Annotated in this window: 218 protein-coding genes and 3 tRNA genes (1 of these 221 cut by a window edge); 121 read left to right on the forward strand and 100 right to left on the reverse strand. The window is 64.6% G+C overall.

The features are described 5' to 3' along the window. Positions 1-5: 5 nt before the first annotated feature. Positions 6-347, reverse strand: coding sequence for a hypothetical protein (locus M2332_RS03530; RefSeq protein WP_264573002.1), 342 nt, complete (start codon positions 345-347; stop codon positions 6-8). Positions 348-401: 54 nt separating this feature from the next. Then, positions 402-1,250: an HpcH/HpaI aldolase/citrate lyase family protein gene (locus M2332_RS03535; RefSeq protein ID WP_413715938.1), complete on the reverse strand. Its 849-nt coding sequence runs from the start codon at positions 1,248-1,250 to the stop codon at positions 402-404. A 92-nt stretch (positions 1,251-1,342) separates the two neighbouring features. Here M2332_RS03535 and M2332_RS03540 point away from each other — a divergent pair, with 92 nt between their 5' ends. The 3 genes from M2332_RS03540 to M2332_RS03550 are packed head-to-tail and all read left to right on the forward strand — an operon-like array spanning position 1,343 to position 3,140. Continuing rightward, entirely contained in the window at positions 1,343-2,317 is a 975-nt protein-coding gene (locus M2332_RS03540) for an SPFH domain-containing protein (protein WP_181559860.1), read from the forward strand. 5 nt (positions 2,318-2,322) lie between these two features. After that, on the forward strand, positions 2,323-2,820 hold the full coding sequence (locus M2332_RS03545; RefSeq protein ID WP_264574881.1) for an NfeD family protein: 498 nt from the start codon (positions 2,323-2,325) through the stop codon (positions 2,818-2,820). Next, positions 2,817-3,140 (forward strand): YnfA family protein, encoded by a 324-nt coding sequence (locus tag M2332_RS03550; RefSeq protein ID WP_264573003.1) that lies wholly within the window; start codon positions 2,817-2,819, stop codon positions 3,138-3,140. Before M2332_RS03545 ends, M2332_RS03550 begins: the two co-directional genes overlap by 4 nt. A 3-nt stretch (positions 3,141-3,143) precedes the next feature. Here M2332_RS03550 and M2332_RS03555 read toward each other — a convergent pair whose 3' ends face one another. The 3 genes from M2332_RS03555 to M2332_RS03565 form a co-directional block, all read right to left on the reverse strand. Beyond that, positions 3,144-4,220 (reverse strand): mechanosensitive ion channel family protein, encoded by a 1,077-nt coding sequence (locus tag M2332_RS03555; RefSeq protein ID WP_264573004.1) that lies wholly within the window; start codon positions 4,218-4,220, stop codon positions 3,144-3,146. Between the two features lie 14 nt (positions 4,221-4,234). Further along, entirely contained in the window at positions 4,235-4,726 is a 492-nt protein-coding gene (locus M2332_RS03560; RefSeq protein WP_264573005.1) for a hypothetical protein, read from the reverse strand. A 148-nt stretch (positions 4,727-4,874) separates the two neighbouring features. Continuing rightward, complete coding sequence (locus M2332_RS03565) at positions 4,875-6,482, reverse strand: phosphoenolpyruvate carboxykinase (protein ID WP_264573006.1); 1,608 nt, start codon at positions 6,480-6,482, stop codon at positions 4,875-4,877. Positions 6,483-6,751: 269 nt separating this feature from the next. Here M2332_RS03565 and M2332_RS03570 point away from each other — a divergent pair, with 269 nt between their 5' ends. From M2332_RS03570 to M2332_RS03605, 8 genes are all read left to right on the forward strand, one after another. Beyond that, positions 6,752-7,459, forward strand: a complete 708-nt coding sequence (locus M2332_RS03570) for a response regulator transcription factor (RefSeq protein WP_264573007.1) — start codon at positions 6,752-6,754, stop codon at positions 7,457-7,459. Beyond that, entirely contained in the window at positions 7,428-9,050 is a 1,623-nt protein-coding gene (locus tag M2332_RS03575; protein ID WP_264573008.1) for a sensor histidine kinase, read from the forward strand. Before M2332_RS03570 ends, M2332_RS03575 begins: the two co-directional genes overlap by 32 nt. Continuing rightward, a complete protein-coding gene (locus M2332_RS03580; RefSeq protein WP_264573009.1) occupies positions 9,047-9,493 on the forward strand; it encodes an HPr kinase/phosphorylase in 447 nt (148 codons plus the stop codon). The genes M2332_RS03575 and M2332_RS03580 overlap by 4 nt, the downstream gene beginning before the upstream one ends. A gap of 2 nt (positions 9,494-9,495) precedes the next feature. After that, positions 9,496-10,506, forward strand: coding sequence for an RNase adapter RapZ (gene rapZ, locus M2332_RS03585; protein WP_264573010.1), 1,011 nt, complete (start codon positions 9,496-9,498; stop codon positions 10,504-10,506). Further along, a complete protein-coding gene (locus tag M2332_RS03590) occupies positions 10,503-10,907 on the forward strand; it encodes a PTS sugar transporter subunit IIA (RefSeq protein ID WP_181559869.1) in 405 nt (134 codons plus the stop codon). Before rapZ ends, M2332_RS03590 begins: the two co-directional genes overlap by 4 nt. Beyond that, positions 10,904-11,182 (forward strand): HPr family phosphocarrier protein, encoded by a 279-nt coding sequence (locus tag M2332_RS03595; protein WP_181559870.1) that lies wholly within the window; start codon positions 10,904-10,906, stop codon positions 11,180-11,182. The genes M2332_RS03590 and M2332_RS03595 overlap by 4 nt, the downstream gene beginning before the upstream one ends. A gap of 21 nt (positions 11,183-11,203) precedes the next feature. Further along, complete coding sequence (locus tag M2332_RS03600) at positions 11,204-12,007, forward strand: TrmH family RNA methyltransferase (RefSeq protein ID WP_264573011.1); 804 nt, start codon at positions 11,204-11,206, stop codon at positions 12,005-12,007. 142 nt (positions 12,008-12,149) lie between these two features. Then, positions 12,150-13,409 carry an MFS transporter gene (locus M2332_RS03605; protein WP_264574882.1) on the forward strand — a complete coding sequence of 420 codons (1,260 nt, stop codon included), beginning with the start codon at positions 12,150-12,152 and terminating at the stop codon, positions 13,407-13,409. Positions 13,410-13,472: 63 nt separating this feature from the next. On the opposite strand, the gene secA is transcribed toward M2332_RS03605, so the two are convergent. From secA to M2332_RS03670, 13 genes are all read right to left on the reverse strand, one after another. Continuing rightward, positions 13,473-16,208: a preprotein translocase subunit SecA gene (gene secA / locus M2332_RS03610; protein ID WP_264573012.1), complete on the reverse strand. Its 2,736-nt coding sequence runs from the start codon at positions 16,206-16,208 to the stop codon at positions 13,473-13,475. Between the two features lie 126 nt (positions 16,209-16,334). Then, the gene (locus M2332_RS03615) at positions 16,335-16,598 is read right to left on the reverse strand and encodes a hypothetical protein (protein ID WP_264573013.1); all 264 of its coding nucleotides are present in this window, start codon (positions 16,596-16,598) and stop codon (positions 16,335-16,337) included. Positions 16,599-16,720: 122 nt separating this feature from the next. Beyond that, a complete protein-coding gene (locus M2332_RS03620) occupies positions 16,721-18,355 on the reverse strand; it encodes a CTP synthase (protein ID WP_264573014.1) in 1,635 nt (544 codons plus the stop codon). 79 nt (positions 18,356-18,434) lie between these two features. Next, positions 18,435-18,836 carry a preprotein translocase subunit SecG gene (gene secG, locus M2332_RS03625; protein WP_181561429.1) on the reverse strand — a complete coding sequence of 134 codons (402 nt, stop codon included), beginning with the start codon at positions 18,834-18,836 and terminating at the stop codon, positions 18,435-18,437. Between the two features lie 97 nt (positions 18,837-18,933). Beyond that, the gene (uvrC, locus tag M2332_RS03630; protein ID WP_264574883.1) at positions 18,934-20,856 is read right to left on the reverse strand and encodes an excinuclease ABC subunit UvrC; all 1,923 of its coding nucleotides are present in this window, start codon (positions 20,854-20,856) and stop codon (positions 18,934-18,936) included. Between the two features lie 136 nt (positions 20,857-20,992). Then, positions 20,993-21,646, reverse strand: coding sequence for a F0F1 ATP synthase subunit B (locus tag M2332_RS03635; RefSeq protein WP_264573015.1), 654 nt, complete (start codon positions 21,644-21,646; stop codon positions 20,993-20,995). Between the two features lies 1 nt (position 21,647). After that, positions 21,648-22,133 (reverse strand): ATPase, encoded by a 486-nt coding sequence (locus M2332_RS03640; protein WP_181559876.1) that lies wholly within the window; start codon positions 22,131-22,133, stop codon positions 21,648-21,650. Positions 22,134-22,219: 86 nt separating this feature from the next. Next, complete coding sequence (locus M2332_RS03645) at positions 22,220-22,447, reverse strand: F0F1 ATP synthase subunit C (RefSeq protein WP_014076610.1); 228 nt, start codon at positions 22,445-22,447, stop codon at positions 22,220-22,222. 47 nt (positions 22,448-22,494) lie between these two features. After that, a complete protein-coding gene (locus tag M2332_RS03650) occupies positions 22,495-23,280 on the reverse strand; it encodes a F0F1 ATP synthase subunit A (RefSeq protein ID WP_181559877.1) in 786 nt (261 codons plus the stop codon). Positions 23,281-23,324: 44 nt separating this feature from the next. Continuing rightward, positions 23,325-23,648 (reverse strand): AtpZ/AtpI family protein, encoded by a 324-nt coding sequence (locus M2332_RS03655; RefSeq protein WP_181559878.1) that lies wholly within the window; start codon positions 23,646-23,648, stop codon positions 23,325-23,327. A gap of 181 nt (positions 23,649-23,829) precedes the next feature. Further along, a complete protein-coding gene (locus M2332_RS03660) occupies positions 23,830-24,225 on the reverse strand; it encodes a YdbL family protein (RefSeq protein ID WP_413715168.1) in 396 nt (131 codons plus the stop codon). A gap of 5 nt (positions 24,226-24,230) precedes the next feature. After that, entirely contained in the window at positions 24,231-24,440 is a 210-nt protein-coding gene (locus M2332_RS03665) for a YnbE family lipoprotein (RefSeq protein WP_264570578.1), read from the reverse strand. Then, positions 24,437-27,580, reverse strand: coding sequence for a YdbH domain-containing protein (locus tag M2332_RS03670; protein ID WP_264573016.1), 3,144 nt, complete (start codon positions 27,578-27,580; stop codon positions 24,437-24,439). Before M2332_RS03670 ends, M2332_RS03665 begins: the two co-directional genes overlap by 4 nt. Positions 27,581-27,742: 162 nt before the next feature. On the opposite strand from M2332_RS03670, the gene radC reads away from it, so the two are divergent. From radC to M2332_RS03700, 6 genes are all read left to right on the forward strand, one after another. After that, on the forward strand, positions 27,743-28,492 hold the full coding sequence (gene radC / locus M2332_RS03675) for a RadC family protein (RefSeq protein WP_413715976.1): 750 nt from the start codon (positions 27,743-27,745) through the stop codon (positions 28,490-28,492). A 227-nt stretch (positions 28,493-28,719) separates the two neighbouring features. Next, on the forward strand, positions 28,720-30,039 hold the full coding sequence (gene purB, locus M2332_RS03680) for an adenylosuccinate lyase (protein WP_264573018.1): 1,320 nt from the start codon (positions 28,720-28,722) through the stop codon (positions 30,037-30,039). A 116-nt stretch (positions 30,040-30,155) separates the two neighbouring features. Continuing rightward, positions 30,156-30,566: a LapA family protein gene (locus M2332_RS03685; RefSeq protein ID WP_181559884.1), complete on the forward strand. Its 411-nt coding sequence runs from the start codon at positions 30,156-30,158 to the stop codon at positions 30,564-30,566. Beyond that, positions 30,563-31,237, forward strand: coding sequence for an orotidine-5'-phosphate decarboxylase (gene pyrF / locus M2332_RS03690; protein ID WP_181559885.1), 675 nt, complete (start codon positions 30,563-30,565; stop codon positions 31,235-31,237). The genes M2332_RS03685 and pyrF overlap by 4 nt, the downstream gene beginning before the upstream one ends. A gap of 405 nt (positions 31,238-31,642) precedes the next feature. After that, a complete protein-coding gene (locus M2332_RS03695) occupies positions 31,643-33,235 on the forward strand; it encodes an NAD(P)/FAD-dependent oxidoreductase (RefSeq protein ID WP_264573019.1) in 1,593 nt (530 codons plus the stop codon). A 4-nt stretch (positions 33,236-33,239) separates the two neighbouring features. Beyond that, positions 33,240-33,695, forward strand: a complete 456-nt coding sequence (locus M2332_RS03700) for a c-type cytochrome (protein ID WP_264573020.1) — start codon at positions 33,240-33,242, stop codon at positions 33,693-33,695. Between the two features lie 20 nt (positions 33,696-33,715). On the opposite strand, the gene M2332_RS03705 is transcribed toward M2332_RS03700, so the two are convergent. After that, a complete protein-coding gene (locus M2332_RS03705; protein ID WP_413715939.1) occupies positions 33,716-33,997 on the reverse strand; it encodes an HNH endonuclease in 282 nt (93 codons plus the stop codon). A gap of 8 nt (positions 33,998-34,005) precedes the next feature. After that, the gene (locus M2332_RS03710) at positions 34,006-34,665 is read right to left on the reverse strand and encodes an MOSC domain-containing protein (protein WP_264573021.1); all 660 of its coding nucleotides are present in this window, start codon (positions 34,663-34,665) and stop codon (positions 34,006-34,008) included. A 115-nt stretch (positions 34,666-34,780) separates the two neighbouring features. Between M2332_RS03710 and M2332_RS03715 the strand changes: the two genes are divergently transcribed. The 3 genes from M2332_RS03715 to M2332_RS03725 all read left to right on the forward strand — a co-directional run bounded on the left by M2332_RS03715 (position 34,781) and on the right by M2332_RS03725 (position 39,256). Continuing rightward, complete coding sequence (locus tag M2332_RS03715; protein WP_264573022.1) at positions 34,781-35,932, forward strand: glycosyltransferase family 4 protein; 1,152 nt, start codon at positions 34,781-34,783, stop codon at positions 35,930-35,932. A gap of 134 nt (positions 35,933-36,066) precedes the next feature. Continuing rightward, entirely contained in the window at positions 36,067-36,699 is a 633-nt protein-coding gene (locus tag M2332_RS03720; protein WP_264573023.1) for a biliverdin-producing heme oxygenase, read from the forward strand. After that, positions 36,689-39,256, forward strand: coding sequence for an HWE histidine kinase domain-containing protein (locus tag M2332_RS03725; protein ID WP_264573024.1), 2,568 nt, complete (start codon positions 36,689-36,691; stop codon positions 39,254-39,256). Before M2332_RS03720 ends, M2332_RS03725 begins: the two co-directional genes overlap by 11 nt. 18 nt (positions 39,257-39,274) lie before the next feature. On the opposite strand, the gene M2332_RS03730 is transcribed toward M2332_RS03725, so the two are convergent. Both M2332_RS03730 and M2332_RS03735 read right to left on the reverse strand, forming a co-directional pair. After that, entirely contained in the window at positions 39,275-39,586 is a 312-nt protein-coding gene (locus M2332_RS03730; protein WP_264573025.1) for a DUF2218 domain-containing protein, read from the reverse strand. A gap of 67 nt (positions 39,587-39,653) precedes the next feature. Further along, positions 39,654-40,211, reverse strand: a complete 558-nt coding sequence (locus tag M2332_RS03735) for a PadR family transcriptional regulator (RefSeq protein ID WP_413715977.1) — start codon at positions 40,209-40,211, stop codon at positions 39,654-39,656. 226 nt (positions 40,212-40,437) lie between these two features. On the opposite strand from M2332_RS03735, the gene M2332_RS03740 reads away from it, so the two are divergent. The 10 genes from M2332_RS03740 (at position 40,438) to fdhD (ending at position 50,390) form a co-directional block, all read left to right on the forward strand. After that, positions 40,438-41,760, forward strand: a complete 1,323-nt coding sequence (locus M2332_RS03740; RefSeq protein WP_264573026.1) for a replication-associated recombination protein A — start codon at positions 40,438-40,440, stop codon at positions 41,758-41,760. A 15-nt stretch (positions 41,761-41,775) separates the two neighbouring features. Further along, positions 41,776-42,645 (forward strand): hypothetical protein, encoded by an 870-nt coding sequence (locus tag M2332_RS03745; RefSeq protein ID WP_264573027.1) that lies wholly within the window; start codon positions 41,776-41,778, stop codon positions 42,643-42,645. A 238-nt stretch (positions 42,646-42,883) separates the two neighbouring features. Continuing rightward, positions 42,884-43,048: a hypothetical protein gene (locus M2332_RS03750; RefSeq protein ID WP_264573028.1), complete on the forward strand. Its 165-nt coding sequence runs from the start codon at positions 42,884-42,886 to the stop codon at positions 43,046-43,048. A gap of 25 nt (positions 43,049-43,073) precedes the next feature. Next, positions 43,074-43,781, forward strand: a complete 708-nt coding sequence (locus tag M2332_RS03755) for a glutamine amidotransferase (RefSeq protein WP_264573029.1) — start codon at positions 43,074-43,076, stop codon at positions 43,779-43,781. 182 nt (positions 43,782-43,963) lie between these two features. Further along, the gene (locus M2332_RS03760; protein WP_264573030.1) at positions 43,964-44,398 is read left to right on the forward strand and encodes an NAD(P)H-dependent oxidoreductase subunit E; all 435 of its coding nucleotides are present in this window, start codon (positions 43,964-43,966) and stop codon (positions 44,396-44,398) included. Position 44,399: 1 nt separating this feature from the next. Next, positions 44,400-45,941 (forward strand): NADH-ubiquinone oxidoreductase-F iron-sulfur binding region domain-containing protein, encoded by a 1,542-nt coding sequence (locus M2332_RS03765; protein ID WP_264573031.1) that lies wholly within the window; start codon positions 44,400-44,402, stop codon positions 45,939-45,941. Then, complete coding sequence (locus M2332_RS03770; RefSeq protein ID WP_181559898.1) at positions 45,938-46,504, forward strand: molybdenum cofactor guanylyltransferase; 567 nt, start codon at positions 45,938-45,940, stop codon at positions 46,502-46,504. The genes M2332_RS03765 and M2332_RS03770 overlap by 4 nt, the downstream gene beginning before the upstream one ends. Further along, positions 46,494-49,349 (forward strand): formate dehydrogenase subunit alpha, encoded by a 2,856-nt coding sequence (gene fdhF, locus M2332_RS03775; RefSeq protein ID WP_264573032.1) that lies wholly within the window; start codon positions 46,494-46,496, stop codon positions 49,347-49,349. Before M2332_RS03770 ends, fdhF begins: the two co-directional genes overlap by 11 nt. A 5-nt stretch (positions 49,350-49,354) precedes the next feature. Then, positions 49,355-49,630 (forward strand): formate dehydrogenase subunit delta, encoded by a 276-nt coding sequence (locus M2332_RS03780; protein WP_264573033.1) that lies wholly within the window; start codon positions 49,355-49,357, stop codon positions 49,628-49,630. Continuing rightward, on the forward strand, positions 49,596-50,390 hold the full coding sequence (gene fdhD / locus M2332_RS03785) for a formate dehydrogenase accessory sulfurtransferase FdhD (protein WP_264573034.1): 795 nt from the start codon (positions 49,596-49,598) through the stop codon (positions 50,388-50,390). Before M2332_RS03780 ends, fdhD begins: the two co-directional genes overlap by 35 nt. A gap of 83 nt (positions 50,391-50,473) precedes the next feature. Here fdhD and M2332_RS03790 read toward each other — a convergent pair whose 3' ends face one another. Together M2332_RS03790 and M2332_RS03795 are read right to left on the reverse strand one after the other, a co-directional pair. After that, positions 50,474-51,775 (reverse strand): MFS transporter, encoded by a 1,302-nt coding sequence (locus M2332_RS03790; protein ID WP_264573035.1) that lies wholly within the window; start codon positions 51,773-51,775, stop codon positions 50,474-50,476. Positions 51,776-51,872: 97 nt separating this feature from the next. After that, entirely contained in the window at positions 51,873-52,415 is a 543-nt protein-coding gene (locus M2332_RS03795; RefSeq protein ID WP_181559902.1) for a MarR family winged helix-turn-helix transcriptional regulator, read from the reverse strand. 67 nt (positions 52,416-52,482) lie between these two features. On the opposite strand from M2332_RS03795, the gene M2332_RS03800 reads away from it, so the two are divergent. From M2332_RS03800 to M2332_RS03810, 3 genes are all read left to right on the forward strand, one after another. After that, a complete protein-coding gene (locus M2332_RS03800; protein WP_264570600.1) occupies positions 52,483-53,961 on the forward strand; it encodes a carotenoid oxygenase family protein in 1,479 nt (492 codons plus the stop codon). Positions 53,962-54,048: 87 nt separating this feature from the next. After that, positions 54,049-54,510, forward strand: coding sequence for a DUF3237 domain-containing protein (locus M2332_RS03805; protein WP_181559904.1), 462 nt, complete (start codon positions 54,049-54,051; stop codon positions 54,508-54,510). Positions 54,511-54,571: 61 nt separating this feature from the next. Beyond that, entirely contained in the window at positions 54,572-55,570 is a 999-nt protein-coding gene (locus tag M2332_RS03810) for an LLM class flavin-dependent oxidoreductase (protein ID WP_264573036.1), read from the forward strand. Between the two features lie 52 nt (positions 55,571-55,622). On the opposite strand, the gene M2332_RS03815 is transcribed toward M2332_RS03810, so the two are convergent. The 5 genes from M2332_RS03815 to M2332_RS03835 all read right to left on the reverse strand — a co-directional run bounded on the left by M2332_RS03815 (position 55,623) and on the right by M2332_RS03835 (position 63,093). Next, positions 55,623-57,281, reverse strand: a complete 1,659-nt coding sequence (locus tag M2332_RS03815; protein WP_181559906.1) for a GMC family oxidoreductase — start codon at positions 57,279-57,281, stop codon at positions 55,623-55,625. 121 nt (positions 57,282-57,402) lie between these two features. Next, on the reverse strand, positions 57,403-59,016 hold the full coding sequence (locus M2332_RS03820; protein WP_264573037.1) for an MFS transporter: 1,614 nt from the start codon (positions 59,014-59,016) through the stop codon (positions 57,403-57,405). Beyond that, the gene (locus M2332_RS03825) at positions 59,013-60,065 is read right to left on the reverse strand and encodes an amidohydrolase family protein (protein ID WP_264570604.1); all 1,053 of its coding nucleotides are present in this window, start codon (positions 60,063-60,065) and stop codon (positions 59,013-59,015) included. The genes M2332_RS03820 and M2332_RS03825 overlap by 4 nt, the downstream gene beginning before the upstream one ends. A 69-nt stretch (positions 60,066-60,134) precedes the next feature. Next, positions 60,135-61,565 carry an NAD-dependent succinate-semialdehyde dehydrogenase gene (locus tag M2332_RS03830; protein ID WP_264573038.1) on the reverse strand — a complete coding sequence of 477 codons (1,431 nt, stop codon included), beginning with the start codon at positions 61,563-61,565 and terminating at the stop codon, positions 60,135-60,137. Positions 61,566-61,659: 94 nt separating this feature from the next. After that, entirely contained in the window at positions 61,660-63,093 is a 1,434-nt protein-coding gene (locus tag M2332_RS03835) for an MFS transporter (protein ID WP_264573039.1), read from the reverse strand. 179 nt (positions 63,094-63,272) lie between these two features. Between M2332_RS03835 and M2332_RS03840 the strand changes: the two genes are divergently transcribed. Continuing rightward, on the forward strand, positions 63,273-63,791 hold the full coding sequence (locus tag M2332_RS03840; protein ID WP_264570607.1) for a nuclear transport factor 2 family protein: 519 nt from the start codon (positions 63,273-63,275) through the stop codon (positions 63,789-63,791). A gap of 105 nt (positions 63,792-63,896) precedes the next feature. On the opposite strand, the gene M2332_RS03845 is transcribed toward M2332_RS03840, so the two are convergent. The 4 genes from M2332_RS03845 to eno all read right to left on the reverse strand — a co-directional run bounded on the left by M2332_RS03845 (position 63,897) and on the right by eno (position 68,211). Beyond that, positions 63,897-65,291, reverse strand: a complete 1,395-nt coding sequence (locus tag M2332_RS03845) for a pyruvate dehydrogenase complex E1 component subunit beta (protein ID WP_264570608.1) — start codon at positions 65,289-65,291, stop codon at positions 63,897-63,899. Beyond that, positions 65,291-66,364, reverse strand: a complete 1,074-nt coding sequence (pdhA, locus tag M2332_RS03850) for a pyruvate dehydrogenase (acetyl-transferring) E1 component subunit alpha (protein ID WP_181559911.1) — start codon at positions 66,362-66,364, stop codon at positions 65,291-65,293. Before pdhA ends, M2332_RS03845 begins: the two co-directional genes overlap by 1 nt. A gap of 119 nt (positions 66,365-66,483) precedes the next feature. Then, a complete protein-coding gene (locus tag M2332_RS03855; protein ID WP_181559912.1) occupies positions 66,484-66,795 on the reverse strand; it encodes an FtsB family cell division protein in 312 nt (103 codons plus the stop codon). Between the two features lie 141 nt (positions 66,796-66,936). Then, a complete protein-coding gene (gene eno, locus M2332_RS03860) occupies positions 66,937-68,211 on the reverse strand; it encodes a phosphopyruvate hydratase (protein ID WP_264570610.1) in 1,275 nt (424 codons plus the stop codon). A 197-nt stretch (positions 68,212-68,408) separates the two neighbouring features. Between eno and M2332_RS03865 the strand changes: the two genes are divergently transcribed. The 5 genes from M2332_RS03865 to M2332_RS03885 all read left to right on the forward strand — a co-directional run bounded on the left by M2332_RS03865 (position 68,409) and on the right by M2332_RS03885 (position 70,463). Continuing rightward, entirely contained in the window at positions 68,409-68,912 is a 504-nt protein-coding gene (locus M2332_RS03865) for a hypothetical protein (RefSeq protein WP_264573040.1), read from the forward strand. 28 nt (positions 68,913-68,940) lie between these two features. Beyond that, positions 68,941-69,330, forward strand: coding sequence for a phage holin family protein (locus tag M2332_RS03870; RefSeq protein WP_264573041.1), 390 nt, complete (start codon positions 68,941-68,943; stop codon positions 69,328-69,330). Then, positions 69,327-69,668, forward strand: coding sequence for a hypothetical protein (locus tag M2332_RS03875; protein WP_264573042.1), 342 nt, complete (start codon positions 69,327-69,329; stop codon positions 69,666-69,668). Before M2332_RS03870 ends, M2332_RS03875 begins: the two co-directional genes overlap by 4 nt. Before the next feature lie 61 nt (positions 69,669-69,729). Next, positions 69,730-70,122, forward strand: coding sequence for a hypothetical protein (locus tag M2332_RS03880; RefSeq protein WP_264573043.1), 393 nt, complete (start codon positions 69,730-69,732; stop codon positions 70,120-70,122). 104 nt (positions 70,123-70,226) lie between these two features. Then, on the forward strand, positions 70,227-70,463 hold the full coding sequence (locus M2332_RS03885; protein ID WP_181559918.1) for a DUF4170 domain-containing protein: 237 nt from the start codon (positions 70,227-70,229) through the stop codon (positions 70,461-70,463). A 45-nt stretch (positions 70,464-70,508) separates the two neighbouring features. Here M2332_RS03885 and M2332_RS03890 read toward each other — a convergent pair whose 3' ends face one another. The 5 genes from M2332_RS03890 to carA form a co-directional block, all read right to left on the reverse strand. Then, positions 70,509-71,177: a rhomboid family intramembrane serine protease gene (locus M2332_RS03890; RefSeq protein WP_264573044.1), complete on the reverse strand. Its 669-nt coding sequence runs from the start codon at positions 71,175-71,177 to the stop codon at positions 70,509-70,511. Between the two features lie 90 nt (positions 71,178-71,267). Then, a complete protein-coding gene (gene greA, locus M2332_RS03895) occupies positions 71,268-71,744 on the reverse strand; it encodes a transcription elongation factor GreA (RefSeq protein WP_181559920.1) in 477 nt (158 codons plus the stop codon). Positions 71,745-71,837: 93 nt separating this feature from the next. After that, positions 71,838-75,176, reverse strand: a complete 3,339-nt coding sequence (gene carB / locus M2332_RS03900) for a carbamoyl-phosphate synthase large subunit (protein ID WP_264570617.1) — start codon at positions 75,174-75,176, stop codon at positions 71,838-71,840. Continuing rightward, a complete protein-coding gene (locus tag M2332_RS03905) occupies positions 75,176-75,445 on the reverse strand; it encodes a hypothetical protein (RefSeq protein ID WP_264573045.1) in 270 nt (89 codons plus the stop codon). Before M2332_RS03905 ends, carB begins: the two co-directional genes overlap by 1 nt. Further along, positions 75,442-76,599, reverse strand: coding sequence for a glutamine-hydrolyzing carbamoyl-phosphate synthase small subunit (carA, locus tag M2332_RS03910; protein ID WP_264573046.1), 1,158 nt, complete (start codon positions 76,597-76,599; stop codon positions 75,442-75,444). Before carA ends, M2332_RS03905 begins: the two co-directional genes overlap by 4 nt. A gap of 161 nt (positions 76,600-76,760) precedes the next feature. On the opposite strand from carA, the gene M2332_RS03915 reads away from it, so the two are divergent. The 5 genes from M2332_RS03915 to M2332_RS03935 all read left to right on the forward strand — a co-directional run bounded on the left by M2332_RS03915 (position 76,761) and on the right by M2332_RS03935 (position 82,627). Then, positions 76,761-77,213, forward strand: a complete 453-nt coding sequence (locus M2332_RS03915) for a GatB/YqeY domain-containing protein (RefSeq protein ID WP_264574886.1) — start codon at positions 76,761-76,763, stop codon at positions 77,211-77,213. Between the two features lie 155 nt (positions 77,214-77,368). After that, complete coding sequence (locus tag M2332_RS03920) at positions 77,369-77,734, forward strand: GIY-YIG nuclease family protein (protein ID WP_264573047.1); 366 nt, start codon at positions 77,369-77,371, stop codon at positions 77,732-77,734. Beyond that, complete coding sequence (dnaG, locus tag M2332_RS03925; protein WP_264573048.1) at positions 77,731-79,602, forward strand: DNA primase; 1,872 nt, start codon at positions 77,731-77,733, stop codon at positions 79,600-79,602. The genes M2332_RS03920 and dnaG overlap by 4 nt, the downstream gene beginning before the upstream one ends. 47 nt (positions 79,603-79,649) lie before the next feature. Next, positions 79,650-81,698, forward strand: coding sequence for an RNA polymerase sigma factor RpoD (rpoD, locus tag M2332_RS03930; protein ID WP_264570622.1), 2,049 nt, complete (start codon positions 79,650-79,652; stop codon positions 81,696-81,698). A gap of 248 nt (positions 81,699-81,946) precedes the next feature. Then, on the forward strand, positions 81,947-82,627 hold the full coding sequence (locus tag M2332_RS03935) for a DUF6975 family protein (RefSeq protein ID WP_264573049.1): 681 nt from the start codon (positions 81,947-81,949) through the stop codon (positions 82,625-82,627). 19 nt (positions 82,628-82,646) lie between these two features. Here M2332_RS03935 and M2332_RS03940 read toward each other — a convergent pair whose 3' ends face one another. The 3 genes from M2332_RS03940 to M2332_RS03950 are packed head-to-tail and all read right to left on the reverse strand — an operon-like array spanning position 82,647 to position 85,290. Further along, positions 82,647-83,477 carry an EamA family transporter gene (locus tag M2332_RS03940; protein ID WP_264574887.1) on the reverse strand — a complete coding sequence of 277 codons (831 nt, stop codon included), beginning with the start codon at positions 83,475-83,477 and terminating at the stop codon, positions 82,647-82,649. Positions 83,478-83,533: 56 nt separating this feature from the next. Then, a complete protein-coding gene (locus tag M2332_RS03945) occupies positions 83,534-84,739 on the reverse strand; it encodes a DUF1343 domain-containing protein (RefSeq protein ID WP_264573050.1) in 1,206 nt (401 codons plus the stop codon). After that, entirely contained in the window at positions 84,736-85,290 is a 555-nt protein-coding gene (locus M2332_RS03950) for a DOMON-like domain-containing protein (protein ID WP_264573051.1), read from the reverse strand. Before M2332_RS03950 ends, M2332_RS03945 begins: the two co-directional genes overlap by 4 nt. Before the next feature lie 63 nt (positions 85,291-85,353). On the opposite strand from M2332_RS03950, the gene tyrS reads away from it, so the two are divergent. The 3 genes from tyrS (at position 85,354) to M2332_RS03965 (ending at position 87,394) form a co-directional block, all read left to right on the forward strand. Next, on the forward strand, positions 85,354-86,583 hold the full coding sequence (gene tyrS, locus M2332_RS03955) for a tyrosine--tRNA ligase (RefSeq protein ID WP_264573052.1): 1,230 nt from the start codon (positions 85,354-85,356) through the stop codon (positions 86,581-86,583). Positions 86,584-86,679: 96 nt separating this feature from the next. After that, positions 86,680-87,006 carry a PilZ domain-containing protein gene (locus M2332_RS03960; RefSeq protein ID WP_264573053.1) on the forward strand — a complete coding sequence of 109 codons (327 nt, stop codon included), beginning with the start codon at positions 86,680-86,682 and terminating at the stop codon, positions 87,004-87,006. A 31-nt stretch (positions 87,007-87,037) separates the two neighbouring features. Next, positions 87,038-87,394 carry a hypothetical protein gene (locus M2332_RS03965; protein ID WP_264573054.1) on the forward strand — a complete coding sequence of 119 codons (357 nt, stop codon included), beginning with the start codon at positions 87,038-87,040 and terminating at the stop codon, positions 87,392-87,394. Between the two features lie 3 nt (positions 87,395-87,397). Here the strand turns inward: M2332_RS03965 and recG are convergent, their stop codons facing one another. Then, positions 87,398-89,464 (reverse strand): ATP-dependent DNA helicase RecG, encoded by a 2,067-nt coding sequence (gene recG / locus M2332_RS03970; RefSeq protein WP_264573055.1) that lies wholly within the window; start codon positions 89,462-89,464, stop codon positions 87,398-87,400. 97 nt (positions 89,465-89,561) lie between these two features. On the opposite strand from recG, the gene M2332_RS03975 reads away from it, so the two are divergent. Beyond that, positions 89,562-89,828 (forward strand): succinate dehydrogenase assembly factor 2, encoded by a 267-nt coding sequence (locus M2332_RS03975; RefSeq protein ID WP_264573056.1) that lies wholly within the window; start codon positions 89,562-89,564, stop codon positions 89,826-89,828. Positions 89,829-90,012: 184 nt separating this feature from the next. Continuing rightward, on the forward strand, positions 90,013-93,474 hold the full coding sequence (mfd, locus tag M2332_RS03980; protein ID WP_264573057.1) for a transcription-repair coupling factor: 3,462 nt from the start codon (positions 90,013-90,015) through the stop codon (positions 93,472-93,474). Positions 93,475-93,900: 426 nt separating this feature from the next. On the opposite strand, the gene M2332_RS03985 is transcribed toward mfd, so the two are convergent. Then, positions 93,901-94,248 (reverse strand): DUF6984 family protein, encoded by a 348-nt coding sequence (locus M2332_RS03985; protein ID WP_264573058.1) that lies wholly within the window; start codon positions 94,246-94,248, stop codon positions 93,901-93,903. Positions 94,249-94,390: 142 nt separating this feature from the next. After that, the gene (locus tag M2332_RS03990) at positions 94,391-94,891 is read right to left on the reverse strand and encodes a GFA family protein (RefSeq protein WP_264573059.1); all 501 of its coding nucleotides are present in this window, start codon (positions 94,889-94,891) and stop codon (positions 94,391-94,393) included. Positions 94,892-95,085: 194 nt separating this feature from the next. On the opposite strand from M2332_RS03990, the gene M2332_RS03995 reads away from it, so the two are divergent. Together M2332_RS03995 and lexA are read left to right on the forward strand one after the other, a co-directional pair. Next, positions 95,086-95,982 (forward strand): bestrophin family protein, encoded by an 897-nt coding sequence (locus M2332_RS03995; protein WP_264573060.1) that lies wholly within the window; start codon positions 95,086-95,088, stop codon positions 95,980-95,982. A gap of 125 nt (positions 95,983-96,107) precedes the next feature. Next, a complete protein-coding gene (lexA, locus tag M2332_RS04000) occupies positions 96,108-96,812 on the forward strand; it encodes a transcriptional repressor LexA (protein ID WP_264573061.1) in 705 nt (234 codons plus the stop codon). A gap of 24 nt (positions 96,813-96,836) precedes the next feature. Here lexA and M2332_RS04005 read toward each other — a convergent pair whose 3' ends face one another. Then, positions 96,837-98,930 carry a ComEC/Rec2 family competence protein gene (locus M2332_RS04005; RefSeq protein WP_264573062.1) on the reverse strand — a complete coding sequence of 698 codons (2,094 nt, stop codon included), beginning with the start codon at positions 98,928-98,930 and terminating at the stop codon, positions 96,837-96,839. A gap of 92 nt (positions 98,931-99,022) precedes the next feature. Between M2332_RS04005 and gltX the strand changes: the two genes are divergently transcribed. Then, entirely contained in the window at positions 99,023-100,480 is a 1,458-nt protein-coding gene (gene gltX / locus M2332_RS04010; protein ID WP_264573063.1) for a glutamate--tRNA ligase, read from the forward strand. A gap of 18 nt (positions 100,481-100,498) precedes the next feature. Further along, entirely contained in the window at positions 100,499-101,785 is a 1,287-nt protein-coding gene (locus M2332_RS04015) for a citrate synthase (protein WP_264570636.1), read from the forward strand. Positions 101,786-101,893: 108 nt separating this feature from the next. On the opposite strand, the gene def is transcribed toward M2332_RS04015, so the two are convergent. Beyond that, a complete protein-coding gene (gene def / locus M2332_RS04020) occupies positions 101,894-102,424 on the reverse strand; it encodes a peptide deformylase (RefSeq protein WP_264573064.1) in 531 nt (176 codons plus the stop codon). Between the two features lie 103 nt (positions 102,425-102,527). Beyond that, complete coding sequence (recR, locus tag M2332_RS04025) at positions 102,528-103,124, reverse strand: recombination mediator RecR (protein ID WP_264573065.1); 597 nt, start codon at positions 103,122-103,124, stop codon at positions 102,528-102,530. A gap of 65 nt (positions 103,125-103,189) precedes the next feature. On the opposite strand from recR, the gene fmt reads away from it, so the two are divergent. From fmt to M2332_RS04040, 3 genes are all read left to right on the forward strand, one after another. Then, positions 103,190-104,098 carry a methionyl-tRNA formyltransferase gene (fmt, locus tag M2332_RS04030; RefSeq protein WP_264574888.1) on the forward strand — a complete coding sequence of 303 codons (909 nt, stop codon included), beginning with the start codon at positions 103,190-103,192 and terminating at the stop codon, positions 104,096-104,098. Next, positions 104,095-104,844, forward strand: coding sequence for a tRNA pseudouridine(38-40) synthase TruA (truA, locus tag M2332_RS04035; protein ID WP_264573066.1), 750 nt, complete (start codon positions 104,095-104,097; stop codon positions 104,842-104,844). The genes fmt and truA overlap by 4 nt, the downstream gene beginning before the upstream one ends. 79 nt (positions 104,845-104,923) lie before the next feature. After that, positions 104,924-105,379 (forward strand): hemerythrin domain-containing protein, encoded by a 456-nt coding sequence (locus tag M2332_RS04040; RefSeq protein WP_264573067.1) that lies wholly within the window; start codon positions 104,924-104,926, stop codon positions 105,377-105,379. A 6-nt stretch (positions 105,380-105,385) separates the two neighbouring features. Here the strand turns inward: M2332_RS04040 and M2332_RS04045 are convergent, their stop codons facing one another. Both M2332_RS04045 and M2332_RS04050 read right to left on the reverse strand, forming a co-directional pair. Then, positions 105,386-106,639: a pyridoxal-dependent decarboxylase, exosortase A system-associated gene (locus M2332_RS04045; protein ID WP_264573068.1), complete on the reverse strand. Its 1,254-nt coding sequence runs from the start codon at positions 106,637-106,639 to the stop codon at positions 105,386-105,388. After that, on the reverse strand, positions 106,636-108,180 hold the full coding sequence (locus tag M2332_RS04050) for an acyl-CoA ligase (AMP-forming), exosortase A system-associated (RefSeq protein WP_264573069.1): 1,545 nt from the start codon (positions 108,178-108,180) through the stop codon (positions 106,636-106,638). Before M2332_RS04050 ends, M2332_RS04045 begins: the two co-directional genes overlap by 4 nt. 143 nt (positions 108,181-108,323) lie before the next feature. Here M2332_RS04050 and M2332_RS04055 point away from each other — a divergent pair, with 143 nt between their 5' ends. Both M2332_RS04055 and M2332_RS04060 read left to right on the forward strand, forming a co-directional pair. Then, positions 108,324-108,629 carry a phosphopantetheine-binding protein gene (locus M2332_RS04055; RefSeq protein WP_264572267.1) on the forward strand — a complete coding sequence of 102 codons (306 nt, stop codon included), beginning with the start codon at positions 108,324-108,326 and terminating at the stop codon, positions 108,627-108,629. A 183-nt stretch (positions 108,630-108,812) separates the two neighbouring features. Next, entirely contained in the window at positions 108,813-109,109 is a 297-nt protein-coding gene (locus tag M2332_RS04060; RefSeq protein ID WP_264570643.1) for a hypothetical protein, read from the forward strand. A gap of 111 nt (positions 109,110-109,220) precedes the next feature. On the opposite strand, the gene trxB is transcribed toward M2332_RS04060, so the two are convergent. The 6 genes from trxB to M2332_RS04090 all read right to left on the reverse strand — a co-directional run bounded on the left by trxB (position 109,221) and on the right by M2332_RS04090 (position 114,495). Beyond that, complete coding sequence (gene trxB / locus M2332_RS04065; RefSeq protein WP_181559950.1) at positions 109,221-110,192, reverse strand: thioredoxin-disulfide reductase; 972 nt, start codon at positions 110,190-110,192, stop codon at positions 109,221-109,223. Beyond that, the gene (locus M2332_RS04070; RefSeq protein WP_264573070.1) at positions 110,189-110,320 is read right to left on the reverse strand and encodes a hypothetical protein; all 132 of its coding nucleotides are present in this window, start codon (positions 110,318-110,320) and stop codon (positions 110,189-110,191) included. The genes trxB and M2332_RS04070 overlap by 4 nt, the downstream gene beginning before the upstream one ends. A 126-nt stretch (positions 110,321-110,446) precedes the next feature. Next, positions 110,447-111,181: a peptidase gene (locus M2332_RS04075; RefSeq protein ID WP_264573071.1), complete on the reverse strand. Its 735-nt coding sequence runs from the start codon at positions 111,179-111,181 to the stop codon at positions 110,447-110,449. A 55-nt stretch (positions 111,182-111,236) separates the two neighbouring features. Continuing rightward, complete coding sequence (locus M2332_RS04080) at positions 111,237-112,076, reverse strand: transglutaminase family protein (RefSeq protein ID WP_264573072.1); 840 nt, start codon at positions 112,074-112,076, stop codon at positions 111,237-111,239. Positions 112,077-112,094: 18 nt separating this feature from the next. Then, positions 112,095-113,027 carry an alpha-E domain-containing protein gene (locus tag M2332_RS04085; protein WP_181559953.1) on the reverse strand — a complete coding sequence of 311 codons (933 nt, stop codon included), beginning with the start codon at positions 113,025-113,027 and terminating at the stop codon, positions 112,095-112,097. 61 nt (positions 113,028-113,088) lie between these two features. Then, a complete protein-coding gene (locus M2332_RS04090; RefSeq protein WP_181559954.1) occupies positions 113,089-114,495 on the reverse strand; it encodes a circularly permuted type 2 ATP-grasp protein in 1,407 nt (468 codons plus the stop codon). Positions 114,496-114,901: 406 nt separating this feature from the next. Here M2332_RS04090 and leuA point away from each other — a divergent pair, with 406 nt between their 5' ends. Next, positions 114,902-116,596, forward strand: coding sequence for a 2-isopropylmalate synthase (gene leuA, locus M2332_RS04095; RefSeq protein ID WP_264573073.1), 1,695 nt, complete (start codon positions 114,902-114,904; stop codon positions 116,594-116,596). A gap of 90 nt (positions 116,597-116,686) precedes the next feature. Here leuA and M2332_RS04100 read toward each other — a convergent pair whose 3' ends face one another. Both M2332_RS04100 and M2332_RS04105 read right to left on the reverse strand, forming a co-directional pair. After that, positions 116,687-117,214: a cytochrome b gene (locus M2332_RS04100; protein ID WP_264573074.1), complete on the reverse strand. Its 528-nt coding sequence runs from the start codon at positions 117,212-117,214 to the stop codon at positions 116,687-116,689. A 92-nt stretch (positions 117,215-117,306) separates the two neighbouring features. Beyond that, positions 117,307-119,334 (reverse strand): TonB-dependent receptor, encoded by a 2,028-nt coding sequence (locus M2332_RS04105; RefSeq protein WP_413715940.1) that lies wholly within the window; start codon positions 119,332-119,334, stop codon positions 117,307-117,309. A gap of 122 nt (positions 119,335-119,456) precedes the next feature. Between M2332_RS04105 and M2332_RS04110 the strand changes: the two genes are divergently transcribed. Beyond that, positions 119,457-120,425, forward strand: a complete 969-nt coding sequence (locus M2332_RS04110; protein WP_181559957.1) for a helix-turn-helix domain-containing protein — start codon at positions 119,457-119,459, stop codon at positions 120,423-120,425. Between the two features lie 4 nt (positions 120,426-120,429). Here the strand turns inward: M2332_RS04110 and M2332_RS04115 are convergent, their stop codons facing one another. Then, complete coding sequence (locus tag M2332_RS04115; RefSeq protein WP_264573075.1) at positions 120,430-121,422, reverse strand: bile acid:sodium symporter family protein; 993 nt, start codon at positions 121,420-121,422, stop codon at positions 120,430-120,432. A gap of 265 nt (positions 121,423-121,687) precedes the next feature. Between M2332_RS04115 and M2332_RS04120 the strand changes: the two genes are divergently transcribed. Both M2332_RS04120 and M2332_RS04125 read left to right on the forward strand, forming a co-directional pair. Then, positions 121,688-123,697 carry a S9 family peptidase gene (locus tag M2332_RS04120; RefSeq protein ID WP_319801476.1) on the forward strand — a complete coding sequence of 670 codons (2,010 nt, stop codon included), beginning with the start codon at positions 121,688-121,690 and terminating at the stop codon, positions 123,695-123,697. A 97-nt stretch (positions 123,698-123,794) separates the two neighbouring features. Beyond that, complete coding sequence (locus tag M2332_RS04125; protein ID WP_264573076.1) at positions 123,795-124,334, forward strand: PEPxxWA-CTERM sorting domain-containing protein; 540 nt, start codon at positions 123,795-123,797, stop codon at positions 124,332-124,334. Between the two features lie 159 nt (positions 124,335-124,493). Here the strand turns inward: M2332_RS04125 and M2332_RS04130 are convergent, their stop codons facing one another. Beyond that, positions 124,494-125,966 carry an aldehyde dehydrogenase gene (locus M2332_RS04130; protein WP_264573077.1) on the reverse strand — a complete coding sequence of 491 codons (1,473 nt, stop codon included), beginning with the start codon at positions 125,964-125,966 and terminating at the stop codon, positions 124,494-124,496. Positions 125,967-126,175: 209 nt separating this feature from the next. Here M2332_RS04130 and M2332_RS04135 point away from each other — a divergent pair, with 209 nt between their 5' ends. Beyond that, entirely contained in the window at positions 126,176-126,601 is a 426-nt protein-coding gene (locus tag M2332_RS04135; protein WP_264573078.1) for an SRPBCC family protein, read from the forward strand. 19 nt (positions 126,602-126,620) lie between these two features. Here the strand turns inward: M2332_RS04135 and M2332_RS04140 are convergent, their stop codons facing one another. Continuing rightward, the gene (locus M2332_RS04140) at positions 126,621-127,505 is read right to left on the reverse strand and encodes an SDR family oxidoreductase (RefSeq protein WP_264573079.1); all 885 of its coding nucleotides are present in this window, start codon (positions 127,503-127,505) and stop codon (positions 126,621-126,623) included. A gap of 161 nt (positions 127,506-127,666) precedes the next feature. Here M2332_RS04140 and M2332_RS04145 point away from each other — a divergent pair, with 161 nt between their 5' ends. Next, positions 127,667-128,584 carry a ketopantoate reductase family protein gene (locus tag M2332_RS04145; protein ID WP_264573080.1) on the forward strand — a complete coding sequence of 306 codons (918 nt, stop codon included), beginning with the start codon at positions 127,667-127,669 and terminating at the stop codon, positions 128,582-128,584. Positions 128,585-128,602: 18 nt separating this feature from the next. Here M2332_RS04145 and M2332_RS04150 read toward each other — a convergent pair whose 3' ends face one another. Beyond that, on the reverse strand, positions 128,603-129,943 hold the full coding sequence (locus tag M2332_RS04150; protein WP_264573081.1) for an HD-GYP domain-containing protein: 1,341 nt from the start codon (positions 129,941-129,943) through the stop codon (positions 128,603-128,605). A gap of 180 nt (positions 129,944-130,123) precedes the next feature. Between M2332_RS04150 and ybaK the strand changes: the two genes are divergently transcribed. Next, entirely contained in the window at positions 130,124-130,597 is a 474-nt protein-coding gene (gene ybaK / locus M2332_RS04155) for a Cys-tRNA(Pro) deacylase (protein ID WP_264573082.1), read from the forward strand. A gap of 9 nt (positions 130,598-130,606) precedes the next feature. Here the strand turns inward: ybaK and M2332_RS04160 are convergent, their stop codons facing one another. Together M2332_RS04160 and M2332_RS04165 are read right to left on the reverse strand one after the other, a co-directional pair. Next, a complete protein-coding gene (locus M2332_RS04160; RefSeq protein ID WP_264573083.1) occupies positions 130,607-131,713 on the reverse strand; it encodes an ATP-binding protein in 1,107 nt (368 codons plus the stop codon). Beyond that, positions 131,710-132,411 (reverse strand): response regulator transcription factor, encoded by a 702-nt coding sequence (locus M2332_RS04165; protein ID WP_181559966.1) that lies wholly within the window; start codon positions 132,409-132,411, stop codon positions 131,710-131,712. The genes M2332_RS04160 and M2332_RS04165 overlap by 4 nt, the downstream gene beginning before the upstream one ends. 271 nt (positions 132,412-132,682) lie before the next feature. On the opposite strand from M2332_RS04165, the gene M2332_RS04170 reads away from it, so the two are divergent. Genes M2332_RS04170 through M2332_RS04180 form a run of 3 tightly spaced genes read left to right on the forward strand, consistent with a single transcriptional unit; the run spans position 132,683 to position 138,318 of the window. Beyond that, entirely contained in the window at positions 132,683-133,723 is a 1,041-nt protein-coding gene (locus M2332_RS04170; RefSeq protein ID WP_264573084.1) for an efflux RND transporter periplasmic adaptor subunit, read from the forward strand. Positions 133,724-133,739: 16 nt separating this feature from the next. Next, a complete protein-coding gene (locus M2332_RS04175) occupies positions 133,740-136,889 on the forward strand; it encodes an efflux RND transporter permease subunit (protein WP_264573085.1) in 3,150 nt (1,049 codons plus the stop codon). 1 nt (position 136,890) lies between these two features. Beyond that, positions 136,891-138,318 carry an efflux transporter outer membrane subunit gene (locus tag M2332_RS04180; RefSeq protein ID WP_264573086.1) on the forward strand — a complete coding sequence of 476 codons (1,428 nt, stop codon included), beginning with the start codon at positions 136,891-136,893 and terminating at the stop codon, positions 138,316-138,318. Here the strand turns inward: M2332_RS04180 and M2332_RS04185 are convergent. Both M2332_RS04185 and M2332_RS04190 read right to left on the reverse strand, forming a co-directional pair. Beyond that, positions 138,291-140,771 carry a putative bifunctional diguanylate cyclase/phosphodiesterase gene (locus M2332_RS04185; RefSeq protein WP_264574891.1) on the reverse strand — a complete coding sequence of 827 codons (2,481 nt, stop codon included), beginning with the start codon at positions 140,769-140,771 and terminating at the stop codon, positions 138,291-138,293. The genes M2332_RS04180 and M2332_RS04185 overlap by 28 nt on opposite strands. Positions 140,772-140,960: 189 nt before the next feature. Further along, a complete protein-coding gene (locus M2332_RS04190) occupies positions 140,961-141,734 on the reverse strand; it encodes an enoyl-CoA hydratase-related protein (protein ID WP_264573087.1) in 774 nt (257 codons plus the stop codon). 326 nt (positions 141,735-142,060) lie between these two features. On the opposite strand from M2332_RS04190, the gene M2332_RS04195 reads away from it, so the two are divergent. Further along, the gene (locus M2332_RS04195) at positions 142,061-143,434 is read left to right on the forward strand and encodes a helix-turn-helix domain-containing protein (protein WP_264573088.1); all 1,374 of its coding nucleotides are present in this window, start codon (positions 142,061-142,063) and stop codon (positions 143,432-143,434) included. Between the two features lie 21 nt (positions 143,435-143,455). Here M2332_RS04195 and gor read toward each other — a convergent pair whose 3' ends face one another. Beyond that, complete coding sequence (gor, locus tag M2332_RS04200; protein ID WP_264573089.1) at positions 143,456-144,799, reverse strand: glutathione-disulfide reductase; 1,344 nt, start codon at positions 144,797-144,799, stop codon at positions 143,456-143,458. 249 nt (positions 144,800-145,048) lie between these two features. Between gor and M2332_RS04205 the strand changes: the two genes are divergently transcribed. The 3 genes from M2332_RS04205 (at position 145,049) to mltG (ending at position 147,692) form a co-directional block, all read left to right on the forward strand. Continuing rightward, a complete protein-coding gene (locus M2332_RS04205) occupies positions 145,049-145,282 on the forward strand; it encodes an acyl carrier protein (RefSeq protein WP_181559973.1) in 234 nt (77 codons plus the stop codon). Positions 145,283-145,452: 170 nt separating this feature from the next. Then, positions 145,453-146,712: a beta-ketoacyl-ACP synthase II gene (gene fabF / locus M2332_RS04210; protein ID WP_264573090.1), complete on the forward strand. Its 1,260-nt coding sequence runs from the start codon at positions 145,453-145,455 to the stop codon at positions 146,710-146,712. 8 nt (positions 146,713-146,720) lie between these two features. Further along, the gene (gene mltG / locus M2332_RS04215; RefSeq protein ID WP_264573091.1) at positions 146,721-147,692 is read left to right on the forward strand and encodes an endolytic transglycosylase MltG; all 972 of its coding nucleotides are present in this window, start codon (positions 146,721-146,723) and stop codon (positions 147,690-147,692) included. Positions 147,693-147,699: 7 nt separating this feature from the next. Here mltG and M2332_RS04220 read toward each other — a convergent pair whose 3' ends face one another. Then, complete coding sequence (locus M2332_RS04220; RefSeq protein ID WP_264573092.1) at positions 147,700-148,104, reverse strand: sugar transporter; 405 nt, start codon at positions 148,102-148,104, stop codon at positions 147,700-147,702. A gap of 86 nt (positions 148,105-148,190) precedes the next feature. Between M2332_RS04220 and M2332_RS04225 the strand changes: the two genes are divergently transcribed. After that, complete coding sequence (locus M2332_RS04225; RefSeq protein WP_264573093.1) at positions 148,191-148,718, forward strand: 2'-5' RNA ligase family protein; 528 nt, start codon at positions 148,191-148,193, stop codon at positions 148,716-148,718. An 82-nt stretch (positions 148,719-148,800) separates the two neighbouring features. On the opposite strand, the gene M2332_RS04230 is transcribed toward M2332_RS04225, so the two are convergent. Continuing rightward, positions 148,801-151,182, reverse strand: a complete 2,382-nt coding sequence (locus tag M2332_RS04230) for a TonB-dependent receptor (protein WP_264573094.1) — start codon at positions 151,180-151,182, stop codon at positions 148,801-148,803. 206 nt (positions 151,183-151,388) lie between these two features. On the opposite strand from M2332_RS04230, the gene M2332_RS04235 reads away from it, so the two are divergent. Beyond that, the gene (locus tag M2332_RS04235) at positions 151,389-151,901 is read left to right on the forward strand and encodes a MarR family winged helix-turn-helix transcriptional regulator (protein ID WP_264573095.1); all 513 of its coding nucleotides are present in this window, start codon (positions 151,389-151,391) and stop codon (positions 151,899-151,901) included. On the opposite strand, the gene M2332_RS04240 is transcribed toward M2332_RS04235, so the two are convergent. Beyond that, positions 151,898-153,130, reverse strand: a complete 1,233-nt coding sequence (locus tag M2332_RS04240; protein WP_181559980.1) for an NAD(P)/FAD-dependent oxidoreductase — start codon at positions 153,128-153,130, stop codon at positions 151,898-151,900. The two genes, M2332_RS04235 and M2332_RS04240, sit on opposite strands and share 4 nt — an antisense overlap. A 141-nt stretch (positions 153,131-153,271) precedes the next feature. Between M2332_RS04240 and M2332_RS04245 the strand changes: the two genes are divergently transcribed. Beyond that, positions 153,272-153,348 (forward strand) — tRNA-Met (locus tag M2332_RS04245). 72 nt (positions 153,349-153,420) lie between these two features. On the opposite strand, the gene M2332_RS04250 is transcribed toward M2332_RS04245, so the two are convergent. Beyond that, positions 153,421-154,536 (reverse strand): NADH:flavin oxidoreductase, encoded by a 1,116-nt coding sequence (locus M2332_RS04250; protein ID WP_264573096.1) that lies wholly within the window; start codon positions 154,534-154,536, stop codon positions 153,421-153,423. Between the two features lie 290 nt (positions 154,537-154,826). Here M2332_RS04250 and M2332_RS04255 point away from each other — a divergent pair, with 290 nt between their 5' ends. The 13 genes from M2332_RS04255 to M2332_RS04315 all read left to right on the forward strand — a co-directional run bounded on the left by M2332_RS04255 (position 154,827) and on the right by M2332_RS04315 (position 167,347). Continuing rightward, positions 154,827-157,781 (forward strand): M16 family metallopeptidase, encoded by a 2,955-nt coding sequence (locus M2332_RS04255; protein ID WP_264573097.1) that lies wholly within the window; start codon positions 154,827-154,829, stop codon positions 157,779-157,781. 110 nt (positions 157,782-157,891) lie between these two features. Beyond that, positions 157,892-158,479, forward strand: coding sequence for a NifU family protein (locus M2332_RS04260; RefSeq protein ID WP_264573098.1), 588 nt, complete (start codon positions 157,892-157,894; stop codon positions 158,477-158,479). Positions 158,480-158,516: 37 nt separating this feature from the next. Further along, on the forward strand, positions 158,517-159,191 hold the full coding sequence (tsaB, locus tag M2332_RS04265) for a tRNA (adenosine(37)-N6)-threonylcarbamoyltransferase complex dimerization subunit type 1 TsaB (RefSeq protein ID WP_264573099.1): 675 nt from the start codon (positions 158,517-158,519) through the stop codon (positions 159,189-159,191). After that, on the forward strand, positions 159,191-159,685 hold the full coding sequence (locus M2332_RS04270; RefSeq protein WP_264573100.1) for a GNAT family N-acetyltransferase: 495 nt from the start codon (positions 159,191-159,193) through the stop codon (positions 159,683-159,685). The genes tsaB and M2332_RS04270 overlap by 1 nt, the downstream gene beginning before the upstream one ends. Positions 159,686-159,794: 109 nt before the next feature. Further along, positions 159,795-160,214 carry a MucR family transcriptional regulator gene (locus tag M2332_RS04275; protein WP_264570670.1) on the forward strand — a complete coding sequence of 140 codons (420 nt, stop codon included), beginning with the start codon at positions 159,795-159,797 and terminating at the stop codon, positions 160,212-160,214. Positions 160,215-160,349: 135 nt separating this feature from the next. Continuing rightward, on the forward strand, positions 160,350-160,781 hold the full coding sequence (locus M2332_RS04280) for a Fur family transcriptional regulator (RefSeq protein ID WP_181559986.1): 432 nt from the start codon (positions 160,350-160,352) through the stop codon (positions 160,779-160,781). Then, positions 160,782-161,507, forward strand: a complete 726-nt coding sequence (locus M2332_RS04285) for a lysophospholipid acyltransferase family protein (protein ID WP_264573101.1) — start codon at positions 160,782-160,784, stop codon at positions 161,505-161,507. Positions 161,508-161,557: 50 nt separating this feature from the next. Continuing rightward, complete coding sequence (miaB, locus tag M2332_RS04290; RefSeq protein WP_264574892.1) at positions 161,558-162,907, forward strand: tRNA (N6-isopentenyl adenosine(37)-C2)-methylthiotransferase MiaB; 1,350 nt, start codon at positions 161,558-161,560, stop codon at positions 162,905-162,907. 114 nt (positions 162,908-163,021) lie between these two features. Beyond that, positions 163,022-164,056, forward strand: a complete 1,035-nt coding sequence (locus M2332_RS04295) for a rod shape-determining protein (protein WP_181559988.1) — start codon at positions 163,022-163,024, stop codon at positions 164,054-164,056. A gap of 99 nt (positions 164,057-164,155) precedes the next feature. Continuing rightward, the gene (locus M2332_RS04300; protein ID WP_264573102.1) at positions 164,156-164,551 is read left to right on the forward strand and encodes a nuclear transport factor 2 family protein; all 396 of its coding nucleotides are present in this window, start codon (positions 164,156-164,158) and stop codon (positions 164,549-164,551) included. Positions 164,552-164,872: 321 nt separating this feature from the next. Continuing rightward, positions 164,873-165,868, forward strand: coding sequence for a PhoH family protein (locus M2332_RS04305; RefSeq protein ID WP_181559990.1), 996 nt, complete (start codon positions 164,873-164,875; stop codon positions 165,866-165,868). Then, the gene (ybeY, locus tag M2332_RS04310; RefSeq protein WP_264573103.1) at positions 165,861-166,403 is read left to right on the forward strand and encodes an rRNA maturation RNase YbeY; all 543 of its coding nucleotides are present in this window, start codon (positions 165,861-165,863) and stop codon (positions 166,401-166,403) included. Before M2332_RS04305 ends, ybeY begins: the two co-directional genes overlap by 8 nt. A gap of 8 nt (positions 166,404-166,411) precedes the next feature. Then, positions 166,412-167,347, forward strand: coding sequence for a hemolysin family protein (locus M2332_RS04315; RefSeq protein ID WP_264573104.1), 936 nt, complete (start codon positions 166,412-166,414; stop codon positions 167,345-167,347). A 45-nt stretch (positions 167,348-167,392) separates the two neighbouring features. On the opposite strand, the gene M2332_RS04320 is transcribed toward M2332_RS04315, so the two are convergent. The 5 genes from M2332_RS04320 to yajC all read right to left on the reverse strand — a co-directional run bounded on the left by M2332_RS04320 (position 167,393) and on the right by yajC (position 171,428). Next, positions 167,393-167,920, reverse strand: a complete 528-nt coding sequence (locus M2332_RS04320) for a hypothetical protein (protein ID WP_264573105.1) — start codon at positions 167,918-167,920, stop codon at positions 167,393-167,395. 168 nt (positions 167,921-168,088) lie between these two features. Further along, positions 168,089-168,469, reverse strand: a complete 381-nt coding sequence (locus M2332_RS04325) for an Mth938-like domain-containing protein (protein WP_264573106.1) — start codon at positions 168,467-168,469, stop codon at positions 168,089-168,091. A gap of 34 nt (positions 168,470-168,503) precedes the next feature. Beyond that, on the reverse strand, positions 168,504-169,478 hold the full coding sequence (gene secF, locus M2332_RS04330; RefSeq protein ID WP_264573107.1) for a protein translocase subunit SecF: 975 nt from the start codon (positions 169,476-169,478) through the stop codon (positions 168,504-168,506). A gap of 12 nt (positions 169,479-169,490) precedes the next feature. Further along, positions 169,491-171,089, reverse strand: coding sequence for a protein translocase subunit SecD (gene secD / locus M2332_RS04335; protein ID WP_264573108.1), 1,599 nt, complete (start codon positions 171,087-171,089; stop codon positions 169,491-169,493). 6 nt (positions 171,090-171,095) lie between these two features. Continuing rightward, positions 171,096-171,428 carry a preprotein translocase subunit YajC gene (gene yajC, locus M2332_RS04340; protein ID WP_181559997.1) on the reverse strand — a complete coding sequence of 111 codons (333 nt, stop codon included), beginning with the start codon at positions 171,426-171,428 and terminating at the stop codon, positions 171,096-171,098. Between the two features lie 303 nt (positions 171,429-171,731). Between yajC and M2332_RS04345 the strand changes: the two genes are divergently transcribed. Next, positions 171,732-171,808, forward strand: a tRNA-Pro gene (locus M2332_RS04345). Positions 171,809-171,939: 131 nt separating this feature from the next. Here the strand turns inward: M2332_RS04345 and M2332_RS04350 are convergent. Further along, positions 171,940-172,839, reverse strand: coding sequence for an isopenicillin N synthase family dioxygenase (locus M2332_RS04350; protein WP_264573109.1), 900 nt, complete (start codon positions 172,837-172,839; stop codon positions 171,940-171,942). Between the two features lie 147 nt (positions 172,840-172,986). Between M2332_RS04350 and pcaD the strand changes: the two genes are divergently transcribed. Beyond that, positions 172,987-173,796 (forward strand): 3-oxoadipate enol-lactonase, encoded by an 810-nt coding sequence (pcaD, locus tag M2332_RS04355; RefSeq protein ID WP_264573110.1) that lies wholly within the window; start codon positions 172,987-172,989, stop codon positions 173,794-173,796. A gap of 140 nt (positions 173,797-173,936) precedes the next feature. Next, entirely contained in the window at positions 173,937-174,947 is a 1,011-nt protein-coding gene (locus tag M2332_RS04360; protein ID WP_264573111.1) for an isopenicillin N synthase family dioxygenase, read from the forward strand. Between the two features lie 129 nt (positions 174,948-175,076). Here the strand turns inward: M2332_RS04360 and M2332_RS04365 are convergent, their stop codons facing one another. The 3 genes from M2332_RS04365 to M2332_RS04375 all read right to left on the reverse strand — a co-directional run bounded on the left by M2332_RS04365 (position 175,077) and on the right by M2332_RS04375 (position 179,148). Beyond that, the gene (locus tag M2332_RS04365) at positions 175,077-177,491 is read right to left on the reverse strand and encodes a TonB-dependent receptor (RefSeq protein ID WP_264573112.1); all 2,415 of its coding nucleotides are present in this window, start codon (positions 177,489-177,491) and stop codon (positions 175,077-175,079) included. Between the two features lie 372 nt (positions 177,492-177,863). Beyond that, on the reverse strand, positions 177,864-178,163 hold the full coding sequence (locus M2332_RS04370) for a hypothetical protein (RefSeq protein ID WP_264573113.1): 300 nt from the start codon (positions 178,161-178,163) through the stop codon (positions 177,864-177,866). Between the two features lie 34 nt (positions 178,164-178,197). Next, positions 178,198-179,148, reverse strand: a complete 951-nt coding sequence (locus M2332_RS04375; protein WP_264573114.1) for a mechanosensitive ion channel family protein — start codon at positions 179,146-179,148, stop codon at positions 178,198-178,200. Between the two features lie 168 nt (positions 179,149-179,316). Here M2332_RS04375 and M2332_RS04380 point away from each other — a divergent pair, with 168 nt between their 5' ends. Together M2332_RS04380 and M2332_RS04385 are read left to right on the forward strand one after the other, a co-directional pair. After that, on the forward strand, positions 179,317-179,493 hold the full coding sequence (locus tag M2332_RS04380; protein ID WP_181560004.1) for a hypothetical protein: 177 nt from the start codon (positions 179,317-179,319) through the stop codon (positions 179,491-179,493). Positions 179,494-179,573: 80 nt separating this feature from the next. Continuing rightward, positions 179,574-182,378, forward strand: a complete 2,805-nt coding sequence (locus M2332_RS04385; protein ID WP_264573115.1) for a DUF3857 domain-containing protein — start codon at positions 179,574-179,576, stop codon at positions 182,376-182,378. Positions 182,379-182,565: 187 nt separating this feature from the next. On the opposite strand, the gene purQ is transcribed toward M2332_RS04385, so the two are convergent. From purQ to M2332_RS04405, 4 genes are all read right to left on the reverse strand, one after another. Further along, positions 182,566-183,240: a phosphoribosylformylglycinamidine synthase subunit PurQ gene (gene purQ, locus M2332_RS04390; RefSeq protein ID WP_264573116.1), complete on the reverse strand. Its 675-nt coding sequence runs from the start codon at positions 183,238-183,240 to the stop codon at positions 182,566-182,568. 25 nt (positions 183,241-183,265) lie between these two features. Beyond that, entirely contained in the window at positions 183,266-183,499 is a 234-nt protein-coding gene (purS, locus tag M2332_RS04395; protein ID WP_264570683.1) for a phosphoribosylformylglycinamidine synthase subunit PurS, read from the reverse strand. A gap of 51 nt (positions 183,500-183,550) precedes the next feature. Next, positions 183,551-184,324 carry a nucleotidyltransferase domain-containing protein gene (locus M2332_RS04400; RefSeq protein WP_264573117.1) on the reverse strand — a complete coding sequence of 258 codons (774 nt, stop codon included), beginning with the start codon at positions 184,322-184,324 and terminating at the stop codon, positions 183,551-183,553. A gap of 284 nt (positions 184,325-184,608) precedes the next feature. Next, the gene (locus M2332_RS04405) at positions 184,609-185,079 is read right to left on the reverse strand and encodes a DUF6456 domain-containing protein (protein ID WP_264573118.1); all 471 of its coding nucleotides are present in this window, start codon (positions 185,077-185,079) and stop codon (positions 184,609-184,611) included. Positions 185,080-185,176: 97 nt separating this feature from the next. Between M2332_RS04405 and M2332_RS04410 the strand changes: the two genes are divergently transcribed. Continuing rightward, positions 185,177-185,740: a helix-turn-helix domain-containing protein gene (locus tag M2332_RS04410; protein ID WP_181560009.1), complete on the forward strand. Its 564-nt coding sequence runs from the start codon at positions 185,177-185,179 to the stop codon at positions 185,738-185,740. Positions 185,741-185,835: 95 nt separating this feature from the next. Further along, positions 185,836-186,522 carry a phytanoyl-CoA dioxygenase family protein gene (locus M2332_RS04415; protein WP_264573119.1) on the forward strand — a complete coding sequence of 229 codons (687 nt, stop codon included), beginning with the start codon at positions 185,836-185,838 and terminating at the stop codon, positions 186,520-186,522. Between the two features lie 45 nt (positions 186,523-186,567). On the opposite strand, the gene M2332_RS04420 is transcribed toward M2332_RS04415, so the two are convergent. Beyond that, a complete protein-coding gene (locus M2332_RS04420; protein ID WP_264573120.1) occupies positions 186,568-186,771 on the reverse strand; it encodes a hypothetical protein in 204 nt (67 codons plus the stop codon). A gap of 124 nt (positions 186,772-186,895) precedes the next feature. Between M2332_RS04420 and rpiB the strand changes: the two genes are divergently transcribed. From rpiB to M2332_RS04485, 13 genes are all read left to right on the forward strand, one after another. Then, positions 186,896-187,348, forward strand: coding sequence for a ribose 5-phosphate isomerase B (rpiB, locus tag M2332_RS04425; protein WP_264573121.1), 453 nt, complete (start codon positions 186,896-186,898; stop codon positions 187,346-187,348). A gap of 63 nt (positions 187,349-187,411) precedes the next feature. Then, positions 187,412-188,731 (forward strand): serine hydroxymethyltransferase, encoded by a 1,320-nt coding sequence (gene glyA, locus M2332_RS04430; protein WP_264570689.1) that lies wholly within the window; start codon positions 187,412-187,414, stop codon positions 188,729-188,731. A 16-nt stretch (positions 188,732-188,747) separates the two neighbouring features. Next, positions 188,748-188,954, forward strand: a complete 207-nt coding sequence (locus M2332_RS04435; protein ID WP_264570690.1) for a hypothetical protein — start codon at positions 188,748-188,750, stop codon at positions 188,952-188,954. After that, complete coding sequence (gene nrdR / locus M2332_RS04440) at positions 188,955-189,416, forward strand: transcriptional regulator NrdR (protein WP_181560014.1); 462 nt, start codon at positions 188,955-188,957, stop codon at positions 189,414-189,416. It begins immediately after the preceding gene. Between the two features lie 77 nt (positions 189,417-189,493). Next, positions 189,494-190,645, forward strand: a complete 1,152-nt coding sequence (locus tag M2332_RS04445) for a TrmJ/YjtD family RNA methyltransferase (protein ID WP_264573122.1) — start codon at positions 189,494-189,496, stop codon at positions 190,643-190,645. A 151-nt stretch (positions 190,646-190,796) separates the two neighbouring features. Beyond that, a complete protein-coding gene (locus M2332_RS04450; protein ID WP_264573123.1) occupies positions 190,797-191,975 on the forward strand; it encodes an acyltransferase family protein in 1,179 nt (392 codons plus the stop codon). Positions 191,976-192,139: 164 nt separating this feature from the next. Continuing rightward, complete coding sequence (gene rpsD, locus M2332_RS04455) at positions 192,140-192,754, forward strand: 30S ribosomal protein S4 (RefSeq protein ID WP_181560017.1); 615 nt, start codon at positions 192,140-192,142, stop codon at positions 192,752-192,754. 143 nt (positions 192,755-192,897) lie between these two features. Further along, positions 192,898-194,631: a M28 family metallopeptidase gene (locus M2332_RS04460; RefSeq protein ID WP_264573124.1), complete on the forward strand. Its 1,734-nt coding sequence runs from the start codon at positions 192,898-192,900 to the stop codon at positions 194,629-194,631. A gap of 270 nt (positions 194,632-194,901) precedes the next feature. Beyond that, positions 194,902-195,786, forward strand: a complete 885-nt coding sequence (locus M2332_RS04465) for a KpsF/GutQ family sugar-phosphate isomerase (RefSeq protein ID WP_319799386.1) — start codon at positions 194,902-194,904, stop codon at positions 195,784-195,786. A gap of 102 nt (positions 195,787-195,888) precedes the next feature. After that, complete coding sequence (locus tag M2332_RS04470; protein WP_264573126.1) at positions 195,889-196,713, forward strand: 3-deoxy-manno-octulosonate cytidylyltransferase; 825 nt, start codon at positions 195,889-195,891, stop codon at positions 196,711-196,713. 9 nt (positions 196,714-196,722) lie between these two features. Next, positions 196,723-197,613 (forward strand): alpha/beta hydrolase, encoded by an 891-nt coding sequence (locus M2332_RS04475; protein ID WP_264573127.1) that lies wholly within the window; start codon positions 196,723-196,725, stop codon positions 197,611-197,613. Beyond that, entirely contained in the window at positions 197,610-199,133 is a 1,524-nt protein-coding gene (locus tag M2332_RS04480) for a hypothetical protein (RefSeq protein WP_264573128.1), read from the forward strand. The genes M2332_RS04475 and M2332_RS04480 overlap by 4 nt, the downstream gene beginning before the upstream one ends. After that, on the forward strand, positions 199,130-200,380 hold the full coding sequence (locus M2332_RS04485) for a capsule biosynthesis protein (protein WP_264573129.1): 1,251 nt from the start codon (positions 199,130-199,132) through the stop codon (positions 200,378-200,380). The genes M2332_RS04480 and M2332_RS04485 overlap by 4 nt, the downstream gene beginning before the upstream one ends. Here the strand turns inward: M2332_RS04485 and M2332_RS04490 are convergent. After that, entirely contained in the window at positions 200,371-201,597 is a 1,227-nt protein-coding gene (locus M2332_RS04490; RefSeq protein WP_264573130.1) for a glycosyltransferase family 4 protein, read from the reverse strand. The two genes, M2332_RS04485 and M2332_RS04490, sit on opposite strands and share 10 nt — an antisense overlap. A 469-nt stretch (positions 201,598-202,066) precedes the next feature. Here M2332_RS04490 and M2332_RS04495 point away from each other — a divergent pair, with 469 nt between their 5' ends. Genes M2332_RS04495 through M2332_RS04505 form a run of 3 tightly spaced genes read left to right on the forward strand, consistent with a single transcriptional unit; the run spans position 202,067 to position 204,255 of the window. Further along, a complete protein-coding gene (locus M2332_RS04495) occupies positions 202,067-203,050 on the forward strand; it encodes an agmatine deiminase family protein (RefSeq protein WP_264573131.1) in 984 nt (327 codons plus the stop codon). A gap of 23 nt (positions 203,051-203,073) precedes the next feature. Beyond that, the gene (aguB, locus tag M2332_RS04500; RefSeq protein WP_264573132.1) at positions 203,074-203,940 is read left to right on the forward strand and encodes an N-carbamoylputrescine amidase; all 867 of its coding nucleotides are present in this window, start codon (positions 203,074-203,076) and stop codon (positions 203,938-203,940) included. A gap of 24 nt (positions 203,941-203,964) precedes the next feature. Continuing rightward, a complete protein-coding gene (locus M2332_RS04505) occupies positions 203,965-204,255 on the forward strand; it encodes a putative quinol monooxygenase (RefSeq protein WP_264573133.1) in 291 nt (96 codons plus the stop codon). 249 nt (positions 204,256-204,504) lie between these two features. Here M2332_RS04505 and M2332_RS04510 read toward each other — a convergent pair whose 3' ends face one another. Next, complete coding sequence (locus tag M2332_RS04510; RefSeq protein WP_264573134.1) at positions 204,505-205,176, reverse strand: uracil-DNA glycosylase; 672 nt, start codon at positions 205,174-205,176, stop codon at positions 204,505-204,507. A 23-nt stretch (positions 205,177-205,199) separates the two neighbouring features. Here M2332_RS04510 and folK point away from each other — a divergent pair, with 23 nt between their 5' ends. Then, a complete protein-coding gene (gene folK / locus M2332_RS04515) occupies positions 205,200-205,739 on the forward strand; it encodes a 2-amino-4-hydroxy-6-hydroxymethyldihydropteridine diphosphokinase (RefSeq protein ID WP_264573135.1) in 540 nt (179 codons plus the stop codon). Positions 205,740-205,813: 74 nt separating this feature from the next. Further along, positions 205,814-205,889, forward strand: a tRNA-Lys gene (locus M2332_RS04520). A 322-nt stretch (positions 205,890-206,211) separates the two neighbouring features. Here M2332_RS04520 and fabG read toward each other — a convergent pair. Both fabG and fabD read right to left on the reverse strand, forming a co-directional pair. Beyond that, a complete protein-coding gene (gene fabG / locus M2332_RS04525; RefSeq protein ID WP_264573136.1) occupies positions 206,212-206,952 on the reverse strand; it encodes a 3-oxoacyl-[acyl-carrier-protein] reductase in 741 nt (246 codons plus the stop codon). A 20-nt stretch (positions 206,953-206,972) separates the two neighbouring features. Next, complete coding sequence (fabD, locus tag M2332_RS04530) at positions 206,973-207,908, reverse strand: ACP S-malonyltransferase (protein WP_264573137.1); 936 nt, start codon at positions 207,906-207,908, stop codon at positions 206,973-206,975. Between the two features lie 150 nt (positions 207,909-208,058). On the opposite strand from fabD, the gene M2332_RS04535 reads away from it, so the two are divergent. The 4 genes from M2332_RS04535 to rplI all read left to right on the forward strand — a co-directional run bounded on the left by M2332_RS04535 (position 208,059) and on the right by rplI (position 210,805). Then, positions 208,059-209,333 carry a chloride channel protein gene (locus M2332_RS04535; RefSeq protein ID WP_181560054.1) on the forward strand — a complete coding sequence of 425 codons (1,275 nt, stop codon included), beginning with the start codon at positions 208,059-208,061 and terminating at the stop codon, positions 209,331-209,333. A gap of 183 nt (positions 209,334-209,516) precedes the next feature. Next, positions 209,517-209,945, forward strand: coding sequence for a 30S ribosomal protein S6 (rpsF, locus tag M2332_RS04540; protein WP_181560055.1), 429 nt, complete (start codon positions 209,517-209,519; stop codon positions 209,943-209,945). A gap of 13 nt (positions 209,946-209,958) precedes the next feature. After that, positions 209,959-210,183: a 30S ribosomal protein S18 gene (gene rpsR / locus M2332_RS04545; protein ID WP_181560056.1), complete on the forward strand. Its 225-nt coding sequence runs from the start codon at positions 209,959-209,961 to the stop codon at positions 210,181-210,183. A 13-nt stretch (positions 210,184-210,196) separates the two neighbouring features. Continuing rightward, complete coding sequence (rplI, locus tag M2332_RS04550; protein ID WP_181560057.1) at positions 210,197-210,805, forward strand: 50S ribosomal protein L9; 609 nt, start codon at positions 210,197-210,199, stop codon at positions 210,803-210,805. A gap of 105 nt (positions 210,806-210,910) precedes the next feature. Here rplI and M2332_RS04555 read toward each other — a convergent pair whose 3' ends face one another. Both M2332_RS04555 and folE read right to left on the reverse strand, forming a co-directional pair. Then, positions 210,911-211,681, reverse strand: a complete 771-nt coding sequence (locus M2332_RS04555; protein WP_264573138.1) for an SDR family oxidoreductase — start codon at positions 211,679-211,681, stop codon at positions 210,911-210,913. Further along, positions 211,678-212,283: a GTP cyclohydrolase I FolE gene (gene folE, locus M2332_RS04560; protein ID WP_264573139.1), complete on the reverse strand. Its 606-nt coding sequence runs from the start codon at positions 212,281-212,283 to the stop codon at positions 211,678-211,680. Before folE ends, M2332_RS04555 begins: the two co-directional genes overlap by 4 nt. Before the next feature lie 359 nt (positions 212,284-212,642). Between folE and M2332_RS04565 the strand changes: the two genes are divergently transcribed. The 3 genes from M2332_RS04565 to M2332_RS04575 all read left to right on the forward strand — a co-directional run bounded on the left by M2332_RS04565 (position 212,643) and on the right by M2332_RS04575 (position 217,063). Further along, on the forward strand, positions 212,643-213,851 hold the full coding sequence (locus M2332_RS04565; protein ID WP_264573140.1) for an acetyl-CoA C-acetyltransferase: 1,209 nt from the start codon (positions 212,643-212,645) through the stop codon (positions 213,849-213,851). 178 nt (positions 213,852-214,029) lie between these two features. Then, on the forward strand, positions 214,030-216,210 hold the full coding sequence (locus M2332_RS04570; protein WP_264573141.1) for a 3-hydroxyacyl-CoA dehydrogenase NAD-binding domain-containing protein: 2,181 nt from the start codon (positions 214,030-214,032) through the stop codon (positions 216,208-216,210). A 259-nt stretch (positions 216,211-216,469) separates the two neighbouring features. Continuing rightward, positions 216,470-217,063 carry a glutathione S-transferase family protein gene (locus M2332_RS04575; RefSeq protein WP_264573142.1) on the forward strand — a complete coding sequence of 198 codons (594 nt, stop codon included), beginning with the start codon at positions 216,470-216,472 and terminating at the stop codon, positions 217,061-217,063. Between the two features lie 15 nt (positions 217,064-217,078). Here the strand turns inward: M2332_RS04575 and M2332_RS04580 are convergent, their stop codons facing one another. From M2332_RS04580 to M2332_RS04595, 4 genes are all read right to left on the reverse strand, one after another. After that, complete coding sequence (locus tag M2332_RS04580) at positions 217,079-218,503, reverse strand: ATP-binding protein (RefSeq protein ID WP_264573143.1); 1,425 nt, start codon at positions 218,501-218,503, stop codon at positions 217,079-217,081. Continuing rightward, entirely contained in the window at positions 218,500-219,582 is a 1,083-nt protein-coding gene (locus M2332_RS04585; RefSeq protein WP_264573144.1) for a hypothetical protein, read from the reverse strand. The genes M2332_RS04580 and M2332_RS04585 overlap by 4 nt, the downstream gene beginning before the upstream one ends. Positions 219,583-219,615: 33 nt before the next feature. Continuing rightward, positions 219,616-220,845 carry a hypothetical protein gene (locus M2332_RS04590; protein WP_264573145.1) on the reverse strand — a complete coding sequence of 410 codons (1,230 nt, stop codon included), beginning with the start codon at positions 220,843-220,845 and terminating at the stop codon, positions 219,616-219,618. A 130-nt stretch (positions 220,846-220,975) separates the two neighbouring features. Then, on the reverse strand, positions 220,976-221,287 hold the full coding sequence (locus tag M2332_RS04595; protein WP_264570741.1) for an Hpt domain-containing protein: 312 nt from the start codon (positions 221,285-221,287) through the stop codon (positions 220,976-220,978). 268 nt (positions 221,288-221,555) lie between these two features. Here M2332_RS04595 and M2332_RS04600 point away from each other — a divergent pair, with 268 nt between their 5' ends. Beyond that, the gene (locus M2332_RS04600) at positions 221,556-223,742 is read left to right on the forward strand and encodes a hypothetical protein (RefSeq protein WP_264573146.1); all 2,187 of its coding nucleotides are present in this window, start codon (positions 221,556-221,558) and stop codon (positions 223,740-223,742) included. A 50-nt stretch (positions 223,743-223,792) separates the two neighbouring features. Here M2332_RS04600 and M2332_RS04605 read toward each other — a convergent pair whose 3' ends face one another. The 6 genes from M2332_RS04605 to M2332_RS04630 form a co-directional block, all read right to left on the reverse strand. Further along, positions 223,793-224,077 (reverse strand): DUF1467 family protein, encoded by a 285-nt coding sequence (locus tag M2332_RS04605; RefSeq protein WP_264570743.1) that lies wholly within the window; start codon positions 224,075-224,077, stop codon positions 223,793-223,795. Between the two features lie 11 nt (positions 224,078-224,088). Continuing rightward, a complete protein-coding gene (locus M2332_RS04610) occupies positions 224,089-225,735 on the reverse strand; it encodes a ribonuclease J (protein ID WP_264573147.1) in 1,647 nt (548 codons plus the stop codon). Then, positions 225,732-226,520: a type III pantothenate kinase gene (locus tag M2332_RS04615; RefSeq protein WP_264573148.1), complete on the reverse strand. Its 789-nt coding sequence runs from the start codon at positions 226,518-226,520 to the stop codon at positions 225,732-225,734. The genes M2332_RS04610 and M2332_RS04615 overlap by 4 nt, the downstream gene beginning before the upstream one ends. Before the next feature lie 44 nt (positions 226,521-226,564). Beyond that, positions 226,565-227,284: a biotin--[acetyl-CoA-carboxylase] ligase gene (locus M2332_RS04620; protein WP_264573149.1), complete on the reverse strand. Its 720-nt coding sequence runs from the start codon at positions 227,282-227,284 to the stop codon at positions 226,565-226,567. 100 nt (positions 227,285-227,384) lie between these two features. Continuing rightward, a complete protein-coding gene (gene nuoN / locus M2332_RS04625) occupies positions 227,385-228,824 on the reverse strand; it encodes an NADH-quinone oxidoreductase subunit NuoN (RefSeq protein ID WP_264573150.1) in 1,440 nt (479 codons plus the stop codon). Next, positions 228,824-229,370, reverse strand: partial view of an NADH-quinone oxidoreductase subunit M gene (locus M2332_RS04630; RefSeq protein ID WP_264573151.1) — the 3' end only. It continues 1,001 nt past the right edge of the window; only the last 547 of its 1,548 coding nucleotides appear in the window; the start codon falls outside the window, past its right edge — the gene reads right to left on this strand; the stop codon is at positions 228,824-228,826. The genes nuoN and M2332_RS04630 overlap by 1 nt, the downstream gene beginning before the upstream one ends.

Below are 229,370 nucleotides of genomic sequence, written 5' to 3' on the forward strand. Positions count from 1 at the left end.
TGCGCCTATCCGAGGGCGGGACGGACCACCCCGCGCTCCGCACGATCGCTAGCGATCATCTGCGTCAACGCGAGCAGGAGGGCTGGCACGGCAAGCGTCCAGACCAGATCGGACAGTGTATCGTCGAGGCGCAGCGACCGGTAATAGGCCGCTTGCAGGCTCTCGTTGACGAGCTCGGCCAGCGCCACCACAGCAAATGGCAAGGCCGGATGGCGGCGCGTGAGCGGCCAGGCAGCGACCATAGCATAGAGCAGCAAGCCGCCGATCAGGTGCGCGCGCTCGTGCGAAATGGCGAGAAAGCGCAGGCTCCCCTCCGTCAGGGCGACATAAGCGGCGGGAATATCCATGTAGCGCTTCGTAAAGAAAGCAGGTTAGCGATCCGTTACGACGCGATCCAAAGCCTAGCTGCGCAGATGCTCGGCCCGGTCGATGATCGCCTTGGCTTCCTCGACATGCATCGCCTCGATCATGCGCCCGTCATAGCGCTGGGCGCCACCGGTGAAGGCCTCGACCAATGCGCGGGCCTGTTCCACTGCCGGGCCGCTGGGGGAGAAGGCATCATTGGCGATATCGATATGGCTGGGGTGGATGATGGTCTTGCCATCGAACCCCATCTGCCGCCCCTCGTCGCACTCGGCGGCCAGACCGGCCGGATCTTCCAGATTGTTGTAGACGCCATCGAACGCGGCGACACCGGCGGCGCGCGCTGCCAGCACGATGGACTGGAGCGAGTAGGAAATCGCGCTGCGCGGTGCATCAGGCGGCACGGCCAGGCCTCGCCGCAGATCGTTGGTGCCGGCGACCAGCGCCGAGACGCCCGGCTCGCGCGCGATGGACAGGGCGTTGATGATCCCCGCCGGGCTCTCAATCATCGCGATGACCGGCCGTTGCGTCACGCGATTGACGTCGTGAACCTGCCGCGCCTCGATCACCTTGGGCACGATGACATAGGGCACCCCGGCACTGCGGGCCGCGACCATGTCCAGCCCGTGCTCGGGCCGCCCCTCGGCATTGATGCGGATGGCGCAGGGGCGTCCGTCGAACCCGGCTTGCACAGCCTCCACGGCGCGCTGCCGGGCCGCGTCGCGGTCTTCGGCGATCACCGAATCCTCGAGGTCGAGAATGATGAAGTCGCAGTCGAGCTGGCGCGCTTTCTCGATCGCGCGCGGGCGCGAGGCTGGTACGAACAGCAGCGTCCGAACGAGGCGCAACGGCAAATCAATTCTTTCGACCGGACGACGCTTCTGCATGCCTTTTCAATCCTCTTATCCTGCCGATTCCGCTTTCCGGCACTGTTCTGAAGGGCCATAGTAGCGACCGCAAGCGCAGGAGGCTATCGACCATGGATCTGGTCACGTTCGCAATGTTCATCGCCATTCTGGTGATCTTCTATCTGTTTGCCAGCGTGAAGATCGTCCGGCAGGGCCATCGCTACACCATTGAGCGGTTCGGCCGGTTCACCGAAGTCGCGTCTCCCGGTTTCAACATTTATCCCGCCTTCTTCTACCGGGTCGGCCGCAAGATCAATATGATGGAGCAGGTGATTGATGTCCCGTCTCAGGAAATCATCACCCGCGACAATGCCATGGTGGCCGTGGATGCCGTGGTGTTCTTCCAGGTGCTGGATGCCGCCAAGGCCGCTTATGAGGTGAGCCACCTCAATACGGCACTGCTCCAGCTCTCGACCACCAATCTGCGCACGGTGATGGGGTCGATGGATCTGGACGAGACCCTCTCCAAGCGGGATGAGATCAACGCCCGGCTACTGAGCGTGGTCGATCACGCTACCAATGCCTGGGGCGTCAAGATCACCCGCGTCGAGATCAAGGATATCCGCCCGCCGCAGGACATCGTGAACGCGATGGCCCGGCAGATGAAGGCCGAGCGTGAGAAGCGCGCCAATATCCTCGATGCCGAAGGGTTCAAGAGCGCCGAGATCCTGCGGGCCGAAGGCGCCAAGCAGGCGCAGATCCTCGAAGCCGAGGGCCGGCGTGAGGCAGCGTTCCGTGACGCCGAGGCCCGCGAGCGCGAGGCGGAGGCCGAGGCGCGAGCGACGCAAGTGGTGAGCGAGGCCATCGCGGGCGGCAATGCCCAGGCGATCAACTATTTCGTGGCGCAGAAATATGTCGAGGCGGTGGAGAAGTTCGCGACCTCCAGCAACGCCAAGACCATCCTCTTCCCGGTGGAAGCCACCCAGCTCATCGGCACGCTCGGCGGCATCGGCCAGCTCGCCAAGGAAGCGCTGGGAGATCATGGTGCAACGCCGCCTGCACGGCCCGTGTCCGGCACCGGCGTGCCTCACACGCGGACGCCGTGACGCCGATGCTCGACGGCATGCATCCTTCCATCCTCTGGGGTGTGTTCGCGGTGATCCTCGCCGGGGCGGAGATCATCGTGCCCGGCGTTTTTCTGATCTGGCTGGGCGTAGCTGCGGCGCTGACGGCCGGGCTCAGCCTGGTCCTGCCGATCAACCCGGCCTTCCAGCTGCTCGCCTTTGCCATCTTCACCGCGATTTCGGTGAGCGGCGGACGGCTCTGGTATCTCGCCCGCCCTGTCGCATCCCAAGACCCGATGCTCAATGACCGGGCCGCGCGCCTTGTTGGCCGCGAATTGCTGGTGGTCGAACCGATCAATCATGGGGTCGGCCGGGTGAAGGTGGATGACGGAAGCTGGACGGCGACCGGACCGGATGCAGATGCCGGCAGCTATGTGCGGGTGACGGGGACCAAGGGCGCGGCGCTGATTGTCGAACCCCTGCCCACTCCCCTCGCCCCGCCCGGCTTGGCCCGTGACGGCAAGGACGTGCCGGAGCCGGAATGACAGCCTTTGCCTTTATCGGCGCGGCGCTGGCAGAGATCGCCGGTTGCTTTGCATTCTGGGCATGGTTGCGGCTCGACAAATCACCGCTCTGGCTGCTCCCGGGCCTTGCCTCACTGGCGGTTTTTGCCTGGCTTCTCACGCTGGTGGAAGCCGATTATGCGGGGCGGACTTACGCCGCTTATGGGGGTGTTTATATTGCCAGCGCGCTTGCCTGGCTCTGGCTTGCAGAGGGCACCAGGCCGGATCGCTGGGATCTGCTGGGCGGCGCAGTCTGTTTGTGCGGCGCCGCGATCATCGTCTTCGGGCCACGCACAGCCTAGCGATCACCCGGCATGCGCCCGTTCAGTGACATCCCGCGCCAGCAGGCCGCGGTGGCGGGGCAGCGCCTGAGGCATCTCATCGCGGATGAAGGCCAGCACCTTCTCACGAATCTCACAGCGCAGGTCGAAGGCCTCGCCCGCATTGCGCGCGCTGGCGAGGCCGCGCACCTCGATAGCGTCCGGGCGCACCTCCGTCACCTGAAGCACCTTCACCCGCCCATCCCAGAGCGGCGAGGCAGCCACGATCGCTTCATAGCGGACCCGCAGCTGATCGATATCGGCCGTTGGGTCGAGATGGAAGAAAACCGAGCCAAGTAATTGACTTGTTGAGCGAGTCCAGTTCTGGAAACTGTCTTCGAGAAAGCGGGAGATGGGCACGACCAGCCGTCGCTCGTCCCACACCGCCACGACCACATAGGTCATGTAGATCGCCTCGATCTTGCCCCATTCGCCTTCGATGATGACAACGTCATCGATGCGGATTGGCTCGGTGAAGGCAAGCTGGATGCCCGCGATTACGTTTTTGAGCAAGGGCTGCGCAGCCGCGCCGACCGCCAAGGCCGCAAGGCCGGCCGAGGCCATCAGCGTCACACCCACCGCCCGCACCGAGGGGATGCTGAACAGCATGAGGCACAGGGTGATGAAGATCACCAGCACCACGGCGATCCTGCCGAGAATTCCCGTCCGCGTGCGCTTTCGCCGGGCGCGGAGATTGTCGGCTACGCTGATATCCGTCCGCTGCTCCACCACATCCTGCGTGCCGCGAATGAGGGCAACCGCCAGCCAGCCGATCAATCCCGGTACGATCATGGCCGCCGCCTGGCTCCAGATCAGGTGACCGCGCTCTCCCAACGTTAGCGACGGACGGAGGAACGCCAGCGCGAAGGCGACCAGCAGCCAGCGCGACGGCCATTGCGCCCGGCGGAGCAAGGCGAGGCCACCTTCAGAATGCGCATGGGTCAGCAGACGGCGCAGCACCCGCACGCTGATCCAGTGCAGAGCCAGGGCCGCCAGGACGGCGAGAACGCCCAGCATCAGCGATTCCAGTAATGGCGGCAGGGTCCAATGCTCGGGAAACATGTCCCTTTTACTGCTCAGGCGCGATCCGGTTCCCGCGGCAGGTAGGGAAGCAAGTCCGCCAGCGCAGGCTTTTCCAGGTCCGGCGGCGTGTAGGACAGCCGCGCTTCGACCGAGAAGAGACGCTCGCGCGACCAGAAATTGAGCGGCCAGTCCCGTGCGCTCTGTGCTGAGGTCAGCAGGCCATTGACCTGATCCAGCAGGGCACCGCCTACATGCTCGGCCCGATAAAGCCGCACTCCCCCGAGAAACGCGCGCGTGATCGTTTCATGATAGCCGTGGCGATCATCGTTCGGCACGCCCACGCTGGCATTGTAGCGACGGATGATCGGCGCGATCTCATGATCCAGATCGATGTCCGGTCGCTCGACCATCAGCCAGAAACAGGCAGCGAGGTGCGCCTCATGCGTCCAGCGCTCGCGCGGCAAGGTGCAATCCAGAAGCCCCGCTCCAATTGCGTGGATGGGGGCGGCATCGCCGAACAAGCGATGATTGTTATCTGTCGTCACGACGGCGCCCTAAGCTTGCGCGGCATCATTTGCGACCGACAGGCCATTCCATATGCTCATGCGTACCCCCCGCAGATATGAGAACGGCGGCCACCCTAGCATGGGCAGCCGCCGCTCATAAGCCTCGAAAGGCGTCAATCGGCGCGCGTCAGGCCGCGACGGGAGCCTTCAGCACGTCGCGGACGGACGCGTCCACGTCGGCCTCGAACTGCGCGAAGTTGGCGACAAACTTGCCGACCAGCTCGGCGGCCGTCTCGTCATAGCGCGCCTTGTCGCTCCACGCGGCGCGCGGATCGAGCATATTGGGGTCGATATCACCAACCGCCACCGGCACCTCGAACCCGAAATTGGGATCGATGCGGAATTCGGCGTTGTTCAGGCTGCCGTCGAGCGCTGCGTTGAGCAGCGCACGCGTCACCTTGATCGGCATACGGCTGATGCCCGGATCGGTTGCCTTGCCGCCGGTCCAGCCGGTGTTGACCAGCCAGCACTTCACGCCACCCTTGGCGATCCGCTCCTTGAGCAGATTGCCGTAGACGCTCGGGCGACGCGGCATGAACGGCGCGCCGAAGCAGGTCGAGAAGGTCGCCTGCGGCTCGGTCACGCCGATTTCCGTACCCGCGACGCGCGCGGTATAGCCCGAGAGGAAGTGATACATCGCCTGATCGGGCGTGAGACGCGCGATCGGCGGCAGCACGCCATAGGCATCGGCGGTGAGGAAGATGATGTTCTTCGGCACCGGGCCGAGATTGTCGGCCGAGGCATTGGGGATGAAGTCGATCGGGTAGGAGCCGCGGCTGTTCTCCGCCAGCGTCGCATCGTCCAGATCGATCTCGCGCGTGTCGGGATCGATCACGACGTTTTCCAGCACCGTGCCAAAGCGCTTCGTAACCGCGTAGATTTCCGGCTCGGCCTCGGCCGAGAGGCGGATCATCTTGGCGTAGCAGCCGCCCTCGAAGTTGAAGACGGCGGTATCCGACCAGCCATGCTCGTCGTCACCGATCAGCGTGCGGCTGGCGTCGGCGCTGAGAGTCGTCTTGCCGGTGCCGGACAGGCCGAAAAACACCGCAGTGTCGCCATTCGGGCCGATATTGGCCGAGCAGTGCATCGGCATGATGCCCTTGGCCGGCAGCAGATAGTTGAGGATAGAGAAGACCGACTTCTTCATCTCGCCGGCATAGGCCGTGCCGCCGATCAAGATCAGCTTCTCGGTGAAGTTGACCGCGATGATCGTCTCGCTGCGGCAGCCATATTTGGCGGGGTCCGCGCGGAAGGTCGGCAGATCGATGATCGTATATTCGGGCTTGAAGCCGGCCAGCTCATCGCGCTCGGGGCGCACGAGCAGCGTGCGGATGAACAGATTGTGCCAGGCAAACTCGTTGATCACGCGCACGTTGACGCGATGCTCGGGCTGCGACCCGCCGAACAGGTCGGCGACGTAAAGCTGCTTCTTCTCGCCCAGCGCGGCGAAGAAATCCGCCTTGAGCGTGGCGAACTGCGCCGGCGTCATCGGCACGTTCACGTCGCCCCAGGCGACCGTGTCCTCGGTCGTACCATCGCGCACAATGAACTTGTCTTTCGCGCTGCGGCCGGTGTGCTTGCCGGTCTCGACAACCAGCGGCCCATCCTTGGCCAGCACGCCCTCGCCGTTGCGAACCGCTTCTTCCACCAAAGGCGCGGTCAGAAGATTCCATTTGACGTCAGCCGACGTCGATATGCCTTGGTCGCCAAGACCAAAGGAAGAGATAACCTGCACACCTGTCTCCTAAGCAAAAACGCAGGGCGGGCTCCTACGGCCGTCCTCCGCGAGAAAACTTCAAATTCAGCCCCGTCCCCGGCGCATAAGGGTTTGATGGCCCAGCGTCAAACGCCACCCGTTGTGCAGTGCCGCGCATCTGTCGCTTTCGTCCGGTGGCGGGACAAAACAGCGGATTCCCTATCGTCCGCCCGGCCCAGGTTGCGCCCGGTCCCGCGTTCGTCTAGGCCGAATGACCAGCAATAGTCAGAGGATCGGCGCAAAGCTCGATGAGCGCTACCATCGCCCTGGTCGACGACGATCGGAACATCCTGTCCTCGCTCAGCATCGCCCTGATCGCGGAAGGGTTCATGACGCGACTCTATCCGGACGGTCAGGCCGCGCTCAAGGCGCTGATCGAGAACCCGCCGGATATCGTGGTGTGCGACATCAAGATGCCCAATCTGGACGGCATCGAGCTGCTCCGCCGGCTGCGGGAGAAGAGCGATCTGCCCTTCATCTTCCTGACCTCCAAGACCGACGAGCTGGACGAGGCACTTGGCTTTGCGATGGGCGCGGACGATTATATCGCCAAGCCCTTCTCGCAGCGGCTGCTGATTGCGCGGGTGCGGGCGCTGCTCCGCCGCACGGCACTCAGCCAGCCGCGCGATGATAATGGCGGCGAAGGCGAGACCGAAACCATCGCACGCGGCCGGCTGAGCATGGACCCCGCCCGCCACCGGGTGCAATGGGATGGCCGGGACGTCGCGCTGACCGTCACCGAGTTCCTGATTCTCGAAGCGCTCGCCCAGCGGCCAGGCATTGTGAAAACCCGTAATCAACTGATGGATGCCGCCTATCAGGACGACATCTATGTGGACGACCGCACCATCGACAGCCACATCAAGCGCCTGCGCCGGAAATTCCGCGAAGTTGCTCCCGAGTTCAACGCAATCGATACGCTCTATGGCGCCGGATATCGCTTCAACGAGGAATGAGGAGCGCCTGGCGAGCGGCGAATGGACCACGCGCATCTCGCTCACCCGGCGGATCCTCGCGGTCAACATCTTCGCGCTTGCCATTCTGGCTGGCGGCTTCTTCTATCTCGATAGCTATCGGGCGCGGCTGATCGACGGCCGGCTGGTGTCGATCAGCCGGGAAACCGCGCTGATCGCCGCTGCGATGGAGACTGCCCCGGCCAGCGATCGCGCCCGGTTACTGCTGCGCACAGCGCAGACCACGGGTTTGCGGCTGCGCATCTATGATGCGGACGGCACGAAATTGGCCGACAGCTTTCGCCTCATCCCACCCAGCTACACGCTGCGTGATCCGATGCGCGATCCGCTCCACATCAAGCTGGCGCGCGTGCTGGACCGCATTGTCGAGACCATCGCGCTGGCGGACCGCCCAGCCTATGTGAAGGAGCCGGCGCAGGATCGCCGCGATGCCTGGCCGGAAGCCCGCGAGGCCGCCCGCACCCGCGCGCCAGCTTCGGCCTATCGGTTCGCGCCGGACCGCACGCCTTTCCTCAGCGTCGCCCGCCCGCTCGACGAAGCCGGGCGCGGCGACGTACTGCTCGCCACCGCAAACACGCGGGACATCACGGATATCGTCCGGGCGGAGCGCCTGCGCATTGCGCTCGTCTTTGCGGCGGCAATTCTCGTGTCCGTGCTGCTCTCGCTCTTTCTTGCGCGGACCATCGTGCTCCCGCTCCGTCGCCTCGCCCGCGCTGCGGTGCGCGTGCGCCTGGGGCGCGCGCGGGAAGTCATCGTGCCGCGCCTGCCGGATCGGCGCGACGAAATCGGGATGCTGGCCCGCGCCGTCTCCGACATGAGCCAGGCATTGCGCCAGCGCATCGATGCGACCGATGCCTTCGCGGCAGATGTGAGCCATGAGCTCAAGAACCCCATCGCGTCGCTGCGTTCGGCGCTCGAGGGGCTGGCCCAGATCAAGGACCCGGCCCTGCAGGCCAAGTTGCTCGCCATCGCACAGGACGATGTGCGCCGGCTCGACCGGCTGGTCAGCGACATTGCCGAGGCAACCCGCATCGACGCCCAGCTCTCGCGCACGCCGTTCGAGACCATCGATCTCGGGCGGATGATCGGACGGATGGTGCGCAACCATGGCCCGCGGGAGGATGGTCCCGCCGTTCGGCTGAGCTATGCAGGGCCGGGCCGTGGCGCCGTGTTCGTCTCCGGTGACCCGCAGAAACTGGTCCGCGTGGTGGATAATCTCATCGACAATGCCCGCTCCTTCTCACCCGATGGCGGGCGGATTCGCCTGACGCTGTCAGCCGAAGACAGCAAGGCTATCGTGGCGGTGGAAGACGAAGGCCCAGGCGTGCCGGAGAGTGAGCGGGAAGCGATCTTCCGGCGGTTCCACAGCGTGCGCCCGGAGCGGGACGGCTTTGGCAATCACAGCGGCCTGGGACTTGCCATCGCCCGCACGATTCTGGAGGGCCACCACGGCTCCATCTATGTCGAGGCGCGCCTCGATGGTAAGACCGGTGCGCGATTTGTCGTGACCCTGCCCCTGGCCGAGCAGGATGTGCCCCCGCCAAACAGCGCGAAGGCGCGCAGCGGCACATGAGCGACGATCCCGCCCATTGCCAAACCATCCACGCTACCAGCGTCGCCATCGGAGGCAAGGGCGTGCTGCTGATCGGCGGCAGCGGGTCCGGCAAGTCAGACCTTGCCCTGCGCCTCATCGATCGCGGCGCGATGCTGATCAGCGACGATTACACCCGCGCCTCAAAGCGGGACGGCAAGCTGATCCTTGACGCGCCGGAAACCATTGCGGGCAAGCTGGAAATTCGCCACCTTGGCATTGTCGAAACGCCCCATGTCGGTGGCGTGATTGCGTGTCTTGCGATCAGACTGGATGAAGCGCCCGTGCGCATGCCTGACATCGGGTCCACATTTTCCCTTCTGGGTGTCGAACTGCCGCTGGTCGTGCTGGCCGGTCTGGAGCCTTCCGCCCCGATCAAGGCCGAATGGGCATTGCTTCGTCTCGACGGGCAGGCGAAGGGGTAGGCATGGACCAGCCCCCTGCCCTGTCACCTGTCCCCCATGCTCCCGGCGCCAAGCGCATCCTGGTGGTCACCGGCCTTTCGGGCGCCGGCAAATCGACCAGCCTGCGCACGCTGGAGGATGCCGGCTGGGAAACGGTCGACAATCTGCCGCTGGTGCTGCTCGACCGGCTGCTCGCCGCGCCGCTGCCGGCCGGTCATGAGCAACAGGCGGGCCGCCCGGTCGCCATCGGCATCGACAGCCGCACGCGCGGTTTCGCGGCGGATACGATCCTCTCGGCCATCGCCGCCCTGCGCCAAGGGGATGGGCGCGAGCGCACCGGCTATGAGGTCGAGATGCTGTTCCTCGATTGCTCGGGCACGGTGCTTGAGCAGCGTTATGCCGAGACGCGGCGGCGCCACCCTCTGGCGTTGGACCGCCCGGCGGCGGACGGGATTGCCCGGGAGCGCGAGCTGCTGGAACCGCTGCGCCGCGCGGCCGAGCATGTCGTCGATAGCTCGGACCTCACCAGTAACGGCCTGCAGCAGGCGATCCGCCAGCGCTTTGCGGGCAGTTTCGAATCGACCCTGACCTTGCTGTCCTTCGGCTTTGCGCGCGGCGTTCCGCGCAATGCCGACCTGATGTTCGACATGCGGTTCCTGCGCAATCCCTATTGGGACGAGACGCTGCGCCCGTTGACCGGCCTCGATCCGGACGTCCGCGATTATGTGATGGCGGACACGCTGTTCGAGGCGGCCGTGGGCCAGATCGAGAAGCTGCTGGTCACCATCCTTCCTCGCTACAGCGAGGAAGGGAAAGCCTATGTCACCATCGCCTTTGGCTGCACCGGCGGTCGCCACCGCTCGGTGTGCGTGACGGAAGAGATCGCAGAACGCTTGCGCCGGGCGGGCTTTTCGCCCACCATTGCGCACCGCAATCTGGATTCAGTCCAGTTGGACGCCTATGAGAACCGGCGCCAAGGCAAAAAAGAAATCGTACCAACGGAAATCGAAGGGCGGGGCGCACACTCACCATGATTGGACTCGTGCTCGTAACCCATGGCGGGCTCGCGACGGAATTTCGCGTCGCCATGGAACATGTCGTAGGGCCGCAACAGGCCATAGAAACCGTCTGCATCGGCCCCGATGACGATATGGAGGTGCGGCGCGCCGACATCGCCGCCGCCGTGCAGCGCGTCGATGATGGCTCAGGCGTGATCCTGCTGACCGACCTGTTCGGCGGCACCCCCTCCAACCTCGCCATTTCCCTGCTCGACGCCGGGCGCGTGGAAGTGATTGCCGGCGTCAATCTTCCCATGCTGATCCGTCTCGAAAGCGCCCGCCGCAACATGAGCGTCACGCAAGCGGTCGCCGCCGCGCGGGAAGCGGGCCGCAAATATATCAGCGTCGCCTCCGAGCTGCTGGGAGACGCCACTTGAGCGGCGAGACAGCCAGCGCAACCGTGCGCATCGCCAACCGGCGTGGCCTGCACGCGCGGGCCAGCGCCAAGTTCGTCACGCTGGCGAGCAGCCTGCCGGCGACCATCATGGTACGCAAGGATGGGCAAGAAGTGGTCGGCACCTCGATCATGGGCCTGATGATGCTGGGCGCCGCCATGGGCGATGATATCACCGTCTCGGTGAGCGGTGACGATGCCCCAGCGGCGCTGGCTGCCGTCATCGAGCTGGTCGAAAATCGCTTCGGCGAAGACTGATCCTGTGCGGCCCTGCTGACCATGCCCCGCGAAATCACCGGCTTTTCCAACCCGCTCGTCAAGCGCGTGCGCGGCTTGCGGGAAAAGAAGCTGCGCAAGCGCGAAGGTCTGTTTCTGGCCGAGGGCCTGCGTATCCTCACTGAAGCGCGCGAGCGCGGCATTCTGCCCGAGATGCTGTTCATGGCGAGCGATGCCCGCCCGCATCCGCTGGCCGACGAGCTGATCGTGGCGGTCGAGGCGAAAGGCGGCGATGTCATCCTCACCAGCGCGGATATTCTCGGCAAGATCTCCGGCAAGGACAATGCGCAGACGCTCGTCGGCGTCTATCCCGACCGGCTGACCCCCCTCCCCGCGCTCGATCGCAGCGCGGCGCCGATCTGGTTCGTCGCACAGGCCATGCGCGATCCCGGCAATCTGGGGACGCTGCTGCGCATCGGCGACGCGGTCGGTGCCGGCGGCGTGATTCTTGTGGATGACTGTGTCGATCCGTTTTCCGTCGAGACGGTGCGGGCCTCGATGGGCGCCCTCTTCACCCAATCCATCGCGCAGGCGAGTTGGGCTGACTTCCTCACTTGGCTCCGCACGGGGCCGGGCCAGCTTGTCGGCACCAGTCTCAACACCGAGCACGATTATCAGGCGCCGCGCTACGAGGCCCCGACCTTTCTCGTAATCGGCAATGAGGCGCGCGGCCTCCCCGCCGATTATGAGGCCGCCTGCGACCTGCTGGTCAAAATCCCGATGATGGGCCGTGCGGACAGCCTCAATGCTTCCGTCGCCGGGGCCGTGATGGCCTATGAAGTGCTGAACCAGCAGCGCCGGCGCTGATCCCTCTCCTGTCACCCCCCATTCGCGCCATCTAGCGCTGCTGCCCGGAATTGAGCTAGGGCATCGCCGTCATATGTGAGGGGGGCCGACTTTGAACGACGCAGCAACCGCCGGAACGCCGGCGCCCAGCGGCCTGTCCGCCATGGTGAAGCACCGCCGCGTGCTCGTCGCGAGTCTGGCCGGCACCACGGTCGAGTTCTACGATTTCTATATCTATGCGACGGCGGCGAGCCTCGTCTTCGGCCCGCTCTTCTTCCCCGCCACGTCGCCCACCGCGCAGCTGATGGCAGCTTATGCCAGCTTCGCCCTCGCCTTTCTGGCGCGCCCGCTCGGCGCCGCCGTGTTCGGCCATTATGGCGATCGGATCGGCCGCAAATCGACGCTCGTCGCCTCGCTCATGCTGATGGGCGGCTCGACCTTCCTCATCGCCTTCCTGCCGACTTATGCGATGATCGGCTGGGTCGCGCCGCTGCTGCTCTGTATCCTGCGCTTTGGCCAGGGCTTCGGCCTGGGCGGCGAATGGGGTGGTGCTGCGCTGCTGGCGGTGGAGAATGCCCCGCCGGGCTGGCGCGCGCGCTTCGGCATGATGCCGCAGCTTGGCGCACCGCTGGGCTTTGTCGCCGCGAATGGCCTGTTCCTGCTGCTCGGCCTTTGGCTCAGCGATGCGCAATTCATGGCGTGGGGCTGGCGCCTTCCCTTCCTTGCCAGCGCGCTGCTGGTCATCATCGGCCTGTGGGTGCGCTTGAAGATGGGCGAGACGCCCGAGTTCAAGGCGGCGCTGGAGGCCGAGCCGCCGGCAGCCATTCCGTTGGCGGAACTGCTCACCCGCCATGTGCGCGCGACCATGGCCGGCACGCTCGCCGTCGTCTGCTGCTTCGCGCTGTTCTACATCTCCACGGCCTTCGCGCTGGGCTACGCCACGGTGAACATCGGCATGGCGCGCAGCGAGGTGCTGACCATCCAGCTTGCGGCGATCCTGATGCTCGCGCTGGGGATCATCGTGGCCGGCTGGTGGTCGGACATGCGCTCGGCGAGCCGTGTGCTGATCGCCGGATGCGCCGCGACGGTGCCGCTCGGCATCGTCTTCGGCGCCGGGTTCGATGCCGCCAATCCGCTGGCGCTCTTCCTCATCCTCGCCATGTCGCTGCTGCTGATGGGCTTTACCTACGGCCCGCTCGGCGAATGGCTGACCGCCCTCTTCCCGCCGCGCGTGCGCTATTCCGGCTCATCCTTCGCCTTCAACGTGGGCGGGATCATCGGCGGGGCCATGGCACCCATTGCCGCGCAATATCTGGTGAGCACGCACGGGGTGAGCGCTGTGGGCCTCTACCTCTCCGGCGCGGCGGTGATCAGCCTCATCGGACTGGTGTGGCTGGCGCCGAGGGCCTCGCAGCCCGGCTGAAGGCCGCCGGGCCGGACGTGACCGGGCTTTCGCCCGGCCATCAGATCCTCGTCAGGGTCGTTGTCAGGCCAAGGCGCCGTGACAATGCTTGTACTTCTCGCCGGAACCACAGGGGCACGGCGCGTTGCGGCTGATTTCCTCACCCGCATAGGGATTGCCCTCACCCACCGCCGCAGCCGTCGCGGCGCGCGGAATGGTGGTGGTGATGAACCCGCGCGTGCCGGCATCGATGTCCGCGCTGTTATCCTCGCCCGTGAACGGGTCGATATGACTGGTGAGGAAGTCCGGCAGTTCCGGCAGCGGCGGCGGCGCCGGGTCCTGCATCTGGAACTGGACATGGCTGACCGTGCGGCTTACATCCTCGCGGATGTTCTCGAGCATCCGCTCGAAGAGCGCGAACGCCTCCTGCTTATACTCGTTGATCGGCGTCTTCTGCGCATAAGCGCGCAGGTGGACGACCTGACGGAGGGCATCGAGCGTCGCCAGATGCTCTTTCCAGTGATGGTCGAGATTCTGCAGCAGGATGCTCTTCTCGATCTGCGCCCAGGTCTCGGGCTTGAGATCATTGACCTTCTCCGCCAGCGCGGCATCGGACAGCACGGTGAGGCGCTCGACGAACAGCTCCGGATCGACCACGTCCTCGGTCAGCCAGCCATCGATGTCCGGCGTCAGACTCATCACCGCCTCAAGGCGCTCCTTGAGCTGCGGAATGTTCCACTGCTCGGGGTAGGTGCCCGGAGGACAGGCGGCGCCGACGATGTCGTTGATCGTCTCATGGCGCATCTCGGTGACGACGTCGCCGACCGTCTCGGCATCCATGATCTCGCTGCGCTGCTCGTAGATCACCTTGCGCTGGTCGTTCATCACGTCGTCATACTCGACGACCTGCTTGCGGATTTCGTAGTTGCGCTGTTCGACCTTCTTCTGCGCGGTCTCGATCGCCTTGCTCATCCACTTGGAGGGCGGAAGCGCCTCGCCATCCTCCAGGCTGGAGCGCATCATGCGCGCGAACAGCGTGTCCGGGCCGAAGATGCGCAGCAGATCGTCATCGAGGCTGAGGTAGAAGCGGGACAGGCCCGGATCGCCCTGACGGCCCGAGCGGCCACGCAGCTGGTTGTCGATACGGCGGCTCTCATGCCGCTCCGTGCCGAGCACGAACAGGCCGCCGGCGGCGAGCACCTGCTGGCGCTCGGCCTCGATTTCCGCTTCGATCCGCGCAATCGCGGCATCGCGCTCCGGGCCTTCCGGCATGTCCTTGAGCTCATCCTCAACCCGGAATTCCAGGTTGCCGCCCAGCTTGATATCGGTGCCACGGCCGGCCATGTTCGTCGCGATGGTCACCGCGCCGAGCCGCCCGGCCTGAGCCACGATGCCGGCTTCCTGCTCGTGGAAGCGCGCATTCAACACCGAGTGCTTGACGCCCTCTTCCTTGAGGAAGCTGGAGAGCAGTTCAGACTTTTCGATGGAGACGGTACCCACCAGCACCGGCTGGCCCTTGGCGGCATGTTCGCCGATGGTCTTGGCGATGCCTTTGAACTTGTCCTCAAGGCTCTTGTAGAAGAGATCCTGATCGTCCTGACGCTGCACCGGCAGGTTGGTCGGGATGGTCACCACGTTCATCTTGTAGATGTCGTAGAATTCCGCCGCCTCGGTCGCCGCCGTACCAGTCATGCCCGAGAGCTTGGGATACATGCGGAAATAATTCTGGAAGGTGATCGAAGCCAGCGTCTGGTTCTCCGGCTCGATGTTCACGCCTTCCTTGGCTTCCACGGCCTGGTGCAGACCGTCAGACCAGCGGCGCCCGTCCATCATGCGGCCGGTGAACTCATCGATGATGACGACCTTGCCGTCCTTCACGATATAATCGATGTCGCGCCGGAACATGAAGTTGGCGCGCAGAGCCTGGTTCACATGGTGGACGACCTGTGTGTTCTCGAAATCGTAGAGATTGGCGCCCTGGAGCAGCCCTGCGTCCTCCAGCATCCGCTCCACCTTCTCGGTGCCGTCCTCGGTCAGCACGATGGAGCGCTGCTTCTCGTCCTTTTCGTAATCCTCATCCGCGAGGTTCTTCACCAGCGCGTTGACGGACATATACATCTCGGACTTGTCGTCCGTCGGGCCGGAAATGATCAGCGGCGTGCGCGCCTCGTCGATCAGAATCGAGTCCACCTCGTCGACGATCGCGTAATTGAACGGGCGCTGGACCATCTGGTCACGCTCATATTTCATGTTGTCGCGCAGATAATCGAAGCCAAGCTCGTTGTTGGTGGCGTAGGTGATGTCCGCATCATAAGCCGCGCGGCGCTCCGGCTCGGAGAGGTTGGGCACGATCACGCCCGTGGTCAGTCCCAGGAAGTTGTAGAGCTGGCTCATCCATTCGCAGTCGCGCCGGGCGAGATAGTCGTTGACGGTGACGACATGGACGCCCTTGCCGGGCAGCGCGTTGAGATAGGTCGCGAGCGTCGCGACCAGCGTCTTGCCTTCACCGGTACGCATCTCGGCGATCTCGCCGCGGTGGAGCACGATGCCGCCGACCATCTGAACGTCATAATGGCGCTGGCCCAGCGCGCGCTTCGCGCCCTCACGCACCGTCGCGAACGCCTCGGGCAGGATCTGGTCGAGCGTCGCGCCGTCAGCGAGCTGGCTGCGGAACTTGGCCGTCTGCGCCTTCAGCTCATCATCGCTCATGGCGACCATCGTCGGCTCGAATGCGGCAATCTGATTGACCGTCTTGCTGAGAGACTTGACGTAACGCTCATTTGAAGAGCCGAAGAAGAATTTGGCAACGCCGCCGAGCATATCGGAAATTCCTGTCTGAAAACGGAAAGGTCGGGCGCCGGTTCACACACCGGCAAGCGAACGCGCCGGGAGCCAGCGCGCGAACAGCAGAATGGCAGACCGGCAACATGGCGGCCTGCGGCGGGCTTAGATCAGCCAGCTCTGCTTCAGGGAAAGGTGGGTGCGGCCACTGCGGGCCGGCAGCGCCAGCGCCGTAGCCTGATCGGCCCGTACAAGGACGGCCTCGGCCCGCGTGTCAGCGCTGATCAAGACCCGCGCGACTGCAATCGCCTGCTCACTGGAGGGAGCCTGCTGCGATTCTGCACTGAGTTCCACCTGTGCAGGCGCCACGCGGCTCTCGCCGACCATCAGGCCGGAGAGCGACGCAAGAAGCGCGGACAGAAGGATCATCAATTGCAAGTCGCAGGCATCCCGGCCGGTAAGACGCACCCCACATAGGATGCGGCAAGCGGTTCGTCTACGCCCTTCACCATGAACGATCCGGAAACGGGCCGTCCATGGCTGGTGCAGGATCAGACGAGCCGGCTCTGCTTGAGCGCCGCCGCAATGAAGCTGGCGAACAGCGGGTGCGGATCGAACGGCTTGGACTTGAGCTCCGGGTGGAACTGCACGCCGATGAACCATGGGTGATCCGGCCGCTCGACGATTTCCGGCAGCGTGCCATCCGGTGACATGCCCGAGAAGATGAGGCCGCCCTGCTCGAGCGGTTGGCGATAGGCCGCGTTCACTTCGTAGCGGTGGCGATGGCGCTCGCTGATATCCTCGGCACCGTAGATGCTGGAAACGACGCTGTTGCCGCTCAGCTTGGCCGGATAGGCGCCCAGGCGCATGGTGCCGCCAAGGTCGGTATCGACATTGCGGGTCTGCAGCCCCTCGGCGCTCATCCACTCCGTGATGAGGCCCACGACCGGCTCGCTGGTCTCGCCGAACTCGGTGGTCGAGGCGCGCTCGATCCCGGCGGTGTTCCGCGCACCCTCGATGCAGGCCATCTGCATTCCGAGGCAGATGCCGAAGAAGGGCACGCCCCGCTCGCGCGCGAACCGCACGGAGGCAATCTTTCCTTCCGAGCCGCGCACGCCAAAGCCGCCAGGCACAAGAATGCCATGCATCGGCTCGAGCTGGGCCGCGATGTCGCTGTCTTCGGCCTCGAACAGCTCGGCATCGAGCCACTGGACCTTCACCTTCACCCGATTGGCCAACCCGCCATGCACGAGCGCCTCGTGCAGCGACTTGTAGGCATCCGGCAAGCCGACATATTTGCCGACGACGCCGATGGTCACTTCCCCTTCGGGGTGGACCTGCCGGTCCATGATGTCGAACCAGCGTGTCAGGTCCGGCTCGCGCGAACCTTCGATGCCGAAGGCGCTCAGCACGGCCCGGTCCAGCCCTTCACGGTGATACTGCACCGGCACGGCATAGATGCTGCTGGCATCCAGCGCGGGAATCACGGCTTCCGTGCGCACATTACAGAACAAGGCGATTTTCGCCCGCTCGCTGTCCGGCAGCGGATGCTCGGTGCGGCAGAGCAGAATGTCGGGCTGAATGCCGAGCGAGGTCAACTCGCGCACGCTGTGCTGGGTCGGCTTGGTCTTCAGCTCGCCGGCCGCTGCAATATAGGGCACAAGCGTGACATGGACCAGCACGGTCTGGCCGTGGCCCAGTTCATTGCGGAGCTGGCGGATGGCCTCCATGAACGGCAGGCTCTCGATATCGCCGACCGTGCCGCCGATCTCGCAAAGCACGAAATCGACATCGTCCGTCTCGGCCAGAGCGAAGCGCTTGATCTCGTCCGTCACGTGCGGGATCACCTGCACGGTGGCACCGAGATAATCGCCGCGCCGCTCACGCTGGATGATCGTCTGGTAGATGCGCCCCTGCGTGACGTTGTCGGCCTGCCGGCTCGCAACGCCCGTAAAGCGCTCATAATGGCCAAGATCGAGATCGGTCTCCGCCCCGTCATCCGTCACATAGACTTCGCCATGTTGATAAGGCGACATCGTGCCGGGATCGACATTGAGGTAGGGATCGAACTTACGGGTGCGGACCTTGTAGCCACGCGCTTGGAGGAGCGCCGCAAGCGACGCAGCCATAAGGCCTTTTCCAAGCGAGGAGACCACGCCGCCGGTGATGAATATGAACCGCGCCATGGGAGAGGAGGCTTACGCTGAACTCGAACGGAAGGGCAAGCGGACGAATCCGCCACCGGTGAAAAAAACTGGTGGATCGTTACTGCGCGAGCGGGGCGCCGGCCGCACCATTGGCAGGCGCCGAGGCCGGACCGGCCGGTGCTGCCGCGCTGTTGGCCGCCCCGGAAATGCCGTCGCCATCGGCAATCGGCGCCGACATGTCGCTGGTGCCGGACTGGCCGACCAGCGAGGTATCGATCGTCGCGGCCCGGTGCTGCGTGGCGGCAATCACCGCCAGCACGATGCTCATGCCCACGAACAAGGTCGCGAGAATCTTGGTCGCCCGGCTAAGGAAATCCGCCGCGCCACGCGCCGACATCAGACCGGACGGGCTGCCACCGCCACCCATGCCGAGCCCGCCACCCTCGGACCGCTGCATCAGAATGACAGTGACGAGCGCGAAGGCGATGATCGCCTGGACGACAAGGAGAAAGGTGAACAGCATGAGCGGTTAGGACATCCCGACGGGTGTTGAAGCAGCGCCCTTAGCGCGCATTGCGCCGGGCATCAACCTTTGCGGCAGGTCGCAATGAATCCGCTCAGCCATGGAAATAATCATAGACCGTCTGCGCGACCGCCGATGAAACGCCGGGTGCACGCTGGAGGTCGTCAAGGCTGGCGTTGCGCACGGCGCGGGCGGTACCGAAATGCATGAGCAGCGCTTTTTTACGCGCGGGACCGATGCCGGGCACTTCGTCCAGCGAGCTGACAGTGATCGCCTTGGCCCGCTTCTGCCGGTGCGCGCCGATCGCAAAGCGATGGGCCTCGTCGCGCAGGCGTTGCAGGTAGAACAGCACCGGGTGATTGACCGGGAGCTGGAAATCCCGCCCGTCCAGCAGATGGAAGACCTCCCGCCCCTCGCGGCCATGATGCGGCCCCTTGGCGACGCCGACCATCGGCACATCCTCGATGCCCATCTCTTCCAGCGCCTTGCGGGCTGCGTTGAGCTGGCCCCGCCCGCCATCGATCAGCACCAGGTCCGGCCATTCGCCGGATTCCCGATCGGGATCTTCCTCGGCCGCGCGGCCAAAACGGCGACCGAGCACTTCGCGCATCATGCCATAATCGTCGCCCGCGACGGTTTCAGGGCGCTTGATGTTGAACTTGCGATAGCCGCTCTTGCGGAATCCCTCCGGCCCCGCAACCACCATCGCCCCCAGCGCACTGGTGCCCTGAATGTGGCTGTTATCGTAGATCTCGATGCGATTGGGCGGACCTTCCAGACCCAGCAGCTCGGCCATGTCGGCGAGGATCTTGCCTTGCGCGCTGCTCTCGGCCTGACGGCGCTCCAGCGCTTCCTCAGCATTGCGCTGGGCCTGCTTGATGAGCTTCACGCGGCTGCCGCGCTGCGGCACCTCGACGCGCACCTTGCGCTCCAGCTTCTGGCTCAGCGCCTCGGCGAGCAGCAGCGTCTCGGACGGCTCGCGATCGCAGAGTACCAGTGGCGCCGGCGGCACATCCTCATAGAATTGCGCCATGAACTGCATCAGCACTTCGTCCTCGCCCACCTCGGCGGTGTGGACCGGGAAGAAGCTGCGATGCCCCCAATTCTGCCCGCCGCGAATGAAGAAGGCCTGGATGCACATGCCGCCATTGCGGCTGGCGAGCGCGAAGATATCGGCATCGCCCAACCCCTCGGCGTGGATCGCCTGACTGCCCTGAATGAAGGTCAGCGCCTTGAGCCGATCTCTATAGACCGCCGCCATCTCGTAATCGAGCGACTCCGCCGCCGCATTCATCGCCTCACCGAGCCGCGCCTGCACCGCCGTGGACTTGCCGCCGAGAAAGTCCTGCGCGTCCTGGGTCAGGGCCGCATAATCCGCCTCGTTGATGCGTCCGACGCAGGGCGCGGAGCAGCGGCGAATTTGATACAGCAGGCAGGGCCGCGAGCGATTGGCGAAGAAGCTGTCCGTGCAACTGCGCAGCAGGAACAGCTTCTGCAGCGCGTTGAGCGTCTTGCGCACCTGCCCTGCCCCGGCGAACGGCCCGTAATATTGCCCCTTGTAGCGCCGCGCACCACGGTGGAGCTGGACGCGCGGAAAGGCGTGATCCTCGCGCAGCAGGATGAACGGGAAGCTTTTGTCATCGCGCAGCAGCACATTGTAGGGTGGCCGAAAGCGCTTGATGAGCTGCGCTTCCAGCAGCAGCGCCTCGGCCTCGCTCTGGGTTGTGACGATCGTCATCGAGCGGGTCTGCGAGACCATGCGCTGCAGCCGGCGCGGCAGGCGATCGACCTGCGTGTAGTTGGATACGCGATTCTTGAGCGCCCGCGCCTTGCCGACATACAGGACGTCGCCGCGCGCATCCTGCATTCGATACACGCCGGGTCGCGTGCCCAAGGTCTTCAGCGTCTCGCGAATCGCCGCGACGCCGGCGTCCACGTCCGGCAGTTCACTACCCCGGATGGTGGAGGTCGCTTTTTCTTCGTTGAAGCGATTGGGGGACGATGGCCGCTCGGTCATCCGCGCCATTTAGGCGCCCGAGGCGGACAGGACAACGGCCTCCTGCCTCAACCGACCCAACCACGACCCTTCAAAAGCAGAAAGGCCGGGCCGATCGCTCGGCCCGGCCTTTCTAAGCCATCAATCTGCAGGTCGTTCAGTGCGCGAGCTTGCCGATCACGTCGTCGACGAGGCCCTTGTCGGCCGCGGCACTGTGGGTCTCGCGGATCAGCACGCCCGCTGCTGCCGTCGCCGCTGCAGCCGCCTTGGCGCGCACATCGGCAATGGCCGCGCGCTCAGCTGCGGCGATCTTGTCTTCCGCCATCTTCTGGCGACGGACGACCAGCGCTTCGGCTTCCGCCTGCGCTGCGGTGATGAGATCGGCTGCTTCCTGCTCGGCCGCCGAGCGCATCGCATCGGCTTCCTTCGCGACAGAGGCGATCCGGCCTTCATACTCGGCCTTGAGCGCTTCGGCTTCCTTGCGGAGCCGCGCGGCTTCGTCGAGCTGATTGCGGATCGTCGCGATCTTGGCGTCCAGCGACCGGGCGATGAGCGCCGGCACCTTCTTCCAGATCAGCACCGCAACGAACACGAGCATCGAGAGGCTGACCCAGCCCGTCGCATCCATCCCCAAAGCGGTGGCGTCCGGAACATGGTGCTCGGGGCCGCCCACGGCTTCCGTGGCCGCGTGGATGTCGCCGTCCAGATTCTGGACCTTGTCGGCGTTTTCGAGATTGAACTGCACGGCGCCGGAGCCGTTGTCGCTTGCCGGGGCTGTCTCGGCAACCTGTGTCATGGTCTGGTTTGCCATATCAGAGTACCGCCTTCACTGCCTTGAGCGCCGCATCCGGCGACACCTGCGTGCCTGCGACCTTCTGCACGATGTCCGCTGCGGCATCCGCTGCAACGGTTTCGATCTGCGCCAGCGCCTTCACGCGGCCGGCCTCGATCTCGCCTTCCGCTGCGGCCAGCTTTTCGCTGAGCGCCGCGTCGGTCTTGGCCAGCGCAGCCTCGCGATTGCGAGCAGCTTCGGCCTTTGCCTGGGCCAGACGGCCCTGCGCAGCGGCACGCGCTTCATTTTCCTTCGCCCGCCAGTCGGCTTCGAGCGCATCGGCCTTGGCCGAATTCGCACGGGCCGCTTCGAGATCGTCGGCGATCTTCTTGTCGCGCGCATCCACCGTGGACTGAATCTTCGGCACCATGCCGCGACCGATCACGAAAAACACGAACCCGAATGTCAGCAGAACCCAGAAGATCTGCGACGAGTAGGTTGCGGCGAGCTGGGCTATCTGAGGCATATCACCTGTCCGTTTGCGCGGTCCGGCGGCAGCCCGTCATTGGGCAGCCGCCGGCTCCACATCATCGTCTGTCGTCTTGCGGGCGATCAGGCGACGAAGATCAGGATCATCGCGACGACGAACGCCAGCAGGCCGAGAAGCTCTGCGGCGGCGAAGCCGATGAACAGACGGCCCTGCTGGCCGTCGGCAGCGCCCGGATTGCGCAGCGCGCTCTCAAGGAACGAGCCGAAGACGTTACCCACGCCGAGCGCGGCCACGCCGGCACCGATAGCAGCCAGACCGGCACCGATCAGCTTTGCGGCTTCTGCGTCCATGTTACTTAACTCCTTTTCTGAAACTCGATTTGGTCGTTGGTTGAAACTCAGTGCAGATGCTCGGCGTCGTGAATGTACAGCGACGTGAGCAGTGCGAAAACATAGGCCTGGATGCCAGCGACCAGGATCTCCAGCGCAGAGATGCCGACCATCAGGGCAAAGCTGGGGATGCCGACGCCAAGGCCGGGCGCCACGCCAGCAGCCGAAGCGTTGATCACGAAGCCGGCAAGCACCTTGAGCAGAATGTGACCGGCGATCATCGCGACGAACAGTCGCAGGCCCAGCGAGAAGGGGCGCACCATGAACGAGACGAACTCGATGATGGGGATCAGCCAGATCAGCCACAGCGGGGTACCGTGCGGCACGAACAACGAGAAGAACTTGAGGCCATGCTTCCAGAAGCCGACGATCAGCACGATCGAGAAGCTCAGGATCGCCAGAACACCAGTGACCGTGAAGTGGCTGGTGAAGGTGAAGGGATGCAGGCCGAAAATGCCGATGGGCAGCAGGCCAAGCAGGTTGGCGAAGAGGATGAACATAAACAGCGAGAAGATATAGGGCACATATTTGCGCCCGCCCTTGCCGATATTGTCATCGGTCAGCTTCGCGATGAAGCCGGTCATCGACTCTACAGCCGCCTGCCAGCGCCCCGGCACCAGATCGCGCTTCATGCCGAGCAGCATGAAGCCCCACAGAACGACGACCGTGATCACCATCCACAGCGCGCTGTTGGTGAACGCAATGTTGTAACCACCGAGGCTCCACTGTTCGGTACCGAACAGCGGCTCGATGGCGAACTGGTGCATAGGATCGATCTTGCCGGGTTCTGCCACGTCTGATTCCCAAAAAGCCGTCTGCGATTATGACGAAAGCGCCCTTACTTCTCAGGACGCTTCATCGAAATCTTCCAAATATTCCTGAAGGCTACGATGATCCCCAGAAAGAGGAAAACCAGCAGGAGCCAGGGCGATGTGCCGATGAACCGGTCCAGGACCCATCCAATCAGCGCGCCGCCGACAAGACCGCCGATCAGCTCCGCAAGAACCCGGTTGCCGAGGCGATAGTTCTTATCGCCGCCAACTTCCCGGTCCGCTCCGGTCCTGACCTTTTCGACTGCCTCGGCACGTTCCAACCGCTCGCTGAGCGACTTGATGCGTTCATCTTCGGCAATCGGGTCTCGCCCAGGTTCGGTCTCTGTCATCATGCCAACTCCCGTTCACGCCAAGAGACGTAAAAACCAGCGCTGCATGACGTGCCTGAGCCGCCCCCGTCAAGGCGCGGCCCGTGTAGAAAGCGTTGGCGTGCAAGTCAACACTGGTGACCGCGCCGGAGGGATCAGGCGGATTTTCGAGGAAAATTAGGCCCTCAGTGGCGCGAATCGCTCAGCGTGTGGCGGTGGCGCAATAATCCGGCAGCGCAATCGGCCCGGCGCCTTTGGTCTGCCACGGACCATTGCCGATCCGATAGATCTGCCCTTCCGAAACGCGCCCGGCCAGCGTCTGACAACCGGTCACGGCCGCCATGTCCTGTACGGTCACGCCACGCTTGGCCGCCAGATCGGTATAGGCCGCGCGGCGCTTGATGTTGAGCGCATCCACGGCGGCGCGCACATCGCTGCTGACCGAGCCGTTGACGCCCAGATAGCCGTCCGACTGCTCGCCGACCGTACCGGCCGACTTGGCGGCGCTCACCACCGCGTCCTGCGCGATGGCCGGAGCCGCTCCGACGACGCCGAGACCGAAAACTGCCGCAAGCGCTGCGGCGCGAATGCTGTGCATATATGTCATTTCGGGAAAAGCTCCGGATTGTTCTCGATGAGGTCCTTGGCGTCCTGCTGAAGGCGCACGACCACTTCCTGCTGAATCTTCACGTTGAGATTGATCTCAATCGGCTTTTCGGGCGCGCGCACCTGAATGCAGCCGCCTGCCGCTCCGGCAAGCGCCAGCCCCAAGCCCAGTCGCGTTGCGCGCGATATCCATCGTCGGTGCCTCATTTCCTGTCCCCTTCTATCCTCTTGTCGCTGTCCGCCGGCTGAACGACCACCCCGGAACCCCGCGTGAATGCTCCGCTGCCGACGGGCACAAACTGGTCGCCCAGACTGCCATTGATGAGCTTGGTCGGATCGGCAAGCCCGGTCGCAGTGTTGAGCAGCCCCCGGAAGGGCGCCTGGATCCGCACATTGAACAGGAAGGGCAGGCCAAGGAACGGTCGCGCCAGGAAGCTGCGGCGCGTTTCTTCCGTGCCCTGATTGACCCCGTTGATGCTGACCTGCGTGACAAACTCGCCATCGATGGCGCCGTCCAGCCGGATTGCGAGGCAGCGATAGCCCAAATTCTTGAGCGCATCGAAGGCCAGCCGCGCCATCGCGTTGAGCTGCGCGTTGGACACCTCACCCACGTAAGAAAGGCGTCCGGCCCGGCGCTCTGGATCGCACGGGATCGTCAGGCCCTGCGTGCTGGTGAGGTAGCGTGGCTCGTCTCCCTCTTGCCGCGCAACCAGCAGGCCGCCAACGATCCGCCCGCCATCCTTGTCGAACACCATGGGCAGCAGACCATCGAAGGTGCCCGTCGCGGAGATGTTCTCCAGCTCCAGCGTGTTGATAAAGGCGCCCGCATCCAGCCCGACGACGCGGAAGGTGAGATTGCGCGGCTGGCGTGAATCCAGCGCGAGGGGCGCGGGCATCAGCTCCAGCATACCGCCAGAGAACGGCCAGCGCCCGCCCTCGATCTCCGCCACCTCGCTGGAGAGCAATTGATAGCGTATGGTGCCGTCGCGCACCTCGATGCCCGGGTTGACGCTCTCCACCGTCACCACCTGGCCGGGTTCGGTGCGCAGGCCAAGCAGGTCCGTGAAGCGGATCGTCGTCGACAGGCCGGCGACCGGGCCGAAGGCGGCCGCGAAAGCCATGTTCTCCGTCGAGAAGGTCCCGTCGCTGGTCACCTTGTCGCCGGTCCAGCGGATCTGGCCGGCGCCGTTCACCATCCCGACCACGTTAGCGACCACGCCCAGCGAGAGCGGCGTGAGATCGTCCGGCTGAAGCGCATTGCCGAAGCGCAGGCCGTTCACGGTCAGATCGGCGCGGCCTGCGCCACGGCTGAGGTCGTGCCGGATCACCACATCGGCGACCTTGGCCTTTCGTTCCGAATGCACCAGCACACCAGTCGCCTCGATGCGATTGTCGGCCAGGGTCAGATGTACCTGCTCGCCGGCCAGCGGATTGAACCGCCGATCGGCCTGCGTGTCCGCGACGCGCAGATTGCCATCGACGGCCAGACGTCCGTCGGCGAACTGCCATTGCCCTTCCATGGCGGTGAGATCGAGCGGCACAGAGCCGATCCGGCCCCGGCCTGCCGAAATCGTCCCGGCGAGGCCACCCGCCGACCCACGTCCGCCCGTCAGGCGATCGGCAGCGAGCCGGACCGGGGCTTCGGCCGCGCCAATGCGCACGTCCGGTTGCTGGATTTCGAAGCGGCCGGTGGTGAGGCCGTAACGCGCTGCGCTTGCATCAAATGCGAAGGGATTGTCGCCCAGCCGGCCGCGCAATGCCACGTCGCGGATCGCGGCCGTGCCCTCGCCCAGCCCGCAAACCTGTAACGCCGCAGGATCGAGCACGAGGCCGGACATGCTGAGCGAAGCCCAGCGCAACGGCACGCAAGTCCCTGATAGACTAATCGCCCCGCCTGCCCCTACGCGGGCGTCGAGCGGCATCTGCAGGCCCTTGACCGCGCCGCCCGGCAAGGGGCCGTCCAGCGTCACCTGCGTCTGGACGCTGCCGCGCCCCGCGCCATCCACGGCAAAGCGCAGCGGGGTGAGCGCAAGCCGCGCCCCGCCGGCATCATAAGGCCTCAATGTGGCGGTGCCGCGCACACCGCCTTGCTCCTGCGTGGCGAACTCGATGCGGCCCTCCGGCAGATCGCCACCGGCGATGTCCAACCGTCCCGACGCGCGCAGGCCGCCGGGCCAGTCGATGCGCACCGCGCTGCCTTCCCAATTCTCGATCCGCGCGCCGCTCGCCGAGCGCAGCGCGAAGCGGTCAAGCCGAGCGTTACCTTGCGCGCCGAGCATATTGACCTGGCCCGCCAGTTCTATGTGATTGCGCCGGCCGATCGCCTCGACTGCGCGCGCAAGCTTGTTCGCGATCGGTTCCAGCGGACTGCCATCGGCCGCCGAAGCGAGGCGCGAAAGATTGATCCCGCGAGCCGGCCGGGCATTCTCGATGGTCCCGGTGCCTTGCCACGCCAGAGCGCGATTGCGGGAATCGAGCTGCACCGCGAAATTGCCGCCCAGCTTTGCCGCGTCACTTTCAAGGCCGTCGACAAGCGCGCTAACGGCGGCAAGCGAAGCGCTCCCCCGCAGGGTATCGCCTTCGCCTTTAAAGGTGATGAGCCCGGACAGTTCCTTGAACTCGCGCTTGCCCCGCCCGTCCCCCTGCTCGGCCAATGGCGCGGCAAGGCTCACCGCACCGCCCAAGGGTTCAAGGGCGAGGTTTGTGCGGATGTTGAGATCGAGCGTGGGCGCCGTCAGCCTGAGCTTCGCCGCCTCGCATCCAACACCGCTGACATGGGCAGGGCCCTTGAGGTGAATTTCGCCATTCTCGGTCGCTACGTCCACCGGTGCCCGCAGCGCCCGCAGCCTGCAATCGCCAAAGGCTAGCGCCGGGCTCGCGAGATTAAGCTGACCATTGAACCCCGACGATAACGGCCCGCTGCCATCCAGCCCCAGCTCGACCGTGTCGTTGTCGGTAACGATCCGCGCCTGTGCATCCTCGATCACCGCCGTCCAGTCGGGCAGCTTGGGATCGCCTGTGCCACCTTCCAGCAGGCGACTGACCTGACCCAAGTCCAGCGCCCCATCGGCAATCCGCCCGCGCAGCCGAACGCCGCTGGCCTCGAGCCGATCGATATAAGGCCCGGTCAGGCCCCAGGCGAGTTCGAGCTCGATGAAGCGGACCGTGAGATCGGGCGATTTCGGGTCGCCAATGACGAGATTGTCCAGCCGCTGGTGCTGCGGACCGATCCGCGTGATCTCATATCGGCCCTGTACGCCCCGCTTGGCCAGTTCCCGCGCGATGAAGCTGTCGGCAATCGGCTCGCGCGCCAGCCAGAGGCCGCCAGCGACCAGCAGCAGCGCCATTGCACTCCCGCCGGCGATCCTGCGCACGCGCTGACGGCGCCGGTGCAGCCGATCTGCCGCACCTGCCTCCAGCTCGTCATCCTCTTCGACCCAATCGGTCAGACGATCATCCCCGTCATTCCCGCTTGCCGCTCTGCCGGCTCGCGCTTAGCTACAATGTTCATGGGCGAAGGGCGATCCCGGGGCAAGAGCGAGACGAGTCATGATGGCCCCGGCCATGATGGTGCCAGTCCTGATGGTGCCAGCCATGATGGGGTGGGCCACCGTGCCCGCCTGCGCCAGCGACTCGCAACCGGACCGGATGCGCTGCTGGACCATGAACTGATCGAATATCTGCTCGCGCTCGCCCTGCCGCGCCGGGATACCAAGCCGCTGGCAAAGGCCCTGATCGCCCGCTTCGGCTCGTTGGGCGCCGTGCTCAGCGCCGATTGGGCCACGCTGATGCAGGTCGACGGCATGGGCGAGACCACGACCGCCGCGCTCAAGGCGACACAGGCCGCCGCCCTGCGGATGCTGCGCAACGAGGTGGCGGAGCGGCCGGTGCTGGCATCATGGCAGGCCCTGCTCGATTATTTGCGCGCCGACATGGCCCATCTCTCGATCGAGCGCGTGCGCGTGCTTCATCTCAACGCCCGCAACATCCTGCTGCGTGACGATCATATGGGGGACGGCTCGGTGGATGAAGCGGCCATCTATGCCCGACAGGTTGCTCGTCGCGCACTGGAGTTCGGCTCTGCGGGCGTCATCCTCGTGCACAATCATCCCAGCGGCCTGCCCGAGCCGAGCCGGCAGGACATCCTCATGACTCGCGACGTCATCGCCGCGCTTAAGCCCCTCGGCGTGACCGTCCACGATCATGTCATTGTCGCGACCGAAGGTCACCGTTCGATGCGGGCCATGGGACTGATCTGAGGTTGCGGCACGCGGACGAGGCTCTGATCAATCGGTCGACGCGCACCCATCTGCGAACGATTCGCTTCATGTCGCCGCGACCACCCACCACGAACAGCATTGATTTTTATCGCTATATCTCAGTAGCTTGAGTCATAGCCACCGCCCTCACCCGCGCGATTTGCCCGTTTCGCCGCAGCCTGCTAGGGGCAGCCCGTCTCCAATCTGTCTCATCAGGAACCCGCCCCATGGTGCCTCGTTACGCCCGCCCGCAAATGACCGCGATCTGGGAGCCGGAAGCGCGCTTCCGCATCTGGTTCGAGATCGAGGCTCATGCGACCGAAGCGTTGGCCGAACTGGGCGTGGTGCCCAAGAGCGCCGCCAAGGCGCTGTGGGACTGGTGGGCGACCAATCCCTCCATCGACGTGCCCGCCATCGATGCCATTGAGGCCGTGACCAAGCATGACGTGATCGCCTTCCTGACGTGGGTCGCCGAGCAGGTCGGCGATGAAGCCCGCTTCATGCACCAAGGCATGACCAGCTCGGACGTGCTGGACACCTGCCTCAACGTGCAACTTGCCCGCGCGGCCGATCTGCTGATCGCCGATCTCGATGCGCTGCTGGAGGCGATCAAGCGCCGCGCGTTCGAGCACAAGCTGACGCCGACCATCGGCCGCAGCCACGGCATCCACGCCGAGCCGGTGACCTTCGGTCTCAAGATGGCGGAAGCCTATGCCGAGTTCTCCCGTTGCAAGGCGCGCCTGATCGCGGCCCGTGAAGACGTCGCCACCTGCGCGATCTCCGGCGCGGTCGGCACCTTCGCCAATATCGATCCCAAGGTAGAAGAGCATGTCGCGGCCAAGCTCGGCCTCACGGTCGAGCCGGTCAGCACGCAGGTCATCCCGCGCGATCGCCACGCCATGTTCTTCTCGACGCTGGCCGTGATCGCGGGCTCCATTGAGCGGCTCTCCGTCGAAGTGCGCCATTTGCAGCGCACCGAGGTGCTGGAAGCCGAGGAATATTTCTCGCCGGGCCAGAAGGGCTCGTCGGCGATGCCGCACAAGCGCAACCCGGTGCTCACCGAGAATCTGACCGGCCTGGCCCGCATGGTGCGCGCTTATGCCCTGCCCGCGCTCGAGAATGTCGCGCTGTGGCATGAGCGGGACATCTCCCACTCCTCGGTCGAGCGCTTCATCGGCCCGGACGCCACGATCACGCTCGACTTCGCCCTCGGTCGACTCACCGGCGTGATCGACAAGCTGCTCGTCTACCCCGAGCGGATGATGAAGAACATGAACCGGATGGGCGGCCTCATCCACTCGCAGCGCGTGCTGCTCGCCCTCACCCAGGCGGGTGTGAGCCGCGAGGACAGCTATGCGATGGTCCAGCGCAACGCCATGCAGGTGTGGCAGTCGGACGGCGCGCAATCGCTACTCGATCTGCTCAAGGCCGACCCGGCCGTTTCCGCGCATCTCTCCGGTCCGCAGCTCGAGGCACTGTTCGACCTCGACTATCATCTGAAGCATGTCGACACGATCTTCACGCGGGTGTTCGGAACCGCTGGCTGACACGCCCGTTCCGGAAGCTCCCATGTCCGCAGGGAGGCGTTGAACTGCGCCCCTAGGCAAGCCGTCGCGGGGCGCTTATGGTCAGGCTCTACGGACCAAGCAGAGGAAGAGAAGCCATGCAGTTCCTCCGGACAGCCTTCTGGGTCGTACTGGCGATCATCATCGTCATTTTCAGCTTCGCCAACTGGACCCCCGTGATGATCAATCTGTGGGGCGGTCTCCAGCTTGAAACCAAGCTGCCGGTTCTCGTGATCGTCGCATTTCTCGCCGGTTCGCTGCCCTTCTGGGCGCTGCATAAGGCCACCAAATATCGGATGCGCCGGCGGCTCGATAGCGCCGAGCGTGCCCTCGCGGCTTCTGCGCCGGCGGCGACGGCGCCAGTGGTTCACACCCAGGACCACCCCGCGCCAACCGCCACGCCCGATCACATCACCCCAGCGGGATTCGACCCCGCACCGCCCGTTCGCACGATCGATGTGCGGGTGGACGACGATCTCAAACCGGCAGGCAGAACCGACACTCCATGACCAGCATCATCTATATCGCCATCGACACGCCGTCCCTGCCCCATGCGCAGGAGTTGGTTCAGAAGGTCCGCAACCATGTCGGCGGCATCAAGCTGGGGCTGGAATTCTTCTGCGCCAATGGCCACCATGGCGTGCATGAGATGCGCAAGTTCGGCCTGCCGATCTTTCTCGACCTGAAGCTGCACGACATTCCGAACACGGTCGCCAAGGCGGTTCAGGCCCTGCACGCGCTCGAACCGTCGATCCTCACCGTCCATGCCTCTGGCGGACGGGCGATGCTGGAAGACGCCAAGGCTGCGGCCGGGGTCCACACCAAGGTCGTCGCCGTGACGACGCTCACGAGCCTTGACCAGACCGATCTGGAGGAAACCGGCGTCCACGGCGGTACGCAGGAACAGGTCGAGCGGCTGACGCTGCTCGCCAAGGAGGCCGGTCTCGACGGCATCGTCTGCTCCGGCAATGAGGTCGCCCGCGCGCGCAAGCTGTGGCCGGCCGGCTTCTTTGTCGTGCCCGGCGTGCGCCCGAGCGGCGCCAGCAAGGGCGACCAGAAGCGCGCGGTCACGCCGCGTGAAGCGGTGGATGCCGGCGCCTCGCTGCTGGTCATTGGCCGCCCGATCACTCAGGCGCCCGAGCCTGATATGGCGGCGCGCGAAATCGAGGCGACGCTTTAGGCGACAGACGACATACTCCCCTCCTCTTCAGAGGAGGGGCCAAGGGGTGGTGGCGATGCGCAGCATCGCTCTACCGGTGAACAACCGCGAGGTTGCTGCACCACCCAACCCCTCCTCTGAAGAGGAGGGGCTAAATCCGGCCCTGAATACTTCGCGTAATTCAACAGCGGGATGTGCTTGGGCAGCACGGCCATCGTCGCCCACGACTCCGGCGTAGATTTGGCCCTTTGCCCGAGCCGCGTTCCACGGCAAATACGCAAAACCTCGTATCAACAGCAGCGAGCCGCAGGCCGATCACTGGCTTCGCGACGAGGTGCTGCACAGGTTGGTGCGAGTCGGGTCAATGCCCGGTTCGCCCACCATGGCTCCCCTCACGCAAAGGGGTGACATGGGATATAACCACATATGACAGACACTAACGCGCTGCGCATGAGCAAGCGTGATCTGCTGGCGCTCATTGGAACCACGGCAGGCGCATCGGCGATGTACATGGCGATGTCGAGCCTCGGCCAGGCTCAGGCCTCGACGTTCAAGGGACCGATCAAGCTGGAGGGCGGCGCGAAGGGCGCGAGCGTGCTCATTCTGGGCGCCGGCGTCGCGGGGATGACCGCCGCGCTGGAGCTGAGCCGCGCCGGCTACAAGGTTCAGGTGCTGGAGTATAACGACCGCGTGGGCGGCCGCTCCTGGACGCTCAAGGGCGGCGATACCTACACTGAACTCGGCGGCGCGACGCAGAAGTGCGACTTCGCGCCCGGCAACTACATCAATCCCGGCCCGTGGCGCATTCCATGGCACCACCATGGCATCATGCATTATTGCCGCGAACTGGGCGTGGCCCTCGAGCCGTTCATGCAGGTCAACTATAACGCCTATGTCCACTCGACCAAGGCGTTCGGCGGCGCCCCGCAGCGCTACCGGCATGTGCAGGCGGACTTCTACGGCCATGTCAGCGAATTGCTCGCCAAGGCCGTCAACAAGAATGCCCTGGCGGATACGCTCAGCAAGGAGGATGGCGACATCCTGCTGGAATCCCTGCGAAGCTGGGGCGCGCTCGACAAGGATATGCGCTATGTGAAGGGCCGCGAGTCCAGCAACCGCCGTGGCTGGGAGAAGCAGCCAGGCGGCGGCCTGACTGCCGAGCCCATCCCCTCCGAGCCGATGACCGCCGAAACGGTGCTCCGCTCACGCCTGTGGCGCTCGATTGGGGGCAACCTCACCTGGGATCATGAGTTCGCCATCTTCCAGCCGGTTGGCGGCATGGAAATGGTCGCCAAGGGCTTTGAGCGGGCGGTCGGCCATCTGGTTCGCCTCAACAGCAAGGTCACGGCGATCAAGCAGGGCGCGAAAGGCGTCACGGTCGATTATGTCGACACCAAATCCGGTGCCACTGCGCAGGCCAAGGCTGACTGGTGCATCTGCACGATCCCGCTGCCCATCCTCGCGCAGATCGACATGAATGTCGGCCCCAAGCTGGCTGGGGCGATCCGTGCCGTGCCCTACTCGACCAGCGTCAAGGTCGGGCTGGAATTCAAGCGGCGCTTCTGGGAGCAGGACGACCAGATCTATGGCGGCATCACCACCACGGATCTGCCGATCTCGCAGATCAGCTACCCCAGCAGCAATTATGGCGCCAGCGGCCCGGGCGTGCTTCTGGGCGCTTATACCGGCGGCTCGACAGGGTTCGAACTGACCGCGCTGCCGCCGGAAGAGCGGGTCAAGCGCGCGCTTGAATGGGGCGCGCAGATCCATCCGCAATATAAGGCCGAGTTCATGAACGGCGTGGCCGTCGGCTGGCACCGGGTGCCCTGGGTGCTCGGCTGCTTCGGGCAGTGGACGGAGGAAGCGCGCGCCGAGCACTACCGGAATATGTGCGAATTCGACGGGCGGATCGTCCTGGCGGGCGAGCATACCTCCTATATCGGCGGATGGCAGGAAGGCGGCATCACCTCCGCCATCGATGCGATCACGCGGCTCCATCAACGTGTCACCGCGAGCTAATATCATGAAGATCAGCACATTGGCCTTTGGCCTCGCCGCCGGCATTCTCACCGGCTCGGTTTCCGTCGCACTCGCGCAGGATGCTGCCCAGCCACGCCAGGGCGATCCCGCCGCTCTGGTCGCCCAGCAAGGGGATGCCGACGGAGCGTTCGTGATGCCGGGGCGGTTCAGCGAACCCGACGGCGAAAAATTGTACCGGAGGGTCTGTGCCGCCTGCCACATGCCGGACGCAGCCGGCGCAACGGGCGCTGGCAAATATCCCGCGCTCGCCAACAACCCCAATCTCGCCGCCAGTGGCTATCCTATGCTGGTGACGCTCAAGGGCCTGAACGGCATGCCGCCGGTGGGGGAGATGATGACGGACCAACAGGTCGCCAATGTGGTGAACTATGTCCGCACGCATTTCGGCAATCATTATGAGGATGCGATCACCGCCGATGACGTCAAGGCGATGCGCTGAGCCGGTGCAGGCCTCGCCCCTTAACGGCGGGGCTTGCGCGTCGGCGCGTGGAAGTCCGCCGGCTTGCCGGCGACCCAGCGCAGAAACGCGGCGAGCGCGGGATCGCCGCGCAACGCCGCCTGATCGCGCCCCATGCGCGCCAGCTGGCCATTGCTGAAATGCGCGTGGATCGCGCGATGGCAGATCGGGTGCAGCGGCACCGTCTCTCGGCCGCCCTTGGCCTTGGGCACGGGATGATGCCATTCGATGCATGCGCCCAATGGCCGCTCGCACAGCCAGCATGAATCAGGCGTGCGCTCCAACGCGTCGCTCAGCGCGCCAGCTTTTCCGCCCGCACCCGCCACGCGTCGGCGAGGACGCGGGTCTCGGCCAATTGTGCGACGCCTGCCGGATCGGCCTTATGTCCGCCTGCGATCAGCAGGTTGAACACCCGCGCAATCGGCCAGTCTTCCAAGGGGCGCTCCAGCAGGATCATCGCATCGCCCGCCTTGGCCTCACCCTGCTCGATCACGCGCAGATAGAGTCCGCAATGGCCGCTCGCGATGGCCTGACCCAGCACGTCTTTGCGGCCGAAGCGCGCGTTGAGCTTGGCGCAGGGCTGGCGGCCGTGGCTGATCTCCAGCACAGCGCTGCCCAGCGCGAACCGGTCTCCCAAGCACAGATTGGCTTCGGTGGCCCCGCGCGTCGCGAGATTTTCGCCGAACGCACCCGGTGCGTCGAGCAGCGGATGATCGTCCAGCACGCCGCGCCACCAGGCATAATGCTCGTGCGGCACGAGATGGACGGCCTTGTCATGCCCGCCATGACGAAGGGGGTCGGCGACGCTATCGCCCTCCAGCCCCAGCCAGCCGATCCGGACAGGCCCGCGCACCGCGCGTTTGCCCATGGCGCTCATCACGCCCGGCGCCAGCAAGGCGGGCGCGCCGACCAGCAGCGCATCGACGGAAAGGGAAAGCAAGGGTTCGTCCATGTCCTGTCATGGCACGACACCGATGAGTCGCGCCAGTGCAACAACGGACGGACAAGTTCCTGCCGATCGTGCGGCGGCACTTTGACCGCGCGGCCCGCCTCGCTATAGGGCCTCGATGCTCCCCAGCGACCTCCGCATTGCCCTGTTCAGCGGCAACTATAATTACGTCCGCGATGGCGCCAATCAGGCTCTCAACAATCTGATGGCCTCTGCGCTCGCGAGCGGCGCCAGCGTGCGTGTCTATTCGCCCACCATCGATCCGCCGGCGTTCGAGCCGGCTGGCGAGCTGGTGTCGGTGCCGAGCTGGTCCATGCCGGGCGGCCGGGGCGAATATCGGCTCGCCAAGGGGCTTTCAGCGCAGACTCGGGCGGACCTTGCGGCTTACGCCCCCAATATCGTCCACGTCTCAGCGCCGGACATTCTGGGGCATCGCGCATCGAGTTGGGCGCGGCGGGAGGGCATTCCCTGTGTCGCCTCCCTGCACACCCGCTTTGAAACCTATCCGCGCTATTATGGCCTTGGCTTCATCGAGCCGTTGCTGGTGCGCCTGCAGACCCGCTTCTACAATCGCGTCGATCAGGTGATGGTGCCGAGCGGCAGCATGGCGACGCTGCTGCGCGAATGGGGCGTGACGACGCCGATCGGCATCTGGTCGCGCGGCATCGATCATGCCCGGTTCAACCCGCAGCGGCGGGACAATGGCTGGAGGCGCTCGCTCGGCATCGCCGATGACGAGATCGCCATCGGGTTCTTGGGGCGGCTTGTTCTGGAAAAGGGCCTGGGCGTCTTTGCCGATGTGATCGCGGCGCTCAAGGCGCGCGGCGTTCGCCACCGGGTGCTGGTGATCGGTGAAGGACCCGCGCGCCAGTGGTTTGCCGAGCGGGTGCCGGAGGCGGTGTTTGCGGGTTTTCAGGGCGGCGACGATCTCGGTCGGGCGGCCGCCTGCATGGATATCTTCTTCATGCCCTCGGTCACCGAGACTTTTGGCAATGTGACGACCGAAGCCATGGCGGCGGGCGTGCCGGTGGTCGCTGCCCGCGCCACAGGCGCGATTGATCTGGTCGCGGACGGTGAGACCGGCTTCCTCGTTCCGCCGCGCGACGTGCAGGCTTATGCCGACGCCATCCAGCGTCTCATCGAAGATCCTGCCTTGCGCGCAACGGCGGGGCAAGCCGGGCATCTGCGGGTGCAGGATTACAAATGGGATCAGGTGAACGCCGCGATGATCGAAACATATTGCGGCTTGGCGAAACGCCGGGCCGGCTGAGCACACGGCGACGAAGACCGAGTGTGACGGCCTGCAACCGTTCATCTCTCGGCGCGTTATGTGTCCGATGAGACAAAGGCCGCCCCTGCCCCGAATTGCGCCATTCCTTTCGCCGCGGCTCGCAAGATCACGCGTTGTATATTGCCGGCACGCGCTGTAAATTCACGGCAATGTCTTTCGATACTGATCCCGGCGTGGCGGAAATCCCGACAACAGCCGCGGCTCAGCCAGTGGCCTTCCATCAAGTCCTGAAGAAAGAGACGCGTGCTGACCACGACGAAGTCGACAGCCTGTTCAGCCAGTTCGATCTGACGAGCCGTGCGAGTTACGGCCGTTTTCTGTCAGCCCATGCAGCGGCGCTGGTGCCGCTCGAGCGCTGGCTGCGCTCAGCCTCGCCGAGTATCGACACGGCCGCGCGCGTACAGGCCCTTACAACCGACTTGAACGCCTTGGGCCAGGCCGTTCCCGAGGCCGAGCCGCTGACATGGGCCCCGAGCACGGCGGCTCATTGGGGTGCCGCCTATGTGACGGAAGGCTCCCGCCTTGGCGGCGCGATGCTCGCACGCCGCGTGCCTGACGATCTTCCGCGTGAATATCTGAGCGCCGTGCATCCCCAAGGCGCGTGGCGCGCCTTCATCGCCGCTCTGGAAGATCAGGCCCTGACTCACGGCCCCGTCTGGCAGCGGGAAACCCGCGCAGCAGCGACCCGGACCTTCGCCCTTTACCGAAATTGCGCCATCGCGATGGGAGCCAGACTTGGCCAATGATCCTGCCGGCTTTCGGGTCGATCTCACCAACTGCGACCGCGAACCGATCCATATTCTCGGGACGATCCAGCCATTCGGTTTCCTGCTCGCGGTGAGCGCCGATTGGATGATCGGTCGCGTCTCGGACAATATCGCCGCGTTCACGGGCAAATCGGCGGATGCGCTGCTGGGTTCCAAGCTCACCGATCTCATTACGCCCGCTGCTCAGCATGACATCCGCAACCGGATCTCGATGCTGCGCGGCAATGATTCCGTGGAGCGCCTATTCTCGCAGCCGCTGTTCGATGATGGCAAGCTCTACGATGTCGCCGTGCATTTCTCGGGCAACAGCATCGTCATCGAATGCGAGCCCGCGCTCGAAGATCCAGGCGAAGCGGCGACGCTGGTCCGCACGCTCATGTCGCGCCTCGCCCAGGCCGATACGCTCACCTCCTTCATTCGCGAGAGCGCCCGGCAGGTGAAGGCGATCACCGGTTTCGACCGCGTTATGGTCTATCGTTTCGATGCCGAAGGCTCGGGCGAGGTCGTTGCCGAGGCGCTGAGCGCTGGCGTCGACAGCTTCCTTGGCCTGCATTACCCCGCGTCGGATATTCCGGCACAAGCGCGCCAGCTCTATGTGCGCAATCCGTTCCGCATCATCGCTGATGTGAATGCAGAGCCGGTGCCGATCGTGCCGCAGACCGATCCCAGCGGCGCGGTCCTCGACCAGTCGCTCTGCCTGCTCCGCGCGGTTTCGCCCATCCATGTCGAGTATCTGCGCAACATGGGCGTCAGCGCGTCGCTATCGATCTCGATCATCGTCGAAGGCAAGCTCTGGGGGCTCTTCGCCTGCCACCATTATCAGCCGCGCCTGCCTGGCCTCGCCATGCGTACGGCCGCCGAACTGTTCGGCCAGATCTTCTCGCTGATGCTCGAGAGCCGGGAACGCAGCGAGAATGCCGGCTATGAGTCGCGCGCACGCGGCGCCACCGATCGCTTGATGGCCTCCATCGCGCAGGATGGCGACCTGCTGCGGGACGCGGACTGGCTCGGCGAGGTTGTGTTCGATACCATTCCCGCCGATGGCGTCGGGGCTTATGTTGACGGCTCTGTCTCGCTGAGTGGCCTGACGCCCTCGCGCGAGCAGTTCATAAGCCTCGTCTCCATCCTCAATCAGCTTTCGCACGGCGAGGTCTTCGCGACGGACTGCATTTCATCCGTCCTGCCCGAGGCGACTGCCTATGCGGATGTCGCCGCCGGCCTCATCGCCATCCCGCTGTCACGCAAGCCGCGTGACTATGTGGTCTTCTTCCGCAGCGAACAGATGCGCTCGGTGCGCTGGGGCGGCAACCCGGAGAAGCCGGTCGAACTCGGACCCAATGGCGACCGGCTCACCCCGCGCAAAAGCTTCGAAAGCTGGTCGCAACTGGTGAAGGGCCGCAGCCTGCCATTCACCACGGTCGAGCGCCGCGTTGCCGAAGCGCTGCGGGTCGGGATGCTGGAAGTGCTCATCCGCCTGTCCGAGAGCGCAGGCGAGGAGCGGCAGCGTGCGCAGGAGCGGCAGGAGCTGCTGATCGCCGAGCTCAATCACCGCGTGCGCAATATCCTCTCGCTCATTCGCGGCCTCGTGTCGCAGACCCGCGACGGGGCGGCCAGCGTTGAGGATTTCACGCGCAATCTGGACGATCGCCTGCAGGCGCTCGCCCGTGCGCACGATCAGGTGACGCGCGATCGCTGGGGTCCGGCGCGGTTGCGGGATCTTATCGACATCGAGGCCAATGCCTTCCTGCGCGACAAGCGGACCAATGTGGAGACCAAAGGCTCCAACATCCTGCTGCAGCCGGTTGCCTTCACCGTACTGTCGCTGGTCTTCCACGAGCTCATGACCAATGCCGCCAAATATGGCGCGCTCTCCGATAGCGGCACGGTGCTGATCAGCTGGCAGCAGGACGAGGATGGCAGCCTGTTGATCGACTGGTCCGAACTCGGCGGGCCGGCGGTCACCCCGCCCTCGCGCCGCGGCTTTGGATCGACGGTGATCGAAAAGACCGTCCCTCACGATCTCGGGGGCGATGCCAAGATTCACTACCGACTGAGCGGTGTGAAGGCGCATTTCTGCATTCCCTCCCGTTTCGTGGCCGGCGTCGCGCCTGAGGACCGGACCGATGCGACGGACGGCGCGTCTGCCGATCTGCGCGAGCCGGCGAAGCTGCCGCTGGCCGGACAGCGCGTGCTGCTGGTGGAAGACAGCCTCATCATCGCGCTCGACGGGCAGGACGCGTTGATGGAACTCGGCGCCGAGAAGGTCGAGGTCGCCTCCAGCGTCACCGCTGCCCTGCGCGCCTGTGCGACCGTCCCGCTCGACGTCGCCATGCTCGATTATAATTTGGGCGGGGAGACCAGCGAGCCGGTCGCCAGGGCTCTCGCCGAGCGCGGCATCCCGTTCGTCTTTGCAACAGGCTATGGCAGCGGCTTGGATTCCTCGCGCTTCCACGCCGTGCCGATCGTCACCAAGCCTTATGGCACGGCGCAGATCGCAGCCGCTCTTGCAGAACTGAAGACCGAACCGGCGGACTGATCGCGCCGGTTCGAACTCTCAAGACCAGGGGAAGCTGAGCGGCGCCTCACGGAACGCGAAGCGATCGAGATGGCGGGCGACCGTGTTTTTGAGGCCTTCGAGATGCTCCGGGCTGCTGGCGTCGATGGTCACGTCGAGCGTGTCGGGTTGCGCGACCATCGTCACCAGAGCGTCGGCAGGCCAATCGGCGCCGCGCGCGTCGCGCGGAAACACGATCGTGCCGCGCTCGGGTGTGAACTCCACCTTGAGGTTGTGCGACCAGTGCTTGCACAGTTGCTGGAGGTAGCGGCTGCCGCTCTGCGTGGGCACCTTGGCTGTTGCGCTGTTCATGACATTGTCTTTCTGTTGGTGGCTCCACCGTCCGGCGGTGGGGCGATTGGAATTATGCTGTGCAGTCTTACAACCGCTCGATCTTCCGCGCTGCCTCATCGAGAATCGCGGCGATCTCATGCGGCAGATCGTCTGTGGTCTCGCCTTCGCGCAGCCGGCCCATCAGAGCCGTCTTGAGATTGCCCATGGCGCGGCGGACCGGGCCGCTGTTCGATCGATGCTGCTCGGCGCCGAGGCCGGCCAACCGGTCCATCAGGCCGCCGATCTCGTCAGCCTTCTCGGCAAGATGGGCCTCTCCTGCGGGGGTAATCGCGTACAGCTTCCGCGCCCCTTCGCTCTCGCTGTCGGCGATGAGGTCCATTTCCGCCAGCAGGGTGAGCGTGGGATAAACGACGCCGGGGCTGGGCGCATAAGCGCCGCCGGTCAGCTCCTCGATCGCACGGATGAGGTCATAGCCGTGGCGCGGCCCCTCGCCGATCAACTTGAGCAACACGAGTCGTAACTCGCCGCCATCAAACAGGCGTCCGCGTCCGCGACGGCCGCCGCGCGGACCGCCATGGCCGCCCTGCCCGTCCCACTCTGCGCCGCCCCAGCCGCCGCCGAAACGACCGCCCCGGCCCATCATGGCCTTGAGCGCGTGACGGTGCCCATTCGGGCCGCACCGTCCATGTGTACTTGTGTCAAACATCAAAGATTCAATCCTTCTAAATTTCAGATTGATCTAAGATATATCTTAGACTGATTTCCACAAGGCCCCGTTTTCATTTTTTTTGAGCGTGCCTGCGAATGGCCTGCAGTCCGATGCACGCTGGCCCGTGCAACCGGTGAGGGGCCGACCTATATGAGTCCGCATGTCTGATCTCTTCGGCGGCCTTGCCGCCGCCTCCAGCCCTGCCGAGCCTCGTGCGGATGCGCCGCTGGCCGACCGTCTGCGCCCGCGCACGCTCGATGACGTGGTCGGGCAAGACCATCTCACCGGTACTGACGGTGCCATCGGGCGGATGGTCGCGGCGGGACGGCTCTCCTCAATGATCCTGTGGGGGCCGCCGGGCACCGGCAAGACCACGCTTTCGCGACTGCTGGCCGAAGCGGTGGACATGCGCTTTGCGCCGATCTCCGCGGTCTTTTCCGGCGTGGCGGACCTCAAGGCTGCCTTTGCCGCCGCGCGCGACGCCGCCCGCGCCGGGCAGCGCACGCTTCTGTTCGTGGATGAAATCCACCGCTTCAATCGCGCTCAGCAGGATGGCTTCCTGCCTTATGTCGAGGATGGCACCGTCACGCTGGTCGGCGCCACCACCGAAAATCCGAGCTTCGCCCTCAACGCGGCGCTGCTCAGCCGCGCGCAGGTGCTCATCCTGCGCCGGCTGGACGAGACCGCGCTCGATACGTTGATCTCCCGCGCGGAAGCCCTGACCGGCGCACCGCTGCCGCTGACCGACGATGCGCGCGCGGCGCTTGTCGCCTCGGCTGATGGCGATGGCCGCTTCCTGCTCAATCAGGTGGAGACGCTGCAGGGCATCGGCCTGACCGAGCCGCTCGATCCGGCGGGTCTCGCCGCCCTGCTCCACCGCCGGATGCCGGTCTATGACAAGGATCGCGACGGGCATTACAATCTGATTTCCGCGCTCCACAAGGCGCTGCGCGGGTCCGATCCGCAGGCCGCGCTCTATTATCTCGCGCGGATGCTGGTCGCGGGCGAAGAACCGCTTTACGTCCTGCGGCGGCTGGTGCGCTTCGCCAGCGAAGATGTCGGCCTGGCCGATCCGCAGGCGCTCACCCAATGCCTCGCCGCGAAGGACGCCTATGAATTCCTCGGCTCGCCTGAGGGCGAACTGGCGATCGTGCAGGCCTGCCTGTATCTCGCGACCGCGCCCAAATCCAACGCCGCCTACAAGGCGCAGAAGGCGGCCTTTGCCAGCGCCAAACAAACCGGATCGCTGATGCCGCCCGCGAACATCCTCAATGCGCCGACCAAGCTCATGAAGGAGATCGGCTATGGCAAGGGCTATAGCTACGATCATGATGTGGAAGGCGGCTTCTCCGGCGACAATTACTGGCCCGAGGAGATGGCGCCGCAGACCTTCTACGCCCCCACCGAGCGTGGATTCGAGAAGCGGATCGCCGAGCGCATCGCTTGGTGGGATGAGCGTCGGCGCGACTTGCGCGGTGACTGATCCCGCCAGCCACCCGTGAGCCGCTTTCGCCATTTCGCCGCAATCGACTGGTCGGGCGCACAGGGGCCGCGACAGCCGGGCATCGCCGTCGCCATCTGCGACGCGGATAGCAATGCCGGCCCGGCGCTGGTCCGCCCCGGCCACATCTGGTCACGTCAAGATGTGCTCGACTGGATGCGCCGCGACATGCCACGCGACACGCTCGTCGGCCTCGACCTCGGCCCGTCCCTGCCCTTCGCAGACAAGGGTGCCTTCTTCCCCGGCTGGGATCGTTCTCCACACGATGCCCGCCAGCTCTGGGCCTTGGTCGAGGACATCTGTGCCGAAGAGCCCCATCTGGAGGCCGGCGCCTTTGTCGATCACGCGGAGGCCGCGCGACATTTCCGGCGCCATGGGGGCCGGGAAGGCGATCTGTTCGGCGGCGGACGCGGGCGGCTGCGCCAGACGGAGCTGGCCCAGCAGGCACAGGGCCTCAATCCCTGCAGCAACCTCAACCTCGTCGGTGCCGCGCAGGTCGGCAAATCCAGCCTGACCGGGATGCGGGTGCTGCACCGTATCCAGACGGACATGCCGATCTGGCCGTTCGACGCCGACCCCGGCTCAGGCAGTCTGATCGTGGAAATTTACACCAGCCTTGCCGCGCTCGCCGCCGGCAAGCGCAAGGGCCAAACCAAGGTTCGCGAGGCCGAACTGGATGCCTGCCTTGCGCGTCTCGCCAGCGGGCCGCATGTACCGTTCGCAGGCCGGTACAGCGACCATGCGACTGATGCGCTGCTCAGCGCGGCCTGGCTGCGGCTGGTGCATCGCGAGCCGGCCCTGTGGGCACCACAGGCGCTGACGCCGGAACTGGCGCGGACGGAAGGCTGGACCTTCGGCGTGCTTTGACGCGCAGACGACCGCGCGGCCTGCCGAGCTAAACTATCACCCCTGCAAAGATCGCTTGATTGCCGGTGCCGCACCTCCCGGCTTAAACCCCTTTTGTCCGGAATGACGGGCGGCGCTGCCGCCTCCAGCCCGGAACGCGGCTTTTGATGTTTGTCAGCTTGCTCCGCGTCACCAACCGCTAAAGCGCACGAATCCCACGCGACAACGCCGGCTTCGTGCTCCGTACTGGAGAAACGATATGGCTATCCGTTCCATCCCGCGCCGTAACCGTAATCATGCCCAGCGAGCCGGCCGCGCGCTGACGCCCCTTCCGCATCCAAGCTGGCGACTGGCGCCTGCGGCCCCGCACGACTCGCCGCCCCTCGCCAGTGCCAGTGACTTCTGGTCGCGCCTCGGCCTCTGACGCTCATTTCGAGAGGCCAATGACGATGAAGCGCGCGCTTGTGATTCGGCACGTCCCCCATGAGGGCATGGCGGGATATCGGGAGCCGGTGGAAACGGCCGGCTATGCGATCCATCGGATCGATGTGACCGACCCCGCCTTCGCCACGCTCGACCTGCGAGCACCCGATCTGCTCATCATGATGGGCGGGCCGATGGGGGTGTATGAGCAGGATCGCTATCCGTGGATCGCCTGCCAGCTGCGCCGCCTGGCGCTGCGGCTGGCGGCCGACCGCCCCACGCTCGGCGTGTGCTTCGGCGCGCAGATGATCGCGGCGGCGCTCGGCGCGAAGGTTTATCCCGGTCCGGTCAAGGAGGTCGGCTTCCATTCGGTCAAGGTCAACGATGCTGGCCGCACCGGCCCGCTCTCTCATCTTGTCGACGTGCAGGTTCTGCATTGGCATGGCGACACGTTCACCCTGCCGGAAGGCACCCAACTGCTTGCGTCCAGCGACCGCTACACGCATCAGGCCTTCCGGCGCGGACAACATGTACTTGCCCTACAATTCCATGCCGAAATGGGCGAGGATGCGCGCTTCTATCAATGGATGGAGGAATGGCCGGAAGCTGCGATGGAATCCGGCGGCTGCAACGTGAGCCTGCGCGCCGCCCATGATCGGCTCGGACCTCGGGCCGTCTCCGCCGGGCGCGCCATGCTCGGCGACTGGCTGGCGGGACTGAAAGCGGCCGCGTGATTACACCGGCATGATCGTCACATCACCAGTCTGACCAGCGCGCGGGCCATGCGCGCCCGCCGCCTTTTGCAAGCCTCTCGCAACAACGCGATCCAGCGGTTTGCGCTTGCCAGCCGCGCAAAAAATAGGCAGTAACACAAACGAATTTCAGCAACGAAAGAAGACTTGGGAGACCCGCGCGCATGAGAGACGCCAAAGCCGATCGGCTGGACGAGATCATCGCGAGCCATAGCCGCCGCGAAGGGCCTCTTCTCCCCATCCTCCATGACGTGCAGGCCGAGTTCGGCTGCGTGGACGAGGCGTCCAAGCGCCAGATCGCCCTCGCGCTCAACCTGAGCCGCGCCGAAGTGCATGGCGTGGTGAGCTTCTATCATGATTTCACCGCCGAGCCCAAGGCAGCGCCGGTGCTCAAGCTGTGCCGTGCGGAATCCTGCAAGGCACGCGGCGTCGAAGCTCTGGTCGATGGCGCGGTTGCCGCGGCCGGCGAGCGCGTGAAGATCGAAACCATTTATTGCCTCGGCCTGTGCAGCGTCGGCCCCAATGCGATGATCGGCAATGCCGTTCACGCCCGGCTGGACGCGCCCAAGCTCGACGAGCTGATCCGGGAGATTGCCTGACATGGTCATGGTGCGCATTTCTGACGACGCGCTGGCCATCGCCTGCGGTGCCGACGCGGTTGCCGATGCCTTCGCAAGGGCCGGCGCCACCGTCGAGCGGGTTTCGAGCTGGGGCATGCAGTGGCTGGAGCCGCTGGTGGAGATCGACGGCAAGGGCTTCGGCCCGGCGACGGCCGATGATGTTGCGGCGATTCTGGACGGCTCCTCGCCGCTCGGCATCGGCGTGATTGCCGAGCATCCGTTCATTGCCAAGCAGCAGCGGCTGACGTTCGCCCGCGCCGGCAAGACGCGCCCGACCGAGCTTGCGGACTATGAAGCGACCGGCGGCTGGAAAGGCCTCGCCCGCGCCCGCGAGATCGGCGCCGAGGCGACGGTCGAGGAAGTCGTGGCCTCGGGACTGCGCGGTCGCGGCGGCGCCGGCTTCCCCACCGGCATCAAGTGGCGCACCGTCGCGGCTGCGGTAGCGGACCAGAAGTACATTGTCTGCAATGCCGACGAAGGCGATAGCGCGACCTTCGCCGACCGTATGCTGATGGAGGGCGACCCCTATTGCCTGATCGAAGGCATGGCGATTGCCGGCCTCGCGACCGGCGCGACCAAGGGTTATATCTACGTCCGCTCGGAATATCCCCACGCCATCGCCAAGCTGGAAGAAGCGATCCGCCGCAGCGCGCATCTCGTTGCGCCGTTCGTGCTGGAAGTTCGCGTCGGCGCCGGCGCCTATGTGTGCGGTGAGGAAACCTCGCTGCTCAACAGCCTGGAAGGCAAGCGCGGCGAAGTGCGCGCCAAGCCGCCGATCCCGGCGCTGGTCGGCCTGTTTGGCAAGCCCACCATTGTCAACAACGTGCTCAGCCTTGCGGCTGTGCCTTACATTCTGGCCGAGGGCGCCAAGGCCTATGCCGATTATGGCATGGGTCGCTCGCGGGGCACGATGCCGATCCAGCTTGCCGGCAACATCAAGCATGGCGGCCTTTACGAAACGGCGTTCGGCATCACGCTCGGCCAGCTCGTCAACGAGATTGGCGGCGGCACGGACGACGGCTCGCCGGTGAAGGCCGCGCAGGTCGGCGGCCCGCTCGGCGCCTATCTGCACCCGGACCAGTTCGACATTCCGTTCGACTATGAGGCTTATGCCGCCGTCGATGCGCTGATCGGCCATGGTGGTATCACCGTGTTCGGCGAGGGCGCCGACATGGCCGGCATGGCGCGCTTCGCCATGGAATTCTGCGCGGCGGAAAGCTGCGGCAAGTGCACGCCCTGCCGCATCGGCTCGGTACGCGGCAAGGAACTGATCGACCGGATCATGGCGCGCGTGCCGCGCCAGCGCGATACGCTCGAGGGTCTGCCGCAGATGCACAACGCCCCCACCGCGCCGCGCAGCCTGGAGGATGAGATCGTCCTGCTGGAAGATCTGTGCGAGACGATGAAGTTCGGTTCGCTCTGCGCTCTAGGCGGCTTCACGCCCTATCCGGTGATGAGCGCGCTCAAGCACTGGCCCGAGGATTTCGGCGCCCGCCAGAGCCTCCCCGAGGCGGCTGAATGAGCTGCTGCGTCGGCCTGCTTCCCATCGATCGCGCGGCCGTTCTCGGCGCAGTGATCGCTGGCGGCAAGTCGACGCGCTTTGGCAGCGACAAGGCTGTGGCGACCTTCCATGGTCGCGCTTTGATCGACCATGCCATCGACGCCGTGGCCGTTCACAGCGCGCAGACCATCGTGGTGGGGCGTGAGCATGACGGTGTGGCCAGCATTGCCGACCAGCCCGCACCGCATATGGGGCCGCTTGCCGGACTCGCTGCGGCCTTGCTCGAAGCGCAGGCGCGCGGGCTCCCCGCCGTGCTGAGCGTGCCGTGCGATGCCATCGATCTGCCGCAAGACCTCTTGCAGCGCCTGTCGCCATACCCAGCTTATGTCGAGAGCCTGCCGGTGATCGGCCTGTGGCCCGCCTCGGCGGCCGGCGACGCGCTGGACATCCTCAAGAGCGAGGGCGTGCATTCGATGAAGGCCTTCGCCAACCGTATTTCCGCGCGCGCCGTGCAATTGCCGCGCGAACCTGTTAATATCAACACTGCTGCTGACCTGGAGAGAGTTGAACGTCATGGGCTATGAACCTCAGGCCGATTTCGGCACGCCCGCTTCCACATCGGAGAAGATGGTCACGCTGACCATCGACGGTCGCTCCGTCACCGTCCCGGAAGGCACGAGCGTGATGCGCGCGGCTGCCGAATGCGGCGGCGACATTCCCAAACTCTGCGCCACGGACAGCGTGAAGAGCTTCGGCTCCTGCCGCCTCTGCCTGGTCGAAGTCGACGGGATGCGCGGCACCCCCGCCTCCTGCACCACGCCGGCGATGGACGGCATGACCGTTCACACCCAGACTCCGCGTCTGCAGAAGTTGCGCAAGGGCGTGATGGAGCTCTACATCTCCGATCACCCGCTGGACTGCCTGACCTGCTCGGACAATGGCGACTGCGAACTGCAGGACAATGCGGCCGCCGTCGGTCTGCGCGATGTACGTTATGGCTACACGGGCGATAATCATCTGGGTCTCCAGAAGGACACGTCCAACCCCTATTTCGATTTCGACCCCAGCAAGTGCATCGTCTGCTCGCGCTGCGTGCGCGCCTGTGACGAGGTGCAGGGCACCTTCGCGCTCACGATCGATGGCCGCGGCTTCGGCTCCATGGTGTCTGCGGGTGTCGCGTCCGACGATTTCCTCTCTTCCGAATGCGTGTCGTGCGGCGCCTGTGTGCAGGCCTGCCCCACCGCCACGCTTCAGGAAAAGGCGATGGTCGAGATCGGCAAGCCCGAGCGGGCCGTCGTCACCACCTGCGCCTATTGCGGCGTCGGCTGCACCTTCCGCGCGGAAATGCGCGGTGAGCAGTTGGTGCGCATGGTGCCGTGGAAGGACGGCAAGGCCAATCGCGGCCATAGCTGCGTCAAGGGCCGCTTCGCTTGGGGCTATGCCAACCATCAGGACCGCATTACCCAGCCGATGATCCGCAAGAGCGTGGACGATCCCTGGCAGGTGGTGAGCTGGGACGAGGCGATTTCCTATGCCGCATCTGAACTCAAGCGCATCAAGGCCGCCCACGGTGCGCGCGCATTGGGCGGCATCACGTCGTCGCGTTGCACCAATGAGGAAACCTTCCTCGTCCAGAAGCTGATCCGCGCCGGCTTTGGCTCCAACAATACCGACACCTGCGCCCGTGTCTGCCACTCGCCGACCGGCTATGGCCTCAAGACCACCTTTGGCACGTCCGCCGGCACGCAGGATTTCGACAGCGTGATGGACAGCGACGTGATCCTGATCATCGGCGCCAACCCGACGGACGGCCACCCGGTGTTCGCAAGCCGGATGAAGCGCCGCCTGCGTCAGGGTGCCAAGCTGATCGTCATCGACCCGCGCCGGACGGACATGGTCAAGTCGCCGCACATCGCCGCGCAGCACCATCTCGCGCTGCAGCCCGGCACCAACGTTGCCGTGCTCACCGCCCTGGCGCATGTGATCGTGACCGAAGGCCTGGCCGACGAAGCGTTCATCCGTGAACGCTGCGACTGGGACGAGTATCAGGACTGGGCCGCCTTCGTTTCGCAGGAGCGCAACAGCCCTGAGACGTTGGAGCCCGTCACCCGCGTGCCCGCCGAGGAATTGCGCGGCGCGGCCCGCCTGTTCGCGACTGGCGGTAATGGCGCCATCTATTATGGCCTTGGCGTCACCGAGCATAGCCAGGGCAGCTCGACGGTGATGGCCATCGCCAACCTTGCGATGGTAACCGGCAATATCGGGCGCCGCGGCGTAGGCGTGAACCCGCTGCGTGGTCAGAACAACGTGCAGGGCGCTTGCGACATGGGCAGCTTCCCGCACGAATTGCCCGGCTATCGCCACATCAGCGACGATGAAACGCGCGAGCTGTTCGAGGCGGACTGGGGCGTGACCCTGGATGCCGAGCCGGGCCTGCGCATCCCCAATATGCTGGACGCCGCGATCGACGGTACGTTCCGCGCGATCTATATCCAAGGCGAGGACATCCTTCAGTCCGACCCCAATACCGCGCATGTCGCGGCGGGCCTTAAGGCGATGGAGTGCGTCATCGTGCAGGACCTGTTCCTGAACGAAACGGCGAACTACGCGCATATCTTCCTGCCCGGTTCGACATTCCTTGAAAAGGACGGCACCTTCACCAATGCAGAGCGGCGCATCCAGCCGGTCCGCAAGGTCATGGAGCCCGCCAATGGCTATGCCGACTGGGAGATCACGCAGCTTCTCGCCAATGCCATGGAGCTTGGCTGGAACTACGAGCATCCCAGCGAAATCCTGGCCGAGATCGCCCGTCTCACCCCGTCCTTCGCAGGCGTATCCTGGGCGCGTCTGGAGCGCGAGGGATCGTTGCAGTGGCCGGTCAAGGACGAGACCCACGAGGGTTCGCCGATCATGCATGTGGACGGTTTCGTGCGCGGCAAGGGCAAGTTCGTCGTCACCGATTATGTACCGACGGACGAGAAGACCGGCCCGCGCTTCCCGCTGCTGCTGACCACCGGCCGCATTCTCAGCCAGTATAATGTCGGCGCCCAGACACGGCGCACCGGCAACACCGCCTGGCACCCTGAGGATCTGCTGGAAATCCATCCGACGGATGCCGAGAATCGCGGCCTCAAGGATGGCGACTGGGTAAAGCTCTCCAGCCGCACCGGCGAGACGACGCTGCGGGCGACGATCACCGAACGGGTTGCCCCGGGCGTGGTCTACACCACCTTCCACCACCCCGCCACGCAGGCCAATGTCGTGACCACCGAATATTCGGACTGGGCCACCAACTGCCCCGAGTACAAGGTGACGGCTGTCCAGATCACGCCCTCCAACGGCCCGACCGATTGGCAGGAGGATTATAACAGCTGGTCCGAGCGCTCGCGGCGGATCGTGGCCAGCCTCACGGCTGAAGCGGCGGAGTAAGCATCATGGAAGCCAGCCGCCTCATCTACATGGCGAACCAGATCGCGCGGAATTTTGAAGCGTTGGGCCACGACCAGGCGGCCCTCGCCACCGCCGACCATATCAAGATGTATTGGGATCCGCGGATGCTCGCGGGCATCAAGGCCGTCGACCCCGCCGACATGTCGCCGCTCGCCGCGCGCGCCATCGCCATGGTGGATGGGCCGGTGCCGCACATGACGCGGGCCACCGAATTCGCGAGCGCGGATGAAAACGATCCTGGCTACAACGACGCCGGCTGACCTCGTCGCCCTTCGACCGGATGGCTCCAGCCGTCCGGTCGCGCGCCCCTTTGCGCCGGAAGTGCCGGTCGCGCTGGAATATAACGGCCTTTCCTATGCCGTGATGATGGCCAGTCCGTTTGATCTGGACGACTTCATCACCGGCTTCGCGCTGACCGAGGGCCTGGCCGCGCAACCGGGCGATGTCACCGGCATCGATATCGTGGAGACCGATCTCGGTTGGATTGCGCGTGCGACCATCACCTCCCTGGCGCTCGAAAAGCTTGAAGAGCGCGTGCGCACGCGCGTGGCCGAGTCGAGTTGCGGCCTGTGCGGCATCGATAATCTGGAAGCCGTTTCGCGCGCCCTCCCCCGGGTCGCCGCGCATGAGGCGCTCGCACCAGCGGCGATCTTCGCCGCGCTGGAGGGCCTGCGTGCGCATCAGCCGGGCAATCGTGTCACAGGCGGGATGCACGCCGCTGCCTTCGTGGCACCGGATGGGGCGATCCTGATGGCCCGCGAGGATGTCGGTCGGCACAATGCGCTGGACAAGCTCGTCGGCGCCATGGCCCGCGCAGGGCGGACGATGGACGCCGGCTTCGTGCTTTCCACGGCGCGCTGCAGCTATGAGATCGTGGAGAAAACGGTCCGGGCCGGCGCGCACACCCTTGTAACCATCTCGGTTCCGACCAGCATGGCGGCAGCCCGGGCTGAGGCTGCGGGCCTCTCGCTCTATGCGCTGGCCCGGCCGGATGAAGTGCTCCGCGTCACGGCGGACTGACCGTCTCGACCGCCTGCTCTCGCCACATCATCAGTATCTGACGATCCGCCGCCCCGCATAGACGGGGGCGGCGGACCCATATCTCAGGCCTTGGCTTCGGCTTGCGCAATCGCATCGCCATCACGCATCGGCAGCAGCAGGAGCATGAAGATGGCGCACACCGAGCCAAGGCTCATGATGAGCGATACGGTGAGCAACTCGCCCTTGCCAAGCACGTCGAAGAGCAGGCCAGCCACGATGGGCGAGCCAGCCGCGCCAGCGCGCCCCACGCCGAGGACAAAGCCCGTACCCGTGGCCCGGGCATAAGCCGGGAAGCCCCGCGCGAAGGCGGCATAGAAGCCCACAATGGCCGCGTTGAGGAAGAACATCGACAGGAATGCCGCCACGCGCCATTCGCCCAGCTCGCCATGCCCCATGCCGAACCATGCCACCGCAACCACGCCGGCAATCATCATGGCAATCGTCGGCCCCTTGATGTCCCACTTCTTGAGCAGGAAGCCAAACAGACCGCCACCAATCGCACCGCCGATATTGGCCCAGGTGAGCGTGCTGGCGGCATCGGCCTGCGAGAAGCCGGAATCCGCGACGATCTGCACTGCGAACTTGAGGATATAATAGAAGGTGAGCGTGTGGAACATGTAGCCGAAGGCCAGCAACCAGGTGACCTTGCGCAGGCCCGGCTTGGACAGGATGTCGGTCACCTTGGGCTGCGGGCCCTCCGTGCGCAATGGCGGCAGCGCCTCGATGGTCCGCTTGCGCAGCGCGCGAAGCGAGCGGTTGACCTTCTCGATCGCGTTTGCGGGCCGGCGCGCAGCGTAGAATGCGGGCGTCTCCGGCACGAGGAAGAAGACCAGCGGGATCATGATCGCGGTCACCACGGCGCCGAACATGAACACCGCGCGCCAGTCATATTCCACCAGCAGCCAGCTTTGCGCGGCAAAGCCGCCCACCACGCCGCCAATCGGGTAGCCGATGACGTAAAGCGCCATGGCGAGGCTGCGCGAGGATTTGCTGGTGGATTCCGCCGTCACGGCGTTGGTCGCTGCCAGCATCCCGCCGATGCCGAGGCCGGTGACGAAGCGCCACACTGTCAGGAGTGTCACGCCGGTCGCGGCATGGGCCAGATACATGCCGATCGCCATGACGACGAGGCAGATCAGCATCGTGTCCTTGCGGCCGATGCGGTCTGCGACACCACCGAGGATGACCGAGCCGAAGCCCATGCCGACCAGCTCGGCCGAGAGGACGATGCCCAGCGCCGAGCGCGGGATGCCCCATTCCGCCGAAATGCCCGGCGCCGCAAAGGCGCTCGACAGCACGTCGAAACCGTCCAGCGCGTTCAGCAGGATCATCAAGACCACGACAATCCACTGCCGAACGGACATCGGCGACTCATTAATGATCTCAACAGGATCAGACGATGACATGGTTGGGCTTTCCTCTCCAGGCAGTGGACCGCATCGGCGATCTCAAAGGCCGAATCTACTCGTGAATACGGCGCAATAACTCGATGAGCAACGTGGCTTCTTTCTTGGTGAAACGGGACTTGAGCCATTGCTCATGCTCGTCGATGCAGCGCCGCGCCTCGCTAAGGGCCGCCTGCCCGTCCGCAGTCAGCGTGAGCGTCTGCCGGCGCCGGTCCAGCGTGGACGCGCCGCGCACCAGCAGGCCGCGCGCTTCCAACCGGTTGATGATCGCCATCGTCGTCGCCCGGTCCATTTGCAGACGGCGGCCGATATCGGCCTGCGCGATGTGCGGATGATCGCTGATCAGCCAGAGGACGGAGACCATCTTCTGCGTCAGGCCAAGCTCGGAAAAAGTCTCGGTGAAATGGCGGTAGGCCGCGCCATGGGCAAGGCGGATGTGGAACCCGATAATGTCGTCGATCGCGCCGATATCGTCGTCGATCTGCGCGGGCGCAGGCGATGGCGTCGCACTTCCACCACCCTTGGCGGCCACAAGAGGACGTTGACGTGCGCGTGCTTCCAAGATCTTTACCCCCGAGAACCGGAACGGTTCGGCCATTGATTAAGCAATGGGAATTGCCCAATTGGTATGCATAGCATACAAACCTGCGCAAGAGGAGCAAGCTATGGCGCAATTCCCCAATACCCCCGCTTTCACAGGTTTCAACAGCCCGTCGCGCATCGAATGCGACATTCCGAATCTCGTGCATGAGGGCACGATTCCGCCCGAGCTGAATGGCGCCTTCTTCCGCGTGCAGCCGGACCCGCAATTCCCGCCCCGCCTGGGCGATGACATCAGCTTCAACGGCGATGGCATGATCACGCGCTTCCACATTCATGATGGCCAGTGCGACATCAAGCAGCGCTGGGCCAAGACCGCCAAGTGGAAGCTGGAGAACGAAGCCGGCAAGGCGCTCTTCGGTGCCTATCGCAATCCGCTGACGGACGATGAGTCCGTCAAGGGCGAGTATCGCTCGACCGCGAACACCAACGCCTTCGTGTTCGCCGGCAAGCTCTGGGCCATGAAGGAGGACAGCCCGTCCCTCGTCATGGAGCCGGACACGATGGAGACCATCGGGTTCGAGAAGTTCGGCGGCAAGATGACCGGACAGACCTTCACCGCGCACCCCAAGATCGACCCGCACACGGGCAACATGGTCGCCATCGGCTATGCCGCAAGCGGCCTGTGCTCCGACGATGTGTGCCTGTATGAGGTCAGCCCTGAGGGCGAACTGGTCCGCGAACTGTGGTTCAAGGCGCCCTATTATTGCATGATGCACGACTTCGGCGTGACCAAGGATTATCTGGTCCTTCACATCGTGCCCTCAATCGGCAGCTGGGAGCGCCTGGAGAAGGGCCTTCCACACTTCGGCTTCGACACCACCCTGCCCGTCTACCTCGGCATCATCCCGCGCCGTGATGATGTGAAGCAGGAAGACATCCGCTGGTTCAAGCGCGACAATTGCTTCGCGTCGCATGTGATGAACGCCTATCAGGACGGCACCAAGGTCCACATCGACGTGCCGGAAGCGGCAAACAACATGTTCCCCTTCTTCCCGGATGTGCATGGTGCGCCCTTCAACCCGCAGCAGGCGGCGAGCTACCTCACCCGCTGGACGGTCGACATGGCGTCCAATAGCGACGAGTTCGACAGCGTCACTCGCCTCACGGAAACGTCGGGCGAATTCCCCCGCATTGACGACCGCGTCACCGGCCTGCCCTATCGCTATGGCTGGATGCTGGAGATGGACATGAAGCGTCCGGTCGAGCTCAAGGGCGGCAGCGCCGGCGGATTCCTGATGAATTGCCTGTTCCTGATCGACCACCAGACCGGCAAGGAGCAGCACTGGTGGTGCGGCCCCACCTCTTCGCTGCAGGAGCCTGCCTTCGTGCCGCGCTCCAAGGACGCGCCGGAAGGCGACGGCTGGATCGTGCAGGTCTGCAATCGCCTGGCCGACCACAAGAGCGACCTGCTGATCTTCGAAGCGCTGGACATAGAGAAGGGACCGGTCGCCACGATCCATATCCCCTTCGCGCTGCGCTTTGGCCTGCACGGCAACTGGGCCAGCGCGGACCAGATCGGCCTGGAACGCGAAGCCGCCTGACCCTAGCGATCATCCAGCCACAGCCCCGGCGCGCATTTAGGCGCCGGGGCTGCCGCCTCACACTTCAAGTCTCAAGGAAGCACGTTCATGATTCAGCCCGGCCTGGAATTCGTCTATGAAGCCGGCGGCGATCTCGGCGCGCCGGTGCCGCTCGGCAACACCGTCGACGGCACCCGCCGCATCATCCCGATCTTCGAGGGCGGCCGTGTCGAAGGGCCATTAATCAAGGGCAAGCTGCTCGGCAACGCCGCCGACTTCCAGCTCACCCGGCCGGACGGCGTCACCGTCGCCGATGCCCTTTACGCGCTGCAAACCGATGACGGCGTGGTCATCCAGATCCGCAATCGTGGCCTGCGCCACGGCCCGCCCGACGTGATGGCGCGGCTGGCGGCGGGCGATGAGGTCGATCCGGCGGACTATTATTTCCGCACCGTGCCGGAATTCATCGCGCCGGAAGGCAAATATGACTGGATGAACCGCAGCATCTTCGTCTGCTCGGGCGCGCGCTACAAGGCGGGCATCAAATTGTGGGTCTGGCGCGTCACCTGACTCCCACACGCCCCGCCTGCCACCGGTTGCGTAGCGGGGATGCCGATCCCATCTTGGATCGATGACCAAACTCAGCTTCCTCGACCTCGTCAACGTTGTCGAAGGCGAAAGCGCCGGCGATGCGATCAAGCGCGTCGGCCCGCTCGCCGCCCATGCCGAAGCGCTCGGCTATCATCGCTACTGGATCGCCGAACATCACGGCATGGCCGGCGTGGCGGCAGCGGCCACCGCGCTCATCATCGCCGAGGCCGGGCGAGCGACCAAGACCATCCGCGTCGGCTCGGGCGGCATCATGCTGCCAAACCACTCGCCCTATATCATCGCCGAGCAGTTCGGCACGCTGGACGCGCTCTTCCCCGGCCGTGTCGATCTCGGCCTCGGGCGTGCGCCAGGCGCCGACGGGCGACTGGCCCGCGCCATCCGCCATGACACCCGGCAGGAGGCCGAGGAGTTTCCCCGCAGCGTGGTGGAATTGCGCGCTCACTTTACCGGCCAGCCGGACCTCGGCCTGCTCGCCGTGCCCGGGCGCGGCGCGCAGATCGATATGTGGATTCTGGGCTCCAGCCTGTTCGGGGCGCAACTCGCGGCGGCCTTGGGGATGCCCTACGCCTTCGCCTCGCATTTCGCGCCCGATCTGCTGGATGAAGCGCTGACCATCTATCGCCGCGATTTCCGCCCTTCCGCCTCTCTGCGCGAACCCTATGCGGCGGCGGCGATGAGCGTCGTTGCTGCCGACACGGTGGCGGAGGCGGAATATGTCGCCAGCTCCATGATGCAGAACTTTGTCGCTCTGCGCACCGGCCGCCCCGGCAAGCTACCCCCGCCGGTGGAGAATTATGTCGCGAGCCTCGATCCATCGCTCAGCGCGATGCTGGGGCATGTCATGCAATGCAGCGCCTTTGGCACCGCCGATGATGTCGCGCGTGGCCTGCGCCAGTTCGTCCAGCGGACGCGGGTGGATGAGGTAATCGTCCACAGCCCCGCATTCGATCCGCAGGCCCGCACCAAGTCGCTCACGCTGATCGCGCAAGCCTTCCATGAAATGACCGAAGCCGCCTGACGCGCAGGCGGCTTCGTTTTTCGTTCAGCATTGAAGCCGCACGCTGGCCCGTTCAGGCTGGTGCGAGTTCCTTCGCGTCTTCCAGAATCATTTCCGATCCTTTCTCGCCGATCATGATCGTCGCGGCATTGGTGTTGCCGGAGACGATCTTGGGCATGATCGAGGCATCGACCACGCGCAGGCCCTGAACGCCGTGGACGCGCAGGCGCGCATCGACCACCGCCTTGGGGTCGCTGCCCATGCGCGCCGTGCCGACCGCGTGATACAGCGTGCCGCCGGCGACCTGCGCATAGAAGAACATCTGATCGTCCGTCTCGCCGAAGGGGTCGGGGCCGGCCAGATATTTCGCGATCGCCGGCTGCTGCCAGATTTCGCGAATGATCTTGAGCTGCGTGACGGCCATCTGCTGGTCGATCGGGTCCTGCAGATAATTGGGCGTGATCTTGGGGGCCTGCGTGCCATCGGGTGAGCGGGCGTGGATGTGCCCGCGCGATTCCGGGCGAAGCTGGCAGGGGTTGGAGGCCATGCCCGGCTCCTTCTCCAACGCCAGCTGCTGCTTGGCGTTCAGCACTTCCAGATCCATGGACGCCGCCATGGTGTGGATCTGGATGTCCGGCGTCTCCAGCCCTTCGCGCGAGCGCAGGAAGGTGCAGCCATGCGCCACCGCGTAGGAGAGCAGGCCCTTGCGGGTCATGCCATATTTGAGCACCTGGCCGATCAGCGGCAGGCCGCTGGCCATGGAATTGACCGACGGCGTGCCCGGCTTCAGCCGCGCCTGGCAGCCGATCATATAGTGGTCCTGCAGGTTCTCGCCGACGCCGGGCAGCTCGTGCACCAGCTTCACGCCCAGCTCCCGGACGACCCCGCCCTGCCCGATGCCGGAGATTTCCAGCAGCTTGGGGCTCTCGACCGCACCGGCGGCAAGGATCACTTCCTTGCGCACCTTCACGCGGCGGAGGCGACCATGCTGGACGAACTCAACCCCCACCGCGCGCTTGCCCTCGAAGAGGATGCGCGTCGTCATGGCGCGCAGTTCGACCGTGAGATTGACCCGGTCCATGACCGGATGGAGGAAGCCCACCGCCGTCGAGCAACGCTTGCCGTTGCGCGCGGTCATCTGGAACCAGCTGGTCCCCTCCTGATCGCCGTCGTTCAGATCATCCTTATAGGCATAGCCGGCCTCGACGCAGGCATCGATGACCGCCTTGCTGATCGGGTGATGCTCGGGGAAGTCGGAGACAGCCAGCTCACCGCCCTGCGCATGACCTTCCATGGCGCCACGGGTCTGGTCTTCGCTCTTCTTGAAATAGGGCAGCACGTCGTCCCACGCCCAGCCCTCATTGCCCATCTGGCGCCAGCCATCATAGTCAGCCGACTGGCCGCGCACATAGAGCATGCCGTTAAGCGAAGACGAGCCGCCGAGCACCTTGCCCTTGGGCCATTTGTGGGGGCGACCGCCTGAGCCCTCGTCGACCTCGGTCTCATACAGCCAGTTGACCTTGGGATCGTTCAGCGTCTTGCCGAAACCGATCGGGATATGGATCATCATGTTGGAGCGGAACTGGCTCAATTCCCGCGTCGGGCGGTCATCGCCGCCAGCCTCGAGCAGGACGACTTCCGTGCCCCGATCCGCCGAGAGCCGGTTGGCGAGAACGCATCCCGCGCTGCCCGCTCCGACGATCACGTAATCGACAGTTCTCTCGTCCGTCATGCTCTTGTCATCCTCTCATTGCACCGCGCACGTCCCCCGCGCGGCTCGACTCAGTTCTTATGACACAAAGCGCCATTTCGAACAAAGTCAACAATGAGAGGATGGTGAGCAGGCCAAAGCATCAGACAGGCTCCCCTGCATCCCGGGCGCGGACCAGAATGAGGCTCTCGTCCTTGCGGATGCGGGTGAGGAGAATGACGAGCAGGATGATGATGGGAATCGCCATCCAGTTGACGCTGAGGATCGCGGTGCGCAGATCACCCGTGGCATCCGAGATCATCCCGACCAGATAAGGCCCCATGCCGAGGCCGAAAATGGTGGAGATGATGAGATAGGTGCTCGCGGTGATGCCGCGCATGCGAGGCAGCACAAGTCCGTAGATCAGCGAGTAGAGCGGCGGCATCCAGCAGGTGAGGATGACGCTGTAGAGCACGAAGCGGCTGTAGAAGCCGAACGCGTCCGGCGCATGATAGGTCCAGACCCCGATGAGTGGCGAGACGCCGAGCGCGAACAGCGTGAGATACACGCGCCCGGTCGCCGGCATGGACTTGTCGAACCAGTCAGCCAGAGGCCCCGAAATCATCGGGCCGATCACACCGATCACCAGCGAGAGCAGGCCGAAGGTGACGCCTGTTTCTGCGGGCGATGTGCCATAGGTCTGCATGATGAAGGCGGGCGTGAAGCCCATGATGCCGTAATTGATCACCGTCTGCAGCGCACCGACCGCGATGGCGATCATCAGCGCCGGCGAGCGCACCGTCACCTGATAGGTCGGCGGATCGGCAAGCGCCAGCCGCTGCAACAGGTTGAAGATCACGATGATGCCAAAGCCCATCACACCCCATTGCAGGATGTGGGGATTGAGCGGCACGCCACCGAAACTGAGCGCCGGGCGCGGCGAGAAGGCCGAAGCCAGATGCACGAACAGCGTCATCAGGCCGACCACGAGCACCATGACGCCGATATTGGCGGTCCAGTGGCGGGCACTGGCCTTGCTGGCGGCAAGGCTCAGCAAATTGGTGCCGGGCGTCACCGCACCGAGCAGCGCGAGGCTCGAGCGGAACGGCGCCGGATCGGGCCGGGACGCAATGCCATCCATCGCGCCGCGCTGAGGCTCCTTGAGGTGCCACAGCAGCAGGGCCAGGACGAGGCCCGGAATGGACGCAACCAGAAAGGCGAACTGCCAGCCTGCCAGGCGCAGCGGCGCTTGCCCCGCCGGATACAGCGTCTCCCACCATTGCGCCGCGACACCACCGACGACATTTGACATGCCGAGGCCGACGGCAATGGAGGCAGCAATCGTGCCCATCACGAGACCGCGCCGGTGCTTGGGGAAATAATCGAACAGCAAGGATGTGCCGGCGGGGGACGTTGCCCCCTCGCCGATGCCCACGCCCAGCCGGGAAATCGCCAGCATCGCAAAGCCGCTCGCAAAGGCCGCGAGGCCGCTCGAGAAGGACCAGAAGGCGATGGCGATGGCCAGGATACGCGTGCGAATCCAGCCGTCCGACAGGCGACCGAGCGGCAGGGAGAACAGCGCATAGAACAGCGCGAACACCGTTCCGTACAGCAGCCCCAGCTCGGCATCGCCAATCTGCAGGTCCGCCTTGATGCGCGGCGCGAGAATGGCGAGGATGTTGCGATCCAGCAGCGACATGGCGTTGGTGAGAGCCACCAACGCCAGCGCATACCAGGCGGTGCCGGTCACCCGGCCCGACACCGGCGGAGTCGTCACAGGTTGAAGACCCGCTCGGCATTGGTCTGCATCAGCTTCTTCTTGGCTTCTGCAGAAATGTCGAGATTGTCGTGCGTGCGCACCTCATCGGCGACATATTCATAGGGATAATCCATTGCGTACATCACTCGGTCCTCACCGAGCTGATCGATGCACAGCTTGATCGCCAGCGGACAGGCCATGCCGCTGGTCGTCACGCAGACATTGTTGCGCATGTAGTGGAACAGGTCGTGGTTGAGCGGCTTGAGGCGCTCATAGCGCTTCGAGCGGACGCCAGCCTGATGCATGTAGTTCATGCGGAACAGCCAGTAGGGGATCGCCTCGCCGCCATGGCCGACGCACACGGTCAGGTTGGGATAGCGGTCGAACACGCCCGTCGTCAGGATGCGCAGCAGATGATAGCCGGTCTCGACACCGAAGCCAAAGATCGCGCCATCGAGGCCAGCCTCGACCATGCCGGCGATCATTGCATCCGGCGGCGATTGCGGGTGGATGTACAGCGGCAGATTATTGTCGGCGCAGGCCTTCAGGATCGGGTCGAACTGCTCTTCATCCAGATAGTGACCCTTGGTGTGGCTGTTGACCATCACGCCCTTGAAGCCCAGCTCATTCTTGCCGCGCGCGATTTCCTCGACCGACCACTGCACGTCCTGAGGGACGATGGAGACCATGCCGACATAGCGCGACGGGTGGCGTTCGCAAGCGGCCTTCAGAACGTCGTTGGCATTGCGGACCAGCGTCTTGGCTTCATCGGTCTCGAATGCCTGTCCACCGGGCGATGTCAGGGAGAGAATGGCGACGTCGATTCCGGTCTCGTCCATCGCCTGAATACGCAGATCGTCCAGATCGAGCAGCCGGTCGCGAATGAACTGGGTCCGCTCGGAAGGCGACGTGCCGTAGAAACCCCAGAGCGACGTGGTCGCCTTGTCGGCCCGGCCCTCTTTGACCAGCTTCAGAAAGGCGTCGAGCTGTTCGGCCGTCGCAAAAGCCTCTTCGGTCGCAATGCGAAGATAGCCGCGATCGCCGCCGGTGTTGAGCGCGTGAGTCATGTTACTCTCCTGAGAAATGGGAAAAGAAAGCCCCGGCACCTGCACGGGCACCGGGGCTTGTATTCTGGATCAGCCTTCGTGGACGACCTTGGTCACGAGGCAGGCGTGGAGGCCCTCGGGGCCATCCTCATGGCCGTGGCCCGACCACTTGACGCCGCCAAAGGGCGAGTCCGCACCGCCGATGGCAACGCTGTTGACGCCGAGCATGCCGGTCTCGACTTCCCGCGCCACGCGGCGCTGCAGCTTGACGTCGTCCGTCCAGCTGTAAGCGGCGAGACCATAAGGCAGGCGATTAGCTTCCGCGATCATGTCGTCGACCTTGCCGAACGGGTTGATCAGCGCGACCGGACCGAACGGCTCCTCATTCATGATCTCGGCATCGAGCGGAATTTCGCTGAGCACGGACGGGGCATAGAAGAAGCCCTGATTGCCGATGCGCTCGCCACCCGCATTGAGCTTTGCGCCGCTGCTGACCGCGCCACCGATAAGGCGCTCCATGGCATCCGGGCGACGCTCATTGGCCATCGGGCCCATCTGGATTCCATCCTCAAGGCCATTGCCGACCTTGAGCGCCTTGGCGCGGCTGGCGAACCCGTCACGGAACCGCTCGTAGACATTTTCCTGCACGATGAACCGGGTCGGCGAGACGCAGACCTGGCCGGCGTTGCGATATTTGTGGCCGACCATGACATCCAGCACGCGGTCCACGTCGACATCGTCGAACACCAGTACCGGGCCGTGACCACCGAGTTCCATGGTGGTGCGCTTCAGGTCTTCGGCCGCCAGCTTGGCGAGATGCTTGCCGATCACGGTCGAGCCGGTGAAACTGAGCTTGCGGATGATCGGCGAGGCCAGCAGGTGGCGCGACACCTCATCGGGCACGCCGAACACGGCCTGCGCGACGTCCTTGGGGAGGCCGGCATCGAGCAGGCACTGCAGCACACCAAGAGCGGACGCCGGGGTTTCTTCGGCCGACTTCATGATCACCGAGCAGCCCGCCGCGATCGGCGCGCCCAACTTGCGGCCAGGATTGCCGAGCGGGAAGTTCCACGGCGAGAAGGCCGCAACCGGGCCGACCGGCTCATAGGTCACCGTCGAGCGCATGCCGGCCGGGCGCACCAGAGCGCGGCCATAAAGGCGCGAAACCTCGCCGGCGTAGAAATTGAACAGGCCGGCAACCATCATCACTTCGATGCGCGATTCAGGCAGGGTCTTGCCCTGTTCCATCGTGGCGATACGAGCCAGCGCCTCCTGCCGCTCCATAAGCAGACGCGCCGCGCCGGAGAGCACCGCAGCACGCTCCTGCGCCGTGGAGTTGCGCCAGCGGTTGAACCCGCGCTGCGCGGTTTCCAGCGCGCGGTCGAGATCCGCCGCGGTGGCCAGTGGCAGCTCGCCCAGGGTCTCGCCCGTCGCAGGATTGACGATGGTCTGCGTTCGGCGATCACCGCCGGTCACGGCCTCGCCATCGATGATCATGTGCAGGGCAGGATAATTGGTCATAGCCATCCTCTCGGGACTCTCAGCAAAACAGAGTGACGCCGGACCAAAGCCCGGCGTCGCGCAATATCCCCTGTGAGAACTCAATGATGAGTCGTCAACTCCCCGCAGGCATTGCTTTGCTCACAGCCGCAGCTTCTGCTGCCTCCAGGCGCTCGATTTCCTCACGATAGGGCTTGCAGGCACGCCACATGCTGATCGTGGCGAGCGGCAGCAGCACGAGCGCGGTGATGAAGATCGCCTGCCACAGCCGTGCCTCATCCCGCACGACATATTGCGCCACCACACCGATCACGAGGCTGCCCATCGCGCCGAAGAAGGTGAACATAAACAGGTACAGCGCCGTCACCTGCCCGCGCATGGCTTGCGGCGCGACGCGCTGCACGGCGGCATTCTGCGCCGGCGCGCCCGCAAGGCCGAAGAGCGTCGCCACAGCCATCGCGCCCATGGCGAGGTGCCCGGTCGGCATCAGCGGCGCGGCCAGCGTGCAGATGGTGACCGCGGTGAAGCAGATCGCTGCCGTGCGAACGTTCGCGTCCTTATACTTGCGGCCGAACCACGAGACCATCAGGCCGCCCAGCACAAGGCCGGCGAGCTGCGCGACCAGCAGCATGGGCGCGAGCACCGCGCCGATCTGCGCCTCGTCCATGCCATAGGTGCGCACGAGGAAGGGAACGCGCCAGAAACCGATACCCTGGCTTTCCGTCGCGCTGAGCGCCAGCGCGATGAACAACGGGTAATAGACCATGCCCTTCGCCTGAATGCCGCGAATGGCGTCGAAGCCCATGAACGTGGCGATCTTGCGGCCGAAGCTGGCTTTCTGCGGCACTGCGATCGGGTCGGCGACCGCGGCACGGCGCGCCGGCTCCTTCACCAGCAGGAACAGCAGCGCCGCCGGGAAGGACAGCAGGCCGAGGCCGATCAAGATCCACTGCCAGTTGAAGATGCGCAGGCCCCACACATAGCTGGTATCCCAATGCGATACCGCGCCGATCATCATCCCGCCGAACAGCACGCCAAGCGTGGTGCCGCCGATGAAACCGAACTGCAGCAGCGCGAAGGCAATCGGGATTTTCTTCGGCCGGAACATGTCGACGATGAGAGAATAGGAGCCGGGGCCATGGGCCGATCCGCCCGCGCCCAGCAGCATCCGCGCCGCGATGAACTGGCCGAAGCCCTGCGCCAGACCGCTCAGCATGGTGACACCGCCCGTCACCGCCGCGCTGATCGCGAGGATCATCTTGCGCGGATAGATATCCACGAGCCGGGCCAGCGGAATGCCGACGAACACGTAGAAGATGATGCTCGCCGGGCCGCCCAATATGCCAAGTTGCGTATCGGACAGGCCGAAATCGACCTTGATCCGCTCCGCCAGCATTCCGAACACGGTGGCATCGAAGAAGCTCAGGAAGGTGGCGATAATGATGACAGTCAGCGCGAAATAGGCACGCGGGCTGGAGGGCCATTGCTGCGACGCGGCCCCAGCATCGTCGCCCGGCACGGAGTGTGCCGCCTGAGGTGCCATTGCCATGTCGTGAATTCCTCTCTGCTCGCCCTGGCGCCGCACCGGTTCCATTTCCTGCGGCTCGTTATCCTGCCAGTTTCAACCGCTGAGATTGATTCTGTCCAGCTTTAATTGCACAGGCGAAGCCCCTCGTCTAACCTCTTGCGAGCCTGCGCCATGGCACAGGCAGAGGAGAGGACATCATTATGCCGAACGAAACCGGGCGCCCTACAGCGGCGCAGGAGGATTATGCCGCCGATCGCGCCGCGATCATGCAGCTTGAAGCCGAGTATCTCATGGCGCTCGATTGGGGCGATGCCGAAAGCTACGCCGCCCTGTTCGCGCCCGAAGGCGTGCTGGAATGGGCAGGCGGCACCGCCGTCGGGCCGGAGGAAATCTACAAGGAAATCGGCGTCTACAAGGAAGCCATCAAGCAATATTATGGCGACGACGGCTCAGGCCAGCCTGTCACGCTGCGCCACTTCATCACCAATCAGGCCATCTATGTGCATGGCGATACGGCCAAGGGCGTGATCTACTGGTTCGAGGTAGCCAATAACGGCACGGGACATACCCCGCATATCGGCAGCTACGGCCATTATGAGGACAGGATGCGCAAGGTGGATGGCGCCTGGAAGTTCGTCAGCCGCAAGATTTTCAACGAACAATTACCGAGCCGTCGCGCCGGCGCCGAAAATCCGGGACGGGCGGCGCGGCTGCCATAAACATGTCATCACATTTGGGCTCCTGCGAAGGCAGGAGCCCAGGGCAGCCACGCGATGACTGTGCTGAGTGAAACGGGGTGCCCGTAATGAGCGCCCCGCCCTATCTCAATCGCGATAGCAGACCTTGCGGGCAGCCTTCACGACCCGCGCCGCATCGATCAGCGCCGCCTTTTCGAGATTGGCCGCATAAGGCAGCGGCACATCCTCATTGGTCACGCGCAGCACCGGCGCATCGAGATCGTCGAAGCCCTGCTCCATGCAGACCGCCGCAATCTCGCTGGCGATGGAGCAGACCGGCCAGCCCTCTTCGACCACCACGAGGCGGTTGGTCTTCTTGAGGCTTTCCAGCACCGTCGCGGTATCGAGCGGGCGCAGCGTGCGCAGGTCGATCACCTCGGCATCGATGCCGTCGGCGGCGAGCGTTTCCGCTGCCTCCAGCGCGACGCCAACGCCGATCGAGTAGCTCACCAGCGTCACATCCTTGCCGGGACGGACGATGCGTGCCTTGCCGATCGGCAGGACATGATCGTCAAGCTGCGGCACCTCGAAACTGCGCCCATAGACCAGCTCATTCTCAAGGAACACCACCGGATCTTCGCTGCGGATCGCCGCCTTGAGTAGGCCCTTGGCATCCGAGCTGTCATAGGGCGCGATCACGATCAGGCCCGGTACGGCCGCATACCACGGGCCGTAATTCTGGCTGTGCTGCGCGCCAACCCGGCTCGCCGCGCCATTGGGACCACGGAACACGATCGGGCAACGCATCTGGCCGCCGGACATGTAATTGGTCTTGGCGGCCGAGTTGATGATCTGGTCCATCGCCTGCATAGCGAAGTTGAAGGTCATGAACTCGACGATCGGCTTGAGACCGCCCATCGCAGCGCCGGCACCGATGCCGGCAAAGCCATGCTCGGTGATCGGCGTGTCGATCACGCGCTTGGGGCCGAACTCGTCCAGCAGGCCCTGGGTAACCTTGTAGGCGCCCTGATATTCGGCGACTTCCTCGCCCATCAGGAATACGCGCGGATCGCGCCGCATTTCCTCGGCCATGGCATCGCGCAGCGCTTCGCGGACAGTCGTCTTGACCATCTGCGTGCCTTCGGGGATCGCCGGGTCCGTCACCGCGCTCGCCTTGCTACCCGAGAGATTGGCGGTGCCGCTCTCGGCCTTCTTGGGCGCCTCAGCCTCGTCCGCAGCCTTGGGCGCAGCTTGCGCTTCGGCCTTGGGAGCTTGCGCAGCCGGTGCGGGCGCTTCTTCGCCTTCGCCGGACAGCATGGCGATCACAGTGCCGACCTTCACATTGTCGGTGCCCTCGGCAATTAGGATCTTCTCGATGGTGCCTTCATCGACAGCCTCGAACTCCATCGTCGCCTTGTCGGTCTCGATCTCGGCCATGATGTCGCCGGCCTTGACCTCATCGCCTTCCTTGACGAGCCACTTGGCCAGCGTCCCCTCTTCCATCGTCGGCGAGAGGGCCGGCATCTTGATCTCGAGACCCATCAATACTGCTCCACCAGCACATCGGTATAAAGTTCGGCCATGTCAGGCTCGGGCGAGGTTTCCGCGAAGTCGGCCGCCTCGCTCACATCCTTGCGGATCTTCGTATCGATGGCCTTCAAATCCTCTTCCTTCACGCCGGCATCGGCGAGAATCTTCTTGAGGCCCTCGATCGGATCGGACGTGTCGCGCATGTGCTGCACTTCGTCGCGCGAGCGATATTTCGCCGGATCGGACATCGAGTGACCGCGATAGCGATAGGTCTTCATTTCCAGCAGGATCGGCCCCTTGCCGGAGCGGACATATTCCAGCGCCGCCTCGGTGGCGCCGCGCACCGCCAGCACGTCCATGCCATCGACCTGGATGCCCGGAATGCGGAAGCTCTCGCCGCGACGATAGAGCTGATCCTCGGCGGAGGAGCGCGCCACGGAGGTGCCCATGGCGTACTGGTTGTTCTCGATCACATAAATGATCGGGAGCTTCCACAGCTCGGCCATGTTGAAGCTCTCATAGACCTGGCCCTGATTGGCCGCGCCGTCACCGAAGTACGCGACGCACACGCCGCCATCCTCATTATACTTGTGACCGAATGCGAGACCGGTGCCGAGGCTGACCTGCGCGCCGACGATGCCGTGACCGCCGAAGAACTTGTGCTCCACGCTGAACATATGCATCGAGCCGCCCTTGCCGCGCGAAATGCCGGCCTCGCGGCCCGTCAGCTCGGCCATGATGATCTTGGGATCGATGCCGTAAGCGAGCATGTGGCCATGGTCGCGATAGCCGGTGATCACGCTATCCTTGCCGGGCGTCAGTGCCGACTGGATGCCGACCGCAACCGCTTCCTGGCCGATATAGAGGTGGCAGAAGCCGCCGATCAGGCCGAGACCGTAAAGCTGCCCGGCCCGCTCCTCGAAGCGGCGGATGAGCAGCATCTGACGGTAGAATTCGAGCAGCTCTTCCTGGCTCGCGTCATAGGGATTGGGCTCACCGGGGCGCTCCCGGTTATGGTCCGCAGACGGCGCCGTGGCAGTGGATGCAGGGGCATTTTGCGCGCGTCTGGAAGCTGGCTTCGCCAATGTTTCAGGTCCTTCTCGCGTGGCTGTTACAGCCAGCTATAGGCACGGCACTGGCAGGAGCGCAATGTCCAGATAGGTTAAATGGGTGGCGAAATCTGGTTAGTCGACCGCGCCCATGTTCATTTCATCGGAACGACGACTTCATCGGGGTGCGTGACGCCAAGCTGCTTGCGGACCAGCTCATCGACCATATCCGGATCGGCATGGCGCGGATCGAGCAGCTTCACCCGATTCTCCAGCGCGGCCTTCTGCTTGTGCAGCGCCGACAACTCGGCCTGCCGCTGCTTGAGCTGCCGGCTGTAATCGGACCAGGCGAGAATGCCGTTCGGGCCAATGATGGCATAGCCAATGAAGAGCAGGAGCAGGAAAATGGCAATGGCCGGCGTGAACGCCGAACCAAGAAGAAACCTCAATTTTGCCAGATGCGCCATGGGCCCTTGGAATCACGCCGACCGCTTCAATGCAAGTCCAAAATGAACGAATGCGACAAATTGCATTAACTTTGTAGACAAGCCGTCGGCCCGGGGGATGCGCAACGGATCGTTCGCCTCCACCCGGACGGTTAAAACGCCTTAGCGGAAAATCGACGTTCCCGCATAATAAGCGCGGTCACCCAGCTCTTCCTCGATGCGGATGAGCTGGTTGTACTTGGCGAGCCGGTCGGAGCGCGCCAGCGAGCCGGTCTTGATCTGGCCGCAGTTCGTGGCGACCGCCAGGTCGGCAATGGTCGCGTCCTCAGTCTCACCCGAGCGGTGCGACATCACATTGGTGTAGCGCGCCCGGTGTGCCATATCGACGGCGGCGAGCGTTTCGGTCAGCGAGCCGATCTGGTTGACCTTGACGAGCATGGAGTTGGCCAGCCCCTTCTCGATGCCCATGGCGAGGCGCTTGGGGTTGGTGACGAAAAGATCATCGCCCACCAGCTGGCACTTGTCGCCGATCTTGTCGGTCAGGATCTTCCAGCCCTCGAAATCGTCCTCGCTCATGCCGTCCTCGATCGACTTGATCGGGTAGCGCGCGACGAGATCGGCGAGATAGTCGGCCATTTCAGCCGGGGAGAGCGTCTTGCCCTCGCCGGAGATCACATAGCTGCCATTCTTGAAAAACTCGGTCGCTGCGCAATCGAGCGCCAGCACGACATTCTCGCCCGGCTTGTAACCGGCCTTCTCGATGCTCTGCATGATGAAGTCGAGCGCTTCGACCGTTGAAGCGATGTTGGGCGCAAACCCACCCTCGTCGCCAACGCCGGTCGCAAGACCCTTGTCGTGCAGGCCCTTCTTGAGCGTGTGGAAGATTTCCGAGCCGATCTGCACGGCGTGGGCGATGCTCTCCGCCCCCACCGGCATGATCATGAACTCCTGGAAGTCGATCGGATTGTCGGCATGTTCACCGCCATTGATGATGTTCATCATCGGCACCGGCAGCACATGGGCGGAGACGCCGCCGACATAGCGATACAGCGGCAGGCCGCGCGCATCGGCAGCCGCCTTGGCCGTCGCGAGGCTCACGCCCAGAATGGCGTTGGCGCCGAGCCGCGCCTTGTTCTCCGTGCCGTCCAGTTCGATCATCGCGGCGTCAACATCGCCCTGGTCCTCGGCATCCATGCCGGTGATCGCCTCGGCGATCTCACCGTTCACTGCATCGACGGCCTGAAGAACGCCCTTGCCGAGATAGACGGACTTGTCGCCATCACGCTTCTCGACCGCTTCATAAGCGCCGGTGGATGCACCCGAGGGAACGGCGGCGCGGCCGAAGCTGCCGTCTTCCAGCAACACGTCGACTTCCACCGTCGGGTTGCCGCGGCTGTCCAGGATCTGGCGGGCGTGAATGTCGAGAATTGCGGTCATGGCTGTGCCTTCCCCTTCCGTCTGGCAAATTATCGGCGCGGATTAGCGAGCGCACTCCCTCATGGCAATGGCGGGCGGCTCGGCTTATCTTGCTGTTTCTGTGCAATGGCGGGAACATTTGCCGCCGCAGGTCTGTTAAAGAGGGCGAGCCTTGCTATAACAGGCAAGCCTGTTCTGTATCAAAAGAGGAACCCGCCATGGCCGAGACCAATAGCACTGGAACGACCCGCAAGAGCACGTCGAAGGCGACGTCGGCGCGCAAGGCTGCATCTGATGCGGCGAGCGCGAAGTCGGCTGCGCTGTCCACGGCAGCAGAGGCGCGGGGCGCGGAGACCGGATCGAGCACCGACTGGCGCGAGCAGGCCGGCGAATTTGCCGAGCAGGCTAAGGCCACCGCACGCGGTGCCGCCACGACGGCTAAGAACACGACAGGCGATGCCCTTCATGGCCTCTCGAAGCTGATCGCCGAGACCGCCGAGACCGTCGATTCCAAGCTCGGCCCGCAGTATGGCGATTATGCCCGCAAGGCTGCGGAAACCGTCGCCGGCGCGGCGGACTCGCTGGACGCCAAGGATATCGACCAGCTCACCGAGGAAGCGCGCAACTTCGTGCGCAAGAGCCCTGCGGTGGCGATCGGTGCGGCGGCTGTGGTTGGCTTTGTGCTCATGCGCATGATGCGGGGCTCGTCGAGTGACAGCTGAGGCTGGAAGGACCGGCCGGCATTGATCGATGAGTGATCCCGACACCATGCACACTGCGGCGGGCACCCCGCCGGACCCTGAAGACGCGCTTGAAAAGGAGACCATTGGCGAGAGCTTTTCGCGGCTGATTGCATCGGGCCGCGAACTCGCCGAGGCGGAACTGACGTGGGCGAAGCTCAAAGCGGGACTGATTGCCGCGGCGGCCCGCCGCGCGGCGCTGTTCGGCGTCCTCGCCTTTCTGTTCGTCAGTCTGGCGCTTGTTGCGCTGGTCGCGGCGGCGGTGATTGCGCTCGCGCCCTCCGTGGGTTGGCTCGGCGCAGCTCTGATCGTGGCCGGCGTTCTCTTGCTGCTCGCTTTACTCTGCGGCCTGATGGTCAAGCGTGCCCTCTCCCCCCTCAGCAAGGCAGACCGGCCATGAGCAGCGCGCCCTCCCCCCTCGAGCTGGCCGAGGCCCGCCAGCGCGCGGATGGCGCAAGAGAGCGCTTCCGCTCTGCACTGGACGGGGTTCGCGAGCGGTTGAGCCCGGCGCACTTGAAGGACGACGCCGTCGAGGCGGTTCAGCACAAAGTTTCGCAGGCCAAACAGGCCGCGCGGGGGACGCTGCGTCGCCATCCCGTCCTGACGACGCTGGGCGCGACCGGTGCGGTCGGCCTTCTCTTCTGGCGCCCTGTGCGATTCATCTTGCTCTACGTGATGCGTGGTGCTTGGCTCGTCTGGTTGAATCGCGCTCTGTGGAGCCAGAAAGAGGACAGTTGATCAGACGATGACCGCCCCGAAGACGAAGGAAGGCCGCCCAACGGCTTCTACGCTTGACCAGGTGAAGGACAAGGTCGGGAGCACGCTTGCCACGGTGCGCGAGCGGGGCGAGGACGTGGTCGCCGACACGCGGGAGAAGGCCTATCGCGCGGCCAATGAAACCAACCGGATGTTTCAGGAACATCCCATCGCGGCAGTAGCCGCGGCTGCAGCAGCCGGGGCCGTCATCGCCATTTTCCTGCCCAAGCTCGCCATCGGATCAGCTGCGGGCAAGGCCGGACGGGCGGCGCAGCAGGCCGTGCGAAACTCCGGCGCGCGCCAAGCGGCGCAGACCATGTTCGCCAATCTTGCAAAGACGGAAAAGGCCGCGCTTCAAACGGCGGCGGTCGAAGCCGCCCGCCTGATCGGCAAGCGCATCAAGAAGCCGCGTTCGGACAAGAAATCGAACGCCTAGGATCGCAAGGCCAGTATCGCCATTCTTGGCAGAACCGGCCGAGGCTGCTAGCAAATCGAAAACGCCCAGGCGCCTCTTGCCGGGCATAAATCCGGAGCACTTTCTTGAGCCTCATGCACCTCGTAATGGGCGGTCGCGTCAAAGACCCGCAGAAACTCGAATTCGAAGATCTGAACGCCATCGACATCGTCGGCATCTTCCCGAACTACGCCAGTGCCGAAGCGGCGTGGCGAGGCGCGGCGCAGCGGACCGTGGACGACGCCGAAATGCGCTATGTGATCGTCCATCTGCATCGCTTGCTCGATCCGAGCGCGGATGATGCCGAGGATCACGCTCACTGACAGACTGGTACGGGTGGCGGTGTTAGACCAGCGCTGCCACGCCCGTCAGGACGCCCGGAACCGTCGGGCCAGCAAGGGGCGCGCGAGCAGCAGGCCGGCGATGAAGCCGCCGATATGGGCGCCCACGGCGATCCCGCCGAAGAAACTGTCGAACCCGCCGGCCAGCGCGATTAGCAATTGCAGGATGGTCCACGCCGCGCCAAGCCAGACCATGCGCACGATATAGGCCGGGACAGGCCCGATCGCCTTCACGCCGCGCTGGCTGTAGATGAACGCATAGGTTCCGAGCACGGCGGAAATCGCGCCGCTTGCGCCGATCATCGGCACCCAGCCCTCCCCTTGCGCATAAAAGAAACTCGAAAGCCATTGCCCGAGCGTTGCGGCGTAGGCGCCGACGACGTAGATCACCACGAGCCGGCCTGGACCGAGCAGATTTTCAACGAAGCGGCCGCAGAAGATCAGCATCAGCACATTGAAGCCCAGATGCATCCACCCGCCATGCAGCAGCGTGGCGGTGAGCGGCGTGATCCACAGCGGCAGCCACGGCACGTTGAAGGTCAGCGCTTCGGACGACGAGAGCAACGTGACGCGCTCGGAAATGAACCCGGCAATCAGCGCCGCCCGCCCCATCTCCCCGGTGAGATACAACGGCAGGAAGACGATGACGATGATCGCCGCCAGAATGTTGGTCGCCGGACCTTTGGGAAGCTGCATCGCGATGTCAGCCGACTGCGGCGCGAACCGACAGCGTGAACGCTGCCGGTGCGGCAACCAGAAACGACATAATCATGGCGCGGCTGCGGATCAGATGAATTCGATCTTGTTGACCAGATAGAACTTGTCGCCGGACGGCACCGTCACCTCGACATCCTCGCCGACCTGACGCCCGATCAGGGCGCGACCAAGGGGGCTGTTGTAGCTTATCATGCCCAGCTTCGCGTCCGCTTCGGCCTGGCCGACGATCTGGTAGCGCACCGGCTTGTCATCCTCGTCCAGCAAGGTGACCGTGGCGCCAAAGATGATCTTGTCGCCCGACAGCGTGGTGGGGTCGATAACCTGCGCGCGGGAGAGCTTGTCTTCTAGATCGGCGATGGTCGCCTCGACCTGGCCCTGACGCTCTTTGGCGGCGTGATATTCGGCGTTTTCCGAAAGATCGCCATGGGCGCGTGCCTCCTCGATCGCATCCACGATCTTGGGACGCTCGGCCTTGAGCGCGCGGAGCTGGTCGGTCAGCTTGTCATAACCGACTTGCAGCATCGGCATCTTCTCAACGGTCGCCATCTCGACTCCCTATTTCCAGCGCAACAATGCGCGAACTCCCTAGTCCGCCGGGGATCCGGTCGGCCCGCAACTGATTTCTTGTGTTCTGGAAGATCAGTCGTGCGACGCCTGATAATAGGATTGCAGCGACTTCACTTCAAGAGGACGCGCACGCAAAGCCTCAATTGCGTCCACGGCAGCCAGACTTGCCGCCGCGGTCGTGAAGCTCGGCACCTTGCCACGCAACGCGCTCGTGCGGATCGCTTTGCTGTCCTTGAGCGACTGCCAGCCTTCCGTGGTGTTGAAGATCAGGTCCACTTCGCCATCCGCAATGCGATCGACAATATGCGGGCGGCCCTGCGCGACCTTGTTCACCTTCTCCACCGGCAGGCCGTTCTCCGCAAGGAAATCGGCCGTTCCGCCGGTTGCGACGATCTTGAAGCCAAGATCGGCAATCTTGCGGGCCCCGGGCAGGATCACGCTCTTGTCGCTATCCTTAACGGAGATGAAGACCGTCCCCTGCTTGGGCAGCACCGTGCCCGCGCCGATCTGCGCCTTGGCGAAAGCAGTCGCGAAATCGCTGTCGATGCCCATGACCTCCCCGGTCGACTTCATCTCCGGGGAAAGGACCGGATCGACACCGGGGAAGCGATTGAACGGGAACACGGCTTCCTTGACTGCGATGTGGCGGATCGCATTGCGGTCGATCTTCGGCAGGCTCGCAAGCTTCTCGCCGGCCATTACCCGCGCGGCGATCTTGGCGATCGGCGTGCCGATGGCCTTGGCCACGAACGGCACTGTGCGCGAGGCGCGCGGATTGACCTCGATGAGGTAGACCAACCCATCCTTGACCGCGAACTGGATGTTCATGAGGCCCCGCACGGAGAGCGCGCGGGCCAGCACATCGGCCTGCCGCTCGATCTCGGCGATGAGATAATCGGGGAGGCTGTAAGGCGGCAGCGAGCAGGCGCTGTCGCCGGAATGCACGCCGGCTTCCTCGATATGCTGGAGCACGCCGGCGACGACGACATCCTCACCATCGCACAGCGCATCCACGTCCACCTCGACAGCGTCGCGCAGATACTGGTCGATCAGCACCGGCGAGTCGCCCGAGACCTGCACCGCCGTGGCGATATATTCCTCAAGCTGCGCCTGCCCGTCGACGATCTCCATCGCCCGGCCACCCAGCACATAGCTCGGGCGCATCAGCACCGGATAGCCGATGCGATTGGCCACCGCGATGGCTTCTTCCCGGCTGCGGGCAATGCCGTTGGCCGGCTGCAGCAGGCCCAGTTTCTCGATCAGCGCCGCGAACCGCTCGCGATCTTCGGCAAGGTCGATGGCATCCGGCGAGGTGCCGAGGATAGGAATGCCGGCCTCTTCCAGCGCCTGCGCCAGCTTGAGCGGGGTCTGCCCGCCAAACTGCACGATCACGCCGACTAGCTCGCCCTTCGACTTCTCGACATGCAGGATCTCCAGCACGTCTTCCGCCGTCAGCGGCTCGAAATATAGCCGGTCGGACGTGTCATAATCGGTGCTCACCGTCTCCGGGTTGCAGTTGATCATGATCGTCTCATAGCCCGCATCTTCCAGCGCGAAGCAGGCGTGGCAGCAGCAATAATCGAACTCGATGCCCTGGCCTATGCGGTTGGGTCCGCCGCCCAGGATCACGACCTTGCGCCGGTCGCTCGGCTGGCTCTCGTCCTCCGGCTCGCCGAAGCTCGGCGCCTCATAGGTCGAGTACATATAAGGCGTCTTGGCCTCGAACTCGGCCGCGCAGGTGTCGATCCGCTTGAACACCGGACGCACGCCGAGCTTGTGGCGCAGCGCGCGCACTTCCTTCTCGGTGACGCCGCCGGTCATCGCCACCACGGCATCGCGGACGAGGCCCGAGCCGCGCTTGATCGCGTTGTCCATGCCACCGGGGATGTTGGCCGACTGCAGCGCCAGCCAGGCAAGGCGCTTGTCCGAAAAGCCCATGGACTTGAGCTTGCGCATGGCCTCCGCATCGCGCGGCAGGCCATTGGCGAGCACGCCCTTCTCTGCCTCGACGATCTCGGCAAGGCGCTGCAGGAACCAGGGGTCAAACTTGGCGACGGCATGGATTTCATCCACGCTCAGCCCTTCACGCAGCGCCTGTGCCGCGATCAACAGCCGGTCCGGCGTCGGCTGACCCAGCGCCGCAACGATCTGCTCCTTGGGCGCCCCGACCAGATGATCGACCTGATTGAAACCGGCGAGGCCTGTCTCGAGCCCGCGCAGGGCCTTCTGCATGGATTCGTGAATATTGCGGCCAATTGCCATCACTTCACCGACGGACTTCATGGCGGTTCCAAGCAGCGGCTCGGCGCCCTTGAACTTTTCGAACGCAAAGCGCGGGATCTTCGTCACGACATAATCGATGGTCGGCTCGAAGCTTGCCGGCGTAACACCGGTGATATCATTGGTGATCTCGTCCAGCGTGTAGCCGACCGCCAGCTTGGCCGCGACCTTGGCGATCGGGAAGCCAGTGGCCTTGGATGCCAGCGCCGATGAGCGCGACACGCGCGGGTTCATCTCGATGACGATCAGCCGCCCGTCCTTGGGATTGACTGCGAACTGTACGTTGGAACCACCTGTTTCCACGCCGATTTCGCGCAGCACCGCAATGCTGGCGTTGCGCATGATCTGATATTCCTTGTCGGTCAGCGTCAGCGCCGGCGCGACAGTGATTGAGTCGCCCGTGTGGACGCCCATCGGATCGACATTCTCGATCGAGCAGATGATGATGCAGTTGTCCGCGCGGTCGCGAACCACTTCCATCTCATATTCCTTCCAGCCGAGCAGCGATTCCTCGATCAGCACTTCGGTGGTTGGCGACGCGTCGAGACCGGACGTGACGATGCGGACGAACTCTTCCTTGTTATAGGCGACGCCGCCGCCGGTGCCGCCCATGGTGAAGCTGGGGCGGATGATCGCCGGCAGGCCGGTGAACTCCAGCGCGGCCATGGCTTCGTCCATGGTGTGCGCAATGCGCGAGCGGGCGCTTTCGAGGCCGATCTTGTCCATCGCGTCACGGAACTTGAGCCGGTCTTCCGCCTTGTCGATCGCCTCGGCATCGGCGCCGATCATCTGCACGCCATATTTCTCCAGCGTGCCATCGTTGAACAGCGCCAGCGCCGTGTTGAGCGCGGTCTGCCCGCCCATCGTCGGCAGGATCGCGTCAGGGCGCTCCTTCTCGATGATCTTGGCGACGATCTCCGGCGTGATCGGCTCGATATAGGTCGCATCGGCCATTTCCGGATCGGTCATGATCGTCGCGGGATTGGAGTTAACCAGAATGATCCGGTAGCCCTCTTCCTTCAGCGCCTTGCAGGCCTGCGTGCCCGAATAATCGAACTCGCACGCCTGGCCGATGATGATCGGGCCAGCGCCGACGATGAGGATCGAGGAGATGTCTGTTCTTTTTGGCATTATTTGTTCCGAGCCTCGTTCCCGGTGGAACCGATTTTAAGATCCTTGCGCGATCGCACCTTGTCGAGCGCGCATTGAAGGGCGTTGGTCTCGCTGACCGATGGCAGGGCCTCGCGTCGCAGCATGTCAAAGCTCACCCGATCCGTACCATGGGCCACCAGCCGGACGACCTGGTCGGCGCCGCAGGTGGCGACCATATGATCGAGCTGACGCTGCAACTGGCTCTGATCGCCTGCCGCGCCCGCCGCAAGGAGCGCGAGCGCAATCACTTTAGCCCCTCCACGAACCGCTGGAACAGGTAGAAGCTGTCCTGCGGCCCCGGCGAGGCTTCGGGGTGATATTGCACGGCGAAAGCCGGCTTGTCCGTGAAGGCGATGCCGCAGTTGGAGCCATCGAACAGGCTCACATGGGTCTCGACGACATTGGCCGGCAGCGTGGCAGTATCAACCGCAAAGCCGTGGTTCATCGAGGTGATTTCTACCACGCCGTCTTCCAACCGCTTGACCGGGTGATTGGCCCCGCGATGGCCCTGATGCATCTTGGTGGTCTTCGCACCGGCGGCCAGCGCGAGCAGCTGATGACCAAGGCAGATGCCGAAGATCGGCACATTCTCGTCGAGCAGCTTTCGGATAACCGGCACGGCATAGTCGGCTGTCGCCGCGGGATCGCCAGGACCGTTGGACAGGAAAACACCGGCGGGGTTGAGCGCCTTGATCTGATCGTAGGAGGCCGTGGCGGGGAGCACCGTGACTTTCGCACCGGCCTTAACGAGGTTGCGGAAGATATTGTCTTTCGCGCCGAAATCCATGGCGACGACATGGGGCCGCTCGCCCGCTTCCATCGCCTCATAGCCAAAGCCGAGGCGCCAGGCGCCGCCTGTCCACTCCCGCTGGGCGCCGGTCACCTCGATGGCGAGGTCCATGCCTTCCAGCCCGGGCCAGGCCTTCGCCTTCTCATGCAGCGCCGCGAGATCGAACTGGCCCTGCGGATTATGGGCGATCACCGCATTGGGCGCGCCCTTCTCGCGGATCAGGCGGGTCAGTGCCCGCGTATCGACACCTGCGAGACCGATCCGGCCATTGGCCTTCAGCCAGGCATCAAAGGGCTGGACGTTGCGGAAGTTGGATGGCGCGGTCACATCCTCACGCACAATGCACCCAAGCGCCCAGGGCTGCTGGCATTCGACGTCATCGGCATTGGTACCGACATTGCCGATATGCGGGAAGGTGAAGGTGATGATCTGCCCGGCAAAGCTCGGGTCGGTCATGATCTCCTGATATCCGGTCATCGCGGTGTGGAAGCACAGCTCGCCGACCGCATCTCCCTCGGCACCGAAGCCGCGCGCGAAGACGACGGTGCCATCGGCTAGAACCAATACCCCCGTCGCTCCTTTGGGCACGGTCGGGTATTTGGCGTTCGCCATGGCTGTCTGATCCTTCGCTTTTTGCTTTCTGGCAGGCGCCCCAAGCGCCCGGCTAAACGGCCGGCTCACTATGGGTTCGCACATGCACGGTCAATCTATTAAAAATTCCGCATCGCCGCTATATCTGATCCTTTCCCGCACGGTGACTCGGAGATTACGTGATGATTCGCGACGGCATCAAGGCTGCCCAGATTGAGGCGATGAAGGCCGGCGACAAGCCCCGGCTGGCCGCTGTGCGCCTGATCCTGGCCAAGCTGAAGGACCGCGACATCGAACTGCGCACCGCCGCCAGCACGCCCGATGACGACGTGATTGTCGTCGATGTGCTGCAGAAGATGGTCAAGCAGCGCCGCGAATCGATCACCATGTACGAACAGGGCGGCCGCGCCGAACTCGCCGCGCAGGAGCAGGCCGAGCTGGAGGTGATCGAAGGCTTCCTGCCCAAGCAGATGAGCGAGGACGAAACCCGCGCCGCGATCGAGGCCATCAAGGCCGAAGTCGGCGCGTCGTCGGTAAAGGACATGGGCAAGGTGATGGCCGTGCTCAAGGACCGCCATGGGACGGTGCTGGACATGAGCAAGGCCAGCGGCTTGGTGAAGGCGGCGCTGGGGTGATTGGGGGGACGGGAGTTTCAACCTGCTCTCTCTGACATTACTCCCCTCCCCGTTCGTGTCGAGCGAAGTCGAGACACGGCTGGCACGGCGCTGAGGTGTCTCGACTTCGCTCGACACGAACGGGAAGAGTTGGGCACCACGGATAGAGGTTTTGGATGGCCTTCTGGACGTACATTCTGCGCTGCCGCGACGGCCGATACTATACGGGGCATACCGACGACCTTGAGCGTCGCATTGGCGAGCATCAGACAGGTGGCTTTTGCGCGTTCACGTCCCCACGTCGCCCGGTGACATTGATCTGGTCGGAAGATTTCGGATCGCGTGAAGAAGCCCTACAAGCGGAACTGATCGTGAAAAAATGGTCGCGCGCCAAAAAGGAGGCTTTGGCCGCCAGCGACTGGGCCAGATTATCGCACTTCTCCCGCCCGCCCTCAGAGCGTGTCTCGACTTCGCTCGACACGAACGGAGTTTTAGGGGCACGTGGAGGGGAGCAGCTCGGCGCTCAGGGGCAAATACCATGAGCCTCACCCCGCAATGGCTGGACGAACTCCGCGCCCGCACCACCCTCTCCACGCTCATCGGCAAGACGATCAAGGTCCAGAAGGCCGGGCGCGAATACAAGGCCTGCTGCCCCTTCCACAATGAAAAGACGCCCAGCTTCACGATCAACGACGAGAAGGGCTTCTACCATTGCTTCGGCTGCGGGGCGCATGGTGACGCGATCCGTTGGATGACGGATCAGCGCGGCCTGCCCTTCCTGGATGCGGTCAAGGAGCTTGCCGCCGCCGCTGGCATGGAGGTGCCCGCGCCCGATCCTCGTGCCGCCAAACGAGCCGAGCAGGCGAAATCGCTGCATGACGTGACCGCCGCGGCGCAGAACTGGTTTGAGGATCAGCTTGGCGGCCTCGATGGCGCCGAGGCGCGTGCCTATCTCCACAAGCGTGCGCTGACCGATGCCACGCGCCGCGCCTTCGGCCTGGGATTCGCGCCGGATAGTCGCGGCAAGCTCAAGACCGCGCTGCGCGACTTCCCCGAGGATATGCTGGTCGAGGCCGGCATGCTCATCCGGCCGGAAGACAGCGAGCGAGACAGTTACGATCGTTTTCGCGGGCGTTTGATGATCCCCATCCGCGACCAGCGCGGGCGCGTGATCGCCTTTGGCGGACGGATTCTGGGCCAGGGCGAGCCCAAATATCTCAACTCCCCCGAGACCCCGCTCTTCGACAAGGGCCGCACGCTCTTCAACCTCGACAAGGCGGCGCCTGCCGCGCGCAAAGCGGGCCGCATCATCGTCGTCGAGGGCTATATGGACGTGATCGCCATTGCCCAGGCCGGCATTGCCGAGGCTGTGGCGCCGCTCGGCACGGCCCTGACGGAGGCTCAGATCGAGAAATTGTGGAGCATGGTGGAGACGCCCATCCTCTGCTTCGATGGCGATGGCGCCGGCCAGCGCGCGGCAATCCGCGCTGCCCACCGCGCGTTGCCGCTGCTGCGCCCCGGTCATAGTCTCGCTTTTGCGACACTGCCCGCCGGGCAGGATCCTGATGATCTGTTGCGGGCCGAGGGACTCCAAGCCTTCGAGGCTGTGCTCGCAAGCTCGATCCCGCTGGCGGACCTCATCTGGCGCAGCGAGCATGATGCCGCGTCGCTGGCCACGCCGGAAGAACGCGCTGGCCTCAAGCAGCGTCTCAATGCGCTCGCCGCCACGATCGCCGATAGCGATATCCGGGCACTCTATTCTCGCCTGTTCAAGGAGCGTTACGACGCGCTGTTCTTCGCGCCGCGCGCCGCGTCCAACGCCCGCTTCGAGGGGCGATCGGCCGGTCGCGGCGGCGGCACGATGAAAGGGGGGCGCTGGATCGCCCCGCCCCCGCCGGCTACACAGGATGCCAAGGCGATCCGAGAAACCGGCGGAGACATGCTGCTTCTCCGCGCCGTTCTGGCCGGCCTCCTGCGCTTTCCCGGCGAGATCCTCGTCCACCGTGAGGCACTGGACAGCCTGTCGCCACCCGACTCCGGGCTGGCAAAGTTGCTGGACGCGCTGCTCAAAGCGGCCGATCGCCAAGAAACTGTTGAAACCGAGGCGCTCCTTACCATATTGGGCAGCACTGAGCTGTATAATATGGCGAAGGGGTTGCTCCGCGCCGACGCGCTGCATTTCACCTTCACCCAGGCCGAAGCCGACGGATGGCGTGCACAGCGCGATCTGGCGGAAGCCATCGGGGTGCTGGTGGCAATGCCGCGAATCGAAGCGGAGCTGGCGGCGGCGACGAGAGCGATGGCGGAGAATCTGGACGAGGCGAGTTTCGCCCGCCAGCAAGCCCTGCGCAAGCTCAAGGAAGACCTGGCGGCACGAGCCGCCGAGCTGGCCCAACCCCTCGAAGATTGAATAACTGGCCCGCGCGGCACCGCGCTTGGCCCGGAGCAAGGCAACGCATGGCGACGAAGATCAATGGAAACGCTGGAAACCCGGAGAGTGGCGAAGAAGGCGGCGATGCCCCCCTTCTCGATCTCAACGAAGCGTCCATCAAAAAGCTGATCGCCCGTGCCAAGAAGCGTGGCTACATCACCTATGACGAGCTGAACAGCGCCCTGCCGCAAGGCGAGATGTCCTCCGACCAGATCGAGGACATCACCTCAGCGCTCAGCGACATGGGCATCAACATCGTCGAGAACGAAGAACAGGGCGATGACGGCGAAGAGCAGCCCGAATCCGAAGTCGAGTCCATCGACAATGGTTCGGACGAGGAGGACGGCTCCGGCAATGTCGCCGAGAAGAAGCAGACGACGACCGACCGCACCGACGATCCGGTGCGCATGTACCTGCGCGAAATGGGCGCAGTGGAACTGCTCAGCCGCGAGGGCGAGATTGCCATCGCCAAGCGCATCGAGGCCGGTCGCGACACCATGATCCTCGGCCTGTGCGAAAGCCCGACGACGTTCAACGCGATCATCGGCTGGTCAACTGCGCTCAACAATGGCGAGATGCAGTTGCGCGAGATCCTCGATCTCGACGCCATGCTTTCCAAAGACCCGGCGCCGGAAAGCCTGTCGGAAGACGGCGAAGACGACGACGGTGAGATTTCCGAAAAGACCGCGGGTCCCTCGTTCAAGGACGAGGACGAGGTGAAGGATGAGCCGGAAGCCGACGGTGACGACGATGATTCCATGGTCGAACGCCGCACGGCGCGCCAGGAAGAGGACGACGAGGAGGATAACACCCTCTCGCTCGCCGCCATGGAAGAGCTGCTCAAGCCCGCCGCGCTCGAAAAGTTCGCCAACATCACCGAGTTGTACGGCAAGTTCGGCAAGATCCAGCAGGCCCGGCTGGTCGCGCTCGGCAATGGCATGGAATTCCCGGCTAAGGACGAAGCTACCTACCACAAGCTGCGCGAAGACCTGACGGCGGAAGTCGAGAGCGTCCAGTTCCACCAGCAGAAGATCGAATATCTCGTCGATCAGCTCTACGCCTTCAACCGGCGCCTGACCACGCTGGGCGGCCAGATGCTGCGCCTCGCCGAGCGCCACAAGGTGCCGCGCAAGGACTTCCTCGACCAGTATGTCGGCCAGGAGCTGGACGATGGCTGGCTGGAGAAGGTCAGCAAGCTCGACAAGAAATGGGCGGCCTTTGCGGCCAATGAGGTCGATGCTGTCGAGCGCATCCGCGCGGAAGTCTCCGAGATCGCGCAGTCGACCGGCACGTCCCTGCCCGAGTTCCGCCGCATCGTGAACATGGTGCAGAAGGGCGAGCGCGAGGCACGTATCGCGAAGAAGGAGATGGTCGAGGCCAATCTGCGCCTCGTGATTTCCATCGCCAAGAAGTACACCAATCGCGGCCTGCAGTTCCTGGATCTGATCCAGGAGGGCAATATCGGCCTTATGAAGGCGGTGGATAAGTTCGAATATCGCCGCGGCTACAAGTTCAGCACCTATGCGACCTGGTGGATCCGCCAGGCGATCACCCGTTCAATCGCCGATCAGGCGCGCACCATCCGTATTCCGGTGCACATGATCGAGACGATCAACAAGCTGGTCCGCACCAGCCGCCAGTTCCTCCACGAGCAGGGCCGCGAGCCCACGCCGGAGGAAATGGCCGAGCGCCTGAGCATGCCGCTCGAGAAGGTGCGCAAGGTGATGAAGATCGCCAAGGAGCCGATCTCGCTCGAAACGCCGATCGGCGACGAGGAAGACAGCCATCTGGGTGACTTCATCGAGGACAAGAACGCGATCATCCCGGTCGACGCCGCGATCCAGGCGAACCTCAAGGAAACGGTCACCCGCGTCCTGGCAAGCCTCACCCCGCGCGAGGAGCGCGTGCTGCGCATGCGCTTCGGCATCGGCATGAACACCGATCACACGCTGGAAGAGGTCGGCCAGCAATTCTCGGTGACGCGCGAGCGTATTCGCCAGATCGAGGCCAAGGCACTGCGCAAGCTCAAGCACCCGAGCCGCAGCCGCAAGATGCGCAGCTTCCTGGACCAGTAAGGTCCGAAATCAAATCAGGCGGCGGAGGTGTTGCGCGCTTCCGCCGCCTTTTTCGTGCGCGCAATACCTGCCAGTCGCAAGAACCCTAGCATGCACCTGCGCGATCTGTGCGGCCGAGCTAATACTCTGAAATAAAACAGGCTCGCGTTGCTTGGTTGGAGCGTTTTCAACATCTTGTTAACTTCCTGCGCGTTACATCGCGGCGGGGAAAATTGCCGGCCCGTCGGTTCGGCATTCTAAGGCTTGATATGGACCCGCGCCCGCTTGATTTCGTTGAGACCGGCCTTTCCGCCCGAGTGCTTGCGCTCGTGGGGAGCGAAGGGTCCGCGACACATTCTTACTGCGCGCCCGTGCTGGCCGGCGAGCGGATATCCTTTGCGCGGCACTCGGCGGACTTTGCGGACTTCATCCACCTTCTCGTCCTGCTCCACGGCCAGATCCCGGGCGTTGTCGATCACGCCGCTGTCCACACAGCTGAGCCGGTCGCCCGCGATTGGTTGATCCGCTCGACCAGCGCCTTCGCTGAAGAGCGGGACTATATGCATCGCCTCTGCGCTGCGGCCGGGCCGGTGCCGAGCACGCCGCGCCATAGTGAGGCGACTGCGGCCATCGCCCAGCAAAGCCACGCCATCGAGATGCTTGCTCAGTCGGAACGGCGCGGTTGCGCGCTCGGCACGGCGATCACGCTGGTGCTGGAATGGCAGGCCATCCGCAGTGTTCTCGACGTGGGCGCGCTCAGCCTCGGCATTGAGCCGGCCGAAACCGCCCTCCCCAGCCAGTCCGATACAGTGGCTCTGCTGGACGACCTTCCCCAGATCGAGCGCTTCTCGCGCGCCGTGCAATTCGGCGCCGATCAGTTGCTCGTGCAGCATCGCGGCATGTGGAACCTGCTCAAGGCCAGGGCCGGCGCGCGACAGAGCAGCCAGTAAGATCGAGTGAACGCCGGGCTTATGCTGGCGTGGTCTTTCTCCTGCTCATCACCGAGCCCATGCTGGCGGCCACCACCATTGCGATGCCGGCGAGTTGGATGGCGCTGAGACGTTCGCCCAGCATGAACAGCCCGGCCAGAACGGCGAAGGCCGGTTCGAGGCTAGTCAGCACCGCAAAGTTACGCGCTGGCAACCTCGGCAACGCATAAAGCTCCAGCGACAAGGGAATGGCTGCGGACAGGATCGCCACCAGCAGCGCGAGCGGAAGCAAGGCGGGCGCGAAGAGCCCCACCCCGTTCTGCATCATGCCCACCGGTACGACGAGAAGCGCGGCCACGCAGAGCGACAAGGCCGCACCGCCGGCGCCGAATGATGTTGCAACCCTGCGGCCGCACAGGATGTAGCCTGCCCAGCAGGCTGCAGCGATGAGCGCGAACAACAGTCCCACCGGTTCCAGCGCGCCTTTTGCGCCATCGGCACCCACCAGGCACCAGATGCCGAGGCCCGCCAGCGCGACCCATAACAAGTGGAGGGCACGCTTCGCCATGCAGGCGGCGAGCGTCAATGGCCCTAGAGACTGGATGGAGATTGCGATGCCCAGCGGCAGGTGCGCGATGGCGAGGTAGAAAAAGAGAATAGCCCCCGCAACACAGGTACCAAGGCCAAGCAGCGCCAGCCAGTCCGGCCGCGCGGGCCACGCCCGCCACGGCCTGACCAACACCAGCAGAATCAGCGCCGCGAACAAGATGCGCAGGGCTGACGCGCCGATCGGCCCGACCGAGGGATATAGTCCCTTGGCGAAAGCCGCCCCGAACTGGAAACAAGCCGTCGAACCCACCACAGCCAGCACCGGCAACAGCGCCAGCCCCGCCGCCGGTTCTGAGCCACCCTTCATCCTCCCACCGCTCAGTAAAGCAGATGGGCCGCGCGGGTCTCCGCCCAGGCACGTTCGTCAGCCCCCGCGAGGTCATCGAGGTCCGCTGGCGTCGCCGCACCATCGTCCACCCACTCGCGCAGCAAGGGCGATCCATTGATGACGTCTATGGGCAGCTTGCCAAGCTCATACTCATAGGGAAAATCGCGCCAGAGCGGATAGTCCGGGTACAGTGCCCGGATCGCCTTGAAGGCCAGTGCCTGCACCCGCCATGGGCGGAAGGTCTGATGTGCGTAAGCCGGCCCTTCGGCATGGATATGGACGCCGGCGCACAGAGTGCCGACATGCTTGTGAAAGGTCGGCTCGAACCAGCAGTCGCGCAGGATGCATCCTGCCAGCCAGTGCGACGCCAGCGCCTGCATCTTGCCGATCACCTTGCGCGCGTCGATATCGGGCGCGCCGAACAGCTCCAGCGGGCGGGTGGTGCCGCGCCCTTCCGATAGCGTCGCGCCTTCCAGCATCACCGTGCCGGCATAACAGCGGGCCATGTTGAGATTGGGCGCGTTGGGACTGGGATTGACCCAGATGCGCTCAGTGGGCCAGCCGAAGCCCGGCGCCGCCTCGGGCGCGTAGCCCTGCATCGCGATCACGCGATAATCCACGTTCAGCCCGAAATGTGCGATGAACCAGTGCCCCAGCTCGCCCATGGTGAGGCCATGGCGCATGGGCATCGGCCCGGCACCGACAAAGCTCTCCCAGCCTGACCTCAGCGTCAGACCCTCGATGGGCCGCCCGGCGGGATTGGGCCGGTCCAGCACCCACACGCTCTTGCCGGCCTTTTCCGCCGCTTCGAGCAGATAGAGCAAAGTCGTCACGAAGGTGTAGATGCGACACCCCAGATCCTGCAGGTCGACGAGGAATATGTCGGCCGAGTCCATCATCTGCGCCGTCGGCCGGCGGACCTCGCCATAAAGGCTGAACACCGGGATGCCGTGAGCAGGATCGATGAAATCCGGCGATTCCATCATATTGTCCTGCTTGTCGCCCCGCAGGCCATGCTGCGGCCCCATGGCGGCGGTCAGCCGGATGTCGCCACAGGCCGCCAGTGCATCGAGCGCGTGGGTGAGGTCCGCGGTGACGGAAGCGGGATGCGCCAGCAGACAGACGCGCTGGCCGGCAAGCGGCGCACGCAGCGCGGGGTCGGCCAGCAGGCGATCGAGACCGGTGAGAAAGCTCATGCCCGGTCCACTGGCGGAAGCCGCAGCGCGAAGCAATCCCGGTGGTGAAAGTCTGGCCGTCCGGGTGGATGCGCCAGCGCCCAATAGCTCAGAGAGCCGTTCGCCTCCTCAATGACCGCGCTGGCGCCGATCGGCCCTGATCGATCCCACACCAGCGCGTCTTCGGGAAGGCGGATGGACAGCGACAGCCGCTCGGCATCTGCCGCCTGCAGGATACGCGGCGCGGGGATCTCGAAGGGCCTCATACCGGTGCGATAATGGTCGAAATGATAGGCCGCGAAGGCGCCGGAAGGCGAGAAATTATACTCGGCATAGGCATCATCGTCCTGCGCCACGAACAGCTCGAAGCAGGTGGTGCGCCATAGCTCATCGGTATGAATGCCTGGCGCGGCCTTGGGCAGACGCAGATCGGCAATCCGACCCATCGCCACGAAGCCGATCTCCCAACCATGATCGTCGGTCAGCTCAATCTGCATGCCCAGCGCCGCCAGTGCATCGCAGGGCGTATCCGGATGGCAGACCAGAGCGGCGCGGGCCAAAATACTACTCATCCTTCCCATCCCATGCTAAGCGCCCCCGCGTTTCAATAACCCCGCGCTTCCCAAAGGGCGATCATGACAAGCTACAAGTCCGACCTGCTGAACCTGCTCGAAGAGCGGGGCTATATCCACCAGATTACTGACGCAAGCGCGCTGGATGCGCTCGCCGCCAGGCAGGTCGTTCCGGGCTATATCGGCTTTGATCCCACCGCGCCCTCGCTGCACGTGGGCTCGATGGTGCAGATCATGCTGCTGCGTCGCATGCAGCAGACCGGCCACAAGCCCATCGTGCTGATGGGTGGTGGGACCGGCAAGGTCGGCGACCCCAGCTTCAAGGATGAAGCGCGCAAGCTGATGACCGTCGAGACGATCAACAGCAACATCGCTTCCATCAAGACGGTGTTCGAGAACTTCCTGACCTTCGGCGATGGTCCGACCGACGCGATCATGGCCGACAACGCCGAGTGGCTGGACGCGCTCGAATATCTGCCGTTCCTGCGGGATTACGGCCAGCACTTCTCGGTCAACCGGATGCTCAGCTTCGATTCGGTCAAGCTGCGGCTGGATCGCGAGCAGTCGCTGAGCTTCCTGGAGTTCAATTACATGATCCTCCAGGCCTATGACTTCCTCGAGCTTTCCCGTCGGGCGGGTTGCCGGCTGCAAATGGGCGGATCGGACCAGTGGGGCAATATCGTCAACGGCATCGAGCTCTCGCGCCGGGTGGATGGCACGGAAGTCTACGGCGTCACCACGCCGCTCATCACCACGGCCGATGGCGGCAAGATGGGCAAGACGATGGCGGGCGCCGTCTGGCTGAACGAGGCGATGCTGCCGCATTTCGACTATTGGCAATTCTGGCGGAACACGGATGATCGCGATGTCGGGCGGTTCCTGCGCCTGTTCACCGATGTGCCGATGGACGAAATCCGGCGGCTCGAAGCGCTGCAAGGCGCGGAGATCAACGAGGCCAAGAAGATCCTCGCCAATGAGGCAACGGCGCTTTGCCGTGGCCGGGCCGCTGCGGATGGCGCTGCCGAAACCGCCCGCCTCACCTTCGAGCAAGGCGCGGCGGCGGCTGCGGATTTGCCGACCGTTCACGTCTCGGAAGGCAGCATCGCCCTGGTTGCCGCCCTCACCCAGGCCGGGCTGGCTGCCTCCAATGGCGAGGCGCGCCGCAAGATCGCCGAAGGCGCTGTCCGCGTCGATGACGAGCCGGTGCGCGACGAAAAGCATCTGATCGCGATTGGCGAGACGCCGGTGAAGCTCAGCCTCGGCAAGAAGCGGCACGCTCTGCTCAGCCGCTAAGCTGCCGGAGCGGGGCGTTCGCGCCTCGATTACGCCGAGTTTATCAGATGTTTACCGGTCCCTGACAGGATCAGACTCCGACTGGGAGTCTGATCCATGACGTTTGCCTTCTCGATGGACGAGCCGCGCCGCTACGAACGGGACGCCGTGGAAAGCCCCGTGCAGATCTGGGGCGGCACCCTCCCCCCATCGCCGGCCACGCTCATCAACATTTCACCCAGCGGCTGCATGATCCGCTGCGATCAACTGGTGTCGATAGGCGAAAGCCTCACCATCGATGTGCCGCAGATCGGCATGTTGCGGGGGCGCGCGATCTGGGCGAATAGTGCGCGCCTCGGTGTCGAATTCGAGTCCGCGATCGCGGACAAGGAGTATGACATCATGCTCCTGCGGCTGAAGGGCCCCGATCATCCCGGCCGCTGACCCTCATGCCAGCCGCGCCGGAGCCTGAACGATGGGCGACGAAGCATGGAGCCGGGCTGTCCGATCCGAGCTGAGTCACAGCCGGCGCCGCGTCGTTTCACGCGATGCCATCTCCTTCCAGACCCATGTATCGCGGCCGCGCGGCGCTGACCCCATTGAGGTCGAGCTGATAGACTTTTCGGTCTGGGGATTTCAGGCCCGCTGCGGTTTCGCACGCTTCGAACGCGGCGAACCGGTCGCCCTTCGCTTGCCGCTCATCACCACGCAGGATGCGCAAATCCGCTGGAGCCTGCGGGGATGCTTTGGCGCGCAATTCCTCCAGCCCATCGATGCGCGGGCCTATCTCGATATTCTGGCATGCATCACCCGGCCCCAAACCGAGGGCTGACGCTCAGCCGCTGGCCAGCAGACTGATCGCCGCATCGCGCTCGAAGAGATAGAGGCACAGCCGCGCAGCCTGCCCGCGCGGGGAGGCCAGCCCGCCATCGCGGTCCATGAGCAGCCGGGCATCGTCGTGCGCTGCATCCAGCAGCGACTGGATCTGTTCCGGGCTGGCCAGCCGGAAGCGCTGCTCGCCCGATTGGCGCGTGCCGAGGATTTCGCCGGCCCCGCGCAATTTCAGATCTTCCTCGGCAATGCGGAAGCCATCATTGGTCTCCCGCATCAGGGCGAGACGCGAGCGCGCCGTTTCCGACAAATTACTCCCGTGCAGCAACATACAGAAGCTGCGCTGATCGCCCCGCCCCACGCGCCCGCGCAACTGGTGCAACTGCGCGAGGCCGAAGCGCTCCGCCGCTTCCACGATCATCAGCGTGGCATTGGGCACGTCCACGCCCACCTCAATCACCGTCGTCGCCACCAGCAGCTTGAGCTGCCCGCGCGAGAAGGCCTCCATGACCGCATCCTTCTCCGGGCCGGGCATCTGCCCGTGGACCATGCCGACGACATCCGCGCCGAACCGCGCCTTGAGCATCGCTGCGCGGGCTTCCGCCGCTGCCTCGTCGCCATCCTCGCTCTGCTCCACCAGCGGGCACACCCAGTAAGCCTGCCGACCCGCCGCGATATGGCGGCCGAGCGCGGAGACGATATCCTCCAGCCGATCGTCCCCGATGACCCGCGTGTCGATGCTCTGGCGGCCCGGCGGCATCTCATCCAGCCGCGAGACATCCATATCGCCATATTGCGCGAGGCAGAGCGTGCGGGGAATGGGCGTGGCGGTCATCACCAGCAGATGCGGCGTCCGTTCCGCCTTGGCCGTCAGCATCAGCCGCTGCGACACGCCGAAGCGATGCTGCTCGTCAATGACCGCGAGGCCGAGGTTGCGATAGGTCACGGCCTCCTGAAAGATCGCATGGGTGCCCACGAGGATATGGATGCTGCCATCGGCCAGCCCCATCAGCGTCGATTCGCGCGCCTTGCCCTTGTCCCGCCCGGTCAGGATCGCGACATTCACCGGCAGGCCGGCCAGCATCGTCTGGAGGCTGGCATAATGTTGGCGGGCGAGAATTTCCGTCGGCGCCAGAAAGGTCGCCTGCGCGCCGGCTTCCACCGCATTGAGCAACGCCATCAGCGCCACCAGCGTCTTGCCGGAGCCGACATCGCCTTGCAGCAGCCGGAGCATCGGCACGGCCTGCGCCATATCCCCCTCGATCTCGGCAGAAGCCCGGCGCTGAGCACCGGTGGGGGCGAATGGCAGGCGCAAGGCGTCGCGCAAATGTCCGTCTCCGGCCAGGGGAAGCCCGCGCCGGCGACGGGTCGAGGCCCGCAGCAGCATCAGCGCAAGCTGGCTTGCGAACACCTCGTCATAGGCCAGCCGCTCGCGCGCGGGCTTTGCGCCGGGCGTCTCGTGCGTGGCCTTGAGCGCTTCCTGCCAGCTCGGCCAGCCCTTGTGGGCGCGCAGCCCCGGTTCGATCCACTCATCCAGAGCCGGCCCGCGCTCGACCGATTGCGCGACAAGATCGCGCAGCCGGCCATTGGTGATGCCTTCCGAAAGCCCGTAGACCGGCTCGCAATCGGCAATCTGCCCCGCCTCTTCCACCGGCACGACATGATCGGGGTGGACGATCTGCAACTCGTCCCCGAACTGATCGAGGCGGCCGGAGACAAAGCGCGGCTCCCCGAGCGGGAAGAGCTTGCGCGGCCATCCGCTGTTCTTGCCGAAATAGACGATGCTCACCGGATCGCCGGCCATATCCACGGCGCGGATGCGAAACGGCGCCCGTGCCGTGCCCGAGGCGCGATAGTCCTGCGCCGTCAGCACCAGGGCGACCATACGCCCCGTCTCGGCTTCCGCGAGCCGCCGCACGCGTTGCCGCTCGATCCAGCTCACCGGCAGGTGGAAGGCAAGGTCGACCACGCGCTTCAGGCCCAAGCGCTCCAGCGGCTTGGCCGAAGCGATCCCCACGCCCTTAAGCGCCGTGCTTTCCGTGAACAGCGGATTGAGAATGTCGGGCCGCATCGCTATCTGCCCTAGTCGAAGCTGGAGGGCCGGAAAAGTCCCCGCCGGCCAATCATGATAAAACGCGCACCCGAGCGCCGCGCGAAAAGGACCGGACATGATCGACGAGACCCGCCTGCGCCGCCTCAAATTCCGCGCCTGGCACCGAGGCACGAAGGAAGCGGATCTGATGATCGGCGGGTTCTTCGATGCCCACGCCGCCAGCTTCACGCAGGCGCAGGCCGATCTGTTCGAGGCGCTGCTCGAGGAAGAGGATGTCGACATCATGGCCTGGGCCATCGGCACTCTTCCCTGCCCCGCGCGTTACGAAGGCGCGATGATGGAAGCGATGCGCAGGCTTGATTATGTTCCGATTGCGAAGTGAGATTTCTCTCATGCCCCGCCACCTCCGTTCGGTTCGAGCGTAGTCGAGAACCCCCAGGATAATACCGCCCCTATAGTGCTACCCGTGTCTCGACTTCAGCCTCTGGCTGAAGTTTATCCTGAGCGCCCGCCCTGCGGGCAGTCGAAGGGCTCGACACGAACGGAAGGCAGAGTCGAACACACTAATGACTGACATATCCCGCATCCTCTCGGCCAAGGCGCCGCTCACCCTGTCCGGCGTGCCTGCGGGGTTCCTGCCGGTTCTGCTGGCGGACCTCGCCCGCGCGGCGAAGGAGCGCACCTGCTTCATCGCCGCCGATGGCCAGATGGCGGACGCGATAGCGCAGACCGTGCATTATTTCGCGCCAGAGCTGGAGGTGGTGAGCATTCCGGCCTGGGATTGCCTGCCTTACGACCGCGCCTCGCCTTCGCTGCGCGCGGCATCCGAGCGGCTGGCCGGCCTGCACGCCCTGCAGGGCACGCCTAAAGGGCCGCAGCTGGTCATCACCACCGTCAACGCTGTCACGCAGAAGACGCTGACGCCTTTCCGCATCCGCCAGATGGTCGCCCGCCTGGCTCCGAACGAGCGGATCGCCATCGACCGGCTGGTCAGCCTGCTTCAATCCAACGGTTATGTCCGCACCGATACGGTGCATGATGCCGGCGAATATGCGGTGCGCGGCGGCATCGTCGATCTCTATCCCTCGGGCGAACCCGGCCCGCTGCGGCTCGATTTCTTCGGCGACGAGATCGAGACGCTGCGCCGGTTCGATCCCGCGACCCAGCGCACCACCGGGGCGGTCGATGGCTTCATGCTGCTGCCCGCCTCCGAAGCGCTGCTCGATGAGGAGAGCATCAAGCGCTTCCGCAGCCGCTATCGCGAGATGTTCGGCGCGACCGCCACGGGTGACCCGCTGTATCAGGCGGTGAGCGATGGCCGACGTCTAGCCGGCATGGAGCATTGGCTGCCGCTGTTCGAGGAGCGGCTCGTCCCGCTCGCCGAACATCTGCCGGAGGGCACGCTGTGGATTCGCGAGGCCGGCACTGCTGGCGCGGCCGAGGCTCGCTTCGAGGCGATCCGTGATTATCACGCCAATCGCACAACCGCCGCGGCGGCCTCGCCGGGCAGCTATCGCCCGCTGCAGCCCGACCAGCTCTATCTGACTGCCGATCAATGGGCGCAAAGTATCGAGGCGCTACCGATCCACCTCACCTCCAGCTTCCACGAGCCCGAGAGCGCCCATGTGCTCGATTTCGGCGTGGACAGCGCCCGCGACTTCGCGCCGGAGCGGGCGCAGGGCGGCAATGTCTATGAGGCGGTGGCCAAGCATCTGGAACAAAGCCAGCGCAAGGGCCGCAAGCGCATCATCGCCAGCTACTCCATCGGCGCGCGCGAGCGGCTGAAGGGCTTGCTGGAAGACCACGGCGTGCGGGGGGTCACACTGGTCGATAGCTGGCAGGAAGCGCTCGGCGCGCCCGCGGGCCGCGTGGCGCTGGCCGTGCTGCCGCTCGATCACGGCTTTGCCAATACCGAACTGGAAGTGCTGACCGAGCAGGACATGCTCGGCGATCGTCTGGTGCGGCGTCAGAAGCGGCGCAAGAGCGCGGACGCCTTCCTCGCGGAACTCACCACGCTCACCCCAGGCGATCTTGTCGTCCATGTCGATCATGGCATCGGGCGCTATGAGGGCCTGACCTCGATCCCGGTCGGCAAATCGCCGCATGACTGCGTGGCGCTGGCTTATGCCGGCGGCGACAAGCTCTACGTGCCGGTCGAGAATCTCGACGTGCTCTCGCGCTACGGTTCGGGCGAGGATGCGGTGTCGCTCGACAAGCTTGGCGGCGAGGCCTGGCAACGCCGCAAGGCGCGGATGAAGGAGCGCATCCGGGAGATCGCCGGAGAGCTGCTCGCCACCGCCGCCCAGCGCGCCTTGCGGGCCGCCCCTGCCTATGAGGCGGAGAGCGCCGGCTATCCCGCCTTCGTCGACCGCTTCCCCTATGAGGAAACCGAAGATCAGGATCGCGCGATCAGCGATGTGCTGGACGATCTGGCCGCCGGCAAGCCGATGGACCGGCTGGTCTGCGGCGATGTCGGCTTCGGCAAGACGGAGGTCGCGCTGCGCGCCGCGTTCGTCGCCGCGATGGCCGGCGCGCAGGTCGCGCTCATTTGCCCCACAACCCTGCTCGCCCGCCAGCATCACCTCAATTTCGAGGAGCGGTTCCGCGGCTTCCCGCTCAAGGTCGGGCGCCTCTCCCGCCTTGTCGGCACCACCGAGACCAAAGCGACAAAGGATGGCCTGGCCGACGGCACCATTGACATCGTGATCGGCACCCATGCCCTGCTGACCAAGGGGCTGGAGTTCGAGCGGCTCGGGCTGGTGATCGTGGATGAGGAGCAGCGCTTTGGCGTCGTTCACAAGGAGCGGCTCAAGCAGCTCAAGGCGGACGTCCACGTCCTCACCCTCACCGCCACGCCGATCCCACGCACGCTGCAAATGGCGATGAGCGGATTGCGCGAGCTGTCCGTCATCCAGACGCCGCCGGTGGATCGCCTCGCCGTGCGCACCTATGTCATGCCGTGGGATGACGTGGTGCTTCGCGAGGCGCTGCTGCGCGAGCATTATCGCGGCGGGCAGACCTATTTCGTCGTGCCGCGCATCTCGGACATGCCGGACATGGAGGATTTCCTCCGAGAAAAGGTGCCCGAAGTGCGCGCCATTTCCGCCCATGGCCAGATGTCGGCCAGCGAGGTCGAGGAGCGCATGTCCGCCTTCTACGAGCGCAAATATGATGTGCTGCTCTCAACGACCATCGTTGAATCCGGTCTCGACATCCCGAGCGCCAACACCATCATCATCCATCGCGCGGACCGTTTCGGCCTCGCCCAGCTCTACCAGTTGCGCGGCCGCGTGGGCCGATCCAAGACGCGCGCCTATGCTTATATGACAACCCCGGCCGACCGGCTGACGACGGAAACCGCCGAAAAGCGGCTGAAAGTCCTGTCCGATCTCGATACGCTGGGCGCCGGCTTCCAGCTCGCCAGCCATGATCTCGACATTCGCGGCGCGGGCAATCTCGTCGGTGACGAGCAGAGCGGCCACATCAAGGAGGTCGGCTTCGAGCTTTACCAGTCGATGCTGGAAGAGGCGATCATGGAAGCCAAGGCGGGCGGTGCCGCGCTCGCCCCGGCACCGGACAAGTCCTCACCGCAGATCAATGTCGAGGCGCCGATCATGATCCCGGAGGATTATGTGCCGGATCTCGACCTGCGCATGGGCCTCTATCGCCGCATCAACGAGCTGGAGGACAAGGGCGCCATCGAGGCCTTCGCCGCCGAACTGATCGACCGCTTCGGCCCCCTACCGGACCCGACCCAGAATCTGCTGACGCTGATCGACGTGAAGCTCAATTGCCGCAAGGCGGGCATCGCCAAGATCGACATCGGCCCGCGCGGCGCGCTGGTGAGCTTCCAGAACGACCAGTGCCGCAATCTCCCGGGCCTCATCGGCTACGTTCAGAAACTCGGCGTCATCGCCAAGCTGCGGCCCGACAGCAAACTCGTCATCCAGCGCGCCTGGGGCGACCCCAAGGCACGGCTGAATGGGGCGCTGAAGCTGAGCCAGGGGTTGGCAAAGAGTATTGGGTGAAGGGCGGATTAGCGCGAAAGCGCGCGATGTGGGGCATGTAACGGGACGGCGCCGGAGGGTCGAAGCAGAGACACCGGCTGGGCAGCTTTCCTCGACGCTGAGGAGTCATCATGGCTCCTATCGATAGAAAAAAGCTGCAGATGCCGGCCTTCTTCTAGCTTCACCGTTCCTGCTGAGTAGGATCCGAGGTGCGCAGCAGGCGCGTATCGAAGAGCCGTATCGAAGCATCCCAGTGCACGGGCCGGTCCTTCGATACGCCGCTTCGACAAGCTCAGCAGCTACTCAGGACGAACGGAGGGAATTCCGACAATGGCGTCGCGCCTGATTAGTCCGTGTTCAACACCAACGTCGGACCACAGCCGTAGCCGCTTTGAAGCGGTGACGAAGGATCGGTGAACGACATGTTCTAGCGTGGGAAGCGGCCGCTCAAGCCGGAGCGCGTTTGTCGAAGAATGAACAAGGCTCAGGGATTTTGATAAGTGGGCTGAAATCAACCGTCCAAAGATCAAGTTCGTACAGATCCCCGTCTTGGTCCAGAATCAACCCAACCCTAACTTGCATCCCATCTTCGTCGTAAAAGCCGCAAGAGCCAGCCTCGCCTCCATATGTGCGTTCGAGCTTTTGCGATACAAATGACAGGCTTCCCATCCCGCCATCATCCATCTCCTCAACGAGAAGCTCAGGCGGTAGGGCGTTACTGCACTCGTTCACCTCCCAAAGGTAGGCAACCAACGCCCGCTCTTCAGGCTTAAGAGGGCGAGGTGCAGAGTGCATTTAACGTCAAATAAGGGATTCAATATTGACTGCAATGACATGGTATCTGGACAGGCAGGTTTTAAGATTGCCGATGATAGCTGACGTTCTTGCCACCAACCCACTTCACGGCCGCCCCTGGAAGCGTCCCGCCCGAGCCGTCCTACTCAATCCATAGCCCATGCGCCCGGTGCCAGTCTTCCAGCCCCTCGTCTGGATAGCCGTCGAAGCACTGGTCATCCGACCCGATCTGCGGCTCGACCCAATTCGCCTTTGATCCGAGCATCATGTGCACCAGCGACGGCGGCTTGGGCAAATCGCTGTCGATCGCGGAAGCGAAAGGGTGGAGCAGGTCGGGATACTCTGGGCTGAACACCCAGAGCGCGCTCGCGCAGGCCGGGCAGAAGTGCCGCTCGCCGGTGCTGACGCGGCATCCGCCCTCGCCCCCACCGCCGCCATCGTCCAGCGCAGCGTGATAGACGGCGGTCTCGCCTTCCACCTTGTGCGTGCGCTTGTCGGCGTGGAGATTGATGGCATAGCCGCCACCGCCGGCGGTCTTGCGGCAGATCGAGCAATAACAGCGCAGAAAGGGCACCGGCGCATGGCTGTCGACGGAAAAGCGCACGGCGCCGCATCGGCAGGAACCTTCGAGCTTGAGGGGCATGGCACGGTCCTCTTGTAGTGATCGTCTGTCAAGCTGAACCGCTGCCCTCCCCGCCGGTTCCCTCAGCGCCCATTGCGCGCTTCCCCTTGCGGCCACTTAATCCTTGATCTGCGCGCGCATCCTCCGCATGGCGAGCGCGCCCGGTGCCCGGCCCATGTCCGGTGGCCGCGTGCCCTGGCAGGAGATGTCCGCCCGTGATCGTTCGCAACCGCCTTGGCTTGCTCGAAGTGCTGTTCGCCTATCGCGGCACGATCATGCCGCATATCCAGCATCGGCTGGCAGGCATCGCCGTGGCCAGCGTGGCGGCCATTCTGGCAGCGCGCGCCTGGCCAGGGCTATTCGCGCAGATCAGCGGCATTCCATTCGCCCTGATCGGCCTGTCGCTCTCCATCTTCATGAGTTTCCGCAACAGTGCCTGTTATGATCGCTGGTGGGAGGGCCGCAAGCAATGGGGGGCGCTGATCATCGCGAGCCGCTCCTTCGCACGGCTCACGTCCTCGCTGCCTGAGGAGGAGCGCGCCCCGCTGCTCCGCGGCGTCTGCGGCTTCACCAACGGTCTTGCTGCCCGCCTGCGTCAGCACGACGAGGCTGCCGCGATCGGCCGGTGGGTGAACGATGGACCGTGGCGCACCTCCCCGAACCCGACCGACACCGTACTCTACGAGATGGGCGCGCACTGCCTGCGCCTGTCCGCAGACGGGCGGATCAACCCGATCCATCATTCGCTCATCGAGGGCCAACTCAAGGCGCTCAGCGATGTGCAGGCGGCCTGTGAGCGGATCGCCAGCACGCCGGTTCCGTTCACCTATTCGCTCATTCTCCACCGCACGACCTACGTCTTCTGCCTGTTGCTGCCCTTCGCGCTGGCGGGCTCGCTGGGCTGGTGGGCCCTCATTCCGGTGCTGGTGGCGAGCTATACCTTCTTCGGGCTGGACGCCTTGGGCGATCAGCTGGAAGACCCGTTCGGCTATGATCCCAACGACTTGCCGCTCGATGCGATGACACGGACGGTCGAACGCGAAATGCTCGCCCGCCTCGGCGCGACCGATCTTCCCGCACCCATCGCGCCTGACCAGCACATCCTGACCTGATCGCTCGCCCGTGCGTGGGACGACACGCCAGCCACCGAGACCTGAGATATTTGGCCGATCCGTGTTGACGTGGCTCGATTCGTTTCCTAAACGTTCTCCGTCCGTTCCATATTGGGGAACCACTCATGTTGACCGCCAAGCAACAGCAACTGCTCAGCTACATCAAGCAGCATCTCGATCAGGGTGGCGTCTCGCCCAGTTTCGAGGAGATGAAGGAGGCGCTGGACCTCAAGTCGAAGTCCGGCATCCATCGGCTGATCAGCGCGCTGGAAGAGCGCGGCTTCATCCGCAGGCTGCCCAATCGCGCGCGGGCGCTCGAAATCCTCAAACTGCCGGATGGTATGCCCGTGGCAGAGCGGACGGAAGAGCCGGCGGCGGCCACCAACGTGACCCCGCTGCGCAAGGCGGCCACCGCGCCGGCGCGGACGATCTCCATCGCCGCCAATGACGTGATCGAAATTCCGCTGCATGGGCGCATCGCTGCCGGTCTTCCCATCGAGGCGATGGAGAGCGACACCATGTTGCCGGTCCCGGCCGCGTTGCTGGGCGCCGGCGATCATTACGCGCTAGAAGTCTCCGGTGACTCGATGATCGAAGCAGGGATTTTTGACGGTGACTTCGCGCTGATCCAGCGGACCGAAACGGCGCGCGATGGCCAGATCGTCGTGGCCCTCATCGACGAGAATGAAGCGACGCTCAAATATTTCCATCATGACGGCCGCAAGGTGCGGCTCGATCCTGCCAATCGCGACCATGAGCCCCAAACCTATGAGGCGCGGCAGGTGCGCATTCAGGGCCGGCTCGCAGGGCTCTTGCGGCGCTATAACTGAGGCGGGCGATATGGGACGCCGGCTCTAGCGCGAGCCGGTGCCCGCGATCCAGGGATGGCGGCTGCGCGGGTCGTGGCCCGGCACGATCTCCCGACTGTCGAGCAGGATCAGTGCACCGCCCATGGCATTCAGCGCAGGCCGATCCAGCTTTGCCCAGCGCGGCACACATCCCGGCGGCAGGGGCCGGTCAGCGATCACAAGATCGGCCTGCGCGCAGGCGGCCACCAACTCGGGATAGGGAACGAGCAGGCGCGAGCGACTGATCAGCAGGTGAACCGGCGGCTGGTCAGCACGGCCCGGCAATGTCATCGCGCACATGTCCCGCGTGCATCCCGTGTCCGGCGCCTGCGCGAGGGACGCAAACTCACCGTCATAGGCGCTCGCTTCAGCCAGAGTCGTGCGAACATAGTCCCCGCTTCGGTCCCGCAGCAGTGCCATGCGCCCATCGCGCAGGCGCACCGCCACATGATGGCCGTCGGCGGTGACGAGCACGTCGGCGGACGGTGCCAGAAATGTCAGGAAAAAGCCTAGCGCCGTCAGAGGCAGGCCCCACCAACGCAGCGCCGTGTGCCAGAGCATCAGCCACAAGAGGCCGATCATGGCGAGCGCAAAGGCCAGTCCGCTGGAGACGGGCAGCGATAGCGTCGCAAAGGGCTGACTGGCGATAGTATGCGCAATCCACAGCAGGAACTTGAGCGCCACACCGACCACCCACCAGACCGGCGCCCCCAGCCCCACAGCGTCGAGCACCAGCGCGAGCACCTCAGCCGGCATCACCACGAAACTTGTGAGCGGAATGGCGATCATATTGGCCGCCGCGCCAAGCAGGCCCGAGCGATGAAAATGGGCAAAGGCAATCGGCGTCAGCACCAGCTCGACCAGCAGCCCGGTCGCCAGCAAGGCGCCGAGGCTGCGGGTCCAGCGCTTTATCCGCCCCTCGTCGCGTCGCTCGAACAGCCGCCGTGCGGGGGGATATTCGTAAAGCGCCACGATTGCGGTCACGGCAACGAAGCTCATCTGGAAGCTGGGGCCGATGACAGCCTCAGGCCAAAAGATCATCACGATCAGCGCGCCGGTCGCGATCAAGCGCAGCCCGATTGCCTCGCGGCCCAGAGCCATGCCCGCGATCACCAGCAAGGCGGCAATGCAGGAGCGGATCGTCGGCACCTGCGCCCCGGTGAACACAGTGTAGCCGATGCCCGCCGCGCCGCCCACGCAGGCGGCGATCATCAGCACCGGCCAGCGCAGCGCGAGGGCCGGCGACAGCGCAAGCAGACTGACCATGATGAGAATCACGCCGCCGATCAGCGCGGAGACGTGCAAGCCACTGATCGAGAGCAGATGGGCAAGCCCGCTGCGCCGCATCGCGTCCGCATCCGCCTCGCTGATCCAGTTCTGATTGCCCGTGGCGAGCGTGATCGCGATCGTCCCTTCCGGTCCCGGCAACCGCACGGCGATGTGGTGGGCGAGAGTCGCGCGCGCATCCCCGCCAGCGGTTGCCGCATCGAGGCGCTGCACTTTGCCGAGTGCCCGCCCGGTAGCGCCGAGGCCGGAAAAATAGGCCGTCCGCGCAAAATCATAAGCGCCCGGCAGGGCAGCCGGTGCAGGCGGCATTAGCCGCGCTCGGACGGCAATGCGGTCCCCTGCGGCAATCTCCTCTGCCATCTGATCGGGCGCCGCGTTGATGCGGACCCGCGCCGGCAGATCGGGCCGCGACAGCGGCGCGACCTCCAGCCGCACCAGTCCCCGGGCAGCCAAGGGCGTTGCCGAGAGGACTCGAGCCTCCATCTCCACCACCGCGGCGCGCGCAAGTGGCGGCTGCGCAACAAGAAGCGCTTTGGCCCAGATCAGCAGACAGCCCGCCGCCAGCAGCACCGCGCCAACGGCGAGCGCAGCGGGCAAGCGTCCTCCGCGCCCCACGGCGCCAAAGGCGGCGGCGACGCCCAGCCAGAAGGCGATCCACGCCATCCACTGCGGTGGCGCAGGCAGGGTGAACCAGGCGATAATCCCGGCGCCCAGCAGGATCGGCACCCACAGTGGGAGTTGCGCCCGCTCAGCCTCCAGCACCGATTCCGCTCGGGCATGAAGCCGTCCCAACCAGACACTGCTGCGGCGCAACAACGGTATTTGTCGAGCCGGAAAAGGCGTGCTAGGGGCATTCTCGTTCACTAGGAAACCCACCCGCGACATAAGGGAAAAGCAGGCATAGCGTGGCAGAAGGACGGAAACAAACAGGCACGGTCGTCACCCGCTTTGCCCCCTCGCCTACGGGATATCTCCACATTGGCGGCGCACGCACGGCGCTGTTCAACTATCTTTTCGCCCGTCACCACGGCGGCAAGTTCCTACTGCGCGTCGAGGATACCGACCGCGCCCGCTCGACCGAATCCGCAATCGAGGCGATCTTCGATGGCTTGAGCTGGCTGGGCCTTGCAGGCGATGACGAACCGGTCTTCCAGTTCGCGCGTGCGGCACGCCATGCCGAGGTCGCCAACGCCCTGCTCGATGCCGGCCATGCCTATAAATGCTTCGCGACTCCCGAAGAGCTGGCAGCCCTGCGCGAGCAGCAACGCGCCGCGCGTCAGCCGATGCGCTATGACGGGCGCTGGCGCGACCGCGATCCCTCCGAAGGCGGTGATGCCCCCTATGTCATTCGCCTGAAGGCGGCCCGCGAGGGCGAAACCGTCATCGAAGATGCCGTGCAGGGCCGTGTGGTCGTGCAGAATGCCGAGCTGGACGACATGATCCTGCTCCGCTCGGACGGCACGCCCACCTATATGCTGGCCGTCGTCGTGGACGATCATGACATGGGCGTCACTCATGTGATCCGTGGCGATGACCATCTCAACAACGCCTTCCGCCAGCTCGGCATCATCCGCGCGATGGACTGGCCCGAGCCGGTCTATGCGCACATCCCGCTGATTCACGGGCAGGATGGTGCCAAGTTATCCAAGCGGCATGGCGCCATGGGCGTCGATGCCTATCGTGACGAGCTGGGCATGCTGCCCGAGGCGGTGAACAACTATCTGCTGCGACTCGGCTGGGGTCATGGCGATGATGAGATCATCAGCCGCGAGCAGGCCGTCGAGTGGTTCGATCTGCCGGGCGTGGGTCGCTCGCCGTCGCGATTCGACCTCAAGAAGCTCGAAAGTCTGAACGGCCATTACATTCGCGAGGCCGATGACGGTCGCCTCGCTCTGCTCGTCGCCGAGCGGATGGATCCGCTGGACGACGATGCGGCGGCCCAGGCCCGGCTGCACCAGCTTGCGGCGATCATGCCCGCGCTCAAGCCCCGCGCCAAGACGCTGGTGGAACTGACCGACGGCGCCGCCTTCCTCTTCGCCAAGCGCCCGCTCACGGTCGAAGAGGCTGCCGCCAAACTGCTCGACGAGAATGCCCGCGCCCTGCTCGGCACTGTGGTCGAGCGGCTGGATGCGCTGCCCGATTGGTCGCTTGAGGCGCTTGAGGCCGCCATCCGCGCAATCGCGGAAGAGGCTGGCCTTGGCCTTGGAAAGATTGCACAGCCACTGCGCGTTGCGTTAACGGGTCGCACGACGTCGCCCGGTATTTTCGACGTGCTACTCCATCTTGGTCGGGACGAAACCTTGGGCCGCCTGCAGGATCAGGCCGGACTCCTCCAGGCTTCCGGGTCCGGACCACAAATTTGAGCAATAAGGGGTGAAGGAATGAGCGACAGCACAGTCAAAATGACCGTCGAGGGCAAGGATCTCGAATGTAAGGTCGTCGAAGGTTCCGTCGGCCCTAAGGTCATCGACATTCGCAAGCTCTATGCCCAAACGGGCATGTTCACATATGATCCCGGCTTCACCTCTACGGCGAGCTGCGATTCGGCGCTGACCTATATCGATGGTGATGAGGGCGTGCTCCTTCACCGCGGCTATCCCATCGATCAGCTCGCCGAGCAGTCGAGCTTCATGGAAGTGGCCTATCTGCTGCTGCGCGGCTCGCTCCCCTCAAAGGACGAGTTCGAGCTGTTCGAGCGGACGATCACCCGCCACACGATGGTGCACGAGCAGCTCTCCACCTTCTTCCGCGGCTTCCGTCGCGATGCGCACCCCATGGCGATCATGTGCGGCGTGGTCGGCGCGCTGTCGGCCTTCTACCACGACTCCACGGACATCACCGATCCGCACCAGCGGATGATCGCAAGCCACCGTCTCATCGCCAAGATGCCGACGCTCGCGGCCATGGCCTACAAATATTCGGTCGGTCAGCCTTTCGTCTATCCGAGCAATGACCTGAGCTACACCGGCAACTTCCTGCGCATGACCTTCTCGGTCCCGGCTGAGGAATATGTGGTCGATCCCGTCGTAGAGGCGGCGATGGACAAGATCTTCATCCTGCATGCCGATCACGAGCAGAACGCCTCCACCTCGACCGTGCGCCTGGCCGGCTCCTCGGGCGCCAATCCGTTTGCATGCATTGCGGCGGGCATCGCCTGCCTGTGGGGCCCGGCGCATGGCGGCGCCAACGAAGCGGCGCTCAACATGCTCCGCGAGATCGGCACCGTGGATCGCATCCCGTCCTACATCGCACGCGCCAAGAACAAGGACGATCCGTTCCGCCTGATGGGCTTCGGCCACCGCGTGTACAAGAACTACGATCCCCGCGCGAAGGTGATGCAGGCGACCGCCAAGGAAGTGCTGGACAAGCTTGGCGTCAGCGACCCTATCTTCGACGTCGCCCGCGAGCTGGAGCAGATCGCGCTGCACGACGAATATTTCATCGAGAAGAAGCTCTACCCGAATGTGGACTTCTACTCGGGTGTGATCCTGTCGGCGATCGGCTTCCCGACGGACATGTTCACGGTGCTCTTCGCCCTCGCCCGCACCGTCGGCTGGGTCGCGCAGTGGAACGAGATGATCTCGGACCCAGAGCAGAAGATCGGCCGTCCCCGTCAGCTCTACACCGGCCCGACGCAGCGCGATTATGTCCCGATGGACAAGCGCTGAGCCTCAGCTGGCTTATTCACGGATTAGTAAAAGGGGCGCCCGAAGCGCCCCTTTTTTTCTTGCCGGTCAATTTCGAAAACCAAGCCGCGCCGCAATGGGCGCGGAAGCTCAGGCGGCTTTGCGGGTCTTGGCAAGCTTCTTGAGCAGCATGTCCCGCTTCAGGCGAGACAGATGGTCGATGAACAGAATGCCTTCGAGATGGTCCATCTCGTGCTGCAGGCAGGTCGCGAGCAGCCCTTCCAGCTCTTCCTCATGAATCCGCCCCTGCCGATCCATCCAGCTGGCGCGGATGCGCGCTGGCCGCTCGACCTCGGCATATTGATCCGGCACGGAGAGACAGCCCTCATTATAGACCGAGCTTTCCGGAGACCCATCAAGGATCTCCGGATTGATGAACACCAGCGGATTCTTGACCGGCGGTGCGCCTTCCTCATCGGACTCGGGCTCCTGCAGATCGATGACCAGCACCCGTTTGGGCACGCCGACCTGTATAGCCGCCAGCCCGATACCCGGCGCATCGTACATGGTGTCGAACATGTCATCGATCAGCGTCTGCAAATCATCGTCGATCGCCTCGACAGGCGTCGAAATCGTCCGCAGAATCGGGTCCGGGGTCTCAAGGATCGGTCTAATGGCCATGCTGTCCAGATATGGAAGCCAAGGCGCGAGATCAAGCCGTTGTTAACGCTTTGTTCCGATCAGGCTGATCGAACGCGGCAGGATCTGCCCGCGTATCCGCCCCTCAACTGATCGGCCGCCGCGCCCGCAGCGCCTGCGCCAGGGTGCCCTCATCGAGATAATCGAGTTCGCCCCCGACGGGCACGCCATGGGCCAGTTGCGTCAGCCGCACCGGATAGGACTCCAGCCGCTCTGCGATGTAATGGGCCGTCGTCTGCCCCTCCAGCGTGGCGTTCATCGCCAGCACCACTTCATCGATGCCGCCATCGGCGACGCGTTGGACAAGGCTGGCGATCGACAGGTCTTCCGGCCGCACGCCATCCAGCGCGGAGAGCCGGCCACCCAGCACATGGAACCGCCCCGGAAACAGGCGCGACTTTTCCAGCGCCCAGAGGTCCGCCACATCCTCCACCACGCACAAAGCGCGGGCATCGCGGCGGGGATCGGCGCAGATGGCGCAGGGATCGATGGTGTCGACATTGCCGCAGACCGAACAATGCACCATCCGCTCGCTCACGCTTTCCAGCGCGCGCAGCAGCGGCACCATCGCCGCATCGCGCCGCTGCAGCAGATGCAGCACCGCCCGCCGTGCCGAACGCGGGCCAAGGCCGGGCAGCCGGGCAAGCGCCTGCGTGAGCGCGTCGATCTCTGGCGAGGACATGACTGCCAAATAAGGGCTTGCGCTGCGATGATACAAGCGTTTCAGAGGGCCGCATGAAAGAGCCTTTGCGGATCGTCTTTATGGGAACGCCGGATTTCGCGGTACCGACGCTCGATGCGCTGACCGCGGCCGGCCATTCCGTCGTGGCGGTGTATACGCAGCCACCCCGGCCGGCAGGTCGGGGCAAGGCGCCTCGCCCGAGCCCGGTGCAAGCCAGAGCGGAGGCGCTGGGCCTGCCGGTGCGAACGCCCCTCTCCCTGAATGACGCGGCGGAACAGGACGTCTTCGATGCTTTCGAGGCGGACGTCGCCGTGGTCGCCGCCTACGGGCTGATCCTGCCGATCCCGGTCCTCCATGCCCCGCGGCTCGGCAGCCTCAACGTCCACGCCTCCCTGCTCCCCCGCTGGCGCGGCGCTGCACCGATCCAGCGTGCCATCCTCGCAGGCGACGAGCGCATCGGAGTCACCATCATGGCGATGGCCAAGGGTCTCGACACCGGGCCGATGCTGGCGAAGGTCAGCACGCCCGTGGACGGCAAGACCGCCGGCGCGCTGACCGATGAACTGGCGCATGTCGGGGCCGCGTTGATGGTCCAGGTGCTCGATCAGATCGGAGCCTATCCGCCGATCGTCCAACCCGAGGATGGGGTGACCTATGCGGCCAAGATCGACAAGGCGGAGAGCCACCTCGATTTCACCGCCGGGCCGGTCGCGGCCGAACGGCAGGTTCGCGCCTTCAACCCCGCCCCGGGCGCATGGTTCGCGCACAAGGGCGAGCGCTACAAGGTTCTGGCTGCCTCAGTCGATTCTCAGCCCGGCCCCGCAGGAACCGTGCTTGACGAGGGTCTGCTGATCGGGTGCGGTGAGCAGGGCTCGCTGCGCCCCACCCTCATCCAGCGCGCCGGCAAGGGCGCCATGGCAACCGCCGATCTGCTGCGCGGCACTGCCATTCCGGCCGGCACCCTCTTGGAATGACCCGCTTCGCTTTCACGGTCGAATATGACGGGCGACCCTATATGGGCTGGCAGCGCCAGGCCCATGGCCCGAGCGTGCAGCAATGTATCGAGGAAGCGCTGGGCCGCATCGCCGGCGGCGCGCCGATCGTCCATTGCGCCGGGCGGACTGACGCCGGCGTCCATGCCCTCGGCATGCGGGCGCATGTCGATCTGGACAAGGCGATCACGCCTTTTCGGCTGATGGAAGCGCTCAATGCCCATCTGCGGCCCGAGCCGATCGCCATTCTGACCTGCCACATCGTGCCGGAGGATTGGCACGCCCGCTTCTCCTGCGTCGCGCGCGCCTATGAGTATCGCATCCTTAACCGCCGCGCGCCGCTCACATTCGAGAGCGGCCTTGTCTGGCGTGTGCCACAAGTGCTGGATGCCGAGCGGATGCACGAGGCCGCGCAGGCACTGGTCGGCCGACATGATTTCACCACCTTCCGCTCCGCGCAATGTCAGGCGGACAGCCCCCACCGCACCCTCGCCCGTCTTGATGTCGTGCGCGTCGGCGAGCGCATCACCGTCCACGCCAAGGCCCGCAGCTTCCTTCATCATCAGGTCCGCTCGATGGTGGGCTGCCTTGCCTTGGTCGGCACTGGCACATGGTCGCCCGATGACCTCAAGGCGGCGCTGGACGCGCGCAATCGCGCGGCGCTGGGGCACAATGCCCCGCCGGACGGCCTTTATTTCATTGCGGCGGACTATCCCCTAACCGCCTGACAACACATTGTTAAAGCTCCCGGGCGCAGATTGGATGCTCAGATGGACATGCGAGCGGTGTCGTGAGGCAGGCTAAGACATGGAATTGGGGTATCTTCAGGCTGAACATATGGCGCTGCTCGAGCTGTGCCAGCAAGTCACGAGCCCGGCGACGCAGCGATCCGGCGCGGAGGTGGGCGAACTGATCGCGCTGCGCAGCAAGTTGAACCGCATCTTGATCCGCCATCTCGCCAAGGAGGACAAGCACGTCTATCCGGCCCTGCGCGCCAGCGGCAACGGCAGGATCGCCACGCTCGCCTCGCAATATCATGCAGAGACCGGGCATCTGGGCGATCTATGGGCCGATCTGATGAAGGCCTGGCCAGACTGTCGGATTTTCCAGGAGCCCGAGGCCTTTCGCGCCGCCCTCAGGCCCGCGCTGGAGGCTCTGGTCGACCGCATCCAGCGGGAAGAGCAGATGCTCTATCCGGCCTATCTGGAGTCGCAGGGCCTGAGTGGGATCGGGATTGCGCCCGATCAGGCATCAGCCGCCTGACGCGCATCAATCCTCTTCGACCAGCAACTCGGCGGCCGGGGCATGGCCCAGAAAGGCCGCCGGGCTGGCGCTCGCGCCATAGGCGCCGGCCATGAACAGCGCGACGAGATCGCCGACCGCGACAGGCGGGAGCATCACAGCATCGCCGAGCCGATCCAGCGGCGTGCAGAGGCACCCGACCACATGGACCGGCTCGCTCGCCGGCGGCTCATCGAAGCGGTTTGCCAGCGCAATCGGGTAATTGCGGCGGACCACCGTACCGAAATTGCCGCTGGCCGCGAGCTGATGATGCAGGCCGCCATCCACCACGGCGAAAGTCTCTCCGCGGCTTTGCTTCACGTCGATCACGCGGCTGAGGTAAATGCCGGCTTCCGCCACCAGAAAGCGCCCCAGTTCAAGCGCGAATCGGCTCTCGCGCAGGATCGCGGGACGGTCGGCCAGCAGACCGCCCAGCCCGTCGCCGATAATGGAGAGGTTAAGCGGCGCATCACCGGGGAAGTAAGGCACCCCGAAGCCACCGCCGAGATTGACCAGCGGCGGGCTTAGCCCCACCTCCTCCGACAAGCGCGCGACCAGATCCATCGTGGCCGACTGGGCCGCAACGATGGCGTGCGCATCCAGCGATTGCGACCCCGCAAAGACATGCCAACCGCGCCATTCCGCTCCTGCCGCGATCAGGTGGCGGGTCAGTGCGGCCGCACGATCGGCATCCACGCCGAAGGGCCGCGCGCCACCGCCCATCCGCATGCCCGAGCCCTTCAGCTCGAAATCAGGATTGACGCGCACCCCGAGCCGGGGCCGGATATTGGCGCGTGCAGCCAGCGTGAGTGCGCGCTCGGCCTCGCCTTCCGACTCCAGGTTGATCGTCACGCCCGCCGCAAGGGCGTCGCCCAGCTCCCGGTCGGTCTTGCCCGGCCCCGCGAAGCTGATCCGGCTGCCGGCCATCCCGGCTACCCGCGCCATCTCCAGTTCTCCGGCGGAGGCAATGTCGAACCCGTCCACCAGCCCCGCCATGAGTGAGAGAAGCGGCGCGAAGGGATTGGCCTTCATCGCATAATGAAGGTCGACCCCGGCCGGCATGGCCGCCCGCAGAGCCGCCACGCGCTGGCGGAGCTTGCCGGCGTCATAGAGAAAGGCCGGCGTCTCTCCGATCTGATCGATCAGCGCGGCCACGCCCTGTCGGCCGACGAGCAGCATGCCCCCCTCGCTCTCATAGCCAGGCGGAATCGGCCCCATCGGCTTGGGCTTGAGCGGCGTCATGCGCCGCCCTCCCCGGCCAGCGCGGCGAGCGCCACGCGGTCGATTTTGCCATTGGGGTTACGCGGCATCTGCGACAAAATCCTGATCTCCGCCGGTTGCATGAAATTGGGCAGCGTCTGCCGCAACTGCGCGGACAGACGCTCACCGAGCGAGCCGCGATCGGTCTCGCATAATGCCGCTTCCGCCCGCACGAACAGCACGATGGCCTGGCCAAGGCGCTCATCCGCGCGACCAAGCGCACAGGCTTCGGCCACGCCCGCGACGGCCACCGCCGCCTCCTCTACCTCGCTGGGACTGATGCGATTGCCGGCGCTCTTGATCATCGCGTCGTCCCGGCCGACGAAGCGCAGCAAGCCCTCGCCATCGCGCACCACGGTGTCGCCGGACCACACCGCCATGCCACCATAGGTAGACGCTGCCGGCGCCGGCTTGAATCGCTCCGCCGTCCGTGCTGCATCCTGCCAATAGCCTTGCGCCACCAGCGGGCCGCTATGAACCAGTTCGCCAGGCTCATCATCGTCCGTCAAAGTGCCATCAGCCCGCACGACGAGCACTTCCGCGTCCGGTATCGCCTGGCCGATACTGTCCGGGTGGCGATCCAGCAGGTCGGGAGGGAGATAGGTGGAGCGAAACGCCTCGGTCAGCCCGTACATGGCGAACACGTCCACACCGGGGAATGTCTCGCGCAAGCGTGCGATCAGCGGACGCGTGAGCGCCCCGCCGCTGTTGGTGAGGCGGCGCAAGGCAGCGCGCGCCTCTGGTGGCCAGTCGATCTCGGTCAACTGCACCCAGAGCGGCGGGACGCCGGCCAGCGTCGTGATCGCGTGCCCGGCTGCGACTTTCGCGACCTCCCGCGGCAGCAGATAATCCAGCGGCACCACGCATCCGCCGGCCCACCATGTCGAGAGCAGCTGGTTTTGCCCGTAGTCGAAGCTGAGCGGCAGGAGCGCGAGAGTACGGTCCGTCGCATCGAGACCGAGGTAGCCGGCCACTGACCGCGCGCCAATCATCAGATTGGCGTGGCTGAGCATCACGCCCTTGGGTCGCCCGGTCGAACCCGATGTGTAGAGAATCTCGGCCAGATCGTCGGGGCGCCCCGTGCCGGGCGGCAACGTCGCGGCGTCCGCATCCTCCATCGCAGCGAGCAGCGCGGCCTCTTCCACGCGCGCCACAGCCTCAGCCAGATCGCCTGGCTCCAGCGTCCCCAGCCGCGCGGGCTGTGAGATCAGCATCGCCGCGCCGCTATCCCGCACGATATGGGCAACCTGCGCCCGCTTGAGCAGCGGATTGATCGGCACATAGACATGCCCGGCCCGCACCACGGCCAGAGGCAGCAATGCCGCCAGAAGGCCCTTGGGCAGCCACGCCGCCACCCGACTGCCGCCGGACGCGCCTGCCCCCTCCATACGCGCGGCGAGACAGTGCGCGAGCCGCCCCACCATCTGCTCCATCGTCGCATAATCGATCGCGCCGAGCTTGCCCGCCAGAGCAATGGCAGTCGGATCGCCCTGCTGTGTCAGATGGTCGAGGGGCGGTAGCATCCTCCGCCCATATCATGTTCTTTCAAGGCATGAATAGGCGCGCGCGTTGCGAACGTGGATCGGCCGCAACAGTCGGGCAAGATCGGCCCGGCCCCGCATCGCCATGCTTTCCAAAATGATATCGACCCGCTAGGGGCCCGATGATGCAGACGAGCCAGGATCGAGAGGGCAATGGCGCCTCCAACAGCGCGGCCAGCGATGCGTTGCGCGCATCGCTCGTGGATGTGCTCGGGCTCTCCCCGCAGCGTGTCGATCTGTTCGACGCCGACACGGGTCTGTTCGGGTCGCTGCCGGAACTGGATTCCATGGCTGTCGCCACCTTGCTGACCGATCTTGAGGATCGGCTCGATATCGTCATCGATGATGATGATGTGGATATGGACAGCTTCGAGACATTCGGCAGTCTGGCCGCCATGCTGAGCCGCAAACTGGACAGCCGCGCCGCCTGACAGGCGTACTCCTCCGTATCCGCTTTTCGCACGTAGCGCTGCACCGCGTCATCGGTTTGCATCAAATGCAATCGCTCCGCCGCTTTTTGCGTTTGTGAGCCATGGTGCAGCGCAGCACTATGACCACGGAAGAACATGGGATGCCGAGCAAGGCTCTTTTGCAACTGACAAAGGAGACTGTTCGTGAAAAATGCTTTTTTTGCCGCCGCACTGCTTTCGTTTGCCGTCGTCACACCCGGCCACGCGAAAGAGGCTGAGAAGACCTTCACGCATGAAGGCGTCAGCTACACCTACACCGTCACCGAACTCGGCGACAGCCGCCGGGTGATCGAGGGCCGCGCAACGCCCGGCTCGACCTTCCGTCTCACCGTCGCCAAGGGCCGCGTGATCGGCAGCGCCAACGGCATGCCGGTATCCTTCCGCGTGAAGGATGCGGTCCTGCTGAACGAGACGCCGCTGACCAAGGTTGCCTCGCGCTAATCGCGCCGCGTGACCCGTCTGGGCTCGCGCTCAGGCTCAAGACAAAGGAAAGCCGGGCAGACCTTCGCGGTCGCCCGGCTTTTCACATTCTAGTTCACCGTGATGCCGCGATCAGGCCGGCACATGCTCGCGCTGAGATTCAAAGTCGGCTTCCGCGAGGAACCGCTCGGCATCTAGCGCCGCCATGCAGCCCATGCCGGCCGCCGTCACCGCCTGACGGTAGATCTTGTCCGTCACGTCGCCGGCCGCGAACACGCCCGGAATGCTGGTACGGCTCGTGCCTTTCTCGACGACCAGATAGCCTTCATCGAGCGGCAGCTTGCCCTCGAACAGCTCGGTTGCCGGCTTGTGCCCGATGGCGACGAACGCGCCGTCCGTCTCGATATGGCTCTTCTCGCCCGTCTCGGTATCGATCAGATCGACACCGACGAGACCTTCCGGATCGCCACCGCCGACAAACCGCTCGACGGCCTTGTTCCACACCACCTTGATGTTGGGATGGGCGAACAGGCGATCCTGCAGGATTTTTTCCGCGCGCAGACTGTCGCGGCGGTGGATCAGCGTCACATCATGGCTGTGATTGGTGAGGTACAGTGCCTCTTCGACTGCGGTGTTGCCGCCGCCGATCACCACCACCTTCTTGCCGCGATAGAAAAAGCCATCGCAGGTCGCGCAGGCCGAGACGCCCTTGCCCTGCAGGAGATGCTCGCTCTCCAGCCCCAGCCACTTGGCCTGCGCGCCGGTCGCGATGACCAGCGTATCGCCATAATATTCGGTGCCGCCGTCGCCAGTCAGCTTGAACGGGCGCTTGCTGAGGTCGACGTCGACGATCTGGTCGTACATCATCTGCGTGCCGACATGCTCGGCCTGCGCCTGCATCTCTTCCATCAGCCACGGGCCCTGAATGACCTCGCGGAAGCCGGGATAATTCTCGACATCGGTGGTGATAGTCAGCTGACCGCCCGGCTGCATCCCCTGCACGACAATCGGCGCCATGCCGGCGCGCGCGGCGTAGATGGCGGCCGAAAGACCGGCCGGCCCGGAGCCGAGAATGATCATGCGCGAGCTGTGCGTGGCGGTCATGGGTCGATGTCTTCCTTCGCGGAGAGATAGGGTTGTTTATGCGCCAGCACGGGGTGGCGATTGTCATTCGCATTTAGGGTGTGCGACGCGGAACTCAATGCTTGGGCGACGAGGTTGGGCTTTTCCAACCTCCCCTCCTCTTTAGAGGAGGGGCCGGGGGTGGTGGCGATGCGCCAGCATCACACCCGCGGTGGATAACAGAAGCGTTGCTGCACCACCCCAACCCCTCCTCTGAAGAGGAGGGGCTAAAGTCTTCAGGATCCCGCGCCGATCATCGAGGGCAGCGAATCAAAGCCGGACTTCAGCACCTCTCCCCATTGCCGGGAAATGGTCGAGAATTCCGGGTCGTCTGCTTCGATTCGGCGACGGACGCTGAACTCATATTGATCGCGTGGGATGATGCTCAGATCGAGCGGCATCCCGACCGACAGGTTGGAGCGCAGCGTCGAATCCATGGAGACGCATACCGCCTTGGCAGCATCCGACAGCGACGTGGTCGGCTTGATCATCCGGTCGAGGATCGGCTTGCCATATTTGTGCTCGCCGATCTGGAAGAAGGGCGTGTCCGCCGTCGCTTCGATGAAATTGCCTTGCGAGTAGACCAGGTACAGGCGGGGCTTGCCGCCCTTGCGCTGCCCGCACAGCAGGATGCTGGCACTCAGTGAGGGGCTGGTGCCGCTCATCCCCTCTCGCATTTCCTTCTGAACCGCTTTCATCGCCTCGCCGACCAGATGCGCGGCGCGGTGCATGGTGGCGCAGTTCAGCAGGGTCTCGACCTCGGGATTGTCGACCGCGTCCTTCATGGCGCGGGAGAGCTTGGTGCGCACTTCCTGCGTGACCGAAAGGCTTCCGGAACACAGCAGCGCAATCGCCCGCTCGCCGGGGCGCTCATAAGTGAAGGTCTTGCGGAACATGCCGATATTGTCGAGCCCGGCATTGGTCCGCGTGTCAGAGAGCATCACCAGGCCGGCCTCGACCCGCAATGCCACGCAATACGTCATTTTATGCCCCTTTTTCATGCCCGCACCGAGCCGCCCGCCCGACTCACTGTTGCGTCTGGGATTGTGCGGTATCCTCAGATGGCAGACTGGCAATCTGCACGTCGTGCGACAATGCGGTTTCGCCCCCTGCGATCATCACGCCCCGAATCGGCGCGGCATCTGCGGCATCAAGGCCACAGCACAGGCGCACATGCCCCTCTACCGGGCAGAGGCCCAGCGTAATATCGAACCCGATCCAGCCCAGCCCCTCTACCCAGGCTTCCGCCCAGGCATGGGGCTCATGGTCGCTATCCGGCCGCTCGTCGTCCCGCAGATAGCCCACCACATAGCGGGCCGGGATCAACAGGCTGCGCGCCGCTGCAATGAAGACATGCGCCTGATCCTGGCACACCCCCGATTTCTGGGCAAAGGCCTGCGCGGCCGTGGTTTCCATGCTGGTGCTGCCGGATCGATATTCGATCTCCTCGTGCACCAGATCGGAGAGGGCGTGGAGGCTGGCGAGCACGCCCTCCTCCCGTCGCGCGCGCTGGGCCAGATCGGCAATCGCCGCGTCGATCTCGGTCAGCGGCGTCGCGCGCAGGAACAGCTGGGGCCGCACTGCCCCATCGGCAGGCTTGAGCACACCGGCGCAATCGACTGTCCGCACTGTCCCTTCTGACAGGATCGTGACGCTGTCGACCCGTCCGGGCGCGCGCCACACGGCCTCCGCATCGCCATAACCGTTGACGATCCAGCGTTCGATGGGCTGGCCGTTCGCTGTCACCGTCCATTGCTCGACGGTTTGCGCGTTGCTGGTCGCGGGCAACAGGCGCAGGCGCATGACCACGCCGCCAGCCTCCTCCTCATACCGATAGACAGTCTCGTGACGGATCGTGATCCGCATGGCCCGGTCGCCTCCCGCTCAGCCGAAATGATAGGCTTGTGCGATTTCGTGCCCAAGCATGTTGCACTGGACAATCTTGCTCTGGACGGTTTCGTGCAAGCCCCGGCGGAAAATATCTCCGCTATTGGCCTGCGCGAGCGTCTCCACCATCTCCTCGCTGCGCAAATTGGCCGGCGTGCGCTGGCCATGCCAGCTGGCCAGCCGCTGCAGCCGATAGGCGATCTGGTCGAAGCAATAGAGCGTGCTGCGCGGAAACTGGCGGTTCAGCATCAAGAAGTCCGTGATCTGCGCCGGCGTGTAGGAGCCGCCATAGACATGGTGATAGGCGCGGCTGCCCGACAGAGCGTGCAGCACCGAAGTCCATTGATAATGGTCGCGGTGGCCGCCGACCACTTCGGTCTCCGGCAGCAGGACGTAATATTTGACGTCCAGCAACCGCAACGTCATCTGCGCCCGCTCCAGCGCGCCACCGACGCGCAGAAAATCATGCCCCTCGTTGCGCAACTGGCCACTCTCGGTCGCGCCCCGGAAGATCATCGCGCGGGTCTTCACCCAGTCGATGATCTCGGCGAACTCGCGGCGCGCATCGTTGACCCCATAGGTTTCGAGCTTGCGCCAGCCCTCGTTGAGCGCTTCCCACATCTCCTGCGTGAGGGCGGTACGCACCGACTTGCCGTTCTGCCGTGCCCGCGCGAGGCAGGCGCGGATGGAAGCAGGGTTATCGGCATTCAGGATGAGATGTTCGACGATGTCGCTCTCGCGGATGATGGCATCCTTGCCGAACACATCCTCGCACTCGGTGACCTGCACGACCGAGCGCCACTCGTCGCGCATCGTCGCGCCGGGGAGGATGGTCATCCGCTGCCCCATGGTGAGCAATCGCGCAGTGGCTTCGGCGCGCTCCATGTAGCGGGCCATCCAAAACAGATTTTCGGCGGTCCGGCTCAGCATGGGTGGCCTCCCTTTGGTTGGGCCTGCATGCCGCAAACGGCCTCTCTCATCGCAGCCCCCCTCACCGCAGCACCCACGTGTCTTTGACGCCGCCGCCCTGGCTTGAATTCACCACCAGCGATCCTTCCGCCAGCGCAACCCGCGTCAAGCCTCCCGGCACCAGCCTGATCTCCTTGCCGACAAGGCAGAAGGGCCGGAAATCGACATGGCGCTGCACCAGCCCGACCGGCCCGAGTGTGGGCGCGGCCGAAAGGTCGAGCGTCGGCTGCGCAATGAACTCGGAGGGATTGGCGCGGATGCGCCCAGCATAAGCCTCGATCTCGCTCGCGCTGGCCTTGGGGCCGATCAGCATCCCATAACCGCCCGAGCCGTGAACTTCCTTCACAACCAACTCGGGGAGATGGTCCATCACATAAGCGAAATCGTCCGGCTTGGAACATTGCCAAGTCGGCACATTCTGCAGGATCGCCGTCTCGCCCAGATAGAAGCGGATCATCTCCGGCACATAGACGTAGATCGCCTTGTCGTCCGCGATGCCCGCACCGGGCGCGGAGCAGAGCGTTACGCCGCCCCCGCGATAGGCATTGAACAGCCCCGGCACGCCCAGCAGGCTATCGGGCCGGAAAGCGAGTGGATCGATGAAATCATCGTCGATGCGCCGGTAGATCACATCCACCCGGCGGGGGCCGCGCGTGGTCTGCATGAAGACCAGCCCGTCTTCCACGAAGAGATCGGCCGGCTCGACCAACTCGACGCCCATCAGGTCGGCCAGATAGCTGTGCTCATAATAAGCGCTGTTGAACGAACCGGGGGTAAGCACCACGACCTGCGGCACGCCCTTGCAGGCGGGCGGCGCCACCTCCTGCAGCGAGCGCAGAAGCTGGCTCGGATAATCGTCCACCGGCGCAACCCGCTGCCGGGCAAACAGCTCCGGGAACATCCGCGTCATAATCTCGCGATTTTCCAGCATGTAGGAGACGCCCGAGGGCGTGCGACAATTATCCTCCAGCACCATGAAATCATCGAGACCGGTGCGAACGATGTCGATGCCGACGATATGGCTGTAGACCCTGCCCGGCGGGGTAAAGCCGGCCATCTCCGGCTTGTAGGCCTTGTTCTGATAGACGATGTCGCCCGGCACGATCCCGGCCCGGATGATTTCGCCGCGATTATAGACGTCGAGCAGGAAGGCATTGAGCGCCGCCGCGCGCTGGCGAATGCCGGCTTCCAGGCGCGCCCATTCCGCAGCGGTGAAGATGCGCGGCAGCAGATCGAAGGGAATAAGCCGCTCTGGGTCGCCGCCCTCCCCGTACACAGCAAAGGTGATGCCGATGCGCCGGAAGATCGCTTCCGCCTCGCTCAATCGTCGGTGCAACCCCTCGATGCCGGTCTCATCCACCCATTGCTGAACCACCGCGTAACAATCGCGAACGTCTCCAGCCTCACCCAGCATCTCGGAACATGTCATCAGCGTATGCGTTTCTCTATCTTATTGTGCATTGCAGCATAGTGAGCCGGGGAAATTCAAAATCAAGAGTAAAAATCGCGGGAGGGACGATCGCGTTCCGCGCGGTTAAAAATATCTGGGCAAGGCGCTGCAGCGGATTGACGCACCGCGAAAAATATGGCCGATTACCGCCGTTTTCCTACTTCATGCTGGACGGATGGTGATTTTCCGTGCATGGGAGCGCGCATGGACTTTTGGCTGGCCCTTCGCCTTACGCGACTTACGCGCCCTTAGGCGCGATACCCAAGCGGTTGCCGCAGGCGGCCCGCTGCGCCTAAGGGCCTTTTAGCCACAGAATCAGATCCTCATCAGTGCAAATGGATAGCGCCTGCGTGCATTTGGCTGTGAACAATGAAATGTCCGAACCATGATGCTGAGCGACCCGTCACAGAAATATCGTCCCTTCCCGCAAGTGGACCTGCCCGACCGGCAGTGGCCCTCGCGCACGATCACGCAGCCGCCCCGCTGGCTCTCGACCGATCTGCGCGATGGCAATCAGGCGCTGATCGATCCGATGGATACCGAGAAGAAGACCCGCTTCTTCGAGCTGCTGACCCGCGTCGGCCTCAAGGAGATCGAGGTCGGCTTCCCCTCGGCGGGCGCGACCGAGTTCGATTTCATCTCCGGCCTCGTCAAATCGGGCCGCATCCCGGACGATGTCATCATCCAGGTGCTCACGCAGGCCCGCCGCGACCTCATCGAGCGCACCTTCGAGAGCCTGCAGGGCGCGCGCCAGGCTATCGTCCACGTCTACAACGCCGTCTCTCCGGCGTGGCGGCGGATCGTGTTCAACATGGAGCGGCCGCAGATTAAGCAGATCGCCGTCGATGCCGCCAAGATCATTCGCGACGAGGCCGCCAAGCAGCCGAACACCGATTGGCGGTTCGAGTACAGCCCGGAGACCTTTTCCACCGCTGAACTGGATTTCAGCCTGGAGTGCTGCGAGGCAGTGATGGACATTCTCCAGCCGACGCCAGAGAAGCCGCTGATCCTCAACCTGCCCGCCACGGTCGAGGCCGCGACGCCCAATATCTATGCCGACCAGATCGAATGGTTCTGCCGCCATATCCGGAACCGCGACAGCGTGGTCATCTCGCTGCACCCGCATAACGACCGGGGCACCGGCGTGGCGGCGGCGGAGCTGGGTCTGATGGCCGGCGCCGATCGCGTCGAGGGCTGCCTGTTCGGCAACGGCGAGCGCACCGGCAATTGCGATCTGGTGACCGTGGCGCTCAATCTCTACACGCAGGGCGTCTCGCCGGGCCTCGACTTCTCCAACATGGAAGAGGTCGTGCAGACGGTGACCTACTGCAACCAGCTCCCCGTCCACCCGCGCCATCCTTATGCGGGCGATCTGGTGTTCACCGCCTTCTCCGGTAGCCATCAGGACGCGATCAAGAAAGGTTTCGCCGCGCAGGAACAGCGCAATGACGAGATCTGGGACGTGCCCTATCTGCCCATCGATCCGGCGGATATCGGCTGCTCCTATGAAGCCGTGATCCGCGTCAACTCGCAGTCCGGCAAGGGCGGCGTCGCCTGGGTGTTGCAGCAGGACAAGGGCCTCAAGCTGCCCAAGCGGATGCAGGGCGATTTTTCCAAGGTGGTGCAGGACATGGCGGACAAGTCCAGCCGTGAGCTGCATGCCGCCGACATCTGGGAGGCGTTCGAGCAGCATTACTGCCTCACCGGCGCGCAGCCCTATGCGCTGGTCGATTATGTCGAGAGCGGGCCCGCCGGGAACCGCGTGTTCACCGGCAAGATCGTCCATGATGGCACGGAGCGCAGCATATCGGGCCGGGGCAACGGCCTGATTTCGTCGGTCCTCTCGGCCCTGCGCGATGAACTCGGCATCGGGCTCGACGTGGTCGACTATAATGAGCACGCCATCGGCACCGGGGGCAACGTCCTCGCGGCGGCCTATGTCGAATGCCGCACCGATGATGGCACCACATTCTTCGGGGTCGGTACGGATGAAGACGTGGCGACGGCATCGGTGAAGGCCGTGCTGTCGGTCGTGAACGCCTATCACCGCCGCCAGAATGCTGCAGCAAAGGCTGCCTGACCCGCCCAATCCTTCAGAGCATCGATAAACCCGGCCGAAGCAGCCCTCCGGCCGGGTTTTTCATATCCCCCGCAGGTTACGCCCGCAGCGTCACACCATCCTAATAATCAGCCCATCCCGGCGGATGAACTGGTGCCACAGCGCCGCGCCGATATGGCCGATCACCAGCGCCCCGAAGATGAGCCCAAGCACCTCATGCGAACCGGCCACGTTCACGATGGCATCGCCTCGCGCCACCGCGAATTTGGGCACGTCGAAGACATTGAACCAGTTGAGCGGACGCGGCCCTGCCGAGGACATGATCCAGCCGGTGAGCGGCATGAGGATCATCAGGGCATAGAGCAGACGATGCATCAACGCCGCCGCGCGCTTGGTGCGTCGGGATATGGTCGTCGGCAGCGGCGGCGGGCTGTTCATCAGGCGCCAGAGCAGCGCCAGTACGGACAGGACGAGGACGGTCAGCCCGATGGATTTGTGAATATTCATGACGCCGGGGATCACCGCGCCCAGCGGATCGTGCCCGAGGCCGATCGCGATATTGGCGATAATCAGCAGCGCAATGATCCAGTGCAGCCAGATCGCCACCATGGAATAGCGCACCCCAGCGTAAGTCCCCATTACGTCCTCCAACATGCCCAACAATGGGCAGAATGCGGACAAGGGCCCCGCTGCGCAAGAGGCCGCTCAAATATGCGAGCGCGACGGAGGCGCTATCCCGCGATCTGGATGCCGATCCAGAAGGTCTGCGGCGTGCCGAGGTCTGTGCTCACGGCGCCGTTGGTCGAGGTGACCTGTCGGGTCACAACGCGCTCGTCGAACAGGTTCTCGACCCGGCCGACCAGCGCCACCCGGCCGGTCAGTGGCACGCGGGCATAGCCATCGAGCGTGGTTGCGGCGGGCATCCGGTCGGCCTGCAGATCGTCCTCATATTGCGGGCCGGCATGGCGCACGGTGAGCGCGAGCCGGGCATTGCCGGGCGCGTGCCAGCCCAGCGTGGCGCTGGCGCCATGGCGCGGGCTTTGTGCTGGTTGCAGGCCATCGAGCTGGGCCGCCGCGCCGCTCGCCTCCACGCGGCTGTCATTATAGGCATAGGATGCCGCGAGATCGAAGTCCCCCAGCGTCATCGTCCCGCTCACTTCGATGCCCTTCGCCACAATCGCATCGACATTGCGGCGCTGGCGCAGATTGGTGCCGATCGTCACGTTCGCGACGGCATCGGCCAGATGATTGTAGAAGGCGGTGGCAGAGAGCGTCAGGCCGGGCGCCGGGGTCAGATCGAACCCGGCCTCGACACCGCGCAGCCGCTCGGGGGCGAGATCGGCATTGGCCTGCGTCGTCACCGGAAACACCGTGAAGCCGCGATACAGCTCGTTGATCGTCGGCAGGCGGAAGCTGGTATAGCCCGCTGCACGCAAAGCCACTCCCGGCGTTGCCTGCCAGATCAGTCCTGCACGGAAGCTGCCTTCCCAATCCTCGCGGTCGGCATAAGTCACCGTCCTGACCACCCCTGAGGCCGGCGTTCGCTCGGTGAAGCGCCCGCCACTGATCCGCCAATAGTCGAGGCGCGCGCCGCCGGTCAGGATGAGGCGCCCGAGCGACCAGTCATCCTCCACATAAATGCCGCTCGTGACCTGCCGGCCGCTGGCTTCACGCCGCGCGGTCGCGGCGCCGGTCGTGGCGTTAAGCGCCTCCTCATACATGTCCGCGCTCGCGAACCGGCTATCGGCGCCGATCCGTAGCAGATGATCCTCACCCACCGGCGGGCGCACCTCCAGCTTGCCGCCGAGCCCTGTCGACGGAGTGTTGCGCTGGTTCAGCGTCGGGCGAAAGCTCGTCGCGCTGACCACGATGTTGCTGAAGTTGCGCAGTTGCACATAGCCCAGCGCCTCGACCTGCCAGTCGCCGCGCCCGACATAACGGAGGCTGGCGTCCTGCCCTTCCTGCGCGCTATCTGCCCCGGCGAAGCGCAAGGTCCGGTCATCGCGAAACAGGCCGATGCGTGCCTGAATCTCGCTCGACTCGCCCACGGCGGCGACACCGCGCGCGCTCACCGCCCATGTCTCGTAGCCCGCCGGCACGCTGGCCGCGACGCGCTGGTCCGCAGGCGTCGTCCAGAAGCCATCACCCCGGGCATAGCTGCCGGAGATGGAGACGAAGCCATTGCCGAGATCGGGACTAAGGCTCGCCTCGATCTGCTGCGCATTACGCGAGCCATAGAGCGCCCGCGCGCTATAGCGCGGCAATTGCGTGCGATCGGCGCTGAACAGCTCGATGCTGCCGGCGACCGTGCCGGCCCCGAAGCTTCCCGCACCACCGCCCCGGGTGATCCGCGCCGCGCCGATTCCGTCGAGCGGCAGGGCATTGAACGGAATGGAACCGAAGAAGGGATCGGCCAGCGGCACGCCATCCAGCAGCACGACCGCCCGGCTGGTCGCATTGCCGCCCAGCGCGCGCAGCGTGACGCCCTGCGCCGAAGGATTGGCCGAGCGGCTATCCGACCGGCGGAACTGCTGGAAGCCGGCGACGTCGCCGAGCGCGTGCTCAATGGTGCCGGAGGCGTCCTCCGCCAGCCGCGTCTTTTCGAGCGTGACCGATCCATAAGCCGGCGTGCCCGGCGGCAGCGCAAGCCCCTGCCCCAGCACCACCACATCCGGGCCGGTTTCCTGCGCATGAAGCGGCATCGAGAGCAGCAGACTGGTGCCGCTGAGCAGCACGACGAAACGGAAATGGGTCATCATGGGGCCGGGCCATGCCGGATCGGCCCGGCCTTGGCAACGCCGCGATAAATAAGCGGGGATGTCTGACCATTTGCTTTGACAAGGCTCGGCACCTGTCTCAATACAGGATCGGAGTTGAGGAGATGGAAGCAGTCAATCTCGAGGGTCTATCCTCGGTTGTCGACCTGAGCGGCTTTGATCGGGCCAAGCGCGCGGACATATGGGCTGGCGCGGCGCCGAATGTTTTTCCCGGCCTGTGCGTACAGGCGATCGAGGCCAATCCCACAATCGGAGCGATCCTGCATCGCCGTGTTGGCCCGGGCGCGCTGTTCGCCGTGTCCTCCGCCCCGGCCGAGGTGACATACGCGCCCACCGGCAGCCCGGAATCCCACCAGTTTCTCACCATGATGTTGCAGGCTGAAGGCAGCTCTCTTGCCACCCAGCGGCAACGCCAGTGCGAGATGGCGCCGGGCGACATCTGCTTTATCGACGAGCGCTACCCGTTCCGCCTGTGCGGGCTGGATTACAGCCAGCTGCTGCTGCTGCGCATGCCCCGCGCGCTGGTGATGAGCCGTTTCCCGGACATGGAGCATCTCGTCGCGACGCTCATTCCCGGGCGCGATGCCGGCACCTCCCTGCTCGCTCACACCGTGCTGCACCTGCTGCGCGTGGCGGGCGACCTGCGAGAGGCGCAGCAGCACGCGGCGATGAATGCCGTCATCCAACTCCTCGGCGCGACTTCCGGCCTCGCGGTGGAGCTGGAAAATGTCCACTGGCGTGTGCAGAAGGCGCTCGACTATATCGAGCTCAATCTCTCGATCCCCGGCCTGACCGCCGAACAGATCGCGCAGGCGCAGCATATTAGCCGCCGCCGGCTCGATCAGCTGATGCGCGATGCGCTCGGCGTTTCGATCACAGGGCAAATCTGGAATCGCCGCCTGCAGCGGGCCGCCGACGATCTGCGCGATGCGCGCTGGGCCGGCGCCTCGATCTCGCAGATCGCTTTTGCCAACGGCTTCGAAGACCCGGCCCATTTCGCCCGCGCCTTCAAGCGCCGGTTCGAGACGACGCCCGGGCAATGGCGCGCCCTCGCGCGGCCTTTGACTCACTGACCAGTCAGGACTCGTTCGGTGCCGCCGCAATCGCGCGGCGCTCATAGACGCGCGCCAGGAACGCGCCGGTCACCAGCTGGACGATGTGGAACATCATTACCGGCAGGACGACGGCGCCGGCCATGGCTGCGGGGAAAAGCACATTCGCCATCGGCACGCCCGTCGCCAGCGATTTGACCGAGCCGCAGAATACCAGCGAAGCCTCGTCAGGACGCGCCAGGCCGGTCAGCCGCGCCGCTAGCCGCAGCACGATGACGACCACGGCCAGAATGAGCAGGCAGAAGCCGAGCAGAATGGCGATGTCGATGCCGGAGATCGCCTGCCAAAGGCCGCCGGTCACCGCCTTGCCGAATGCCCCATAGACCATCACTAATATGGCGCCGCGATCCACGAATGAGGTGAGCATCTTGTGGCGCAGCAGCCAGGCGCCGATCCAGCCGTGCAGCGCCTGACCGATGGAGAAGGGGATCAGGATCAGGCCCACGATCGCCCAGACGGCATCCATGTTGATTGCCGCGCTGCTCGCCAGCAGCAGGCCCGTCAGCAGCGGCGTAAAGACCACGCCGGCCAGATTGGAAGCCGCCGCCGCGCATACCGCTGCCGGCACATTCCCCCGCGCAATCGACGTCAGCGCGATGGACGACTGCACTGTCGAGGGCAGGCAGCACAGGAAGAGAATGCCGGTGAACAGCATCGGCTCGATAACCGGCCCGGAGAGCGGCTTGAGGGCGATACCGATCAGCGGAAACAATGCGAAGGTCGCCGCGAGGATGAGCAGTTGCAGCTTCCATTGGCCGATGGCGCCGACCACCGCCTCGCGCGGCAGACGCGCGCCGTGGATGAAGAACAGCGCAATCACCAGCACCTTGCCGAGCAGATCCACCGCCGGGACCAGACTGCCGCGCGCCGGCAAAAAGCTCGCCAGCAACAGCGTGCCCAACAGCATCAGCGTGAAGCGGTCGATCTTCAGCCAGGCAAGGCGACCGGTCTTTTTCAATTGCTATCCCCCAATCGGATGAATGTCTGGCAGGCACCCTTAGGGCCATCCCGGCAAAGCCCATAGGCTCATGGCGCACAAATTCTAGTCGGCAAAACCCTCGGACGTCTGCCGCACGCCTTGGCCCGCCATCCATAAAGCCTCAGCCGGCTAGCCCGTCGCGGAACCATTCGATATGCTCGCGCTATTCCGAAACAGCCGGCTCCCCCTTCCCAACGGACGACCGGCCCATCGAGAGACATGCTTTATGAAGAGGCCGACCTGCGTGACGACATTTGCCCTTGGTTTCATGCTGGCTGCCGGCGGCGTGCCCGCGACGGCGAGCTTCGCGCAGGATGCGCCGATCATCGAGCGGCAGCGCCTGTTCGGCAACCCGGACCGCGCGCAGCTGCGGGTGAGCCCGGATGGCAAATATCTCTCCTGGCTCGCGCCCCGCGATGGCGTGATGAACATCTGGGTCGCCCCGGCAGACCATCCCGATCAGGCCAAGCCGATGACGGCAGAGAAAGACCGGCCCATTGGCGTGCACTACTGGACGGCCGATTCCGCCATGCTGCTCTATGTGCAGGACAAGGGCGGGGACGAGAATTACCTTCTCTACGGGGTCGATGTCGCCACCGGCGCCGAGAAGCTGCTGACGCCCTTCGAGAAAACGCGCGTGCAGATTGTCGGCACTTCCACCACGATCAGCGACCGCATTCTCGTCGGCATCAACAACCGCGACGAGCGCTGGCACGATGTCTATAGTCTCAACCTGAAGACCGGGACGCTGACCGAGGTCATCCGGGGCGACGGCTATGCCGGCTTCCTCGCCGACAATAATCTCGTGTTGCGCATGGCACTGCGCCCCAATGCCGAGGGCGGCTATGATTTCTTCCGGGTCACGAACAACGTCGTGGAAGACAAGCCCCTCTCCCGCACCACGCTGGAAGATGCCCTGACCACCCAGCCCGCCGGCTTCACCACGGATGGCAAGACGCTCTACTGGCTGGACAGCCGGGGCCGCGACACCGCCGCGCTGATTGCGCAGGACGTCGCTACGGGGAAGAGCCAGGTGCTCGCCGCCAATGACAAGGCCGATGTCGGCGGCGCGATGGCCGATCCCGTGACCGGCGAGATCGAGGCATATTCGGTCGAGTATCTGACCACCGAATGGACGGCGATCGACCCCGACGTCGGCCAGTCGCTGGCGTGGCTGCGCAAGCGGCTGAAGGGCGATTTCCAGGTCACCTCCCGCACGCGCGACGATACCGTCTGGACGATCTACAACGATCCGGTCACCGCGCCGGCCGCCGCCTGGCTGTACCACCGCAAGAAAGGCGCGCTCACCAAGCTCTATGTTAGCCGCCCCGATCTGGAAGGCGCGCCGCTGGTGCCCATGCATGCACGGGAGATCCCCGCACGCGACGGCCTTGCGCTGGTCTCCTACCTCACCCTGCCGCCCGGCAGCGATGCCAATGGCGACGGCGTGCCGGACAAGCCGGCGCCGATGGTCCTGCTCGTCCATGGCGGCCCGTGGGCGCGGGACAGCTTTGGTTATAACAGCTATCACCAGTGGCTGGCCAATCGCGGTTATGCCGTGCTGTCGGTCAACTTCCGTGGCTCGACCGGCTTTGGCAAAAGCTTCATCACGGCCGGCAACCTGCAATGGGGCCTCAAGATGCATGACGACCTGATCGACGCGGTCGATTGGGCGGTCAGCAAGGGCATCACGGCCAAGGACAAGGTCGCGATCATGGGCGGCAGCTATGGCGGCTATGCGACGCTGGCCGGTCTCGCCTTCACGCCGGATGCCTTCGCGTGCGGGGTCGATATCGTCGGCCCCTCCAATCTGGAGACGCTGCTGAACACCATCCCGCCCTATTGGACCGCCGGCATCGAGCAATTCCACCAGCGCATGGGCAATCCCAACACGCCCGAGGGTTTGGCGCTGCTCAAGGCAGCCTCGCCGCTGCACAAGGCGGGCCAGATCAGCAAGCCGCTGCTCATCGGTCAGGGTGCCAATGATCCGCGCGTGAAGCAGGCGGAGAGCGACCAGATCGTGGAGGCGATGAAGGCCAACGCCATTCCGGTGACTTACGTGCTCTACCCGGACGAAGGCCATGGCTTCGCCAAGCCGCAGAATAATATCGCCTTCAATGCGATCACCGAGAGCTTCCTCTCGGCCTGCCTCGGCGGGCGGGCAGAGCCAATCGGCGCCACGGTCAAGGAGTCGAGCGCCAAGGTGCTGGCCGGCGCGGAGATGCTGCCGGGCCTGAGCGATGCGCTGAAGTAACTCGAAACAAAGGCAGGCCGGTGCCGCCCGGCCTGCCGCGCTCTAGGCGCATCTTCGAAAATGAGACAGTCTGGCGCATCCTTTAGGGAGGCGTTCCATGTTGAAGCCTGTGCTCGCGGCCGCTCTGGCCACCCTGTCTCTCCCCGCTCATGCCATCACCCCATTCGAGATCAGCGGCACTGCCGATGTGTACCGGATCGATCAGGTCGCGCAGACCACGACCTATCTGGGCAAGACGACGTTTTTCGCGAGCGGCGATCTCGCGGTGGGCGGCAATGGCGGTGGCACCATGCCCGGCGATTTCACCTATTCCGCCCTGTTCGGCCATGTGACGCGCTGGGACATCGGCTTTTCGTTCGGGCCGGAGACGGTTGATCCCTTCGATGGGCTGTTTCACGCCACGCAGGGCGGCGGCGTCTTCATGTCCGGCTACGAGGTGTTTGATCGCGCCGACCTGACGATCACCAGCGCGCGCATGTGGCAGGATGAGAGCTGGCCGGCCGAACCCTTCCCCTATATCCGCTTCGGCTCCTTCGTCCCCGAACCCGCAAGCTGGGCCATGATGATGGGAGGCCTGGCGCTGGTGGGTGCGATGATTAGGCGGCGGGAGATGTCGTTGAGCTTGGCGCGGGCCTGATGCACAACTTGTGCTCCTGCGAAGGCAGGAGCCCAGGGCCCAACCGCAACGCGCTATCGCCCTGGGCTCCTGCCTTCGCAGGAGCACGCGCTTTTCTTGCTTGTAAGTCCCTGATGCCAGCGCCCGCCCGCAACAATCGCGGGCGGGCGTCCGACCAGATCAGGCGAAGTAAACCGCCTTCGTCTCCGTGTAGTTTTCGAGACCTTCGATGCCGCCATCGCGACCGAGGCCGGACTGCTTGAAGCCGCCGAAGGGCATGTGAATGTCCACCATCATGCCGTTGATCGTCACCGACCCGGCGCGATATTCGCGCGAGACGGCGAAGCCGCGCTCGGCATCCTGCGTGTAGATTGCGCCGTGCAGACCGTAGACGGTGTCATTGGCCTTGGCGATCATGTCCGCCTCATTGTCATAATCGACGAACGAGACGACCGGGCCGAAAATCTCCTCCTGGAAGATCGTCATGCTCGGGTCGACGTCGGTGAACACGGTCGGCTCGATGAAGAAGCCACGGTTGAGGTCGGCCGGGCGGCCGCCGCCGAGCGCAAGCTTGGCCCCCTCGGCCTTGCCCTTGGCGATATAGCCCTGCACGCGCTCAAGCTGGCGCTGCATGGTGAGCGGGCCCATGCCGGTATCGGCCTCGAACGGATCGCCGACCTTCACCTTGGAGACGGCGCTCGTATAGGCGTCGATGATCTCGCTCTTGCGGCTCTTGGGCACCAGTACGCGGGTCAGCGAGAAGCAGACCTGCCCGGTGATCGGCATGGAATAGGGCACGAGGCTCTTGAGCACATGGTCCATATCGGCATCGTCGAGGATCATCGCCGCCGACTTGCCGCCCAGCTCCAGGCTGACGCGGGCGAGACGCTCAGACGCGACGCCGGCAATGTGCTTGCCCGCTGCGGTCGAGCCGGTGAAGCTGATCTTGTCGATGCCCGGATGACGGATGAGGTGGTCGCCCACCTCGCGCCCGGCCGGCAGCATGTTGAACACGCCGGCGGGGATGCCCGCTTCCTTGATCGCTTCAGCAAGGATGTGCGCGTCGATGGGCGTTTCCGGCGAAGGCTTGCAGACCATGGTGCAGCCTGCGGCCAGCGCGGCTGCGACCTTGTAGACCAGCAGCACCAGCGGGGCGTTCCACGGCGTGACCGCCGCGACGACGCCGACCGGCTCCTTCACGACGCGCACCTTGTTGCCGCCCATCGAGCCGATGCGCTCATCGACGAACTTGTAGCTGTCGCACAGCTCGCCATAGAATTTGAACAGGCCGGGCACCTGATAGCTGGCCTTGCTGGAGAAGCCGATCACGGCGCCGACCTGGCCCGTCCAGGCCTCGGCCAGCTCGGGCATGCGCGCCATCAGAATGTCGGAGACCTTCTTGAGGTACACGCCGCGCTCGGCGGGCGCCATGCGTGGCCACGGGCCGGTGTCGAAAGCCTTGCGTGCGGCGGCGACTGCGACGTCCACGTCCGCCGTGGTCGGCTCGAAATAGGTGAGGACGGTTTCCTCGTCATGCGGGGTCACCACCGACAACTCGTTGGTGCCGCTGCTCTTGCGCCACTCGCCATCGATGAACAACTGCGCCGCGCCGCGATCCTTTATGCCTTTGATCGTCTTGTTGAAATTTTCCATGCCGAATCTCCTAAGATCGAACGTCCTCTTCGTGGCGCCTTAATTGGCGATTGGTACGCGAAGGCGCAAGCATGCGATGGCCACTTTCCGGATCGATCCCTGCCTCATGCTGCATTGACAGGGCGCTCCGACATGCAGGAGGATGGACCGAGAGGCATCGCAAACGGATGAGAAGGCGAACGCCTGCCGGCAAGGAGAGATCAGCCATCATGACCAGCGAAATGATCACCGTCGAAGCGCTTGTGGAGGCGCCCATCGATCATGTCTGGCGGTGCTACACGACGCCTGAAGACATCATGCAGTGGAATGCGGCATCCGACGACTGGCATACGACGGCAGCAAGCGTCGACCTTCGCGAAGGCGGCGCATTCTCCTCACGCATGGAAGCCAAGGATGGCAGCGTGGGCTTCGATTTCGCGGGCACCTACACCCGCATCGAGCCGGAGCGCCTGATTGAATATGCGTTCGGAGACCGCACCGCCCGCGTGACGTTCGCGTCTGCAGCGAATGGCACCCATGTTCAGGTGCAGTTCGAGCCGGAGGACGAACATAGCCGCGATTTGCAGCGGGACGGCTGGCAAGCGATCCTCGACAATTTCGCCCGCCACGCCAAACAGGCGCATCAGGCAGGCTGACCCGCCCAATGGGTGGTGGTCAGTCGATCACGTCCATCGCCATGAGCCGCGCGACCGTCTCGTGCCTGAAGCGCTCGAAACTGCTCCGTGCCTCGGGCACCGGCAGACCGGTCACGAAGGCGGTTTCCAGATCCTGATGCATCGCGCGCATTTCCGGCAGGAATTCGCTGTGCGTGAGGATGTGCGGGCGGTTTTCGCGGATCGCCTCGACCACCAGTCGGCCCATTTCCAGAGGATCCATGGCGGCGCGCATCGCGGCCCAGAAGCGCTTGACGAACACACCCTCCTCGCCCGGCGGCGCGCTGCTGTCATCCTCCGGCACCGGCATCAGTGCGCTCTCCACCGCGCCCGGATAGAGGCAGGACACGCCGATGCCATGCGGCGCGAGATCGAGCCGGAGCGTCTGGGTATAGCCGCGCACGGCATATTTGCTCGCAGCATAGGCGCCGGCGCCGGGCAGCGGGACCATGCCGGCCATGGAGGCTGTGTTGATGACATGGCCGCCCTCACCCTGCGCCTTGATGATCGGCACGATGATCTTGCAGCCGTTCACCACCCCGCCAAGGTTTATGCCGATGGTCCGGTCCCAATCCTCAAAGTCTGGATCATCCGCCGCACCGCCGCCACCGACGCCCGCATTATTGGCCAGCAGGTGGATCCTGCCGAACATATCCAGCGCCTCCTGCGCCGCTGCGCGCAGGGCGGCCCGGTCGGTCACGTCCACCTTGATGAAGTGCGTGGCATTGTTGCCCGTCATCAGCTCGCGGGCGGCATCGAGATGGTCCTGATTGTAATCGGCGATAACGAGCTTCATGCCTTCGGCGAGGAACGTGCGCGCCATGCCGAGGCCAATGCCACTCGCCCCGCCCGTCACGACGGCCACCTTGCCCGCAAAATTTTTCATGCCCGCCTCTCCTCATGGTCCGTGCGCCTTTGAGCGTTACGCATTGCAAACAGGGTAACCCGCCGGAGGATCGGCGCCAAGCGGCTTGACCCATGCCGGACCGGACGCCATCAGGGCCGCGCGTGAGTGCTGCCGGGCAGCCATGGAATAAGGAGACGCAGGTGCAGTCCATTTTGATGATCGGCGCGGGCTCGATGGGCTGCCTGTTCGCGGCACGCATTGCCGAGAGCGGCGCGGACGTGCTGCTCATCGATGTCGACAAGACCCGCATCGAAGCGATCGACCGGGACGGCATCCACCTCACCGACGACAATGGCACGCGCACCATCTCGCTGCGGGCCGGACTTGCGGCCGATGCCCAGCCGCCCATCGATCTCGCTCTGCTCTTTACCAAGGGGATGCACAGCCGCTCGGCGATCCAGTCGATCGCGCATCTCGCGGCCAGCGGCACCTATGTGCTCACGCTCCAGAATGGCCTCGGCAATCCGGAGATTGTGGCGGAAAGTTTTCCTCAGGACCAGATCCTCAAGGGGATTGCCGCGCTTCCGGCCGACCTCCATGGCCTCAATGGTGTGGAATCCCACGGCACCGGCCATGTCGAGTTGGGCGCGATGACGCCGGCCGGCGCGCAAGCGGCGCAGGCCGCGACCGCCCTGCTCGCCCGCGCCGGTTTCGACGCGCGCTACAGCACGGACATTGATGTCGCGATCTGGGAAAAGGTCGCCTTCAACGCTGCGCTCAACCCGCTCGGCGCCGTCACCGGCCAGCCCAATGCCGGCGTGGACAACGCCCCCGGCCGCCGCATCATCGCAGCGATCGTCGACGAGGTGGTGGCCACGGCCAAGGCCCATGGGGTGACGGTCGACCATGCTCGCATCACCGCCAGCATCAACCATGCGCTGGCCGAACATCGCGGTCACAAGGCTTCCATGCTGCAGGACATGATTGCCGGCCGTGCCAGCGAGATCGACTTCATCAACGGCGCCATCTGCGACCGCGCCCAAGCGGTCGGCGTCCCCGCGCCCAGCAATCAGACCATGGCCGATCTTGTCCGGTTGATGGAGCTGGCCCGGCGATAATCCGAGCTAAAACATCATTTATTGCAGCGCCTTGCAGGCTGCATTGAAGACCATCTCTCGCAGTGCCGGAAAATCGTCGATCCCGTAGTCGGCAGCGTCATCGCTGCAGGCGATCTCGACGCGGCCTTTCCACAGCCGCAGGTCAATATCCTCCGGCTTTATCACCCGGCGCGCGGCGATGTCGTAGAAGCTCCAGACGCGCGGCGTGGTATATTCGCCGACATTCTGCTCCACCACCAGCGCCAGGCGCCCGTTGCTCAGGCGCACCACCGAGCCGATGGGGTAGACGCCCACGCTCTCGATAAAGTGATCGAGAATCTCGTCATCCAGCTCGCCTTCCATGCCCCGCATCAGGCCGAGCGCGGCATTGGGGTCGATCCGTGGCCGATGCGGCCGGTCGGACGTCATTGAGTCATAGACGTCGCATACGGCCGCCATGCGGCCAAACAGGCTGATATTCTCGCCAGTCAGTTGGTTGGGATAACCGGAGCCATCGCAGCGCTCGTGATGCTCAAGGCAGACCAGTGCGACATCCTCGGCGATTTCGCCGCCCATCTGGAGGAACTCATAGCCAAGCGTGGTGTGCGTCTCGACGATCTTGCGCTCGCCCTCGCTCAAATCGTCGCTGATCGTCGCCACGTCGATGGGCAGATGGCCCATGCCCACGTCCATCAGCAGCCCGGCCAGCCCGGCTTCCTTCACCCGAGCATCATCGAGGCCCATCTGGCGGCCCAACGCGATCATCAGCGCGCTCACCGCCAGGCCGTGTGCATAAAGCGAACTATTCTCGCGGCGGATGCGCATCAGGCCGTTGAAGGCGTGCGGATTGCGCTGCACGGAGGCGAAGAGATCCTCGATCACCGGCTCCACCTGCCCGCGCGAGATGGCTTTGCCCAGCCGGGCCTGCTCGAAGACGGCGCTCATCACGCGATTGGACCGCGCCACCACGGCCTTGGCATGGCCCACCTCCGCGCCGACGCTCAAGGCCGTCGTGGAGCGGGGATTGAACGGAACGACGTTCGATCCGCTCGCGCGCTCCGGCACCAGCTTGCGCAGCCGCTCCATGCGCACCCGCTCGGCAAGACCGACACCGCCCGAGGGGGCGGAGGAGCCTGCCGCCACGAGCGGTCGGCGCAGCGTCGTCGTCGGCGGACGCGGACCGCCCGCACCCGCGACATCATCGCCCTTGTCGATGTCGATCATCACGCCCTCAACCTCGCTGGCGCGCAGGTCGGCGAGGATCTGGGGATCGGTCAGCAGGAATTTCGTCCGCCAGAACGGATGCTTGAGCCACGGCCCTTCAAGTTTGTGAATGAACATGCCGAGTTTCACGTCAGCAACATCGATTCTCTTGAGCATCTGGACTCCGCCGGTCAGGTACGAGCGACGACGATGGCGCCCGCACGATACTGAACGGCTAAGAGCCATGGTTATTTAATGGTTCGCCTTGTCCGTGCACCATGATTGTCCGCCATTTTGCGGCCAGGGACGAAACGGCGCTGCATTGACATCGTGAACAGTACGCAGCACGCAGCGCGCATGGCAAAGGAAACCCGCGCCACTCGGGCGCTGAGCAAGGCCGGCATCGCCTTCACCATCCATCTCTACGATTATGATCCGGCTGCCGCCCATATCGGCTTGCAGGCTGCCCAGGCGTTGGGCCAGCCACCCGAGCGCGTCTTCAAGACACTCATGACGCTGGTGGATGGCAAGCCGGCCTGCGCCATCGTTCCGGCGAGCAGCGAAGTGGCGATGAAGAAGTTTGCAGCCGCCCTCTCCGCCAAGAGCGCTGCCATGATGAAGCCGGCCGATGCCGAGCGCCTGAGCGGCTACAAGGTGGGCGGCATCAGCCCTTTTGGACAGATGAAGCCGATCCGCGCGGTGATCGACGAGAGCGCTTTGGCCCAGCCGCACATCTATCTGAATGGCGGCCAGCGCGGCCTGCAACTGTGCATGGCGCCAGATCAGGCGATCGCCGCACTTGGCGCGACGGTTGCGGCCATCACCGCCTAACGCGCAGGATCAGGCGAGATCGCCTTGCGTGGGCACTGATGGGCCACGCGGCTTCCATCGCGACATGGTGAGGGTGAAGCAGGAGCCCCCATTGACCGTGCGGTAGGTCGCTGCGCCCCCATGCGCCTCGGCGATGCCGCGCACCACGGAGAGGCCAAGACCGCTGCCTTTCGCCGCTCCGCCCTGCTCCATATAGCGACGGAACGGATCGAAGGCATGGCGGGCGAACTCCTCCGTCATCCCTGGCCCTTCATCGGTCACGCTCAGGAGCACGCTGGACGAGGAGATGCGCAGCGTCACGGCCAATTGACCGGGGTCGGCATGGCGATGAGCGTTCTCGAGCAGCGCCATCAGGGCCTGCCGGATGCGTGCGGTATCGACATAGCATAGGCCGCGATCGAAGGCGGTGACGATGCGGAAGCCCGCGGTCTCCAGCTCGGGCTGCATCAGCCGGACGACCGTCTCCATTTCTTCGGCGAGATCGACCTGCTGGAAGCGCATGTCCAGCCGGCCGCCTTCCATGAGGCTCACCGTGCGGAGATCCTCGATCAAGCGGGTCAGGGCATTCACTTGCGTGACGAGCGAGCGCAGCAGCGGCGGATCGGGCGCAAACACCCCGTCGGCGAGGCCCTGGAGACGTCCGGACAGGATCGTCACCGGGGTGCGCAGTTCATGCGCGATGGTCGCGTTCCAACGGCGGACGGCCTCGCCCGCCTGCTCCAGCCGGTCGGCCAGCAGATTGAAATCCTCCACCAGCATCGTGGCCTCGGTCGGCGCCCGATCATCGCTGCGCGCACGGACCTTGATATTGCCATCCGCAATGATCCGGGCGGTCTGCGCAACCGAAACCAGTGGCTGAACGATCCGCCGGGCCAGCCGCGTCGCCACCAGCACGGCAATGCCGGTGGAGACGACGCAAAACAGCCCGATGAGCAGCCATTCGATGCCGTGCGGGCGCCAGTCGTCCGTCAGCGGAAACAGCATATGCGGCGCCACCCGGATGATGACGCCATAAAAGATATAGAGGCCGATGATCGTGATCAGCACGGAAGCGACCGTGGAGATCACCGTGGACAACACGATCTGCCGCCCCAGACCGCCTGCCGGCTTCTTCATGAAATATCTGCCAGACGAAAGCCCACGCCGCGCACATTGTTGATGAAGCCATGCGCACCGGCATCCTCCAGCTTGCGCCGCAGCTTGCTCAAATGCGTATCCACCGTCCGGTCGAGCGCGTCGCCGCCCGGCAGGCAGGCATCGACCAGTTCACCACGCGAGAACGCCCGCCGGGGCGCGCGCGCCATGTGCGCAAGAATGCGGAACTCGGTGAGGGTGAGAGACAGGCTCACGCGTTGCGGATCGTCCCCGACGATCACGCTGGCCAGATGGCTGTCCATATCGATTTCGATCGGCCCCACTCGCAGGGTGGAGCCCCGGCTGCCGCCGGACCGGCGCAGCACGGCGCGCGCCCTTGCGGCCACCTCCAGCGCGTTGAACGGCTTGACGACATAATCGTCCGCTCCGATGCGCAGCGCCTGCAGCTTGTCGATATCCTGATCGAGCGCAGTCAGCATGATCACGGGGGTCGAGCCGCGACGCCGCAACTCGGCCAGCACGTCCCAGCCGTTGAGCCGCGGCATCTGCACATCGAGCATCACGAGGTCCGGCTTGAGCGCAAGGTGCAACTCCAGCGCGGTTCGCCCGTCGGCGGCACGGACCGTCCGGAAGCCTTCCCGCTCCAGATAGGCGGCGATGACATCGGCGATTTCCGGTTCGTCTTCCGCGACCAGCACGAGCGCGTTTTCGGCATCCATAGCATATCCTTCTGCCTGCAAGCCGTTACCGCAGTTCCAAACGGGGGGCCACCTGCCTCCACAATTTCTCCACACTTGACCAACACTGCCTCGACAAGCCAGTCCCAAAGGGCCAGCGCGGACAAGCAAAAATCAAGAGTCGGACATGATGACAAAATGCCCCCCCAGGCGCTCCGGCGCCTATATCGTTATCGCGTCGATGGCGCTTGTATTGTCCGCCTGCTCAGGAGGTGAGACCCCATCCTCGCCGCCGCCGCCAGAGGTATCGGTCGTGAAGGTCTCCCCCTCGCGCGTCGACGTGGCGGACGAACTGCCGGGCCGGGTGATGGCCTTCCGTGTGGCGGAAATCCGCCCGCAGGTGAATGGCGTCATCCAGCGCCGGCTGTTCGAGCAGGGCTCCGAAGTGCGGGCCGGCCAGCCCCTGTTCCAGATCGACGCGACGCCGTTCCGCGCGGATACACAGAGCGCCGCAGCCGCCGTGCAGCGCGCACAGGCCGCCCTCAATCGCGCTCGCATCCAGGCCGAGCGCCTGGCGCCGCTGGTGAAGGTCGATGCGATCAGCGGACAGGCCTATGATGATGCCGTCGCCGCGCGCGATCAGGCCGCTGCCGACCTCGCCCAGAGCCGCGCCACGCTGGCGCGCCAGCAGGTCGATCTCGGCTTCGCCACGATCCGCTCGCCGATCAGTGGCCGGATCGACCAGTCCATGGTGACCGAGGGCGCCCTTGCCGCCGTCGGCGGTGCAGAACCGCTCGCCACCGTCCAACAGATTGACCGCGTCTATGTGGACGTGCGTCAGCCGGCCGCCCGCCTCGAAACGCTGCGCGAGGCGGCGCGTGCCGGCAATTCCGCCCAGGGCGCGCCCGTGGAGATCCTCTCATCCGAGGGCAAGCCCTATGCGGCGACCGGGCGCCTGCTCTTCTCCGGCATCAGCGTCGATCCAGGCACGGGCGAGGTGATCGCCCGGGTCGAGGTGCCCAATCCCACGCGGGCGCTGCTGCCCGGCATGTTCGTGCGTGCGCGCCTGCCCCGCATGGTTCTGCCCAGTGCGCTGACTCTGCCGCAGCAAGCCGTGCTGCGCGATCCCGCCGGTCAGGCCAGCGTCCGGATTGTTGGGAAAGACGGCAAGGTCGAGCTGCGGCCGGTGCAGACCGGGGATGTGCGCGACGGAAACGTCCTGATTACGCAAGGCATCAAGGCTGGTGAAACCGTGATTGTCGAAGGGCAGGATCGGGTCCAGCCCGGCGCCACCGTTTCGGCCAAGCCATGGCGCCCTGCAGCCGCCGCCAAGCCCGCCGCGGCCGCGCGCTGAAGACGAAAGCGAACCCATGCCCCGTTTCTTCATCGATCGGCCCGTTTTCGCCTGGGTGGTCGCCATCGCGATCATCCTTGCGGGCGTCATCGCCATCCCGCGCCTGTCGCTGGAGCGCTACCCGAGCATCGCCCCGCCAAGCGTCGAGATCACCGCGACCTATCCCGGTGCCACACCGCAGACGCTGAATGACAGCGTCGTCAGCCTGATCGAGCGCGAACTCTCAAGCGTGCGCAACCTGCTGTACTTCGAGAGCTCGACGGATACGTCCGGTCAGGCGACGATCACCGCGACCTTCCAGCCGGGGACCAACCCGGAGCTGGCGCAGGTCGACGTGCAGAACCGGCTCAAAGCCGCCGAGCCGCGCTTGCCGCAGATCGTCCGCCAACTCGGCATTCAGGTCGATTCCGCCAATCGCAACTTCCTCAATCTGGTGAGCCTGGAATCGTCCAACGGCCAGCAGAACCTCGAGGAACTGTCGGATTATGCGGCGCGCTATGTTGTCGAGGAGCTCAAGCGTCTCCCCGGCGTCGGCCGTGTCCAGCTCTTCGGCGCCGAGCGCGCGATGCGCATCTGGGTCGATCCGGCGAAACTGGCCTCCTACGACATTGCGATGAGCGATATCACGACCGCGATTGCTGCACAGAACACACCGGTTTCGCCCGGCGTGCTGGGCGGCGAGCCGATTGCCGAAGGCCAGCGCGTCAAGGTTCCGATCACCGTCGAGGGCCAGCTGAAAACCCCCGAGCAGTTCCGCGAAATCGTGCTGCGCGCCGGAACGGATGGCTCCGCCCTGAAGCTGGGCGATGTCGCCCGGGTCGATCTTGGTTCCGCGTCCTACTGGTTCCAGACGCGCCTCAACGGCAAGCCCGTGGCGTTGATGGCCGTCCAGCTCGCGCCCGGCGCCAATGCGGTCTCCACCTCCGCCCGCGTGCATGAGCGCATGGTCGAGTTGGCGCGGGCCATGCCCAGCGGCATGTCATACCGCATTCCGTTCGACACCGCGCCTTATGTGAAGATCTCGATCGAGAAGGTCATCGAGACGCTGGTCGAGGCGATGGTGCTCGTCTTCCTGGTGATGTTCGTCTTCCTCCAGAAATTCCGCTACACCATCATTCCCGCCGTCGTCGCACCGATCGCCCTGCTCGGCACCTGCGCCGTCATGATGCTGGCCGGCTATTCCGTAAACGTGCTGACTATGTTCGGCATGGTCCTCGCCATCGGCATAATCGTCGACGACGCCATCGTGGTGGTCGAGAATGTCGAGCGCATCATGGCCGAGGAAGGGCTGCCGCCCAAGGAAGCCACACGCAAGGCCATGGGCGAGATTACGGGCGCCATCATCGGCATCAGCCTCGTCCTCACCGCCGTGTTCGTGCCAATGGCATTCTACAGCGGCTCGGTCGGCGCGATCTACCGGCAGTTCACCATCTCCATGGCGGTCTCCATCCTGTTCTCGGCCTTCCTTGCCCTGAGCCTGACGCCGGCGCTCTGTGCGACATTGCTCAAGCCGGTCACGGGCCATGAAACCAAGAAGGGCTTCTTCGGCTGGTTCGACCGCAAGTTCGACACGATGACGCACGGCTATCACAACTGGGTAACGCGCGCCCTGAAGCGCAGCGCGCGGATGATGGCGAGCTTCGCGGTCATCGTGGTGCTTATGATCGTCGGCTATACAAACCTTCCGTCATCGTTCCTGCCCGATGAAGATCAGGGCTATTTCATGACCGTCTTCCAGCTTCCCTCGGACGCGACGTCCGGCCGGACGCTGGAAGCGCTGGAAGTCTTCGAGAAGCACACCGCGCAGCGCGCCGGCATCGCCGATACCATCTCTGTGCTGGGCTGGGGCTTCTCCGGCGCGGGCGCCAATGTCGGCCTTGGCTTCACGATGCTCAAGGATTGGAGCGAGCGTGACGGCGCGACCGCATTTGGCGAGGCCGGCGCGGCAAATCAGGCCACCGGTGCCGGCGTGCGCGAAGGGCTCGTGATGAGCCTCATCCCGCCCTCCATCGATGGCCTCGGTACCACCGGCGGCTTCTCCGCGCGCCTTGAGGACCGCTCGGGCCGTGGGTTCGATGCCCTGATGGCCGCGCAGTTCCAACTGCTCGGCATGGCCGCGAAAAACCCGGCCCTTGCCGGCGTCTATCCGGAAGGCTTGATGCCCGGCACCAGCGTCGAGATGGTGATCGACCGCCAGAAGGCGCAGGCCATGGGCGTGCCCTTCGAGTCCATCACCTCCACGCTGAGCGGGGCCATGGGCTCGGCCTATGTCAACGACTTCCCCAATAATGGCCGGATGCAGCAGGTCATCGTGCAGGCGGATGCCCCCTTCCGCATGAACCTTGAGGATGTGCTCAAGCTGTATGTCCGCAACGCGGCCGGAAACACGGTCCCGCTCTCGGAGCTGGTCACGCCGCGCTGGGAGACCATGCCGCTGCAGCTGGTGCGTTATAATGGCTATCCCGCCATGCGCATTGCCGGCCAGCCCGCGCCCGGCCACTCCAGCGGCGAGGCCATGGCGGAGATGGAGCGTCTTGCGAGCCAGCTGCCGCCCGGCTTCGCCATCGAATGGACCGGTCAGTCGCTTCAGGAAGTGCTCGCTGGCAATCAGGCGATCCTGCTGCTGGGCCTCTCCATGCTGGTCGTCTTCCTGGTGCTGGCCGCGCTGTACGAAAGCTGGGCGATCCCGGCGGCGGTGATGCTGGTCGTCCCACTCGGCGTGCTCGGCGCCGTGCTGGCGGTCACGCTGCGCAGCATGCCCAACGACGTGTTCTTCAACGTGGGCCTGATCACGATCATCGGCCTCAGCGCCAAGAACGCAATCCTGATCGTGGAATTTGCCAAGCACGCTTATGACAACGGCATGTCTGCGGTCGACGCCGCGTTGCACGCCGCGCGCCTGCGCTTGCGGCCGATCCTGATGACCAGCTTCGCCTTCACGCTCGGCGTCGTTCCGCTGATGCTGGCGGGCGGTGCGAGCAAGGAGACCCAGCGGGCCATCGGCACGGGCGTCTTCGGCGGCATGATCAGTGCCACCATTCTCGCGATCTTCTTCGTCCCCGTCTTCTTCGTGGTGGTGATGAAGCTGGTCGAGCGGCAAAAGCGCAAGAAGCATGTCGATGGTTCATTGCAGACGCCTGCCGCCTACCCCGCATCGGAGAATTGAGATGCGTAAATTTGCCCTCGCGGCGTTGCTGCTGACCAGCGCCTGCTCGATGAACCCCCGGCTGGAGACACCGCCTGCCCCGGTTGCGCCGGTCTACCCGCTCGCCTCTCCCGAAGAGGCAGCCAGTGCCGCCGCGCTGGGCTGGCGCGAGATGTTTGGCGATCCGCGCTTGCAGCGGCTCATCGAGCTGGCGCTGGAGAATAACCGCGACCTGCGCGTTGCCACCCTCAACGTCGAGGCGGCCCGCGCCCAGTTCCGCGTCGCCAGGGGCGCGCAATTGCCCACACTGGACGCCAACGCGGCTTATTCCCGGCAACGTGTTTCGGCGACCACGGCTCAAACGGGCGCTGGCGCGGAGTTCAGCCAGTTCTCCGCCAATGCTGCGCTGACCAGCTTTGAGATCGATCTGTTCGGTCGCCTCCGCTCGCAGAGCGAGGCCGCCTTCGAGCGCTATCTCGCCACTGACGAAGGCCGCCGTGCCGCGCGCATCGCGCTGATCGGGTCGATCGTCGATGCCTATCTGGCCGAACGGCTCGCCGAGGAGCAGCTTGCCCTCACCGACCGCACGCTGGGCGACTGGCAGGATTCGCTCGCGATCACTCGCCGTCTCCAGCAGGCGCGGCAGGTCAGCGGGCTCGATGTTGCGCAGGCAGAGGGACAGGTGAGTCAGGCCCAGGCCGATCAGGCGATGCGCACGCGGATGCTGGCCGAGGCGCGCAACGCGCTGCAATTGCTGGTCGGGGCGCCCCTGCCCGCCGACCTGCCCGCCCCCATCGCGCTCATGGACCAGCCGATCCGCACCCAGCTGCCGGTCGGCCTGCCCTCCGCCCTGCTCGCCAGCCGGCCGGACATCCGTCAGGCCGAGCATGAGCTGGTCGCCTCCAATGCCGATGTCGGCGCCGCCCGCGCCGCCTTCTTCCCGCGCATTTCGCTCACAGGTCTGTTCGGCTTCACCAGCATGGCGCTGGACAGCCTGTTCGATAGCGCAAACCGCAACTGGTCGTTCACGCCGCAGATCACCCAATCGATCTTCAACGGCGGCAGTTTGCAGGGCCAGCTCGATCTGGCGAAGGTTCGCAAGTCGATCGCCATCGCAAACTACGAAAAGGCCATTCAGTCTGCGTTCCGCGAGGTCGCAGACGGGTTGGCCGGGCGGGAGACCTATACCCGCCAGATCGAAGCCCAGCGGGGCGTGGCCCAGTCGGCCGCGCGGCGCGCCGAGCTTTCCCGCCTGCGCTATCAGGCCGGGGTCGATGCCCGGCTGGAACTGCTCGATGCGCAGCGCAGCGATTATGCTGCGCGGCTCGCACTGCTGGAGTTGCGGCGTCAGGAGCTCTCCAGTGCCGCCGGGCTCTACCGGGCCCTGGGCGGGGGCGATGAGCCGACCGCGCCGACTGCTGGTCAGCCGACGCCGCCGAACTCCCAGTGACCATAGGCTTTCCCTCGCAGCAGTGAGGGCACCTGTGACGCCGGAACCGGCTTACTGAACAAGAAGCCCTGCCCCAGCGTGCAGCCCCGCGCGCGGAGATAGCGGGCCTGCGCGATGGTTTCGACGCCTTCCGCGACCGTCTGCATCCCCAGGCGCCGGGCCATCTGCAACACGGCGTCGATGACGGCCGTCGCGCCCGGCGTGCTGTCCTCGATCCTGTCGATGAACGACTTGTCGATCTTGATCACGTCGACGGGAAATTGCTGGAGATGGCTGAGCGAAGCATAGCCCGTGCCGAAATCATCGAGCGCGACCATCACGCCTAGGCCGCGCAGTTCCTCGAGCATCCGCGCGACTTCTGGCCCCAATTGCCCGATAAGCACAGTCTCCGTCACTTCGATGTCGATCTGGGCAAGACCCTGCCGATGGGTCCGGGCGGCATCCTCAAGACGTGTCGGCAAACTCGGCGCGCGAAAGTCGCCCGCGGACACGTTGACCGCGATCCGCCCCGGCTCCAGCCCATCGGCCCGCCAGCGCGCGATGTCCGCAAAGATGCCGCAGATCATCCGGTCGGTCAGCCGCACCGACATTTCGGCATCCGAGAACGCCGCCTCGATGGCGGCAGGCGGCAGAACCTGGCCGTTCTCGGCCACCCGCAACAGCGCTTCCCAGCCGTCGATCTGCCCGGTCTGGAGGTTCACCTTGGGTTGGTAGAACGGCACGATGCGGTCCTCGTCCAACCCTGCGCGCGCCATGACCAGCATGCGGGTTCGCCTCTCGGATGCCACCTTGAGTGACGGGGAGAACTCCCGGACGGAGCCGGGCATGTCGGCCTTGGCTGCATAGAGAGCGAGGTCCGCCGCGATCAACAAATCCCCGGGCTCAAAGCCATCGCGCGGCCAGACAGCGACACCGACGGAAAAGCTCACTGGAATGCGCAGTTCTTCGATCTGCACCGGCACTTCAAAGCAGCGCTTCAAGGCGTCCGCTACCGCGCGATATTCGTCCGCCGCAGACAGGCCAGGCAAGATGATCGCAAATTCATCGCCGCCCAGCCGAGCCGCTGTCGCCCCTTCGGGGATACAGGAGGACAGGCGCCGAGCGACCTCCACCAACACCCGGTCGCCTGCGGCATGGCCGAGCGAATCGTTCATTTCCTTGAATCCATTGAGATCCAGGATCATGAGCGCCACCGGATCACCGGAATCACATGCCGCGTCGATCGCGGCCTGAATACGAACGCCGAAGAGCGCCCGGTTCGGGAGCCTCGTAAGGTGGTCGTGATACGCAGCCCAGTTCAGCTCGGCCTGGGCCTGCTTCTGCTTCGTGATATCCAGTATCGACCCGACAAGCCGGACGGGTACACCCTTGTCGCCGCGCACGATGACACTTCGCGCCTTGGTATCGATGAACGTCCCTTTAGCGGTGCGAAACCGAAACTCCTCGAGCCAGAACTTCTGGCCGCTCTCCAGCGCCCGCCTCTGGTTGGCGAGGACCCGCTCCCGGTCATCGGGGTGAATACGCTCGATCCACCAATCGAAATGCGTGGCCTGCTCCAGTTCTGGATAACCCAGGACTTTTTTGTACGCCCCGCTCCAGGTCGTAATGCCGGTGGGCAAGGAGCAATCCCATATGACGTCGTTCCCAGCTTCTGCCGCCAGGCGGTAGCGCTCCTCGCTCTGCCTGAGCGCGGTTTCGGCGATCACATGGTCGTGAATGTCTTCCAGCGTGCCATACCAGGCGAGGACTTTGCCATCTTCACCCCGGTGAGGCCGTGCGCGCGCCCGGTACCAGCGGTACATCCCGTTCGCCATGCGGATGCGATAGCGGACATCGGCGGCATCCGACTGATTTTTGACAACGTCCGCCCATAAGGCCTGAACGGTCGGAAGGTCATCAGGATGAACGGCCTGCGTCCATCCATATCCTAGCCCGGCCTCTAGATCGAGGCCCACCTGTTCAGCCCAAAGTGGGCCAATTTCGGTGATGCGTCCCTCCGCATCGGCCATCCAGGCGATCTGGGGATTGAGCTCGACATAGGCGCGATGATGCGCTTGCACATGGGCTAGTTCATCGAGCGCCTCGGCAAGCTGGCCGTCATCCGCCGATGCCGCACTGCCACCCATCAATCCACGCCAGGCCAGAACAAGGGCGGTCATGAAGAGCAGACTGGCCACGCCTTCGACGATGATACGATCCATGTCAGGCCCGGTAGTCGTTCCGGCACGCGCACCCAAGGCCGCAACCCCTGTCAGCAGGATCGCTGAAAACGAAACGCCCGTCACCAACCCCGCCAGCACAAGCCAGGCCCGACGTACGCTCTGCGATTTCATGTTGAACGTATGACCGAGAATGGCCGTGGCCGTTAAAATGCCAGACCCGCAAATCGCCACAATGATCAGCATGCCCCGAATCTGCTGATCAACCACGACCAGATGGTAAAAGCTCTCCACGCCGTCCAATCGTCTCTGAGTTTAGGAGAGTGCTAAGCGTTCAAAGGTTAGTAAAACGTTGCCATAGGACGAAACGAACGGGCTATCGTCAGATCGATCAAATGGTGCTCACAAAGCAGGAAAGATGACGCAAAGAAAAATCGCAGTTTTCGGCTCGACCGACGAGCCGAATTCCGTAGCGTTTCTCGCTCAATCCCCCTGAAAGCGCGGCACCCGCTTCTCCAGAAAGGCCGCGACGCCCTCCTGAAAATCCGCGCTGTGGCCGGCCGCTGCCTGATTGGCGGCTTCGATGCCCATCGTCTCCGACAGGCTGTGATTGAGTGCGGCAGCGACCTGCTTACGGATCATGCCGATGGCGCGGGTCGGCCCCTGCGCGAGTTTGAGGCCAAGACCGCGTGCGGTTTCGCCGAGCCTCTCGTCGTCGGTCACGCGGGCGACCAGTCCGGCGTCCTGCGCCTCCCGAGCGCTCATCGGCTCACCAAGAAGCGCCAATTCCAGCGCCTTGGCGCGCCCGGCGCTCTTCGCGACCAGCCATGTCGCGCCAGCATCGGGCACGAGCCCGATATTGACGAAGCCAAGCTGCAGATAGGCAGAGCGCGCCATCACCACGATGTCCGCTGCTAGCGCCAAGGCAACGCCAGCGCCGACAGCCGGCCCGTTGATCGCGCTCACCACCGGGATATCGAGGCCGGCCAACCGCAGGAACAGAGGATGATAATAGGTCGCCAGGGTCTCCCCGAGATCGGCGCCCATGCCTTCGCTATCGGCCAGATCCGCGCCGGAGCAGAACGCCCTGCCCGTCCCGGTGATCAACACGGCCCGCGCACCTGCACGCACGCCCTCATCGAGCTTGCGGGTCAGGTCTGCCAGCAGGCCGGTGGAAAGGGCATTGAGCCGCTCGGGGCGGTTAAGGGCAAGGGTCAGCACCCCATCGTCCAGCGTGGACAGCACGATCTCGCTCAATCGATCCTCCCTTGCGGCGCGGTTGCCGACCGCTGTTCTGACTGGGCGCAGGCTAGCATCGTACCCGCGCGCGGCAAGCGTCGCGCCAGAGCGAGTATGGATCGGCAAACACGAGCAGCAATTTGCGGAATTGCGAAATGAGCTGGTTCCGCTACGGTGCGGGCGTCTTGAAGGACGTCCTGGTTTATCGGCACAGGCGCTAACCCGCGGATGAAAAATTTGCGGATCGTGCCCACTGTCCCGGCCAGTGCGGCGATCCCTCACCCCGACTCGTACCCCGGAGACAGTCCTTGCCACGCGGAAACAGATTGTTCGTTGGCCAGAAAGTGCGCGACCTGCGTCTGCAGAGCCGGCTCGATCAGGCGGACATGGCGCGGCTGCTGGGCATCTCCGTCTCCTATCTCTCGCAACTGGAGAATAACGACCGTCCCCTGACCGCACGGGTAAAGGCCGCGCTGGCGGCGGCCTTTCCGCTCGACTGGTCCGATTTCGATGCCCGGCCTGAGGAGCAGTTGCTCGGCGCCTTCAACTGGGCGCTCGCCAATCCCGGCCATCGCTCACCGCCTCCCGATCCCGAGCGGACCGAGCGGCTGCATGTTCAATACCCCGAATTTGCAGCGCGCTATGTCGAGTTGCATCACGCGCTCCGACAGACCGAAGGTCGGCTGGCCATGGCCGAACAGGCGCTTGGTAACGGCCTGCTGCCGGGCGCACGCGCGACTTTCGATCAGGTGAGCGATCGGCTGCGGCTGTTCGACAATTATTTCCATGATCTGGACACCGCCGCCGAGGATCTCGCCACGCAGCTCAGCATCGGCGCGCGCTCCGATGCGGAAGGCACCTTAGCGACGCTCAGCGCGGCACTGCGCGACGAGCATGATTGCACCGTCAGTCGCGAACCACTCAAGACCACGCTGTTGCGCGCGCCCTCCCCCGATGGCCGGACCTTGCACGTCAATGACCGCCTGCCCGCCGCGAGCATCGCCTTCCAACTCGCCAGCCATATCGTGCATTTGCGCGGGCTGGCCGATTCCACGATGCGCGGGGTCATCGCCCAGCATCCGGTCGGCGCGCCTGCCGATGCCCTGCTGCATCACGCGCTCGTCAATTATGGCGCTGCCGCCTTGCTCATGCCTTATGGCCTGTTCCGCGAGACGGCCCGGACGCTCCGCCATGATGTGGATGCGCTGGCGGCGCGGTTTGGCGTAAGCATCGAGCAGGTCGCGCATCGGCTCGCCACGCTACAGCGACCGGGACAGCGCGGCATTCCCTTCTTCTTCTGTCGCATTGATCCGGCCGGCAACATCACCAAGCGGCATAGCGCCACGCGGCTGGACTTTGGCAGCTATGGCCCGCTCTGCCCCCGCCTGAGGTTGCACGAGGCCCCGACCCGTGCTGATTACAGCGGTGCGGAGCGCGCGGAAATGCCCGATGGCGTGCACTATATCCTGCTTGCCCGCGCCATCGCACGGCCAGACCGTCGCCATGCCATCGTGCTCGCCTGCGAACGCGATTATGCCGCCCATCTCGCCTGGGCGGACGGGCTGGACCTCGCCGATGATACCGCAGTCACCCCGATCGGGCCGGGCTGTCGCCTTTGCCCGCGCGAGGGCTGCCCGCAGCGCGCCTTCCCGCCCATCGACCGCCCGATCCATGTCGAGAGGGATGGCCGGCACGTCATTCCCTACAGCATCGGCTGAACCGCGTGCCGGCCTAAACCTTCAGCGCATCAGCACCAGCTCTTCCGCCATGCTGGGGTGCAGCGCGACGGTGGCGTCGAAATCGTCCTTGGTCAGGCCCGCCTTCACCGCGATGGCCGCAGCCTGGAGGATCTCGGGGGCATCCGGGCCGATCATATGGATGCCGACCACCCGCCCGGTCGTTTCCTCGCAAATCAGCTTGTAGAGACTGCGCTCGTTGCGATTGGCCAGCGTGTTCTTCATCGGCCGGAAGTCGGAGGTATAGACCTTGACCGCGCCCAGCGTGTTGCGTGCCTCGCCCTCGGTCATGCCGACAGCGCCGATTGGCGGATGGCTGAACACGGCGGATGGAATGCAGCCATAATCCACCGTCCGCGGATTGCCGCCGAACACGGTGTCGGCGAAGGCATGGCCTTCACGGATCGCCACCGGGGTGAGCTGCACCCGGTCGGTCACGTCGCCGACTGCGTAGATGCTCTCGACGTTGGTGCGGCTATATTCGTCGACCTTGATCGCGCCCTTCGCCGTTTCCACGCCAACCTTGTCCAGGCCCAGCCCGCCGATCTTGGGATTGCGGCCGGTGGCGAACAGCACCAGATCGGTCTCGATCGGATCGCCACCATCGATAAAGACCTTGAGGGAGCCATCCTCCTGCTTCTCGATCTTTTCGAGCGGCGCGTTGAAGCGGAAGTTGATGCCCTTGGCCATGCTGATCTGCAGCAGCCGGTCGCGAATCTGCTCGTCATAGCCGCGCAGGATCTGGTCGCCACGCAGCACCACCGTCACCTGACAGGCGAACTCGTGAAAAATGCCGGCGAACTCGTTGGCGATATAACCGCCGCCGAAGATCGCAACGCGCTTGGGCATCTTTTCCAGATGGAAGACCTCGTTGGAGGTGATCCCCAGCTCCGCACCGGGCACATCGGGCACATTCGGCCAGGCGCCGACCGCGATGAGGATGACCTTGGCGGTCACCAGCTTGCCGCTGGCCAGCCGCACCTCATGAGGCCCCTCCACCGTCGCGCGCTCGTGGAAAGTCGTCACTTTGTTATTGTCGAGCGTCTGCTGATAGAGCCCTTCGAGCCGGGAGACCTCCCCGATCACATTGTCGCGCAGGGTGGGCCAGTCGAAGCTGCAGTCCGAAATATCCCAGCCGAAACGGCGGGCATCCTTAATGTCCTCGGCGAAATGCGCGCCATAGACGAGCAGCTTCTTGGGCACGCAGCCCCGGATCACGCATGTCCCCCCGACCTTGTGCTCCTCCGCCACGGCGACCTTGGCACCATGCGCCGCTGCAATGCGCGAAGCCCGCACGCCGCCCGATCCGGCACCGATTACGAACAGGTCGAAGTCATAGTCGCTCATCAGGAGAGATCCTCGGATTGTCTTGATCGTGTCCGCGCATATGGGCGTGAGTGCATCGCGCGCAAAGCAATTTTGCGAGGGACGCCACCAGATTCGCTACGTCTTCCGACGCCGCGCAACGCTGCGAGTGGACGGAAAGGCGCCGCGCACGGGGCAATTGCGCCCGCTATCGCTAGCCTCTTGTCACGCCCCGCCCTAGGCTCTAGGGCATCTCCAGATTGAAGACCAAAGTAAAGCAAAGGACCTCTCATGAGTGAGACCGCGGATCGCGTGAAGAAGATCGTCGTCGAGCACCTCGGCGTCGAGGCGGACAAGGTGACCGAAGACGCGAGCTTCATCGACGATCTGGGCGCTGACAGCCTCGACATCGTCGAGCTCGTCATGGCTTTTGAGGAAGAGTTCGGCGTCGAAATCCCCGACGATGCTGCCGAGAAGATCGCCACCGTCAAGGACGCGATCGATTTCATCGACGGCAAGCAGTAAGATAGCGGGAGCCCGGTTCGCGGCCTCGTCGCGGACATGCACCGGCCAGTGAATACACATGGATACGGCTCTCCGGTTGCGGGTTTGACTCGCCATGGGAGGGCCGTTCGTGTTTGATCAGCGCCCGGCGTTCCGGGCAACTGGCCGGGTGACTGGATCAGGAGAGTGAAATGCGTCGTGTCGTCGTAACAGGTCTCGGCATGGTTTCGCCCCTTGGCGGCGACGTGGAGACAAGCTGGAAGAACATCATCGCCGGCCGGTCGGGCGCGGAAACGATCACCCGTTTCGACGCGACCGATTTCCACACCAATTACGCCTGCGAAGTGAAGGCCCCGGATCATGAATTCGGCTTCGACCCGAACAAGCGCGTGGATCACAAGGTCCAGCGTCAGGTCGATCCGTTCATCGTCTATGGCATCGACGCGGCCGGCCAGGCCATAGAAGATGCCGGCCTGACTGAGATGAGCGAAGCCGAGCGTCTGCGCACCGGCTGTTCGATCGGTTCGGGCATTGGCGGGCTGCCGGGCATCGAGAGCGAATCGCTGGTGCTGGAGCATAAGGGCCCCAAGCGGGTCTCCCCGCACTTCGTCCACGGTCGCCTGATCAACCTGATCTCCGGTCAGGTCTCGATCAAATATGGCCTGATGGGCCCTAATCACGCCGTCGTTACGGCCTGCGCGACGGGCGTTCACTCGATCGGCGACGCGGCGCGGATGATCGCGCTCGACGATGCCGATGTGATGCTCGCCGGCGGCGCGGAAAGCGCCATCTGCCCGATCGGCATTGCCGGCTTCGGTCAGGCGCGTGCCCTTTCGACCGAATTTCGTGACGAACCCTGGCGTGCCAGCCGCCCGTGGGATCAAGCGCGTGATGGCTTCGTCATGGGCGAAGGTGCCGGCGTGGTCGTGCTCGAAGAATATGAGCACGCCAAGGCGCGCGGCGCGAAGATCTATGCCGAAATCCTAGGCTACGGCCTCTCGGGCGATGCCTATCACGTGACGGCACCCCATCCGGAAGGCTCTGGCGCCTATCGCGCGATGGAAATGGCCATGCGCCGGTCCGGGCTTTCGCTCGCCGACATCGATTATGTGAACGCCCATGGCACCTCCACCCCGCTCGGCGACGAGCTGGAGCTTGGCGCAGTGCGGCGGCTGTTCGGTCCCGCACTGGAGACCATGTCGATGTCGTCCACCAAGTCGGCCATCGGCCATCTGCTCGGCGGTGCCGGCGCGGTCGAGACGATCTTCTGCATCCTGGCGATGCGCGACCAGATCGTGCCGCCCACGCTCAACCTGGATGATCCCAGCGACAGCTGCCAGGGTGTCGACCTCGTTCCGCACACGGCAAAGCAGCGGAAGGTCAAGGCCGTGCTCAACAACAGCTTCGGCTTTGGCGGCACCAACGCCAGCCTTGTGCTCAAGGCTCTCTGACGGCCGCAATGCGCCGCATCGTCCTCACGGTCGCTGCTCTGCTGCTGGCCGGACTGGCCGCTGCGGCGCTTCTCTTCGTCCATGGCTGGTCGAGGCCCGGCCCGCTTGGGGCCGACGCGACGATCATCGTTCCCGAGGGCGCGACGCTGCGCAAGGCGGCCGACGAGCTGGAAGCGCAAGGCGCCATCGGCTCCGCCACCGCCTTCCTTGCCCGCGCGCGGGTGCTGGGGCCGGATGGGTCGATCAAGGCGGGCGAATATCGCATCCCCCGACGAGCGAGCAGCGCTGACATTCTGGGCATTCTCCAGAGCGGCAAAACCCTCGTCCACCTCGTCACCATCCCAGAGGGCATGCCCTCCATCCTCGTGCATGAGCGGCTGATGGCCAATGACGAGCTGACCGGAGACATTCCCGTGCCCGAGGAGGGCTCGGTGATGCCCGACAGCTATGGCTACCAGAAGGGCGAGACCCGCGCGGCAGTGCTTGGACGGATGCAGGCCGCAATGACGAGCTTCATTGCCGCGCAGTGGCCCAAACGCTCGGCTGCAACGCCAGTCAAGACACCTGCGCAGGCCGTCACCCTCGCCAGCATCGTGGAGAAGGAAACCTCCATCCCCGCCGAGCGGCCCACGGTGGCCGGTGTCTACGCCAATCGCCTGCGCGAGGGTATGATGCTGCAGGCCGACCCCACGATCATTTACCCGATCACCAAGGGCAAGCCGCTTGGCCGCCGCATCCTCCAGTCGGAGATCCGCGCGGTGAACGACTATAATACCTATGCAATGACCGGCTTGCCCAAGGGGCCGATCGCCAATCCGGGACGCAGTTCCATCGAGGCCGTGCTGCGGCCGGCGGCAACGAAAGCGCGCTACTTCGTCGCGGATGGCAAGGGCGGGCATATCTTCGCGGAGACGCTGGCCGAGCACAATGCGAACGTGCGCAAATGGTATGACATCCGCCGTCAACGCGGCGAAATGTGAGCTTTGCTCAGCGGAGCAAACCCCTGCTCCGCAACCGCAGCGCATAGCCCAGTTGCAGCATCGCAATCAGCACGATGAAGGCCGGGAACAGCGCCGCACTCGCGCCCTTGACTGCCAGCAGATCGGTGCCGAGGAAGGAGTAGCTGAACTGGACCAATATGGCGATCAGCGCGATGAGCGAGAACCAGACGGCGGCGGCGCGCCGTGCCAAAAGGGCAACGGCGCCGGCAAACGCGGCGGCGACGGCCACGCCGTAGCTCAGCCAGGCCCAGCGCGGCATGTTGGCCCAGATTTCCGCCTGATAGGAATCGGCCATCGCCAGCTCTTCGAGATTGGCGGTCGATTGGACAATGAAGGCGGCGATTCCGATCAGGGTCCATATCAGAAACAGAATAGCCGGAATCTGCGACATGCTCCGGCTGCGATGGTCCCCCTCACCCGTCATCACACACCACCTCCCCATGGCTTGTTGCACGGCCACTTTAGCCCGGTTCTGACATGACGCAAACTGTCCTCGAACTGCCGCGCGGCCCCCTCATCGTCACCGCCCATTTGAGGAGCGCGGACCAAGCTTGGGCCGACCGGCTGCGGCAGACCCATTATCCAGCCGGCCGCAATCAGGTGCCGGCGCACATCACCTTGTTCCACCATCTCCCGCCGTCCCTGCATGCCGAACTGCGGACGATGCTGAAGGGCCTAGTCGATCGTCCCGCGCCCCCGGCCAGTCTGGGCGCGCCGTTCGGGTCAGGCGGTCTTGTCGCGCTGGCGGTGGAGAGTGACGAGCTTCTCGACATACGCGCCATGATCGCCGAGCGGTTTGAGCGACACCTCATTCCGCAGGACCGCGCGCTCAAGCGCCTTCACATCACGGTCCAGAACAAGGTCGCTCCCTCTGTCGCGAAGGAGACGCTGGCGCTGTTGCGGACACAGATCCGCCCTGCCCCTCTTGGCATCGCCGGCCTTGCGGTATGGGTTTATGAAGGCGGCCCCTGGTCTGCCCTGAGCCAGCACCGCTTTCGTCGCTGATCGTTACCACAAACGAAACGGCCCGCTTCATCACGAAGCGGGCCGCTGCATCAGCCGGGCCTTGCCCGCCGTTTCGTCACAATCAGAACGAGATCGACGCCTGCACATACCAGCTGCGCGGACGAGCGTAGATCTTCTCCGCATAACCCAGCGTGCCGAGCGACGCATTGCCCTGCACCAGATACAGCTCGTCGAACAGGTTCTGCACGCCACCGGTCAGCTTCCAACCGGTCGCCTTGTTAGCCAGCGTGACGGAGGCATTGCCGACGAAATAGCCGTCCTGCTCGATCTCCGGCACGCTGCCGGTGATGAACTTGAGGCTGGCGCTGTAATTGCCGTCGAAGCGAGGCGTCAGCGTCACGTCGTCGTTGAGCGGGATCTCATAGCCGATGCCGAAATTGCCCTGGAAGGAGGGCGTGAACGGCAGGTCATCGCCCGGCTGAACCGTCGCCGTCGCGCCCGGAACAGGCGTGATGCTCAGGATCTCATCGTTGAGCGTGCTCGCCGCGATGTCGATCCGCAGGCCGTAAGCGCGCGGATGATAGCTCAGCTCGCCTTCAAGCCCGCGAATACGCGCCTTGCCGCCGTTGAACAGCAGCGGCACGACACCCTGACGGAAGATCAGCTGGATATTGCTGTAATCCGCCTGGAAAGCCGCCGCGTTGAAGCGGAAATCGCCGAAATCGAACTTGGCGCCAATCTCGTAGCTATCCACCTTCTCCTCGTCGAACGGCGTCGGCACATTGCCCGGAGGCGCCGCATTGTAGCGCGTGTTGAAGCCGCCCGACTTGAAGCTGCGCGAGTAGGAAATGTAGGTGCTGACATTGCGCGTCCACGAATAGCGCACGCTCGCCGAGCCGGTCAGCGCAGAGAAGCTCTGCGAATAGGGGCCCGGATAGATGAACAGCGGGCCACCCTGCGGGATCGCCAGCGTCGGCAGCGGATCCGGGTCCGGCAGCGTGGCTGGGAACAGGTTGAACACGATGCCGTGATATTTCTTCTTGTCCCGCGTGTAGCGCAAACCGCCAGAAATCTCGAGATTCTGGATCGGCTTGACCGAAAGCTCGCCGAATACCGCGATGGAATCCGTTTCCAGATCAGAAACCTGCAGGTCGCGCGAGCCGGGGCCGCCTGCCAGCAGGGACCCGATCACCGGCGGCGACGGCGGGAAGGCCAGCGGCACGGTCGCCCGCTCGTTGGTCTTCTCATTGAAGTAATAGCCACCGATGATGCCGTTGAGCACCGGCGATTCATACTGCAGCTGGAGTTCCTGGCTATACTGGTCGGACTGCGAGCCCACATCCGTGGTGATCAGCAGCAGCGGGGTATTGTCCGCATCGCGCACGCCGCGCGACTGGGTGGAGCGATAGGCGCTGATCGACTTGAGCAGGACATTGGAGGTCACATTCGCGGTGACCGTTCCCGAGACGCCCCAGACCTCCGAGGTGCTCAGCACCGGTGCCGTGCCGCCATTGACGAACGGGCCCTTGTTCTGGAAATTGTTGGCGCAGCGGGCATCGTTGATCTGCGGCACGTTCGGCGCCCCGAAGCGCGGATCGCCCGGCGTGAGCGGGGCGAACGGAATGGTGGCGCCGGGGCAGCCGGCAGCCACGCTCGCGATCGCCGCGACCGGTGCGTTCCGGTTCACGCCGGCGAAGACGAACGGCGCCCCGTTCTCGTCCCGCTTGGTGTAGTCACCGCGAATGTTCACCTTGATGTCCGGGCTGGCTTCCCAATAGAGCGCGCCATTCAGCGTCGCGCTATCGTCATTGCCGAGATCGATGCCATCATATTCGCGGATCACATAGCCATCGCGCTTGCGGAAACCGCCCGAGACGCGCGCCGCCAATGTGTCGCCCAGCGGAATGTTGAGGGCGGCAAAGCCTTCCATCAGACTGTCCGAGCCAAGGCGCAGACGCACATCCGCGCCGAACCGGCCCAGCTCCGGCTGCTTGGTGCGCACGAGAATGGCGCCGCCAATCGTGTTGCGACCAAAGAGCGTGCCCTGCGGGCCGCGCAGCACTTCAACGCCGGCGATATCGCCGAAGTCGATGGCGCCACCGACAGCGCGGCCGACATAGACTTCATCCAGATAGATGCCCACGCCCGGATCGACCGCCGCCGTGGGATCGAGCTGGCCGATGCCGCGGATGAACACCACCGTCGCGGCGGAGTTGCCGGAGAGCTGGCCGGCCGTCTTGAACTGGAGGTTGGGCGTGATCGTCTCGAGATCGGACGTCTGGTTGATCTGGCGATCTTCGAGCACCTGCGCATCGAAGGCGGAGATCGCGACAGGCGTATCCTGCAGGGATTCGGCCCGGCGACGCGCGGTCACGATGATCGTGCCGGCTTCCGATTCCGTATCCATCGCCTGGGGCGTCTGGGTCGCGGCCGTATCCTGCGCCAAGAGCGGCGTGGAGATCAGCGCGCCGAGCGCTGCGCCAATGAGAAATGGGGCTTTCATGATATCCTCCCTGTGGTTTCTTGGTCGGCGCAGCGAGGCCGCGCGTGCCCCGCAGGGCATTGACCTGGCCGGGAAAAATAAGCCCACCATGCGCAACTAGCAATGCGACATAACAATCAGTGCGGGGCTGTGATTTACGCGCAACACACCGTTAGCTGGGAAATGATTTTCGGGCGGTAACCCTCAGCCATGAGGGGACCGCAAGCATGAGGAGGGGAGCCATAGACCAATCTGCCGAACCATCCGATGCTCTCTCGCTCGGTCTTCTGGGCGATCTGGCCGGCTATCATCTTCGCCGCGCCTTCGCGGTAATGTCTGCCGACTTCTCCCGCACCTTTGCCGATAGCGACATGCGGCAAGTGCTCTTTGCTGTGTTGTCGGTCGTCTCCGCCAATCCCGGCATCAGCCAGGGCCGGGTGGGCACAGCGCTCGGCATCAAGCGCACCAATATGGTGACGCTGGTCAATCAGCTCGTCGCGCTCGATTTCGTGACGCGTCGGCCTTCGACCTCGGACCGCAGGGCGTTTTCCCTCACGCTGACGGACAAGGGCGGCGCCGCCTTCACCGAGGCCGCCGCACGCATCCACCGCCACGAAACCCAGCTTCTGGCGCATCTCGATACACAGGAGCAACAGCTGCTGATCGATCTGCTGCGCAAGATCAGGCCGGTGGGCACCGTGGGCTTGTCCCCCTCGGACGCGCCCGACCTCAGCCGCTAGGCGACGCCGACCTCTTTCAACGGAATTTCGCCATCTGCCAGTTGCGCCCGGTCCAGGCGGCTCCCGGCGACGACATGGGCGCGGCCCTGGACATAATCCTTGGTGCGGTTGACGCAGTCGAGCGCGATGACATGCCCCTGCCGCAGATAGACAACCGAGAAGCTGCGCGAAGCCGGATCGCCGCGCACGATGCACTCGTCGAAATCCAGCGACAGACCGATGGTCTGCAAGCGCAGATCATATTGGTTCGACCAGAACCACGGCACCGCCTCATAAGGAGCGGGGTTGCCCATGATATGCTGCACGGCCGTGCGCGCCTGATCATTGGCGTTCTGCACCGATTCGAGCCGCATCCGGCGCCCCGCCGCAAAGCGGTTCTCATGCGCGGCGCAATCGCCGATCGCGTAGACGTCGGGCAGCGAGGTCTCGCAATATTGATCGACATCCACGCCGTTGCCGCCGCTCGCCCCCGCGAGAATCAGCGGCCCGGTCTCCGGCACGATGCCGATCCCGACGATCACCGCATCTGCCGGGATCACCTCGCCATCGGCCAGCCGAACGCCGGTGGCCTGGCCCTGATCGCCGGTCTCGATGGCATCCACCGAGGCCGAGAGGCGCACGTCCACGCCATGGGCGCGATGCTCCTGCGCGAAGAAGTCGGACAGTTCCGGCCCGGCGACGCGCGCCAGCAGCCGCTCCTGGGCCTCCAGAAGCGTGACCTGCTTGCCGAGCTTGCTAAGCACTGCCGCCGCTTCAAGGCCGATATAGCCGCCGCCGACGATGGCGAACCGCTCCGCCGTGGGCAGAATGGCCATCAACCCATCGACATCGGCGCGCGACCGCACGGTGAACAGGCCGCTCGCCGTCGAGCCCGGACAGGACAGCCGCCGGGCCGAGCCACCACCCGCCCAGATCAGCTTGCCATAGGAAAATTCCGTACCCTTGGCCGTGACCACCTGATGCGCGACCGGATCGATCGTCTTGACCCGCTCCCCGAGGAACAGCGAAATCGCCTGATCCGTCCAGAAGTTGGCCGGGCGCAGCAGGATACGCTCGAAGGTCTTTTCGCCGGCCAGATAGTCCTTGGACAGCGGCGGGCGTTCATAAGGAAATTCCGGCTCATCGCCGATCAGGCCCACGGACCCCTCATATTTGAGCTGGCGAAGCAGGATCGCCGCCTGTGCACCGGCATGGCCTCCCCCCACGATCAAGCAGTCGAAATGCTGCACGTCATCTCCCCAATGCAAATTACCCCGCGGCCTTGCCAGAGAAACGAAGGTGCCGCAATCGAACGGTCAACCATTGACCATCCGATTTCGCCTGCGTATAGCGCGCCGGCCTGACGCCGCAAGGCGGCAGCAAGCCCTTGGGGCGGAGTAGCTCAGCCGGTTAGAGCAGCGGAATCATAATCCGCGTGTCGGGGGTTCGAGTCCCTCCTCCGCTACCATCCTTCCAGCAACGTAGATCGCAAAGCCGAGGCTGGAAGAGCGCGCCGTAGACGTGGCGCGCCCTCCCCTGCTCAGACGAGTTCCTGCAGGTCCGCCGGACTGAAACCCTTGAGGTCGTTCCAGTCCTGCTGCTGCACCTTGCGGGGCCATTGCGGATCGCTGATCAGCGCGCGGCCTACGGCGATGAGGTCGAATTCGTCGCGCTCCATCCGCTCGATCAGGCGATTAAGCTCCACGCTGGTCGAGCTTTCGCCGCCGAAGGCCGCCAGAAACTCGCCGGAGAGCCCCACGGACCCGACGCTGATCGTCGGCACGCCGGTCAACTTCTTGGCCCAGCCGGCAAAATTGAGGCCGGCCTCGCCGTCGATCTCCGGGAATTCAGGCTCCCAGAAGCGGCGCTGCGAGCAGTGGAGGATATCGACGCCGGCATCCACCAGCGGCTGCAGCCAGTCCTCCATCTCGGCAGGCGTCGCGGCCAGCCGGGCGGAATAATCCTGCTGCTTCCACTGGCTGACGCGCAGGATCACCGGGAAATCTGGCCCGACGGCCGCGCGAATGGCGGCGACAACCTCACCGGCGAAGCGCGCCCGCTCGCGGATGGTAGACCCACCATAGCGATCCTCGCGAACATTGGTGCCAGACCAGAAGAACTGATCGATCAGATAGCCATGGGCGCCGTGGATCTCGATGGTATCGAAGCCGAGGCGCTTGGCGTCGGCGGCTGCCTTGGCGAAGGCCGCCACGGTATCGGCGATATCCTCCTCGGTCATCGCCACGCCGCGCGGTTCGCCGGGCGCGAGCAGACCGGAGGGGCTTTCCACCGGAGCGTCCGGCTCCCAGCCGCTACCGGTGCGAGTCGAGCCGGTATGCCAGAGCTGCGGCCCCATCCGCCCGCCGGCGGTATGGACTGCCTCGATCACTCCCGCCCAGCCGGCAAGCGCCGCCTCGCCATGGAAGAAGGGAATGCCCGGATCGTTGCGCGAGGCTGGCCGGTCGATCACCGTGCCTTCCGAGAGAATGAGCCCTGCCCCGCCCTCGGCCCGCCGCCGGTAATAATCCGCATTGGGCTCGCCGGGGATGCCGCCGGGGGCCTTCGCCCGCGTCATCGGCGCCATCACGATGCGATTGGGGAGGGAAAGCGATTTGAACTGAAAAGGCCGAAAAAGTGCGTCGCCAATGCCAGGCATAGCCGGTAACTCCAGGGTTCAGAGTGGGTCGTCGGCTTGGTAGATAGGGGCGCGCCGCCAAATGCCAAATGCCTGGGAGGATTTGCGGGCAGCGACCTTTCCAGCTGTTCGCCGCAAGCGCGGTCATCTGGCGTTCAGGCTGGGATGCGATACCTGCGGCGTGCCGACCGACCGCCTGTACGCGCAACCAACCCGCGCGCTCATCTTCCGCCAAGGCCGGCATTCCGCCCGACCATCATTGCCCTGAGTTTCAGGGTGACCCCACACGCAATGGGCAATAGACTGGCATCATGACCGTTTCCGATATCTTCCGGCCCATCGTTTCCGCAACCGTTGTCCTCGGCCTGATCGCTTCGGCGCCACTGGCCGCACAGGGCGAGGTGCCCGGCCTTCTTCAGCCGCAATCCAAGGCGGGCGAGCCGACGCTCAAGCCCACCGTTCCGGCCGAGCGCCCGTGGCTCTACGAGAAGAGCGACGTGCCCATCGACCCGGCATGGCAGTTCGGCGTGCTGGACAACGGCCTGCGCTATGCGGTCCGCCGCAACGATGTGCCGGCCGGACAGGTATCGATCCGCGTGCGGGTGGATGTCGGCTCGCTGATGGAAGAGCCTGCCGAAGCCGGCTTTGCGCACTTCATCGAGCATCTCTCCTTCCGCGGATCGCGCGATGTGCCCGATGGCGAATCGAAGCGGATCTGGCAGCGGCTGGGCGCCGAGTTCGGCAGCGACAGCAACGCGCAGACCACGCCAACCGGCACCACCTACGCGCTCGATCTGCCGCGCGCGACGAACGAAGGCATTGACGAGAGCCTGCGCATTCTCGCCGGCATGATGCAGCAGCCCAACATCAGCAAGGTGCCCGTGGAGGCCGAACGCGCCGTCATCCTCGCCGAGCGGCGCGAGAGCCTTGGCCCCGGCGCCCGGCTGGGTGACGAGATCCGCGCCTTCTATTTCGCCGGCCAGCGCCTCGCCAGCCACAGCCCCATCGGCACCGAGCAGACGCTGCTCAAGGCGACGCCGCAAGCCCTGCGCGCCTTCCACGACCGCTGGTATCGCCCCGATCGCACCGTGATCGCCATTTCCGGGTCCATGGAGCCGGCCGCGCTCGAAGCGATGGTCCGCGCGCATTTCTCCGGCTGGAAGGCCAAGGGCCGCGCGACGCCGCTGCCCGACTTCGGCAAGCCCGATCCCTCCGCCCCGGCCACCAAGGTGATCGTCGAGCCGAGCGTGCCCTATAGCGTCGGCCTCGCTTATCTGCGGCCATGGGTGTTCAACGAAGATACGATCGTCTTCAACCAGATGCGGCTGGCCGACATGGTCGCGCTGGAACTGATCAATCGGCGCCTCGAAGCCGTGGCCAGCGACGGTGCGTCGTTCGTGCAGGCCAATGTGTCGCTGGATAACAGCATGCGCTCGGCCAATGCGACCTATGTGACCATCGTGCCCAATGGGAGTGATTGGGAGAAGGCGCTGCAGGAAGTGCGCGCGATCATCGAGGATGCCCGCCGGGTCGCCCCCAGTCAGGTCGATATCGACCGCGAGTTTCAGGGCATGGAAGCAGGCTTCGCTGCGCTGGTAGCCAGTGCAGCCATTGAGGGTAGTCCCCAGCAGGTCGAGAGCATCGTGCAGGCGGTGGATATTCGCGAGACGGTCGTCTCCCCGCAGGACCAGCTCGCCATCTACCAGTCCTCCAAGAAATATATGACGCCCGAGCAACTGCTCGCGGCCACCAACCGGCTGTTCTCCGCTACGGTGGAACGCGCCTTGCTGAGCCTGCGCGCGCCGCAGGACAATGCCGAACAGCGCCTGCAGACTGCCTTCAGCGCGCAGGTCGAGCCCAATTCCCGCGCGCGCCTGAGCGATTCGCGGGTGACCATGGCCGCGCTGCCCAAGCTGCCCGCGCCGGGCAAGGTTGCCTCGCGCACGGACCTCGGTGTGCTCGGCATCCAGAACGTCACGTTCGAGAATGGTGTTCGCTTGCTGGTCGCCGGCAATCAAGCCGAACCGGGCAAGGTGCATATCAATGTGCGCTGGGGCCATGGCCGCCAGAGCTTCGCGCCGGATGAGCGCGCCGCCTTGTGGGCGGTGCCCTATGCGCTGACTGCCAGTGGCATCGGCGACCTCGGCCAGCGAGAGCTGAACGATCTGATGAGCGGCCGCCGCCTGTCGCTGAACTTCGGCATCGATGACGATGCGTTCACGCTCAGCGGCACGAGCAGCCCGCAGGATTATCCCGATCAGCTGCGCCTGTTCGCCTCCAAGCTGGCCTTCCCCCGCTGGGATGAGGCACCGCTGCGCCGCTCCATGGCAATGCTTGAGGCCAGCTATGATCCGGTGCCAGCCTCCGCTGCGGAAGCCATTGGCCGCGATCTCGAGTGGATGCTGCGGGACAAGGATGCCCGCTTCAGCCCGGCCTCGCCGGATGATCGCACGGCGTTGACGCTGGATGCCTTCCGCAAGGTCTGGGCACCCCGCCTCGCCAACGGCCCCATTGAAATCCAGGTGTTCGGCGATCTCGATGTCGAGCAGGCGATTGCCGCCGTGGCCGCCAGCTTCGGCGCTCTGCCCAAACGCGCCGACGCACCGCCACCGGCCCGCAACCTCGCGCTCAATTTCCCCGCTCATGTGGCGACCCCGGTTCGCATCGTCCATGACGGGCCGGACGAACAGGCCGCCGCGATCATCGCCTGGCCGACCGGCAGTGGCGTCGCCGACATTCGCGAGAGCCGCCAGCTTGAAATGCTGGCCCGCATCATCACCGACCGGCTGTTCGAGCGGCTGCGCTCCATCGACGGTGCGGCCTACACGCCCAGCGCATCCAGCAACTGGCCCGAACGGATGAACGGCGGCGGGTTTCTGGTCGTGCAGACCCAGCTCAAGCCCGAGCGCATCCCGTATTTCTATCAGCTGGTGGATGAACTGGTGCGCGATCTGACCACCAATCCGGTGACGGAGGATGAACTCAACCGTCAGATCGCGCCGGTGCGTCAATTGCTGACGCGCGCGGCCTACAGCAATGCCTTCTGGATGGACCAGCTGCAGGGCTTCTCCCGCGACGAGAACCAGCTTGGCTATGCGCGCGCGCTTGGGCGTGATCTCACCAGCATCACGCCAGCCGACCTGCAGGCGCTCGCTGCCCGCTATCTCGTGCCGGAGAAAAGCTGGTCCGCGGTGGTTCTGCCCGAGAGCGCGCCGGCCCCGGCGCTCGGCACATCGGCCGGATCGGCATCCGCTCCGACGCGCTAGGCGCCAACTCGCCCCTTGCACGAGCGCCGGTGACGGCCCAAATGGGAGGCAGTCGCATCCTTGGCCGGCGCGCGTTCAAGCCGGCCTCCGTCCTTCGCGCGAGAGCCAGCATGTTCATCGAAACCGAGCAGACCCCCAATCCCACAACCCTGAAGTTTCTGCCGGGGCGCCCGGTCATGACCTCCGGCACGCGCGATTTCGCAAGCGCAGACGAGGCGACGGCCTCGCCGCTCGCCGAAGCGCTGTTCAACCTCGGGGATGTGACCGGGGTGTTCTTCGGCCGGGATTTCATCTCGGTCACGGCAGCGCCGGGCGTTGCGTGGAGTTCGCTGCGCACAGACGTAATCGCGATCCTGCTCGACCATTTCTCGGCGGACATGCCGCTGTTCGCGCCGGGCACGGCGCACGATATCCGCGTTCCGGCGGAGAATGAGGACGATGGCGCCATGCCCGGCGACGACCCGGCCGATGCCGACATCGTCGCGCAGATTCGCGAATTGATCGACACCCGCGTGCGCCCCGCCGTCGCCAATGATGGCGGCGATATCGTCTATCGCGGCTTTGAGCGCGGCACCGTCTTCCTGCGGATGCAGGGCGCCTGCGCCGGCTGCCCCTCCTCAACCGCGACACTCAAGAACGGCATCGAGCAACTGCTCAAGCATTATGTGCCGGAAGTGACCGAAGTCCGGGCCGTCTGAGCCGATCGATGCGCCGGATCGTTCCCCCACGCGCACGATGAGCCAGCCCTTGGCGCAGCGCACGCTCATTATCGATTGCGCCACGCCGGCGCTCTCCATCGCCCTTTTCGATGGCGACCGGTTGATTGAGGCAACGCATCGCGAGTTGGGGCGCGGTCATGCCGAAGCGCTGCTGCCCGCTATCGCCGCGCTGCCCGAGGGCGGCCGCGCTGACGCCATTCTCGTGAACATTGGCCCCGGCAGCTTCACCGGTGTGCGCGTGGGGCTGGCTGCCGCGCGCGCGCTGGGCTTCGCATGGCAGGTGCCTATTTCCGGCTATGGCTGCCTCGATCTGGTTGCCGCCATCGCGCGCACCGAGTTGGCACCGACAGAGCCGTTCGCAGTGACGATGGTCGGTGGACATGGCGAAATCTTCTGGGCGGATGCGGCATCGCCTGTCACGCCCGACGGCCCGCCCCTCACCGTCCGATCCACGCCAATCGACGAACTGGCGGCGTCTCTCAACGTCGGCCTGCTCGTCGGCTCGGGTGCCCAGACGCTGGTCGATGCCGGCGCGCGGGGTCAGGCCGTTCCGCTGCTTCCCGATGCCCGCGCGGTGGTCCGCCTGCCCGTCACGCAGCGCACCCGCCCGCCCGTGCCCGATTACGGGCGCGGGGCAGACGCGAAGCCCATGGCTGCCTTAAGCAAGCCCAGACCAGCGCCGGTTCGCTGATGCAGGACAAGGAGGCGCTCCGCATCGTGGCCAGTCTCGATCCTTGTGTGGACGAGATCGGCGCCGCCATGCAGGTGATGTCGGCCGCCTTCCCACCGGAATTTGGCGAAGCATGGTCCTCTGCGCAATTGATGGGCATGATGCAGTTGCCCGGCTCCATTCTGGTGACTGGCTACACCCATGCCGGACCGGTCGGCTTCGGCCTAATCCGCAGTATTGCCGGCGAAGCGGAGCTTCTTTTGCTTGCCGTCCATCCGGATCATCGTGGGCGGACACATGGCCGCCGATTACTTGATCGCTGCATGACAGAGGCCGAGGGAACCGGCGCAGAAACAATTTTTCTGGAAGTGCGATCAGGGAATCCAGCTCTTCATCTTTATATCAAAGCCGGCTTTCATCAGTATAATGTTCGACTTAACTACTATTGTGGATCGAACGGTTCCCGCTTTGATGCTTTGAGTTTGAAACTCGTTTTGGGACAGGGAGCGTCCTGAGTCCGAAACTTCTCTTGCGCTCATCGTTCAATCCCCATAATGTTTAACGGTAGAATATAGAGTAAGAATAGTGATTCTACGGGTCGCAAGTTGATAATGGGAACTTCATATGTCCGATACTAACGCTCAAGACGAAGTGCTGATCACGCTCACCTCGGATATCGTGGCTGCCCACGTATCCAATAACAGCGTGGCTGTGTCGGACGTGCCGACGCTCATCCAGAATGTTTACAGTGCGCTGGCCGGTCTTCAGCAGGACGTCGCGCCGCCGCAGCCCAAGCAGGAGCCGGCCGTATCTGTCCGTTCTTCGATCAAGCCCGATTACATCGTGTGCCTGGAAGACGGGAAGAAGCTGAAGATGCTCAAGCGGCATCTCATGACCCATTATCAGATGACACCGGAAGACTATCGCGCGAAGTGGGGACTCCCCGCTGACTATCCGATGGTCGCGCCCAACTATGCCGAGCAGCGCCGCACGCTGGCCAAGAAGATCGGTCTCGGCACCACGCGCAAGCGCGGCCGCAAATAATCCCGCGCCCCGCGCGCGAACGCAAAAATCGAACGATGCCGCCTTTGCACAAGGGCGGCATTTTTCTTGTCCGCCAATCGTCAAAAAGCCGAAATTGCGGGTTCCAGAACGGGCAAATTCAGCTACACAGTCTCCATGTCCCGGACGATTGACATAGAAGCGCTGTGCGCAGAGCGCGGCCTGCGCATCACCGAGCAGCGGCGCGTGATCGCCCGCGTGCTTTCCGAAAGCGAAGACCATCCCGATGTGGAAAAGCTGCACGAGCGCGCCTCCGCGATCGACAGCAACATCTCCATCGCCACGGTGTATCGCACTGTGCGCCTGTTCGAAGAGGCAGGCATATTGGAGCGTCATGATTTCGGCGATGGCCGCGCGCGCTATGAGCCGGCGCCAGAAGCCCATCACGATCACCTGATCGACGTGGAATCCGGCAAGGTCGTGGAGTTCGTGGACCCGGAGCTGGAGCAGCTCCAGCGCCAGATCGCCGAGAAGCTGGGCTATCGGCTCGTGGATCACCGCATGGAGCTCTACGGCGTCTCGCTCGATCGCGATCGCAGCAAGGACTAAGTGAGCCGCCTGCGCGCGCTCGCGAGGCTTGCGCGCCTGATCGGCGTCGTCATTGCCTGCGTCATCCCGCATCTTCTCGCCCGGCACCGCGGCGTTTCGCCCTGGCCCCAGCGCTTCCTCGCGCGCGCCGCGCACGCGACGGGCTTTGACGTCCGCATCGAGGGCACCCCCTTGCTGCACGATGTGTTCTTCATCGCCAATCATGTGAGCTGGATCGACATATTGGCGCTGGGCGGCGCCACGCGGACCGCGTTCATCTCCAAGGATGATGTCGCGCGTGCGCCCATCGTCGGCTGGCTCGCGGCGCAAAACAATACCGTGTTCATCACCCGCGAGCGGCGCGGAGCCGTCTCCGGGCAGATCGATGCCGTGCGTACCGCACTGGCCGCGCATCAGCCCATCGCGCTGTTCCCGGAAGGGACGACTGGGGACGGCCAGTCTCTGCTGCCGTTCAAGCCGGCTCTCTTTTCGGTTCTTCTCCCGCCGCCCCGCTCCATCCTCATCCAGCCGGTCGTCATCGATTACGGCGCGGGAACCGATCTCGTCGCCTGGAACGAGGGCGAGAGCGGCATCGCCAATGCGCTCCGCATCCTCGGCGCGCGTGGCCGGCGCACCCTGACGCTGCGATTCCTCGATCCATTCGATCCCGGCGATCATCCCGATCGCAAGGCACTCGCCGCCAGCGCGCGGGCGAGGCTTGCCGCGGCCATGGGCCTGCCCGGCTGAACGGCAGGCCCCGCAGCGGCCTGCCCTTCCCCCCTCGTCCTAACGGCTGTATAGGCGCGGGCATGACCCAGACCCCACCCAAGACCTACCATGTCAAATCCTTCGGCTGCCAGATGAACGTCTATGATGGCGAGCGCATGGGCGAGTTGCTGGCGGCGCGCGGCATGACGGCGGCGGGCGACGGTGCAGAGGCGGATCTGGTGGTGCTGAACACCTGCCACATCCGCGAGCGAGCGGCCGAGAAGGTCTATTCGGACATTGGTCGGCTGCGGCGGGAGGATGGCACGCGCCCGATGATCGCCGTCGCGGGCTGCGTGGCGCAGGCGGAAGGGTCGGAAATCACCCGGCGCACCAAGGCCGTCGATATCGTCGTCGGCCCGCAGGCCTATCACCGCCTGCCCGGCCTCATCGACGATGTGGTGGCGGGTCGCGAGGCCGTCGATACGGACATGCCCGCCGATTCCAAATTCGACGTGCTGCCGGGTCGGGCACGCCGATCCGCGCCGTCTGCCTTTCTCACCGTGCAAGAGGGGTGCGACAAGTTCTGCACCTATTGCGTCGTGCCCTATACGCGCGGCGCGGAGGTCAGCCGCCCCTGGAGCGCCATCCTAGATGAGGCGCGCGCGCTGGTCGATGCTGGCGCCTGCGAGATCAGCCTGCTCGGCCAGAATGTGAATGCCTGGTCCGGCGAAGACGACGCCGGTCGCCCGCAGGGGCTGGACGGGCTCATCCGCGCGCTGGACAGGCTGCCCGGCCTTGCGCGCATCCGCTACACCACCAGCCACCCCAACGACATGACGCAGGCGCTGATCGATGCCCATGCCGAGGTGCCGGCGTTGATGCCGTTCCTCCACCTGCCGGTGCAAGCCGGCTCGGACCGCATCCTCAAGGCCATGAACCGCAGCCACAGTCGCGACTCCTATCTGCGCATCATCGAGCGCGTCCGCGCCGCCAGGCCGGACATCGCCCTGTCCGGCGATTTCATCGTCGGCTTTCCCGGGGAGACCGATGCAGAGTTCGAGGAGACATTGAGCATCGTGCACGAGGCACGCTATGCGCAATGCTTCAGCTTCAAATACAGTCCGCGCCCGGGCACGCCCGCTGCCGATATGGAAGGCCAGATCGCGCCAGAGGTGATGGACGAGCGCCTCAAGCGCCTGCAGGCCGCGCTGAACGTTCATCAACTGGCGTTCAACCAGGCCCTCGTCGGCAAGCGCACGACCATTTTGCTGGAGCGCAAGGGGCGGCACCCCGGCCAGCTCATCGGCAAGACGCCCTGGCTCCAGTCGGTCCATATCGATGGCACGAGCGCGGCCATCGGCGATCTGATCGCGGTGGATATTCTCTCGGCCGGGCCCAACAGCCTCGCCGGCGCGCTCGCCAGTCCGCTTGCCGCCTGAGGTGGGCAGGCGCGGGCAACGGTCCCCTGAAAACACCGCTTCACCTCTTTGCAGAATACGCCACCGTGCCCGCGCGGCATGTGAACGGCTTCACTCAGTGACGATCTCGAGGGTATGAAGTTTTCCCGCTTTTTCAGCTTTTCCGGCCATGATCTCGCGATCGATCTGGGCACCGTCAACACGTTGGTTCACGTCGCCGGCAAGGGCGTCGTCCTGAACGAGCCGTCCGTCATAGCGATCGAGACGATCGCGGGCGTCGGCCATATCAAGGCCGTCGGCAATGAGGCGAAACTGATGCTGGGCAAGACGCCGGAAGGCGTCCGCGCCCTGCGTCCGCTGCGCGATGGCGTGATCGCCGACATCGAAATCGCCGAGCAGATGATTAAGCATTTCATCGACAAGGCGCTGGGCAGCGCGCGCATGGGCCGCAACCGCGTCGTCGTCGCGGTGCCCTCCGGCGCTACGATGGTTGAGCGCCGCGCGATCCGCGACGCCACCTCGCGCGCCGGCGCTGCCGACGTGCAGCTCATCGAGGAGCCAATGGCTGCCGCAATCGGCGCGGGCTTACCGGTGGTAGACCCGATTGGCGCCATGGTCGTCGACATTGGCGGCGGCACCACCGAGGTGGCCGTGCTGTCGCTGAGCGGCATCGCCTATAGCGGCTCGGTGCGTGTCGGCGGCGACAAGATGGACGAAGCCATCTCCTCCTACGTCCGGCGCCATCATAATCTGATGATCGGCGAGATAACGGCCGAGCGCGTCAAGCAGCAGATCGGTAATGCCATGACGCCCGACGGCGCCGGCATAACCCTGGGCGTGCGCGGACGCGATCTGGTCAATGGCCGCCCGGTCGAAATCGAGATCAGCGAAGCCCAGATCGCCGAGGCCCTGCGCGAATCGATCAACCAGATCGTCGGCTCGGTGATGACCGCGCTGGAGGAGACCCCGCCGGAGCTGTCCGCCGACATTATCGACGAGGGCATCACCCTCACAGGCGGCGGCGCGCTGCTGCGGGGCATGGACGAGGCCATTGCGGTCGCGACCGGCTTACCCGTGAAGATCGCCGAAAACCCGCTGATGTGCGTGGCGATGGGCGCCGGCCGGGCGCTGGAAGATTCGATCTACGACGGCGTGCTGGCCCCGGCCTGAGGTTCTCCGTCCGAGCAGGTGGCCGGGCACGCCTTCCAATCGCCATTTTACGTGTCGGTGGAACCCGCTAGTCCTGGGCGACACTGCTGGGGAGAGGATATGGCGCAATCGCCGGAGGCCGTCGCGCTCGCGGCCAACAAGCAACTTGTGCTGGCGATGTGGCATGACGTCATCGACGGTCGCAACATCGAGGCTGCGGGCAAATATATCGCGCCCGATTACATCCAGCATTCGCCCGGCATCGGCCAGGGACTGGCAGCGCTCATCGCCTTCCTGCGCACCGAATTTCCAGACATGCAACCGCTGGAGCCGGGCACCTATCCGCTGACCCGGTTCGAATTCGTCCTCGCCGAGGGCGACCTCGTCCAGCTCATGTTCCGGCGGTATTTGCCGGACCCGCCCGACCCCAAGCGGCTCACGCCGGTCTGGTGGTACGACACCTATCGCATTCGCGATGGCCTGATCGTGGAGCATTGGGATTCGGCGCACGGCTAAGGGGCGTGCCGCAAAGAAGCGAGTGCCGGCCATTCAAGATCAAAATTTCGAAACGGCGATAGCGCCGACTTTGGATTTTTCCATCGTCATTCCCGCGTGCGCGGGAATGACGAGAAATACTCGTCCCCCCTCACACCTCCCAGGGAAACCGACCCCGCCGCAAGATCACACCCGCGCCCTCACCCAAACCGCAGCCCCTCTTTTCACCTCAAGGTCGAGACTTCCCGCTTGTCGCTCCCCCCGCCCTTCTGGCATGAAGCCTGGCAATGACAGACACTCTCATCGCGCCCCGCGCCCTGAGTCGACCGCTTGGTCGCCCGCTTGCCTAAGCGCCCCGTGCCCGCCCAGGCCGGAGAACGGGCCCGCCTCGAACTGGTCTTCGACAAGCCGTTTCTGCTCGGCGCCTTGTTCGGGGAATATGACCAGAACCTCGTGGCCATCGAGAACCGCCTCGGCGTGTACATCTCCGCACGGGGGAACAAGCTGCAGATCGAAGGGAATGCGGAAGGCGCCGCCCGCGCCCGCGATGTCCTGCAGGGGCTCTATAATCGCCTCGCCGCCGGCCAGACGGTCGACAGCGGCGCGGTGGAGGCGGTGATCGCCATGTCCGCCGAGCCGACGCTCGATGGCATCATCCGGCATGATGTGTCGGAGCCGCCCAAGGTGATGATCCGCACCCGCAAGAAGACCATCGTGCCGCGTTCGGCCAATCAGGGCGTCTATATGGACGCGCTGGCCCGCCACGAGCTGATCTTCGCCCTCGGGCCGGCCGGCACCGGCAAGACCTATCTTGCCGTCGCGCAGGCGGTGAGCCAGCTCATCACCGGCTCTGTGGACCGCCTTATTCTCTCGCGCCCTGCCGTCGAGGCCGGCGAGCGCCTGGGTTTCCTGCCCGGCGACATGAAGGAGAAGGTCGACCCCTATCTCCGCCCGCTTTACGATGCCCTCTACGACACGCTCCCCGCCGAGCAGGTCGAGCGGCGCATCGCCTCGGGCGAGATCGAGGTCGCGCCGCTCGCCTTCATGCGCGGCCGCACGCTCGCCAATGCTTTCATCATCCTCGATGAAGCGCAGAACACCACCATCGCGCAGATGAAGATGTTCCTCACCCGCTTTGGCGAAGGTAGTCGCATGGTCATCTGCGGCGACCCCAAGCAGGTCGATCTGCCGCAGCCCGGCGCATCGGGCCTCGCTGATGCAGTCGAGCGGCTGGAGGGCATTGAAGGCATCGCCGTCACCCGCTTCACCACGGCGGATGTGGTGCGCCACCCCATCGTCGGACGGATCGTCGCGGCTTATGAGGGCCCGAATGCTTGAAGTGCTGACCGAGGCCAGCCCCGAATGGGCCGAGAAGACCGACTGGAACGCGCTCGCTGATCGAGCCGTGCGCGCCGCGCTCGCGCAAACTTCGCAATCGGTGATCATCGACAGCGATGCCTGCGTCGAACTCTCCATCCGGCTGGCAGACGATGCCGAAGTCCAGCAGCTCAACGCCTCCTTCCGGGGAAAGGACAAGCCGACCAACGTCCTCTCCTTTCCGATGATCCAGAGCGATCTCATCGAGTCCATCGAAAATAGCGACGATGGTGAGGTGCTGCTCGGCGACATCATCCTCGCCTACCAGACCTGCGCCCGTGAGGCGCTGGAACGTGCGGTTTCGCTCGAAAATCACGCGACGCACCTCATCGTTCACGGCACCCTCCACCTGCTCGGCCATGATCATGAAAATGACGCCGAGGCCGAGGCGATGGAGCGCCTCGAAATACGAGCCCTTGAAACGCTGGGCATTGATGATCCATATGGGGATCGCGGGCCCGGCATGACCGGGCCGATTGACGAAACAGGGAATTGATCCAGAAGATGTCGGAGACATCCGCACCGTCCCCCTCCAAAGAGGGCGACAGTAGTAGTAGCAGCGAAGGCGGACGAATATGGCAGGGCCTCAAAGCCCTGCTTTTCGGCGATAATGGATCGACTAGCCTCAGGCACGAGCTTGAGAGCGTCATCGAGCAATATGACGATCAGGAAGATGAGACGTCCCGCAAGGGCGACCTCACCCCGATCGAGCGTCAGATGCTCCGCAACATGCTCCATTTCAGCGAGCATACTGTAGACGACGTCGCCGTGCCGCGCGCGGACATCATCGCCATTTCGCAGGATGCCAGCTTTACGGAGCTGATGGCGCTTTTCGCTCAGGCCGGCCACAGCCGCATCCCCGTCTACAAGGACACGCTCGATCATGTCACCGGCATGATCCACATTCGCGATGCCTTTGCCATTCTGGCGCGCGGAGAAGCGCACCCGGAGTCGCTGGAGACGCTGATCCGTCAGCCGCTCTATGTGCCGCAGAGCATGGGCGTGCTGGACCTGCTCGCCGAAATGCGCGCCAAGCGCACGCACCTCGCCATCGTGCTCGATGAATATTCCGGTACGGACGGTCTGCTGACCATCGAGGATCTCGTCGAGGAAATCGTCGGCGATATCGAGGACGAGCATGACGAGGAACCGGAGGCACTGCTGGTGGCGCTGGAAGATGGCATGTGGGATGCCGACGCCCGCGCCGAGCTCGAAGATATCGCCCGAACCATCGATCCGCGCCTTGCCGAGGTCGATTCCGACGTCGACACCATTGGCGGCCTCGCCTTCGTGATCGCGGGGCGCGTGCCGGAGACCGGCGAAATCATCGAGCATGAGCCGAGTGGTTGGCGCATCGAAATCGTCGAGGCCAATCCGCGCCATGTCGCGCGGGTGCGCCTGCATCCGCCCGAGGCACTGGCTGACGATCTGGAGCAATAGGCCAAGGCCGCCGCGAGGTTCACCGGCGGCCGGTCTTACGCGATCTTAAGCGGCGCGCGCCGCTGGCCTAGCCATTTCGCTCTCGGCAATCAGACCAGCCATGAGCTGGGCCAGCCAGCGCGCATCATCCTCGGCGCGGTGGCGCCGCGCGCGCTGACGATCGGCTGCATCGAGCAGCCGCGTCAGGACCGTGCGGTCCGTATCGTGAAAGAGGCGAAGCTCGGCGAGACAGCGGATCGGCAGATGTGTGGGTTCGCCCGCTGCAGCAAAGAGCGTGCGCGACCACGCATCATCGAAATAGCTGTCGGCAATCACCTCATGCCCAGCCACGGCCGCGCGCAATTGCCGTGCGACGCAGCGGGCATCTAGCCCATCGCGCTCCAGCTGCGCACGCGAAATGCCGTGCAGGCTCTCGGCTTCCTCGCTCCACTGCCAGTCGGCCCAGTCCGCATGAGGACGGATCAGCCAGAATCGGCTCCAGCCTTCGGTGCTGGCAATGCCGACTTCAATGGGGAAAGACCGGCCATATTGCGGCAGGCAGGACGCTTCAAAATCAACGGCGATGACGGCCATGCGACATACTCACATAAGGAGCTGCCCCATCACGCTCCATCCTCACCCGTACAGGACGCCCGTTGCCGGATTTTGTTCCTGCCTTTTCTGATCCTGGAAACAGGTCTAGCGGACTGAGGTTAAGATTTCGCGTCATGCCCGGCGCTTCGGGCGCGGGCTGTCAGTTGCTCATCGATGCGGGAGCAGCGCTCCGACGATCTGCCGGTCTTCCTGTCGCAGTACGCCCCAGGCGCGCGCCGCCGCACGGCTATCCATGGCCTCCACGCCGATCCCCATGGCTTCGACGGCGCGGACGAACGCTGCCGAGGGCCTGACCAGCCTGGGTCCAGTGCCGAGGAGGAGAAATTCCGCCGGCGGGTCGAGATCCAGGATCGGGCGCAGCATCTCAATTGTCAGTTGGTCGATCGTCGTGGGCGCGTCCCACGGGACCACGCCAGCCGGATCGATCAGGATGCCGCTGTCGAACACATGATCGCGCACGCGAAAGCCGCGCCCGGCAAAGCCGGTGATGACCGGGCCCGCGGGCTTCTCGTCGCGGAGCAGTTCCATGCTCTTTCCTCCCCGCCCGACGGATGCCGCGAGATCAGCGCGGCATCGTCTCGTTCTTGAGGGTCCGCTCGGCGCCGGCCACCTGACCGCCCGCCTTAGCAACGAAGCTGTCCGAGCCGACCTTGGTCCACACCAGCAGCGGCGCGGACATGTACATCGACGAATAGGTGCCAACGAAAATGCCGAACAACATGGCGGCGGTGAAGCCGAAGATCACTTCCGGCCCGAGGAGCAGCAGCACCACCAGTGTGATGATGATCGTCAGCGAGGTCATCACCGTGCGTGCGAGCGTCTCGTTGATCGAGAGGTCAAGCAGCGGAACCAGCTCCATCTTGCGATATTTGCGCAGATTTTCGCGGATACGGTCATAGATGACGATGGTGTCGTTGAGCGAATAGCCGATGATCGTCAGCAGGGCCGCGACGATGTTCAGGTTGAACTCCATCTGGGTGAGCGCGAACAGCCCGAAGGTGAGCGCCACGTCATGGAACAGCGCAAACAGCGCGCCGAGACCGAACTGCCACTCGAAGCGGAACCAGATGTAGATGGAGATCGCCAGCATCGCGAAGAACATCGACCAGGCGCCAGTCTCGAACAGTTCGCCCGAGACCTTGCCGGACACGGTATCGACACTGCCGAACACCGCATCGGGATGGGCCTTGAGGATCGCCGCCTTGAGCCGCTCGGCAGCCTGGTTCGCGGCATCCTCGCCACCCTCGGGCAAGGAGGTACGGATCGAGACGTCCTTCGCCGAGCCGAACTGCTGGATATTCGCCTCCCCCTTCACCGCCGCATCCACGGTGCCGCGCAGGGCATCGAGGTTGACGGGCTGCGAGAAGGTGACCCGCATCATCTGGCCGCCGACGAAATCGACGCCCAGATTGAGGCCGCGCGTGGCGACCAGAGCAATCGACGCGATGATCGAGATCATGCTGATCGCCATGGCGATGTGGCGCCACTTGAGGAAGCCGATGTTGGTGTTGTCCGGGACAAGCTTGAGCAAGCGCATTGGTCTTGTGCCTCAGATCGTCAGTGTCGTCGGCCGCTTGCGCAGCCAGAAGGAAGCGAACAGGCGCGTCACCGTCACGGCCGTGAAGACCGAGGTGAAGATGCCGATGGTGAGAACCACCGCAAAGCCCTTGATCGGCCCGGAGCCGAAGTAGAACATCAAAGCGGCGGCGATCACGTTCGTCGTATTGGCGTCAAAGATCGCGCGCTGCGCTTCCTTATAGCCGGTTTCGACCGTCTGCATGATGCTGCGGCCGCGTCGCTGCTCCTCGCGGATGCGCTCGTTGATCAGCACGTTGGCGTCCACCGCCGCACCGATGGTCAGGACGAAGCCGGCAATGCCCGGCAGGGTCAGCGTCGCGTTGAACAGCGCCATGATGCCGACGATCATCAGCACGTTGAAGATCAGCGCCAGGTTCGCGTAGATGCCGAAGCGGCCATAAGCCATCACCATCAGCAGCAGCACCGCAGCCGTCGCCACGCCGCCGGCGATAATGCCCTTGCGGATGGAATCAGCGCCAAGATCCGGCCCGACCGTGCGTTCCTCCACCACCGTCAGCTTCACCGGCAGTTGGCCGGAGCGCAGCGCGATCGCCAGCTGGTTGGCGCTTTCCACGGTGAAGTTGCCGCTGATCTGCGCCGATCCGCCGAGGATGGGCTCGTTGATGTTGGGCGCCGAGAGCACCGTGCCATCGAGGATCATCGCGAAGGGCTTGTTCACGTTCTGCTGCGTGGTGCGCGCGAACTTGTTGGCGCCGGAGCTGTTGAAGCGGATGCTCACCACCGGCGCATTGGTCTTGGGATCATAGGATTGCTGGGCGTCGATCAGCTCATCGCCCGCCACCATGGTCTGCCGCTTCACCGCGATGACCGGCTGGCCGAGTGGATTGTCTGGATACGGCACAAGCACGCTGCCCACCGGCGCGATGCCGCGCGCCAAGTCGGCCGGATTGGCCGTCGTGTCGACCAGCTTGAACTCAAGCTGCGCGGTCTGGCCGAGCAGATCCTTGAGCTGAGCGGGGTCCTGAAGGCCCGGCACCTGCACGACGATGCGATTGCTGCCCTGGCGGATGATGGTCGGCTCACGCGTGCCCATCTCGTCGATGCGCTTGCGGATGACTTCCGTCGCCACTTCCATGGCGCTCTCGACGGCGGCGTTGATGCCGGCTTCGGTCGGCGTCACGACGATGGTGCTGCCATCGCGTACCTGCACATCGAAGTCGCGCTGGCCCGTGAGGCCGGCGCCGCGCGTTAGCGGACGGATGCGCTCGACGGCGGCATCCACCTGCGTGGCATCGCGCACCATGAAGCGCAGCGCATTGCCCTGCGTCGACATCTCGCCAATGGCGATGCGGCTATCAGCCCGCCGCAGATCGACGCGGATCGCTTCCTCGATATTCTGGATGCGCTGGCGCGCCACGTCCTTTGTGTCCGCCTCGAGCAGAATGTGGCTGCCGCCGGAGAGGTCGAGGCCCAGATTGACGCGCGCCTGCATGAAGCGCGGCAATTGCGAATAGGTCTGGTCGGGCAGGAAGCTCGGCACGGCATAGAGACTGCCGACGACCAGCGCCACAAGGACGAGCCAGATCTTCCAGCGGGGAAAGTCGAGCATGGCCCGTCAGTCGTTCGCGGGCTTGGCGGTCATCGGATCGACGACATCGCTCAGGGTCGCCTTGACCGCCTTCACCTTGATGCCCTGGCCGAGTTCGACATCCACATAGGTGTCGTCCACCCGGGTCACCTTGCCGACGAGGCCGCCGCCGGTGACGACCTGATCGCCTTTCTTGACCGCGCCGATCTTGGCGCGATGCTTCTTCATCTGCTGCTGCTGCGGACGAATGAGCAGGAAGTAGAACACCGCAAAGATCAGGATCAGCGGAACGAAGCTCATGAAGCTGGCCATTCCGGAAGAGCCCGGTGCAGCGGCGGCGAGTGCAAAAGTTGTGAACATTGCGATCCTTGAGCAGGGCAATCAGCAGATGGATGAACAGCGCGCCCCGCAGATGCGGCCTCACGCACACTGTTTCAAGGCCGCGCGGCTAGCATATCGCCCCGGTGCAGGCAACCGAGATCGCCGGGCGCCCTTCCCCCGCGCCGCCGCTGCGCCGCGCGCCGGCCGAGCAAAGCGCGCCGAACAATCGCCCAGTCACCCCGCCCCGCCTGCCGGCCACCAGCAAAATGAAAAATCATGCGCAGGGAGGCGCCAACGGACCTTGCAACTTCCGCGCGATACGCCTAGGAGCGCACCTCCGGTCGGGACGTAGCGCAGCCTGGTAGCGCATCACACTGGGGGTGTGGGGGTCGGAGGTTCGAATCCTCTCGTCCCGACCAAATAATCAAGAAATTGCTCAGAGCCCTGCATCGCTCGGCCCGTTGCGCCGTTGAAGGTGGGCGGCCAGCGCTGGTGCGCAGCGCCCCTTCAGCGCAACACATCCAGAATTGCCACATCAAGCTAGTACGGGTCAGAAGCCCTGCGCGTCGAAGCTGCGCCGAATATGTTCGGCCACCGTGGTGGCAGGATGATGCGGCACCTCCCCTTCAGCTAAGCAGGAAGGCAAACAGGCGATTTCCTGCTGTGGCGCGCCTGTCAGGAAGAATGGCGCGGAATAACGGTCCACACCGGTGATGTTCACGACCCTGTGAACCGACGATTTGTACCGACCATTGGTCCAGCGCTGGAACAAATCACCCACATTGACCACCAGGCTTCCGGGCATCGGGGGCGCTTCGATCCAGCTGCCGTCATCCTGATCGAGCACCTGCAGGCCGCCCACCTCATCCTGCAAAAGCAGGGTCAAACTCCCAAAGTCGCAATGCGCTCCGGCCCCCTTGGCGCCAGCGGAATAATGGACCAGCCGCAGCGCGGCGATTGGATCGGTGCAGAAGGCGGAAAAATAGTCTTCCGGCAAATCGAGCGAAAGAGCGAAACCGGCCATCAGCCGCCGCGATATATCATGCATGTCAGCCACGTAATCGAGCATGAATGCCTTAAAGCCAGGCACCCCGTCCGGCCAGAGATTGGCCTCTTCGTCCACGCCCTCGCTCCCGAGATAATATTCTTCCTTCAGGGCATCCTGCGGTAAACCTTCACTGGTACGTCCGCCCATGCGCGCATAGCCGCGTCCTCCACGGGCAGATCCATTTGTGATGGCGCGTTTTTCGGCCTCATCCAGGGCGAACAGGGCCTTTGCATAGTTCAACACCAGCGCAAGCCGCTCGCTGCTAAGGCCGTGGCCGACAAGATAGAAGAACCCATGCCGCACACTTGCGGCCTTCAACCCGAGAACAGTCTCCTGCCTCGTGTCAGGGTGATCGCTCTCCATTGCAGAAAGATCGATCACCGGAAGCGCAAAGCCACTCATTCGGGAACTCCGTCGGACGGATTTCAAAGACAGCGAACTTAAGGCCTGTTTTAAGGCCCGGTTGTGCCAATTGAGCATGCTCGCCGAACGTCCTTCGAAACACCCAGTCACGCCGCGATGTGCCATGCGGAAGAGAAGGAGTTCTCGATGCCACTCATCCCTTCCTTCGATCACACCCGGCTCAACGTCCGGGTGGAGGGTCCGCGCGATGCCCCGGCTATACTCTTCGCGCATTCCATTGGCTGCGACCTGACCCTCTGGGACCGGCAAGCAGCGGCCCTCAACGACCGATACCGCATCATTCGCTATGACGTTCGCGGCCATGGTGCCAGCGATGCTCCCGAAGGGCCTTACACCGTCGAGCAACTTGCGGGGGACGCGCTTGCGATCCTCGATGCCCTCGAGGTCGAGCGCGCGCACCTTTGTGGACTGTCACTCGGCGGTACGATGGGGCAGTGGCTGGCACTCAACAGGCCGGACAGGCTTGCCAGCCTGACCCTGTGCGACACAGCGGCCCGACTGGGCACCATTGAAGGCTGGCAACAAAGGATCGAGACCGCTCTCTCGCGCGGCATGGCAGCCTTGGTGGATATGTCACTCCTGCGCTTTTTCTCGGATGCGTTTCGCGATCAAGACCCGGCAACAATCGCCCAGTTCCGCGAGATATTCCTTGCCACGCCAGCGCAGGGCTTCGCGGGCTGCTGCGCGGTTTTGCGCGACTGCGATTTCACGGACCATCTTTCCGCCATAACGGTACCGACCCTGGTCATGACGGGTCGCAACGATGTGCCCACGCCACCCGCCGACAGCGAGTTGCTGGCATCCCGCATTCCCGGCGCGGAACTCATATTGCTCGATGCAGGCCATATCTCTGCACGGGAGGATCCGCAGTCCTTCACCAGAGCCCTTCTCACCCACATCCAGCGCAATGAGCCGCGCGATCCGGCTCAGCGATAACGCGCCGGCCCATCGCCTACGCCCGGCAAGGCGTTGCAATTCGCGCAAGAAAACCGGACGAGAATAGCATTACCGGTTCGCCGGGCGAGCTGCCACCTTGAGCATCGGTCAGCCAAGTTGCAACGATGAGTGAGCAGAGCATGGACGATATGATTCAGGATGAAGACCGCCTGATAGCGCAGGCTGTCGAGCTTTCCGAAATTCCACTGATCGACTTTGCCCCCTTCCTCTTCGGGGATGCCGAGGCGCGGCGCGAAGTCTCTCGACGGATCGCCGAAGCCTGCGCCACCATAGGCTTCTTCTATCTCACCGGACACGGCGTGCCGACCGAGACGCGTCAGGCCGTTTTCGACAGGGCCGCCGATTTCTTCCACTTACCGATGGAAGACAAGGAGGAAGTCCGCGTCAACGACCAACTCAATCGTGGGTGGATTTATTCAGGCGATAAAGAGAATCTGAACGCGAACAGCCGTGTCTTCGAGCAGTATCGCATTCAGCGGGATTTCGCCCCTGATGACCCGCTGCTTAAAACCGGCAATCCCTTTTACCAACCGAACCGATGGTCATCCAAGGTCGACAACTTCGACAAGGATTGCATGACCTATTACGATACGATGTCGCATCTCGCAGAGGAATTGGTCCGTGCCTTCGCCTTAGGGCTGGATCTGCCGGAAGACCGCTTCAACCGCTACTTCCAGAAGTCCACTTCGCAAATCAGCTTGATGTACTACCCTTCCCTTCCCGAAGGGGCCGGCAACGAAATAAAGAATTTGAGCGCCCACGTCGACGAAGGTCCGCTCGTGATCCTCGCCCAGGGTGAGATTGGCGGGCTTGAACTCAAGACGCTGGACGGGCGCTGGATTTCCGCCCCGCCGGTCCCCGGAGCCTTTACGGTCAATATCGGCAACATGATGATGTGGTGGTCGAACGGGCGCTATCGCTCGACGCTCCACCGCGTGCGCAACACCTCCCATGTCGAACGCTTTTCAATCCCCTTCTTCTGGAATGCAGATCACGACGTGGTCGTCGAACCGCTGGAGGAATTGGTGGAGCGTGACGGCGAAGCGAAGTTTGCGCCGGTGCATGTCGGCGCCTTGCTTGGGCGGTTCTACAAATCCTCGGTCTACATACCGTTCGATGACAAGAAATAGGGCGACGCACGGACGGTCGCGGTGTGGCTGATGCCAGAACGCAATTACGCCCAGCAAGCCTGAGCCTGCCGGGCGCGATGTTGGTGCGTTCGGGCAGTCACGCGGCGACCTCAGCCGCCGCGTGAATCCTCAGAACTTGTAGCCGACCGTCAGGCCGTAAGTGCGCGGCGGGAGCCAGGTCACGCCGAGCAGGCGGCCTGTCGCCAGAGCGAAGGTGCTGCTCGGGCGGAATACGTCGAACAGGTTCTTGGCCCAAAGCTGCGCGCGGATGCGGCCGTCGTTGGTCTCATAGGCCAGCGAGGCATCGACCATGGTGTAGGCCGCGCTGCTCTCGATCTCGCGCATATACTCGCTGAAGTAGGTGCGGCTCTTATAGGAGACGTCCACGCTCGGCGTGAAGGTGCCGATGGGCGCAATCACATCATATTCGCCGTGCAGGTTCCACGACCAGCGCGGGCTGTTGCGCGTGTCGTTGCCGGCAAGCTGGATGTTGCCACCGCTCGGCGCACCGAAGGCCGTCGGATCGGGGTTGGTCACGGCGTTATACGGCGTGCCACCAGCGATGTTGGCCGGGTTCAGCGGATCCAGCGTCAGATAATCGACGAAATGCGCATCCGTGTAGGAGAGCGCACCGCTCAGGCGCAGGCCGGGCATCGGGCGCAGCATCGCGTCGAGCTCGATGCCCTTTGCGCGTGTCTTGGCCGCGTTCTGGAAGATCGTGGTGTAGCCGGTCGGGCCGCCCGCGATCGTCTTGTTCAGCTGCAGGCCGTTCAGCGTATAGGCATAGCCCGCGAGGTTCACGGTCAGCATGCGACCGAAGCTCGCCTTGATGCCGGCCTCATGGTTGAACATCTTCTCGGGGTTCACGATCGTGGTGCTGCCTGCGGCATTCTCACCCGAGCCGGCCTTGAAGCCTTCCGAATAGGTGTAATAGAGCAGGATGTCCTGATTGGCCTTCCAGACCAGCCCGGCTTCCGGCGTGAAGTCGCGGAAGGTCTTCTCCACATGCGTGCCCGCGGCGGTGTAGCGCAGCACCGGCCCCACCCCGTTGCGGGTGATGATGATGGAGGGGTTCTCCGACTCCACATGCTCACTGCTCCAGCGGCCGCCGAGCTTCACGCTGAGGCCCGAGAGCGCCTCGCTGAACATGCCAAGCCCGATCTCATACTGGCCGAAGATCGAGAAAGCCTCGGTCAGCAGGTTCGAGCGCGTGCAGACGCGCTTGGGCGCGATGATGTTGCTGCCGCCGGTCACGCCGTTGGGCGAGTATCCGCACAGGCCATAGGCCTCGTTCAGATCAATGCCCGCAGCCTGCAGCACGCCGATATTCTGCGCCATGCCGGTCCGGTTGGCGAGACCGACATTGTCGATCGGCCGCTGGCGCTCATGGAAGAAGAACACGCCGATGGTGCCGTTCACCCATTCGGACTGCAGGCCAAGCCGCAGCTCGTTGCTCCACTGCTTGCTGTCGATCCGGCGCTCCTGCACCGTGGTCGCCTGACCGTTGGTCGGCAGGCTGTCGATCACGGCCGAAAGGTCGAGGTCCTGGAACAGCGAGCTCTTGAAGGAGCGATAGTTGGCGATGTTGGTGACCGTCAGCGCATCGTTGAGTGGCACATTGAGCGTGCCGGTGAAGGCATAGGTCTCGGTCTCGGTGCCCGGGCTGGATTCCGTCGCGAGATCACGCGGGTTGGTCGCATAGCCACCCACGCCGAGCGGGGCCAGACGCGCCACGCCGGGGAAGGATGCGCGCAGATAATGGATCGCGCCGGAGGCGTCGCTCTGGCGGAAATATTCGCCGGAGACCAGCAGCGTCGCCTCACGGCCAAGGTCGAACTCGAGCGAGGCGCGGCCCATGCGGCGGTTGAGGTCGTCGACATCCTTGCCGGAGACCGGGTTGACGCCATAGCCGTCGCGGTTCTCGGTCTTGATCGCCAGACGGGCGCGAATGCCCTCGGTGATCGGGCCGCTGATCGCGGCTTCGGTCGTCAACGCATTGTAGCTGCCATAGCCGATGCGGCCATAGCCGGAGAAGACGTCCGTCGGGCGGGCGGTGATGACGTTGATCGAACCACCCACCGCGTTGCGGCCATAGAGCGTGCCTTGCGGGCCGCGCAGCACCTCGATGCGCTCCAGATCGAAGAGCGAGGTGAGCTGGGCCTCGGCGCGGGCCACGTAAGCACCGTCGACGTGGAAGGCCACGCCGGTCGAGCTGCCCGTGGTCGAGGTGTTGGCACCCACGCCACGAATGAAGATCTTCGCCTGGTTGAAGTCGCTGCCGAAATTCACCGACGGCACGATCGTCTGCAGGTCAGAGATGCTGTTGACGCCAGCGCTGGCGATCCGCTCTGCGCCAAGCGCGCTGACGGCCGCACCGACATCCTGCAGCGATTGCTCGCGCTTCTGGGCCGTGACGATGATCTCCATGCCGTCATCGGCGGCGGTCGCTGTCTGGGCGGCCTGCGGGGTTTGGGCGAGGGCGCTCGTCGAGGCGAGGAGCAGCGCGGGGATGGACGCTTGGATGGACAGGGAAATCCGTTTCATTCTCTCTCTTCCGTTTCTGTTATGCTGGCCCTGCGGGATGGGCATGCATGTTCAATGCGCCCGCACTCACTGAATGCAAGACCCGACTGCCCCAAAGGGCAGTCATATCGTTCATTCGAGACACAGGTGTAGCCTTTGCGCCACGGCTCGCTTTGACCCACGTCAAACCGCCCCGCGCCTTGTCGACACCCGTTGCAAATGCGTATCTGTGCTGCGCGAAGGAGGGGCGCCATGCTGGCATGAAGAGCAGCGATGCGCAGTCCGGACGCTACGGAAACGGGAAGCGCCCGAGCCGGCGGTGGCCGGCTCGGGCGCTCGATGATCGGGCGGATCATCCGGGACGATCCTAAAGAGAGGGAAACGGTGTCGGTGCTATTCGGGGATGGAGCCGTCCTCGTCGTCCATATTCTCCTCGCCTTCATAGGCGCCCATGTCGATGAGGCCGCTGCGATCCATCTGGTTCATCGTGTCCACCAGGTCCGGCGCATCGATGGGCATCACCTGAGCGGGATTCGGCTTGCCGCCATGCTCGGTTTCGGAATCGCCGCGATAGGGATTGGCCTGCGCATCGGCGGCGACATCCTGCGCCTGCGTGCCGCTCTCATCCTGCTCGGCATTGTCCTTGTCGGGATCGTTGAAGTCCAGCGGCGGGGTTTTCTGACTCTGCGTCATGGATAGGCCTCCTATAATGCCGGGGACCAAGCCCTCAGCCTTCGGAGGAAGAACGCGCCCCTGCCCCATCGGTTGCCGCGACCTGCCCCGGCCGCAAGGCGTCCAGTCCAGCCTCGCCCTCCTGGCCGAACAGGCCGCGCACCCGGATTTCCTGCTGCGGCAGCGGGATTTCGATGGCATTCTGGCGCAGGGCATCGTCGATCGCCCAGCAATAGGTCGCCAGCGTGCGCCCCGGTCGTTTGACGGCGGACAGGGTGGGCCAGACGACCAGCTCGAACTTGAGCGCGTTCTCGCCATAGCCGACCAGCCAGACCTGCGTGCGCTTGCGCCCGGCATCCGGCAAGGTCAGCGGCACGGCCTTGGCCGCCTCGATCACGGCGTCGCGTACCTTCTCCTTGTCGGCATTAAGAGCCGTGCGGAACGGAATGTGGACGCGGCGGGTCATGCGGTTGCGCGTCCAGTTGGTCACCTTGCCGTCGATGAGATTGGCATTGGGCACGAGCATGTCGACATCGTCATTGGTCAGCACCGCCGTCGCGCGCGGGCCAATGGAGCGTACCTCGCCCATGGTGCCGTCTTCCAGTTCAACGAAATCGCCGACTTCGATGCTCCGGTCGAACAGCAGCACCAGCCCGCCCACGAAGTTGCGCACGATATCGCGCAGCCCCAAGCCGATGCCGACACCCAGCGCACCAGCGAACAGGGAGAGCGCGGACAGATCGACTCCCAGCGCCGACACCGCCGCTGCAAGCCCGAATGCCACGATGACATAGCGCGCAATCTGCCCGCCGATATGAATGGCGTGGGAGCGCTCCTCCCCCATGGTCTGCTGTGCGCGGCGCACGAACTTCTTGAGTAGCCACACTGCCAGCAGCGCCGTCGAGAAGACAACGATGGCCGAGATGATCGCGCCGATGGTGAGCCCGGACGCCCCGATATAGGCGATGGGTTGGGTCAGCAATGCATCGGCGCCGTTCAAAGCCACATGGCCTCCTGTGGAGTGACCGCACCGTGAGGGCCGGCTAACGGGATGTCAAATCGGTGGCTTGGTCGAAAAGTTCCGGGCCTCCTCAAGTGCCTCACCTGTCCCGTTGCAAGACAAGCTGTCGCAAAACGGCTTCGCGCGGGGCCATGTCGTGCTATTCCGCAGGACATGGAAACCCGGCGTGATGCCATTTACTATCAGCAACTCGCCCGGGTGGCGCGCTTGAAGGCCGACAACTGTGGCGATGCAGATGTCGCCCGCCGCCTGCGCGAGGCCGCTATATTGCATGAGCGCACTGCCCGCCGCCTCCAGCGGGAAGGATCGCCGAGCCAGCCCGAAGAATAATGCGCAGCATCGATAGGGTCGATTGAGCCATTCGTCGCGATCAGCTAACGCCTCATGGCCTGCGCGATGAGGAGAGACGATTGAAACGGCGTATTTTTGCTTCAGCCCTGCTCTGTGGCCTCGCCCTCTCTGCGGTGGCGCGCGCGGGAGAGACGCCGTTATATCAGCCCTCACCGGACTGGGTCATCGCCGCACAGCTTCCCGCGCCGTCCGCGCTTGCCGCGAGCGGCCCCGCCATCCTCATCTTCGACCGCCAGCAGCGCATCGCAGACGGCAGCCTGTGGACCTACTCGGACACCGCGCAGCGCATCACCTCGGCCGAACAGCTCAACCAGCTCGCCAACCTCACCCTGCCCTGGCCGGACAAGGGCGATCTCATCATCCACGAGCTGGCCATCGTGCGCGATGGTCAGAGCATCGATCTGCTGGCCGGTGGCCGCACCTTCACAGTCATCCGGCGCGAGCAGGCGCTGGAGCGGCGCGAACTCACCGGGCTCCTGACCGCGACCATGGCCGTCGAAGGCCTGCGCGTGGGCGACATCCTGCGCCTGCGCGCCTCCACCACCGGCAAGGACGCCGCGCTGGCCGGCCATGTCCAGGCGCTGACGCCGTTGATCACTGCGCCGGTCACGCTCGGTCAGGGTCGCCTGCGCACGCTGTGGGACAATGACAGCCCGGTCAAATGGAAGGTCGGCATTACCGGCATCGAGGCCAAGCCGGTGCGCGGGGCGCGCTTCACCGAGCTGAGCTTCGCCCTGCCCGGCCCGCGCCAGACGGAGATTCCCTCCGATGCGCCCATCCGTTTCCAGCCGCTGCCACTGCTCGAGGTCTCCACGTTCAAGGATTGGGCCGACGTCTCCAGGACGATGTCCCCGCTGTTCGCGACGCAGGGCCTGCTCAAGCCCGGCAGCGCCCTGCTGCAGGAGGTCCAGGCGATCATGGCTGCCGAGCGTACGCCGCTCGGCCGCGCCCAGCGCGCCCTGCGGCTCGTTCAGGACCAGATCCGCTATCTGGCGGTCTCCATGGATGGCGGCAATTATGTCCCGCAAACGCCGGAACAGAGCTGGGCGCTACGCTATGGCGACTGCAAGGCCAAGACACTGATGCTCCTCGCGATGCTGCGCGAAATGGGCATTACGGCAGAGCCCGTGCTCGCCCATGCCCAGCTCGGCGACGCCGTCGTAAATCGCCTCGCCAGCCCGGCTGCCTTCAACCACATTCTCGTGCGCGCGCAGATCGATGGCGAATCCCTGTGGCTGGATGGCACGGGCATTGGCTCGCGGATCGAGGATATCCACGACACGCCACCCTTCCGCTATGTGCTGCCGCTGCGCCCGGAAGGCGCCGATCTCCTGCTGATCGAGCCGCGCAATGCCGGCCGCCCCGCGTTCGACCTGACGATGAGCATGGATGAGACCGCCAGCATCGATCTGCCGAGCGTGTTCGATCTCTCGCTGGTGTTGCGCGGCCTCGCCGCCATGCAGCTCAACGTCGTGCGCACGCAGCTGGACAGCGAGAAGCAGCAGGAGGTGCTTGGCGAGTTCCTCTCCAGCGTGGTCGGCGAATCCCAGTTTGCGGACATCAGCCTCACCGGAGACGATCAGGCCGGGATCGTGACGATTAAGGCGCGCGGCGTCACCGATTCGGAGTGGACGTGGACGGACAAGACCATGCGCCGCGCGGTCGACAAGAGCATCTCGTCGATCAGCTTCGCGCCGGATCGCGCACGTGCGGCCTGGTCCGCCATCCCGGTCGCGACGCCGGCGCCCGAGGGCCGCCATGTTCGCACGACCATCCGCCTGCCCCAGCAGGGCGCGGGCTTCCGCGTTGAGGGCGAGCCTGCGCTCGCAGCGCGCATCGCCGGCTATGATTTCAACCGCGCGCTCAGCCTTGAGAAGGGCGTGCTCACCATCGATGAAGTTGTCGATTCCACCGGCATCGAGATCCCGGCCAGCGAGATCGGCGCCGAGAAGGACCGTCTTGCCACCGCGCAATCGCAAGCGCCGCGCCTGATCGCCCCGGCCAATGCCCTGCGCTCGTGGGACATCACCGGCAAGGACCCCGCCGGCGCGACGCAGATCGCCGCTGCCCAAGCCGTTTACGCCAAGGCCATCGCCGCCAATGCCGACAAGGCCGCGCCCTATCGCGATCGGGCGACCTTCCTCCGCGCCATCAACGATCGCAAGGGCGCCCTGGCCGATCTCGGCAAGGCCATCACGATCGAGCCGGACATCGACCTCTATCTGATGCGCAGCCAGATCCACAAGGAAATGGGCGACCTCAAGGCAGCGCTGGCCGATGCCGAAGCCGGCCGCGCACTCGACCCCGCGTCCGTGGGCGCGGTGTTCAGGGTCGCCAACCTGCGCGCTGAAAGCGGCGATCTGGATAGCGCGGTTGCCCTGCTGGATCAACGCATTGCGCTGGGCGGCGAATCCCGCCGAACGTTCCAGGAGGGCAAGGCCGACATCATCGGCACTTATGGCGACCCGGCCACGGCGCTTGCGCTTGTCGACACGCTGCTGGAAGACCGGCCGGGCACGCCATCGCTGCTCAACATGCGCTGCTGGATCAAGGGGACGCGGCAGGTCGAGATCGAAACAGCCGCGAAGGATTGCACATCGGCACTGGAGTTGAGCAACAGTCCCTATGGCATTTTGGATAGCCGTGCGGTCGTCTCCTATCGCCTCGGCCGCTATGAGGATGCGCTCCGCGATCTCAATGCCGTGCTGAATGCCGTCCCCAATCTCGCGGAAAGCCGCTTCATGCGCGGCGTCGTCCTCGCCCGCTTGGACCGCGGCGCGGAGGGCCAGGCCGATCTCGCCATCGCCCGCCGCATCAAGCCCCGGATCGACGCGGACTATGCGCGCTTCGGCATTGCCCCGTAAGGCAGACCGGCGAGCATCGAGCACCAGCCTATCCCACCTTCGTCACCCCGGACTTGATCCGGGGTCCCGCTGCTTCAATGCGGCCGAAGGTTCAGGCATCCCAAGAAAGCTGGACCCCGGATCAAGTCCAAGGTGACGAGGAAGGGAGGTAAGTCCGCCCGTCGTTCCAACTGGCGCCCGCAAACCCTCAGGCGCGTGCGAGCAGGCCCTCTGTCAGTCCCTCGAACATCCGGCGCCCATCGGTGCTGCCATGGGTCTTCTCGATCGCGCGTTCGGGGTGCGGCATCATGCCGAGCACATTGCCGCCCTCATTGAGGATCCCCGCGATGTTCCGCGCCGATCCATTGACGGCCTCGGCATAGCGGAACGCAACGCGGCCCTCGCCTTCCAGCCGATCCAGCGTCTGCGCATCGGCAAAATAATTGCCGTCATGATGCGCGACGGGGATGTTGATCGTCTCGCCGGCCTCATAGCCGCTGGTGAAGGCGCTTTGGCTGTTCTCCACGGTCAGCGCCACGCTGCGACAAACGAAGTGAATACCGGCATTGCGCATCAGCGCGCCCGGCAGCAGCCCCGCTTCGGTCAGCACCTGAAAACCGTTGCAGATGCCGAGCACATAGGTGCCGCGCGATGCCGCCTGGGCAACGGCCTGCATGATCGGCGAGCGCGCCGCCATGGCGCCGGAGCGCAGATAGTCGCCATAGGAAAAGCCGCCGGGCACGCCGATGAGGTCCAGACCCTCCGGCAATTCCGTCTCGCGATGCCAGACCATCTCGGGCTTGGCGCCGCTCACGGCCTCGAAGGCCACGGCCAGATCGCGGTCGCAATTGGAGCCCGGGAAGACGATGACAGCGCTTTTCATCGGAAACGTCCTTCCTGTCGCCGGCTCAGCCGATCGCCTCGATGCGGTAATTCTCGATCACCGTATTGGCGAGCAACTTGCGGCACATGGCGTCGATCTCGTCTTCGCTGGTGCCGTCGGCCAGATCGAGCTCGATGAGCTTGCCGGCGCGGACGTCATTCACGCCGCCAAAGCCCAGCCCTTCCAGCGCGTGCTGGATCGCCTTGCCCTGCGGATCGAGCACGCCGGATTTCAAGGTGACAAACACGCGGGCTTTCATCGGGACTGTCCTTGTCATGTTGATCGGTGGAGGTGATCGGATGCGCCGGCCCTAGACCTGGTCTTTCGTCGCCGCAAGGGGTGAGCGCGCGTCGATGCGTTGTGCAGCCAGCGCGTCGCGCCGAAACCCGTCGAAGCAGCGCCCACCGACGCGCGCCAGTTCTGCTTCGCCCAGTTGCAGCACGGTGTCAGTTCGCCCGGCGCCGAACAGGTCGGCAAAGGCGGTCTCGTAGCGGCTTGAGAGGCCGGGTTGCGCAGCCTCCAGCTGGCGGGGCAGCCATTTGCCGGCGCCATTCCAGCAGTCGCGGGTGCGCAGGCTCAGTTCCGCCAGCAGCGGGTGGAGTCGCGCACCGATGGCGAGCATCTCGGCGCGGCTGCGCTCGCCGCGCAGATCGTCCAGCGCGTCGGTGATCTGGTAGCGGAGGTCTTCGAGCGCTTCGGCACCCAGCGGCCTTGGCCCCGCCGCAAGCCGCGCCGCGACCTTCGCCTGCAGAACCTTGCCGAGCGCGATCCGCCGCCCGATCACTTCGCCCTCGGCCACCATAGAGAGCAAGGAGGGGCGCCCCTTGGCAATATCCTGCTCCATGAACCAAGCGAGCGTGGAAGGATCGTGCACGAACATTTCGACCGGCACGCCGTCGACCGTCTCCGATTCCCGGTGCGCCAGGGGCAGCGCGCGATAGACCACCACCAGATCGATATCCGACCAGGCGCGCCCTTCACCGCGCATGATGGAACCGGCCACAAAGGCGTAATCGGCTCCGGGAAAGCGTTCGAGGAAAATGGACTTGGCAATGGCCAGCGCGCGCGCGGGATCGGTGATCATGATGGCGGCGCCTTATCAGCCCCGCGCGCGGAAGAAAATGCGCCTGAGCCAGAGCGGACCGGGTTTGAGGTGGTGGCGGGTTGGGGCGGATCGGAAGCCCAGGCGCGGACAAGGTGGGCACCTTCACCGAAGGAACGCGCCCTTCTCCCTCCCTCCGTCATTCCCGCGAACGCGGGAATCCAGGTCAGTGCCAGCGCGTTAAGGCGACGTCGAAGCTGGATTCCCGCGTTCGCGGGAATGACGAGGAAGGGCCGCTATACCAAAATCGTGAAGCGGCGGCTGGCTTATCGAATCCGGTAAAAATCCCCTACCCGATCCAGCGCGAAGCCCAGCACCAGCTTGCCGGCCCGCGCCGGCCAGCCGAGCGCGCGTTCGGCCGCGACGAGGCTTTCGCACGCGCATACGACCCGCCACAGGATATCCACCAGACCGGGGCCGGCCGCAGCCAGCGCGCCATTCAGCCGGTCGCGCGCGCTCATTCTTGCGAGCGTCGGCGCTTGGCCCGGCGCCCCGCCTCGCCCGGCGCGAACCGGTACGGCCGCCAGATCCCAGTTCATCGTTACGCGCGCGCCCATGCCGGCCTGCTCCCAATCGCGGCGCAGCGCCTCGGCGGCATCGAACTGGCGCTGGCTCAGCATCCCACGGGCATGGAGCCAACTCGTCGGCGATTCTGCCATGTTGACCATCACGCGCTCGCGCCGCCCATCGGGCCCTTCGATCACTCGTTCCACTGTCTTACCGCGCCGTTCGGTCATGCCCTGCGTCTCCCGTTTCGAGTCGCAAAAACCATTGCCATGTGGCGACAAATGTAGGACATAGCGAACCGTTAAGGTTAATAAGTCAGGTGAGCCGATGATTACGAGGATTAGGGAAGTCCGCAAGGCGCGGGGCCTCACGCTGGAGGGAGTGGCGGCCCGCTGCGAGCCGCCGACCACGGCCCAGACCATCGGTCGCCTCGAAACAGGCACGCGAACCGTATCGGTGAAATGGCTCAACCGTATCGCCGCCGCGTTGGACGTGCAGGCCAGCGACCTCGTCGATCTGCCCGCCAGCGAGAAAGTGCCCGTCGCCGCGCTGGTCGGCCCGGATGGCGCCGGCGCGCCCAGCCGCCCGCTCACGCTGGTGCCGCCCGCTGTGCCCAAGGGCGCGCTCGGCATCCGTATGACCGCCGCGCTTGGCGATTACCGCGCCGGAGACGAATTGTGGTGCGAACCCCTGCCGCCGGAGCGGTTTGCCGACGCGCTCAACCGCGACGTGCTGGTGCCCCGCCCCGCCGGCCGCTTCCTCTTCGGCCGCCTCATCGGCCGCGACGGCGCCATGCTCCACCTCCTCCCACTCGGCATCGGCATGCGTCAGCAAGTGGTGAACGACCCTGCCTGGATCGGCCTGCCGGTGCGGCTGATCCGGGATTTGTGATCCTAATCGCGGCACCCGATAATGCGCTCGTCTGGGACTAAAGTTGATGCCGCATCTGCCTCGGCTGCCTGATGCTTTAGCGATGATCTGAACTTATGACGCAACCTGCGGAGCCCTTTTCCCTCACACTCGCAAGAGACGGTGCCGAGCATTTTCATGGCGCCGCTTCAAATTGCCTTGGAGAAATTTGCGAAATATTGAGCACGCTTCCCGGAGGGCAAGCCGGCTTGCGTCTTCGTAACGTAGCGGGCCTCCGGCCTCTTTTGGCATCCACAGGACCAATAGGATCTTTGGCCGCTTCGGTTCTCGGAGAGCGCTGCCAACCGGTTCGAGCGATCCTGTTCGACAAAACCAACGAGACGAATTGGTCGCTCGCGTGGCATCAAGATCGGACAATATGCGTGCAACGCCGATTGGAGGTCGAAGGCTATGGCCCTTGGAGCACGAAAAGCGGGATGCAACATGTTGAGCCGCCCTTCGCCCTGCTTGAGCGGATGCTGACCCTACGCTGCCACATCGATGATGTTCCAGAAGACAATGCGCCACTTCTGGTTGCGCCAGGCTCACATCGCGCCGGCCGGCTTCCCATAACCCAGTATGATAACGTCGTTCAGAAATGTGGGGTGCGGGCCTGCCTAGCTCAAGCTGGCGATGTCTGGGCTTACGCCACGCCCATTCTACATGCTTCCGCCGCCAAAAAGTCCGCGGGACATCGGCGCGTGTTACAGATCGATTACTCGGCAGACGAACTCAAAGGCGGACTGGAATGGCTAGGCATATAATGCCGGCCGACCTGCAACCAGTCAGCTTTGGACTTCAGGCAGCGCTTACTCAGCGGCGTTCGCCAGGCCCGCCGCACCCGGCTCCGCCACCGGGATCGTCCAGATCGTCACATTCATGAACATGACCATCGCCGCGACGATCATCAGCCAGCCGCGCTTGGCATCGTGCCGCCAGCCGATCATGTAGATGCCGCCCACGCCCAGCGCGATGCCGGCGAGCATGAGGATGGAGAGAATGGTCCCGCTCATGGCCGCCCGATAGCGCCAGCCGCGCGGCCACGCAATCCACGGTGGCATTCTGGGCCCGTGGATACTAGATAGCGGCGCGAAGCCGACTCGTTCAGATTCAGAGTTTGGCCGGGGACCTTCTGCCATGCGTATCGCCATCGCTTCCGACCATGCCGCAACCGACCTCAAGGCCGCGCTGGCCGATTGGTTGCGCGAGCAGGGTCATGATGTGAACGATCTTGGCCCCGCCGCGGGCGAGAGCGTCGACTATCCCGATTATGGCTACAAGCTGGCCGCAGAGATCGCGACCGGTCGCGCAGAGCGCGGCGTGGCGCTGTGCGGATCGGGCATCGGCATTTCCATTGCAGTCAATCGCGATCCGGCCTGCCGCTGCGCGCTGGTGAGCGAGCCGCTCTCCGCCCAGCTCTCGCGCGAGCATAATGATGCGAACGTGATCGCGATGGGCGCCCGCCTGATCGGCCCGGAAATGGCCAAGGCCTGCCTCACCGCTTTCCTCACCACCGAATTCGGCGGCGATCGCCACGCCCGTCGCGTCGATAAGCTCGGCAATCCGCCGGCGCTCGCCACGACGGCGTGATGCCGCGCCCTATCCGTTGAACATAATTGAACACAGACGTCTGATAACAAGGAACATCCGCTCATGACTGCCTCGCCAGCCGCTGCCGATCTCGACAACCAGCCCGCCATCCGCGCTCAGGGCTTTTTCTCGACCGGCCTTGCGGACGCCGATCCGGAGGTGTTCGCCGCCATTCAGGGCGAGCTCAAGCGCCAGCAGGACAAGATCGAGCTGATCGCCTCCGAGAACATCGTCAGCAAGGCGGTGCTGGAAGCGACCGGCAGCGTGTTCACCAACAAATATGCCGAGGGCTATCCCGGCAAGCGCTATTATGGTGGCTGCGAGTGGGCCGACGTGGTGGAGAACCTCGCCATCGAGCGCGCCAAGAAGCTCTTCGGGTGCGACTTCGCCAACGTGCAGCCCAATAGCGGCAGCCAGATGAACCAGGCAGTGTTCCTGGCGCTGCTGCAGCCGGGCGACACCTTCATGGGCCTCGATCTGTCCGCGGGTGGCCACCTTACCCATGGGTCGCCGGTCAACATGTCCGGCAAGTGGTTCAACTGCGTGTCCTACGGCGTGCGCAAGGAAGACCAGCTGCTCGATATGGACGAGGTGATCGCCAAGGCCCGCGAGCACAAGCCCAAGCTGATCATCGCGGGCGCCACGGCCTATCCGCGCGTGTGGGACTTCGCGGCTTTCCGCGCTATTGCCGATGAAGTGGGCGCCTATCTGTTGGTCGACATGTCGCACTTCTCCGGCCTCGTCGCGGGTGGCGCGCATCCCTCGCCCTTCCCGCACGCCCATGTCGTGACAACGACCACGCACAAGTCGCTGCGTGGCCCCCGCTCAGGCATCATCCTCACCAATGACGAGGCGCTGGCCAAGAAGTTCAACTCGGCGGTCTTCCCCGGTCTGCAGGGTGGCCCGCTGGTGCATGTCATCGCCGCCAAGGCCGTCGCCTTTGCCGAGGCGCTGCAGCCCGAGTTCAAGGCTTATGCCCACCAGATCGTCGCCAATGCCAAGGCACTGGCGGCCAGTCTCGCCGACGCTGGCGTGGCGGTGGTATCGGGCGGCACAGATAATCACCTGATGCTGATCGACCTGCGCTCGCGCAACACGACTGGCAAGGCGGCCGAGAAGGCGCTGGATCGCGCCTACATCACCTGCAACAAGAACAGCGTGCCGTTCGACACGGCGAGCCCGTTCGTCACCTCCGGCCTGCGCCTCGGCACGCCGGCGGGCACGACGCGCGGGTTCCGCGAGGCCGAGTTCCGCCAGATCGGCGGCTGGATCGCCGAAGTCGTCGAGGGCCTGCGTCGCAATGGCGATGAAGGCGACGGCCAGATCGAGGCGCATGTGCGTGAGAAGGTGAAGGCCCTCACCGCCGCCTTCCCGATCTACTGAGCAAGGACAGCGACCGATGAGCAAGCCCGACGATCTCGCCCAGCGCGCCAAGGCGGAAGCCACCGGCATGGCCAAGCAGGGGCTTGCCCATCCCTCCACCAAGCCAGTGCTGACAGGTGCCGCGATTGGCGCGGTGGCCGGGCTGGTCCTGCCGGTGGTCTCGCTGCCGCTCGGCCTTGTGGCCGGCGCCGGTATCGCCTTCTGGCAGAGGATTCGCCGCTAAATGCGCTGTCCTTATTGCGCCCATGAAGACAGCCAGGTGAAGGACAGCCGCCCCACCGAGGACGGCGCCGCGATCCGCCGCCGCCGCCAGTGCGAAGGCTGCGGCGCGCGCTTCACCACGTTCGAGCGCATCCAGCTACGCGACATCGCCGTCGCGAAATCGAACGGCACCAGCGAGCCCTTCGACCGGGACAAGCTCGCGCGCTCCATCGAAATCGCCTGCCGCAAGCGGGCGATCGACACGGTGCGCATCGAGCGGCTGGTCTCCGGCATCCAGCGCCAGCTCGAAACCAGCGGCGAGACGGAAGTCCCGGCCGCCCGCATCGGCGAACTGGCGATGGAAGGCCTCAAGGGCCTGGACAGCGTCGCGTATATCCGCTTCGCCAGCGTCTATCGCGATTTTACCGAGGCGAAGGATTTTGAGTCCTTTGCAGGGTCGATCCGTGAGGTCGGCCGGGAGTGAGGCACCACGTCGCCCTCACCCCGTTCGCCCTGAGTAGTCACTGAGCCTGTCGAAGTGGCGTATCGAAGGGCCTTGCCATGAGCTTCTACACCTATCTGCTGAAGTGCGCCGATGGCAGCTATTATGCCGGGCATACGGACAATCTGGACCTGCGCATTGCCCAACATGAGTCTGGATCAATTCCCGGCTACACAGCAACGCGCTTGCCAGTCGCTCTTTCGTGGTCGGAATCGTTCGGAACGCGCGAGGAAGCATTGAGTGCGGAGCAACAGATCAAGGGCTGGTCACGCAAGAAGAAGGAAGCGCTGATCGCGGGAGATTTTGCGGCCCTCAAGGAAGCGGCGCGCAAGTCCTTCGATACGCCGCTTCGACAGGCTCAGCAGCAACTCAGGACGAACGGGGAAGAAACAGCCGCATTTCCTTCCGTCAGCGCTACTGCCTCGCCTGCGCTCAGTTCGGCCCTTCGACTTCGCTCAGGGCGAACGGAGGAAAGTGAGCAAGTGCAAGGGCATGACACTCCACGCCCCGTCATCGTCCTCGTCCGCCCTCAACTCGGTGAGAACATCGGCAAGGCGGCGCGGGCGATGCTCAATTTCGGGCTGACCGAGATGCGGCTGGTCACGCCGCGCGATGGTTGGCCCAATCCGGCGGCAGGCCCCGCAGCCGCGGGCGCGGACGAGGTTCTGGCCAACGCGCGGGTGTTCGAGACGCTGGCCGATGCCGTGGCGGACTGTCCGCATGTCTATGCCACCACCGTGCGCAAGCGCGGCGTGACCAAGCCTGTCGTGACGCCGGAAGAAGCCGCGCGGGATATCCACCTTGCGCAAGGGCGCAGTGCCATCGTCTTCGGCCCGGAGCGTTCCGGGCTGGAAACCGACGATGTGGCGCTTGCCCGGGCTATCCTCACGGTGCCGATCAACCCGGAGTTCGGCTCGCTCAACCTCGCGCAGGCCGTCATCCTGTGCGCTTATGAGTGGTCCAAGCAGGCGGCGCTCAGCCAGCCCACCCACACCGACCTGCTGCCCCCCGCCCCGCAGGAAGAGCTGGAGGGCATGATCGCCCAGCTCGATGGCATGCTGGAGCAAGCCGGCTATTTCTACCCGCCAGATCGCGCCCCGGCGACACGGCGCACCCTGCGCGGCGTGCTCACCAAGCCCGGCTGGAACAGCCTGGAGGTGCGGACGCTGCGCGGCGTTCTTTCCGCGCTCGCCAATCCGCGCCCGCGCTGACAATCAGCGACGCTGACACCGCGCGACAGGCCCATTGCCGCCATCTTGCGGGTCAAAACCGACGAACCTCCCTGCCATCGCGGCCAGCCGTGCCACCGCTCTGGTGCCCGAGCGCTTTCTTGTTCAAGGCTGGTGCGCGTCAGGAAGAAGAATGAGAACAGACGTTTCGGGTCGTGAACATCATTGGGACGCCATGCGCGCCCTGCTCATGCTGCTCGGCATTCCCTATCATGTCGCCATGGCCTACCGCGCCAATGACGTGTGGATCGTCAATGCGGGCGAAGGTGATCTCATCTTCACATGGATCGCCGGCATCATCCACCTGTTCAGAATGCCCGCCTTCTTCGTGATCGCTGGTTATTTCGCCGCGCTGCTGCTGATGCGCCGCGCGCCCGGTGCGTGGATGAAGAACCGCCTGATCCGCCTCGGCCTGCCCTTCATCGCGGCGCTGCTCACCCTCAATCCGCTGCTTAACCTGTTCTGCGAACTCTCCAATTTCAGCCTCTGGGGCGCCTTGGGCTCGCTGGAGAAGAACAGCCTGCAATCCGGCGGATATTGGGTACGGCATTTGTGGTTCATCATCGTGCTGCTTTATCTTTGCGGTGCGGCCGCCCTGCTCTGCCATCTCGCACCGCGCGCGGGGCAGGCTGTGCTTCCCGCGCGTATCGATGACTGGCTGGGCCGGCATATGGCAGCGGTCGTGATCGGCCTCGGCGTCGTGATCGGCGCCTGGCAGGCTTACGCGATCGAGCTCTTCTATGCCTGGGGTTTTGCCACCAACCTGCCCCAGCAAATCCTGCGGATCGACCAGTTGATCCAGTTCGCGCCGTGGTTCGCGCTCGGCTGGCTGGTCTGCCGCGCCCCCGAGTTCCGGGCAGCGCTGCACAAGCCTTCCGCGTTGCTTGCGCTCACCGCCCTCGCCGCCACCCTGCTCTACCTCCAGATCGGGCGAGACGTGCATCCAATGACCGAGCGGTTCATCGGCACCATTGCGGCGATCACCATTACGCAAGCCCTCATTGCCGCCACCAAGCGGCTTGCGGACAGGCCAAGCCCGGCGGTGCAGGCGCTGGTAAGCGGGGCCTTCGTGATTTATCTCGTCCATCTGCCGATCACGGCCGGTCTCGTCGTCCTCGGCCAGCACATCCCGATGCCGGTGGTGGTGAAGGCGGGCGTGATCACCGCGCTCACCATGGCACTCAGTTGGGGCTGCTGGCGCATCGTCCAGGCCTCTCCTACCCTACGCCTGCTGTATGACGGCGTGGGGCCGGAGCTTCCGCGCCTGTCCACAGCCCCCGCGCGAAAGACCGCCACCGCGACGGCACCTTGACTTTCCGCCCCTCGCCCGCCATAGGCGCGCCTTCGCAATCGGCCCCGCACCCCGGTGCAGCGGCGGCCCTGCCTCTGAAAATGAGTGTCAGGCGAAAGACCGGGATCGACGCCAAACCCTTTCAGGGCGCGGCAGACGTTGTTCGCAATTGAAGGAAAGTCATCATGACGAAGCGCACAAGCGCCAAGTACAAGCTCGACCGTCGCATGGGCGAGAACATCTGGGGTCGCCCCAAGAGCCCGGTCAACAAGCGTGAATATGGCCCCGGTCAGCACGGCCAGCGCCGCAAGGGCAAGATGTCCGACTACGGCATCCAGCTGCGCGCCAAGCAGAAGCTCAAGGGCTATTATGGCGACGTGACAGAGAAGCAGTTCAAGAAGAGCTACATCGAAGCCAGCCGCATGAAGGGCGACACCAGCCAGAACCTCATCGGTCTGCTCGAGCGTCGTCTGGACGCGGTTGTCTACCGCGCCAAGTTTGCGCCGACGATCTTCTCGGCTCGCCAGATCGTCTCGCACGGCCACATCTATGTGAACGGCGTGAAGTGCAACATCGCCTCGCGTCTGGTGAAGCCGGGCGACGAGATCACGCTCGGCAAGAAGGCGCAGGAAATGGCGCTCGTTCTCGAGGCGCAGAGCCTGCCCGAGCGCGACATCCCCGACTATCTCGCCCCCGATGGCGCCACCAAGATCACCTATACCCGCGTCCCCACGCTGGACGAGGTGCCCTATCCGGTGAAGATGGAGCCGAACCTGGTCGTCGAGTTCTACTCGCGCTGATCGATCGGCCTCTCAGGCAGATTTCAAAAAAAGGCGGTCCGGCAACGGGCCGCCTTTTTTCATTATTCTGAACCGGCGCCCTGCCGCTTGAACGCACCCGGAGGCGATGCCATGAGGAGGGCTAACAATTTGAAAGCTCTGTCATGCGCCCCGTTCTTGCCCTGTTCGCCTTACCGCTCATTGCCTTGGCAGGATGTCATTCCCGAGACGTTGTGCAGAGCAGTGCGACGACAGCGCCCGCGCCGATCGCCCAGACGCCGACATCCGACTTCATCCTTCCGGCTCCGCAACCCGGCCGCCTGATCGACATCAACCTGCTCAAAAGCGCCACGCGCACCCTGTCCTCGGACGCTTTCGAAGGGCGCGCGCCCGGGACTGTCGGCGAGGAAGAGACCGTCTCCTATCTCATCGCCCAGATGCGCAAGGCTGGCCTGAAACCGGGCAACAAGGGAAGCTGGACACAGGACGTGCCGCTGGTCGAACTGACACCCTCGCCGGACATGACCTTGCGGATCGCCGGGGCAAAAACCGCCATCAACCTCGCCTACAAAACGGATATGGTCGCGGGCACCTATCGGGTGGTGCCGACGAGCACGGTCGCGGCCAGCGACATGGTGTTCGTCGGCTACGGCATCAACGCGCCCGAACGGGGCTGGAACGATTATGCCGGCGTTGATGTGCGCGGCAAGACGGTGGTCATCCTCGTCAACGATCCCGATTACGAGATGGAAGGTCTCGACGGTCCCTTCGAGGGTCGCGCCATGACCTATTATGGCCGCTGGACCTACAAATATGAGGAAGCCGCGCGGCAAGGCGCCGCTGCCGCGCTGATCGTTCACGAGACATTCCCGGCCGCTTATCCATGGGACGTGGTCGTCTCCTCCTGGACCGGGCCGCAGCTCAACATCGATGTGCCGGGCGATCATATGGATCAGTCGGCCGCGGCCGGCTGGTTGACGCTCGATGCTGCCAAACGCGTCTTCGCTGCGGCCGGCAAGGATTTCGTCGCGCTCAGCGCGGCGGCCAAGCGCTCGGGCTTCCGGGCGGTGCCCCTGGGTGACCTCAAGGCCAGCATCACCATCAACAACACGGTCCGCCGCCAACGCTCGCGCAACGTGATCGGCATCCTCCCCGGCACCAGCCGGCCTGACGATTATGTGCTCTACACCGCGCACTGGGATCATCTGGGCCGGTGCGAACCGATCGATGGCGACGACATCTGCAATGGCGCGGTCGATAACGCGACGGGCACGGCCGCGCTGATTGCGCTGGCCAAGGCTCACCGTGACGCCGGACCAACTGCGCGCACGCTGGTCTTTCTCGCCGTGACGGCGGAGGAAGCCGGCCTGCTCGGCTCGGCTTATTATGCCGAGAACCCCGTCTTCCCGCTCGCGCGGACGGTAGGTGGCATCAACATGGATGCGCTGAACATGGCGGGGCCGACCCGCGATGTGGTGGTCATCGGCGGCGGCAAATCCCAGCTGGAGCTGTTCCTCGAACGCGCCGTCAAGGATGCCGGCCGCGTCATCAAGCCCGAGCCGGCGCCGGAAAAAGGCAGCTTCTACCGCTCGGACCATTTCAGCTTCGCAAAGCAGGGCGTGCCCATGCTGTATGCCGAGAGCGGCGAGGACCTGGTGGATGGCGGCGTGACGGCCGGCCAGGCCGCGGCCGAAGATTACACGGTCCACCGCTATCACAAGCCGCAGGACGAATATGATCCCCGCTGGAATTGGGCCGGCGCGGCAAGCGATCTCCAGCTTCATTATCGCATCGGCCGCGAACTGGCGCAGAGCGACGTGTGGCCCAACTGGTTCTCAACCGCAGAATTCCGGACGATTCGCGACCAGAGTCGAAACGGTGCGAATGCGCCAAAGTAGACGGAACAGGTTATTAAGAGCCTTGGTGTTAAAACTTTAAATCATCGATTTGTTAAGGCCAGTTGTTCTGAGCAAGCGATGAGTTGTTGCGGTGCAAAAATGAGTTGCGCGAAAGCGCAGCCAAAGCTAGCCCAAGGCGCAAATCAGGGAAATTCCGTCGACATGGCTACTGTTAACCCGCGTTCCTTTCACCCTTCCCGGGTAGACCATGAAAGAACGCTCGAGGCGGGCCTGTCCGTTATCACGCAAGAGGCCGCTGGTCTCGCAGCCTTGGCTGCGTCGCTCGATCAGTCCTTTTCGGATGCCGTCAACGTCATCCTGAATACGCCCGGCCGTGTCGTCGTCGCAGGCGTCGGTAAGTCCGGGCATATTGCCCGCAAGATTGCAGCAACCTTTGCTGCGACCGGTACATCCTCCTTCTTTCTTCACGCCGGGGAAGCAGCCCATGGCGACCTGGGGATGCTGAGTCAGGGCGATGTGCTGATCATTCTCTCCAACAGCGGCTTTTCGCCGGAATTGCGCCCGCTGCTCACTTATGCCGGGCGGCGGGGCGTACAGGTGATCGGTATTGTCTCGCGGCGTCATTCGCCGCTGGGCGTCGCAGCCGATATCGTCCTGCAACTGCCCGACGCACCAGAGGCCTGTCCCGTGCGGATTGCGCCGACGACCTCCACCACGATGATGTTGGCGCTTGGCGACGCGCTGGCCATGGCTGCCATGGAACGTCGCGGCCTCACGCGCACCGATATTGCCCAATGGCATCCCGGCGGAGACATCGGCTCGCGCCTCGCGCCGATCGAAGAAGTGATTAACGTCAACGACCCGCTTCCCCTGGTCCGCTGGGACGCGCCGATGCGCGACGTGGTTTTCGAGATGACAAGCGGCGGCAAGGGCGTGGCGGGCGTCGTGTCCGATGATGGCTCGTTGGTCGGCATCATTACCGATGGCGATTTGCGCCGCGCCTTCGACCATGTGCTTACCGCCCGTGCGGCCGATATCATGACCAGCGCCCCCATCACTGTGCCCGTGGGCACGCTGGTGGAAGAAGTTCTCACCCTCATGAACGATGCCAAGATCACGGTGCTGTTCGTCACGGCGCAGGATGACCGCGCAAAGCCCGTGGGCATCGCGCATATTCACGATCTCGCGCCCTGAGCGGGTGCGCCATGATCGCCGGTCAACGTCACGCCCAGATTGACCGCGAGGCTGATGGAACCCGGCTTGCATTCGGCCCGAGATTAGACGACGGGGAGCCGCATGAGTGAGCGCCCTGCCCTGGCTGACGCCGGGACCGTCATCATTATCCCGACACGCTATGGATCCAGCCGTTATCCCGGCAAACCGCTGGCGCCCATCATGGGCCCTGATGGCATCACGAAGACGCTCATCGGGTGGAGCCATGACGGCGCGCTTGCCGTCTCGCGAGACGCAGCTGTCGTCGTCGCGACGGACGACAGGCGGATCACCGACGAAGTCGATGGCTTTGGCGGCCAGTGGCTGATGACGCCGGAAAGCTGCGGCAATGGCACCGAGCGGGTGGCGGCCTGCCTCGACGCGCTGCCCAATGCGCAACTCCTCGTCAACTTCCAGGGCGATGCGCTGCTCACCCCGCCGGCTTTCGTCACTGCCCTGATCGACCATATGAACGCCAATTCGGAGGCGCAGGTCGCGACCGTCGCGGTGCGTTGCTCAGCCGAAACCTATCGCCACCTTGCCGAGGATGCCGCGCAAGGCCGGGTCGGCGGCACCACCGTCGTGGTCAACGACCGTTCCGAAGCGCTGTACTTTTCCAAGCGCATCCTCCCCTATCTGCCGGACGGCCGCATGCCGGACGAAGACATGCCCGTCCTGCTCCATCTTGGCCTCTACGCCTATCGCCGCGCCGCGCTGGAGCGCTATGTCGCGCTGGGGCCGACGATGCTGGAGGCAGTCGAGGGCCTCGAACAGTTGCGCTTCCTCGTCGCGGGCATACCGGTCTCGGTCGTCACGCTTGAGGAACAAGGCTATCCCATCGTAGAGGTGAACAACCCCAGCGACGTTCCGCTGGTCGAAGGGATTCTCAGCGCGCGCGCCTTGCCCTAGGTGAGGATCGTGCGCGAGACACAGGATCGTCCGGGCAAGCCGTACCATAGCATGGGCCGGCACGCACGGCAGACCATGGTGCTGTTGGCGTTGCTGGGGATGACGCCGGGCTGTGCGTCTCTATCACGTGACGTCCTCTATTCTCCCCATAACAAAGCCGGCGTGACCCAATGGGACGGCGCGCCACCCCGGACCATCAGCGTCACCACGACGGATCATCTCGCACTCACCGGCTATTACTGGCCGGGGACGCCGGGCGACCCCGACATCTTCGTCATGTTCCACGGCCGCAACTGGAATGCCGAAATGAATGCGAATGCTGCCCAGCATCTGGCCGGGGCAGGCAATGCGGTTCTGGCTGCGTCTTACCGCGGCTTTGGAACCAATCCGGGTCGACCGAGTGAGGACGGCCTGCTGATCGATGCGAGCGCGTTCATCGCAAAAGCGAGAGACTTGGCCGGGCCCGGAGCGCGTATTTGGTTGATCGGCCATTCGCTGGGCTCTTCCGTGGCGCTTCATGCCGCAGCGAGAGAACCGGATATCGCTGGCGTGATCGCGATGAGCGTTTTCGTTCGCATTGCCGCCGCCGCGCCAAAGATCAGCCGTGCCTTCATTCCGGATCGATGGGACAATCGGGAGGCATTGAAGGCGATCGAGGTCCCGGTCCTGTTCGTCCAAGGCGATCTCGACCGCCTCGTTCCGAAGACCAGCGCCGATACGCTGTTTGCGGCTTATTCCGGCCCCTCCAGTCTGGTCACAGGGGTGGCCTCCCGTCATAATCCCGACATGGCCCTCCTGTCGCCCTGGCTGAACCGCGTAATCGAAGCGATGCGTGCCGATCCCCACGCCGCCGTGCCCAAGCCGCCGACGGGCTGGCTGGAGAAAGTGCATCGCCCATGACGCTCGCCGCACAGACGATCCTCGCTGTTCCTCCTTTTCCCGGCGGCAAACCCTATCCGGTCGTCCTCAGCGCTGCGGGGGGCGAGAGCCATGTCCGCTCGGCAACCGCGGAGCAAATCCTCGCGGCCCTGCGACAATATCGCGTCGGTGGTCCGTTCTGGGCGCCGGACGATCCTTGGACAATCGCACAAGAAAGCGTGACAGGGTCCGCCGACGATCCGCTGATGCTGCTCAGCGCTATCGCAGGCAAGCGCGTTTGCCTTAACGGTGAAGGCGCATTCGCTGCGCTGTCCGACCGCGCGCCCGGCGCCCCCGAGACTGAGGCCATCATCGCCGCTTTGGTCGGGCGGCATCTGGTGCAGAACGTCGCCTACACAGACCCGTTCACCGGCCAGCCAACCAGCGCACTCGATTTGATCGAAACGCTGGCGAGCTGGCGGCGCTTGATCGACGCCAACCGCCCGATCGCCGCCGCATTCGGCTTCGCGCACTGGAAGCGGGATACGGTGGACCCCTTGCTCTGGGCCGGCGGCGCCGTCCCGTTCCGTCCTTCCAATCCCGCCGCCCTGGGCGATCTCACGCCCAGCGATGCCATTGCCGTGTGGAAGGCGCGCATTCCCCCTGCCCTGCTGGCGGAGATCGAGGCGGGTCCCTGGCCAGTCATGGAAGTGGAGGATGGCTTCATCCGCTCGGCCGGACTCGGCGCGGACTGCGTCCCGCCGCTTTCCATCATCGTCGATGATCTGGGCGTCCACTACGACCCCACCCGTCCAAACCGGCTGGAGGAGATGCTGGCGCAAGGCACACCCTCCCCCGACATGCTTGCCCGCGCGCGCCGTCTGCGCGAATGGTTGGTGCGCGAGGGCGTCAGCAAATATGGCATCGGCCGCGCAGCCACTCTGCCCCGCCGGGGCGGGCAGAAGCGTCATCTCCTCGTGGTCGGTCAGGTCGAGGATGACCGGTCCGTCCAGTTCGGCGGCGGGGCGGTCCAGTCCAACCTTGAACTGCTCCGCCGGGTCCGCGCAGGCGTACCGGATGCGTGGATCGTCTATCGACCGCATCCCGATGTTGAAGCGGGCCATCGGCGCGGCGCCATTCCGACGAATATCGCGTTGGATCTGGCGAACGAAATCAACCCCAACAGTCCGATCAGCGCGTTGATCGCCATGGCGGACGAGGTGCATGTCATCACTTCTCTCGCCGGGTTCGAAGCGCTGTTGCACGGGACACCGGTGACGACGCACGGCATGCCCTTCTTTGCAGGCTGGGGGCTCACCAATGATCTCGGCCCATCCCTGCCGCGTCGAAACAAGGCCTTAACGCTAGATGCGTTAACAGCCTATGTGCTTATTCAATATCCGCGCTATCTGGACCCCGTAACCAATTTGCCATGCACGGCAGAAATACTTGTCATGCGTCTCATTTCTGGTGTTCAGCGTCAAAATGTTGCGCTAGTCCCGCTCAGAAAGTTGGTTGGTTTGGCTAGACGGGCCATCGCGCACATGTTGGGAAACAGATGAAATTCCAGCCCATAGCGCATCGGAACTTCCTGTTCCTGCAGGGGCCGCCGGGGCCCTTCTTCTGGCAATTGGCCGAACGACTTCGCACTCTCGAATGCGGTATTTTCCGCATCAATCTGAATGGCGGCGATCTCGCCGATTGGCCCGGCGAGGCCACCAATTATCGCGGAAGCCGCAAGCGGTGGACCTTGTTCATTGATCGCTTCCTGAGCGACAATGCCATCACCGACATCATTCTGTTCGGCGATTGCCGCCCTCTGCACATGGCGGCCCATCGCATGGCACAGCTTCGCAAGATCGACGTGCATGTCTTTGAAGAAGGTTACATTCGTCCGGACTGGCTGACCCTGGAGCCGAGCGGAGTGAACGGCAACAGCTCGCTACCGCGAGACCCGGAATGGTATCTGCAAGCGGCGCGCAGCCTGCCCCCATTGCCGCAGCGCCCGGTCATCACCGCCAGCTTCAACCGCCGCGCGCGCGATGCCTGGCGCTATTACTCACGCACCTGGTTCGGGCGGCCGCTCTATCCTTTCTACCAGTCGCACCGGACCGGGTCCCTGATGATGGAGGGCTTTGGCTGGCTCTATAAATTCGCGCGGGAAAAGGCAGATGCTCGCCGCGCCGAGGAGACCCTCGCGCGTCTGCCTGAGGCGCCCTATTTCCTCTTCCCGTTGCAACTCTCCACCGACTTCCAAATTCGCGAGCATTCGCCGTTCGCGGACATGAAGGAAGCGCTGGATTACGTGCTTTACAGCTTCGCTCGCCGCGCGCCCAAGCATGTCCGCCTGCTCATCAAGGAGCATCCGCTCGATTGCAGCTTCATGAGCTGGCGCAGTCATATCATGAGCCAGGCCCGCAAGGCCGGCATCGAAGATCGCATTTTGCACATTGCTGGGGGCGTCCTTGAGGAACTGACTGCGGATACCCTGGGCATGGTGACGATCAACAGCACCTCAGCCACGCTGGCCCTCGCCGCTGGCGTCCCCACCATGGCGCTGGGCAAGGCGATCTACAACATACCGCAAATCACCCACCAGGGTCGGCTCGACGACTTCTGGATGCGGCCGCAAGCGCCTGATCCGAATGTCTACGAGTCGTTCCGACGCGTGTTGCACGATCGCTGCCTTGTCTATGGCGGGCTGGCGAGCGAGACGGCGACGAGTATATTGGTGGAGTCTTCCGTAGAGCGGCTGGTTAGCAGTCGAACCGGCCAGTGGCAGCTTGCGAGCGTTGCCACTTACGGCTGAGCAGCTAACTCCTCCAACCAGGGATCGAGCTTGGCAAAATGATCCGCCCAAGTTGGCGGCTGCCATCCAGCAAGACGCTTTAGCTGTTCTGCACGTCGAATGCTGTCGGGCTGCGCAAAATCTTCAATCAACTGAGACCAGCCCAGACCATCGATTGGACTGAGGTAATCAGGAATGTCGCCCGCAAGCTCACGAAAGACCCCAAGATTGCTGGCTATGACCGGCGTCCCGCTGGCCAGCGCTTCCACGAGCGGAAGACCATATCCTTCGACGAAAGATGGAAAGAGCAGCGCTCGCGCCCCGCACATATAGGCTTGGAGCTCCGCATCGTCACAGCGTGACAGCTCGATAACATGCCCACGCAGCGCCGCGCTGCGCTCCAACATATCGACCGCCTGCTCACTTTCCCAGCCGCGCTGGCCAATGATAACGAGTTGCGGGCACGCTGCCCCCAAACGCCGAGCCATCTCTGCCCAGATCGTAAGAATAAAGAGGTGATTCTTCCGTCCTTCAATCGTGCCGAGCATAACAAAATAGGGCCGCACCGGCAAAGTCGTATCGGGTCTCGGGGCTTGCTGTCTATCAGAGAAATCCGCTCCTAAAGGTGCCAGAAGCGTCGGCGGCATTTCCAACGATCCTTGGTAACTGGCAAAAATTTTCAACTCATCAAGCGTATCGCGGCTGTTTCCGATGATGCCCGTTCCATTGCGCAATAACGCAGTGATGCGGTGACGATGCTTCTCTAATTCTCTCGGACGACAATATTCGGGGTGAGTTATCGGAATGAGATCATGCACAAAATAGATTGGTCTCACGCCCGATTTCTGAACCCAAGCCTCATGGCTCACCTTATCGAGGCCCGTGTGACCGACATTCAGATAAATGGCTCCCGTGAGGTCACGCCGCCCCACCCGACCTCTCAAAAGCTCCCGCACGCCCCGCCAAACGAGGGAGGGCAATCGGTGGCCACCACCACCTTTATGGGATGAAAGTAAGACCTCGAACAATTCTCGGGAACATTCAAGGGGATAAACCGCTGTCACCTTCCCGAACTGAATGACTGCATGGGCGCGACCGCGATAATGAGAAATATACGCAAGACATGTTCGATCAATACCTGTCGGCAACAAACCTCTTTTCATGCGCCAAATCAAACGAGATACATCTATAAGCATAGATTTTAACTTCATAGAATTAATATAAATATTCAACGCCACTATATTTCACGATAATTTATTAGGATTATCGTCTATTTATTTTCCCTGCATCTTTCAAATAAAGAAGGTTGGGGGCGACCCAATCGCCGTTAGTCCATTATCGCTTGTGATGCCATTGTCGAGCGCAACCAATTTGAACAGAAACTGAGTTCCACTTTGACGGGAAACCCTGCGGGACACCCTCTTCGTGTGCTGGTGCAGCAGAGTTCGGCAACGCCGCGCGACCGCCTGACACCTCCGATGTTCCTAAAGAGAATGACCGTCGAAAGCATTGCTATTCGGTTATTGCTGGATTGCCTTCCGCCAGACCCATCAGTTTGCACCACGTCAGCCCGGCGAAAAAGCACAGACTCGACACATCATAGGCGCAGCCCCCTCCGAAAAAAACAAGCACCGACCGCGACGAAGCGCACCTTGTCATTGCAAGCTATGTCGGCCAAGACGCTCGCGAAACGAGAGAGAACGCCGAATGTCTTACATCCTACCGGCAGAGTGGGGCCCTCAGGAACTGCTTTGGATTGGCTGTCCCGGCGACCCGTCGGAATGGCCCTCAGCGCGTTCGGATGCCCAGTTCCAGGCAGCGGCATTTGCAAATGCGGTCTCCAGCCAAGGCCAGCGCGTCATACTTCTCGCTCGCACCGAGCCAGATGCCCTCTACGCCCGCACCCTGCCCCCCCCCGCCGTAGAGGTCCGCCACGAACCCTTCGGCGACATCTGGCTGCGCGACACCGGCCCTCTCGGCATCCTCGGCGCCGATGGCTCGCGCGCCCTCGTCGATTTCGATTTCAACGGCTGGGGCGGGAAGTTCCAGATGCCGGGCGATGAGGACATCGGCGCGCGGCTTGCCGCCACAACCGGCCTGCCCTGCCGCCACGTTCCCATCATCCTGGAAGGCGGCGCGCTCGATACGGATGGCACCGGGCTTTTCGTGACGACCGAGCAATGTCTGCTCAACCCCAATCGCAATCCCACGCTGGATCGCAAGCAGATCGAGACGATCCTCTCCGGCACCCTTGGCCTGTCGTCCATGCTCTGGCTGGGTGATGGCTTGCTGAACGATCACACCGATGGGCATGTCGACAATCTCGCCCGCTTCGTGGCGCCCGGCATTCTTGCCGTGCCGCAGGCCAGCACCGAGGATGACCCCAACACCGCCATCTATGCCGATGCCACAGCGCGCGCCCGCGCCTATGGGCTGGAGGTCGCTACGATCCCGTCGGTCGGCCGATACGAGATTGACGGGCACATCGTGCCAGCGAGCTACATGAACTTCTGCATCACCAATGGCGCCGTCATCGTACCGCAATATGGCGCACCCAATGATCAGGCCGCGCTGGATGCGCTCGCCCCATTCTTTCCGGGCCGGGCTATTGTCGGCCTTCCGTCCGATGCCATATTGCGCGGCGGCGGCAGTTTCCATTGCATGAGCATGCATCTGCCGGCCGCCGTCTGACCCCCTTCGCCGCAGGATCTATCATGTCTCATCTCACCGTCGCCGCGCTTCAGCTCGCCTTTTCGGACGATGAGGCCGCCAATATCGCGCTGGTGGAGGAGCATGTCGCCAAGGCCGCGGCGCGTGGCGCCAAGATCATCCTGCCGCCCGAACTGTTCGAGGGCCTGTATTTCTGCACGGTCGAGGATGAGGCTTTGTTTGCCCGCGCCCGCCCGCTCACTGAGCATCCTGCCGTGCTAGCGATGCAGAAGCTGGCCAGGGCGCAGGGCGTCTATATCCCCACCAGCTTCTTCGAGCGGGATGGACACCATCATTATAACAGCCTCGCCATGATCGACGATCAGGGCGAGATCATGGGCGTCTACCGCAAGAGCCATATCCCGGACGGGCCGGGCTATGAGGAGAAATATTATTTCCGTCCCGGCAACACCGGCTTCAAGGTGTGGGAGACGAAATATGGCACGATCGGCGTCGGCATCTGCTGGGACCAATGGTATCCGGAAACAGCCCGCGCCATGGCGCTGATGGGCGCTGAACTCCTGCTCTACCCCACGGCGATCGGCTCGGAGCCTTATGATGGCGATCTGAATACAAGCCGCATGTGGCGGCGGGCGATGCAGGGCCATGCCGTCTCCAACTGCATGCCGGTCATCGCGGCCAATCGCATCGGCAGCGAGCAGATCGCCGGCGCCACCGGCGAACAAAGCTTCTACGGCCACAGCTTCATCGCGGACGAATGGGGCGATCTGGTGGCCGAGGCGGAAGACTGGCAGACCGGCGCGCTCATCGCCACGCTCGATCTGGACCGGGCCCGCAAGCACCGCGCCGGCATGGGCTTTTTTCGCGATCGCAGGCCCGAGCTTTATGGACGGCTGGCGCAGGATGTGTAACCATCGCTGCATAAGGAGATGTGTATGACCGTGGCTCGCCTCTACATCATTCCCGCCGCAGACGGCAAAAGCGCCGAGATGGAAGCGGCCCTCATTGCCCTCTCAGGCACGGTGAAGGCTGCCGATGGCTGTGAAGGCGTCGAGCTGATGCGGGACCTGGGCAACGAGCACCGCTTCATCTTCATCGAGAAATGGGCCAGCGAAGAGCATCATGCCAAGTCGCTCGCCTCGCTACCGGAAGGCGCCCTGGATGGCGTGCAGGCCGCCGCCGGTGGACCGCCGGATGGCGCTTATTACGATTATCTGCTGCGATAAGCCCGGCGAGCGCGGCGGTCGCTTTCAGTCCCCGCGTTCACCAGCCTCTTGAGTCGGGCCTTCAGCTTGGCGAGATAAGGCCGGTCAGTAAGGTCTGCTGCAGGCAATCGGCTTTGCTTGCGCGCGATCACTACACAACGGCCGCGACGTTGCGAAAGGCCGGCCGCGCACACGGTCCCCCCCCCCAGCGTTCATCCAACCAACGCAATGGGAGAGAGATAAGAGATAAACGTGCCGCCATCGCGTTGCCTAAAGGCCATCCCGCAACGCCAACGCCCGCTCGAACACCGCCTCGAACATCCCCGCTGTCAGCCGTCCCGTGTTCGTATTGTAGCGCGAGCAGTGGTAGCTATCGATCAACATGCGCCCATCGGGCATCCGGTGCTCGGCGAGATGCGCGAAGCGGGCCTTGGGCAGCCGTCCACCCAGCACTTTCACCGCGGATTGATGCGCGGTCTGCCCGAGCGCGATGAAGATGCGCGCCTTGGGCAGCAACGCGACCTCCGCATCCAGAAACGGACGGCACGTGCGGATTTCCTCGGGGGTCGGCTTGTTCTGTGGCGGCAGGCATTTCACGCTCGCGAGGATCGCGCAATCCACCAACTCAAGGCCATCATCCACGCGCGCCTCATATGTGCCACGCGAAAGGCCGAATTTGTCCAGCGTGGCGAACAGGAGGTCGCCCGCATAATCGCCGGTGAACGGCCTCCCCGTGCGGTTGGAGCCATGTTTGCCGGGCGCCAGACCCACCAGAACAATGCGCGCATCCGGATCGCCAAAGGCGGGGATTGGACTGTTCCACCAGTCCGGATGCTCGATGCGACAGGCTTGCCGAAAGGCGACCAGACGCGGACACAAGGCACAATCGCGCGCCGGTTCGGCGCCGGGCACGGGGCTTATAACAGGTCTGGTCATGGACATGCCCTGCGGATAGGCCCTGGCGGATGAACAAGGCAAGCATCCACCCTCTGGCGCACGACCATCGGTCGCCGGAAACCGGCGAGCAGATCTACGCTGTCGGCATCGGCGCCAATCGCCCGATGGCGGGGATGCGCCCGCGCGACATCGTGCGCGCCGCCTTTGATGCCCTCGACCTCGCGCCCCTCAGCCTTGTTCGAGCCTCCCCCATCATCGACTCGCGCCCCCTGGGCCCGTCCGCGCGCACTTATGCCAATGCGGCAGCCATTGTGAGCACGACGCTGCCACCGCTGGCGATGCTCGACCAGCTTCAGGCCATCGAGCGCACCTTCCATCGCCGCCGCTACCGCCGCTGGGGCGCGCGCACGCTGGACCTCGACCTGCTGCTCTGGTCTGGCGGCGCCGTGCGCAGCAAACGTCTGACCGTACCGCATCCGGCCATCGCAGACCGTGCCTTCGTGCTCGATCCGCTGCGCGCGATCGCTCCGGATGCACAAGATCCTGTGTCCGGCCTCACCATCCGCCATCTGGCCTCCCGCCTGCGCAAGCCCAAGCCAGCCAGATGATCGCGGCTGTAAAAGCCGCCAAGCCGGTTGACCGCCAGAGCCCGCACCTTTAGGGGATCGCGACACCCGCTTGGGGGCCCTTAGCTCAGTCGGTAGAGCAACTGACTTTTAATCAGTAGGTCGCTGGTTCGAACCCAGCAGGGCTCACCATTTTCTACCGGTATTCCGTTTTGTCATAACCCTAGGCTTGGGCGATCCCCTTGCGAGATCCGCCACCACGGTTCGTGGGTTCAGAACTGAACAGCGCGTCAGCGCCAACGGAGAGCACTCACACAACCAGCCCCACCAACCCTCGCCACAAAAAAACGGCGGCCTCTGAAAGGCCGCCGTTAAGGGGGTCCGCTGACCGGCGGGAGCCAGTCAGTGAGGGAATGATCGGCGCGGCATCGGGTTCCGCCTGCCGATAAAAAATCTCGCTCTGCCGTGATGATGAGCCCGGGATCAGCCGACCTCGCCAGAGACCGGCCAAAGCTCAGATCATCGCCATGCCGCCATTCACGTGCAAGGTCTGACCGGTGACATAGCCCGCCTCGCGGCTGGCGAGATAGACCACCGCCGCGCCAATATCCTCTCCGGTGCCGAGCGCACCGGCTGGAATGCGCGAGAGGATGGCGTCCTTCTGGGCGTCGTTGAGCGCGTCGGTCATGGCCGAGCGGATGAAGCCGGGCGCGACGCAGTTCACGGTGATGCCGCGGCTGGCCAGTTCCTGCGCCAGGCTCTTGCTCATGCCGATCAGGCCAGCCTTGGACGCGGCGTAGTTGGCCTGGCCCGGATTACCGGTCACGCCGACGACGCTAGTGATCGAGATGATCCGCCCCGTACGTGCCTTCATCATCGGCTTGGCCGCCGCGCGGATCAGGCGGAACGCTGCCTCCAGATTGATCTTCTGGACAGTCTCCCACTCCTCGTCCTTCATGCGCAGGATGAGGTTGTCGCGCGTGACGCCGGCATTGTTGATGAGGATATCCAGCTTGCCGCCCAGCGCCTCGATCGCGGCGGGCACCAGCGCGTCCACCGATGCCGCATCGCTCAGATCGCACGGCACGCAGACGTGATCGCCGCCCAGCTCGGCGGCAAAGGCCTCCAGCTTGGCGACATTGCTGCCGGAGAGCGCCAGTCGCGCGCCCTGCGCGGCCAGGGCCCGGGCCACGGCAGAGCCGATGCCACCGCTCGCGCCAGTGACCAGCGCGGTCATTTCATTGAGATCGAACATGATGCAGTCCCTCCTGTCTCTCACACGCGGCCGAGCAGCGCCTCGATGTCGTCCATCGAGATGACGCTGGTCACGGTCGCATCCGGCGCGATGCGCTTGACCATCGGGCCGAGCACCTTGCCGCCCAGCTCGACGAAATCGGTAATGCCGGCCTCCCACATCGCCGCGATGCTTTCGCGCCAGCGCACCCGGCCGGTCACCTGCTGTACCAGCAGGTCACGGATGGTCGCAGCATCGCTCACCGGCGCGGCCGTGACATTGGCATAGACGGGAATGAAGGCGCCGGGCGACTGCGTGTCCGCCAGGGCAGCCGCCATCGCATCGGCAGCGGGCTGCATCAGCGGGCAGTGGAAGGGCGCGGAGACCGGCAGCAGCACGCCACGCTTGATGCCATGATTCTTCACCAGCCCGATCGCGCGCTCGATGGCGCCGACATGGCCGGAAATGACGACCTGGCTCGGATCATTGTCGTTGGCGACGGCGCAGACTTCGCCCTCGGCCGCAGCAGCCGCGAGCGCCTCGGCCTTCTCGATGTCGGCGCCGAGCAGCGCGGCCATGGCACCCTCGCCTACCGGCACGGCGGCCTGCATCGCCCGACCGCGCGTCTTGAGCAGACGGGCGGTGGTCGCGAGATCGAAGGCACCGGCCGCGCAAAGGGCGCTATATTCGCCGAGGCTGTGGCCGGCCAGCGCATCCGCCTTGTCGCGCAGCACCACGCCGCCTTCCTTCTCGAGCACGCGCAAAGTGGCGAGCGCGTTGGCCATGATCGCCGGCTGGGCATTTTCGGTCAGGGTCAGGTCCGCTTCCGGCCCTTCGGTCATGATGCGGAAGAGATGCTGGCCCAGCGCCTCGTCGACTTCCTGGAAAATCTCGCGCGCCACGGGCGATGCTGCGGCCAGCGCCGACCCCATGCCCACGGCCTGACTGCCCTGCCCCGGAAAGATGAATGCACGCACGGCCCTGATCCCTGCTTGGTCTGTGAAGGCCTGCGCCCTAGTCCGGGGGGGCGCCCCGGGCAAGTCCTGTTGGCTTGACCGGCACGACGGCGCGCCAGGATGGACATTGGCCATTGTGCGCCCTGCTCATGGGGCATAGTGGAAGCCAGGATGTTAAAGCCACGGTTCTCCAACGCGATCAGCCGCGTGGATGCCCGCGTGATGCGGGGCCGCATCGGCGCGATCGGCGGCGCCTTGCTGCTCAGCCTGGTCGCGGTGCTGTTCGCCAAGCTGGGCGAGGCCGCGCAAGGCGTGTTTACCGGCGTGGCCGATGCCTTTCCTTATGCGCCGCTGGTCATCACGCCCGGCCTGTTCGTCGCGGTGACCTATGTCACGCGGCATTGGTGCCCGGAGGCGCGCGGATCGGGCATTCCGCAGACCATGGCGGCGGCGCGTATGCCGGATCACCCGCAATCCCGCCGTCTTCTCTCGCTGCGGACCGCGCTGTTCAAGCTATTCGGCACGCTGGGGATGCTGCTTGCGGGTGGTTCTGTCGGTCGCGAAGGGCCGACCGTTCAGATCAGCGCTGCCATCATGGCCGCGGTGCAGCGCTGGCTGCGCGTGCCGGTTTCGGCCGGGATTATCATTGCCGGCGGTGCGGCAGGCGTTGCCGCTGCGTTCAATACCCCGCTCGCCGGGGTCGCCTTCGCCATCGAGGAACTGGCCGCTGCCTTCGAGCAAAAGATTGCGATCGTGGTGATGGCCGCCGTGATGATGGCGGGCATCACGAGCCTGTGGCTCTCGGGCGATTACATCTACTTTGGCGCCATGCATCAATCGATGCCGATCTCGTCGATGCTGCTGCTCACGCCGGTCGCCGGGCTGGTCGGCGGCGTGGCGGGCGGCCTGTTCTCCCGCGCGCTGATCGCTCTTGCCTGGTCCCGCAGCCCGCTCACCCGGGCGATGCGGGCCAAGCCGCTGCTCGTCGCGGGCATCTGCGGCCTCGTCGTCGCCATCACGGGCATTCTCACCGCCGGAATCAGCTGGGGCACCGGCTATGAGACGACGCGTGCGTTGCTCGCCGGTGAAGAGGTTTCCTGGAGCTTCGGCCCCGCCAAGCTCGTCGCCACGCTGGCTACGGCGCTGAGCGGAGCCCCCGGCGGCATCTTCGCGCCATCGCTCTCCGTCGGCGCCGGCCTTGGCCAGCTGCTGGGGCTGCTGATGCCGGACCAGCCGCACGGCGCCATCGTGCTGCTCGGCATGATCGGCTATTTCGCGGGTGTGGTGCGGGCGCCGCTCACCGCCGCCATCATCATGATGGAAATGACCGCAGACCGCACCATGATCCTGCCGCTGTTCGCTACGGCGATCTTCGCCAACTGGGTCAGCGGGCAGATCTGCAAGCCCAAGCTCTATCACGCGCTGGCCCGCCAGTTCCGGCCCTGATCGCTTATCGGCGAGAGCGGGCATTGCGCACTTGCCTTGCGGGCACTTTTCAGCCATAGGCCGCCCCTTCGCCGGGCAGGCTCTCGCTGCGCCCGCCGCGAAGCTTTGTTTGAGACGACAGCCGGAGGGGCATGCGCATGGGGCGTATGTCAGCAATCGGCCAAAAGACAGGACGCATGAACCATGCCCTATTATGAGCATGTCTTCCTTGCGCGTCAGGATCTGGCACAGGCCCAGGTCGATGCGCTCGCGGAAAATGCCACCAAGATCATCGAGGCCAATGAAGGCAAGGTGACGAAGGTGGAAAGCTGGGGTCTCCGCAACCTCGCCTACAAGATCGCCAAGAACCGCAAGGCTCACTACGTGATGCTCAACATCGACGCGCCGGCTGGCGTCGTCGCCGAGCTGGAGCGTCAGACGCAGATCAACGAAGACGTGATCCGCTTCATGACCGTCCGCGTTGAAGAGCTGGAGGGTGGCCCTTCGGTGATGATGCGCAAGAACGAGCGTGACCGCGAGCGTCGTGGTGAGCGCGGCGACCGTGGTGACCGCCCGGATCGCGGCGATCGCGCGCCCCGCCGGGACCGCGAAGAAGCCTCGGACGGCGAATAAGGAGACCTGACACATGGCACGCCCATTTTTCCGCCGTCGCAAGACTTGCCCGTTCTCCGCTAAGGACGCACCGCGCATCGATTACAAAGATGTGCGCCTGCTGCAGGGCTTCGTCTCTGAGCGCGGCAAGATCGTTCCCTCGCGCATCACGGCCGTCTCGGCCAAGAAGCAGCGCGAGCTTTCCCAGGCAATCAAGCGCGCCCGCCATCTGGGCCTGCTGCCCTACATCGTGAAGTAAGGAGGGCGGACCCATGGAAATCATTCTGCTCGAGCGTATCGAGAAGCTGGGTGCAATCGGCGACGTCGTAACCGTCAAGGACGGCTATGCGCGCAACTATCTGCTGCCCAACAAGAAGGCGCTTCGCTCCAACAACGCCAACAAGAAGGTGTTCGAGGCCAACCGCGCCAAGATCGAGGCCGACAACGCAGCCCGTCGTGACGACGCTGCCAAGGCGGCCGAGAAGGTCGATGGCGTTCAGGTCGTCCTGATCCGTCAGTCGTCGAACAGCGGCCAGCTCTACGGATCGGTCTCGGTTCGTGACATCGTGGAAGCACTCCACGAAGCCGGCCACACCAATGTGAGCAAGTCGATGGTCGTGCTGGAACGCCCGATCAAGACGCTCGGCCTGTTCGACGTGCGCGTCTCTCTGCACCCGGAAGTCTCCGTCACCGTTCAGGCCAACGTCGCACGTTCGCCTGAGGAAGCCGACCTGCAGAAGGACGGCGTGGACGTCATGGCCTCCATGTTCGAGAAGGACGAAGCCGGCTTCACTGAGGATTACGATCCCAATGCCGAGCCGGGCGAAATCGCGACCGAGGCTGCCGAGCCGGCTGCCAACGAGGATACGGAAGAGGCCTGAGCCCCTTCCCTCCGCAAGCTTTAGAAACCCCGCCGGACAGATCGTCCGGCGGGGTTTTGCTTTGTGGGAGATCGGATCGCCCGTCACCGGGCGCTGCCGGGCGGTTCAGGTCTCCAGATGAAGAAAATCGCGCGCGTAACTGCGCATATGGGCACCGCCATCGACGATGATTGTCTGGCCGGTCACCGACTCCGCCCGCGCCAGATACAGCACCGCCTCGCCCACCGCCTCCGGCGTCGGCAACACGCCGAGCGGCGCGTGGCTGGCGAGCCGCTCCAGTTGCTCGGGCGTATAATCATAGGTCGCGAGGGTCAGCCCCGGCGAGACGGCGTTGACCCGAATAGCAGGCGCCAGCGTGCGCGCGGCGATCCGCGTGAAAGCCTCCAGCCCCGCCTTGCCCAGCGTATAGGCAAGCTGGTCGCCATGCGGCTGGGCCAGGCGCTGGTCGAGAATATTGACGATCGAGGCGCCAGCACCGTCGGGCCGGGCCGCCGCGGCAAAGGCCTGGGTCAGCAACACCGGCGCAACCGTATTGACCTGATGATAGTCGGCCAGCTGGCCGGCGCTGACATTGGCCAGCTCGCTCTCGCCGAACAGCGAGGCGCTGTTCACCAGCAGATCCGGTGCACGGCCGAAATGATCGATCACCGCCGGCATCAGCCCCTCGGCGGCACCCGGCGTCAGGAAATCCGCGACGAAGCCATGCCAGCGCACGCCTGTTTCGGCGAGGCATTCGGACAGGAAGCGATGCGGCTCCGCATCATGCCGGCCGTGGATCGCCAGCGCATAGCCGGCGCGCGCCAGATGCATGGCGATGCGCGCGCCGAGGCGGCGGTGCCCCCCGGTGACGAGCGCGAGCGGGGCCTGCGCCGTCATTTTACGCCCATGAGGCGCAGCACTTCCTCTCGGCTTTTTTCGTCGCGCTTGAACACGCCCATCATCCGGCTGGTGCGCATGATCGTGCCATGGGTGCGGACGCCCCGCCCGGTCATGCAGCCATGGGTTGCCTCGATCACCACGGCCACGCCGAGCGGCTTGAGATTCTCCCAGATGCAGTCGGCGACCTGCGCTGTCAGCCGCTCCTGCACCTGCAGGCGGCGGGCGAACGCCTCCAGCACGCGAGCGAGCTTGGAGATGCCGACGACATAATCCTGCGGCAGATAGGCGATGTGCGCCTTGCCGACGATCGGCGCCATGTGATGCTCGCAATGAGACTGGAACGGGATGTCGGTCAGCAGCACGATCTCGTCATAGCCGCCAACCTCGTGGAAGATGCGCGAGAGGTGATAGGCCGGGTCTTCGGCATAGCCCTCGCAATATTCCCGCCAGGCGCGCGCCACGCGCTTGGGCGTTTCAATGAGGCCTTCCCGCTCTGGATCGTCGCCGGCCCAACGGATGAGGGTGCGGATCGCCTCCTCGACATCCTTGGGAACGTCCGGCTTTGCCGGCTTGGGACTGTGTTCGTTCTGGCTGGCCATGCCTACCCCCGGGAAAAGGACAAGAGGACACGCGGGTGTGCATGTCGATATGCTGATGCGGCGCAGATAGGCCGTTGGAACTTTCTATTCAACCGCAGACGCCCGAGTCGGGCCGCTTGCGCCCAAAAGGGCAGCGTGGACTTGGTATGCCAGGCTATCCGTGGCGCCAAAGATAAGGAAATTATGCCCCGCCCGCGCACCTTCCGTTGACGTTAGGGTAAGGCCGAGGATTGGCGGATTTCTTGGGCTTGCATGGACCACGCAAGTGGCGAAGCCGGCAGCGAGCTCTTGCGCGAAGGCGATGGCATGGCCCATATTGGCCGCACCAAAGGCCCCGCCAGACCTACAGGAGAGCGACCATGGAAGTCTTCATCTATGATGCCGTGCGCACACCGCGAGGACGCGGCAAGCCGGACGGGTCGCTCCATGAGGTGACGCCGGTACAGCTGGCAGTGCAGGTTCTCCAGGCGGTGCGCGATCGCAACGCCATCGACACGGCGGACGTGGACGACGTGATCCTCGGCTGCGTCGCCCCGGTCGGCGAGCAAGGGACGGACATTGCCCGCATGGCGGTGCTGACGGCCGGCTATGCCGAGACCGTGCCGGGCGTGCAGATCAATCGCTTCTGCGCCTCGGGCCTGGAAGCGGTGAACATGGCCCTCGCGAAGGTGATCAGTGGCGAGGCGGAGCTGGCCATTGGCGGTGGCGTGGAGAGCATGAGCCGCGTGCCGATGGGCGCGGACGGTGGCGCCTGGGCTTCCGATCCCAATGTGGCCTATGCCAGCTATTTTGCGCCGCAGGGCATTGGCGCGGACGTGATCGCGACCAAGTTCGGCTTCTCTCGCGATGATGTGGATGCCTATGCGGTCGAGAGCCAGAAGCGCGCCAAGGCCGCCTGGGACGACCAGCGCTTCGGCAAGTCGATCATCCCGGTCAAGGACGTGATCGGTCAGGTGCTGCTCGACCATGACGAGCATATGCGCCCGGAAACGACGATGCAAAGCCTTGCCAGCCTCAAGCCAAGCTTCCTGGCCATGGGCGAGGAGATGCCGGGCTTCGACACCATCGCCCTGCTCCGCTACCCGGAGCTGGAACGCGTCAACCATGTCCACCATGCCGGCAACAGCTCCGGCATTGTCGATGGCGCTGCGGCCGTGCTGGTCGGCAGCAAGGCCATGGGCGAGAAATATGGGCTCAAGCCGCGCGCCCGGATGAAGGCCATGGCTTCGGTCGGCTCCGAGCCGATGATCATGCTCACGGGCCCGGAAAACATTGCCGACAAGCTCCTGAAAAAGTCTGGAATGTCGGTCGGCGATATCGACCTTTGGGAGCTGAACGAAGCCTTCGCCAGCGTCCTGCTGCGCTACATGCAGGCGATGGGGCTCGATCACAGCCAGATCAACGTGAACGGCGGCGCCATCGCCATGGGCCATCCGCTCGGCGCGACCGGGGCGATGGTGCTGGGCACTGCGCTCGATGAGCTGGAACGCTCCGGCAAGGGCACGGCGCTGGTCAATCTGTGCGTCGGCGCGGGAATGGGCACGGGCATCATTATCGAGCGGGTTTGAGGCCCGCAAATTGAAGGCAGCAGTTCAACACCGTTCGTGCTGAGTAGCTCCTGAGCTTGTCGAAGGAGCGTATCGAAGCGCCCAGCCTGCTCAGTGACCCTTCGATACGGGTCTTCGACAGGCTCAGCCCCTACTCAGGGCGAACGGAAAGTGAAGACGAACGAGTCAGGAGGCACATATGGCTACGACCATCACGACCGAGATCGACGGCGACGGCATCGCCCTTCTCACCATCGACGTGCCGGGGCAGTCGATGAATGTCATCACGCCCGACTTCCTGACCGACTTCGCCGCCGCCATCGCACGGATCGGCAGCGAGGAGGCGATCAAGGGCGCCGTCATCTGCTCCGGCAAGGACAGTGGCTTCATGGCGGGCATGGACCTCAAATATCTCTCGGCCATGCTGCGCGAGGCGACAACCGGCGATGTCGACATGGCCGCCCTGTTCGACAATGTCTTCACCCTCAATGACTTGCTGCGCAAAGTTGAGACCTGCGGAAAGCCGGTCGCGGTTGCCATCGAAGGCACGGCCATGGGCGGTGGTCTGGAGCTCGCTCTCGCCTGCCATCACCGCGTGCTCAGCAACAATCCCAAGGTGCAGATCGGCCTTCCGGAAATCCTCGTCGGCCTGTTCCCCGGCGGTGGCGGCTCACAGCGCCTGCCCCGCCTGATCGGCATCCAGGGCGCGCTCATGTACATGCTGCAAGGCAAGAGCTGGCGCCCGGCCGAGGCGGCGGCGATGAAGGTCGTCGATGAACTGGCCGACCCGGGCCAGACTGTCGATGTCGCCAAGGCCTGGGTGAAGGCCAATCCCGATGCCCACACCCAGCCATGGGACATCAAGGGCTTCAAGGTCCCTGGCGGATCGGGCCAGTTCAACCCCGGCTTCATCCAGACGATGATGGCCGCGACGGTGATGACCACCAAGCAGACCCAGCGGAACATCCATGCGCCGCACGCCCTGCTCGGCGCGGTCTATGAAGGCATCCAGTTGCCCATGGATCGGGCGATCCGCGTCGAGAGCAAATATTTCGCCAAGGTGGTGGCCGATCCGCAGGCGGGCAACATGGTCCGCACGCTGTTCGTCTCCAAGCAGGCCGCCGAACGCGGCGCGCGGCGTCCCGCCGGCATCGAGAAGGCCCCGACGAGAAAGCTGGCCGTGCTTGGCGCCGGGATGATGGGCGCGGGCATCGCCAATGTCGCGGCGCAGGCCGGTATCGACGTGGTGCTGCTCGACCGCGATCTGGCCTCGGCGGACAAGGGCAAGGCCCATGCGCAGGCGCAGATGCAAAAGCGCATCGGCCGGGGCATGACGCCGGATAAGATGGAACAAGCCCTCGCCCGCATCATGCCGGCGGACAGCGTGGACGCGCTGCAGGGCTGCGATTTCGTGATCGAGGCCGTGTTCGAAGACCCTGCGATCAAGGCGGAGATCACCCAGCGGGTCGAATCCGTGCTGGGGCCGGACGTGATCTTCGGCTCCAACACCTCCACCCTGCCGATCTCGGGCCTCGCCAAGGCCTGGTCGAAGCCGGAAAATTTCATTGGCGTGCATTTCTTCTCGCCGGTGGAAAAGATGCCGCTGGTCGAGATCATCCTCGGCAAACAGACCGGCGATGCCGCCGTTGCCAAGGCGCTCGATTTCGTCGCGCAGATCCGCAAGACGCCCATCGTCGTCAATGACTCGCGCGGTTTCTACACCTCGCGCTGCTTCGGCACTTATGTGCAGGAAGGCGCGCAGATGCTGGCAGAGGGCATCAACCCCGCGCTGATCGAGAATGTCGGCCGCCAGCTGGGCATGCCGGTCGGCCCGCTCGCCGTCTCGGATGAGGTCTCCATTGAGCTGGCCCATAAGGTGACGCTCGCCGCGAAGGCCGCGCTGGGCGATGCCTATCTGCCCGCGAAGGCCGATGATGTCGTCGCGCATATGGTCGAGATCGGCCGCCTCGGCCGCAAGAACGGCAAGGGCTATTATGATTATCCGGCGGACGGCGGGAAAAAGGCGCTCTGGCCCGGCCTTGCGGCGGAGTTCCCCCGCGCTCTCAACCAGCCGACGCCGGCCGAGGTGCGAGAGCGGCTGCTCTACCGCCAATTGGTCGAATGCGCCCGCTGCTTCGCCGAGGGCGTGCTGGTGACGCCGCAAGATGGCGATATCGGCGCAATCTTTGGCTGGGGCTTCGCGCCCTATACGGGCGGCCCGTTCAGCGCGATCGACACGATCGGCCCTGCGAAGGTGGTCGAGGTGCTGGATCGGCTGACAGCCGCGTATGGCGAACGCTTCGCGCCGCCTGAGCAGTTGCGGGAGATGGCAGCGAGCGGCCACGGCTATTATGACGGCGCGCAGGTGAAGGCCGCCTGAGAGGATAATCGGCCGAGCAGCCGGATCGCCCTGTACCCTCTCCCCTTGAGGGAGAGGGATGCGAAGGCTTGGCAGCGTGCTGCCTAGCCGAAGCTGGGAGAGGGGTATGCGATCCACGGGATCGCGCGGACCATAGATCCGCCAACCCTCATCCAACTGCGCCTAGCCGCTCATAGCGGCAAGGCTTCGTATCCTTCTCCCCCAAGGGGAGAAGGATTAAGCTTGTCACAGCCTTTGCCGGCATCAGGGAGGACAACCCATGCTCACGCTCTACATCGCCCCCGGCGCCAGCTCGATGGCCCCGCACATCGCCCTCGTGCACATCGGGGCGCCGTTCGAGCTACGTTCGCTCTCCTTCGCCAAGCGCGAACAGGCTGAGCCGGCCTATCTCGCGATCAACCCCGAGGGCAAGGTGCCGACCTTGGTGACCGAGGAGGGCACGTTGACCGAAGTGGCGGCCATCCTCTTCTATCTCGCGCGGCGTTTTCCCGAGGCCGCGCTGCTGCCGGATGATCCCATGGGCACCGCGCAGGCTCTCTCCTGGATGTCGTTCGCCGCGTCGACGCTGCATCCCTCCTTCATTGCCGGGCAAGAGCGCGCGGAGGCCGCGCTCGAACAAGCGGAGCATCGGCTTGCGGGTCAGGAATGGGCGGTAGGCGGCAGGCTTTCGGTGGCCGACATCCACCTTTTCCGTCTATTCTGGCGGATGCGACACACGCTCGCCCTGCCGGTGGAGAACTGGCCGGGCCTCACCGCCCATTACGACCGGATGATGGCGCTGCCAGCCGTTCGCAAGACCTGTGAGATCGAACAGTCGATCGGCTATGAATTGCGCGGGCTGCGGGTGCCCTGAGCAGGCCGTCTCCGCTCAGGCGTCCGCCCACACCGGCAGATCGAGCGTGAAACGGGCGCCCTGCCCCAGCGCGCTTTCCACCGTCAGATCGCCGCTCATCGCGCGTGCGAGACGGCGGGAGATATAGAGCCCCAGCCCGCTGCCATCCCCGCCGGAGAGGCCCAGTCGCTCGAACCGCTCGAAAATGCGCTGGTGATCGGCGGGGTCGATGCCGCCGCCCTGATCCGCAACGACGACGCGGGCACGCCCGCCCTCGCTATCGACGCGGACCCAGATGGTGCTGTCGCGCGGGGTATGCCGCACCGCATTGCCGATGAGATTGACGAGGATCTGCAGTACGCGGCGATACTCACCGCAGGCCATGGCACTCTCGCCCAGCGGCGGCGTCTGGATGCGAATGCCGCGCTCGCCCGCACGGACGTGCAGCAGGCCGGCGGCTCGGCGCGCCAGATCGGCCAGATCGACGCGCTCCTTCGCCACCCGGAAATCGGGGCGCTCAATGGCGTGAAGATCTGACAAGTCATCGACCAGATCTAGCAGATGGCGGCTGGCCTGGGCGATGTCCGCGCCATAGCCTGCATATTCCTCGCGCAGTTCACCATGGGCCTGCGCGGCAATGCTGCCGGCATTGGCGATGATCCGCCCGATCGGCTGGCGCAGGGCGCGGTCCAGCCGGGGGGCGAAGCCGGCATCGAACATGCCATCGCCAAAGAGATCGTGGATCTCCGCAGACGGCGCCTCTGCCTCGACGCGGGGTTCCTGTGCGGGCTGGCTCTCCTGCGGCACGGCGCGGCCGCGATAGCCCATCAGCGCGCCATGCTCATCGAACAGCGGCTCGCCGGATATGCGATAGGAGACCGCATCGTCGGCCCGCAGGCGCGCATGCTGGTCCGTGAACGGCATACGCAGCGCCAGCGCCTCGACCAGCGGCATCGGCGACACATCGTCCGCAATGATCGCATCGAGGCGGAAATAGGCGGTCAGCGGCTCGCCATCGCGGGGCGGCTCATGCCCGACGGCGGCGGCTTCGGCCGCAACCTGCCGGAAGCGCAGTTGCGTATCCACTTGCCACGGCCAGCCCGGCTCGGCGGGCGCCAGACGGCGCGCCATCAGCACGCCCAGTTCACCGGGCCATTGACGCGGAGCGCGCACCTGCCAGTCGACGATGGACATGGCATAGCCGTCCGCCTCGGGACGGATTTGCACCCACATGCTGAGATCGGCCTCGCCCTGTGCAGCCTGCACCGCGCGAGAAATCGGGATGCGCAGCCGCGCGGCGAGGCGGACGAGCGCGGCCAGCGCAGGAATGGCGAGCGGCCCATGCGGATCGCCGCCCGCATCGGCCTGCAACCGCGCAAGCGGCGCGTCGGCCGAGATGATGCGACCGTCGCCGTCCAGCCGCGCCAGGATTGGCTCCGTGCCGGGGGGCGCGACTGTCATCGGCCGTCCAGCAGAGCGAGCTTGTCCGCCAGCTCGCGCGGGTTCATCCGGTCGAGCAGCCATTGCATGGCCTGTTCCGCGTCAAAGGCGCGGTAGCTCTCGACAAACGCGACAAGCGCGGCATCGCCCCCTTCGGCGAGACCGGTGACCGGGCCGAGCATCTCTGCGACCTGAAAAGCGCCGGGATCGTCCACGCCCATAACCCGCAACAGGGCGAAGCGATCGCGATCCTGCGGGCCGATCAGCGCCTCCAGCACCTCGTCCAGCGCAATGCCGCCCTCGCACTCCACGATGGCAGCGAAGAGGAGCAGCCGTGCTTCCGCCAGCGCGTGCGGGGCGATGGCGAAGCGTTGATCCGAATTAAGCGCACGCGCGCAGCGGCGGGCCTGTGCGATGGCGCCCTGCCCTTCATCATGACGGGCAATCAGCCCCTCGGCGGCGCGCGCGATGGCCGTCGTCAGCATGGGATCGGCGCCGGCGGCTTGTGCGCTACTCCCGTTTACCAGCAGGGCCGCGACGGTCCAGACGAGATCGTGATAGAGCTCGGCCGGCAGGTCCGGCAGGATCGTTGCGTCGAGCAACATCGGCCCGCACCAGTTGCGCTCCGCCAGCGCGAGGCCAGCCAGTGCATCGAGATAGCGACCATTGTCGCTGGCCTCGCTCTCCAGCCGCGAGCGATCGCCATGGCGACCCTCGAGCCGATATTGCCGCATCAGCAGCGACACGCAGGCACGATGACGCAGATGGCGCAGCAAGTCCGGCGAAAGCACGGCGATGTCCCGCTCGATCGCCTGCCGCGCATAGCCTGTATCGGGCATGGCGGAGGCCGAGGCCACAGGCTCACGGGCCAGTCCGGCGACCAGCGCCTGCTCGACCGCGTTCATCAGCCCGGCAAGATGGATCCGCGTTTCGGCCAGCAAGGCATCGGTCCAGCGGCCCGGCGCATCGTCGGCCAGCCGCGCGAGATCGGCGCCATGGCGAACCTCCAGCGCCAGCCCACGAGCAAAGCGCGCGGCAAACACCGCGCCTTCCCGCTCGCCGCCATGGCGTTGCTGAACCGGTTCACCCACGCCCGTCATGCCCCATCCCTAGCCAAACAGGCTTAACAGGCCCTAAAATTCGGACCTTCCCACATGGAACAGTCGCGCGGCCAGCAGACCGGCCAGAACCCAGCCGAGCAGCGCAAAGGCTATTCCCACATAGCCGACGATAACGCCGGCCAGCACCATCAGCAATGCCGCCGGGACGCCGGGACGAAGCTGCACTTCCCAAAGCGCGGTGGGCGTGGTTCGTTCCGACCCGAAGGTGAAAAGAGTGAGGAACAGCAGCACGAACAGCACCGTGGTGAGCGCCAGCGGATCCGCTCCTGCCGCCCGCAAACCGGTCATGCCGAGCAGCAGCAGCGCGCCGCCCTGCACCAGCGCCAACGGCCAACGCCGACCAGTCGCCCGCAGGGTCAGCTGGGCATAACGATTTGCCAGCGCCGCGATGCCGAGCGCCGGCAGCATGAGGAGCAGCGCCGGAAAAGCCCATCCGCTGAGCCCCACTGCCACACTGCCCGCGCACAGCAGCACGGCAAGCAGCGCGATATGTCCCGGTTCCGCCTGCCGGTGCATCAACTCGCGCAGCAACGTACGCGAGAGCGGCGCCAGCAAGGCCGCAACGCCGCCGCCATCGCGCCAGCTTGCGTCGGGGGCGTAATCGCTCAGCGCATTCAGCGCCAGATCGGCACTGGACTGATCGGTGAGGAAGGCCAGCCGCCCCTGCAGCACCGGCTCGGGCGGCAGCATGATCCGCTCCACGCCATCCTGAACGGCGCGACGGAGCAAGGTGAGCACCAGATCCCACTCGCCCAGCATATCCAGCGTTGCGAGCAGCCGTGCCCCGGAAACACAGAACGCCCCGCCCCACATGCTGCTGGCATCCAGCCGCTCGAAGCTGGCCGTGCTCGCGCCCGAGGGCAGCACCAGCACCGCCTCGCCCCCGCTGATCGTCAGGGCGTCGAGCGCTTCTGAGGGGATCACCGCGCCTTCCGCCATCAGCAGAACAAGGTCTTCCGGCCCAATCGTGCGGGCCAGTTCCGGCATGTCGCGCACCACGCTCACCGGGCAATCGGTCTCCCGCGCGATGTGATCGGCCATGCGAGTGAGGCCGGGCAAGTCCGCCTCGGCCGCTGCCGCATCCGCATGGATGATGAGCTTTTCCGCGCCCGCGCCCAGCGCCAGCCGCGCCTGATATTCGATGAGGCTCTGGCCGCCAAAATCCAGCAGCGCCGATGACACGGGCGACTGCAGACCGTCCCGTGCGGCATTGCGCGCACTGAGCAGAGCGACCAGCACCATGGATGCTACCTAGAGACCGACATTCGACACAGACAATCTGTCTGGCAATGCGGTGGCCCGATTGCAAGGCCCCCATTTCGACACAGGGGGATGCCGTGAGAGTGATCAGCCGACACATGCGGTCGGCCGGTCAGTCTTCGTTTTCCGCCCCGACCGTCGCGAGCGCCTGGGTGATGCGCCGCAGGATGACCGGATCGCCCGGCGCGCCGACCAGTGCCTCGTCGGCAAGGTTCATCAGGCGATTAACGCCAAAGCTGGCGCACAGCCCCTTGAGTCGCAGCGCCGCCATCGTCCAGTTCGCATCGCAGCGGGAACGGGCGAGAAGATCAACCTGCCGGCCTGCGCTCTCGAGGAATGCGCGACGCAAATCCGCGATGAGCGCACGGTCGGAACCGACTGCCGCAGCAAGGGCTGCTTCGAGCGTGCCAGGATCATATGCCATGGCCATCTGATAACCTTCGAAAGGTGAACAGAGTGTAAAACCGGGTTCCCCCTCAGAGGGAACATGTTAAGGAAATGTCATGTCCGACGCCCGAAAAGTCGAAAATCCGTCCCAAAACGGTACGGATGGGCGGGATATCGACCAGATTAGCGGCATCAACAAGGGGCCAGAACACGTGAAACAGGACGGCGTCTCGCGCCGCAACGAGTCGGATGCAGGCTGGGACGCGCCCGCCTTTCCCGATCGTTCCTCTGGGGGAGATCAAGGCATGGCCACATCCTTCGCAAACGGCGCCGAAGAGAGCGAACCGCTCAGCCCGGCGCGGAAAGCCGCTCTGGGGGGCTTGGGCGTCATTGCCGTCGGCTGGGTCGCGCTTGTGGTCGCCAGTGGGACCGATCCGGACATCGGCGCGCGCTCCGCATGGCTGATCAACCTGATCGCAGTCGCGACGGCACCCTTGTTGATCCTTGGCGGCCTCGCCGTGATCCTGATGCGACGCCCGGCCGCGGCTGTAGCCTCGCTCAGCGCCGACGACGCCGCGCAAATCACCAGCGAAGCGCGCCAGGCCCTGACCATGCTTACCGACGTGAACGGCCAGCTCGCCGGCCAGACCCGCGAAACCGCCCGGACAGCCGAGGCGGCGAGCGAGTCCCTGCGCCGATCCATGACGGAAATCGCCGCGCAGACCGACCTGCTCGGCCAGAACAGCACGACCTCGCTGTCGCGCGTGAGTGCCGTCGGCGACCGTCTCGCCGCGATGGTCGATACGCTGCCCAAGCTGGAGGACCGGCTGGCGACACTGGGCGAAACGCTCGCGCGGGTCGGTGGCGATCTGGGCCAGCGCCACGATGCCCTCGATCATCAGTTGCAGGCGACAGCTTTGGTGGCGGAGGAAGTCCGCCTGCAGCTCACCGATGCCGGCAAGGCGCTCTCGGCGCAGATCTCCGGTCTGCGTGACGGAGCGCATGACGCGGGAGAAGAGCTGACCAACCTCTCCGAACTCTCCTCCGCCCGTCTCGATCTCACCATCGACCGCGTGAAATCCGTGCTCGATGCGACCGAACAGCGCCTTGATGCGCAGAACGCCGCGCTGGCCGCGCTCGTCGAACAGAGCGCCGCGGCGATCGACCGCGCATCCAGCGGCGGTCTGGATCGCTTCGCGGCCACCTGCCGCGAGATGGAAGCCCTGCTGGACAGCCTCGATGTCCGGCTGGAAGGGCAGACCGGCAGGAGCACGCAGTGGCTGACCCAGACGAGCGAGCAGGCAACCGCGCTTGCGCATTCGTTCGATGCGCTGGAGCAGGCCTCGCTCGCCCGCACCCAGCAGCTTTCCGGCACGCTCAGCCGGCTGTCAGGGGAAACCCAGGCCCTGATCGAGACGCTGGGGCGCGGCGATGGCCATGCCGGCCAACTTATCCAGCGCACCGAAGCGCTGCTGCTCGCCCTGGACAGCAGCGTGCGCGAGCTGGACGAGAGCCTGCCGGCCGCGATTGGCCGGGTTGAAAGCCAGCTTGGCACGATGCACGAGCGCATCCGCACGGCAGGGCCGGCGCTTGAAGCCGTGGAAGCGGTGGCGACCGGCGTCGTCAGCCAGTTGCGCGAGTCGGACAAGGCGACCAACACCCAGCTCAGCGTGCTCACCGAGGCTTTGTGCAAGTCTCAGGATGCCCTTTCCGCGCAGCGCCAGCAAATCGCGGCGCTGGCCGATGCGGTCGAGCAGGCAGGTCGTGGCATGGAGGTGCTTGGCGAGACGGTCGGCCCGCGTCTGGCGGAAGCGCTGGGCGAAGTCCGCAATGCCGCCGACGCTGCTGCCTCACGCGCGCGAGAAGCGATGGACAACGTGATCCCGGCAGCCGCGCAGGGGCTCGCAGTGGCCAGCGACAAGGCCATCCGGCAGGTGGTTGAGGCGACCGTCTCGAGCGAACTGGCCCGGCTGGCTCAGGCGGCCGACGAGGCTGCGCAGACCGCCCAGAAGGCCACCCACAAGCTGAGCGGCGACATGCTGACCCTCGCCGAAGCCGGCAAGACGCTCGACCTCGCCATCAGCGCACATCGCGAGAAGCTGGAGACGCAGGACCGCGATCTGATCTCCGAACGATCGGCCATGCTCATCGGCGCATTGGGCGAGCACGCCATCGATGTCGGCAAGTGGTTCGACAAGGATGTCTCGGACAGCGACTGGAACGCCTATCTCAAGGGCGACCAGGGCCTATTCGCACGGCGCGCGACCAAGCTGGTCAACAATGCAGAGGCGAAGCAGATCCACGCCCTCTATCAGGACGATGCCACCTTCCGCGAGCATGTGAACCGCTACATCCGCGACTTCGAAATGCTGCTGCGCACGGTGATGGCCGCCAAGGACGGCAGCACCCTGGCGCTGACAATGATCTCGTCGGATATCGGCAAGCTCTACGTGGCGCTTGCACAGGGCATCGACCGGCTTCGGCCAAATTGAGGCCGAACTGAGCGGGGCGCGCGGCTGAAACCGCGCGCCCGCCTCCCCGCTTATTGCCGGAGGCTCTCCGGCGCATTTAAAAACCCGTCGAAGCTGCGGATGGTCACCCAGCCATATTCCCAGTTCGCGTAGAACAGCGCAAAGAACAGGGCGGAAAGCACCGTCGTGCGCAGGATCATGCGGAAGAAACGGAACTCATGGGGTGCGCTGTCCGCCTGCCCCGGCACCTTCTCCTTCCCAAGCTCGTCGCTGGTGCGCACGCCGAACGGCAACACCAGAAACAGGCTGAGAAACCAGATCAGAAAATAGATCGCCAGCGCGGAGCCGATTTGCATCCTCGCCTCCCTCAGCCGGCCTGCACGATCGTCACGTCGACGATCGGCTTCTTGCCGGTCCACTCGAACGCCACGCGCCGCGCGCCGATGCGCACCGCTTCCCGCAGGGACTCGACGTCCCCGCTCTCCTTGCCCTTGGCGACAACCGCGCCCACGGCCTTGGCGGCATCGGCGAGAAACTGCTCGCGATCATCCTCCACCGGCACGCCCTTGGTGCGGATATCCGGCACGCCCAGCATCTTGCCCTTGGCGGAAATGGCGAGGCCGACGCTCATATGGCCATGGATCATGATCTTGCGACGCTCGTTCATGGTGTTGCCATCGGCCGGCAGGATCACGTCGCCATCCAGCACGAGGCGCCCGGCGCGCGTCTCACCGATCTTGTGCGGCCCATCCGGGGCGAGGCGGATGATGTCGCCATTGGTCTGCACGATGCCGCGTTCGATGCCCTGCTCGGCGGCAAAGCGCGCCTGTTCGGCCATATGGCGCAGTTCGCCATGCACTGGCACGATCATCTCGGGCCGGATCCAGCCATACATCGCCGCCAGCTCCGGCCGCCCGGGGTGGCCTGAGACGTGGATATGCGCATCGTTCTCGGTGATCATCACTACATTCTTGGCCGCCAGCGCATTCTGGATGCGGCCGATGGCCAGTTCGTTGCCGGGAATCTTGCGCGACGAGAAGATCACCGTGTCGCCGGTATCCAGCTTGATCGGGTGTTGATCGGTCGCGATGCGGGCGAGCGCGGCGCGGGATTCTCCCTGGCCCCCGGTGGCGATGACCATCGCCTCGCGCGGCGGCACCGCCATGATCGCGTCGAAGTCCAGCATCGGCGGGAGATTCTGCAGATAGCCGCAGCCCTTGGCGATGGTGATGATGCGATCGAGCGAGCGCCCCGCCACGCAGAGCTTGCGGCCGGTGAGCCGCGCAACATTGGCCAGCGTCTGCAAACGCGCGGCATTGCTGGCGAAGGTGGTCACCACCACCCTGCCCTTGGCGCCGGCGATGGTGCTCAGCAGATCGGCCTGCACAGAGCCTTCCGAGCCGCTGGCCTCGGGATTGAACACATTGGTGCTGTCGCACACGAGCGCCAATACGCCCTGGTCGCCCACAGCCTTCAGCTCTTCCGCCGTGGAGGGCACGCCGATCTGCGGCTCGTCGTCGAGCTTCCAGTCGCCGGTGTGGAAGATGCGGCCAAAGGGCGTCTCGATCAGCAGCGCATTCCCTTCAGGAATCGAGTGCGCCAGCGGCAGATAGCGCATCCGGAAGTCGCCGAGTTCGAAGCTCTCGTCCTCCCGGATGACATGCAGCGTCACGCTGTCCGTCAGACCTTCCTCGGCAAGCTTGCCCCGCACCAGACCGGCGGTGAACGGCGTCGCATAGATCGGCACGTCGAGATCGGCCGCAAGATAGGGCACCGCGCCGATATGATCCTCATGCCCATGGGTGAGTACGATGCCGAGCAGATCCTTCTGCCGCTCCTCGATGAACGCGGTGTCCGGCATGATGAGATCGATCCCGGGGAAGGACGGATCGGAGAAGGTCACCCCCAGATCCACCATCAACCATTTGCCACGACAGCCATAGAGATTGAGATTCATGCCGATTTCGCCTGACCCACCAAGGGCCAGGAAGAGAAGTTCATCGCCTGGCGTCATGCACTTTTTCCGCTGCGTTCATAAAGGAGTGCCAGGCCGGTCAATGTGAGATCCGGCACGATGGCATCGAAGAGATCGGTCTTCTGGTCGAACAAAATGGCGAGGCCGCCGGTGGCAAGGACAGTCGCCGGGCGGCCGATCTCTTTGCGCATCCGCATGACCAGCCCCTCCATCATTGCCACATATCCCCAGAAAACACCAATCAGCATCTGGTCTTCCGTGGTGCGGCCGATCACGGAATCATTGTTACGGGGGGATTCGATGGCGATGCGGGGCAGTTTCGCGGCATTGTTCACCAGCGCATCGAGCGACAGGTTGATGCCCGGCGCAATGATCCCGCCCTTATAGGCGCCGGTATAATCGATATAGTCGAAGGTGGTTGCCGTGCCGAAATCGATGACGATGAGATCGCCTTCATAGGCGTCATGGGCGGCGACGGCATTGAGCGCGCGATCCGCGCCGAGCGTCTGCGGCATCGGCACGTCGACATTGATATGCCATTCCACCGGCGGCTTGCCGGCGATCAGCGGCTCCACGCCGAAATATTTGCGGGCCAGCACGTCGAGATTATGGAGCGCGCGCGGCACGACCGTGGAGACGATCACCGCCGTCACATCCTTCATGCCCAGCCCTTCGAGCTGGAGCAGCTGGTTGATCCACACGGCATATTCATCACCGGTACGGCGCGGATCGGTGGCGATCCGCCAGCGCGCGCGGATCGTGCGATCGGACGCGATCAGCGCGAAGACGACATTGGTATTTCCGGCATCGATGGCTAGCAACATGGGCTGATCCTCTCAGGCGGCGTTGCGCGTTTCCCGCGTCGAATTCAAGGCAATATGCCGACATCGCCGCTGTGGATGACGGCCTGTGTCCCGTCGTCACAGGCGAGCATCAGCGCACCATCGTCGCGCAGGCCAGCAAAGCGACCGTGAACGGGCGCGTCACCCGTGCCTGTCACCACCAGCGCCGTGCCGATGGGATGCGCCCGCGCCAGCCAGGCCGGGACGAGCGCGGCCATTCCCTCCGTGCGCCAAAGCAGCAGCCAGCGGTCGACCGCAAGAACCAGCGCGTCGAGGACTGTCTCCGCAGTGAAGCCGGCCCCGCCCGGCAGTGAGTTCAGCGCCACGGTCGGGCGGTCGGCGAGCGACGGCGCGGTGGTGATGTTGACCCCGATCCCCGCGACGATCCCCTGCCCCTCCCGCTCCAGCAACATGCCCGCCAGCTTGGCGCCATCCGCAAGAACATCATTGGGCCATTTCAGCAGGATCGGCGCATTGTCTGCGAGACTGGAAAGCGCGTCATGGACCGCGATCCCCATCATCAGGCTGATGCCGGTGACTGGCGGATCACCCGGCTGCAGCGCGATCAGGGTCGACGCGTAGAGATTACCCGTCGGACTCTGCCATGCACGCCCGAGCCGCCCTCGCCCGGCCGTCTGGCGCTCGGCGCGAAGCCAGTGCCCGTCCGGCCAGCGATCGGCCTGCGCGCGCAGATCGGCATTGGTGGAGCCGGTTTCCGGTACGACATGGATGCGCGCGTGCGCCATCTAGCCGCGCCCCTGTGACGCCATGCGGTGATCGAGGGTCATCGACGCGCCCATTGGGCACCGCCGCGTCGCCCCGCTCGGGAGGCGACGCGCGGCGATCTCAAAACAGCGAGGCTGCAGCAGCCGCGCTCGCCCGGTCGAGCCAGGGGTTGAGCAGATAGCCCACGACGATGATCGCCGCGCAGGCGGTCATAAGGCCATATTCCAGCGGGCTCCGTGCGGTGCCATAAGGCTCGGCGGGCTGGTCGAAGTACATCGTCTTGACCACCTTGAGATAATAGAAGGCACCGATGACCGAGGCGGCAATACCGATGGCGGCCAGCGGCGTGAGGCCCGCACCGACGGCGGCATCGAACACCAGGAACTTGGCCCAGAAGCCGAACAGCGGCGGAATACCCGCAAGGCTGAACATGAAGATCGCCAGCGCAGCCGCCAGACCCGGCCGCGAGCGCGACAGGCCCGCGAGGCTCGCGATCGTCTCGACCGGATTGCCGTTCTCGTCGCGCATCTGCAGCACGCAGATGAAGCTACCGACCGTCATGATGATGTAGATGAACAGATAGCTCATCACCGCCGCAACACCTTCGGCCGTGCCGGCTGCCAGACCGATCAATGCGAAACCGATGTTGTTGATCGAGGAATAAGCCAGCAGCCGCTTGATGTTGGGCTGGTTGATCGCCGCGACGGCACCCAGCACGATCGAGGCCAAGGCCATGAAGATGATGATCTGCTGCCAGGCGACGCCGCTCGGTCCCATCGCGCTGATCGCCACGCGCACTGTCAGAGCGAGCGCAGCGACCTTGGGCGCGCTGGCGAAGAAGGCGGTGACCGGCGTCGGCGCACCTTCATACACGTCGGGCGTCCACATGTGGAACGGCACGGCACTGATCTTGAAGGCAAGACCGGCCAGCACGAACACCATGCCGAACATCTCGCCGGTGCTCAGGCCATCGGCCATTGCTGCAGCGACACCGCTAAAGCTGGTCGTGCCGGAGAAACCATAGAGCAGCGACATGCCATAGAGCAGGATGCCGCTCGCGAGGCCGCCGAGCACGAAATATTTGAGGCCCGCTTCTGCCGAGCGCGAATCCTTGCGGGCAAAGCTCGCGAGCACATAGGCGGCCAGGCTCTGCAGCTCGAGGCCGATATAGAGCGTCAGCAGATCGGCCGCCGACACCATCATCGACATGCCGATGGACGAGAAGAGGATCAGCACCGGATATTCGGCACGCAGGCCACCGTCGCCATCGAAGAAGCGCGGTGCCACGACGATGCAGGCCGCAGCCGCGAAGAAGATCAGTGCCTTGGCGAAGCTCGCAAAGGCATCGGCGCGGTAGAGACCCTCGAAGATCAGGCCGCCGGCATTCACCGCCGGCGTGGCGAGCTGCAGCCCGGCCACGGCCAGCGCCAGCACCGAGAGCCAGCTCACCGTGCGACCGGCGCTATCGCCTGCAAAGGCACTGACCATCAGCAGGACCAGGCCCGAGATCGTCAGCGTGATTTCCGGCAGGACCGAAGCAAATACGCCCAGGCTATCCATCAGTGCGCCCCCTCGGCGTGTTCTTCGTGATGTGTTGTAGCGGCCTTGCCCGTGCCCTTGGTGAGATGGGCGTCACCGGCGGGCTTCACAGCCTCGGTGCGGGCAACGATGCTGGCGACATTGCCGCGCATCGGCGCCAGGAAGCTCTCGGGATAGACGCCCATCCACAGCACCGCAGCGGCAATCGGCACAAGCAGCGCCAGTTCGCGCGCCGAGAGGTCCGGCATGGCGCGGACGTCATCCTTCACCAGATCGCCGAACACGACGCGGCGGTAGAGCCACAGCATATAGGCGGCGCCCAGGATGATGCCGGTGGTGCAGACCAAAGCGACCCAGCTCGATGCCTGATAGATGCCCATCAGCGACAACAGTTCGCCGACGAAGTTGCTCGTGCCCGGCAGGCCGACGGAGGCCATGGTGAAGAGCATGAACAGCAGCGCATATTTGGGCATGTTGACGGCAAGGCCGCCATAGCGACTGATCTCGCGGGTGTGCAGGCGATCATAAATGATGCCCACGCACAGGAAGAGCGCGCCGGAAACCAGG

It is taken from the genome of Sphingobium sp. B11D3A, assembly GCF_025961695.1.
Lineage (GTDB): Bacteria > Pseudomonadota > Alphaproteobacteria > Sphingomonadales > Sphingomonadaceae > Sphingobium.

Bases quoted from the DNA above. Each gene is read 5' to 3' on its own strand.
- M2332_RS03620 (WP_264573014.1), bottom strand. From the start codon at position 18,355: ATGGCGCGGTTCATATTCATCACCGGCGGCGTGGTCTCCTCGCTTGGA.
- M2332_RS04275 (WP_264570670.1), top strand. From the start codon at position 159,795: ATGTCCGATACTAACGCTCAAGACGAAGTGCTGATCACGCTCACCTCG.
- M2332_RS04150 (WP_264573081.1), bottom strand. From the start codon at position 129,943: ATGCTCAAGAGAATCGATGTTGCTGACGTGAAACTCGGCATGTTCATT.
- secA (WP_264573012.1), bottom strand. From the start codon at position 16,208: ATGCTCGGCGGCGTTGCCAAATTCTTCTTCGGCTCTTCAAATGAGCGT.
- M2332_RS04570 (WP_264573141.1), top strand. From the start codon at position 214,030: ATGGCTACGACCATCACGACCGAGATCGACGGCGACGGCATCGCCCTT.
- M2332_RS03835 (WP_264573039.1), bottom strand. From the start codon at position 63,093: ATGGCAATGGCACCTCAGGCGGCACACTCCGTGCCGGGCGACGATGCT.
- dnaG (WP_264573048.1), top strand. From the start codon at position 77,731: ATGAGCCTCACCCCGCAATGGCTGGACGAACTCCGCGCCCGCACCACC.
- mfd (WP_264573057.1), top strand. From the start codon at position 90,013: ATGACTGACATATCCCGCATCCTCTCGGCCAAGGCGCCGCTCACCCTG.
- M2332_RS03540 (WP_181559860.1), top strand. From the start codon at position 1,343: ATGGATCTGGTCACGTTCGCAATGTTCATCGCCATTCTGGTGATCTTC.
- M2332_RS04580 (WP_264573143.1), bottom strand. From the start codon at position 218,503: ATGACAGTCGCGCCCCCCGGCACGGAGCCAATCCTGGCGCGGCTGGAC.
- folK (WP_264573135.1), top strand. From the start codon at position 205,200: ATGAACAAGGCAAGCATCCACCCTCTGGCGCACGACCATCGGTCGCCG.
- yajC (WP_181559997.1), bottom strand. From the start codon at position 171,428: ATGTTCACAACTTTTGCACTCGCCGCCGCTGCACCGGGCTCTTCCGGA.
- M2332_RS04280 (WP_181559986.1), top strand. From the start codon at position 160,350: ATGTCCCGGACGATTGACATAGAAGCGCTGTGCGCAGAGCGCGGCCTG.
- M2332_RS03920 (WP_264573047.1), top strand. From the start codon at position 77,369: ATGGCCTTCTGGACGTACATTCTGCGCTGCCGCGACGGCCGATACTAT.
- M2332_RS03710 (WP_264573021.1), bottom strand. From the start codon at position 34,665: ATGGACGAACCCTTGCTTTCCCTTTCCGTCGATGCGCTGCTGGTCGGC.
- tyrS (WP_264573052.1), top strand. From the start codon at position 85,354: ATGACAAGCTACAAGTCCGACCTGCTGAACCTGCTCGAAGAGCGGGGC.
- M2332_RS04595 (WP_264570741.1), bottom strand. From the start codon at position 221,287: ATGGCATATGATCCTGGCACGCTCGAAGCAGCCCTTGCTGCGGCAGTC.
- M2332_RS03810 (WP_264573036.1), top strand. From the start codon at position 54,572: ATGACCAAACTCAGCTTCCTCGACCTCGTCAACGTTGTCGAAGGCGAA.
- M2332_RS04405 (WP_264573118.1), bottom strand. From the start codon at position 185,079: ATGACCGAACGGCGCGGTAAGACAGTGGAACGAGTGATCGAAGGGCCC.
- M2332_RS04160 (WP_264573083.1), bottom strand. From the start codon at position 131,713: ATGAAGAAGCCGGCAGGCGGTCTGGGGCGGCAGATCGTGTTGTCCACG.
- eno (WP_264570610.1), bottom strand. From the start codon at position 68,211: ATGACCGCAATTCTCGACATTCACGCCCGCCAGATCCTGGACAGCCGC.
- M2332_RS03760 (WP_264573030.1), top strand. From the start codon at position 43,964: ATGAGAGACGCCAAAGCCGATCGGCTGGACGAGATCATCGCGAGCCAT.
- M2332_RS04380 (WP_181560004.1), top strand. From the start codon at position 179,317: ATGGAAACCCGGCGTGATGCCATTTACTATCAGCAACTCGCCCGGGTG.
- M2332_RS04365 (WP_264573112.1), bottom strand. From the start codon at position 177,491: ATGAAACGGATTTCCCTGTCCATCCAAGCGTCCATCCCCGCGCTGCTC.
- M2332_RS04220 (WP_264573092.1), bottom strand. From the start codon at position 148,104: ATGTCGCAGATTCCGGCTATTCTGTTTCTGATATGGACCCTGATCGGA.
- M2332_RS04225 (WP_264573093.1), top strand. From the start codon at position 148,191: ATGACGCAAACTGTCCTCGAACTGCCGCGCGGCCCCCTCATCGTCACC.
- M2332_RS03640 (WP_181559876.1), bottom strand. From the start codon at position 22,133: ATGCCTCAGATAGCCCAGCTCGCCGCAACCTACTCGTCGCAGATCTTC.
- M2332_RS04045 (WP_264573068.1), bottom strand. From the start codon at position 106,639: ATGACGCCGCTCAAGCCCAAGCCGATGGGGCCGATTCCGCCTGGCTAT.
- M2332_RS04370 (WP_264573113.1), bottom strand. From the start codon at position 178,163: ATGACGCAGAGTCAGAAAACCCCGCCGCTGGACTTCAACGATCCCGAC.
- M2332_RS03795 (WP_181559902.1), bottom strand. From the start codon at position 52,415: ATGGCCGAACCGTTCCGGTTCTCGGGGGTAAAGATCTTGGAAGCACGC.
- M2332_RS03870 (WP_264573041.1), top strand. From the start codon at position 68,941: ATGAGTGATCCCGACACCATGCACACTGCGGCGGGCACCCCGCCGGAC.
- M2332_RS04130 (WP_264573077.1), bottom strand. From the start codon at position 125,966: ATGGAAAATTTCAACAAGACGATCAAAGGCATAAAGGATCGCGGCGCG.
- M2332_RS04015 (WP_264570636.1), top strand. From the start codon at position 100,499: ATGAGCGACAGCACAGTCAAAATGACCGTCGAGGGCAAGGATCTCGAA.
- M2332_RS04050 (WP_264573069.1), bottom strand. From the start codon at position 108,180: ATGCTACCGCCCCTCGACCATCTGACACAGCAGGGCGATCCGACTGCC.
- M2332_RS03960 (WP_264573053.1), top strand. From the start codon at position 86,680: ATGACGTTTGCCTTCTCGATGGACGAGCCGCGCCGCTACGAACGGGAC.
- def (WP_264573064.1), bottom strand. From the start codon at position 102,424: ATGGCCATTAGACCGATCCTTGAGACCCCGGACCCGATTCTGCGGACG.
- purS (WP_264570683.1), bottom strand. From the start codon at position 183,499: ATGAAAGCCCGCGTGTTTGTCACCTTGAAATCCGGCGTGCTCGATCCG.
- M2332_RS04205 (WP_181559973.1), top strand. From the start codon at position 145,049: ATGAGTGAGACCGCGGATCGCGTGAAGAAGATCGTCGTCGAGCACCTC.
- M2332_RS04420 (WP_264573120.1), bottom strand. From the start codon at position 186,771: ATGAGCGGGACCATTCTCTCCATCCTCATGCTCGCCGGCATCGCGCTG.
- M2332_RS04615 (WP_264573148.1), bottom strand. From the start codon at position 226,520: ATGTTGCTAGCCATCGATGCCGGAAATACCAATGTCGTCTTCGCGCTG.
- M2332_RS03800 (WP_264570600.1), top strand. From the start codon at position 52,483: ATGGCGCAATTCCCCAATACCCCCGCTTTCACAGGTTTCAACAGCCCG.
- M2332_RS03790 (WP_264573035.1), bottom strand. From the start codon at position 51,775: ATGTCCGTTCGGCAGTGGATTGTCGTGGTCTTGATGATCCTGCTGAAC.
- M2332_RS03840 (WP_264570607.1), top strand. From the start codon at position 63,273: ATGCCGAACGAAACCGGGCGCCCTACAGCGGCGCAGGAGGATTATGCC.
- recG (WP_264573055.1), bottom strand. From the start codon at position 89,464: ATGCGGCCCGACATTCTCAATCCGCTGTTCACGGAAAGCACGGCGCTT.
- M2332_RS03865 (WP_264573040.1), top strand. From the start codon at position 68,409: ATGGCCGAGACCAATAGCACTGGAACGACCCGCAAGAGCACGTCGAAG.
- M2332_RS03825 (WP_264570604.1), bottom strand. From the start codon at position 60,065: ATGACTCACGCGCTCAACACCGGCGGCGATCGCGGCTATCTTCGCATT.
- M2332_RS03935 (WP_264573049.1), top strand. From the start codon at position 81,947: ATGGACCCGCGCCCGCTTGATTTCGTTGAGACCGGCCTTTCCGCCCGA.
- fdhD (WP_264573034.1), top strand. From the start codon at position 49,596: ATGAAAACGATCCTGGCTACAACGACGCCGGCTGACCTCGTCGCCCTT.
- M2332_RS04400 (WP_264573117.1), bottom strand. From the start codon at position 184,324: ATGATCACCGATCCCGCGCGCGCGCTGGCCATTGCCAAGTCCATTTTC.
- M2332_RS03645 (WP_014076610.1), bottom strand. From the start codon at position 22,447: ATGGACGCAGAAGCCGCAAAGCTGATCGGTGCCGGTCTGGCTGCTATC.
- M2332_RS03715 (WP_264573022.1), top strand. From the start codon at position 34,781: ATGCTCCCCAGCGACCTCCGCATTGCCCTGTTCAGCGGCAACTATAAT.
- M2332_RS04360 (WP_264573111.1), top strand. From the start codon at position 173,937: ATGGACGATATGATTCAGGATGAAGACCGCCTGATAGCGCAGGCTGTC.
- M2332_RS03765 (WP_264573031.1), top strand. From the start codon at position 44,400: ATGGTCATGGTGCGCATTTCTGACGACGCGCTGGCCATCGCCTGCGGT.
- M2332_RS04295 (WP_181559988.1), top strand. From the start codon at position 163,022: ATGAAGTTTTCCCGCTTTTTCAGCTTTTCCGGCCATGATCTCGCGATC.
- M2332_RS04610 (WP_264573147.1), bottom strand. From the start codon at position 225,735: ATGACGCCAGGCGATGAACTTCTCTTCCTGGCCCTTGGTGGGTCAGGC.
- M2332_RS03730 (WP_264573025.1), bottom strand. From the start codon at position 39,586: ATGAACAGCGCAACAGCCAAGGTGCCCACGCAGAGCGGCAGCCGCTAC.
- M2332_RS03575 (WP_264573008.1), top strand. From the start codon at position 7,428: ATGGCGCCGGATATCGCTTCAACGAGGAATGAGGAGCGCCTGGCGAGC.
- M2332_RS04090 (WP_181559954.1), bottom strand. From the start codon at position 114,495: ATGACATGTTCCGAGATGCTGGGTGAGGCTGGAGACGTTCGCGATTGT.
- M2332_RS04255 (WP_264573097.1), top strand. From the start codon at position 154,827: ATGACCGTTTCCGATATCTTCCGGCCCATCGTTTCCGCAACCGTTGTC.
- M2332_RS04320 (WP_264573105.1), bottom strand. From the start codon at position 167,920: ATGGCCGTCATCGCCGTTGATTTTGAAGCGTCCTGCCTGCCGCAATAT.
- M2332_RS04510 (WP_264573134.1), bottom strand. From the start codon at position 205,176: ATGTCCATGACCAGACCTGTTATAAGCCCCGTGCCCGGCGCCGAACCG.
- M2332_RS04480 (WP_264573128.1), top strand. From the start codon at position 197,610: ATGACGCTCGCCGCACAGACGATCCTCGCTGTTCCTCCTTTTCCCGGC.
- M2332_RS03535 (WP_413715938.1), bottom strand. From the start codon at position 1,250: ATGCAGAAGCGTCGTCCGGTCGAAAGAATTGATTTGCCGTTGCGCCTC.
- M2332_RS04470 (WP_264573126.1), top strand. From the start codon at position 195,889: ATGAGTGAGCGCCCTGCCCTGGCTGACGCCGGGACCGTCATCATTATC.
- leuA (WP_264573073.1), top strand. From the start codon at position 114,902: ATGATGCTGAGCGACCCGTCACAGAAATATCGTCCCTTCCCGCAAGTG.
- M2332_RS04260 (WP_264573098.1), top strand. From the start codon at position 157,892: ATGTTCATCGAAACCGAGCAGACCCCCAATCCCACAACCCTGAAGTTT.
- M2332_RS04495 (WP_264573131.1), top strand. From the start codon at position 202,067: ATGTCTTACATCCTACCGGCAGAGTGGGGCCCTCAGGAACTGCTTTGG.
- M2332_RS04100 (WP_264573074.1), bottom strand. From the start codon at position 117,214: ATGGGGACTTACGCTGGGGTGCGCTATTCCATGGTGGCGATCTGGCTG.
- M2332_RS03985 (WP_264573058.1), bottom strand. From the start codon at position 94,248: ATGCACTCTGCACCTCGCCCTCTTAAGCCTGAAGAGCGGGCGTTGGTT.
- pcaD (WP_264573110.1), top strand. From the start codon at position 172,987: ATGCCACTCATCCCTTCCTTCGATCACACCCGGCTCAACGTCCGGGTG.
- M2332_RS03700 (WP_264573020.1), top strand. From the start codon at position 33,240: ATGAAGATCAGCACATTGGCCTTTGGCCTCGCCGCCGGCATTCTCACC.
- M2332_RS03635 (WP_264573015.1), bottom strand. From the start codon at position 21,646: ATGGCAAACCAGACCATGACACAGGTTGCCGAGACAGCCCCGGCAAGC.
- M2332_RS03530 (WP_264573002.1), bottom strand. From the start codon at position 347: ATGGATATTCCCGCCGCTTATGTCGCCCTGACGGAGGGGAGCCTGCGC.
- M2332_RS04410 (WP_181560009.1), top strand. From the start codon at position 185,177: ATGATTACGAGGATTAGGGAAGTCCGCAAGGCGCGGGGCCTCACGCTG.
- purB (WP_264573018.1), top strand. From the start codon at position 28,720: ATGGTGCCTCGTTACGCCCGCCCGCAAATGACCGCGATCTGGGAGCCG.
- M2332_RS03545 (WP_264574881.1), top strand. From the start codon at position 2,323: ATGCTCGACGGCATGCATCCTTCCATCCTCTGGGGTGTGTTCGCGGTG.
- carB (WP_264570617.1), bottom strand. From the start codon at position 75,176: ATGCCAAAAAGAACAGACATCTCCTCGATCCTCATCGTCGGCGCTGGC.
- M2332_RS04110 (WP_181559957.1), top strand. From the start codon at position 119,457: ATGGAAGCAGTCAATCTCGAGGGTCTATCCTCGGTTGTCGACCTGAGC.
- fabF (WP_264573090.1), top strand. From the start codon at position 145,453: ATGCGTCGTGTCGTCGTAACAGGTCTCGGCATGGTTTCGCCCCTTGGC.
- M2332_RS04605 (WP_264570743.1), bottom strand. From the start codon at position 224,077: ATGCAAATCGGCTCCGCGCTGGCGATCTATTTTCTGATCTGGTTTCTC.
- M2332_RS03740 (WP_264573026.1), top strand. From the start codon at position 40,438: ATGTCTGATCTCTTCGGCGGCCTTGCCGCCGCCTCCAGCCCTGCCGAG.
- M2332_RS03750 (WP_264573028.1), top strand. From the start codon at position 42,884: ATGGCTATCCGTTCCATCCCGCGCCGTAACCGTAATCATGCCCAGCGA.
- rpoD (WP_264570622.1), top strand. From the start codon at position 79,650: ATGGCGACGAAGATCAATGGAAACGCTGGAAACCCGGAGAGTGGCGAA.
- M2332_RS04325 (WP_264573106.1), bottom strand. From the start codon at position 168,469: ATGGAACTGCTCCGCGACGAGAAGCCCGCGGGCCCGGTCATCACCGGC.
- uvrC (WP_264574883.1), bottom strand. From the start codon at position 20,856: ATGACCGAGCGGCCATCGTCCCCCAATCGCTTCAACGAAGAAAAAGCG.
- M2332_RS03945 (WP_264573050.1), bottom strand. From the start codon at position 84,739: ATGAGCTTTCTCACCGGTCTCGATCGCCTGCTGGCCGACCCCGCGCTG.
- M2332_RS04300 (WP_264573102.1), top strand. From the start codon at position 164,156: ATGGCGCAATCGCCGGAGGCCGTCGCGCTCGCGGCCAACAAGCAACTT.
- M2332_RS03695 (WP_264573019.1), top strand. From the start codon at position 31,643: ATGACAGACACTAACGCGCTGCGCATGAGCAAGCGTGATCTGCTGGCG.
- M2332_RS04590 (WP_264573145.1), bottom strand. From the start codon at position 220,845: ATGGTGCTGGTCGCTCTGCTCAGTGCGCGCAATGCCGCACGGGACGGT.
- glyA (WP_264570689.1), top strand. From the start codon at position 187,412: ATGACTGCCTCGCCAGCCGCTGCCGATCTCGACAACCAGCCCGCCATC.
- M2332_RS03615 (WP_264573013.1), bottom strand. From the start codon at position 16,598: ATGATCCTTCTGTCCGCGCTTCTTGCGTCGCTCTCCGGCCTGATGGTC.
- M2332_RS03755 (WP_264573029.1), top strand. From the start codon at position 43,074: ATGAAGCGCGCGCTTGTGATTCGGCACGTCCCCCATGAGGGCATGGCG.
- M2332_RS03550 (WP_264573003.1), top strand. From the start codon at position 2,817: ATGACAGCCTTTGCCTTTATCGGCGCGGCGCTGGCAGAGATCGCCGGT.
- secF (WP_264573107.1), bottom strand. From the start codon at position 169,478: ATGCGCTTGCTCAAGCTTGTCCCGGACAACACCAACATCGGCTTCCTC.
- M2332_RS04445 (WP_264573122.1), top strand. From the start codon at position 189,494: ATGAGCTTCTACACCTATCTGCTGAAGTGCGCCGATGGCAGCTATTAT.
- M2332_RS03605 (WP_264574882.1), top strand. From the start codon at position 12,150: ATGGTGAAGCACCGCCGCGTGCTCGTCGCGAGTCTGGCCGGCACCACG.
- M2332_RS04125 (WP_264573076.1), top strand. From the start codon at position 123,795: ATGTTGAAGCCTGTGCTCGCGGCCGCTCTGGCCACCCTGTCTCTCCCC.
- gor (WP_264573089.1), bottom strand. From the start codon at position 144,799: ATGAGCGACTATGACTTCGACCTGTTCGTAATCGGTGCCGGATCGGGC.
- pyrF (WP_181559885.1), top strand. From the start codon at position 30,563: ATGACCAGCATCATCTATATCGCCATCGACACGCCGTCCCTGCCCCAT.
- M2332_RS04315 (WP_264573104.1), top strand. From the start codon at position 166,412: ATGTCGGAGACATCCGCACCGTCCCCCTCCAAAGAGGGCGACAGTAGT.
- M2332_RS03915 (WP_264574886.1), top strand. From the start codon at position 76,761: ATGATTCGCGACGGCATCAAGGCTGCCCAGATTGAGGCGATGAAGGCC.
- M2332_RS04180 (WP_264573086.1), top strand. From the start codon at position 136,891: ATGCGTAAATTTGCCCTCGCGGCGTTGCTGCTGACCAGCGCCTGCTCG.
- M2332_RS03965 (WP_264573054.1), top strand. From the start codon at position 87,038: ATGGGCGACGAAGCATGGAGCCGGGCTGTCCGATCCGAGCTGAGTCAC.
- aguB (WP_264573132.1), top strand. From the start codon at position 203,074: ATGTCTCATCTCACCGTCGCCGCGCTTCAGCTCGCCTTTTCGGACGAT.
- rpsR (WP_181560056.1), top strand. From the start codon at position 209,959: ATGGCACGCCCATTTTTCCGCCGTCGCAAGACTTGCCCGTTCTCCGCT.
- recR (WP_264573065.1), bottom strand. From the start codon at position 103,124: ATGTCCTCGCCAGAGATCGACGCGCTCACGCAGGCGCTTGCCCGGCTG.
- M2332_RS04565 (WP_264573140.1), top strand. From the start codon at position 212,643: ATGGAAGTCTTCATCTATGATGCCGTGCGCACACCGCGAGGACGCGGC.
- radC (WP_413715976.1), top strand. From the start codon at position 27,743: ATGGGCGAAGGGCGATCCCGGGGCAAGAGCGAGACGAGTCATGATGGC.
- M2332_RS03780 (WP_264573033.1), top strand. From the start codon at position 49,355: ATGGAAGCCAGCCGCCTCATCTACATGGCGAACCAGATCGCGCGGAAT.
- ybeY (WP_264573103.1), top strand. From the start codon at position 165,861: ATGCTTGAAGTGCTGACCGAGGCCAGCCCCGAATGGGCCGAGAAGACC.
- M2332_RS04555 (WP_264573138.1), bottom strand. From the start codon at position 211,681: ATGACGGCGCAGGCCCCGCTCGCGCTCGTCACCGGGGGGCACCGCCGC.
- M2332_RS04105 (WP_413715940.1), bottom strand. From the start codon at position 119,334: ATGATGACCCATTTCCGTTTCGTCGTGCTGCTCAGCGGCACCAGTCTG.
- M2332_RS03555 (WP_264573004.1), bottom strand. From the start codon at position 4,220: ATGTTTCCCGAGCATTGGACCCTGCCGCCATTACTGGAATCGCTGATG.
- M2332_RS04080 (WP_264573072.1), bottom strand. From the start codon at position 112,076: ATGCGGATCACGATCCGTCACGAGACTGTCTATCGGTATGAGGAGGAG.
- M2332_RS03830 (WP_264573038.1), bottom strand. From the start codon at position 61,565: ATGACCAATTATCCTGCCCTGCACATGATCATCGATGGCGAGGCCGTG.
- M2332_RS04600 (WP_264573146.1), top strand. From the start codon at position 221,556: ATGGCCACATCCTTCGCAAACGGCGCCGAAGAGAGCGAACCGCTCAGC.
- M2332_RS04055 (WP_264572267.1), top strand. From the start codon at position 108,324: ATGCAGACGAGCCAGGATCGAGAGGGCAATGGCGCCTCCAACAGCGCG.
- M2332_RS04235 (WP_264573095.1), top strand. From the start codon at position 151,389: ATGAGGAGGGGAGCCATAGACCAATCTGCCGAACCATCCGATGCTCTC.
- M2332_RS04040 (WP_264573067.1), top strand. From the start codon at position 104,924: ATGGAATTGGGGTATCTTCAGGCTGAACATATGGCGCTGCTCGAGCTG.
- M2332_RS03875 (WP_264573042.1), top strand. From the start codon at position 69,327: ATGAGCAGCGCGCCCTCCCCCCTCGAGCTGGCCGAGGCCCGCCAGCGC.
- M2332_RS04620 (WP_264573149.1), bottom strand. From the start codon at position 227,284: ATGGCGCACGCGCGCATCCATGTCGTACCGGAAACCGGCTCCACCAAT.
- rplI (WP_181560057.1), top strand. From the start codon at position 210,197: ATGGAAATCATTCTGCTCGAGCGTATCGAGAAGCTGGGTGCAATCGGC.
- M2332_RS03590 (WP_181559869.1), top strand. From the start codon at position 10,503: ATGATTGGACTCGTGCTCGTAACCCATGGCGGGCTCGCGACGGAATTT.
- rpsD (WP_181560017.1), top strand. From the start codon at position 192,140: ATGACGAAGCGCACAAGCGCCAAGTACAAGCTCGACCGTCGCATGGGC.
- M2332_RS03735 (WP_413715977.1), bottom strand. From the start codon at position 40,211: ATGATGGGCCGGGGCGGTCGTTTCGGCGGCGGCTGGGGCGGCGCAGAG.
- M2332_RS03665 (WP_264570578.1), bottom strand. From the start codon at position 24,440: ATGAGGCACCGACGATGGATATCGCGCGCAACGCGACTGGGCTTGGGG.
- M2332_RS03890 (WP_264573044.1), bottom strand. From the start codon at position 71,177: ATGCAGCTTCCCAAAGGTCCGGCGACCAACATTCTGGCGGCGATCATC.
- M2332_RS04135 (WP_264573078.1), top strand. From the start codon at position 126,176: ATGACCAGCGAAATGATCACCGTCGAAGCGCTTGTGGAGGCGCCCATC.
- M2332_RS04575 (WP_264573142.1), top strand. From the start codon at position 216,470: ATGCTCACGCTCTACATCGCCCCCGGCGCCAGCTCGATGGCCCCGCAC.
- M2332_RS04585 (WP_264573144.1), bottom strand. From the start codon at position 219,582: ATGACGGGCGTGGGTGAACCGGTTCAGCAACGCCATGGCGGCGAGCGG.
- M2332_RS03770 (WP_181559898.1), top strand. From the start codon at position 45,938: ATGAGCTGCTGCGTCGGCCTGCTTCCCATCGATCGCGCGGCCGTTCTC.
- M2332_RS03855 (WP_181559912.1), bottom strand. From the start codon at position 66,795: ATGGCGCATCTGGCAAAATTGAGGTTTCTTCTTGGTTCGGCGTTCACG.
- M2332_RS04085 (WP_181559953.1), bottom strand. From the start codon at position 113,027: ATGCTGAGCCGGACCGCCGAAAATCTGTTTTGGATGGCCCGCTACATG.
- M2332_RS04175 (WP_264573085.1), top strand. From the start codon at position 133,740: ATGCCCCGTTTCTTCATCGATCGGCCCGTTTTCGCCTGGGTGGTCGCC.
- M2332_RS04270 (WP_264573100.1), top strand. From the start codon at position 159,191: ATGCAGGACAAGGAGGCGCTCCGCATCGTGGCCAGTCTCGATCCTTGT.
- fdhF (WP_264573032.1), top strand. From the start codon at position 46,494: ATGGGCTATGAACCTCAGGCCGATTTCGGCACGCCCGCTTCCACATCG.
- M2332_RS04435 (WP_264570690.1), top strand. From the start codon at position 188,748: ATGAGCAAGCCCGACGATCTCGCCCAGCGCGCCAAGGCGGAAGCCACC.
- M2332_RS03600 (WP_264573011.1), top strand. From the start codon at position 11,204: ATGCCCCGCGAAATCACCGGCTTTTCCAACCCGCTCGTCAAGCGCGTG.
- nrdR (WP_181560014.1), top strand. From the start codon at position 188,955: ATGCGCTGTCCTTATTGCGCCCATGAAGACAGCCAGGTGAAGGACAGC.
- M2332_RS03990 (WP_264573059.1), bottom strand. From the start codon at position 94,891: ATGCCCCTCAAGCTCGAAGGTTCCTGCCGATGCGGCGCCGTGCGCTTT.
- M2332_RS04250 (WP_264573096.1), bottom strand. From the start codon at position 154,536: ATGCCTGGCATTGGCGACGCACTTTTTCGGCCTTTTCAGTTCAAATCG.
- M2332_RS03685 (WP_181559884.1), top strand. From the start codon at position 30,156: ATGCAGTTCCTCCGGACAGCCTTCTGGGTCGTACTGGCGATCATCATC.
- rapZ (WP_264573010.1), top strand. From the start codon at position 9,496: ATGGACCAGCCCCCTGCCCTGTCACCTGTCCCCCATGCTCCCGGCGCC.
- greA (WP_181559920.1), bottom strand. From the start codon at position 71,744: ATGGCGACCGTTGAGAAGATGCCGATGCTGCAAGTCGGTTATGACAAG.
- M2332_RS04230 (WP_264573094.1), bottom strand. From the start codon at position 151,182: ATGAAAGCCCCATTTCTCATTGGCGCAGCGCTCGGCGCGCTGATCTCC.
- truA (WP_264573066.1), top strand. From the start codon at position 104,095: ATGACCCGCTTCGCTTTCACGGTCGAATATGACGGGCGACCCTATATG.
- M2332_RS03805 (WP_181559904.1), top strand. From the start codon at position 54,049: ATGATTCAGCCCGGCCTGGAATTCGTCTATGAAGCCGGCGGCGATCTC.
- tsaB (WP_264573099.1), top strand. From the start codon at position 158,517: ATGAGCCAGCCCTTGGCGCAGCGCACGCTCATTATCGATTGCGCCACG.
- M2332_RS04505 (WP_264573133.1), top strand. From the start codon at position 203,965: ATGACCGTGGCTCGCCTCTACATCATTCCCGCCGCAGACGGCAAAAGC.
- mltG (WP_264573091.1), top strand. From the start codon at position 146,721: ATGCGCCGCATCGTCCTCACGGTCGCTGCTCTGCTGCTGGCCGGACTG.
- ybaK (WP_264573082.1), top strand. From the start codon at position 130,124: ATGGCAAAGGAAACCCGCGCCACTCGGGCGCTGAGCAAGGCCGGCATC.
- M2332_RS04165 (WP_181559966.1), bottom strand. From the start codon at position 132,411: ATGGATGCCGAAAACGCGCTCGTGCTGGTCGCGGAAGACGAACCGGAA.
- nuoN (WP_264573150.1), bottom strand. From the start codon at position 228,824: ATGGATAGCCTGGGCGTATTTGCTTCGGTCCTGCCGGAAATCACGCTG.
- carA (WP_264573046.1), bottom strand. From the start codon at position 76,599: ATGGCGAACGCCAAATACCCGACCGTGCCCAAAGGAGCGACGGGGGTA.
- M2332_RS04140 (WP_264573079.1), bottom strand. From the start codon at position 127,505: ATGAAAAATTTTGCGGGCAAGGTGGCCGTCGTGACGGGCGGGGCGAGT.
- secD (WP_264573108.1), bottom strand. From the start codon at position 171,089: ATGCTCGACTTTCCCCGCTGGAAGATCTGGCTCGTCCTTGTGGCGCTG.
- M2332_RS03975 (WP_264573056.1), top strand. From the start codon at position 89,562: ATGATCGACGAGACCCGCCTGCGCCGCCTCAAATTCCGCGCCTGGCAC.
- folE (WP_264573139.1), bottom strand. From the start codon at position 212,283: ATGGCCAGCCAGAACGAACACAGTCCCAAGCCGGCAAAGCCGGACGTT.
- M2332_RS03580 (WP_264573009.1), top strand. From the start codon at position 9,047: ATGAGCGACGATCCCGCCCATTGCCAAACCATCCACGCTACCAGCGTC.
- fabG (WP_264573136.1), bottom strand. From the start codon at position 206,952: ATGTTCGATCTCAATGAAATGACCGCGCTGGTCACTGGCGCGAGCGGT.
- M2332_RS03570 (WP_264573007.1), top strand. From the start codon at position 6,752: ATGAGCGCTACCATCGCCCTGGTCGACGACGATCGGAACATCCTGTCC.
- trxB (WP_181559950.1), bottom strand. From the start codon at position 110,192: ATGACCGCCACGCACAGCTCGCGCATGATCATTCTCGGCTCCGGGCCG.
- M2332_RS03815 (WP_181559906.1), bottom strand. From the start codon at position 57,281: ATGACGGACGAGAGAACTGTCGATTACGTGATCGTCGGAGCGGGCAGC.
- M2332_RS03660 (WP_413715168.1), bottom strand. From the start codon at position 24,225: ATGCACAGCATTCGCGCCGCAGCGCTTGCGGCAGTTTTCGGTCTCGGC.
- M2332_RS04460 (WP_264573124.1), top strand. From the start codon at position 192,898: ATGCGCCCCGTTCTTGCCCTGTTCGCCTTACCGCTCATTGCCTTGGCA.
- M2332_RS04535 (WP_181560054.1), top strand. From the start codon at position 208,059: ATGTTAAAGCCACGGTTCTCCAACGCGATCAGCCGCGTGGATGCCCGC.
- M2332_RS04350 (WP_264573109.1), bottom strand. From the start codon at position 172,839: ATGAGTGGCTTTGCGCTTCCGGTGATCGATCTTTCTGCAATGGAGAGC.
- M2332_RS04485 (WP_264573129.1), top strand. From the start codon at position 199,130: ATGAAATTCCAGCCCATAGCGCATCGGAACTTCCTGTTCCTGCAGGGG.
- rpiB (WP_264573121.1), top strand. From the start codon at position 186,896: ATGCGTATCGCCATCGCTTCCGACCATGCCGCAACCGACCTCAAGGCC.
- M2332_RS04450 (WP_264573123.1), top strand. From the start codon at position 190,797: ATGAGAACAGACGTTTCGGGTCGTGAACATCATTGGGACGCCATGCGC.
- purQ (WP_264573116.1), bottom strand. From the start codon at position 183,240: ATGAAAAGCGCTGTCATCGTCTTCCCGGGCTCCAATTGCGACCGCGAT.
- lexA (WP_264573061.1), top strand. From the start codon at position 96,108: ATGTTGACCGCCAAGCAACAGCAACTGCTCAGCTACATCAAGCAGCAT.
- M2332_RS03950 (WP_264573051.1), bottom strand. From the start codon at position 85,290: ATGAGTAGTATTTTGGCCCGCGCCGCTCTGGTCTGCCATCCGGATACG.
- M2332_RS03845 (WP_264570608.1), bottom strand. From the start codon at position 65,291: ATGGGTCTCGAGATCAAGATGCCGGCCCTCTCGCCGACGATGGAAGAG.
- rpsF (WP_181560055.1), top strand. From the start codon at position 209,517: ATGCCCTATTATGAGCATGTCTTCCTTGCGCGTCAGGATCTGGCACAG.
- M2332_RS03670 (WP_264573016.1), bottom strand. From the start codon at position 27,580: ATGGCGCTGCTGCTGGTCGCTGGCGGCCTCTGGCTGGCGCGCGAGCCG.
- M2332_RS03655 (WP_181559878.1), bottom strand. From the start codon at position 23,648: ATGACAGAGACCGAACCTGGGCGAGACCCGATTGCCGAAGATGAACGC.
- M2332_RS04415 (WP_264573119.1), top strand. From the start codon at position 185,836: ATGACGCAACCTGCGGAGCCCTTTTCCCTCACACTCGCAAGAGACGGT.